Source organism: Promicromonospora panici, assembly GCF_900608595.1.
GTDB classification, from domain to species: domain Bacteria; phylum Actinomycetota; class Actinomycetes; order Actinomycetales; family Cellulomonadaceae; genus Promicromonospora; species Promicromonospora panici.
In genome coordinates this window covers 1-230,686 of sequence record NZ_UWYY01000002.1, presented here as the reverse complement: position 1 = coordinate 230,686, position 230,686 = coordinate 1, and the positions used below count along the sequence as shown (strand labels likewise).

Here is a 230,686-nt window from a genome sequence, read left to right as displayed (position 1 = left end):
CGATCACGGGCCTCGTCGCGGCGGTGGACGGTCCTGCGACCTCGCTGCTGGGCAACGACCTCGTCGCGCCCGGCGACGTGCCGTCCGCCATCGGCCTGGGCTCCGTGACGCACAGCGTGGGCCGGCTGGCGGGCGTCGGCCTCGCGGGCGGGCTGATCGCGCTCACGGGACCTGCCGCCGCCTACCTGGCCAACGGTGCCTCGTTCCTGGCGGTCGCCGCGCTCGTGCCGTTCCTGCGGCTGTACCCCCGGCCCCTCGGCGAGGCCCGGCCGCTGGAGGCCGTGGAGCCGGCACCGGCAACGCTCCCGCCCGAACCCGTCGAACCGGCCGCGCCGCGGACCGGCTCGCGCGACGGCGTCCGGTACTTCTTCAGCCGCCCGCGCCTCGTCGCCCTCCTGGCGGTGACCGCGGTCAGCGCCGTCTTCGGGCGCAACTACTCGCTGACCCTCGCCGTGCTCGTCACGGGTGCCCTCGCCGGGACGACACGGGACTTCGCCACCGTGGCCGCGGTGCTGGCCGTCGGCGGGATCGTCGGCGCGTTCCTCGCCGGCCGGCTCCGCCGGCCGACCGTGCGGGTCGTGGCGCTGCTCGCCGCGGCCGGGGCGCTGCTCCAGGTGCTCGCCGGCCTGTCGCCGACGTTCGCCCTGCTGCTGGTCGTCGTGGCGCCCATGGCGGTGGTGGAGTCGCTGTCGGACACCGCGGGAGCGACGGTGCTGCAGACCGACCCGCCGGCCGCCATGCGCGGCCGCGTCCTGGGCGTCTGGCGCAGCGCGAGCACGGCCTGGGGCCTGGCCGGTCCGCCGCTGCTCGGCCTCATGATGGAGCTCCTCGGCGTGCGCGGCGCCCTGGTCGCGGGCGGGGCGGTCGTCCTGGTCACCGTCGCCGCGGGAGCGCTCCGTGCGTCAGGCGGGGTCGGACGTCAGGGAGGTCTCCGCGTCCGGGTGCGTCGGCACCCAGCGCACCATCACCAGCACGAGCCCGACGATCAGCAGCACGGACGTGAGCATGAACGGGTAGGTACGGTCGATCCCGGACAGCCAGCCGGAGATCCAGCCGAACGGCGCCGCGGCGAGCATGATGCACGTGCGCTGGAGCGCCATCACGCGCGAGCGCTCGGCCGGGTCCACGTGCAGCGCGACGAGCGACTCCGAGAGCATGAACAGCATGCCCGCCCCGAAGCTGTCCAGCAGCAGGCACAGTCCGAGGAACACGTACGTCGACACCGTCGCGCCGCCGTCGGACGCGGGGATCGCGACCAGCACGACCTGCCCGGCAAGATGGACCCCGAACCCCCACAGCGTCGCGCGCCTGAGGTCAACGGCGGTGGTCAGCAGCGGGATCAGCGTGAAGAAGAACACCACCGACAGCACCGAGCGGACCATCGGGAAGAAGGGCAGCAGCGCGTCCGGCACGTGCAGGTGCTGGCTGGCCACCACCTGCCAGAACGTGCCGTTGACGAGCGTGACTGCTGCGGTCAGCGCGGCCACGGCCAGCGCGAGGAGCGAACCGCGCGAGCGCAGCAGCAGCCCGACCGCGCCGCGATACCCGGCCAGCAGGCGCCACACGCTCTGCCCGCGCGTGGCGGCCATGCGGACGCGTCCCTGGCGGGTCTCCCGTGACCACAGGTAGAGCCAGACGATCTTCGCGGTCATCACGACCGCCGCGTTGACGTACAGGATGCGGACCGCGGGCTCGAGCCCGAGCTGGGCGACCAGAACCGCGGCCAGCGGCGCGAACAGGGCGGAGCAGTCGGACGCGACCTTGACCAGCGAGTAGATCCGGGTGATCTGGCCCCGCTCGGCGTCCTCGACCATGAGGCAGTCCCACGAGTTCTGCGTGACCTGCAGTGCGCCGTTCACGAGCGACGCCGCCAGGAAGAACCAGAAGTTCTCCGCGAACGCCCACAGCACGCACGGGATCACCCAGGCGATCACGTCGAACCACGCTGTCGTGGCGCGCCGGCCGAGCCGGTCGGTGATGATCCCGCCGGCCAGCCCGAAGGCGACCTGGGAGAGCATGGCGACGGTCGCGAGGAAGCCGATCTGTTCGTCGTGCAGGCCCAGCGCCAGCATGAACACCGACGCATACGGCAGCACCAGGGCCATGGACAGCCCCCACAGCGGCTCGGTGAACACGCAGGCGCGGGGGTTGCCGCGGAGCTCGACAAGGGTCCGCCAGAGCGGGTTACGGGGGCGGTTCACGGGGCAAGTGAAGCACCTCCGTGGCCCCCGCCGAGAGCGATCAGTCGAGAGTGATCAGTCGGTGAGACTGGTCCAGCAGTACAGCCGGTGCCCCTCGTCGGCCGCCCGGGCGGCGAGCGCCGCGAGCGGCAGCAGGGCTGCGGCAAGGTTCCGGGGCGGCGTGGCGGGCGGTGCGGCGTCCGACCACTCGCGGGCCGCCCGGGCCAGGCGCGTGGGACCGGCGGAGGCGAGCTCGTCGGCGAGGGTCTGCGAGACCGTCACGATCCAGGGGCCCTCGTCACCCCCGCTGCCGATGAGGTTGCCGTGCCGCGGGTGCGCGGTGACCTCACCGTACGGGCGGCCGGACATGACCCCCGCGAGCCCGCCGAGCATGACGAACGGGTCCACCGACGGCACCTCGACGGCATCGAACCGCGGCAGGTCGGTGCTCTGGTCGGGCTCGGACGGCCCGCCAGGCGTGTGGAGCGCTGTCGCCGCCACCTCGTCGGTAGGTGCGGCGAAGTACTCCGTGCGTATCCCCATGACGCCGATGGTCGCAAGACCGTGTCACGGGACTGTCACGCGGGCGTGAACCCTGGGGTTCGCGTGGCGAACACGGCGGCTCGCCGGCTGGCGCCGGGTCAGATCTCGGCGGACCAGCGGTGCTCGACGACCTCGCGGACGCCCGTGGCGAGCGTGCGGCTGCGGCCGTCCTCGCCGAGCCCGCTGGCCTCCAGGAAGTTGGCGCGCGCCTTGTCGTCGACCAGAGCCCAGGTGCTGACGGTCTCGGCGCCGTCCGCGCGGAGGCGGTCGACGGCGGCCGCCAGGAGCCGCGACCCGTGCCCGGCGCGCTGCGCCTCGGGCAGGACCTCGAGCGACAGCACCTGGCCGGGAGAGACGGCGGCGAACCCGACGACGTCCGGCCCGTCGAGCGCGACGAACACCGCGAAACCCGGGCCGGGCGGAGAGTTGATCGCGGACGACCAGCGCGCACGCATCGCGGGGACGTCGAGCGCGTCGACGACCCCCTCGCCCAGCACCCCGGCGGCACGCCAGGAGGCGACCTGCACGTCGGTCACGGCGGACTCGTCGCCGGCGACGGCGGGGCGGACGGAAACGTCGGCGGTCTCACGAAACAGGGCCACCAAGCCACCCTAACCGCCGCTGGCGGGTCGAGGCTGACCAGCAGCCGGCAGATGCCGGCCCGACCACAGCAGCCGCTCCCAGGGCGTCAGCCCCAGCCCGCCGCGCGCAGGCCCGCGGCCGTGGCCGCCGCCAGCACGACGACCAGGATGAACGGCGCGCGCAGCGCCAGGGCGAGCGCCGCGACCGCCAGGGCGGGTACCCGCGCGTCCACGGTCAGGGTGCGGCCGTCGGCGAAGCCCTGGACCACGACGAGGGAGACCAGCAGCGCCACGGTGACGAGCGTGGTGACCCGCGAGACGCGCTCGGAGGCCAGCCAGCTCCGGGGGATCAGGTGCCCGCCGAGCTTGAGCGCGAAGCAGGCCAGCGATGCCGCCAGCACGGTGGCCCAGAGGGCGGTGGTGGTCATCGGACGGACTCCCGGTCGGTCTCGTTCTCAGGTTGGTCGGCCGCGGCGGCGTGGGGGGAGGCCGGCGCGTCATCAGGCACGGCCGGCGCGACCAGTCCCACGACGATCGCGACGGCGGCCGCGGCGAGCACCGGGATGCCCGGCGGGACGAACGGGATCAGCACGGCGGTGGCCGCGACGGCGAGCCCGGCGACGAGCTGGGCGCGCCGCGGCGCGAGGCGCGGCCAGACGAGGGCGAGGAACGCTGCGGCCGCCGCGGCGTCGAGCCCCCAGGCGCGCGGGTCGCCGAGCGCATCACCCGCGAGAGCCCCGAGCAGCACGAACGCGTTCCAGAGGACGTAGACGCCGATGCCGGTGACCCAGAACCCGATCCGCGACGCGGCCGGTTCGGGCTGGGCGACGGCGACCGCCGTCGACTCGTCGATGGTGACCTGTGCGGCCGCGATGCGGCGCCAGCCGCGCACCTGGAGCAGCGGCGAGACCACCGCGCCGTACAGGGTGTTGCGCAGGCCGAGCAGGGTCGCGGTGGCGATCGCCGCGACGGGTGTCCCGGCCGCACCGATGACACCGATCAGGGCGAACTGCGAGCCGCCGGAGAACATGAGCAGGCTCAGGGCCATCGTCGGGCCCAGGCCCACACCTGCGGCCACCGACAAAGCGCCGAACGAGACACCGTACAGGCCCGTCGCCACCGACACGCTCACGCCCTGGCGGACGGCGGCGCGGGCCGCCGGGTTGCGAGGGAGGACATTCACGTCGTGAGGCTACGACGTCGCCGGCCCAGGTCGGCAACCTGCCCGCTCGCCGGACGGCGCCCTCACCGCGCCGTCACATCGCCACGTACACCGTCTCCTGGTACTCCTCCATGCCCTCCTCGCCGCCCTCGCGGCCCAGACCGGAGGCCTTGACGCCGCCGAAGGGCGCGCTCGCGTCGGACACCAGGCCGCGGTTGATGCCGATCATCCCGGCCTCGATCTCCTCCATGGCGCGCTGCGCCCGGGCCAGCGACGTCGTGTACGCGTAGGCGGCCAGGCCGAACGGGGTGCCGTTGGCCAGCTCGTACGCCTCGTCGTCGGACCCGAAGACCACTATCGGGGCGACCGGACCGAAGATCTCCTCGGTGACGATCCGCGCGTCGCCGCTGACGCCGGTAAGCACCGTCGGCTCGAAGAAGTGGCCCGGGCGATCGAGGCGGGCGCCACCGGTGAGCACCTGCGCGCCGTGCGCGACGGCGTCGTCCACCAGGCCGGTCACCTTCTCCACCGCCGACTCGCTGATCAGGGGGCCCACCTCGGCGCCCGGCCGTGTGCCCGGCCCGGTCACCTTGGCGCCTACCGCGGCGGCGAACTTCTCCGCGAAGTCGCGCGCGACGGCGTCGTGCACGAGGAAGCGGTTGGCCGCGACGCAGGACTGGCCCGAGTTGCGCAGCTTCGCGACCAGCGCACCCTCGACGGCGGCGTCGAGGTCGGCGTCCTCGAACACGACGAACGGCGCGTTGCCGCCCAGCTCCATGGAGCTGCGCAGCACGTTCTTCGAGGCCTGGGCGAGGAGGACCTGGCCCACCCGCGTGGAGCCGGTGAACGAGACCTTGCGCAGCCGCGGGTCCTCGAACAGCGGCTCGGTGACCGGCCCGGACTGCGAGGTCGGGACCACGTTGACGATGCCGGTGGGAAGACCGCGCGACTCCGCCTCGGAGCGGATGATCTCCGCGACCAGGAGCGTCGTCATCGGCGTCAGCGAGGCGGGCTTGATCACCACCGTGCACCCGGCGGCGAGCGCCGGTGCGATCTTGCGGGTCGCCATCGCGATGGGGAAGTTCCAGGGCGTGATCAGCAGGGACGGCCCCACGGGCCGGCGGCTCACGTACTGCTTGTTGGCGCCCGACGGCGCCGTGCGCACCAGGCCGTCGGCGCGCACCGCCTGCTCGGCGAACCAGCGCAGGAACTCGGCGCCGTAGACGACCTCGGCGCGTGCCTCGGCCAGGGTCTTGCCGGCTTCGGCGGTGATCAGCGCCGCGATGTCGTCGGTGCGGGAGACGAGCCGCTCGAAGACGGCGCGCAGCAGCTCGGAGCGTTCGCGCGGCGGTACGGCACGCCAGGCGGGGGCGGCGGCGTGCGCGGCGTCGAGCGCCCGCACGGCGTCGGCGGGTGTGGCGTCGGAGACGTCGAAGATGGGCTCGGCCGTCGCCGGGTCGGTGACCTCGAACGTGGCGCCGCCCGCCGCGGGACCCCAGTGCCCGTCGACGAGGAGGCCGGTGGGCAGGTGCGCCACGAAGGCGGGGGAGAGCGTCGTCGCCGTCATCTTTCGAGTATCCACTCCCGCGCAACCTGCGCGCGGGGGCGGCGGCGCGGCCGGGCGGTGCGGAGCCGGCCGGTCGCGACCGGGTATCGTCTGCCGGACGCTGCACGACGAGGGGACCACATGACCGCGACGGCCGACCTGTACGACGAGCACGGTGAGGCGCTGGCCTCCCTCCCGGTGCAGCTGCGCGACTTCGGCGGGGTACGGGCGTTCTCCGGTCCGGTGCGGACGGTGCGGTGCCACGAGGACAACGGTCTGGTCAAGGCGGTGACGCAGACCCCGGGCGACGGCGCGGTGCTCGTGGTCGACGGCGGCGGCTCGCTGCGCAGTGCCCTGATGGGCGACCTCATAGCGGCGGCCGCCGTCGAGAACGGCTGGGCCGGCGCGATCGTGCACGGCGCGATCCGCGACTCGGTGGCGATCGGCGGGCTGCGGCTCGGCGTGAAGGCGCTGGGCACGAACCCGCGAAAGTCGTCAAAGGCCGGGGCCGGGGCTCTGGACGAGACCGTCGAGATCGGCGGCGTCGTGTTCCGGCCGGGTGCCATGGTCTACGCCGACGAGGACGGCGTCCTGGTCGAGCGGTGACCCGGAGCGAGGGACGAGCGTAGGGACATCGCGACCGTGAGCGTCGAGCGCTGACCCGGCGGGCTCAAGCCCGGTGATCGGGCGGTAAACGGTACGGTATGCCTATGGTTCTCCCCGCTGACACTGCGCGCCCGTTCGGCGCGGTCCTGACCGCGATGGTCACCCCGATGACGCCCGACGGCGCCGTGGACCTGAAGGCAGCGGTGAAGCTGGCGAAGAAGCTGGTCGACGACGGCAACGACGGCCTCGTCCTGTCCGGCACCACCGGCGAGTCGCCGGTCACGCACACGCCCGAGAAGGAAGAGCTCGTCGCCGCGGTCGTCGAGGCCGTCGGGAACCGCGCGGCCGTCGTGGCCGGCGCCGGCTCGAACGACACCGTGCACGCGATCCGCATGGCCGAGCAGGCGGCGGAGGCCGGCGCGGACGGCCTGCTCGTCGTCTCCCCGTACTACTCCCGGCCCAGCCAGGAGGGCCTGTACCAGCACTTCACGGCCGTCGCGGACGCGACCGACCTGCCCGTCATGCTGTACGACGTGCCCGGCCGGACCGCGGTGCGCATCGCGCCCGAGACCTACCGGCGCCTGGCGGAGCACCCGCGGATCATCGCGAACAAGGACGCCACCGGCGACGTCTACGCCGCCACCAAGCTGATCGTCGAGACGGGCCTGGCCTGGTACTCGGGCGACGACGGCCTGCTGCTGCCGTTCCTCAGCGTCGGCGGTGCGGGTATCGTGTCCGTGTCGGCCCACGTGGTCGGTGCACACTTCGCGGAGACGGTCCGCCGGTTCGACGCCGGCGACATCGCCGGAGCGGTCGAGGTCTTCCGCACCACCACAGGTGTCATCGACGCTCTCAACGGCGCCGGCGCCCAGGCCGTCATGGCCAAGGCGGCGGTCGAGATCCTCGGCGTCACGGACAACCGGTTCCTGCGTCTGCCGAACGTCGCCGCTACGGACGACGAGGTGGCTGCCCTGCGCGCGGTACTGGCCGACGCCGGCCTGCTGCACGACGGCGGCGCCGCACACCAGCCCGAGGCCGGCGAGCTCGCGGAGGCGAGCACCGCCGTCGGGCACTGAAACTTTTCTGTTGGAACGAGGCCTTGGAGGCCACGTGAGTCATCCTCACCCTGAACTGTCCCTGCCCCCCGCACTGCCTGACGGCGGTCTGCGTGTCGTCGCCCTCGGCGGCCTGGGCGAGGTGGGACGCAACATGGCGGTCCTGGAGCATGCCGGAAAGCTGCTCGTCATCGACTGCGGCGTGTTGTTCCCCGAGGACAACCAGCCCGGCGTGGACCTGATCCTGCCGGACTTCGACTACATCAAGGACCGTCTCGACGACATCGAGGCGATCGTGCTGACGCACGGCCACGAGGACCACATCGGAGCCGTGCCGTACCTGCTGCGGCTCCGCAAGGACATCCCGCTGGTGGGCTCCCGCCTGACGCTCGCGTTCATCGAGGCGAAGCTCAAGGAGCACCGCATCAAGCCCTACACCCTCGAGGTGAAGGAAGGGCAGCGCGAGAAGCTCGGCGTCTTCGACTGCGAGTTCGTCGCCGTCAACCACTCCATCCCGGACGCGCTCGCCGTGGCGGTCACCACCGCGGCCGGCACCGTGCTGCACACGGGCGACTTCAAGATGGACCAGCTGCCGCTCGACGGCCGCATCACGGACCTGCGCGCCTTCGCCCGCCTCGGCGAGAAGGGCGTGGACCTCTTCATGGTGGACTCCACCAACGCCGAGGTGCCGGGCTTCGTGACGCCGGAGGCCGAGATCGGCCCGGTCCTGGACGACGTGTTCGCCCGTGCCGAGAAGCGGATCATCGTCGCGTCGTTCTCCTCGCACGTGCACCGCGTGCAGCAGGTGCTGAACGCCGCGCACACCCACGGCCGGCGGGTCGCCCTGGTGGGGCGCTCCATGGTGCGCAACATGGGCATCGCCGCCGACCTCGGCTACCTCGACGTTCCGCCGGGCGTGCTGATCGACCTGAAGAAGGCCGACTCGCTGCCCGACGACCGGATCGTCTACATGTCCACCGGCTCCCAGGGCGAACCGATGGCGGCGCTCTCGCGCATGGCCAACGGCGACCACAAGGTCCAGGTCGAGTTCGGCGACACCGTGATCCTGGCCTCGTCGCTCATCCCGGGCAACGAGAACGCCGTGTTCCGCATCATCAACGGGCTCACGCGGCTCGGTGCGCGCGTCGTGCACGGTGGTAACGCGAAGGTGCACGTCTCCGGGCACGCCTCGGCCGGCGAGCTCATGTACTGCTACAACATCCTCAAGCCCAAGAACGTCATGCCGGTGCACGGCGAGGTGCGCCACCTCGTGGCCAACGGCGCGATCGCGGTCAAGACCGGCGTGCCGGCCGACCGGGTCGTGCTCGCCGAGGACGGCGTGGTCGTCGACCTCGTCGACGGCAAGGCCTCCGTGGTCGGCGCCGTGCCGTGCGGGTACGTGTACGTCGACGGCTCGTCGGTCGGCGAGATCACCGACGCCGAGCTCAAGGACCGCGTGATCCTGGGCGAGGAGGGCTTCGTGTCCGTCTTCGCGGTCATCGACACCGCCACCGGCAAGGTCCTCGCGCCGCCGCAGGTGCTCGCCCGCGGTATGGCCGAGGACGCCTCGGTGTTCGACAAGGTCATGCCGGAGGTCGCCGCGGCGCTCGAGAATGCCATCGCCGGCGGCGCGACCGATACGCACCAGCTGCAGCAGATCATGCGGCGCACCGTCGGCCGGTACGTGGCGACGCGGCTGCGCCGCAAGCCGATGATCGTGCCGGTGATCGTCGAGGCGTAGCCGACGCCGGAGCGGCAGGCAAGCGCTACTCCCCGGGCGGGGTAACGCTGAGGTAGCACTGCTACGTCAGCGTTACCCCGCCCGTCGTCGTGCTCAGGCCCCGGCCGGGCGTGGTGTTCGCCCCAAAATCACCCGCTTCCCTGGTCAGAGAGTCGGTCCGGCGTGGCTAACGTTCGGGGTGCTTCCCAGGCGATCCGAAAGGCACCCCAGATGACACAGCCCTACGACCCGTATGCCCCGCCGCCGGAGGGCATCCCGCAGTACGGCGCCCCGGCACCGAGCACCACGCCGCAGTACGACGCCTACCAGGCGGCGTACCTGGCCCGGGCACTGCGGGTCCCGGAGCGCCTGGCGGTAGCGGTGATCGTGCTGTCGTCGGCCTATCTTGCCGTCCAGGTCGTCTCGATGCTCCTGTCGTTCGACGCCGCGGAGGCCTACGGTGCCGCGACCGACCCGGGCCAGGTCTACACGGCCTACGACGCCGTGGGAATCGTGTACGTGATGGTGCTGGTCGCGATCTTCGTGGTCGGGTGCCTGTGGCTGAACGAGTGCCGCAAGTTCGCGGTGGCAGTGAACCCGACCTACCACCACGCGCGCAGCACGGCCTGGGTATGGCTCGGCTGGGTGGTCCCCGTCGTGGCGCTGTGGTTCCCCTACCAAGTGGTGCGTGACCTGCGCCGGAGCACCATCCGCGAGGCCTCCGGCATCGGGCTCTGGTGGGGAGCCTGGCTCGGCGCCAACTTCATGAGCAACCAGACGGCCCTGGTGACGCTCGGCTTCCGGGACGCGAGCACGCTGCCCGTCATCGAGATGGTCGCGACGGGCCTGTTCGTGATCGCGTTCATCGGCTGGCTCCGGATCGTTCGCGAGCTCACCGCCGCGCAGCGGGCGCACGTAGCGGCGGGCCGGAACCAGGTCCCTGGCCAGTACGCCTGACCAGCCGGACGACGTCGGGGCTGGGCCCGCGTGGAGCGACCCCAACACACCGCACGCCATCGTCGGCGTGTCGCGTGCAGTGTTGGGTGGACGGTTCACGTGTACGTGTACGGCGCTCAGTTTGCGCGGCCGCCGTCGTCTACCTCGTAGGACGCCGGCGGCCGGCTGGCGGGACAGGTCCGGAGGACGAGATGGCACAGGAGATGGAGTTCGACAGAGCGGCCGCGGTGACGCGATCGATGCTCGGGTGGGGTGTGGTCGCAGGGCCGTTCTACCTGGTGATCGGGCTGGTCCTGGCGCTCACCCGCGAAGGCTTCGACTTCTCGCGCCACCCGCTCAGCGTGCTCATGCTGGGCGACGGCGGCTGGATGCAGATCACCAACCTGGCGCTGAGCGGTCTCATGGTGTTCGTCGCGGGTGTGGGCATGGTCCGCGCGGGCGCGCGCGGCACCGGGATCGCGGTGGGCATCTACGGCGTGGCGATGGTCGCGAGCGCGATCTTCCCGCCCGACCCGATGCCAGGGTTCCCGCCCGGGCAGGACGGCGCCACGACGCCGGGGATCTCCGGCATCCTGCACCTCGCGTTCGGCGCCATCGGGTTCATCGCGTTCGGTGTGGGCGCGTTGCTGCTCGGCGGGTGGCTCGCCCGGCACGGCGAGCGCGGGCGCGCGGTCTGGTCGCGGGTCGCCGGTGTCGTGATCCTCGTGGGCTTTGTCGGCGGGGTCGCCCTGGGACCTGCCGGAGTGGGCGGAATCTGGCTCGCCGTCGTGGTCGGGTTCACCTGGCTGCTGCTCGCGTCGATCCGGCTGTACCGCGAGGTGCCGCACCCGGACGTGGCGCGCCGCTGACGGTCGTCCGCCGGAGCATGGCCTGCCGGCGACGACGGGCCACCCAGCCACACGGCCGCGGCCGCCGCCCGACCGGGCTCCGGTCAGGCGGCGACCTGCGTCAGGCGACCTGCATCAGACGGTGACCAGGTCGCGGATCCAGCCGGCGTGGCCGCGGAACCCGCTGAGCTCCTCGTCGCCGTCGACCTTGGCCTCGACCGCGGCGACCAGCTCCAGGCCGCGCGCCGTCTCGCCCGACTCGACGGCTAGCTCGGCGGCGAGGAGGGCACCCCGGCACCAGCGCGCGGTGTCGTCGGACTCGCGAAGGAGCGACTCGGCGCGGCCCGCGAAGGATGCCGCCTCCGCCAGGCCGCCGTCGTACAGGCCGCGGAAGCGGCCGGTCTCCAGGTCCTCGTCGGCGATGACCCGGGCGTGCTGCTCCAGCGTCTCGGGCAGCTCGGTCCGTAGCTCCGCCAGTTCGTCCGGGTCCGTCGCGTCGGCGAGCGCCGCTTCGCATACCCGGGTGGCCCCGGTCATGATGCGGCTCGCCTCGGCGGCGTCGCGGTCCCGGACGGCCCACGCCCACGCGCGGGTCGCGCGGAGCTGCCGCCGGGCGTCGCCCACCTCTGCCCACAGATCAGCCGCCCGCTCGTAGGCGAGCTCGGCCGACAGCTTCTCGCCCGCCTTGTCCAGGGCCTCGGCGGCGAGGTTCGCGAGCATCGCGTGGTCGGTCTGCTCGGGCCAGTGCTGCGCGGTCTGGGCCGCGGCCAGCCAGTGCTGGGCTGCCTCTGCCGGCTCGTGCCGGTTCATCGCGCACTCGCCGAGCCACCAGCGGACCTGCACCAGCGTGCCGTCGCCGTGCGCCTCCGGGGACGGGTCCAGGTCGGACAGCGCCTGTTCCAGCACCGGCGCCGCCTCGTCCAGACGGCGGCCGGCCATGAGGTGCCCGCCCAGCCGGACCCTGGCCACCACGGCGGAGCCTCGGTCGGCCAGATCGGCCCAGGCCACCGCTTCGAGCGCGTGGTGGACGGCGGCCGACAGGTCCTCGTCGGCGGCCAGGAGCTCGGAGAGCTGCAGGTGCGCGACCATCCGCCACCCGGGCGGAGCCGCGTCGCCGGCGCGGTCGATCGCCTCCGCCATCGCCGACCGCATCCCGGCCAGGTCCTCGGCGTCCCGGGCGGTGTTGTACCGGTCGATCGCCTCGCTGACGCCGGCGGGCATGGCCGGCTCGTCATCGTCGTCCGGGTCCGGGGTTCCGGTCCCGTCCGAGGGCGCGCCGTCGGCCGTCGGCCCGGTGGCAGGCCCGGTGGCAGGGCTGGCGTGCGGTTCGGAGCCAGGCTCGCCGGCAGACCCGGCAGCCGGTCCGGCGTCGGGAGCGTCGGACTCCGCCGTGGGCAGCACCGCGCGCAACCCCAGCGGCAGCCGGTCGAGCAGCGGCTCGGCGTCCAGGCGGGCCAGCACCCGCTCGCTGACCGCCGTCGTGCCGTTGCGCTCGTCGAACCGTGCCGCCAGGGCGAGCGCCTCGGCCCGGGTGTGCCCGGCGAGCTCGGCGGCCGTCCAGGTGCGGCCGGCCGGGCCGGTGACGTGGAGGTCGCCGCGGCCCCGTGCGACCAGCCGATCCATGAGCAGCGCGACGACCGCGTAGAACCCCATGCGGGGTTCGGGTTCGCCATCGGCCTGGAAGTAGGCGGGGGTGTCGGCGAGGAGCTCTAGCCCACGCGCCTCGTTCCCGGTCAGCGCACAGAACTCGACGTGCCGGGCCACCGACGACATCAGGCTCTCGGACCCCTTGACCATGGGGTAGCCCCGCAGGTGGTTGGCCCGGGCCTCGTCGAGCCGGCCCAGCCGGACCAGGGGGAGCAGCGAGCGCGACAGCGCGCGGTGCGGCTCCTCGGCGCACGTCTGCCGGCCTGCGAGCACCGGCTCCCAGTGCTTCACCGCCTTCGCGTCGGATCCCGCGTCGGCGTAGAACTCGCCCTGCCGGGCGGTCTCGCAGGCGTGGCAGTCGGCCATCTCACCGCGCTCGGCGGCGAGCCAGCCGTCGAACGCCCGCTGCGCGCGTTCAACATCGCCCACGTGGTCGGCGACGTAGAACTCCGACATCCGCACGGCGCGCTCGGTGTGGCCCGCCAGCCGGTACCGGCGGTCCATCTCGGCGAGCCAGTTCTCGATTGCGGTCATCGGCACCTGGGGCAGGTCGAGCATGCCCGTGGTCATCCACTTGAAGTCCCAGAACAGCGAGTGTGTGCTGGACCGGTCGAAGACGCTCGGGTCCTGGTCCCACAGCCGCAAGGCCCGGGCGAACGGGACGAGGGCCTTGTGCCGGTCCGCGCTGAACTCGTAGGCGCTGATCAGGTGGAAGAGCGCCCGGACCTCGGCCTGCGGCCCGATCTGCGCCGCCTGGTCGAGGATCTTCTCCGCAGCCGCCGCCTGCGACGTCCCGTGGGGGCGCTGCCTGTTCTCCCAGATGGCTTCCTGGAGGGTCGCCAGGTCGGTGATCTCGCTCATCGGTTGGTCTCCTGCGTGTCGTCAGGTCGGTCGTCGCGTGCCGCAGGGGGCGTGGGGGTGGCCCACTCCAGCAGCTCGCCGAACGCGCGGTTCACGAGTGCCTGGTCCACGGGCCGCAGCGGCCGCCTGGCCTGGAGCAGCGACTGCCCGTACAGGGCCTCGACCGCGACGCCGGTCAGATCGGCGTCGGGCAGGGCGGCGATGCGCCGGACCAGCGGGTTGAGGTGGTTGAGCACGAGCCGGGCTCGCGGCGCCTCGTCGCGCAGCGAGCCCAGGATACCGGCCCAGAGGTCGTCGGCCTCGCCCTCCGCCTCGGCACGGGCGCGCTCGTGCCGCGCGGACCGGTCGTCCAGATGGACGGCTGGCAGCGCCGCCGGATGGAACGCGCGCGCGACGACGTCGCAGTCCAGCGGGTCGAGCCGCACGCGGGCCGTGGCGAGGAACGGCGCGAGCGCCAGCTCGGCCGCCGGGTCGAGGTGGTCCAGGTGCGCGGTCACCACCGACGCGTCGAGCTCCTCGACGACGATGTCAGGCCTGGCGAGGGGGAGCGCCTCGACGAGCGCGGCGTCGTACGTGTACCCGCCGTTCACGACGGCCATGCCCTGCGCCGCCGCGATTGCCGAGACCTGCCGGAACTCGTCGACCGTGCGCGTGAAGTGCACGGTCCGGTGCCGGCGTGCCAGGTCGTCGAGCGTGAGCTCGCCCTCCGACGTCTCGAAGGGCAGCCAGGGGAGCATGGTGCGCAGGACGTCGTCGTCGTGCAGGGCGAGGGCCTTGACACCCAGGTGGTGCACGGCGAGGAAGCGCCGCAGGCGCTCCGGCGAGGCGGTCGCGAGCTGCGCGAGCCAGGCCCGGACCCGGTCGCCGAGCGCATCGCGGACGGCGGCGAGCGTCTCGTCCTCGTAGAGCTGCTCGCGGCTGGCCGTGGGCCGCAGCGAGTCGGTGTCGAGCACGCACCGCACGAAGAACGCCCAGTCCGGCAGCAGGGTCTCCGCGCGGTCGGTGAGCAGCATGCCCTTGAGGTGCACGCGGTGCCCACCGCGCTGCGCCGGGCTGACGACGCCCGGCAGCACGTAGGCGACGCCGCGGATGCCGACCAGAGGCAGATCGAGCTCTATCGAGTCCAGGGGGGCGAACCCGAAGACGTCCTGGCAGTACGCCGAGAGCGCGGCGGCGCGCGCCGTCGGGCTGGTGTGCTCGGCCTCCCACGGCGGGCGCTGTCCGGTGGTCGGCTTGTCGCCCACCCGGACGTCGTAGGGCAGGAGCGCCCCGAAGTCGGCGGCGAGGTCGGCCACCGTGGACGCCTCGAACCATTGCTCGCTGCCGCGGCGGGCCTCCAGGTGCACGGTCGTGCCCGGCTCGGGGTGCGCGGCGGCCTCCAGGGTGCGGACCGTGTACGAGCCGTCGCCGCGCGCCACCCACTCGACGGGCAGCGCGTCCGGCGTGCGCGCCGACCGGCTCACGACCCGGATGGTCTCGGCCACGACGAAGCAGGCCAGCAGGCCGATGCCGAACTGGCCGAGGAACTCCTTGCGGGCCTCCTGGAGCCCGTCCCGTTTCGAGCTGCGGCCGATCGTGGCCAGCAGCTGGTGCACCTCGGGCTCGCTCAGCCCGACACCCGAGTCGGTGACCCGCAGCGCCGAGCCGGTCGCCTCGATGCGCACCGTGCCGGGCGCGCCGGCATCGAGGGCGCGCCGCGCGGTGATCGCGTCGACGCCGTTCTGGAGCAGCTCGCGCACGTAGACACGCGGGCTGGCGTACAGGTGCTGGGACAGCAGGTCGACCAACCCGCGAAGGTCGACCTGGAAGGTGTGGGGTGCTTGCGCCGGGGTCTCTTGCGTCGTCATGGTTCGCGAAATGCTAGTGGCGCACTCTGACAGTCCCCACGAAAGTGCCGCCCCGGTCACGCGATCTCGACGGGGCGTCGCGGGTTCACCCACAACTGGGTGGCGGGTTCACCCGCAGGCGGTAGTTACCGGACATAGCGGTGTGAGTACGGTGGCAGGGAACACACCGGAGGCCGTTGATGTCCGATCCGCGTATTCCCCAGAACGGTGCCACCCGCTGGGGAGGTTCCGACCCGAGGCAGGGCGCGCAGCCCTACCCGGAGCCGGCAGGTAGCCCGGCACACCCGCAGTCGCCGTACGCCGAGCAGTACCCGGGGCAGCCCTACCCCGGGCAGCATGCCGCCCAGCACGCTGCCGACACCGGGCAGCACCGCGTGCCGGCGGACGAGGCCTACCCGCCCGCGCGCCACCGCCTGCCCGGCAAGCCGCTGCCCGAGCCGCCCGCCGGGCTGGCCGTCGGTGCGATCGTCGCCGCGTGCTGCCTGCTCTTCGTCGAGCTGGCGGAGCTGGCGATCCTGCTCGTCACCGACGGCCGGGGCGAGGCCGCCGCCGGGTTCGGCTTCAGCCCGAGGTTCGACCCCAACAGCGACACCATCACCATCCTGTTCGGGCTGGCCGCGTACGTCGCCACCTGCATCTGGCTGCAGGCCGGACGGAGGTTCGCCGAAGCGGCGGACCCGACCGCGCGGTTCGCGCACGGCCGGGTCTGGACGTGGCTCGCCTGGTGGGTTCCCGTCGTCTTCCTCTGGTTCCCCTACCAGGTGGTCCGGGACATCCGGACAGCCGTGGTGCCCGACGACGACCGCCGGGTCAGCCTCGGCCTGTGGTGGTTCTTTGCGCTGCTGGCGGGCCTGCGCCTGATCGCCCCGTCCTCGGGCGAGGCGGAGGTCGCCGTCCGCTCCATCGCGGTGGTCGCGCTCACCCTCGCGTTCGCCCACTGGATCCGCATGATTCGCGAGATCACGCGAGCCCAGGAGCAGGCCGCCGGGCTCGGCTGAGCCCGGATCCGCGCGGCGACGGGACGTAACCTGCCCTCATGACCGCACCCGCACCGTCGTCGCGCCCGCCCCGCGCGGAGCTGCACCTGCACCTCGAGGGCACGCTGGAACCCGACCTGGCCTTCGAGCTGGCGGCCCGCAACGGCGTCCGGCTGCCCTATCCCGACCCGGCGAGCCTGCGTGGCGCCTACGACTTCCAGGATTTGCAGTCGTTCCTCGATCTGTACACCGCGAACATGGCGGTGCTGCGCAGCGAGGCCGACTTCGCCGACCTGACCCGCGCCTACCTGACGCGTGCGGCCCGTGCCGAGGTCCGGCACGCGGAGATCACCTTCGACCCGCAGGCGCACCTCGTGCGCGGGGTGCCCCTGGCCGCCGTCGTGGACGGCATAGCCGGCGTGCTGGAGCGCAGCGAGACCGACTTCGGGATCTCGACCCTGCTCATCGCCGCGTTCCACCGCGACCGCGACCCCGCGGACGCGCTCGACGTCCTGGAGCGGCTCCTCGCGACGGGCGCGCCGATCGTAGGTGTGGGCCTGGACAACGCCGAGGTCGGCTACCCGCCCGGCCTGTTCCAGGACGTCTACGCGCGCGCCGAGAAGGTCGGGCTGCGGCGCACCGCGCACGCCGGAGAGGAGGGGCCGGCGTCGAACATCCGGGACGCGCTCGACCTGCTGCACGCCGAGCGGATCGACCACGGCATCGCCGTCGTGCAGGACCCGGCCCTGGTCGCGCGCGTCGCGGCCGAGCAGGTCCCGTTCACCGTGTGCCCGGTGTCCAACGTGCGGCTGCGCGCCGTGCCGGCCCTGGCCGAGCACCCGCTGCCCGCGATGATCGAGGCGGGCATGCTCGTGAGCGTCAACTCCGACGACCCGCCGTACTTCGGCGCCTACGTGGACGACGTCGACGACGCCGTCACCGCGGCCTTCGGCCTCACCAGGGACCAGCGGGCGGCGCTCGCGGCGGCGTCGTTCCGGGGATCGTTCCTGCCCCCGGAGCGGGTGGCCGCCTATCTGACCGAGGTGGAGGCCTGGCGCGCGGGAGCCTGAGCCGGGGCGGGCGTCAGCGGCTCAGCAGCGCGGCCGCCACGGTCCCGCCAGCCTGCGCGAACGCGGTCGCCCGAGCGTCCTCGTCGCCGGGCAGCAGCCCCGCGAGCTCGAGCGACACCAGCCCGTGCACGAGCCCCCACAGCCCGAGGGCCGCACCCAGCACGCGCTCGGCCGGCGCGTCGTCGAGGGCGCGGGCGACGGCGTCGTGCAGCACCCGGAAGGTGGGGCGCTCGACGGCGGAGGCGGGGTCGCCGTCGGCGGGGGACACGCCCCGGTAGAACATGACGCGGTAGAAGTGCGGGTCTGCCAGGGCGAACGTCCTGTAGGCGACGCCGAGGGCGCGCAGGTCCGCCGCGGGGTCGTCGCTCTGCCCGACGGCGGCGAGGTGCTCGGCGAACCGCCGGAACCCCTCCTCGCTGACCGCCTCGACCAGCGCCTCGCGGGAGCCGAGCAGCGCGTAGACCGCCGACGCGCTCGTCCCGGCCGCGGCGGCGACCTTGCGCACGGTGACAGCGGCTTCGCCGTCGGCCGAGATCATTCGCGAGGTGACCTCGAGGAGCCGGTTGCGCAGGGCGTCGTCGTGCAGTCGGGGGCGGGCCATGCCGCGAGTCTAGAAGGCTTGACGGGCGTTTGCGAACGCTGTTTGATAACAGTGTTACAAAACAACGGATGGCCCACACCCACCTGGAGGACGTCGTGCTCGAGCTTTCGGACCCCGCCCGCATCACCGCGGGCATCGTGCTGCTGACCGTCGTCGGAATCGAGTCCGGCGGTTACTTCCTGCTCAAGGTCTTCGGTGGCGTCTTCGGCCGGAAGCCGGCGACCACTGACCTGCAGAAGAGCTTCTTCCGGGCGGGCCATGCCCACGCCGGCGTGCTGGTGATCCTCGGTCTGCTCTGCGTGCTCCTGGCGGAGGTGACGAACCTGACCGGGTTCGCGCACTGGCTCGCCGCCACAGGCGTGCTGTGGGCGGCGATCCTCATGCCGGCGGGCTTTTTCTTCTCAGCCATGGGGGAGGGGCGGACGACGCCGAACCGTGCGGTCGTGCTGCTCCCGATCGGCGCGGTGGTCCTCGCCGCGGGCGTCGTGACGCTGGCGGCAGGGCTGCTGATGGCGTGATCCGGGCGTTAGCGACATAGCGGACGACGGCCCGGTACAGGACACACCGTGAGGGTTCCTGGGCCGGGCCGCCGTCCGCGGTTACGGTGGCGACATCATGGCGACCCGCACGTCGGCCCGGCGAAGCTCCGGGAAGGGATCCGGGCAGGGCGCGAAGAGCGCCAAGCCCAAGGCCGCAGCGTCGAAGCGATCGACCCAGCGCCGGGGGGCTACCCGCCCGGCACCCAAGGCTGCGCCGTCCCGCCCGCCGTGGCCGGTCCGCGCGTTGCGGGGGCTGTGGATGGGCATGGCGCACGCCGTGGGCGGCGCAACCCGCGCCGCCGGGCCGCGCACCGCGCAGGACGCGCCCGACGGAGGTGCGCAGAACACAGGACAGCAGGGAGGGCAGGAACTGGAACCGGACCACCGGCGCGACGGCGTCGGCTTCGCGCTGCTCGCGGTGGCGGTGATCGTCGCCGCGCGCGAGTGGTGGGGCATCGACGGCGCATTCGGCGACGGCGTGCACGCGGTGGTCGCGGGCACATTCGGCATCGCGGGAGTCGCGCTGCCCGTGCTGCTGATGTGGCTCGCCTTCCGGGTCATGCGCCACCCCGAGCGCGCCCAGCAGAACGGCCGCGTGGCGATCGGGCTCAGCTTCCTGGTGGTCGCCACCTGCTCCCTGGTGCACATCAGCGCGGGCCTGCCCTCGCCCGCCCAGGGCTTCACCCCGGTGCAGGACGCCGGCGGCGTGATCGGCTTCCTCTTCGCGACCCCGGTCGTCACCGGCCTGACGCAGTGGTTCGCGATCCCGCTCTACGTCCTGGCCGGGTTCTTCGGCGTCCTCATCGTGACCGCCACGCCCGTGCACCGGATCCCCGCGCGCCTGCGCGGCCTGTACGACCGGCTCACCGGGAACCACCGCGAGACCGACGAGCTGACCGACGACGAGCTGGCCCTGGCAGAGGGCGTCTCACGGCACGACGGCACGGCCGGCACCAAGCGCCGCAAGCGGCGCACCAAGGCCGAGATCGCGGCCGAGAAGGAGCGCCTGGCCGGGTTCGTGGGCGACGAGGCCTTCGAGAAGGCCGCCGAGGTGGAGGCCGCCGAACGCGCCGCGAAGGCCGGCAAGGTCACCACGCAACGCATCCCGACCAGCGAGTCCGCGGGCAAGGTCACGGGCGCGCCCGCCATCGGCCCCGGCGTCCTGGGGCCTGACGGCGTGCGCGCGAAGCAGGCCAAGACCGACGGGCCGAGGCCGCCGGAGAGCGGCGAGCCCATGCCGCGGGGCGTCCAGCCCATGCTGGAGGGCGACACCGTCTACCTGCTGCCGGACGAGAACCTGCTGGTGCAGGGTCCGCCACACAAGGCCCGGTCGGCGGCGAACGACCGCGTGGTCGAGTCGCTGACCGGCGTGTTCGAGCAGTTCGGCGTCGACGCGAAGGTCACCGGCTTCAGCCGCGGCCCGACGGTCACCCGGTACGAGGTCGAGGTCGGCGCCAAGACCAAGGTCGAGCGCATCACCTCGCTGTCCAACAACATCGCGTACGCGGTGGCGAGCGCGGACGTGCGCATCCTGTCGCCCATCCCGGGCAAGTCCGCCATCGGCATCGAGATCCCGAACACGGACCGCGAGACCGTCGTGCTGGGCGACGTGCTGCGCTCCGGCGCCGCACGGCGCACCGAGCACGCCATGGTGATGGGCGTGGGCAAGGACGTCGAGGGCGGCTACGTGGTCGCCAACCTCGCGAAGATGCCGCACATCCTCGTGGCGGGCGCCACCGGCGCGGGCAAGTCGAGCTTCATCAACTCGATGATCACCTCGATCCTGATGCGCGCCACGCCCGAGCAGGTGCGCCTCATCCTGGTGGATCCCAAGCGCGTGGAGCTCACGATCTACGAGGGCATCCCGCACCTCATCACGCCGATCATCACCAGCCCCAAGAAGGCCGCGGAGGCCCTCGACTGGGTGGTGCGCGAGATGGACGCGCGGTACGACGACCTGGCGATGTTCGGCTTCAAGCACATCGACGACTTCAACACCGCCGTCCGCGCCGGCAAGGTCAAGCCGCTGCCCGGCTCCGAGCGCAAGATCGCGCCGTACCCGTACCTCCTCGTGGTCGTCGACGAGCTCGCGGACCTCATGATGGTCGCCCCGCGCGACGTCGAGGCCTCGATCCAGCGCATCACGCAGCTCGCGCGCGCCGCGGGCATCCACCTGGTGCTGGCCACCCAGCGTCCGTCCGTCGACGTCGTCACGGGCCTCATCAAGGCCAACGTGCCCTCGCGTCTGGCCTTCGCCACGTCGTCCGTCACCGACTCCCGCGTGGTGCTCGACCAGCCGGGCGCCGAGAAGCTCATCGGCCAGGGTGACGCGCTGTTCCTGCCGATGGGCGCGGCCAAGCCGATGCGTGTCCAGGGCGCGTGGGTCACCGAGTCCGAGGTGCACGAGGTCGTCGAGCACGTCAAGAGCCAGCTCAAGCCCGTGTACCGCGAGGACGTCGCCGCGCCGGCCGCTGCCAAGAAGCAGGTCGACGAGGACATCGGCGACGACCTCGACCTGCTGCTGCAGGCGACCGAGCTCGTGGTCACCACCCAGTTCGGCTCGACCTCCATGCTGCAGCGCAAGCTCCGTGTCGGCTTCGCGAAGGCGGGGCGGCTCATGGACCTCCTGGAGTCCCGGGAGATCGTCGGGCCCTCCGAGGGTTCCAAGGCGCGCGACGTGCTCGTGGCCGCCGACGACCTGCCGTCGGCGCTCGCGCTCATCCGTGGCGAGCAGCCGGCCCAGGTCTTCGACCAGTCGGCGTCCGACGACGACGGCGCTGCCGGCGCCTATGCCGCGGAAGACCAGTACGCCGACGGCACGGACGGCCACAGGCCGCCCGTCGCCGAGGACTACCACGACGACGCCGAGGCGATGCGCTGACCCTGCTACTTCGCGAATCAGCAGGGTCAGCGGTCGCGGGGGACCACGCGTGGCGGATTGCCTGTCGGACGGGGTGGCTTGCGCTGCTCGTCCGCGGCGCCGCCGGCGGCGCCCTGGGCGATCCGGAGGCGCTCGCGGAGCTCGGCGACGGTGAGCTGCCCGCTGCCCGGGTGCGCGAGCGCGTCGCGCGTGCTGCGCAGCCGGTGCCCCGCGTCGAGGTCGACGGTGGTGGCCGCCCAGCGCACGCCCCTGACCCGGGCGGGTTCGTCCGGCGGCTGCACGATGTCCGCGACCATCAGCAGCCCGACGGCGGTCGCCCACGTCCCGCAGCAGTCCGCGCTCTGGTTGGAGATCATGTTGCCGAGGCCGTAGGTCACCCACATCCCGTCACCCCGCGGGCCGCCGCGAAGCCGCTCGACCGGTTGCGGGACATGCGCGTGGTGCCCGATCACGAGGTCCACCTGCCGGGAGCTGGCCAGGGCTCGCGTCGTGTCGAGCTGGTGCGGGGTGGGCTCGGTGACGTATTCATAGCCGTCGTGCAGGCTGACCACCACGAGGTCCGCTCCAGCCGCCCGGGCGCGCTCGGCCTGCCGGACGATGCGCTTGGTGTTGATGAGATCCACCGACCAGTCGCCGCGGGGTGGGTCGTACCCGTTCAGGTCGTACGTCGCCGACAGGTGGGCGACCGTCACGGTCCGGCCGCTCCGGCGCAGCTCGTAGTACTGGGCACCGTGCGACTCGCGTCGGTTGCGCGCGGTCCCGACATGGCCCATCCCGGCCTTGTCGAGTGCCTTGAGCGTCGCCGCGACGCCGTCGTACCCGGCATCGGCCGAGTGGTTCGACGCCGTCGAGCAGCCGTCCCAGCCCTGCTCGCCCAGGTCGCGGACCAGCTCCGGCGGCCCGGCGAACACGGGGTAGCCCGTCGGCTCGACGCCCGGCGGCGCGACCGGCGCCTCCAGGTGGCACAGGGCCAGGTCAGCACCGGCGACCCAGGGATCGATCCCCGCCAGCAGCGGTGAGTAGTCGATGCCCGCCGGCCCGGTCGCGGAGTCGTTGAGCGGATCGTGGGGCAGGACGTCGCCCGCGGCGAGCAGCGTGAACTCGGCGTCCTGCGGCTCCGGTTCCGGTTCCCGGGTGGGCGTGGGCGACGGCGTCGGGCCGGTCGGCGAGGAGCTGGCACCCGGATCACCGGACGGAGCCGTGGTGCCCGGGCTCGACGTGCAGCCCGCGGCGGCGATGACGAGGGTGTGGCAGAGCGCAACGGAGACGAGGAACCGCAGGACGCGGACGGTGGTCACGTCCGGATGCTACGGGTGGCCGCCGGCCGCGGCCACCCAAGTTTCCTCGTCCGCGGAGCGACGTGGGGGAGCGGTCCGGGGGTAGGTGCAGCGCGGTTAGGCTTGAGCAATGGTCAACGACGCTCCGTCGCCCTGGAATATTGCGAACATCGTCACGATGATTCGCATCGCCATGGTTCCGTTCTTCGCCTGGGCTCTTCTCGTCGAAGGCGGGGACGACACGACATGGCGGCTCGTGGCCACGGCGATCTTCGTGGTCGCGGCAGTGTCGGACAAGGTCGACGGCTACCTCGCGCGGTCGCGCGGGCTGATCACGGATCTGGGCAAGCTGCTCGACCCGATCGCGGACAAGCTCCTCATCGGCGCCGCGCTGATCCTGCTCTGGATCCCGCTCGGCGAGCTGCCGTGGTGGATCCCGGTCGTGATCCTCGTGCGCGAGCTGGGCATCACGTTCATGCGCATGGGCATGCTCAAGTACGAGGTGATGCCGGCGTCGCGGGGCGGCAAGCTCAAGACGGTGCTGCAGTCCGTGGCGATCTCGATGTTCCTGCTGCCGCGGGAGGGCTTCGAATGGTTCACCGTGATCGCCTGGGTCGTGCTGATGGCGGCGTTCGTCCTCACGGTGGTGACGGGCTTCGAGTACGTGTACCAGGGCTGGAAGATCCGCCGGGAAGCGCGGTCCGGGGTGTCGAACGTATGACGGCGTCGCGCCTGCTGGCGGCGGCGGCCGCGCGGGGCTGGAGCATCGGCGTGGCCGAGTCGCTCACAGGCGGCCTCGTCACCGCGACGCTCGTCTCGGTCCCTGGCGCGTCACGGGTCGTCCGCGGCGGCGTCGTCGCCTATGCCACGGATCTGAAGGCCGGGCTGCTCGGCGTGGACGGGGGCCTGCTCGCCGAGCGGGGGGCCGTGGACGAGGCCGTGGCCGCCCAGATGGCGGCCGGCGTGCGCTCGGTCACGGGCGCCGACGTCGGTCTCGCCACGACCGGCGTGGCGGGTCCCGAACCCCAGGACGGTCAAGCGCCGGGTGTGGTGTTCGTCGCAGTGAGCACCCCCGTGGCGTCCGAGGTGCACCGGCTGGACCTCGACGGGGACCGGTCCCAGGTGATCGCGGACGCGGCACGCGGTGTGCTCGAGCTGGCGTTGGCCCTCGTCAGCGAGGGACCGGGTGAAATTCGCGAGACACGCCATGCCGTGTTTCCAGAAGTTACAGACAAGTGAAACTTCTTGGCTTAATCTTGCACAGGGCTTGACGCAGGTGCACTTCGGGAACAAGGCTCATATCCACGACGTTGGTCCCGGTGTGATCACGAACAGGCCGACCACCCGGAGCCGGCGCAAGAACACTTCGAGCGCGGGGTACGGTAGAACGAGCTCCGTTCGCGGAGGAAGCACCACACGCAAGGCACGCCCGGTCCAGGCAGGGCAGGGCGTAGGTTCAGGGACAGGCACTGAAAGGGGGCGCGAGATGGTCGTACTACGGCGAGAAATCGGCGACGTGCTGCGTGACACGCGGCAGCGTCAGGGGCGCACCCTGCGCGAGGTTTCGTCGGCGGCACGTGTGTCGCTGGGTTACCTCAGTGAGGTGGAGCGAGGTCAGAAGGAGGCGTCGTCCGAGCTTCTTGGCTCCATCTGCGAGGCGCTCGACGTGCCGCTGTCCTTGGTGCTGCGTGAGGTGAGCGACCGCGTCGCGGTGGCCGAAGGATTCCAGATTCCCGACACGATCCCTGCGGACTTCGTCGCTGGGCTGTTGGCCAGGGGAGGCGACCGGACCGCAGCGCGGCGGGACGTCGCGCAGTCAGACCTGGCACCGGTCGGCTGAGCCGACCGGTTCGAAGAACCGCGAAGTAGAGCGCCTGTCCCGCTTCCCTACGGATCACCCCGTACGGAAGCGGGGCAGGCGCTCTACTTCGCGGTCTGTGCCTGGCAGGTCGAGCACCAGAACACCGGACGTTCGTAGGGCTTCTCGTTCGCCGAGCCGACGCCGATCGGGGTCCCGCACCGGTGGCACGGCCGGCCCGCGCGGCCGTGCACATGCATTTCGACGGCGGCCATGCCGCGGGCCCGGCCCACGGCGACGCTGCGCTCCATGAGCCTGCGTGCGGTGCGGAGCAGGTCGTCGCGCTCGTCCTCGGACAGCGACCCTGCGGGCGCCCAGGGCCACAGACGCCGCGCGAACAGCGACTCGGCCATCCAGATGGTCCCGATGCCCGCGACGGTGCGCTGGTCCAGCAGCGCGGCGCACAGCGGGCGCTCGGGCTCGCGGACGAGCCGTGCAGCGCCTTCGGGCAGGCCGGTGGTGGGGAAGTCGTCGCCGAGGATGTCGGGGCCCAGCCCGGTGAGGATGCGCTGCTCGTCGAGGGTGCGCAGCAGGTCCAGCATCCCGAGGTGCCATCCCGTGGCCGTCCAGGCGTCCGTCGCGAGCACGGCGCGGATGGCGGGATTGCGGGCCGAGGCATCACGGGAGCCCGTGCGGTGGACCTTCCAGAGCCCTTCCATGCGCAGGTGCGTGTGCAGGGTGCGGCCGTCGTCGAGCCGGGTGAGCAGGTGCTTGCCGTACGCGCACGTCTCGAGCGCGGTGGCGCCGGTCAGGTCAGCCGCGCCGACACTCGGCCAGCGCAGCTCCGCACGGACGAGCGGCAGCCCACGCAGCGCCGCAGTGAGGCGCTCGGCGGTGAGGCGCAGTACATCGCCCTCGGGCACGAATGCTCCCCTCGTCGTGGGGCTTCAGCGTAGTGGGCGCCATGGCGGGGTAGGCTGCACGATCGGGCATATCACCCGGGCGGGTGCGAGCCAGACCCGCGGCCCGCTCGCGGGGTCGCCCAGGGCTGGTCAGGGGTTGCCCCCAGTAACGTTCAGGGGGAAAACCCGATGGTTTCCGGCCGCATGGTCCACAATGCTTGTCTCATGACCGTTGTTGCCGCTGACCTGGGGAGACACCCCGACCTGCCCGCCACCTCCGTAGACCCCCGCAGCACCCGGACGGTCGGCTGGTTCGGCGCGACCGCTCTGCTGCCAATGGTCGCCGCACACGTGGTGGGTGCGTCCGTCGTCGACCCGGTGCTCGACCCGATCAGCTGGTACGCCTTCGTGCCCGGCGGCGGCGAGCTCATCCTGGCGGGTGGCGTGATCCTGGCCGTGCTGGGCCTGATCCTCACGGTGCGGATGTACCGCACCGGGTTGGCGGTCGGCGCCGTGCCTGCGTTCGCGATGATCGTCTTCGCCATCGCGATGGTGCTCGTCGGCGCGTTCCCGACCGACCCCCCGGGGACGCCGGCCTCCCTGTCCGCCGTGATCCACCGCGTCAGCGCGGCGACCGCCTTCTGCGTGCTTCCGCTCGTCGGCCTGAGCCTCGAGCGGTCGATCCAGCGGCCGCGCTCCTCGCTTCCGCGCGGGCTGCGGTCGGCGGCCCGCGCCCTGGGCATCGTGGTCGTGGCGTTCCTCGTGGTCCACCTGTCGCTGGTCTTCTTCGCCGACTCCGGGATCTTGGCCTTCGGCCTCATCGAACGGATCGGGTTCGTGGTCATGATCGCCTACCTGTTCCTGCTCGCGGCCACCATCGACCGGGAGGGCTCGATGGCTCCGGACGAGGCCGTGACCGGTGTCTGGCACGAGGTGACCGAGGCCAGGGCCACAGGCAGCGCCGGGCACGACGCCGTCAGCGCGGGCGAGCCGGCCTTGGCGCTCAGCGGATCGAGATCCGCAGACCCCGTGGGGTGACCGCGAAACCCGCCTCCACGAGTGCACGCGCGACCGGATGATGTCGCGCGGCCTCCAGTGCGGGCACCCCGTCGACGCGCTGGACCACGAGGCGCCCCAGCCGGCCCTCGCGGACGGTACGGGCCAGGGCGGCGGCGGCCGCCGCCAGGCGCGCGGGGCTCTGGCTGAACGACAGCACCGTGCGCCCGCCCCGCTCGACGAACAGGGTGAGGTCACCGTGGATGAGCACCACGACGGCCCCGGCCTTGCGGCCGGGCCGGTGAGCGGTGGTGGCGCGGGTCTCGCGGGTCTCGTGGGCCTCGTCCGACGTCGGCTCCGCGTCGGGTACCGGGCTCGCCGGCCAGGCCAGCGCCGCGCCGTACGGGTTGGCGGGATCCATCGCGGCGAGCACGACGGCGCCCGTCGTGCTGCTCACGCCGGGTCCGGCCGCCGCGGCCGCCGTCCGCTCCGCGACCTCCACCTCGGCCTCCACGATCCGTGCCCGGTCCTGTGCGTCCACCCGCAGGCGGTCGACCGCGCCGGGCAGCGCGAACTGCGAGCCGCCCAGGTGCTCCACGAAGTACCCGCGGCGTACCGCACCGCGCTCCTCCAGGCCGGACAGCACCCGGTACACGTCCCGGTAACCGGCGCCGACGCCCTCGGCCGCGGCACCGGACCGCGTGAGCACACCGTGTCGTTCCAGGAGGACCTGGGTCAGCGCGTGCGCGCGCAATGTCGGGTCGGCCTCGCGCATCGGGAGAGCCGCCCAGCGACCGCCGCCCCCCGGGACCGACGTACTCCCGCGGAAGGTCGAGGCGGGACGCCCGGGCGAGATCGCGAACCGTGACCGCCGCACCGGCCGGGCACGCGCGGCGGTGCGGGGTGCACGATGCGCACCCGCACCACTGACCCGCTCGCGCAGGGCGCCCAGCCCGTCGTTGGTGACCTGCCCGGCCCAGACGAGGTCCCACAGCACCTCCAGCACGGCGTCCGGCTCGGCGCCGGTGAGCTCGGCGACCCGCGGCAGGAAGAAGCCTCCCGAACCGGTGAGCAGGTCCAGGACCGCACGGTGCAGGTCGGAGTCGACCGGGCTCTCCTCCTCGACCGGGTCCAGCGTGGGCAGGGTGAGTGGGGCGCCGTCGGCCAGGTGGAGGGAGACGAGGCCGTCGCCACCGCCCGAGCCGGGTAGGCGGGAGTGACCGGCCCACAGCACCTCTCCCGCGACCGTCAGCTCGTCGAGGAGCGCGGGGGAGTAGTCGGTCACCCGCGCGGGCAGCACGAGGGTCTCCAGGGCCGACGCCGGGACCGCTGCGCCCGCGAGCTGCTCGATCGCCTGCACCAGCCCGTCGGCTCCGCGCAGCAGCCCCGTGGCGATGTTCTGCCAGCGGGGCAGGAAGGTGCCGAGCGCCTCCTGTTCCACGGGTTCCACCTCGGCCCGCAGGACCGCCAGCGACCGCCGTCGGAGCAGGCGCAGCACCCCGGGGTCGCACCACTCGTCGCCGGTGCCACCGAGCGAGCCGGGACGCAGGCTCCCGCGCGCGAGCACGCCGTCCGCCTCCAGCCGCGCGAGGCCGTGCGCGACGATCGCGACCCCCAGCCCGAACCGCAGGGCCACCGTTCCGGCACTGAACGGACCGTGCGTGCGGGCGTGGCGGCGCAGCAGGTCACCCAGCGGGTCGGGCACGAGCTCGGTGAACGTCTCCGGGATGCCGACGGGCAGGGCCACGCCGAGGGCGTCGCGCAGGCGCCCGGCGTCCTCGGCGACCGCCCACTGCTCCTCGCCGGCGAACCGCACGCGGATCACCCGGCGGCTGCCCTCCAGCTCGTCGAGCCAGTGCCCGACGGCGTGGCGGGCCTCCTCGCGGGTGCGCGCCTCCAGGGCATGGAGCGGGTGCGGGCCAGTACGCCGGAGCAGGTCCCACAGGCCCTCGGCGTCGCGCGCCTGGCGGTCCGGCGCGAGCCCGGCCAGCTCGGCCTCGGTGCGCTCGACGGCACCGGGGTCCAGGAGGTCCGCCAGGTCGGCCGTGCCCCGCTCGCCGAGCAGCTCGGCGAGCAGTTCCGGGTCGAGTGACAGGGCTGCCGCTCGGCGCTCGGCCAGCGGCGCGTCGCCGTCGTACAGGAACTGGGCGGTGTAGCCGAACAGGAGGGACTGCGCGAACGGCGAGGGCGTCGGCGTCGTCACCTCGACGACGCGGACGCCGCCCGCGGCGATGTCGCGCATGAGACCGGCCAGGGCCGCGACGTCGAAGTCGTCCTGGAGGCACTCGCGGGCCGCCTCCAGCACTATCGGGAAGTCCGGGAACTGGCTCGCCACCTCCAGGAGCTGGGCGGACCGCTGCCGCTGCTGCCACAGCGGCTGCCGCTTGTCCGGCCGACGCCGGGGCAGCAGGAGCGCCCTGGCCGCGGCCTCGCGGAACCGCGCGGCGAACATGACCGACGACCCGAGCTCGTCGCGCACGGCTCCGAGCACCTCGTCCGGGTCGAGAAGCAGGTCCTCGAGGGTGACCCGGCCGGGCGTGTGCGGCGCTTGCGCGGCGCCGTCGCCTTCGCCGGAACTGTCCCCGGCGGTGGGCACGGCCCCGTCCCAGAGGTCACCGTCCCAGCCGCCGCCGGAGTCGGGCAGACGCAGCACTATGCCGTCGTCCGAGTGCATGGCCGCCACGTCGAGGCCGAAGCGGGCGCGCAGCCGGGCGGAGATCACCAGCGCCCACGGTGCGTGCACGCGTGCGCCGAGCGGAGAGTGGATCACCACGCGCCAGTCGCCGAGCTCGTCGCGGAACCGCTCCACGACCACCGTGCGGTCGTCGGGCACGCGGCCCGTACCGAGCCGCTGCTCCGTGAGGTAGGCGGCGAGGTTGTCGGCCGCCCAGTCGTCGAGCCCGGCGTCGCGCAGGTGCTTGCGCCCGGCCTCAGGGTCGGCGGCCAGGGCGGCGTCGGCCTCGCGGACGAACGTTCCGACCGCGCGCCCGAGCTCGGCCGGACGCCCCTGTGCGTCACCCTTCCAGAAGGGCAGGCGCCCGGGCAGGCCGGGGGCGGGGGTGACCAGCACGCGGTCGGTGGTGATCTCCTCGATGCGCCACGTGCTCGACCCGAGCGTGAACGTGTCGCCGACCCGCGACTCGTAGACCATCTCCTCGTCGAGCTCGCCGACACGCTTGCCGCCGCGGGTCCGGCCCGAGCCGCCGGTCACGCTGTCGGTGAGCACGTCGCCCGGCGCGCCGCCGCTCGGTGCATCGGTGGCGAGGAACACGCCGTAGGCGCCCTTGTCGGGGATGGTGCCGCCGCTGGTGGCGGCCAGCCGGAGCGCGCCGGGGCGGCCACGCAGCATGCCGGTGGCGCGGTCCCAGGTGATGCGGGCGCGCAGCTCCGCGAAGTCCTCGCTGGGATAACGGCCCGCGAGCATGTCCAGGACGGCACGCCACGTGGCGTCACCGAGGTGCGCGAACGGCGCGGCGCGGCGAACGAGGGCGAGCAGGTCCGCCTCGTCCCAGTCGTCGACGGCCAGGGCCGCCACCACCTGTTGCGCCAGGACGTCGAGCGGGTTGGCCGGGACGTGCATGTGCTCGATCTCGCCGGCGCGCATGCGCTGCGCGATGACGGTTGCCGGCACGAGGTCACCCCGGAACATCGGGAAGACCACGCCCTTGGACACCGCGCCCACCTGGTGGCCGGCGCGGCCGATGCGCTGCAGCCCGCTGGCGACCGACGGCGGCGCCCCGACCTGGACCACCAGGTCCACCGCACCCATGTCGATGCCGAGCTCCAGCGACGACGTGGCGACGACGGCGGGCAGCCGGCCCTCCTTGAGCTCCGTCTCGGTGCGCGTGCGCTCGGCGCGGCTCATCGACCCGTGGTGGGCGCGCGCCAGGACGATCTCGCCCTGGCCGGGCACCGCCTCCGGAAGGCCGCGCTGTCCGGGCGTGGGCCGGGGGATGCCCGCGGCGGTGCCCGACTGGCCCGGTACGAGCGCGGCCCAGGTGCTGGCCGGGTCGGCGACGTCGAGCCCTTCGCGCTGTGCCCAGACCTCGTTCATCCGGGCGGTCAGCCGCTCGGCGCCTCGCCGGTTGTTGGTGAACACGATGGTGGACGTGTGGTCGGCGACGAGGTCGACCACACGCTCCTCGACGTGCGGCCAGACCGAGGCCCGGCGTAGCGGGCGGGTGGCCTCGCCCGAGAGGTCGATCTCGTCGTCGCCCGAGCCGGGGCCGGCCGAACCATCTGGTCCGGCGCCGCCCGGTGCGGGCGCCGCTCCATGGACTGGTCCGGTCGCCGGTGCGCTGTCCAGGTCCGCGAGGTCCGGTACGGGCACGACGACGTCGATGGCCCACTCCTTGTGCGACGGCGGCTGGACGACCGCTACCTCGCGTGCCGAGCTGTCGTCGCGGCCGCCGCCCAGGAACCGGGAGACCGCGTCGACCGGGCGGACGGTGGCGGACAGCCCGATGCGCTGCGCCGGCCGGTCCAGCAGGGCGTCGAGGCGCTCCAGGCTAAGGGCGAGATGGGCGCCACGCTTGGTGCCCGCGACGGCATGGATCTCGTCGAGCACCACGGTCTCCACGCCGGCGAGCCCGGCGCGGGCCGACGAGGTGAGGATGAGGAAGAGTGACTCCGGCGTCGTGACGAGGATGTCGGGCGGGCGGGTGGCGAACGAGCGCCGCTCGCTGGCGGGCGTGTCGCCCGTACGCATGCCGACCGTGACGTCCGGGACCTCGATGCCGTCCCGGGCCGCGGCCTGACGGATACCCGTGAGCGGGGAGCGCAGGTTGCGCTGCACGTCGGCGGCCAGGGCCTTCAGCGGCGACACGTACAGCACGCGGCAGCGTCGGGCCCGCTCCTCGGGCGGGGGAGCGGACATGATCCGGTCGATCGACCAGAGGAACGCCGCGAGCGTCTTGCCCGATCCGGTCGGCGCGACCACCAGTGCGTGCTGGTCACGCGCGACGGCGTCCCACGCGCCGGCCTGGGCGGTGGTGGGTTGCGCGAACGTCCCGGTGAACCACGTACGGGTGGCGGGTCCGAACCGGGAGAGCGGGTCGTCGGCTGAGGGCATGGTCCCCATTCTGTCCCTGACCACTGACACGGGCCCGGTTCTCGGGGCGGACGTCGGGAGACGTAGGGTTGACGAGTGCGCGAACGGGATTTCTGGCAGCTGATAGACGAGGTCTTCGGTCCCGCCTACGGGCGCGCCCTCGCCCGCGAGCAGGTGCTGCCCACACTGGACGGCCGGACCCCCGCCGTCGCCCTGGACGACGGCGACGAGCCGCGGGACGTCTGGCACGCGCTGTGCGACGCGCTCGACGTGCCGGACGCCGACCGGTGGGGCAAGGACAAGTACCGGCAGGCGCCGCCGCCGCGTCGCTGAGGCACTGGCGAGATGTCCCGCGACACACCGGTGTGTCCGGCCTTGCCTCGAACACGCGTTCGGCTAGACTTCAACCACAGGCACGGATTTCGGAACGTCGTCCACAGGCGGCGGCCGGAGCAGGTGTTCGTGTCAGTGGCTCCGCGTACGGTCGGCAACGACGTACAGAGTCATCCACGCCGGCGCACACAGCGCCCCGAAACCGAAGGTGTTGCACATGCCCGCACCAGCAGACCGCGACAAGGCCCTCGAAGCGGCCCTCGCCCAGATCGACCGCAGCTTCGGCAAGGGCTCGGTCATGCGCCTCGGCGACGAGATCCGTGCGCCCATCGAGGTGATCCCGACCGGCTCGATCGCCCTCGACGTGGCGCTCGGTATCGGGGGTCTGCCCCGTGGCCGCGTCGTCGAGGTGTACGGGCCGGAGTCCTCGGGTAAGACGACCATCGCGCTGCACGCGGTGGCCAACGCGCAGCGCCAGGGTGGCATCGCGGCGTTCATCGACGCCGAGCACGCGCTGGACCCGGACTACGCCAAGAAGCTCGGTGTCGACACCGATGCCCTCCTGGTCTCGCAGCCGGACACCGGTGAGCAGGCGCTGGAGATCACGGACATGCTGATCCGGTCCGGCGCGCTCGACATCATCGTGATCGACTCCGTCGCCGCCCTGACACCCAAGGCCGAGATCGAGGGCGAGATGGGCGACAGCCACGTGGGTCTCCAGGCCCGCCTCATGTCGCAGGCCCTGCGCAAGATCACGGGCGCGCTCAGCGCGTCCGGCACCACCGCGATCTTCATCAACCAGCTGCGCGAGAAGATCGGCGTGTTCTTCGGCTCGCCCGAGACCACCACCGGTGGCAAGGCGCTGAAGTTCTACGCCTCGGTCCGCCTCGACATCCGCCGCATCGAGACCCTCAAGGAGGGCACGGACGCGGTCGGCAACCGGACTCGGGTGAAGGTCGTCAAGAACAAGATGGCGCCGCCGTTCAAGCAGGCGGAGTTCGACATCCTGTACGGCCACGGCATCTCCCGCGAGGGCGGCCTGATCGACATGGGTGTGGAGCACGGCTTCGTGCGTAAGTCGGGTTCATGGTTCACCTACGAGGGCGACCAGCTCGGCCAGGGCAAGGAGAACGCGCGGGCCTTCCTGCGGGACAACCCCGATCTCGCCAACGACATCGAGAAGCGCGTCAAGGAGAAGCTGGGGGTCGGCCCCAAGGTCGACGCCCCCGCGGACGACGCCGCGGCTGCCGCCCCGGCCCCCGCTCCGGCCACCGAGGGCGCGCCGGTCACGGGCACCGTCGCGGCAGCGAGCTCGTCCTCGCGGACGACCACGACGGCGAAGGCCACCAAGTCGACCGCCACGCGTTCGAAGGCCACCAAGCCGGCGGCGTCGAAGACCGCCGCCAAGGCGGAGGCAGCCGCCGAGAAGGCACCGTTCTGACGTGCAGTACGGTGATCCAGCGGATGGTCCCGGCGTGGGGAAGCGTCGGGGCCATCCGGCCGCCCGAGAGGGCGGCCGGAGGGGTAGCCGCGCGCGTGGTAGCGGCGCCGAACGGGCACCCCGGAAGACCGTCGCGGAGCGCCTCGACGCCGGCGAGATCAGCCGTGACGACGCCGTCGAGAAGGCCCGCGAGGTAGTTCTCCGGATCCTGACGGCGGCACAGCGGTCCCGGCGCGAGCTCGAGCAGTCGCTGGCGCGCAAGGGCTACCCGGAGGACGTCGTCGAGCAGGTGCTCGACCGGTTCGACGAGGTGGGCCTGGTGGACGACGCGACCTACGCCGAGACCATCGTCCGTACCCGGCACGCCGAGCGCGGCCTCGCTCGCCGTGGCATCGCCGCGGAGCTGCGGCGGCGCGGCATCGATGAGGACACGGCCACCGAGGCGCTGGACCAGCTCGACCCCGACGACGAACGCGTAGCGGGCGCCAAGCTGGCTTCCAAGCTCGTCACCCGCACGCGCAGTCTCGACCGCGAGGTGCGGGTGCGCCGCGCCGTCGGATCGCTGGCCCGGAAGGGCTACGCGCCCGGGCTGGCGTTCGAGCTGGTCCGCGACGCGCTTGCCGCAGAGGGCGAGGAGACGGACGACCTGGTGGGCGTCGACATCGACTGAGCCCTCGCGTACCCGGACCTGGCGACACGCCAGGTGATCGGGGCGAGACGCCAGAGGCGCTCCAGCATGTGTGCTGGAGCGCCTCTGGCATGCGGCTGAGGGAGCGCGTCAGACGACAGCGCCCCCAGCACCCGGACCTGGGCCGCCGCCGACGGGTCCGCCGGCCACCGCGGTCGGGTTGCCGATGCCGGTGCCCTCGACCGTGGCACCCGCAGTCCGGCTGGACAGCAGCCTCGCGAGCCGGTGCGCCACGACGGTGAGCAGCCAGTTGATGATGATGAACACGATCGCCACGACGACGAGCGCCTGCAGCGGGTTCTGCTCCCTCGACGAGAGGATCTGGGCGGACCGGAGCAGTTCGGAGTACAGGATGAACTGACCGAGCGCCGAGTCCTTGAGCACCACCACGAGCTGCGACACCATCGCCGGGAGCATGGCGACCAGAGCCTGAGGAAGCTGGATCGAGCGGAGCGTCTGTGCGGGGGTCAGGCCGACAGCCAGCCCTGCTTCGCCCTGCCCCTTCGGCAGGTTCCCGACGCCGGACCGGACCAGCTCCGCGATCACGGAGCCGTTGTACAGGACGAGGGCCACCACTACTGCAGCGAACGGCCGGTCGGCGATCCACTGGGCCTGCGCCGAGAAGAACATGTAGAAGAAGATCATCATCAGCAGGACGGGCACGGCGCGGAAGAACTCCACGACGACGCCCGAGACCCACCGGACCGGACGAATCTGCGACAGCCGTCCGATACCGAAGAGGATGCCGAAGAGCACCGAGCCCACCGTGGCGAACAGCGCCGAGCGCAGCGTGTTCTGCAGGCCCGGCAGGTAGTAGGACTGCCACGCCTCAGCGGATACGGCGTTCTGCCAGAGCGAGGCGCTGAACTGCCCCTTGGCGTACAGCACGGACGCCAGCCAGACGAGCCCGGCGAGCACCGCCACGGTGGCGACGATGTTGCCGACGACGGACAGGGCACGGCCGCGTGGGCCCTGGGCGTCGAACAGGACGGACGCGCTCATCGCTTCACCGCCAGTCGTCGCGAGAGCGAGGTGGTGACGAGCCCGATCGGGATCACCAGGATCACGTAGCCCAGAGCGAAGGTCAGGAAGATCGCGACCATGAGGTCGGGCCGGAACTCGATCATGGTCCTCATCAGTGATGACGTCTCGGTGGAGACAGAGGCCGCTGCAGCGACGGTCGAGTTCTTCAGCAGCGCGATCAGCGTGTTGCCGAGCGGTGCGACGGCTCCGCGAAACGCCTGCGGGAAGATCACCAGGGCTGCCGCAGGCAGGAAAGAGAGACCGATGGCACGCGCGGCCTCGGCCTGCCCGACTGGCACCGTGTTCACGCCGGAGCGGATGGCCTCGCAGACGAACGCGGCGTGGTAGACGGCCAAGCCGATCACCGCGAACCAGAAGAACGTGGTGTCGAGAGTGTCCGAGAGCGAGAGCGCGAGCTGCGAGAACAGCACCAGGTACGTGAACGTGAGGATGATCGTGAGAGGCGTGTTTCGGAAGATGGTCACGTAGGCGGTACCGGCCCACCGGAGTGATGCGATCGGTGAGATGCGCATCAGCGCGAGCACGGTGCCGAGGACCAGGGACAGTAGTGCGGCCCAGAACGTGAGCTGGATATTCACCCAGAACGCGCCCAGGACGTCGAACCGCGCGAAGAGCTCGGCGAACCCGGCGAGGAAGTCGTCCACGGTCACCTTTCAGGAGGGGATGGTCAGGGGCGTCGTGGCACGGCCGACGACGCCGGACGTGCCCGGCGCCGGACGGTAGCCGCCCGGGAGGCGGCCGGTCGGGCGCCGGGCACGGTGATCAGACGGTGGTCAGCAGGGTCACTCGCAGGCGTCCTGCTCCGGCGGGTTGAGGTCCGCGTTCGGGGTGTAGTCGGCGCCCTCGGTGTTGCTGGCCACGAGCTCCTCCCACGTGCCGTCCTCGATCATCTCGGCGATCGCCGTGTTGACCTCCTCGCAGCGGTCCGTGCTGCCGTCGGGCAGGCCCACGCCGTAGCGCTCCTCGGAGAAGGGCGCGCCGACGACCTTGAACTTGCCGGCGTTCTCCTCGGTCGCGGCCAGGCCGGCGAGGATGATGTCGTCGGTGGTGACGGCGTCGACCGCACCGGAGGCAAGGGCGGTGGCGCAGTCGGCGTAGCCGGGGCGCTCCACGAGCTGCACGCCCTCGGCGTAGTCGTTCTTGATGTTCTCCGCCGACGTCGAACCGGTGACCGAGCAGAGGTTCTTGCCCTCCAGGTCCTCCGGGCCGGTGATGTCGGTGTTGTCGGCGGCGACCAGCAGGTCCTGACCGGCGACGAAGTACGGGCCGGCGAAGTCGATGAGCGCCTTGCGCTCGTCGGTGATCGAGTAGGTGGCGAAGATCATGTCGACGTCGCCGTTCTGCAGCGCCGTCTCGCGGTTGGCCGAGATGGTCTCGACGAACTCGATCTGGTCTTCGGAGTAACCGAGCTTTTCGGCGACGTAACGGGCGACGTCGGTGTCGAAGCCTGTGAACTCGTCGCCCTCCTGGAGGCCCAGGCCCGGCTGGTCGTACTTGATGCCGATGCGGATGGTCTCGCCGCCGCCGGCGGCGGTGTCCTCGCCGGTCGGCTCGCCGACCTCGGCACCACTGCAGGCCGAGAGCGCGAGAGCAGATGCTGCCGCCATCGCCAGCAGCCCCATGGTGTGCTTACGCATGATTCCCCTTCGGTAGTTCGGGATCCGTTGCGGAACCCTTGGCTGGGATCAGTCAGTGAAGATCAGTGGGTAAGGATCTTGGAGAGGAAGTCGCGCGCCCGCTCGCTCTTGGGCGCCGTGAAGAACTCCTCGGGGGGAGCTTCTTCGACGATCTGGCCGTCAGCCATGAAGACCACGCGGTTCGCGGCCTTGCGGGCGAAGCCCATCTCGTGCGTGACGACGATCATGGTCATGCCCTCCTGGGCGAGCGCCACCATGGCGTCGAGCACCTCGTTGATCATCTCCGGGTCGAGCGCCGACGTCGGCTCGTCGAAGAGCATCACCTTGGGGTGCATCGCCAGAGCGCGGGCGATCGCCACGCGCTGCTGCTGGCCGCCGGAGAGCTGGGCGGGCATCTTGCCGGCCTGGTTGGCCACGCCCACGCGGTCGAGCAGGGTCATGGCCTCTGCCTCGGCGGCCTTCTTGCTCAGGCCGCGGACCTTGCGCGGCCCGAGGGTCACGTTGTCGAGCACGGTCTTGTGCGCGAACAGGTTGAACGACTGGAAGACCATGCCGACCTCGGCGCGCAGCTGTGCGAGCGCCTTGCCCTCCTCGGGGAGGGTCTTGCCGTCGACGCTGATGGTGCCGTCGTCGATGGTCTCCAGGCGGTTGATCGCCCTGCACAGCGTCGACTTGCCGGACCCGGACGGGCCGATCACGACCAGCACCTCGCCCTTGCGGACGGTGAGGTCGATGTCCTGCAAGACGTGCAGCGCACCGAAGTGCTTGTTCACGTTCTTCAGCTCTACGAGGGGCGCCCCGAGGACGCGGTCCGACGTCGGAGCGTCCACGGTCTCGTCGGCCGCCGGTTGGCCGGTGGTCGGGGTGCTCTGGTCCATCCCTTGAACCTAACGATCCGATGTTTCAAGGACCAAGTCGACGGGTCATCCGGGCACAACGTTTCGGTAACAGATGCCCGCTATGGGGCTGGATCTGCACTGTTCGGCGCGGTTCGACAGGGGCCGTAAAATCGACTCGATGTCCACGACCGCCCTCACCCCCGCCCTTTCCGACGCCGCCGCGACCGACACCGTTGTCCGTGACGAGGCACCGGAACAGCATCCTCGTACCTATATGGTCCGCACGCTGGGCTGCCAGATGAACGTGCACGACTCGGAACACATGGCCGGCATGCTCGAGGAGGCCGGCTACACGCGCGCCTCCAGCGAGGACGAGGCGGCGAGCTCGGCCGACGTCGTCGTCATCAACACGTGCGCCGTCCGCGAGAACGCGGCGAACAAGCTGTACGGGAACCTCGGCCAGCTCGCCGGCATCAAGGCGGCGCGTCCGGGCATGCAGATCGCCGTCGGCGGGTGCCTGGCCCAGAAGGACCGCGGCGACATCGTCGCGAAGGCGCCGTGGGTCGACGTCGTGTTCGGCACGCACAATCTCGATGCCCTGCCGGTGCTGCTGGAGCGCGCTCGGCACAACGAGGCGGCGCAGGTGGAGATCGCCGAGTCCCTGCAGGTCTTCCCGTCCACGCTGCCGACCAAGCGCGAGTCCGTCTACGCCGGCTGGGTCAGCATCTCGGTGGGCTGTAACAACACCTGCACCTTCTGCATAGTGCCGCACCTGCGCGGCAAGGAGCGTGACCGCCGGCCCGGGGAGATCCTGGCCGAGGTCGAGGCGCTTGTGGCGGCCGGCGCGATCGAGGTGACGCTGCTGGGCCAGAACGTGAACAGCTATGGCGTCGAGTTCGGCGACCGCGGTGCGTTCGCCAAGCTCCTGCGAGCGTGCGGCCGGATCGAGGGCCTGGAGCGGGTGCGGTTCACGTCCCCGCACCCCGCCGCGTTCACCGACGACGTCATCGCCGCCATGGCCGAGACGCCGAACGTGATGCCGCAGCTGCACATGCCGCTGCAGTCCGGCTCCGACCGGATCCTGCGCGCCATGCGCCGCTCGTACCGCTCGGAGAAGTTCCTCGGCATCCTGGAGCGCGTCCGCGCCGCGATGCCCGACGCCGCCATCACCACCGACATCATCGTCGGCTTCCCCGGCGAGACCGAGGAGGACTTCCTGGAGACCATGCGCGTGGTCGAGGCCTCCCGGTTCAGCTCGGCGTTCAGCTTCCAGTACTCGCCGCGCCCCGGTACGCCGGCCGCGACCATGGACGACCAGCTGCCCAAGGAGGTCGTGCAGGAGCGGTTCGAGCGCCTGCTCGCCCTGCAGGAGCGCATCGGCGCCGAGGAGGCGGACAAGCAGGTGGGGCGCACGCTCGAGGTCCTCGTCGCCGAGGGCTCCGGCCGCAAGGACGGCGCGATGCATCGCCTGTCCGGCCGCGCCGCCGACAACCGCCTCGTGCACTTCGCGCTGTCCGACGACGCCGTGGTCGCCCCGGGTGCGCCGCTCAGCGACGTGGACCTCACGCAGGCGCCGCTGGGCCTGGACGACCCGCGCCTGTCGGACGAAGTTCCCGCGGGACTCCCTCGTCCCGGCGACATGGTGACCGTGACCGTGACACATGCGGCGCCGCACCACCTGATCGCCGACCGAGTCACCTCCGGTCCTCTCGCCGTGCGGCGTACGCGCTCGGGTGACGCCTGGGCAGCGCGCGAGAAGGCGCGGCTCGGAGGGGGAGGGGACGAGCACTCGCACGGCACCGCGGCGCCGTCGGGCCCGGTCTCGCTGGGCCTGCCGACCCTCCGCGCGAGGTAGGGCTCTGGCGAGATAGAACACAGCAAGACCTGCGGTTCCACCTCGCCAGAGTTCTACCTCGCCAGAGTTCTACTTCGCGGTGTCGCCCGGGTCCGGTTCGGCGCCCGGTTCCGTGTCCGGGGGCGGGGCCAGCGAGGCCACCGTCGAGAAGAACTGGCTCGCCGTCACCAGGCCGCACGACACGGTCTGGGCGAGCTGCTCCTCCGTGGCGCCGTGCTCGAAGTCGACGGACACCTCCGCGTACAGCGCGAGCCCGGAGCTCTCCTCGCGGGTGTAGACCTTGGGCCAGATGCGCTCACGGTTCCAGTCGTTCGCCGCCTGCAGCACGGCCAGTCGTGCGCCCGTCGGGAGCGCACCGGCCCAGCGGCCGCGGACCTGCAGGATCTCGTCGTGCTCACCGAGCAGCAGGAACCAGAACCGGTTGCCGTCCCAGGTGCCGGTCACGTCGCCGTCGTCGTCGATCCGGAACCGGTAGCCGCGGCGCGAGAGGTCGTCGCCGACCCGCTGCGTGCTCAGGGGACGCGGCTTGTCCACCTGGACGTTCGCGAGGGTGCGCGTCTGTGTGCCGGACGTGCGCCGCGCGGCCGGCGGTCGCGGGTTGAGCAGTCGTGCGAGCCAGCGGCCGGCGCCGCCTCCGCTCCGGGCCGCGCTCATGGCGCGGACCTCAGCGGGTCGGGGTACGTCTCGTCCAGATGCTCGAAGAACATGGACCCGGTGGTCAGCCCGCACTGCAGGAGCTGGTCGAGCTGATCCTCCGTGACACCGTGCTCGAGGTCGACCGTGACCTCGGTGTAGACCAGCACCGCACCGTTGTCGCGGACCCGGACGTACGTCTTGGGCCAGATGCGCTCCGCGTTCCACTCGTTGCAGAGCTCAAGGATCTCCTCGAGCCGCTCGATGGTGAGATCCCGGTGCCACTGCCCGCGCACCTGGAGCACCTCGGAGCTCTCGCCGACCATCAGGAAGTAGAAGAGCCAGCCATGCCACAGCCCGCCGACGTCGCCCTCGGAGTCCACGAAATAGCTGAACCCGTTCTCACCCAGCCACTCGACCACACGGTCGCGCGTCAGGGGCTGGGGAACGGAGGAGGGATCGTCGAGACCGCCCGTCAGCTCTCGGAGCAGTACGCCCTCGACCTGTGCCCGCAGCTCGTCGTCGTCGAGTTCCCTGGGCTCGGGCTGTTGCGGGCTGGTGGCCGCACGGTCGCCGTCGCCCGCCGTGTTCCGGCGTCGTGACCCGAAGAACCTCACCAGCCCACAGTACCCGCCAGACCGTGTCCCCCGCTGCGTCGAACGCGTGAGAAATAGGGTGGAATCGTCCAGGAACGGCCAACGGCCGGGCCTGGTGCTAGTTTCATCGATCGTGCGCGCCGTGATCCTGCCTGCGACCCCGTTGCTCGTTCCCGGCCTGGCCCCTGGCCTGCGGCCGGACCCGTTCGCGGCCGTTCGTGGCGCGGTTCGGGCGGCCCTCGTGGAGCTCACCGCCGGGGGCCGGCTGCCGCTGGTCCTCGCCCACGGACCCGCGCCCAGGCATGGACGCATGCGCCCGTCGCTCGCTGGTTCGGGCATCGGCGACCGCTGGCTGCCCGCCGCCGCGGCGACCACATCCTGGGCGGACGGCGCCCCCGCCGGCACCGGTGCGTCTGTCGCGCTCCTGGCGCTCGCGGACGTGCTGGGCGACCGGGCCGCCGACGTCGAGACACTGGAGGTGCCGTCCGGCGGATCCCCGCTCGACGACGCAGCGGCCGACCTGCTTCGTGGTGCCGCCGGTCTGGTCGTCGCGGGCGGGGGAGTGCCCGGCGGGCTGGACAGCGGTCCCGGGGCGCTCACGGACGGGATCCAGGCGGCGCTACGCGCGGCCGGTGCCGACGCCTGGCACGCCGACGTCCAGGTGTTCGAGCAGTCGCACGACCACCTGCCGCCCCGGTACCGGGTGACCACCTTGTCGGACCGTAGGGTTGCCGCGTGATAGTCGTCGCCGTCGTGGGTCCCACCGCCACCGGAAAGTCGGACCTCGCGCTCGACCTGGCCCAGGCGCTCGGGACGGCGGAGCCCGCCGCAGCATCCGCCACCCCAGCTGAGGTCCGCGCCGAGATCGTCAACGCCGACGCCTACCAGCTCTACCGCGGCATGGACGTCGGCACGGCCAAGGTGCCGCCGGCCGAGCGCCGCGGGATCGTGCACCACCAGCTCGACGTCCTGGACCCGGTGCAGGACGCCTCCGTGGCGCGCTACCAGGAGGCAGGACGCGCCGACCTGGACGCGATAGCCGGGCGGGGGGCGCGCGCCGTCGTCGTCGGCGGATCGGGGCTGTACGTGCGTGCCCTCCTGGACGCCATGGACTTCCCGGGCACCGACCCCGAGATCCGGGCACGCCTGGAGGCGCGTGCCGAGGCCGAGGGCCGCCGCGCGCTGCACGCCGAGCTGGAGCGGCTCGACCCGCAGGCCGCGACGAGCATCGGCCCGCACAACACCCGCCGCATCGTGCGCGCGCTGGAGGTCATCGAGATCACCGGCCGCCCCTACACGGCCAATCTGCCGCGGCAGGAGTACGTGCGGCCCGCGGTGCAGATCGGGCTGGACTGCTCGCGCGAGATGCTGGACGCGCGCGTCGCGGGCCGCGTGGACCGCATGTGGGACGCGGGCCTCGTGGACGAGGTGCGCGGCCTCGCGAGCCCCGAGCAGGGCGGCACCGGGGCCGGCCTCGGGGTGACCGCCGCCCGCGCCGTCGGGTACGCGGAGGTGCTCGCCTGGTGGCGCGGCGAGTACACGGAGACGGAGGCCCGTGAGGCCGTCACCGCGAACACCCGGCGGCTGGCCCGCAAGCAGATGGGCTGGTTCGGGCGCGACCCCCGCGTGCACTGGCTCGACGCCGCCTCCCCCCGCCTGCTGGAGCAGGCCCTCGAGATCGTGGCCGCCGCCGACGCCGGGACCTTGCCCGTTGTGGGCACCGAGCCCGTGCGCCGTAGCCTGGGCTCATGACGCAGCCCGCGACCAGCCCTGTGCCCTCCGCCCCGACGCCCGGCACGCTCACCTTCACGAAGGGGCACGGCACGCAGAACGACTTCGTGCTGATCGCGGACCCCGAGGGCGTGCTCGACCTCGGCCCGGACGACGTGCGCCGGCTCGCCGACCGCCGCAGCGGCATCGGCGGCGACGGCGTGATCCGGCTCGCCCCCACGGCGGCGCTCGCCCGCGCGGGCGAGGAGACCGCCCAGGCGGCGCTGGCGCAGGACCCGACGGCCGAGTGGTTCATGGACTACCGCAACCACGACGGCTCGATCGCCGAGATGTGCGGCAACGGCGTGCGCGTCTTCGCGGCGTTCGCCGAGCAGGAAGGGCTCGCCGACCTGTCCGCCGGCCCGCTCAGCCTCGGCACCCGCGCCGGCGTCAAGCGCGTCACCAAGGAGCCGGGCGGCTGGTACGCCGTCGACATGGGCCCCTGGTTCCTGCCCGGCGGCGAGACCGCCGTCGCCGACGGGTACGACGCCGCGGTAGCGGTCCGCGGCTGGACCAGGCCCCGTCCGGCCCTGAGCGTGGACCTCGGCAACCCGCACACGGTCGTCGCCCTCGCCAGCGTGGAAGAGCTCGAGTCGCTCGAGCTCTTCCACGCCCCCGAGGTCGCGCCGCTCCCGCCGCACGGCACGAACGTCGAGCTCGTGGTGCCGCTCGGCGAGGAGGAGGGTCCCGACGGCGTCGTCGGGCGGCTGCGCATGCGGGTACACGAGCGCGGCGTCGGCGAGACGCCGTCGTGCGGCACCGGCGCGTGTGCCGCGGCGCTCGCGGTGCGGACCTGGCAGGGTGGCGCGTCCGGCGACGGCGCGCCCGACACGTGGATCGTCGAGGTGCCGGGCGGCGAGGTGCGGGTGCGCGTCCTGCCGAGCGGCAACGTCGAGCTGGCAGGCCCCGCGGAGCTGGTGTACTCGGGCCAGGTCGCGCGCTAGCCCACGACGCGCAGGACGCGGAATCCCTTGGACGACGCCTCCCGGTCGACCTGCAAGCCGAGCGTGTCGGTGATCCAGCGGGCGAGCGAGTCGGAGCCGAGGTTCTTCTGCACCACGAGCCACGCCTCGGCGCCTTCCTCCAGCCGTGGCAGCCAGCGGTTCAGGAGGTCGTGCAGCGCCTGCTTGCCCACCCGGATCGGCGGATTCGACCAGCACAGGTCGAAGGTCAGGCCGGCGGGCACGTCGTCGGGCAGGGCGGCGCGGACGTTGCCGAGGCCGAGCCGCTCCGCGTTACGGCGCACCAGGTCGAGGGCTCGCTCGTTGACGTCGACCGCCCACACGGTGGCGTGCGGCGCTTCCAGTGCCAGGGAGATCGTGATAGGCCCCCAGCCGCACCCCAGGTCGAGCAAGTTGCCCGACGGCGGGGGCGCCGGCACCTCGCTCAGCAGCACCGCCGTGCCCTTGTCGACCCCGCCGGGCGAGAACACGCCCGATGCGACCTCGACCTCCAGCTCCCGCCCGGCGAGGTGGACGGTGCGGGTGCGGCGCTCGTCGTCCGAGGCGGGCTGAGCGGTGAAGTAGTGGTCGGTGGACACCCGCCCGATCCTAGGCGCTTGCCCGGCGTCGTGACCGGTGCCAGCCTTCCGGCATGGAGATCGTGCCGGCCACCCCGGAGCGGTGGGACGACGTGCAGGCCGTGTTCGGCACGCGCGGCGGCGCCCACCACTGCCAGTGCCAGCGCATCCGGCTCGGCGACCGCGCCTGGTGGTACCTGTCCGTCGAGGAGCGCGCGCACCACCTGCGGGAACAGCTCGACGCGTGCCTGGTCGACGACAGGCCGGCGGACAGGATGGCGGCCGACGCCGCGGACAGCCCCGCGGGCGGTACAGCCGGTGGAGTCTCTCCGACGTCGGGCGCCCTGCTCGCCTATGTCGACGCCGAGCCGGCCGGGTGGGTGGCCGTGGCGCCCCGCATCGAATTCGTGCGGTACCGGGGCAGCCAGGTCCCGTGGGCCGGCCGGCACGAGGACAAGGACGACGACAGTGTCTGGGCGGTCACGTGCTTCGCGGTCCGCGTCGGCTACCGCAAGCAGGGCCTGATGTACGAGCTCGCGGCGGCGGCCGTCGAGCACGCGCGGGAGCGGGGCGCCCAGGCTGTCGAGGGATACCCGATAGTGCTGAACCAGGGTCAGGAGGTCTCATGGGGCGAGGCCAACGTCGGCACGCCCGGCCCGTTCGCGGCAGCGGGTCTGACGGAGGTCAGCAGGCCCACGAAGCGCCGTCGCGTGATGCGGCTGGACTTCTGACCGACCGGGCTACCGACGGACCGACCCGACGTCCGGTGGGCGCCCGCGCTACTCCCACGGGCCGTCCGCCCACCCGTACGGGTACCGGCGCCTCGTGAGACCCACGGCGCTCGACCACCGGTGGACCTGCTCGTCCAGGTCCCGGAACCCCGCGAGCTCCCGGTGCGTGGCCAGGTACGACTCGTGGGACCGCCCGACCTGGTGGCCCAGATGACGCTCGTTCACCTCGCCGACGAGCCGCTCGCGCAGGCCCGCGGTCGCGACCCGGTCGTCGAGGAGGACGCTGTGCGCGACCGCGACGAGGTCGTCGTCCGGCAGGCCGGCCAGGCCCTGATGGACGATCGCGGGCGGATTGACCACGGGGCGTGGCGGCAGGGTCAGGAGCATCTGCCCCTGCCAGTCGTAGGCCGGGTCACGCAGGTGGCCGCGAAGCGCGATGATCACCCGGTCGTTCGGGCAGGACCGGTGCTCCAGCGGCAGCATCCGCCGTAGGCGAGCCACGACGGACGTGCTGGACCGCTGGACGCCGTCCGCGACGGCGTCCAGGTCCTTTCCGGCGCGCACCAGAGCCACCAGACGCTCGTTCTCCTCCGCGGTCCAGGTCGTGCCCGTCCGTGACTGCTTCTCGTGCGGTCGTTCCCCGAGCATCTCCAGCCCTCTTTCCTGCGTCGCCGTTGCCCGTCAAGTCTGCCAGCGGCCGCCGTCGGCCAGGGGCGGTTATCCACAGGCACGTGCGCCGGGGTCATTGGTGCGGGAAACACATAGCCGTGGGACTTTCGGCCGTGGGATCCTTGTTGTACTGAGCAAGAACAACCGAGAGACAGGTAGTACATGACCCACACCCCGACAGAGCCCGAGCTCCCCGCAGAGGAGACGCCCGAACTCCGCGCAGTCCAGGCAGATGCCCAGGCGATCGCGAACGATGTCGTGGCACGGGTTCTCGCTCGGGCGGGGACCGCACGTGCCGACGGCGCAACGGTGCACACCGTGGCCGACGGCGACCAGCTGGACCTCGAGGAGCGCACCGCGCTGCGCCGCGTGGCCGGTCTGTCGACCGAGCTGGAAGACGTCACCGAGGTCGAGTACCGGCAGCTGCGCCTGGAGAAGGTGGTGCTCGTCGGCCTGTTCACAGGTGGCGAGCACGCGGCCCGCGACGCGGAGATCTCGCTGCGCGAGCTCGCCGCGCTGGCCGAGACGGCCGGCTCGCAGGTGCTGGACGGCCTGCTGCAGCGCCGGCAGAAGCCCGATCCGGGCACCTACCTGGGTTCCGGCAAGGCCCTGGAGCTCGCACAGGTGGTCCTGGCGTCGGGCGCCGACACCGTGATCGTCGACGGCGAGCTCGCCCCGTCCCAGCGCCGTGCGCTGGAGGACGTGGTCAAGGTCAAGGTCGTCGACCGTACGGCCCTGATCCTGGACATCTTCGCGCAGCACGCGAAGTCTCGTGAGGGCAAGGCCCAGGTCGAGCTCGCGCAGCTCGAGTACCTGCTGCCGCGCCTGCGCGGCTGGGGCGAGTCGATGTCCCGCCAGGCCGGTGGCCAGGTGGGCGGCGCGGGTGCCGGCATGGGCTCGCGTGGCCCCGGTGAGACCAAGATCGAGCTGGACCGGCGGCGCATCCGCAACCGGATGGCCAAGCTGCGGCGTGAGATCGTCGCGATGAAGCCCGCGCGAGAGACCAAGCGGCTGAGCCGCAAGCGCAACGCCATCCCGGCGGTCGCCATCGCCGGCTACACCAACGCGGGCAAGTCCTCGCTGCTGAACGCGCTGACCGGCGCGGGCGTGCTGGTCGAGAACGCCTTGTTCGCCACGCTGGACCCGACGGTGCGGCGCACCAAGACCGAGGACGGCCGCGTCTACACGCTCACCGACACGGTCGGGTTCGTGCGGCACCTGCCGCACCAGCTCGTCGAGGCGTTCCGGTCCACGCTGGAGGAGGTCGGCGACGCCGACATCCTGCTCCACGTGGTCGACGCGTCCCACCCGGACCCGGAGGGGCAGATCGCCGCGGTGCGTGAGGTGCTGTCCGAGATCCCGGCCTTCGAGGACGTCCACGAGATCGTGGTGCTGAACAAGGCCGACATCGCGGACCCGACGGTCGTCGGGCGCATCCAGCGGCGGGAGCGGCACACCGCCGTCGTCTCGGCGCACTCCGGCGAGGGCATCGCCGAGCTCCGAGCCCGGATCGCCGCCGACCTGCCGCGGCCCGGAATCCAGATCGACCTGGTGGTCCCGTACGAGCGGGGCGACCTGGTGCACCGGGTGCACGAGCACGGCGACATCGAGCTCACCGAGCACGTCGCGGCGGGCACGCACCTGCGTGGCCGCGTGGACGAGCAGCTCGCGACCGAGCTGCGCCAGGTCGCCGTAGCGTCCTGACCCGCACCGCGCCAGGACATGTCAGACGCCCAGGTCACTCCGGTGACCTGGGCGTCTGACATGTCCCGGCGGCGCAGAGCCTGTGGATGAGGTGGGGTGGATGTCGGAGGTCCGGCCTAGGATCGAGCGTGTGACCAGCCTTCCCGACGCACCCGCCGAAACGACCGCTACCGACCGGATCCCCGACGTCGAGGAGCTCCTCGACCTCGCCGTCGGAGAGCTGGGCGGCGGCCGCCGGGACGGCCAGCACCGGATGGCCGTGGCCGTCGGCGACGCGATCGAGAAGGGTGAGCACCTGCTGGTCCAGGCCGGCACGGGTACCGGAAAGTCGCTCGGCTATCTCGTCCCCGCCGTCCGGCACGCCGTGGCCGCGGGAAGCAAGGTCATCATCTCGACGGCGACGCTCGCCCTGCAGCGCCAGGTCATGACCCGGGACCTTCCGCTCGTGGCGAAGGCCGTGACACCGCAGCTCCCGCGCGAGCCGCGCATCGCGTTGCTCAAGGGCTGGCACAACTACCTGTGCGTGCACAAGATCGGCGGCGGGTATCCGGCCGACGAGCCCTCGCTCTTCGACCTGCCCGGCGGCGAGGAGCACCCGCGCACCGAGGAGACACCGGTCTCCGGCGGTGCTCGTGGCCGCCGCAAGGACGACGGCGCCACGCTCGCCGACCACGTCCGCCGCCTGCACGAGTGGGCGGGGGAGACCGACTCGGGCGACCGTGACGACCTGGTGCCGGGTGTGCCGGACCGGGCGTGGCGGCAGGTCTCCGTGACGGCGATGGAGTGCCTGGGCGGCAAGTGCCCCATGCTCGCGGAGTGCTTCCCGGACAAGGCGCGAGCCGCTTCCCGGGACGCGGACGTGGTGGTCACCAACCACGCGATGCTCGGCATCGCGGCCACGGGCAGCCCGGGTGTCCTGCCCGAGCACGACGTCGTCGTGGTGGACGAGGCGCACGAGCTCACGGACCGCGTGACGTCGTCGGCCACGGTGGACCTGTCCATGGCCTCGGTGGAGAACGCGGCGCGGCTGGCCCGCCGGAACGCCGGCACCAACACCGACGCCCTGGACAAGGCCGCGCAGGACCTCGGGACGCTGCTGGTCACCGCCCCGGCCGAGCGGTTCCCGGACGGCCTGCCGGACGCCTTGCGGACGGCGGTGGGCGCGGTGCGCGACGCCGCGCGCGAGGTGCTGAGCACGCTCAAACCCGATCCGAACGGCGGCAAGGGCCAGGCGGCCGGGCAGCCCGACCCGGGTCTGAAGATGGCGCAGGGCGCCATGCTCCAGCTGTTCGAGACGGCGGAGCGGATGGCGTCGCAGGACACGACCGCCGACGTGCTGTGGTGCTCGCGCCCGGACAACGCCTGGGGCGGCTTCGGCGACAACGTGACGCGCCTGCACGCGGCTCCGCTGCACGTGGCGGGGCTGATCCGCACCCACCTGCTGGGCGAGGCCACCGGCGTCTTCACCTCGGCCACGCTGGCGCTGGGCGGCACGTTCGACCCGGTGGCCGGCACGCTCGGGCTGAAGGGCGAGGACGCCCCGCCGTGGCAGGGCCTCGACGCCGGCAGCCCGTTCGACTACCCGCGCCAGGGCATCCTGTACGTCGCGCGGCACCTCCCGGCGCCCGGGCGGGAGCCCACCACGGAGGCGCAGCTCGACGAGATCGCCGAGCTGATCACCGCCGCGGGCGGCCGCACGCTCGGTCTTTTCTCGTCGCGGCGTGCGGCGAACGCGGCCGCCGAGGCCATGCGCGAGCGGCTGGACGTCCCGATCCTCGCGCAGGGCGACGACCAGCTCCCTACCCTGGTCCGCCAGTTCGCCGACGACCCGGCCACCTGCCTCTTCGGCACCCTGTCGCTGTGGCAGGGCGTCGACGTGCCGGGGCCGTCGTGCCAGCTGGTCCTCATCGACCGGATCCCGTTCCCGCGCCCGGACGACCCGGTCAAGGCGGCGCGCGCCCGTGCCGTCGAGCAGTCGGGCGGCAACGGGTTCATGGCGGTGTCCGCGCAGCACGCGGCGCTACTGCTCGCGCAGGGGGCCGGACGCCTGGTGCGGAGCATGGACGACCGCGGAGTGGTCGCGGTCCTGGACCCGCGGCTCGCCACCGCACGGTACGCGTCGTTCCTGACTCGTTCGATGCCCGGCTTCTGGCCGACCACCGACTCGGCGCTGGTCCGCGCCGCGCTGGCGCGGCTCGACACGTAGCCCGGCAGCCCGCATAGCCTGGGGGCATGGCAGCCCTCTCGGACGTCCCCGTCACGCAGCCGTCCGGCTCCCGGACCACCAAGCTCGCCGTGGTGGGTGCCGGGGCGGTCGGGTCCACGTTGGCCTTCGCCGCGCTCGCGCGGGGTTCGGCCCGCACCATCGCCCTGCACGACATCAACCGCTCCAAGGTCGAGGCCGAGGTGCTCGACCTGCGGCACGGCCTGATGTTCACGTCCCAGGCGCACGTCATCGGCTCGGACGACGTCGCCGTCTGCGAGGGTGCCGACGTCGTCGTCGTGACGGCCGGAGCGAAGCAGAAGCCCGGCCAGACCCGGATCGATCTCGCCGAAGGGACCATCGGGCTGATGCGCGAGATCATGCCCGGGCTCGTCGACGTCGCGCCCCACGCGACCTACCTGATGGTGACCAACCCGGTCGACGTCGTCACGTACGCCGCGCTCAAGATCTCCGGCCTGCCGCGCCAGCAGCTGTTCGGCAGTGGCACCGTCCTGGACTCGTCCCGGCTGCGTGTCGTGCTGGCTGAGCGCTGCGGGGTGGCGGTCGGGAACGTGCACGCCTACATCGCCGGGGAGCACGGCGACTCCGAGATCGCGCTCTGGAGCTCCGCCTCGATCGGCGGCGTCCCGCTGCTGGACTGGGAGCCGGTGGACGGCGGCGCGCCGATCGACGCCGCGGTTCGTGCTGAGGTGCACCGCGAAGTGGTCGACTCGGCCTACCGGATCATCGCGGGCAAGGGCGCCACCAACTACGCCGTCGGCCTGGCCGCGACCCGCATCATCGAGGCGGTGCTCAAGGACGAACGCCGGATCATGCCGGTGTCCTCGCTGCTGGACGACTATCACGGCATCAGCGACGTGTGCCTGTCGGTGCCGACCCTCGTGGACCGGCGTGGGGTCGCCGACAACGTGCGGGTCCCGATGTCGGACGACGAGCTGGCCGGCCTGCGGGCGTCCGCGGAGAGCGTGCGGGCGGTCCAGAAGCGCTTCGGCTTCTGACCGGAGCCGCCGAGGTAGAACTGTGGCGAGATAGAACTCTGGCGAAGTAGAAGCGCAGCTACCGCCACGGTTCTATCTCGCCACAGTTCTATCTCGCCACAGTTCTATCTCGCCACAGTTCTACCTCGGCGGCAGGGTTAGAGGCTGCGCAGTACCGCGACCACGCGGCCCAGGACCTGTGCCTCGTCGCCCGGGATCGGTTCATAGGCCGGGTTCTGCGGCAGCAGGAAGACGTGCCCGTCGGTCTGCTTGAACGTCTTGACCGTTGCCTCGCCGTCGATCATGGCGGCGACGATCTCGCCCTGCTCGGCGACGTTCTGCCGGCGCACCACCACCCAGTCCCCGTCGCAGATCGCGGCGTCGACCATCGAGTCGCCCGCGACCCTGAGCAGGAACAGCTCGCCGTCGCCGACGAGCTGGCGGGGGAGTGGGAAGACGTCCTCGATGACCTGCTCGGCAAGGATCGGGCCACCGGCCGCGATGCGGCCGACGAGCGGCACGTACGACGGCGCCGGGGTGCTGGCATCGTCGGGCACGGAGCCGCCCCAGTGGACCTGGCCGCTGCGCCGCGGCTCGGGCCAGTGGATCTCGCCCCGCGTGGGCTTGTCGACCTGCTCGGCCAGCGGCTCCACGAGCTCCATGGCGCGCGGCCGGTTCGGGTCGCGACGCAGGAAGCCCTTCTTCTCGAGCATCTGCAGCTGATGCTTGACGCTCGACGGGCTGGCCAGCCCGACCGCCTCTCCGATCTCGCGCATCGACGGCGGGTATCCGCGCGTCTCGAACGACTGCCGGATCGTGTCCAGCACGAGGCGCTGCCGCTCGGTGAGGCGGTCTGTCGGCGAGATCGCGTGCACGTCAGCGACCGCCTCGTCGCCTGCCGCGTCCAACGTGGCGACGCCAGGGCGTGTCATGTCGACAGCTAGCGCCGTGTCGACGGCTCTCGTGTCGCTGGTCCCGTCCCGTCCCGTCATGCCCGTGCCCCTCCCGTTCCGACAAATGTTCTCCTCTGCGTGACCCACTCTAGATCACAAAGCCGCTCGGCTCAAACGAATGTTCGAGCGTGTCTCGACATCGACGGTGTCTCGTGCTACACAATGGTACGTGCGTTCGTAGAACGCGTGTATGACGGACAGAGGTTCGAGTCACTCTTCGAGGAGGGGCCATGGGGGACGTGATCCCGCTGCGGCAGTACACCCCGACGTACCAGCCGGCGTACGCGCCGGTGCCACGGCCGGTCGCGGTCCGGACGTACGAGCCGGCGCGGACGCGCACGATCGCCGACCGGCTCGGCCTGGCCGGCCTGCGGCTCACGCGTCGCGGCCGGGTGGTGCTCGTGCTGCTGGCGATGATCCTGGTCGCGCCGATGGCCACGTGGGGGGCGACTGCTGTGGCCAGCTCCCCGGGTGAACCGACGGAGGTCCGGGTGCACGCCGTGCAGCCGGGGGAGACGCTCTGGGGATTCGCCCGGGAGGTGGCGGAACCCGGCGAGGACGTCCGGCACGCGGTCGCGCGGCTCCAGGATCTGAACAACATGTCGTCGGGCGCCGTGCGGGTCGGGGAGCTGTTGCTCCTACCCAAGGAGTGACAAGAGGCCACGATTCGCCGTCAAATGTTGCGGCGATGTTGCATGGGGGTGGTTTGCCCGCTTACGGTCGGGGCGCGACCGGAGGCCTCCGGTCCGTGGTCGACCACGCAGGAGTGAGCATGCACTGCCCGTTCTGTCGCCACGCTGACTCGCGCGTGGTGGACTCGCGGACCTCCGACGACGGCCTGTCGATCAGGCGCCGGCGGCAGTGCCCGAACTGCAACCGGCGGTTCACGACCGTCGAGACGGCCAGCCTGTCCGTGGTCAAGCGTTCCGGCGCCACCGAGCCCTTCAGCCGCGACAAGGTCGCCGCGGGTGTGCGCAAGGCCTGCCAGGGCCGCCCGGTGAGCGACGACGACCTCGCGATCCTCGCCCAGCGCGTCGAGGAGACCCTGCGGAGCAACGGCAGCGCCGAGATCGACGCGTACGAGGTGGGCCTGGCGATCCTGGGCCCGCTGCGCGAGCTCGACGAGGTGGCCTACCTCCGGTTCGCGAGCGTCTACCAGTCGTTCGACTCGCTCGAGGACTTCGAGAGCGCCATCACCTCGCTGCGCGCGGAGCGCGCGGAACGGGCCGCAGCGCAGGCGTAGCGCCCACCTCCTGGAGGTTTCGAAAAGCGTTGGCACCAGGGCGAATCGTGGTGCAGGCTGGGGCGGACGACGGACCCGATCGAGGGACCCCCGAAACAGGAGGAGGTGATCGGTGTGACGGACGAGAAGCCCAGTGCCGAGGAGTCAGAGGCCCAGGGCACTGAACAGCCCAAGGCGCCGACAGCGCCGAGCTCGGACGCGAAGGCGCGGTTCAAGGAAGCGCTGGACCGCAAGAACGCGTCGCGCGGGCGGTCTGCCGCAGGCGACGTGAACACCGGCGCGGTGCACGGCTCGGAGACGACCGGACCAGTGCAGAAGATGTTTCGCCGCAAGAGCGGCTGATCCTCGGTGGTGGAGGCCGCTGATCTGGCGAACAACCAGGTCAGCGGCCTTTGTCGTACCTCATGTGGCACCGAGAGAAGGCCGGTGCGATGAGAATGTCACGATTGCTGTCACGATCGGGCTGCCGACGGCTGCCTATGCGTGACCACCTAGACGAGGCGTGGTTGGCGGTGCCGCCTCACCTGAGTCACATGGGAACGAAGCAGAGCGAGGCGCTGGACCGGACACCGATGTGGACGCTCGACGAACTCTGCACGGTGCTCCGCACGACGCCTGCCACCGTGCACACCTGGCGCAAGCACGGGCGCAACCCGCGGGTCTACAAGGTCGGACGACACCTGCTGTTCGCTGACGCGGACGTGCGCGAGTGGCTTGAGGGTTGCGCAGCCGACGCCGAGCGGGACGCAGCCGGCCACCGGACATCTCGCCCGTCCACCGGGTCGGGGTGGTGAACCGTGGGAAAGGTGCGGCTCGAGCCAGGCGAGCACGGAGAGATCTTCGTGAAGCAGCAGGGGCCCAAGTCCTGGCGAGCAAGGACACGAGTTCGGCTGCTGGACGGATCCGAGACGTGGGCGACGGCCGGCGGGCGGTCGAAGGACGCCGCACGGCTGAAGGCGCAGGGAGCTGCTGCGGAGAAGATCAATGCTGCCCGCGGATCGGACGATCTCAAGCCCGACTCGAAGGTTGGCTTGGCGTGCCGCCAGTGGATCGCAGAGAAGCGTGTGCGGTCTACCTGGCCACGCCCACCCATGCGGCCACAGACGATCGACAAGTACGAGTACACGCTGGGGGAGTATGCAATACCGGCTCTCGGACAGAGGCGACTGAACGAGCTCACCCCTGGCATCTGCCAATCCTTGATCGACTCGCTGGTTGCGCGCGGGAGGCCAGGGAAGGACGACATGACGACGACGGCCGTCCGCGTGCGCAGCATCCTCAACATGGTGCTGGACCGGGCGGTGATCCACGACGCGATCCGTGACAACCCGATGCGCCGCACCATGGCGCCGACGCTCAAGAAGCCTGTACCTCGGGCGATCACCGTCACGTGTACCGGTTGCGCAAGGCAGTTCGGGGCTGGGTCCAGGCGGGTGAGGGCCGGCCCGGTCCGACCCGGAGTGCTCACTTGGCAGTCGTTATCGACGTCTTGTTGGGTACGGGAGCCCGGATAGGTGAGGCTCTCGCGCTCCGGTGGGGGAGAGGTGGATCTCTCCCCGGGCGGGAAGTTGACCGTCACAATCGAAGCGACGATGACCGGAATCAAGGGGCAGGGCAGCGTGCGCCAGGAGTTCCCGAAGTCAGAGGCCGGTGAACGAGTCATCGTGCTGCCGCCGTTCGCCGTCGAATCGCTACTGAGTATCCGGCCCGCGGGAGCCACCACTGAGATGCCCGTCTTCCCATCGCGCCGCTACCGCGACGACGGAACGGTGCTCCGTTGTCAGGCACCGTCGAACTGTCGAAGGCAGCTTCGGTCGGCACTCGAGGCGGCGAAGATGAAGGGCGAGGTACACCCGCACCTGCTCCGATCCACGGTCGCAACTTTCGTTGCTCGCAACCGGAGCACGTCCGAGGCGGCCGCCCTGCTCGGCCACAAGATCGATACCGGAGTCACGGGACGGCACTACATCGAGCGGCTCCGCCTGGCTCCTGACGTATCGGCGGTACTCCAGGAGATGGTCGAGATCGGCCGAGAAGAGGCACGCAAGTCCGTGCGGCTCGAAGCGGTTCCGACCGCTGGGCAGCAGACACCGGCGGCCGCCTGACAACGCCGTAAGAAGGTGGGTCAAATGCCCAGCATCTGACCCACCCTCGTGCGCGAAGCCTTCCTCTCACACAAGCTCACCGATCGGCGTCGTCAGCCGGCCGCAACTACCCGCCCGGCATGTCGACAGGTGATCGGGTGCGCCGGCATGTTGTCGATTGGCGATCAGAGTTCCGACCTGATCGAACGCGACCAGGAGCGATCGGCCTAGTGGTTCCGTCCGCGAGGCGACGGTGAAGGATGCCGAGTCGGGATCATGCCTGAGCTCGCCGAGCACGTGCCCCGGATTATCGAGCCATTACTCGTTCAGGTGACTACGGCCTGACTCGGTGATCAACTCGCGTGCCGATGGGAGACCAGGGCCTGGCCGGCCGGTCCAGCGGTGATAAAGGAACAAGATGTCGGTCGGGCCTTCGGCGTGGCCGGTGAGGTCTACAACCGCGGAAAGAAGTTCGAGCGCGGCGACTGGGGCGCCAAGGCCACCTCGGACATCATCCTGAGCACTCTGGTCGTGCAGATCGTCGGGACCGCGTTCGCGACGACCCTGGCGACGCTCGCACAGCCCGACTGATCACCTCCGCAGTCGAAAGAACCGCGGCGCCGTCGAGCGACCTGCGCAGACCACCCATCATGAGCCACGCGTATTCGGCGCGCCCAGATCACGCGCGCGCTCAGGTAGCCGCTGAAAGAGAGAACACAATGAACCCGGTCGAACCACTGGTCCAGGGATTCCAAGATCTTGTCGCAAACGTTCCAGACGTCGTCCGGGAGCGTCCCGCTGACGATGACCATGCCGTCGACCAGGCCGGCCATGTTGAGCACCCGCGCCTCGAGGTCGGGGGACCGGACCAGCGCGACCGTGATCGCGAGCCCTGCGTTCCAGGCCGCGAACTCGGCGCCACGCACCACCTCCCCGAAGTACATGCCGCCCCAGGAGACAAGGGCGACCGGCTCCGCGTCGACCACTGTGGTCGCCGCCTCGCCACCGGGCGCGCCGGGTGCCTGACCGGACGACCGGCAGTCCGCCAGGTCGGCGTCGGCCTCGACGACGGGCAGGCAGAGACCGACCATCCCCGTGTGCCGCGACGCGAGACCGCGCGCGGACGCCGACGGGACGTAGCGGAGCTCGCCGATCGCCTGCTGGATTGCCGCGCGCGCCCCCGCGCTGACGAAGCCGCTGCGGTTGATGACGCGCGACACCGTCGTCGACGGGACACCCGCTCGGTCAGCGACGTCCCGCAGGGTCGGGGCGTGTCCTCTCAGCGCTCATCCTCCATTCGATCACCTGGTGCGATCCCATCATCGAACCGCTGCCATGCGAGATCTGCGACGGCGGTAGCGGCAGGTGGTCACGTTTCGTTCGTCATCTCACCCTCTGGGTCTTCCTCGAGCTCGCGGGAACGCAGCGGCTTGGACTCGCGCCACAGCAGGTGCACTCCGGCCCACACGAGTATGCCCGCGACGATGCAGATGCAGGGGAACAGCACGGTGAAGTCGAGCGCGGTGCCGATCGGGGGTGCGCCGGGCATCGCGGAACGTAGGGCGGGGAACGACAGCATCGTGGCGGATAGCCAGATGACATTGGAGAACTCAAGCTTCTTCTTCAGCAGGGCACTACCGACGGTGACGACGGCCATGAGGGTGGTGAGCAGGATCGCCAGCAAGTAGAAGACGACGAGCGTGACACTCAAGGGGTCTCGATTGCCGTCGAGCGTCACTGGCAGTGCGGTGACACCGCCCCGGATCTCGGACGCACCTACGCTCGCTGCGAGGACCCAGGGCCGGGCGGAGTTCTCGATGGCCAGCTCGAACGGTACATCTGTACCCGTCTCGTCGTTCTGCACGCTCACGCGGAAGTTCGCGAACGGCCGGTCCCAGGGGTAGAACGTGTCACCGCGGTCGAGGCCCAGCGTCACGGTGGTCGGGTCGAGAATCGACTCGCCGGGGTAGGTGACCACGGATGTCGTCTGGCCGCCGGAGACGATCTGGATTCGCAGGTTCTGCGACATCTCTCCTGCCCGCTCACCCACGAACTCGCCGTGCGGGATCGGCAGCACGGTGGCCTCCATGACGCGGTTGGTGAGGTCCACGTCCTGCGTCTTCATCTGCAGGGTCAGGTAGTCCTCGCCCACCGCCTCCTGTTGGCCAGTGATCGAAACCTCCGTCGTGCTGTTGAGCGTGCCCGACAGGGTGAGCACGACGTAATAGACGACGAGCAGACCTGTTATGACCGCCAGGATGCGCGGCGCGGGGTTGCGCCGCTTGCGCGGCGGCTCGGGCCGGGTTTCTTCGTCGGTCTTTTCTTCGACCAGCTCGGTCATGATCCCTCCGTGGGTCGGCTGCGTCGTCGCTCGGCGACGGTTGCGGCGAGCGCGTACAGCAGCAGGGTGAGCAGGACGAGGAACGTGCCGGGCTGATCGGTGATCGCCGCGGCCAGTGCCTCGGTGTCGGTCGGTTCGTCGTCGGCGACCGGGGTCGTGACGGTCACGCTGGTGGCGAGGGCCGCCACTGCGGCCGAGGAGCCCGCGCCGGCCACGCCACCATCCGTGCCATCCCCGCGGAGGGCGACGGAGAGCTGCTGGCGGGCGAGGTCCGGTGCGGTGAGCGCGTCCACCAGGAGGCGGATCGTCACCTGCGCCGATGCCCCGGGCTCAAGCACGATGGGGCACGAAAACGTGGTTCTGGCAATCACGCAGCGCGCGTCGGGTACCACCTGCACCGAGCGGTATACGAAGCCTGGGTCAACGCGCCCCGCGAGTGTCATTGCGACTGTTTCGCGCGTCAGATTGGGACCGAGAGTCGCGTCGAACCGCCCGACCTCGCCGCGCAGAACCTCACCAGCACGGTCTTGGACGTCGAACGAGATCGGCCGACCGGCAGCGACGGGGGGCACCATCTCCTCGGGCGTCTCGACCGGTGGATCCGCCTCGGGTTCGGCGGCCTCGTCCTCCGGCTCATCGGCCGTATCCGGCGCCGTTGGGGCCGCAGCGCGTGGCGCCACGACGGGGGGCGAGCCCCACGGGGCGACAGTCGCTGCCACCTGGGGGGGCGGTGCGGCAGGCCGTGGAGCGGTCGTAGGGGGCGGTGCCGAGGGCGCGTCGACCGCCGATGGGGGTGTCTGTACCAGTGTGGGCGTCGGGGACGGCGACGGAGGGGGTACCGGCGGCTGCTCGACGGTGACGACGTACTCGGCTCCGGTTGCGGTGTTCCCCAGGTCGTCGGCGGCGAAAGGCACGAGCGAGTGCCGGCCCGCTACCAGCTCTGGGTCGGGCGAGCAGCTCCAGGTGCCGTCGGGTGGGACGGGCAGGGGCCCGCACACCGCGCTGCCCGAGGTCGTGCGGACGGTGACCCGGCTGCCGGCCTCGCCGCCGCCGCGGATTGTCGCGTCCGTGGCGGCTGTGGCCGCAGGGCCCGTGATGCGCGGCGCTGCTGGAGGGGTGGTGTCGACGGTGTAGGTGACCGGATCGCCCGGGGGGTAGGCGTCTGCGGCGACGCCGCTGGACTGGGTCGCCACGAGGTCATGCGCGCCGTCAGCCAGCGAGGACGCGGTGCAGCTCCACGTCCCGTCGGAAGCTGCCGTCGCCGTGCATACCGTCGTGCCGGCCGGGCCGTCCGTCACGGTCACCGTGTTGCCGGCTCCTGCGGCTCCGGCTATCACTGGCGTAGGGTCCGCCGCGCGTGTCCCTTCCGCGGGGGTGGTGGTCTCCGGCGCCGGCATCTTCCACTGCAGGACCAGCATGCCGCCGCCACCCGCCTGGCCGCCATTCGGTTCCCCGGGTGTCGCGCCGCGAGTCATGCCACCGATGCCGACGTCGGGTGCGTAGCGGTAGGCCCGGTCTTCGTGCCCGCCGGGCTTCGCGCTGCTCCTGGCCGGAGCACCCGGCTGTCCGGCTTCGGTGCGCTGGTCCGCCACCTGCGGCGCGATGTACGACGAACCTCCGGCACCGGAGCCGCTCACTCCCGGCCCTCGCGCGGGCTGGCACTGTCCACCACCACCACCGAACCAGCCACCGCCACCGCCACCGCCGGCCTCGAATCCGGAACCACCGGCGCCGCCGGCGTACTGCGACCCGGCAGTCGCCTGGACCGCGCATCCGGGTACGGTCCCGGCCTGGCCGCCCGACGTCGGTGAACCTCCCGTCGCGTGAGAGACATGAGCGGCCTGTCCAGGCTGTCCGGTCGCTCCCGCAGCACCACCGCCACCTCCCGCACCACGAGAGCCGGCGGTTCCACCGCCTCCCGCGCCGGCGACGAGGATGGGGACCGAGGCGAACGGACCTCCGCTCCACAGGGCTGTCGTGCCGCCCCCCGCTGACCCAGGGGCTGAGCCCTCCGACGCGCTACCGCCGGGGCCTCCGCCGCCGAATGGCCGCAGTGTGCTCGCCGCGTACCCGCCCCATCCGATCGTTACGTTCCACCTGGCCCCACCGGCTCCCGAGACAGGCACGGTGCCCGCGACAAACGCACCACTACCACCTCCCCGGGCGTTCGCATAGGGGTTCGTCGAGGCGCCGCCACCGCCCGCGCCCCACATGCGGGCGTCCACCTCGGTCACGCCGGGCGGGATCCGCACACCCTGGTTGCCGGCCGGGTTGTTCCATGTGACAACCGCGCAGCTGGTGAAGCCTTCCAGTTCGGAGCAGCTGGAGACATCTGCCGACGCTGGCTCTGAGGTCACGCTGCCCTGTGTTAGTGCGACGGCACCCGCCAGTACGGCTGTGACGAGTAATGCCCTACCACGTGGACGTGATACCGGCAGGCGAAAGTAGGGCGAGCGTCGCGAGTCCCGCACGGGGTCAGGTCCAATGTGCGTTGAGGTCAAGGGGCGGCTCTCAAAGTTACGGACAGTGGAGGCGACCGAACCCGGTCGTCTCCTAGGGACGTTCGTGACTAGCAATCGATGGGCACTCCAGGATGCCGACTCGTTGCCTTCATAGGCCTAGCAGCGACAACCCTGGCCTGTGATCAGTCGGGCTGGACACCGATGGCCTGGGTGAGGGCGTCGGCGCCTACGGCGTCTCGCCGTCACCATTCGGGGTCGGCGTCGGGGTCGGGGTCGGCGTAGGAGCGGCAATCGGCGAGAGGCTCGGGACCGGTGTCGGAATTGAGCTCGGCGACGGCTCCGACGGTGCTGGGGACGGGGAAGCCGAGGGCCCCGGGCTGGGCTCCGAAGGGGTAGGCGTCGGTGATGGTGCGGGCGTGGTCGTGGGCGCCGTCGGCTTCGGTGCCGGGTCGCTCGGCGTCGGCTTGGGGATGGGCTTGGACGGATTCTGCTGGGCGGGCTGTCGCTCGGCTCCGGCTTCATACCGCCCAATCGCCCCCACGACGGGCTGTCCCAGCCGTAGTCCGGACCCTGCTCCCGCAACCATGCGTACTCGGCGGAGCTATCGCCCGCGATCGGGTGACCCAGATCCACCGCCAGACCCCAGCCATGGTTGGACGTGCCCGGGATCGCCGCTAGGTGCGGCTTGGTGCCGGCCAGGATGACCTGCTGCGCATAGGTCCGGTAGGAATCGGTGATCGGGCTCGGGTACCCGAACACCCGCTCGAACTCGTCGCTGAGCGTGGTCAGCCGCTCCGCGGCGTCACAACGCAGCATGCGCCCCGGCGCGAACTCCAACGGGCACAGCGCCGCGGCGGGAATCCGGCGATAGGCATGGCCCAGGGTCGAACCGCCGAACATCGCGACCATGTCGAGCAGGCTCTCGCGCGGCGACAGGCCTTGGCGCTGGTCGGCGCGCTGTACCTCCACCAGCGCGTTCGGCACCGACGAGTCCAGCATGTTTGCAAGTTGCAGCTCCCGTGCCTGGGCCTCGGCGTGCTCCAGGGCCGCGACGATCTGTCCCAGCGTCACACCCGGCGCGGCGGTCCCGGTCTGCCCGACCGTGACGCTCTGGATCAATCCGTACAACCGGATCGGACGATCACGATCGTTGTCAGGCACGGGCGAGGCCCCCGAAGTGGCGAACAGCAAACCCCCCCGCAGCCACGGTGGCGACGGCGCCCGCCCACGCGGTGCGCAACAACCTGCCCGGGCTCGGATGGGGGACGGGCGGAATGAGTCTCGCCGTCTGGTCCTTCACGCGTCGCTCCCTCGGTCGGTGCGTTGCTTCACGGTGTCCAGCAGGCGCGGATCGGATCCTTACGTAGAAAGCGAGGCGGCGGGCCGTGGGCCCGGAAGCAGCCGAGGACCGGTTCGAACAGCCGCTTAAGTCCTAGAATCCGGTTCGCGTGGTGTCCCCTTCTGCTGCGTGCACACGGGTGCGCATGTAGATCGACTACAACCGGTCCTTGGTGACTTGCGCCGGGTGAAGGATGAAATTTCATCAAGCGTTTCATCAATTTCCGGGGTTTTTCACCCTGCTCCCGATGTTTGCGATAACGCGAGACGACACGTCCGGAGGCACGATCAGGAGGTGACGTCACGCGCGAGAACCTCGCGCTCGCCCTGCCGAGGGTTGGTCAGCATCCACGCGCCGTGGAGCTTGCGATGACAAATTGGCATCTCTCGGCTGAACGTTCAGCCCGACGGATCCGCGCACCCTGGACCGGCACGACACAGTTGGCTACCTCCATGCAGCTGCCGGCGACCTCGACAGGGCACTCAAGACTTGGCGCGACGCCCACGCCACCGCCCTCGAACACCTCGGCGCCGACCATGAGATCACCCGCCTCCTGGCCGAGCGCCTCAGTCTGACGTGACACTCTCCAGGGCTCCGAAACGTGTCACGATCCGTGTCACGGTTGCCCGCCCGTGTCACGCGAATGACACGATTGGTGCCCACCAATGCCCACCAATGCCCACCAATGCCCACGGTTGCCCACGACAGGGAGGTCGTGCCACAGTTGACTTGCCCTCGCCAAGAACCGCAGAAATCCGCGGTTCCAGCAGGCTCTAGGGGCAGCAGGAAGTGACACCAAAGTGTGCCGCATGGGTCCGCCAAGCGAATTCCTCCGCCACAGAAGATGTTCCGCCGCAAGAGCGGCTGATCCTCGGAGGTCGAGGCCGCTGACCTGGTGAATCGCCAAATCAGCGGCCTTCGTCGTACCCGGTGCGGCGCCAGGACAAGGCCGCGCTTGCCGGCGGGGAGAGGCCGGCCACCGTTACGTGTGGCGACCGGCCGTGGTGTGCAGCGCGATGCGAGCATGAGCTGCGGCGACGGTGTCGGGACGGTGTGCGATGAGGAGCGTGGCGCGGTCGGTCGCCCGGGCGAGGAAGTCCATGACGGCGGTATCGGCGTCGGGGTCCAGGGACGCGGTCGGTTCGTCCAGGACGAGCACGCGGGGCTCGCGGAGCAGCGCGCGGGCGATGGCGACTCGGGCGCGCTGACCCCCGGAGAGGCCGGTTCCGTGCTCGCCGACCGGTGTCTCCAGCCCCAGTGGGAGGCCACTGGCCGGGTCGAGCAGCCCGGCAGCGCGTGCCGCGTGGTCGATCATCGTCGCGGTGGCGTCGGGGTCGCCGAGCGTGATGTTGGTGCGGATCGTCCCGCGCAGCAGCGGGGATGCCTGCGGGACGACGGCGACGAGGGCGCGCAGCTCGGCGTCGGGCAGCTCGCGCAGGTCGGTTCCGTCGATGCGAATGCTTCCCTGGTCGGGGTCCCACAGTCGCAGGGCGAGCCGCGCCGCGGTGGTCTTGCCCGCGCCGGATGGGCCGGTGAGGGCGACGACCTGGCCGGGGCGGACGTGCAGGCTGAACCGGTCGAGCACGGGGCGACCCGAGTCGTAGGCGAAGGTGACGTCGTCGAGGACGAGGCCCGACTTGTCGGCCACCGCGGCTGCCTCTCCTCCCGCGAGGGCCTCTCCGACGGCGGCGGGACGCACGGCAGGAGCGGCGGCGAGCACGTCGGCGATGCGCTCGGCGGCCGCGCGCAAGGTGCCGGCGTTGCGCAGCAGGTCGGCGATCTGCGCGGCCGGGCCCAGGCCGGCGACGGCCACTGTGATCGCCAGCGGGATGTCGGCCGGGCCGATGGCGTCACGGCCGAGCAGCACGATGCCGATCGCGCCGAGGGCCGCACCGGCGAGGGCCACGTCGGCGACCGCGCGCTCGCCGCCGAGCCGCGCGGCCTCCCTGACCTGGGTGCGGGCGTGCGCGCGGGTGTCGGCGGTGATCCGGTCGAGCTGGGCGTCGAGGGCGTCGGCGCCGGTGAGCTCCCGTAGCCCGCGGACGGTGTCCAGCAGCTCGGACCGGATCGTGGCGGCGCCCGCCGCAAGGGCGGCACTGTCGCGGCGTGCGCGGCGAGCGGTCACGAGGGGCGTCGCGACACCGATGGCCAGCAGCGGCACCCAGACGAGCAGCAGCAGCGGGCTGAGGGACACGGAGACCATGCCGCCCACCGCCAGGACGAGCACCGCGCTCAGGGTCTGCGCGGCGGTATGCGCGTAGAGCCATTCGAGCGTCTCGATGTCGCCGACGACCGTCGTGATCAGGTCACCGGTGCGCCGGTGGCGGGTGCGGGCCGGGAGGGCGCGGCGCAGCGAGTCGAAGACCCGGCCGCGCAGCACGCCGATCAGGCGGTAGGCGAGATCGTGCGAGACCCACGACTCGCGCCACGCCGCCGCGGCGGCCAGGACGCCGAGCGCGCACAGCGCCGCCGTGGTCACCCGCAGGTCGAGGGGCTCGCTCGCGACCACGCGGCCGACGGCGAACGCAAGGCCGAGGGCGATCGTGAGCACGGCGGCCTGGTTCACGACGCTCCACGCCACGGTCTCGACGAACAGGCCGCGGCGGGAGGCGATGACCGGCAGCAGCCGCAGGACAGCCCTCACGGTGTGCCCCCCGACAAGAGGACCCGGGCCGATGGTGGCCCGTCACCAGCGGCCGCGAGACGGCCGCCCCGGAGAGCGATCCATCGGTCCGCGTGCACGCAGGCGCTCTCCCGGTGGGCGATGAGGAGGGTCGTTCGTGCGGGTGCGGCAAGGGCGAGGGCGTCCACGACGCGCCGCTCCGTCGCGGGGTCGAGCGCGGAGGTGACCTCGTCGAGCACGAGCACAGGGGCGGGTGACAGCAGCGCCCGGGCGATGGCGAGGCGCTGCCGCTGCCCGCCGGAGAGCTGCTCGCCGTTCTCGGCCAGCACCGTGTCGTACCCGTCGGGCAGGGCACGGATCACGTGCCGGACGTCGGCGATCTCGCAGACGCGCTCGATCTCGGCGTCGGTCGCGTCCGGCCGGTAGAGGCGCAGGTTGTCGCGCACCGTCCAGGCGAACAGGGTCGGGTCCTGCGGCACGACGACGACGCTGCGGCTCCGCGCGCGGCGGGTGAGGTCGCGCAGGTCGACGTCGTCGATGCGGACGCCTCCGGCGTCGGGGTCGATCTCGCGTTCGAGCAGGCGGGCGAGCGTGCTCTTGCCCGATCCGGAGGGCCCGATGATCGCGAGGGTCTCGCCGGGTTCCACCCGCAGGGTCAGGCCGTGCAGGCCCGTGCTGGTCCCGGGGTGGTGGTAGGTGACGGCGTCCACCACCACCGATCCGGTGGTGGCGGGTGCGGCGCGGGTGCCGTCTTCGACGACGGCCGGTCGCCGGGACAGCAGCTGGTCGAGGCCGTCGACGGCGGTGAGGCCGAGGTAGCCGGCGTGCCACGTCGTGCCGAGGTCCTGCACCGGCCGGAAGCACTCCCGAGCCAGCAGCAGCACGGTGACGGCCCCGGCCGCGCGCGTGTCCCCGGAGACCACCGCCGAGAGGGCAGCGACCACCGCGAGGATGGTGCCCACGTGCACGGCCATCCCGCTGACGAAGGTCTCCACCAGCGACAGGCGGAGCTGGGCCATGGTGGAGCCGCGCAGCTGATCGGCGTCGGCTGCGAGCCTGGCGGCGGTCCGGTCGGTCGCGCCGAAGGCACGCAGGAGCGGGATCTGCTGCAACGCCTCGACGTAGTCCGACGACAACCGGGTGAACCGCTCCCACCGGCGCCGTCCGTTGCGCAGGAGCCGGAGGTCCCAGGCACGCGGGGCGAGCACCGCGACGGCGGTGGCGATCGCGAGCGCGACGCCGGCCGCCGTCGAACGCGTCCAGACGAGCCCGACGACGACGGCGGGGACGACGAGCACGACGACCAGCTGCGGAAGGTAGCGGGTGTAGTAGGCGTCCAGCCCGTCGACCCCGTCGATCACAGTAGCCGCCGCCTGTCCCGAGTCCCGCTCCGCGACCGGCACCGCGCCGAGCCGAGCCAGCAGCCTGCGCCTCAGCCTGATCCGGACCCCGGCGCCGAACCGCGTGGCGACGGGTTCACGAACCCCGGTCAGTGTGCCCCGGACCAGCGCGATCGCGGCCAGCGCCGCCAGGCCCGGGAGGGGGTCGCCCTCGCCCCGTACCAGCGTCGCGATGACGCCCCCCGCGGTGATCGCGAATCCGATGTGCAGGGCGGAGAGGACGGCGCCGAGGCCGGCCAGGGCGAGGATCGCCCCCGGCACGGCCCCGGCGAGCTGGAGCAGGCGTCGGTGGACCACCGGCTCAGAAAGCGTCGGGGTAGAGCTGCTCGGCGATCTCCCGCACGACCGAGATGTTGCCCAGCGTGCCGGGGAACACGTCGGCGCTGGACACGGTGATCAGCCGCTCCTCGCGGACAGCGGGCATGTCCGGGAACGTGGACGTCAGGTACTCGCGCGTCGCGGCCTCGTGCTCCTCGTCGAAGACGGAGAACACCAGCGCCTCGGGCTCCTGGGCGGCCAGCGACTCCGGGGTGATCGTCGCGGCGAAGAAGTCGGCGAACGCCGGGTCGCCAGGCCCGTAAACGTTCTCCGCCCCCGCCCGGCGCAGGATGTCGTGCTCGACGCCGGCGCCGATGGCCTGCAGCGTGGTGCCTTCGACGTACACCTGCGCGACGCGCAGCGGCTCGACGTCCGCGACCGCGGCGGCCACCTCGTCCAGGTCGGCCTGGCTCCGCGTGACGAGGTCGGCCGCCTCGTCCTGCACGCCGAAGATCTCGCCGACGTTCTCCAGGTCCGTGAACAGGTCGGTGACCTCGCCGGCCATGCGCCGGTCGACGCAGCCGCCGGTGGCGACGTACACCGCCGACCCGGCCTGCTCGAGCTGCGCGATGCTGGCGAAGCCCTGCTCGGCGGTGAACTCGTAGGTGGTGGGCGAATACACGAAGTCGGGCTCGACGGCGAGCAGGTCCTCGCGGCTCGGCGGCATGACGTCGCCGACGACGGGGATGTCTTCGGCCAGCGGAGCCACGTCGTCGGGCAGGCTCTGCGCGGTGGCCTGCGCCTGCCCGGCGAGCCGGTCGGCCAGGCCGAGGCGCAGCAGCAGCTCCGTCTGCGCCGGGTGCATACCGACCGCGGCGGCGGGGGCGCCGTCGACGACTACCTGGCGTCCGCAGTTCTCCACGGTCACCGCCTGGCCCGAGCCGGACGCGCCGGGAGCGGGCGTCACCGACGACCCGCACCCGGACAGGAGCAGGGCGCCGACGAAGAGTGCGGCCACTGAGCGATATCGCGAGGTGAGATTCATGTCGGGATGCGGCTTTCTGTTCGGGTATCGGCTGCGCCGTCGACCGTGGGGCCGGCGGCCGCGGGGAGCGGGCGGAACGCGAAGACGGGCTCGTCGACGTCCCCGTGCACGCGGACGTCGACGTCGAACGTGGTGCGGATCAGCTCGGGCGTCAGGACCCTGGCGGGCGGCCCGGCCGCGAAGATCCGGCCGGCGTCGAGCACGACCACCCGGTCGCAGTACCGGGTCGCCAGGTTCAGGTCGTGGAGGGCGGCGATCACGGTGCGGCCCAGGCTGCGCACGGTGGTCATGAGCTCGTGCTGGTGACTGATGTCGAGGTGGTTGCTCGGTTCGTCCAGCACGAGGACCGGGCTCTGCTGGGCGAGGGCCCGGGCGAGCAGGACGCGCTGCCGCTGTCCGCCGGACAGGGTCGCGACCATCCGGTCGGCCAGGTCGGTGACGCCGGTGCGGCGCATCACGTCGGCGACCACGTCGAGGTCGGTCGGGGTGTCCCTGCCGAAGGCGGTGTGGTGCGGGGCACGCCCGAGCAGCACCGTCTCCTCGACGTTCAGGTCGAAGTCGGTCGGCGCGTCCTGCAGCATGACGGCGACCGCCCGGGCGGCCTGGCGTCCGCTCAGGCGCAGGACGTCCTGCCCGTCGACACGCACGCTGCCGCGCCGGGGCCGCACCGCCCGGTAGAGCGTGCGCAGGAGGGAGGACTTGCCGCTGCCGTTCGGTCCGACCAGGCCGACCACGGTTCCCGGCTCGATGGTCAGCGACGCGTGCTGGACCACGTCGCGGCCGCCAAGCCGGACGGTGACGTCGTCGAAGTCGACCCTCATCGGCCGAACCCCGCCCGCTCGGCGCCGCCACGGCGCATCAACCACAGGAAGAACGGGGCGCCCACGAACGCGGTGAGGATTCCCAGCGGGATCTCGGTCGGGGCGGCCACCGTGCGCGCCAGGAGGTCGGCGGCCATGAGGAAGGCCGCGCCGCCCAGGACCGCGACCGGAAGCATGCGCCGGTGGTCGGCCCCGACCGCGATGCGCGCCACGTGCGGCACGACGAGTCCGACGAATCCTATCCCGCCCGCCACCGAGACCACGGTGCCCGTCAGCAGCGATGCCACCACCAGGAGCACGCCGCGTAGCCGGGTGGCGTCAACCCCGAGCGACACGGCCGACTCGTCCCCGGTCATGAGCGCGTTGAGCGATCGGGCGAGCAGCAGCGCGGTCACACCGGCCACGAGGAGCGCGATCGCGGGACCGACCAGGCTGGACATGGTCGCCGCCGACACGCTGCCCAGCAGGAAGAACAGCACGCTGACCACGTTCTGGGCGCTCGTGGAGATCGTCAGGTAGCTGGTGACGGCGCTGAACAGCGTGCCCAGCGCCACCCCTGCCAGGATCATCCGCGTGGGCGAGAGCGCGCCGTCCTTGCGGGCCAGCAGCGCCACGCAGACGCACGCCCCCAGCGCACCGCCGAACGCCGCGGCGTTCAACGACAGCCCGCCGAGCGTCGCCGAGCCGAACACGATCACCAGCACTGCGCCCACGCTCGCACCCGACGACACCCCGAGGATGTACGGCTCGGCCAGCGGGTTGCGGACCGTGACCTGCATCAGCGCCCCCGCCAGCGCGAGTCCGGCGCCGGCCAGACCCGCCAGCAGCGCGCGCGGCAGGCGGAACTGCCAGACGGCCTGGTCCTGCAGCGGCGTCAGGGACCCGTCCGACATCCACGGCATCCCCGGGAGCAGGTGCCCGACCACGAGCTGGGCCGCCTGGGCCGGGCTGACGGCCACCGAACCCACCGCGCCCGAGACGACGACCAGCACGCAAGCCGCGATCCCCAGCGCTGCACACAGCAGCCAGGTCCTGCGGACGAGGCGGCGACGGAGGTGGCCGGGCGTGAGCGGGCCGGGGCTCGAACCCGCGGGGTGCGCCGGGTGAGTGAGCGACCTCGAGGTCATGGGTGCGGCTCGAGGCTCACGAGCGCGGCGCCGTCGCCGTGCGGTCGCGCCGACAGTCCGGTCCCGGCGAGCTCCTGGCGGAGCTGGTCGAGCGTCAGCGGCTCCCAGGTCCCGGCGAACCGCTCCTGGCGCAGCACGAGCTCACCGTCGCGCACCTCGTACTCGCTGACGTACCGGTTCCCATCGGGGAGGGGCAGGTAGCGGGCGACGTAACGCAGGTCGCCGATCTGCCGCTCCTGGGTCAGGGTGCCCGTCGCGGCCTCGGTGCCGTCGGGCTCCACCGTCACCAGGCCGACGGCGCCCGGCGCCAGCAGCGTGCGCAGGCGGTCGAACGTAGCGGCCCGCGTGTCGGCCGACAGGTGGCCGAGCATGTGCGCGCAGACGAACCCGGCCGCCGGCCACCGCACGTCGTCGAGGGCGTCCGGCAGCAGCCCGGCTCGCACGGTCACGCGGTGGGCGAGGTCGGCGTCGTCCGCGACCCGCGCGGTCAGGACGGCACGCATCGTGCGGGACGGCTCGATCGCCACGATCCGTGCCCGGGTCACCGCAGCGAGGGTGCGGGTGCCCAGCCCGGTGCCGGCGCCCAGGTCGAGGATCGTCGCGCCGGGATCAAGGCTGCCGAACGCCGTCCGCAGCGCCGGCCGCAGGCGATCCCACGGTGCCGTCATGAACAGGTCGTGGAACTCGCCGAGGTCCTGGTAGCTGTCATCCGGGGAAGTGGTCACAGGCGGGAACGATAACCGTTCTCAGCCGTGACTGGCAAAGGGCGGTCGCACCGCAGAACGTCTCGTGAACCCGCGGGGCGGGCGGATGTTCATTCCGGGTTAACCGGACATGTGGGACTGGTTCAACGTTGACCTATGGACTCACCGCATGTCTCCCCATGTCCTGTCCCGTACTCGCGCCCTCGCGCCGGTGGCCGCGGCGCTCGGTCTCGCCCTCGCGTTCGGCGCGGGCCTGCCCGCGGCCCAGGCGGTCGACCCGCTGCCACACATCGAGGGTGACGGGTCCGCCCGCGACCCCTATCAGATCGACTCCGCCGACGACCTGCGGACCGTGGCCGATGCCATCAACGGAGACCCGGCCGGCTACGGGGGAGCGGCCTACCGGCTGACGGCGGACGTCGACTTCGGGGGCGAGCCGTTCGGGGGCATCAACACCTTCACGGGCACCCTGGAGGGCGCCGGCCACACCATCAGCGACGTCCAGCTGGTCCGCGAGCAGTCCGCGGGCGGCGAGGCCGATCGCCTGGGCCTGGTGCGTCAGCTCAAGGGCGGCACCGTCCGCGATCTCACGCTCGACGGCGTGCGGGCCGACGCCGGCACGAGCGCCGGCGGCTGGATCGGTGCCGTCGCCGTCGTGGCCACGGACGCGACTCTGACGGGCAACACGGTGACCGACGCCGTCCTGACGGCGAGCAGCGCCGAGAAGGTTGGCGGCATCGTCGCCGAGCTGCGCAACGGCACCATCGCCGACAGCCTCGTGACCGGCACCCTGACGGCGGCCGAGATGCCCGCCGGCATCGCGGCGTACGTCAACCAGGACTCCACGGTGCGGCACAACCTGGCCTCGGCCGACCTGACGATGGTCGTGCCCGGCGGGGACGGCGGTACACGCGGCAACGACGCCGGGATGATCGTCGGCTACCCGGGCTCGCCCAACGGCAGCACGTTCTCCGGCAATGTCGCCCTGGACGGTTCTATCGCCTACGAGGGCAAGGTCGACGGGTTCGTCGGCCGTGTGGTCGGGTTCACCGGCTACGACGGCTGGACGGCGCAGGACAACCTCGCCAACGCGGCCATCACCATCGGCGGGCAGACCGTCGACGGCCCGGGTACCAAGAACCAGCACGGCACGGACGCCACGGCCGCGCAGCTCGCGCAGCGGGCCACGTACGAGGAGCTGGGCTGGGACTTCACCAACGCCTGGCGCTGGGACGAGGCCCTGGCCCACCCGGTCCCGAAGTACACGGCCGCCCTGTTCGGCAACGGCACGGCCGAGCAGCCCTACGAGATCGGCTCGCCCGAGGACCTAAAGCTCCTGGCGGCACAGCTCAACGCCGGCAACACCCGGTACACGGGCGACAGGCACTTCGTGCTCACCGCTGACCTCGACTTCGCCGGGCGCGGCCCGTTCGGCGGGATCAACCGCTTCGAGGGGGTGCTCGACGGCGCCGGGCACGCGATCAGCAGCCTGGTCTATGCCCCGCAGGAGAGCGCGGGCGGCGAGGCCGACCGGCTCGGCCTGGTCCGTCAGCTCGCTGGCGGCACGGTGCGCGGCCTCACGCTCGACGGCGTCACGGCGGACGGCGGCGACCGCACCGGGCTGGTGGCAGGCCTCGCCGTCGTCGCCACCGACGCCACGCTGACGGGTAACACCGTGCTCGACGCCGACCTGCGGGCCGCCCGCGCGGAGAAGGTCGCCGGCCTGGTCGCCGAGCTGCGCGGCGGGTCCGTCACGGACAACTGGGTGCGCGGCACCATCAGCGCGTACAAGATGCCCGCGGGCATCGCGGCGTACACGAACAACGGCGCGACCGTCCGCGACAACCTCGTCGAGGCGGAGCTCATGGTGTCGGCCGACGGTGGCGCGGCGGGTACCCGCGGCATCGACGCGGCGCACGTGGTGGCCTATCCGGGCAACCCGAGCGCGGGCAGCTCCTTCACCGGGAACGTCGCACTGTCCGGCGGCATCGGCTACACGGGCAGGATCGACGGATTCACCGGCCGCGTCGTCGGCTACACCGGTTACGACGGCTGGACCGCGCAGGACAACCTGGCGAGCACCGCGATCACCATCGGCGGGCAGCCCGTCGACGGCCCGGGTACCAGGAACCAGCACGGCACGGACACCGCGCCCGAGGCGCTCGCCCGCCAGGCCACGTACGAGGCGCTCGGTTGGGACTTCGCGGAGCGGTGGAGCTGGGACGCCGAGCTGGGCCACCCGGTGCCCAAGTACGTCTCGTCGGACGAGGCGCCCAACCGCATCACGACTACCTTCTACGGCGATCCCGGGACGCAGCGGGCGTTCACCTGGTACTCCACCCTGGACACCGGGAGCGCCGTCGCGGTGCTGAGCACCGACCGGGAGTTCCCGGAGGGCTCGGCGACCGTCCGGGTCGAGGCGCAGCGCGAGGCGAGCGAGGACGGCGAGACGTTCTACCGCGCCGTGGCCCGCGGCCTGCGCCCCGGTACTACCTACTACTACCGCGTCGGTGACGCGGCCGAGCAGGTGTGGAGCGCCACCGGCACGTTCGTGACCCCCGCGGGTGACGACGAGGAGTTCACGTTCGTCGACCTGACCGACACGCAGTCGCAGAACCTTGCCGAGGCCGAGCTGTCGGCGCAAACCATGGCCAAGGCGCTCGAGCACGTGCCGGACGCCGAGTTCGTCATGCACAACGGAGACGTCGTCGAGCACGGTGACCGCGAGCAGGACTGGGCGGACCTGCTCGACTCCGCCCGGCCGAGCCTGCTGGGCACCACGCTCGCACCGGCGTCCGGCAACCACGACCGGCACACCAACGCGTTCGCGGACCATTTCACGCTGGAGGGACCGCAGGACCAGGACCGGTCCACCGGCGCCTACTACTCCTACACGTACGACCGCGCGCACTTCATGGTGCTCAACACCAACGAGGGCGGGGACCAGGGCATCTCGGCGAAGCAGATCGAGTGGCTCCGGGCCGACGCGCAGGCGGCCCGCGCGGCGGGTGCCCGGTGGCTCGTGCTGACCATGCACAAGGGCGTCTACACCACGGCCAACCATCTGGACGACGGCGACGTGATGGCCATGCGCCGCACCCTCGTGCCGGTGATCGACGAGCTCGGCATCGACCTCGTGCTGCAGGGCCACGACCACGTGATGAGCCGGTCGAAGGTGCTAACCGCCGACCCCGAGGGGGTCGCGGGCGCCCGGCCGGTCGAGACCACGAAGATCACCGAGATCCGGAACGGCAAGCGCGTCGAGTACGCGCTCGACCCCGAGGGCACCATCTACTTCCTGCCCAACACCGCGGGCGCGAAGCACTACGCGCAGGCCAAGGAGTCCGCCGACCTGGACCTGGAGGCCTACCTGCGGCTGTTCGACCGCACCGGTGAGCAGGCGGGCGAGAACTTCACCGCCGTCGACGTCACGGCCGATCGCCTCACCGTGAACGTCTACGACATCCGCGAGCGCGGCGTGCCGCGCCTGTTCGAGGGCTTCGGCATCGACCGGGCGGTGTCCCCGGTCGCGGAGCTGGTCGGGGGGCTGCCGGACGCCGATGAGGTCACGCCGGAAGACGCCGAGCGGGTCGCCGAGGTGCGCACCGCCGTCGACGGCCTGACCGAGGCCCAGCGGGGTGCGCTGGACCTGGGCCGCCTGACCGACGCCGAGCGGCGCCTGCGCGAGCTGGGCGGCCTGGTCTCCACGAACGGCAAGGTCATGGCCTGGGCCGACGCCTCCGCCACGGCGCGCCAGGCGATCACCGTCCGCAACGACACCGGCTCGGACCTGATGGGCACTCCCGTCCAGCTCCGCATCCCGGGCACGCCTGACGTCGGCCGGGACGAGCTGTCGTTCTTCGGGGCAGACGGCGCGCCGCTGCCCTTCGAGGTGGAGACCTGGGCGCCGGGCGGGACGTCCGCCGTGTGGGTGCGGGTACCGAGCCTGCCCGCCGGCGGGGCCCGGCCGGTGTGGGCCTACTTCGGCGGTGGTGCGGCGGCCAACGACCCGACCGCGGTGTGGGGCGAGCAGTACTCCCTGGTGGAGCATTTCGGCAGCGACGCCGCCTCCGGCGACGACCGCACCGACTCGACCGGCCGGCAGACCGGCTTGGTCGTGGGCGACGATCTGACGGCGGAGGCGTCCGAGCGGGGCACGGGGCAGGCGCGGTTCGCCGGCTCGCGCCTGCAGTACCCGGGCGACGTCGGCGGCGGATACGACCGCATCTCGATCAGCGGCGTGTACTCCCTGACCGAGGACGACCTGGCCGGGTTGGGCTCGGCCGCTCCCGTGATCGCCAAGGAGAGCACGACGGGCGACGGCCAGCTCACCTTCTGGCAGGGCGTGCGGCGCGACGACCGGCAGGTGGGCACGCGCCTGGCGGGCAACAGCTTCGAGTTCGGGAACGTGGACCTGAGCCACCGGTTCGGCTTCCCGGCCGACGGCGAGCCCCATCTGGTCACCCAGACCTACGACGGCATGACCTACTCGGTGTTCGTCGACGGCCGCGAGGTGCACAGCCAGATGGTCGAGTACCGCAGCACGTTCGCCGACCCGGACGTGCAGACCACCATCGGCGACTACTTCACGAACGACGGCACCCTGAGCTCCCCGTTCCGCGGGCTGATCGACGAGGTGCAGATAGCGGGCGTGGCGTTCACGCCGGACCTCGAGGCCTTCCGGTACGCGAACCTGTTCGGTGACGCCGTGACGTTCGGTGAGCGGGTCGACCGCGCCGACGAGCGGCTCGCGCTCCTGGTGGGCACGCCGCATGCGGGCAGCACGCTGGAGGCGGGCCTGGCCGAGGTGACCGGAACGGTCAGCCGGCGGGCCAGGCTCACCGCCGAGGTGGCGGGCGAGAAGGTCTTCTCCGAGGTCGTCGACGCCGGGTCGTTCACCGTGGACGTGCCCGTGAACGCGACGGGCGAGCAGCCCCTGACGTTCGGTGCGACCGCCGTCGGCAGGCCGGCTCCGGGGAGGACGGGCCACGACACGGCCGAGCCGGTCGAGGTGCCGGTGACCGTCGAGGACACGGTGGCGCCGTCCGCGCCGGAGGTGAGCGACGACGCGGCGTCGGCGGGCGGGGACGTGACGCTCACCGCGACCCCGCGCACGGACGACCGGGAGCGGGTCGAGGCCACGTTCTACGCGGGTCCCACCATCGAGCTGGACGAGTCGAACGTGGTGGTGCGGGCCGGGTCCACCCCGGACCGGCTGCCCGACGCACTGACGCCGGACAGCGGAACCGTCACCGACGGTCTGCTGCCGACCACCGTGGGCGAGAACGAGAACCCGTACCAGGTGTATGAGGTCTCGCTGACCGGCGAGCAGGCCGCGCAGGACGAGCTGCACCTGACCTGGACGGGGACCGGTGACGACCGCACCGTCTCGGCGTACGTGTACGACCACGCGGCCGGGGAGTGGCTGCTCAAGGACTCCGGCGCCGACCCGGACGGCGCGGCGGTCGAGCTGGACGTGACGGCCCGGGCCGGCGAGAACGCCGTCGACTCCGGGAAGCTGCACCTGCTGGTGTGGCGCGGCCTCACGGCGCTACCGGAGGACGGCGACATCGAGGCGCTGCCGTCCGCCGACCGGTACGACTGGGCGTTCGACCACGTGCCGGACACCCAGCTCTACGCCCAGGCGACGCCCGACCACATGACGCACCAGTTCGAGTACGTCGCCGACGTGGCGAAGGAGCGCAAGACCGAGCTGGTGCTCCAGGCCGGTGACTGGGTCAACCGCGAGTACCTCTCACAGGAGTACCAGTGGGTCAACGCCGAGCCGTCGGCGCGGGCGCTGGAGGACGCCGGGCTGCCCTACATGATCTCGTGGGGCAACCACGACTACTCGGACGCGCGCAACGGCCGGGTCATGCTGCCGAAGTACTTTCCGATGGAGCGGTTCGAGCAGAGCCTCGCCGGCAGCCCCTGGCGGTTCGGCGGCAGCGACAACATCGACAACTACTACTACACGGCCGAGATCGAGGGCGCGAAGCTCATGCTGCTCACCGTCGGGTTCTTCTCCGCCGACAACGCCGGCGATCCCGGCCTGGCCTGGGCCAAGGAGGTCATCGAGTCCCACCCGGACCACACGGTGATCCTCGCCAACCACAACTCCGTCAACCAGGGCGTGAACGGCTGGTCGAACGACAACGTGACCCGGGCGCTCGTCGACCCCTATCCGAACGTCGAGCTCGTGCTGGGCGGGCACATCGCCGGGACCGGCGTCGCCTCGCGGGAGACGGCGGGCGGGAACCGTGCCTACGGCGTGCTGACCGACTACCAGTCGCGGGTCTACGGCGGGCAGGAGTACCTCAAGCACATCAGCGTGGACGCCGAGAACGACCTGATCTACTTCAACACGTGGTCGCCGCTGCTCGGCAAGGCGACGTCCGACGGGAACTGGCATCACCAGGTGCCCGCCGGCGCGATCCCTGGTTTCCACGGCGCGGACACCGAGAACTTCGCGCTGGAGATCGACCTGGGCGGCACGACCACCCGGACCCTGGCCGCCGAGTCGCTCACGGTCGCGGCGGGCGCGCGGCAGCAGGTCGGGGACGTGCGCACGGCCGTGGGGGCGGAGCCGGTCTCGGCGGTGCTGGAGGGCATCGAGGGCGGTACCTCGTACGAGTGGTACGTCGAGCTCAGCGACGGTGCGAGCCACACGACCCGCAGCGCCGTCAGCACGTTCACGGTGCCCGAGGCGCCGGTCGTGCCCGCCTGGGACGCTGCCACCGCCTACACCACGGGTGACGAGGTGACCTACGGCGGCGCCCTGTGGCGGGCATCGTGGTGGACCCGCGACCAGGAACCGGGCGCGCCCTTCGGCCCGTGGCGGCCGACGCGCTGAGCAGCGGCGGGGGACCATACTGGATCCCGCGTCCTCGACGGCGTCGCCGCTCCCAGCGTCCTCCTCCGCTCTCACCGTGAAGGCGAAAAGCTCTTGGTCAACACGCGGTTCTCCCCACCGGCACGTCCGGGCGCGCACGTGGAGCGCCCGCTCGTGCCGGTGTGGGCGGCACTCGCCCTCGCGCTTGCCGGCGGGTTCGCGCTCGACGCGGCCTTCCCCTCGCTCGGCTGGTGGCCGCTCGCGTTCGTCGCGGTGCCGCTCGCCCTGGTCTCTCTCGTCGGGAGGAGTGTGTGGGGCAGCATGCTCGTCGGAGCGGCGTTCGGCGCCGCGTTCTACTTCCCGCACGTGTCGTGGTCCTCGCAGTTCCTCGGCGACGACCCCCTCGGATGGGTGCCGTGGGTGGCGCTGGCCTCCGCCGAGACGCTGCTCCTCGCCGTCTTCTCGCCCCTCATCACGCTCGCCTACCGGTGGCTGCCGCGCTGGCGCGACACCGCGGGCGCGCGACTCGTGCTGCTCCCCGGGCTCGTGGCCGGGGCGTGGGTGGCGCGCGAGCTCGTCCTGGGCTCCTGGCCCTACGGCGGGTTCCCCTGGGGGCGGCTCGGGATGAGCCAGTCGGAGAGCCCGATCGCCCCCGTCGCGTCGTGGCTGGGCGTGTCCGGTCTCGGGTTCCTCATGGTCGCGCTGTGTGCCGGAGCCGTCGAGGCCGTCCGGTGGGCGGCCCGCCGCACGAGGGACGACGACGGCCGTGCCCGCCCGGCGGCCCAGTGGGTGGGCGCGGTGCCCGTTGCCCTGCTCGCCGTGCTCATGACGGTGGTTCCCCAGTTCCCGACCGCCGACGCCGGCACTCTCCGGGTAGGCGCCGTGCAGGGCAACGGACCGGCGGCCTACGCGGACGAGCGGGCGCCGCGGGAGGTGCTGCGCTCACAGCTGGCCGCCTCCACGCCGCTGGAGAGCGAGCGGGTCGACGTGGTGGTGTGGCCCGAGGGCGGTGTCGACAGCGATCCCGCCGCGGAACCGGCCACCGCGCGGACGCTCTCGGCGGCCGCCGCCTCGTACGGTGCGCCGATCGTCCTGAACTCGGCGTCCGCGGTCGGGGACCGGGTCTACAACACCTCGTTCCTCTGGACGGAGGACGGCGCCGCGGCGACGCACGCGAAACGACACCCCGTCCCGTTCGGTGAGTACATCCCCGACCGGTGGCTGTACGGCGCGATCGTCCCTGACCTCGTCAATCTGCTGGGGCGCGAGTACACGCCGGGCGACGACTCGCCCGTGTTCGACCTCGGCCCGGCGCGGGCGGGCCTGGCGATCTGCTTCGACGTGGCGTTCGACGACGTCATCCAGGAAGGCGTGGACGACGGCGCGCAGTTGTTCATGTTCCAGACGAACAACGCCGACTTCCGGGGCACCGACGAGAACCTGCAGCAGCGGGAGATCGCCCGCATGCGCGCGATCGAGACCGGCCGCAGCGTCGTCAACCTCTCCACCACGGGCACCAGCCAGGTATTCGCCCCGGACGGCGGCATGCGGCAGACCCTCCCGTTCGACGAGGCCGGGCTCATGACCGCCGACGTCGAGCTGCGCGACGGCCGCACCGCGGGGACGGTGCTCGGCCCGTGGGTTCAGGGTCTCGCGCTGTGGGGAACCCTCGTGAGCCTCGCGGTGCTGGCGGTCCGGGTGCGCCGTCGCGTCATCGGGTGAGGGCTGAGGCGAGGAAGTCGCGGATGATCGCGGCGGCCTCGTCGAGGTGCGACTCCAGGAGGAAGTGACCGCCAGGCAGCAGCTCGATCCGGGCGTCGGGGAGGTCCCTGGCGAACGCCTTGGCGCCGTCGGGCCCGAAGATCTCGTCGCGTTCGCCCCAGACGGCCAGCAGCGGCACCTGGGAGGAGCGGAAGTACTCGTGCACCGCGGGATACAGGGGCGGGTTGGTCGCGTAGTCGCGGAAGAGGCTGAGCTGGACCAGGTCGTTGCCCGGGCGTGAGACAAGGGCGAGGTCGTGCTCCCACGTGTCGGGGTCGACCAGGGTGGGCTCGGAGACGCCGTGGAGATACTGCCAGCGGATCGCCTCACGCGTCAGTGCGAAGCGTGCGGCGGGCTCGGTCTGCTCGTTCTGGTCGGCCGCGTAGGCCCATACATCCGTCCAGAAGCTCTCGACGAAGCCCTCGTCGTACGCGTTGCCGTTCTGGCTGATGATCGCCGTGATCGCGGACGGGTTCGCCAGTGCGAGCCGCCAGCCGATCGGGGCGCCGTAGTCCTGGACGTAGATCGCGTACCTGGCGATGCCGAGGCCGGACAGCAGCCCGGAGGTGATCCGGGTGAGCGCGTCGAAGCTGTAGGCGAACTCGTCGACGCCGGGCGCGTCGGACAGCCCGAACCCGAGATGGTCCGGCGCGACCACGTGGTACTCCTCGGCGAGCTTGGGGATGAGCGCGCGGAACATGTGCGAGCTGGTCGGGTAGCCGTGCAGCAGCACGACTGTCGGGGCGTCGGCGGGACCGGCCTCGCGGTAGAAGATCCTGTGCCCGTCGACGTCGGCGAACCTGTGCTGGACGGCAACCATGATGATAACCCTCTCGATAGGCGTGATGTGGTTATGAGAGCACTGCAGATGCTAACCTGTCAACGCCAACTGAGGAGGTTAGGGATGGACGTGGCGACGCGGGAGGACGAGGACCTGCTGCTCGACCTGCTGAACACGACACCCGTCGTCGACGGCGAGCACACCGACGAGCTCGCCGACCTCGCCGCAGGCCGGGCCTGGGCGGCGGCGCGGGGCGGGGCGGGCAGCGCCGGCGAGGTCGCGACCCTGCGGCGGGTGCGCGCCGCTATCCAGGACGTCGTCCGTGGGGCGGCCGACGCACAGACGCTCGCGGAGTACGTCGAGCGGATCGCCCTGCGTCCGAGGCTGCGCGACGGCGCCGTCGGCTGGGAGCTGCGGACGCCCGCGGACGAGACGCTCGCGGCGCGGGCCCTGCTCGCCTGGGCGGCGATCGGCGAACGTGCGCCGGGCCGCCTTCGGCCCTGCGCGAACCCCGAGTGCTGCCGCTTTCTCCACGACCGCAGCAACGCGAACACCGCCCGGTGGTGCTCGATGGCGCTCTGCGGCAACCGGTTCAAGGCCCGGCGCCACTACCAGCGCACCCGCGGCACGGACAGCGGCCGCGCCTGAGACCCGTGGACGGGCCGGGCCTACCCGTCCGCGCTCGTGACCCGGCGGCGCAGCTCGGCGGCCGCGGCCCGCGGGTCGTCCGCCCGCGTGATGGCGCGCACGACGACGACGCGACGCGCCCCGGCGTCGAGCACCTGGTCGAGGCGCGCCGCGTCGACCCCGCCGATGGCGAACCAGGGCGCGGCCGGGTTCCGGGCGGCGACGTCGCGCACCAGGTCCAGGCCGACGGCGGGGCGGCCCGGCTTGGTCGGCGTGGCCCACACCGGCCCGACACAGAAGTAGTCGACGCGCTGGTCGCTCTCGGCGGTCAGCGCCTGGTCGAGGGAGTGGGTGGAGCGGCCCAGCACGGGGCCGTCGCCCAGCAGGTCGCGCACCGCGTCCGGCGGCAGGTCGCCCTGGCCCATGTGCACCACCGGCGCGCCGGTGAGCCGCGCGATGTCGGCCCGGTCGTTGACCGCCCACAGTGCGCCGTGCTCGGCGGCCACCCGGGCGACGAGAGCGTGCAGCTCGACCTCCCGGGCCGCGTCCAGGGTCTTGTCCCGCAGCTGCACGACGTCGACACCGCCCTCCAGCGCGGCGTGCAGGAAGGGTTCGAGGTCGCCGGTGTCCTGACGGGCGTCGGTGCACAGGTAGAGGCGGGCGTCGGCGAGCCGGTTACGGGGATCCACGAGCGCGAGTGTAAGTCGAAGCCACCTCTGACCTGGTCCCGGCCGTGTGCCGGGCAGCCTGTCCGGGAGCCCCTCGGCCGGGGTTAGGGTGGTGGCGTGCACGGGAGCCCCGGACGGGGCTGAGAGGGCGCGGGGCGCCGACCGTCGAACCTGATCTGGGTCATGCCAGCGAAGGGAGCTTCAGCTGTGAGCAGTCATGTGTGCGACGTCCTCGTCATCGGCGGGGGCATCATCGGCCTGACCGCGGCCTGGCGTGCGCTGGAGGCCGGGGCGAGCGTCGTCGTGCTGGATCCGTCGCCCGGCGACGGCGCCACCCATGCCGCCGGCGGCATGCTCGCGCCCGTCATGGAGGCGGGTTTCGGCGAACAGGGGCAGGCGCGGCTGGGCACCGCCTCGCTCGCGCTCTGGCCGGAATTCGCCGAGTCGCTCGAACGGGCAGCGGGCCTGCCGCCGGGCGCGGTAGGCCTGGAGACCGCAGGCACGCTCGCCCTCGCCTACGACCGCGACGACCTGGTCGAGCTGCGCCGGCTGCTCGCCCTGCACCACGAGTGGGACCTCGGCTCCGCGGAGATCTCGCCCGAGGACGCGCGGCGGCGCGTGCCCGGCGTCGGGCCGCGCGTGGCCGGTGCGGCGTGGGTCCCGGGCGACCACCGGGCGGACCCGCGTGCGGCGCAGGCGGCGCTGGCCTCCGTGGTCGCGGCGCGCGGGACCCTCGTGCCTCGCGCCGCGGTCTCGCTGAACTGGGCGGACGGCGCGGTGGTGGGTGCGCTCGACGACTCGGGCACCGCGTACGCGGCGGGCGCCGTGGTCCTGGCCGCCGGGCACGCGAGCGGCTCCCTGTTCGCGGGAGCCCCGACCCGCCCGGTGCCCGGCACGACGCTGCGCCTGGACGCCAACGTCGACCGTGCGCCCGCGGTGGTGGTGCGCGGCATGGTGCAGGGCCGCCCCGTCTACGTGGTGCCCCGCCCGGTACGGCCGGACGGGCGGCGCGAGCTGGTCGTGGGCGCGACGTCGGACGAGCGTGAGGACGACCACCTGACCCGGGCGGGCGACGTCTTCGCGCTGCTGCGCGACGTCCGCGCCCTGCTGCCCGAGCTCGACGACGCCGTGCTGCTGGAGACCGTCACGCGTTCCCGGCCCGGCAGTCCCGACAACGCGCCGCTGGTGGGCTGGGCGGCCGACGGCCTGTTCCTGGCCACCGGGCACCACCGCAACGGCATCCTGCTCACGCCGCTGACGGCGGCCGCCGTCGACCAGGCCCTGGGCGCGGCACCGGAGGGTCCAGAGGCGGCGGCCGCCTCCGAGGTCGCCACCCGGTTCGCGGACCCGCGCAGATTCGCCGCGGCGGACAGCGGGTTCGCCGACGCACGCAGCACGACTCGAGGAGGCACAGCATGACCGCAGTACCGTCCACGCCCGGCACTCCCGGAGCGCCGGTCCCCGAGGCGCCGGGTGCCGCCGTCGTCAACGGCGAGCCGTACTGGCTCGAAGCCCCGCTGCCCGTCACCGACCTGGTGGCCCGGCTGCTGCCCGGACTGGTGGTCGACGGCGCGCCGCAGGGTGTCGCCGTCGCGCTCGACGACGCCGTGGTGCCGCGCGGGGCATGGGGCACCACGACCGTCCGGCCCGGCGATCGTGTCGAGGTCGTCACCGCTGTGCAGGGAGGCTGACCATGGACGACACACCGCTCACCATCGCGGGCACGCCGCTGGGATCGCGCCTGGTCATGGGCACCGGGGGAGCGGCGAGCCTGCTCGCCCTGGAGGATGCGCTCGTCGCATCCGGCACCGAGCTGACCACCGTCGCCATGCGGCGCGTGTCCCGGCCCCGGCCGTCGGACGACCCGGCCCGCGCCGGGGACCCGTCCGTCTGGGGACTGCTCGAACGCCTCGGCATCCGCGCCCTGCCCAACACCGCGGGCTGCTTCTCCGTGCGCGAGGCGGTGCTCACCGCGCAGCTCGCCCGGGAGGCCTGCGAGACCGACTGGGTCAAGCTGGAGGTCATCGCCGACGACGTGACCCTCCTGCCCGACACGATCGGCCTGGTCGAGGCGGCCAGGACCCTGGTCGACGACGGCTTCACCGTGCTGCCGTACACCAACGACGACCCGATCGTCGCGCGCCGGCTGGAGGACGTGGGCTGCGCGGCCGTCATGCCGCTCGGATCACCGATCGGCTCGGGGCTCGGCATCGCCAACCCGCGCAACATCGAGGCGATAGCCGCCGCGGCGTCGGTCCCGGTGATCCTGGACGCGGGCATCGGCACGGCCTCCGACGCCGCACTCGCGATGGAGCTCGGGTGCGACGGGGTCCTGCTCGCCACCGCCGTGACGCGCGCCGCCGACCCGGTGCGCATGGCCCGCGCCATGCGGCTCGCCGTCGAGGCGGGGTACGACGCCGCCCACGCGGGCCGGCCGCCGCGCCGGGAGCGGGCGCTGGCGTCGTCCCCGGTCGACGGGCTGGTGGCCGTCGGCGACAACCTGGACCTGGCGCTGTGACCGCGCTGCCGCCGCTGGTCGAGCCCGGCCGGGAGCTGGACCGTGACGAGCTTGCCCGGTACGCCCGGCATCTCGCGCTTCCCGGGATCGGCCCCGAGGGACAGCGCCGGCTGGCGAGCGCGCGCGTGCTCGTGGTGGGCGCGGGCGGCCTGGGCAGCCCCGCCCTGCTCTACCTCGCCGCGGCCGGCGTGGGCACCCTGGGGATCGTGGACGACGACGTCGTCGAGGTGTCGAACCTGCAGCGCCAGGTGGTCCACGGCGTCTCGGACCTGGGGCAGCCCAAGACGGCGTCGGCCCGGGCGGCGCTCGCGGAGGTCAACCCGCACGTCCAGGTGGTCGAGCACGGGGAGCGGCTGACCACGGCGAACGTGCTCGACGTGCTGTCCGGCTACGACCTGGTGCTCGACGGGACCGACGCCTTCGCGACCCGCTACCTCGTGTCGGACGCCGCCGAGGTGCTGGGCATCCCGTGCGTCTGGGGTGCGATCTACCGGTTCACCGGGCAGGTCGCCACGTTCTGGGGCGCGCCCCCGGTGGGCGACGGCGTGACCTACCGGGACGTGTTCCCGGACCCGCCGCCGCCCGGGGCCTCGCCGGACTGCGCGACGGGCGGTGTGCTCGGCGCGATGTGCGGGACCCTTGGCTCGGTCATGGCGACCGAGGCGATCAAGCTCATCACCGGGGCGGGCGAGACCCTGCTCGGACGGCTCGCGACGTACGACGCGCTGGCCCTCACCTGGCGGCACCTCACCGTCCGGCGCGACCCCGCCCGGGAGCCCGTCACGGCCCTGCTGACCGGCGCGGGCGACGCCGACCCGTACGCGGCGTTCTGCGGGCTGCCGCCGTCGGACGGGCCGGGTGGCGCGGGCCGTGCGGACGGCCCGGGCGGCGCTCGCGGCCGGGACGGCGCGGTGATCTCGGTGCGGGAGCTGGCGGCGCTGCGCGCAGGCGATGCCGAGCCGGCGGTGCTGGACGTGCGCGAGCCGTGGGAGATCGAGCTCGCCGCCCTGCCGGGCGCGCGGGCAGTCCCGTCGGGTGCCTTCGTCGGGGACGGCGCGGCCGCCGCGACGGACGACGTCGCCGCCTGGGCGGCGGGCCGGCCGGTGCACGTGCTGTGCAAGTCCGGCGTCCGGTCCGCCCGTGTGGCCCTCCGGCTGCGGGACGCGGGGCTGGACGCCCGGTCCGTCGAGGGCGGCATGCTCGCGTGGGAACGCGAGGTGGAGGGAGCGATCTGACCTCCGCGGCTCTGCCCGTGGCGAATCTCGTTCCGTCCGGGCCGTCGCGAGTGTGTGATGGGCCCTATGGGCGATCACGAGATCAGCGATCAGGAGGCGATGGACGCCTATTCGGCGTCGATCGTGCGCGTCGTCGACGTGGTGCTGCCGTCGGTCGCGGCGGTCTCGGTGCGGACGGCCCAGGGAGCCGGGGCGGGGAGCGCCTCGGTCATCCCCGGGCATCGCCTGCTGCTCACGAGCGCGCACGTCGTGGAGGCAGCCGCCGAGGTGCGGGCCGCCTTTGCCGACGGCTCGGAGGTCGCCGCGCGGGTGGTCGGGCGCGACCCGCTCTCGGACCTCGCGGTGCTCCGGGCCGATGACGACGTCCCGCCCCCGCTCACCCTCGGTGACGCCGCGAAGCTCCGGGTGGGGCAGCTCGTCGTCGCGCTGGGCAACCCCCGCGGCCTGGCCGGCAGCGTGACCGCCGGGATCGTGTCGGCCCTGGGCCGGTCGCTGCCGACCGGCGCCGGGCGGATCATCGACGAGGTCGTGCAGACGGACGCCGCGCTCAACCCCGGCAACAGCGGGGGTGCGCTCGCGGACACGAGCGGCCGGCTCGTCGGCGTCAGCACCGCCGTGGCGGGCATCGGTCTGGGCCTCGCGGTGCCGATCAACACGACGACCCGGGCGATCATCGACGAGCTGGTGCGCACCGGCCGGGTCCGGCGCGCGTGGCTGGGCATCGCCGGGGCGCCGGTGGTGCTGCCCGAGCCTGTCGCGAACCGGGTCGGTTCCAGGACGGGGATCCGGGTCGCGCAGGTCATCGCGCGATCCCCCGCGGATCTCGCGGGCATTCGCACCGGCGACATCCTCGTGGCGATCGACGGCGCCCCGGTCGTCACCACCACCGAGGTGCAGCGCCTCATGGTGGGCGACGCCATCGGGCGGCGCACCGAGGTGACGGTGTGGCGCAACGGCGCGCTCGTCGACGCGGTCCTGCTCCCGGAGGAGCTCACGCAGGCGCGGTGAACATCGGGCCGGCGAAGTGCTGTGACATCCCGGCCCGCCGTGCGTCAGGGGTACATGACGCAGACGACAGGCACGGTGCCCCCGACCAGTCCCCGTACGCAGACCACCTCAGCGCGCTTTCCCGCAGACGACGCAGGGACCACCACCCTGGTCGCTCTCGACATCGACGGCACCCTCCTGGGCGCCGGCGTCACCGTCCCGGCCGTGACCGCCGACGCCGTACGGGACGTGCGGAGCTCGGGACACCATGTGGTGCTCGCCTCGGGCCGGTCCCTCGTGGGTGTGCTGCCCGTCGCGCGGCAGCTCGGCGTCGACCAGGGCTGGGTGGTCGCGTCGAACGGGGCCGTGGTCGCATGCGTCGGTCATGCCTTTGCCGGCGGCTACCGGCTCGAGAAGGTGCACTCGTTCGACGTCGGACCGGTGATCCGCCTGGCCCGTGCCGCCCTGCCCGACGTGCAGGTGGGCGTCGAGGAGATCGGCTGGGGCTACCTGGTCGACCGCCCTTTCGAGCCCGGCCTGGTCAACGGGCAGCAGCGCCAGGTCCCCGACACGGAGCTGTGGGCCGAACCGGCGCCCCGCGTCATCCTCCGCGGGGACGGGGTCGGGGAGCTGCTGGAGCCGCTGCGCGGGCTGGGCGTCACGCCGACCCCCGCCGGCCCCGACTGGGTGGACGTCACACCGAAGCGGCTGAGCAAGGCGACGGCGCTCGAACGCATCCGCGAGCGGATCGGAGTCAGCCAGAGATCGACCCTGGCCGTTGGCGACGGCGTCAACGACCTGGAGATGATCACCTGGGCCGCCCGCGGTGTTGCGATGGGCCACGCGCCGGCGGCCGTCATCGACGCCGCGGACGAGGTCACCGGGACGATCGAGGAGCACGGTGTCGTCGCGGTCCTCCGCACCCTGACGCCAGGATCCGTCAGGCGCCGCTGACGGCGCCCGCGCCGGGCTCGCCGGCGTAGGACTCGGCGAGCTCGGCGACCTCGTGGGCGTAGGAGACCGAGCGGTTGTACGTGGTCAGCGCCGCCTTCCAGCCGTCGTCGGTGGTGACGTCGCCACCGGTCCGGCACAGGTAGAGGGCCGCGGTCAGGGCGGCGTCGTCGATCTGGTGCGGATCCGCCCGGCCGTCGAGGTTCCCGTCCTGGGCGTAGCTCTCCCACGTGGTCGGGATGAACTGCATCGGCCCGACGGCGCGGTCCCACTCCGGGTCGCCGTCGAGCGTGCCGTCGTCGGTGTCGAGGATCTCCATGACCCCCTCGCTGCCGTCCAGCGGTATGCCGATGATCGGCGGGCGCACCGTCCCGTCGGTCTCGGCGCGTGCCCCGAGGTAGCTGCCGTGCACCGACTCGACCGCGCCGATGCCCGCCAGCGTGTTCCAGCCGAGGCCGCACTCGGGCTCGAGCTCGGCCACCCGGAGCGACGCGCCGGCATAGGCCGCCAGCACCCGCACGGGGATCTCGGTGCGCTGCGAGGCGTCCCGGAGCCAGGCCGAGCGGGCCAGGTCCGCGATGGGCACGGGGTCGGTGGCGGTGCGGGGCGCGCTGGCGGCCGCGGGCACCTGCTGGTGCGGCGCGGGCGGGAAGTCGCGCTGCGACGGGCCCGGCCAGCCCTCCCCGCTCGGGCCGCAGCCGGCCAGGAGCAGCACGGTCGCGAGGGCGGCGGCCCGGGTTCTTGCGGTCACGGTGCTGACGCTACGGCCGCTCCGCGCCGATCTGGCAGGCCACGACAAGACCTCCCACAAATATGCGCGTTTCGGCGTGCGGGGCTCGGCCGCGTCCGGAGGGTGCCATGGGGCGCGCTGCGAGGTCCGTGGTCAGGCGGGTCCGGGGATCTCGCCCGATCCGCGGACGACGAGGCGCGTGGGCACGACGACCTGGCGGGCCGGACCGGGGTCCCCGTCGAGGTGGGCGAAGAGGCGCTCCGCGGCCAGGCGGCCGATGCGGTCCGGATCCTGTGCGACGGTCGTGATCGCGGGCTTCATGAGGTCGCCGGTCTCGAGGTCGTCGAACCCGACCAGGGCGATGTCGTGCTCGTGGCCGAGCTGTTGCAGGGCCCGGATGGTGCCGATGGTGATCAGGTTCTGGCTGGAGAAGATCGCGGTGGGCGGGTCGGGCAGCGCGATCAGCGTGCGGACGACGGCGGTGGCGGTCGCGTCGTCGTGCAGGCCGAGCACGATCAGCGCGGGGTCCACCTCGATCCCGGCCGCGGCGAGCTCGGTCAGGTAACCCTCCCGCCGCAGGCGCGCCGTCTCGATGCGCTCGAGGTCGCCGAGGAAGGCGATCCGGCGGTGCCCGTACGAGACGAGGTGGCGCACCGCGTCCCGCGCGCCGTCGATGTTCCCCGTCACCACGCAGTCGGTCTCGATGCCTTTCGGCGTCCGGTCGACGCACACCAGCGGCGTGCCCCGGTCGACGTGCACGCGCAGGTAGGACTGGTCGTCGCGCACAGGCGTGACGATGAACCCGTCGACCCTGCGCCGGGAGAGCGCGGTGACCGCCCGCAGCTCGGCGGCGGGATCGTCCTCCAGGCTCGCCGCCAGCACCGCGTACCCGTACGCGTTGGCCACCCGTTCGATCGCGCGGTGCACCTGCGCCGCGAACGGGTTGGCGACGCTGGACACCAGCAGGCCGAGCGTGCGCGAGCGGCCGTCCGCGCGGCGCAGGTTGCCGGCGTGCAGGTCCGGTTCGTAGAGGAGGTCGGCCGCGGCGCGGCGAACGCGCTCGGCGGTCGCGACCGAGACGTTGGGCTCGCCGTTGATCACCCGCGAGACCGTCTTGATCCCGACGCCGGCGAGCCGCGCGACGTCGCGCATCGTCGGCCGTCGCTGACGTGCCGAGGGTGAGGATTCGTCTGACACCGATGTCACGAACGTGTCACTCCTTGCTTCCATTGGCTTGACCCTACCTGGAGATTCGAGTAGACAATGACCTGACAACGTTGTCGGGCGCAAGCCCCCCACGGAGGAGTTCGACGGTGAACCGGATAGCTATGAACACGGCTGGGCTGCGGCGGAACGTGGCTCTGACCAGCGCACTCGCACTGGGGGCAGTGGCTCTCAGCGGGTGCGGCGGCAGTGACAGCGGCTCTGACAACGGTGTCGGTGTTTCGCTGATCGTCAAGACGACCACCAACCCGTTCTTCGTTGCCATGCAGGACGGCGCGGAGGCCGCCGCCGGCGACCACGGCGTCGAGCTCACCATGGCCGCGGGCAAGGCGGACGGCGACGAGGAGACGCAGATCCAGGCGATCGAGAATGCCATCGCCCGCGGCGACGCCGGCATCCTCATCACGCCGAACGGTCCGTCCGTCGTGGACGCGCTCAAGAAGGCGCGCGACGCGGGCCTGTACGTCATCGCCCTCGACACCCCGCCCGACCCGGCCGACGCCGTCGACATCACGTTCGCGACCGACAACCGCCAGGCCGGCGAGCGCATCGGCCAGTGGGCGGCGGCCCAGCTGGACGGCGAGAAGGCCACCATCGCGCTGCTCGACCTCTTCGACGACAAGGTCGTCTCGGTCGACTACGACCGCGACCAGGGGTTCCTCGAGGGCATGGGCATCGACCCGGCCGACCCGAACGTCAACGGCGACGAGGCCCCGACCGGCACGTACAGCGGCGGCGACTACGAGATCGTGGGCAACGAGGCGAGCCAGGGCGCCGAGGACGGCGGGCGCACCGCCATGGAGAACCTGCTCACCAAGAACCCGGACATCAACGTCGTCTACACGATCAACGAACCCGCCGCCTACGGCGCGTACCAGGCCCTGGAGGCCGCGGGCCGGGAGAAGGACGTCGTCCTGGTCTCGGTCGACGGCGGCTGCGCGGGCGTCGACAACGTGAAGCAGGGCGTGATCGGTGCCACGAGCCAGCAGTACCCGGTGAAGATGGCCGAGCTCGGCGTCGAGGCGATCGCCGAGCTGGCCGAGTCGGGCACGGCGCCCGAGACCACCGAGGGCCTCGACTTCTTCGACACCGGCGTCGAGCTCGTCACGGACACCCCCGTCGACGGCGTCGAATCCATCGACTCGACCGCCGCGTCGGACATCTGCTGGGGCTGACGATGAGCGCATCCACCCAGTCCACCCAGGCCCACGAGCCGGCCGCCGAGTTCCTCGACCGCCGCACCCCGCTCGAACGCGCGCGCGGCGTGCTGCACCGCTACCCGGCGCTCAGCCCGGCGATCGTGCTCGTCGTCTCCGTGATCGTCTTCGGCTTCCTCAACGACCGCTTCTGGGCTCCGGGAAACCTGTCCCTCATCACGCAGCAGGTGGCGGTGGTGGGCACCCTCGCGGTCGCCCAGACGCTGGTCATCCTCACGGCGGGCATCGACCTCTCGGTCGGGGCGACCATGGTCCTGGCCTCGATGGTCATGGCCCAGGTGACGACGTCCGCGGGTGTCCCGCCGTTGCTCGCGATCCTGGTCGGGCTCGTCGTGGGGCTCGCCGCGGGCGGCCTCAACGGCCTGCTGGTGACACGGTTCAAGCTGCCGCCCTTCATCGCCACGCTGGGCACGCTCAACATCTACCTGGCGGTCACGCTGCTGTACTCGCACGGCGCCACGGTCCGCGGCGGCGACATGCCCGCCGCGCTGACCTGGACGGGCACTACGTTCCCGCTCTTCGGCGTGCGGGTCTCCACGGGCGTGATCCTCATGCTCGCCGCCTACCTCGTGGTGGCCTTCGTGCTCTCGCGCACCGCCTGGGGCACGCACGTCTACGCGGTCGGCGACGACCGGGACGCCGCGCGGCTGTCCGGCATCAGCGTCAACCGCGTGCTCGTCAGCGTCTACCTCGCCGCCGGGGCGATCCTCGCGCTCGCGGCCTGGATCCAGATCGGGCGCGCCAATGCCGCGAGCCCCAACGTCGGCGTCGACATGAACCTCGACTCGATCACCGCCGTGGTCATCGGCGGCACGAGCCTGTTCGGCGGGCGCGGCACCGTCTGGGGGACCCTGCTCGGAGCGCTGATCGTCGGGGTGTTCCGCAACGGGCTGTCGCTCGCAGGCCTCGACGTGCTCTACCAGACCCTTGCCGTGGGCGTCCTCGTGATCGTCGCGGTCTCGCTCGACCAGTGGATCAGGAAGGTGCGCAAATGACCACCATCGACGCCACCCCGGCGGACGGCCGCACCCGAGAAGGGGACGCCGGTCCCGTGCTCCAGGCCCGTGGGCTCGTCAAGACCTACGGCCACGTCGTCGGGCTCGACGGCGTGGACCTCGAGCTGTACCGAGGCGAGGTGCTCGCGATCATCGGCGACAACGGCGCCGGGAAGTCCACCCTCGTCAAGTGCCTGACCGGGGCCGAGATCCCGGACCGGGGCGAGGTGCTCGTCGACGGCGAGCCGGTGCACTTCAAGCGGCCGCAGGACGCACGCGCCGCGGGCATCGAGACCGTGTACCAGACGCTCGCGGTCGCCCCGTCGCTCGACGTCGCGGCGAACCTGTTCCTCGGCCGCGAGGTGCGGCGCAAGGGCGTGCTCGGCTCCGTGCTGCGCATCACCGACCGCTCGGGCATGCGCGATCGCGCCCGCCGCGAGCTTCGTGAGCTCGGCATCTCGACCCTGCAGGACGTCACGGTCCCGGTCGAGAACCTGTCCGGCGGCCAGCGCCAGGCGGTCGCCGTCGCGCGGGCGGCAGCGTTCGGCTCGAAGGTGGTCGTCCTCGACGAGCCGACGGCGGCGCTGGGCGTCCGGGAGTCGGGTCAGGTGCTGGAGCTGGTGCGCACCCTGCGGGACAAGGGCGTGCCGGTGATCATCATCAGCCACAACATGCCGCACGTCTTCGAGATCGCCGACCGCATTCACATCCAGCGACTCGGCAGGCGCGCGGCGACGATCACCCCGCAGACGCACACGATGACGCAGGCGGTAGCGATCATGACGGGCGCCGCGGACGCCTGACCAACCCCTTGTTGTGGGCGTGATCGATGCGCCTAAAACGGGCGCGTAGTCGCAACGATCACGCCCACAACAAGGAGCGTGGGAGCGCCAGCAGGGTGTTCTCACGGTTCTCTTAGGTGGCGTGCGGAGAATCGCGGGATGAGGATCCTCCTGGTCGACGACGAGCCCGCCCTGCGGCAGTCCGTCGCACGCTCGCTGCGGTTCGAGGGGTACACGGTGGTGACCGCGTCGGACGGCCGGGAGGCGCTCGACGTCGTGCGGTCCGCGCGGCCGGACGCGCTGGTGCTGGACGTGATGATGCCGCGCCTGGACGGCCTCGGGGTGTGCCGGTCGCTGCGCGCCGAGGGCGACCGGACGCCGGTGCTCGTGCTGACGGCGCGTGACGCCGTCCAGGACACGGTGGCCGGGCTCGACGCGGGGGCCGACGACTATCTCGCCAAGCCCTTCGCGTACGACGAGCTGCTGGCGAGGCTGCGGGCGCTGCTGCGCCGGACGGCGGGCCCGCCGGGCGAGCCGGTGCTGGAGGCCGGTCCGGTCCGGCTGGACCCCGCCGCGTGGCAGGTCACCGTCGACGGCGCGCCGGTGGAGCTGACCCGCACCGAGTTCTCGCTGCTGGAGACGCTGATGCGGCACCGCGGCCAGGTGCTCACCCGCAGCCAGCTCTACTCCTCGGTGTGGGGCGAGGACCTGGACGGCATGTCGAACACGCTGGACGTGTACGTGGGGTACCTGCGCCGCAAGCTGGAGGCGGCCGGCTCGCCGCGGCTGGTGCACACGATGCGCGGCGTCGGCTACTTGGTGCGGGGCTCCGAGTGAGCCTGCAGAAGCGCCTGACCGTCCTGGCCGCGGCAGCCGTCGCTGCGGCGGTCATCGTGGCGTCCTTGGCCGCGTGGTTCCAGGTCAGGGCCTCGATGCTGGACGAGGTGGACGCGCAGCTCACGAAGCGCGTCGCGAACCTCGGGAGCATCGCCGACCTGTCGACGGTGACACCGCCGGGCACGGGGTACCAGCGCCGGCTCTTCTCGCTGGTGCAGAGCGACCCGGTGAGCGTCCTGGTGGTCCAGGGGGACGGGACGGTCCAAGACGACGCCACCTACGGTCCGCTGAACGACTCGCTGCGGAACCTGGACTGGCTGCCGCCCGCACCCGTGTCCGGCAGCTCCCGGCTGGACACGGTCACCGCCGACGGGACCACCTATCGCGTCCTCTCCGCGCGCACCGGCGACGGCGACGCGCAGGTGTGGATCTTCCAGCCGCTCACCTCGATGGGCGACACCCTCGACCGGGTGGCCTGGGCGCTGGGCGGGACGGCGGCGGCCGGCGTGGTCGTGGCGACCCTGCTCGGCTGGGCGGTGTCCCGGTCCGGTCTGCGCCCGGTGGACCGCCTCGTCGCCGCCACCGAGGTGGTGGCTCGGACGCGGGACGTGGGGCAGCGGGTCGACGTCGGCGGGGGTGGGCGGGACGAGATCGGCCGCCTCGCGGGCGCTGTGAACGCCCTGCTCGCGGGGCTGGACGACGCGCGGCGCGGCCAGAGCGAGCTGGTGGAGAACGCCGCGCACGAGCTGCGCACCCCGCTGACCGTGCTGCGCAACGACCTCGGGCTGCTGGCCCGCGCGGAGTCGGGCGGCGCCGCGGCGGGCGTCGGGCCCGAGGGAGCTGCCGCCGGCAGGCGCCTGACCGCAGAGGACCGGCGCCAGCTCGTCGTCGACCTGGACACCCAGGTGGCCGCGCTGGCCGACGCCGTCGGCGAGATCGTCGAGCTCGCCCGTGGCGCCGCCGGGTCCGAGCCCGCCCGGCTCACGGACCTGGCCGCCCTGGTGGACCGCGCCGTCGCCCGCACCCGGCGGATCGCCCCGGACGTCGTCGTGGAGGTGACGGTCACGCCGCCCGACGCGTCCGCCGTCGTGCACCCCGCGACGCTGGAGCGGGCCATGGCGAATCTGGTGCGCAACGCCGTGCAGGTCTCCGCCCCGGGCGGGACCGTGACGGTGACCCTGGCCGCGGACGGGGCTGGGCTGCACCTCGACGTGCTGGACCGCGGCCCCGGCTTGGCGCCGGACGAGCTGCCCCGGGTGTTCGACAGGTTCTTCCGGGGTGCCGCCGCACGTGCCCGGCAGGGGTCCGGTCTCGGCCTCGCGATCGTCGCTCAGGCCGCCGAGCTGCACGGCGGCACCGTCCACGCGGCGAACCGGCCGGGCGGTGGGGCGGCGTTCGCGATGCGCCTGCCGCGCCGGGAGACATTCCCAGCCGGGTCTTAACCAAGGCCTAAGCCCGTCTCACGTGCGGTGTGCAGGCTTCGTCGTGTCCCAACCGACCGAGCGAAGGCACGACGGATGTACATCCTGCACAACGCGCTGGCGAACGTGTGGCGGCACAAGGGCCGCAACGCGCTGCTGGGCGCGATCATCCTGGTGGTGATCGCGGCGAGCGTCATCGCCCTGATGATCAGCTCCACGGCGACCAGCATCATCGACGACTACAAGGAGCGGTTCAGCGCCGAGGTCACGTTCGTCCCGGACATGGAGAAGGTCCGGGAAGAGGCGATGGCGGGGTCCACCGACGGCATGGTCCGGATGACCATGCCGACCATCGACGCGGACCAGTACCTCGCCTTCGGCGAGTCCGAGCACCTGGCCGACGCCGACTTCACCGCCGCGACGGGCGTCGTCCCGGAGGACCTCACGCCCGTGGCGGCCGACCTGGGCGGCGGCAGCGGGATGATGACGATGGGCGGGGGCGGCGGGTCGACGTTCGAGTCCGAGCCCATGTCGTTCACAGCGTCGCTGCAGGGCGACAAGTTCACGGAGTTCGACGACGGCTCGCGCGCCCTGGCCGACGGCGAGCTGCCCGACGCCGACGGCGAGGCGCTGGTCAGCACCGAGCTGGCCGAGCTGAACGACCTGGCCGTCGGCGACACCATCCACCTGGACGGCGAGCTGCGGAACGTCGACGAAGGCTCCCTCGAGCCCATCGAGTACGAGGTCACCGTGGTGGGCACCTACGACGACCTGACCGACGAGTACGGCACCTCGCCGCAGCAGAACGCCTTCACCAACCGCCGCAACGAGATCCTCACCACGTACGACACGGTGCTGGAGAACTACGTGTCCGGGATGCAGGGCATGCAGGTCGCCGCCACCTTCTACCTCCAGGACCCGGACCTGCTGGAGGCGTTCACGCAGGAGGTGCGGGCCGAGGGGCTGCCCGACGTCTTCGACGTCACGACGGACTCGGCGACCTACAACGCGATAGTGGGCCCCGTCGAGGGCCTGAAGTCGGTGTCGGTCACCTTCATGATCGTGGTGCTGGTGTTCGGCGGGGTGATCATCGCCCTGCTCAGCTCGATAGCGATCCGGGAGCGCAAGTACGAGATCGGCGTGCTGCGGGCCATGGGCATGAAGAAGTCCGCGGTGGGCGTCGGCCTGTGGTCCGAGATCCTGGCGGTCACCGCCGCGTGCCTGCTGCTCGGGCTCGGCGTCGGCTCGCTCGTGGCGCAGCCTGTGACCGACATGCTCCTGGCGGACCAGATCCAGGCGGCCGAGGAAGCCACCGCGGCGGCGGAGGAGCAAGGCTCCGGGGGCGGCATGGGCATGCGCATGGGCCCGATGGGCGGCGCGAACCAGGCTGACCCGGACGCCGAGCCGCTGTCCGCGCTGGCCGTCGCCCTGACCCCGGGCACTGTCGGGCAGATCGGCGGCGTCGCCCTCGGGCTGGCCACCCTGGCCGGCCTCGTCTCCCTGGGCCGGATCACCCGGTACGAGCCCATCAAGATTCTCTCCGAGAGGAACTGACCTGTGACCAGCACCCTCACCCTCGACCGCGTGACCTACCGGTACGACGGCGCCAAGAAGGACGTGCTACGCGGCATCAGCGCGGCGTTCGAGCCGGGCAAGGTCTACACCGTCGTCGGGAAGTCCGGGTCGGGGAAGTCGACCCTCTTGTCCCTGATCGCCGGCCTGGACGTTGCGGGCGGCGGGCAGATCCTGCACGACGGCGAGGACCTGCGGACCCTCGACCGGGACGCGTACCGCGCCAGGCGTATCGGCGTGATCTTCCAGGGCTTCAACCTGCTCACCACCGCGACCGCCGTGCAGAACATCGTCCTGTCCATGAACATCTCCGGCAGCCGCGTGAAGCACAAGAAGGAGCACGCCTACGAGCTGCTCGCCCGGGTCGGCATCGACCGGGAGACCGCCGGGCGGCCGGTGCTCAAGCTGTCCGGCGGTGAGCAGCAGCGCGTCGGGATCGCCCGCGCCCTGTCGCACGATCCGCGCATCATCATCGCCGACGAGCCCACCGGAAACCTCGACCAGGCGACCGAGGACGAGATCCTGCGCATCCTGACGGGCCTCGCGCACGACGAGGGCCGGTGCGTCATCGTCGTCACCCACTCGCGCCGGGTGACCGCGGTCGCCGACGAGGTGCTCGGGATCACCGCGGGCCGGCTGGGCACCGTCAAGGGGGCCAGGGGCCCGCGCAAGCCCGCGGTGTCGACCACCCATCAGGACCGAGGCTGAGGAGGACCGTCATGATCGACGAACCGGACCGAACCACTGCGCGAACCACCGCGGGAAGCACGCCGTGGTTGCCGATGGTGAGCGTGGCGGCGATCGCCGCAATCCTGTCCGCGGCGGCGGCGGCAGGCGCCGTCAGCCTGATCGACGACGACCCCGGCGCCGCGTCGCTGGCCGACGTCGGGCAGGAACAGAGCGACATCGTGCCTGCCCAGAGCGCCTTCGTGGGCGGGACCGACTGGAACGCCGTCGCCGGGGCGGTCGAGGACTCGGTGGTGTCCATCGAGACGCGGAGCGCCCAGGGCGGGACCGGGGGATCCGGCGTCGTCCTGGACGACGAGGGGCACGTGCTGACCAACAACCACGTGGTCGAGGGCGCCCAGGACGTGGAGATGACGCTCCACGACGGGCGCATCCTCGACGGGGAGGTGGTCGGCGCGGACGCGACGACCGACCTGGCCGTGGTGCGGGTCCAGGACGCGCCGGACGACCTGTCGCCGGCCACGCTCGGCGACTCCGACGCCGTCGGAGTGGGCGACCCCGTGCTGGCCGTCGGCAGCCCTCTGGGCCTGTCCGGCACGGCGACCACGGGGATCGTCTCTGCGCTGGACCGGCCCGTGACGGCGTCGACGGAGTACGGCGGCGACCTGGTGGTCAGCAACTCCATCCAGACGGACGCGCCGATCAACCCGGGCAACTCGGGCGGCCCGCTGTTCGACGCGGCCGGCGAGGTGATCGGGATCAACTCGTCGATCCTGACGACGTCGGTCGGCGAGTCGGGGTCCATCGGGCTGGGATTCGCCATCCCGTCCGCGCTCGCCCGGAACATCAGCGACCAGCTCATCGACGACGGCGAGGCAGAGCACGCGTTCCTGGGGGTCTCCCTCTCGGACGGCACGGCGACCGCCGACGGGATCACCCGCCGCGGCGCGCGGGTCGAGGACGTCGTGGACGGGTCGCCGGCCGCGGGCGCGGGCATCGGCGAGGGGGACGTGATCGTCGCCATCGGCGACGACCCGGTCACCGGCGCCGCGTCACTGACCGCCTTCGTCCGGGAGCGGACCGCCGACGAACCGGTGGTGCTCACCGTGGTGAGCGGCGGGGAGACCGACGAGGTGGAGGTGACGCTCGCGCTGCGCGACGAGTCCGATGGCTGATCGTGTGCTCAGTACCCGGGCGGCCCGACGGCGTAGCCGTCGTCGGCGTCGTCGGGATCCGCGGGCCAGGTGCCGTGCGGCGGCTGTTCGCTCGGGGACGGGAAGGTCACCGGCAGCCGTGCCGGGAAACGCATCCACGGGCTGGTCGCCCACTCGACCTGGTCCGGGTCGCCGACCAGCGTGACCTGCAGGCGCTGCAGCAGCTCGGCGACCGCGATCCGCGCGATGACCCGGCCGAGGCGCGGCGCCGGGCAGCGGTGGGGGCCGGCGCCGAACGAGAGGTAGGCGCGGTTGCCCACGGTGTCCCAGGGGTCGTCCGACTGGACCAGCGGGTCGTGGTTGGCCGCGTGCACACCGACGATGACCGCCTCCCCGCGTTCGATCAGCTTGTCGCCGATCACCACCTCATGGGTGGCGAACCGCGGCATGAGGTTGGGATTGGTCGTCGAGCGCCACAGCACCTCGTCGAGCGCGTCGTCGATGTGCAGCCGCCCGCCGGAGACCCGGTGGGAGAAACGGGGGTCGCTCAGGACCAGTGCGAGCGTCTGCGCCACCCAGGCCAGCAGCGACTCGTTGGCCGCGAGGGTGATGGCGGTCAGCGTCTGTGCCCGCTCCAGGTCGCTCTCGAAGTTGTCGTGCACGGCCAGGACGCCGGCGATGTCCTGGGTGCCGAGCCTCCTGCTGTGGGCGATGTGCCCGGTGACGATCTCCAGCAGCTCGGCGGTCCGTTCCCGCGCCGAGGCGCCGGACTCGAAGATCGCCCGGGTGATCTCCTGCAGGCGCTGCGCCTGGTCCGGTTCGAGCCCGTCGAGCTCGGACAGCACGAGGAACGGGACGACCGCCGCATACTCGGCGACCAGGTCTGCCCGGCCGCGGTCCTCGAACCGGTCGATGAGCATGCCGCACAGCCGGCGCGTGATCGCGCCCACCCGGGCCTCGTCGACCTGCGACAGCGCGTCGTCGACGGGCGGCCGCATCCGGGTGTGCTTGACGCCGTCGGCGTCGGCGAGCGTGGGTTTCGGGGCTCGGGGGAGGACCAGGTGAAGCGCGGACTGCGGCCCGAGCAGGTTCTCCGCGTGCCCGCGCCAGATCGACGGGTCCTTGATGAAGGTGCGGTCGTCGCGCAGCACGCCCACGGCCTCGGCGTGGCCCAGCACCAGCCAGGCCGGCACGCCGGGCTCCAGGTCGATCGGGGCGACCGAGCCCCAACGCGTCCGCAGCCGCTCGTACACCGCGCTCGCGTCGGCCGCCGTCGTCGTCTCGACGAGCAGGGTGCGTTCCGCGACGTCCCGTATCCGCACCCGGGGGTCGGACGGCGATGGTGCAGGCACGGTTCCCCTCTCGTCGGCGACTCGTGCCGGGTCGTGCGACGCCGGGTGCGAGCCCTCGTCCGGATGCTAATGGACGGACGCTCCGGATCGGCGGAACCTGCCTGGTCACGATCCGGGGCGCCACGTCCCGCCGCTTGTCGCCGGGAGCCGGCATGGGCAGGATGTGCGCCATGTCCCAGGCCACGCCCCTGCTCCGACTCCTCAACGTGCTGCTCGCCCCCGGTATGCGCACCCGCAAGGACCCCGACGCCGTCTTCGACGGGCTGCTCCAGGAGGTCCAGCGGGGGCGGGTGGCGCTCGGCGACGACGACCTCGCCGCGGTGGACGGCCTCCGGCTGCTCCTGAGCGACCTCGCCGCGTACCCGGAGCTGAGCGCCATGGGCTGGACGAGCACCCAGGACCAGATCCGGGACCGGCTGCGCAACCGTGTCGTCGTGCGCGAAGCTCAGGCGAGCCGGCCCGAGGTGCGGGACGAGCCGGTGACGGCGCCGGTTTTCGTCGTCGGCCTGCCGCGTACCGGGACCACGCTGACCTACAACCTGATCGCGCGGCACCCGGGCCACCGCGGCCCGAAGCTGTGGGAGATGACCAACCTCGGCCTCCCGCGCCCGGCGGCTGAACGCGAACGGCTGATCGCGCAGGCCCGCAAGCGGTTCGCGACGGTGGCGAAGCTCAGCCCGGCGTGGGCGCACCTCCATCCGCTGATCGCGGACGGCGAGGAGGAGGATTTCATGCTCCGCGCCCACACCGAGATGTACGCGACGTGGGGGCCTGTACCGCACTACCTCGACCACGTCGCGCGGGCGGACCTCACCGAGGACTACCTGTTCCTGCGCGGCGCGCTGCAGGTCATCGCGGCTGGCGAGGCGCCGGACCGATGGGTGCTCAAACACCCGATGAACCTGTGGCGGATGCCGGAGATCCTGCGCGCCTTCCCGGATGCGCGGTTCGTCTGGACGCACCGTGCGCCGGGGGCCGTAGTCGCCTCCGGCTGCTCCATGGCCGAGGCGACGCACGTGATGTACACCAGGCCCGGCCGCATCGACCTCGACCGGATCGGTCGGGAGTGGCTGGGCATCTCCGCGGGCGGGGTCGAGCGCGCGCTCGGGCTGCGCGCGGAACTGCCCGAGGACGCAGTGATCGACGTCGTCTACGACGACCTGCTCGCGGACCCGGAGACGGTGCTGCGCGGCGTCTTCGACCGCTTGGACCTGGCCTGGGGCGAGACGGACGACGCCAACCTCGCCGCGGCCGTCGACCGGACGGGCCACCGCCAGCACGAGTACACCCTGGCCCGCTACGGCCTGACCGAGGCCCAGGTCGCGGAGGCCTTCGCGGCGTACAAGATCCCGGCCTCGACCCTCACCTGACCCACCCCCTCCCGCCGAGGTAGGAGTGTGGCGAGGTAGGAGTGTGGCGAGGTAGGAGTGTGGCGAGGTAGGACCCCAGCGGAGTGGGTTCCGCTGGGGTCCTACCTCGCCACACTCCTACCTCGGCAGGCGGGGTGCCGGGGTCAGCGGGCGGCCGGGCCCGGCGGGAACTCCGGGCGCTCGAAGGCGTCGCGGATGCGCAGCCGGATCGTCGTGTCCAGCGCCTGCAGCTTCTTGGACGCGCCCCGCTCGGTCACGTCGGAGATGTCGGTGACCACGTAGCCGATGTCGCCGCGCGTGGCGAGCATCTGGCCCTCGATGTTCGCGCCGTGGTCGGCGAAGATCTGGTTCACCGTGGCCAGCACCCCGGGCACGTTGCGGTGCAGCAGCTTGATGCGGCCCACGCCCGTGTGCTCGAGCTGGAGGTTCGGCAGGTTGACGCTGAGCATCGTCGAGCCGGTGGTGATGTAGTCGCTCAGCTTCTTGGCGACGAACTGGCCGATCGCCTCCTGCGCCTCCTCCGTGGAGCCGCCCACGTGGGGCGTCAGGATCACGTTCGGCAGGCCGCGCAGCACCGACTCGAACGCGTCGCCGCGCTTCTTCGGCTCCGCGGGGAAGACGTCGACGGCGGCACCCGAGAGGTGGCCGGAGGTGATGTGCTCCGCCAGCGAGTCGACGTCGACCACGAACCCGCGGCACAGGTTGAGGAAGATCGCGTCCTGCTTCATCCGGGCGAACTGCTTGGCGCCGAACAGCCCCGCGTTGCCCGAGCGCCCGTCGACGTGCAGCGTCACGATGTCGGCGGTCTCCAGGAGCTCGTCGAGCGTCTCCGCGCGGCGCGCGTTGCCGAGCGCCAGCTTCTCCTGGGTGTCGTAGAAGACGACGGACATGCCCAGGTTCTCGGCGAGCACGGAGAGCTGCGAGCCGATGTTGCCGTAGCCGACGATGCCGAGCGTGCGCCCGCGCACCTCGTGCGAGCCCTCGGCGGACTTGTCCCAGATGCCCGCGTGCAGGGCGCGGTCGCGTTCCGTCATGCGGCGCGTGAGCGAGATGATCTCCGCGATCGCGAGCTCCACCACCGAGCGGGTGTTGGAGAACGGCGCGTTGAAGACGGCGATCCCGCGGTGCGCGGCGGCGGTCAGGTTGATCTGGTTGGTGCCGATGCTGAAGGCGCCGACGCCGACGAGGTCGGTCGCCTCGGACAGCACGCGCGCGGTCACCTCGGTCTTGGACCGGATGCCCAGGAGCTGGACGCCGTCGAGCGCGGCGATCAGCTCGTCCTCGTCCAGCGCTCCCTTGCGGTAGTCGACCTCGTACCCGGCCGATTCGAGGATCGGGACGGAGGTGGGGTGGACGTTCTCGAGGAGGAGGGCTCGCTGCACGGACCCATGGTGCGCCAGGTACAGCGGAAGCAACAAACGGATAGCCCCTACGTCCCGCCCACTGGGACACCCCTTGGTTGTGAGCGTGACCGTTGCGCCTAAAACGGGCACGTAGTCGCTACGGTCACGCTCACAACCAAGGCGGTCAAAAGCCTTCCGGGAGGCCTCTCGAGTGCACTACCACCAGGCGCTGCGTCGGACGGGTCATCGCGACGTAGAGGTCGCTCGTCCCGCCGGCGCCCTCGGCGACAGCGGCCGGCTCCACCAGCACGACGGCGTCGAACTCCAGCCCCTTGGTCTGGCGCGGCGCGAGCACCGTCACCTGGGCGTCCTCCGGACGCTGCGCCGCCAGGCGGGCCGCCTCCGCGGCGCCGACCGCGTCGGGCAGGGCGACGGCGATCGCCTCGGCCAGCCGCGCGACGTCGTCGGCCGGTGCCACGACGGCGACCCGGCCGGCGTCGGGCCCGACCAGCTCCTTGACGAGGCCGAGGGCCTCGGTGACCACCACGCCGTCGTCCGTCCGGCCGTCCGGACCCGGCTCGGTGCGGACGGCGGTGAGGGAGCCCTCGACGTCGCGCGCGGCGCGCAGGTCGGAGACGGGCAGGGCGGCGGCCCGCGCGACCCGTTGCGCCGTGTCGGCGACCGTGGACGGCGTGCGGTAGGAGACCGTGAGCTCTGCCAGCCGCCAGCCGTCGCGCAGCAGCGGGGTGAGCATCCGGTCCCAGCTGCGCGCCCCCGCGGCCGAGGACGTCTGGGCGACGTCGCCGACGATCGTCATCGACCGGGTCGGGACCCGGCGCACCAGGGCGCGCCAGGCCATGGGGGAGAGCTCCTGCGCCTCGTCGACCACCACGTGGCCGTACGTCCAGGCGCGGTCGCCCGCCGCGCGCTCCGCCGTCGTCAGGGTCGGGCCGGACGCGGCGAACCGGGCGGCCAGGGTCTCGGCGTCGACCAGGCCGTCGCCGGCACCCGTCGTGGACAGCACGTTGCGCGCGTACTCGATCTCGCGGGCCTGCTCGGCCTCGCGGTTGCGGGCCTCGGCCAGGGCCACCGAGTCGTCCTCGCCGAGCAGCTCGTACGCCTCGTCGAGAATCGGCACGTCGGACTCCGTCCACGGCGCGCCCGGCTCCCGGAACAGCAGGCGCCGCTCGCGCGCGGTCAGCTCCGGCGCGGCCTCGGCCAGCCGGTGCGGCTTGGCGTACAGGTCGGTGACCAGCTTCTCGGGCGTGATCGGCAGCCAGGCGAGGTTGAGCGCCACGCGGACGGCGCGGTCCGACCGCAGGTCCTCGAACACCGAGGCGCGGTCCTCGCCCGACAGCGAGTCGCCCGTGAAGTCGCGGTACTGGTCGGTGAGGCGGTCGAGCATGTCGCGCACGAACACGCCGCGCGCCAGGTTGTGTGGCTTGTGCGTGCGGCGGGCGCGCGCTATCGCGTCGCCGACGTCGCGGGGCCGAATCACGAAGTCGTGCCCCTCGACCCGCACGGGGACCTCCTGCTGCGGCACGCGCTCCCGCGCGCGCACCGCCCGCCGGATGACCTTGCGCCACAGGAGCAGCCCCTTGAGCCGGGCCACCTGCCCCTCGTCGACGGCGGTCGCCCGGATGCCGGGGATGAGGTCGCCGACCGTCGTGGACACGACGCCGGTCTCGCCCAGCGAGGGCAGCACCTGGTCGATGTACCGCAGGAACGCGCTGGACGGGCCCACCACGAGCACGCCGGATCGCTCCAGCAGACGCCGGTGCGCGTACAGCAGGTATGCGGCGCGGTGCAGCGCCACCGCCGTCTTGCCCGTTCCGGGGCCACCCTGGACCACCAGCGCCCCGGTCAGGTCGGAGCGGATGATGCGGTCCTGCTCGGCCTGGATCGTCGCGACGATGTCGGTCATCCGGCCGGTGCGGCCCTGGGCCATCGCCGCGAGCAGCGCGCCCTCGCCGGACAGCGCGTCGGCGTCGATCTCCGCGTCGAGGTCGAGCACCTCGTCCTCCAGGCCGGTCACCGAGCGCCCCTTGGTGACCAGGTGGCGACGCCGGTGGACGTCGCCGGGGTGCAGCGCCGTGGCCCGGTAGAAGGCCTCGGCGGCCGGCGCGCGCCAGTCGGTCAGCATCGAGCGGTGCTCGGCGTCCGTCAGGCCGATGCGCCCGACGTACCGTGTGGCGCCGTCGGACAGGTCGAGGCGGCCGAAGACCAGCCGGTCCTCGACGGCGTCGAGCTGCGCGGCCCGGTCCTCGTAGAGCGTGGCGAACGCGTCGCGCTCGCTGCGGTTCTGGTGCGTGCCCTGAGCGCCCGCGAGCCGCACGTCCCGCAGGCGGTCCGCGGTCGTGCCGCGCAGAGTGTCCAACCGGACGTACATCGTGTCGACGACTGCCTGCTCGTGGGCGAGCTCGCCCGCGATTCCCGTCACGCCCTACCTCCGTGGTTCACCAGCGAAAAAGCCTAGGTCGCAATCAACCGGCCGACCATTATCGCGCACCTCTCGGCCTGTCCGCTGACACGGCGTCATCTCGCTGGATAGGATCGCCGCCATGGCACTGGGCGGGGCGGGTACTGCGGGGCCCGGAGGTGGGCCCGGATCCGAGGCGCGCCCGTCCTGGATCGACGGTCCGATCTCGGTCCTCCTCGTCGAGGACGACGACGCCGACGCGTTCCTGGTGAGCGAGCTGCTCGCCGACGCCGACGTGGAGGCCGATCTCCGCGCTGACCTGCACCGGGCCCGGTCCGTCGACGAGGCCCTCGGGATCCTGTCGATGGTCTCGGTGGACTGCCTGCTGCTCGACCTGGGCCTGCCCGACGCCGAGGGGCTGGGCGCCCTGCGCCGCATCATCGACGGTGTCGAGGTGCTGCCGGTGCAGCCCGCCGTCGTCGTGCTGACCGGCAACACGGCGCACGACCTGGGTGCCGCCGCCGTCGCCAACGGGGCCGACGACTACCTCGTCAAGGGCGACGTGGACGGCGACGCGCTGGCACGCTGCCTCCGGTACGCGACGCTGCGACGGCGGTCCGCTGCCCAGCAGATCGCGCTGTTCCGCAGCGAGGTGCGCGCCGCCGAGACCGCCCGGCTGGAGCGGGCGCTCCTGCCCAAGGAGCTGGTCACCGACGAGCGGGTATCCGTGATGGTGGGCTACCTGCCCGGGGGCAACGGCCTGCTGGGCGGCGACTTCTTCGACACGGTGGAGCGTCCGGACGGCACGCTCGTCACGGTCATCGGCGACGTCGCGGGCCACGGCCCGGACGAGGCGGCGCTCGGCGCGGCCATGCGGACGGCGTGGCGCACCCTCGTGCTGGCGGACACGCCGGCCGACGACGTCCTGCCGCTGCTGGAGCGGGTCCTCCTGGCGGAGCGCGGCCGGCCCGAGGTGTTCGTCACGATCTGCCAGGCGGTGATCTCGCCGGACCGCCGGCGCATGGACGTCTACCTCGCCGGGCACCTGCCGCCGCTGCTCGTGGTGCCCCAGGTCTCGGCGGAGGCGGCGGTGCTGGTCACGCACCACTGCGAGGAGCTGTCGTCGGCCCGCCGCGGTCGCGCGCTCGGCATCCCTGTGGACGGCGGCTGGACGGCGCACACCGTCGAGCTGCCGGAGGTGTGGACGGCGGTGCTCTACACGGACGGGCTGGTGGAGGCGGCGGTCGGCGCCGACCCGAAGGGCACGCCGGTCCTCGCCAGCGCCCACGGGCGGATGCCGCGCCTCGGCGCGCACGGCCTGCGCAGCGTCGTGGAGCGCGAGATGGACCAGGGCACCGACGAGGTCGTGACCCGGGTGCTGCGCCGCGTGCGCGAGCTGCACGGCGGCCCCCTGGTCGACGACGCGGCGCTCCTCTTCGTCGGCTGGGCCGGCGCCGGCGCGACAGGTCCCGCTGAACGGACCTCGACCCTGGCCGACTCGGTGGAGTGGTCGCGGGCATGACGCTCGTGCCCGACGAGCACCGGTTCACCGGTGTGTCCATGCGTCGCCGGCTCGCCAGGCTGCTCGGCGCGGTGGCCGCCATGCTCGTGATCGCGCTGGCGGTGGCGATCCTCGCCCTGGTCCAGTCGCGCGGCCTCGACGCCCGGGCCGACGGCCCGTACTACCGCGCGCTGGTCGACGGCGAGCGCGCGTCGCTCGCGCTGGGCGACGCCGAGGCGTCGCTGCGTGCCTACCGGGCCACGTGCGACCCGGCCGCGCTCGAGCCATGGACGCGTGCGGTGGGGTCGAGTGGCCGCATCATGCTCCTGGCCGACGTCGAGCGGCGCGCGCTGGACGCCGACGCCGAGGTGGCGCTGGCCTACGAGGACGCGATGCGCCGCACGGACGCCTGGTTCGACCAGTACGCCGAACCCGTGGTCGCCGCCGTCGAGGCGGCGCCCGCCGGCCAGATCGCCTGCCGGATGGAGCTGCTCAGCACGGCTCCGCCGTCCGCCGAGGGCGACCGGTTGTACGAGAGCGCGCGCTCCGCCGTCGTGCACTACCTGGCGGAGCTGAGCGCGCAGCGCGACGAGATAGTGGCCACCCGTACCGTCTGGGAACAGCTCCTGCTGGGCGCGGTCGCGACGCTCGTCCTGGTCGTCGTGCTCATGGGCACCATGATGTGGCTGGCCCTGGAGGGCTGGGTGATCCGGCCGCTGACCGAGCTGACCGCCGCCGTGCGGGTGGTGAGCAGCGGTGGCATCCGCCGGGAGATCCGGCCCGTGGGCGCGGGCGAGGTTGCGCTCCTCGCCATGCACGTCGAGAACATGCGCCGCGACCTGGTGCACCAGGTGGAGGAGATCAGGCTCTCGCACCAGGAGGTCGAGAACGCGCACGGCCTGCTCAGCGAGCAGGCGCGCGAGCTGGAGCGGTCCAACCGCGACCTGGAGCAGTTCGCCTACGTGGCCTCGCACGACCTGCAGGAGCCCTTGCGCAAGGTCGCGAGCTTCACGCAGCTCCTGCAGAAGCGCTACGGCGGATCCCTCGACGATCGCGCCGACCAGTACATCGAGTTCGCCGTCGACGGCGCCAAACGCATGCAGCGGCTCATCCAGGACCTGCTGAGCTTCTCCCGGGTGGGTCGGACCGGCGTGGCGCGCGAGGACGTCGACCTCGAGGGCGTGCTGACGGCCGCGCTCTCGGAGCTGTCCGAACGGGTGCGCGAGACGGGCGCCGAGATCGTGCACGACCCGATGCCGGTCGTGCACGGTGAGCGTGCGCTGCTGCAGCAGCTCTTCGTGAACCTGGTGGGCAACTCGCTGAAGTTCCGCCACCCCGAACGGCCGCCCATGGTGCGCATCGAGGTGCGGAGCATGCGCGCGCACTGGGAGATCTCGGTCGTGGACAACGGCATCGGCATCGACGCCCAGTACGCGGAGCGGGTCTTCGTCATCTTCCAGCGGCTGCACTCGCGTGAGCAGTACGCGGGCACCGGCATCGGCCTGTCGCTGGTCAAACGCATAGTGGAGTACCACAAGGGCCGGATCTGGATCGAGCCGGCGGCCGGGGGCGGCACCATCGTGCGGTTCACGCTGGCCCGGCGCCAGGGGCAGCCGGCCGGGGGGCGCCTTTCGACCGAACGGGCGCAGTCGACTACGCTCGGATGAGGCGGCCTGACCAGGGCCGACGGCGGATCGCGACGAAGGGGTCCGCCGCTGCGGAATCCAGCGGACAGGTACGGGCGTGAGCGGTCATAACGTGATGGAGATCCTCCTGGTGGAGGACGACCCGGGCGACGTCCTGATGACCCGGGAGGCGTTCGAGGATCACCGCGTTCCCAACAACGTGTCGGTCGTCGGCGACGGCGTCAGCGCGCTGGAGTTCTTGCGCAAGCAGGGGCAGTACGCGAAGGCACCGACACCGGACCTGGTGCTGCTGGATCTCAACCTGCCCAAGATGGACGGCATGGAGGTGCTCGCCGTCGCGAAGGGCGACCCCATGCTGCGGCACATCCCGGTGGTGGTGCTCACCACGTCGGACGCCCAGGAGGACGTCGTGGGCTCCTACTCGCTGCACGCGAACGCCTACGTGACCAAGCCCGTGGACTTCGACCGCTTCATCGACGTGGTGCGGCAGATCGACGACTTCTTCGTCTCCGTGGTCCGGCTGCCCGGCCGGTAGGAGCCGGGTCGGTAGAGTTCCCGCGACGCTGAGGGCGTAACGGGAAGACTCCTGGCCGTCATGGCGTTGGACCTGAGCAGACACTCGGTAGTGCCGGGTGATCGGGAACACTCCGACGAGCGAGGGAGCGCACGTGCTTGACCCCCAGGGCATCTACGACGTCGACGAGGCAGCGGTCGGGCGCACGCTGGGTCGCAGCGTGCCCGGCAGCACCGACGGGCCCGTCCTGCTGCACGCCGTCCGCGGATTCGTGGACGCGGGCAGCGCCGGCGACATCGCCGTCGAGCACCTCATCGACGAGTTCCGGGTCGAGCGCCTGGTGACGTTCGACGTCGACCAGCTGCTCGACTACCGCTCCAAGCGAGCGACCATGATCTTCGACTCGGACCGCTGGGCGGACTACCAGGCGCCCTACCTGGCGATCGACCACCTGACGGACGCCGAGGGCACCGGCTTCCTGCTGCTGCACGGCGCGGAGCCGGACCTGCAGTGGGAGCGCGTCGTGGCCGGGCTCATCCAGCTGGTCGAACGGTTCGGCGTCAGCCTCGTGGTGGGCATCCAGGGCATCCCGATGGGGCTGCCGCACACCCGCCCGCTGTCCCTGACGGCGCACGCCACGCGGCCCGGCCTGGTCGACGACTACACGTCCTGGTTCGGCAGCGTGAAGGTGCCGGGCTCGCTGGCCGCGCTGTTCGAGTACCGGCTGGGCGAGGCGGGGCACGACGCGCTGGGCTTCACCGTCCACGTGCCGCACTACCTCTCGCAGTCGCAGTACCCGCCGGCGACGGTGGTGGCGCTGAACCACACCGAGCGGGCGACGGGTCTCGACCTGGCGGTCCCGGCGCTGGAGGAGGCCGCCACCGACGCGAAGATCGAGGTGGAGAAGCAGGTCGCCGAGTCGGCCGAGATCGCCGCCGTCGTGAAGGCGCTGGAGGAGCAGTACGACGCCTTCGCACGGTCCATCGGCCGGCCGAGCCTGCTCGCCGACACCACGCCGATCCCCAGCGCGGACGAGCTGGGCGCGGAGTTCGAGCGGTTCCTCGCTCAGCAGAACGGCGACTGACTCAGGCCTGTCTCATGCGGCGCGCGTCCTGGTCACGGGGCGCGCGCCGCGGGCTTTTCCGCGGGCCTGGGCCGCACAGCGGCGGCCCGAGCCGGAAGCTGAGGCGCACACCGTGACCTGCGCGGACCCGCCCGGACCGGACATCCCCGGCCCGGTGTGTCATATCTGCGGCAGAAATGTGCCTGTTCCGTGGCACATCTGAGTGGTACGTGCCACACTGGCGCTCGTTGCAGTGACGTACCAAGGCCACGTCCGCCGTGTCGTGAGCAAGACGGGAAAGCATTGCGGCACGGGGGCGGGCAACGGGCCCGCCGTCGGATCCCGGACGGAAGGTCGAAGGACAGCATGGCGCAGGGTTCTGTGAAGTGGTTCAACGCGGAGAAGGGGTACGGGTTCATCGCCCAGGACGGCGGCGGCGCCGACGTCTTCGTGCACTACTCCGCGATCCAGTCCAACGGGTACCGGTCTCTCGAGGAGGCCCAGCGGGTCGAGTTCGAGATCACGCAGGGCCCCAAGGGTCCGCAGGCGGAAGCAGTCGTGCCGCTCTGAGGTAGCTCGTGAGAAGGGCCGTCCTCCTTCGGGAGGGCGGCCTTTTTCGTGCCCGCGCCCCTCTGGCGCCGAAGTAGAACTCTGGCGAAGTAGAACTGTGGCGAAGTAGAACTGTGGCGAAGTAGAACCTGAGCGCGAAGCCACAGTCCTACTTCGCCACAGTTCTACTTCGGCGCGTCCGGGGCTGGGGTCTCCAGCGGCGCCGCGGTGCCGGCGAACGCCGCGGCGTCCTCGCCCGCGAGGAGGGTGGCGGGCACCGCGAGCGTGCGCAGGGCGCGCCCCAGGCGGGCGTCCCGCAGGTCGGGCTGCCCGACGGCGGCGTCGTGCCCCATGGGGGCTCCTGTGGCGCCCTGAGGGGTGTCCCGCGGGTCTTCCGGCCCGTCGCCCCGCTGATCGTCCGCCGGGGCCTCCTCGGGGGCATCCTCGGGCAGCTCACGGACGGCCGCGAGGACCAGGTTTCCGTAGCGACGGCCCTTCAGGATCGCGGGCTCGGCGACGGCGGCGAGCCTGCCCGCCGCCGCGGCGCCCGGCCCGAAAGCCTGCGCCAGGCTCGCGACCTCGCGCCGCGCCGTGGCCAGCGGCGGCTTGTCGGCACAGTTCACCAGCAGGATGCCGCCGGGGCGGAGCACGCGGCGGGCCTCGGCGGCGAACCCGGTGCCCACGAGGTGCGCGGGTGTGCGGTCGCCGGCGAAGACGTCCCGGACCACCACGTCGTAGGACGCGTCGCGCGCGGACGCCAGCGTGCGCCCGGCGTCGTCGGCGCGCAGCCGGAGCAGCGGCGAGCGCGGCAGGGCGAACCACTCGCGGACCAGCTCGAGGAGCCGGGCGTCCAGGTCGACGCCGAGCTGGCGGGAGCCGGGCCGCTCGTGCTCCACGTGCCTGGCGAAGGCGCTGCCGGCCGCGCCGAGGTGCAGTACTCGGAGCGGTCCGGGCGGCAGGAGGGCCACGAAGGCGGCCATCTGCTGCATGTACTCGAAGTCGAGGAACCCGGGGTCGGCGAGGTCGAGGCTGGAGCTCGGCACGCCGTTGACGTGCAGCGTCACTCGCTGCGGGAAGTCCGGGTCGCGAACCACCTCTGCGGTGCCGGTGCTGATCGGCACGGGACCGACGGGCAGCTCAGCGGGGAGTGTCAGTGGTGCGGAGGAGGATGGGCGGCGTCGGGCGGAACGGCGGGCCATGAGGACAGTCTCTCCCGGGGCCTGCGGTTCGCTTGACAGGATAGAACGTATGTTCGATAGTGTCGCACAAGGGGTTCGATCGGAGGTTCGAGATGGGCACCATGCATTCTCAGGGCGCGCGTGACGTGGTCTCAGCGCGCATGCTCGTGCCGCGCGCCGTCCCGCCGGGTGTCAGCGCTCTGCTGCGCAAGGCGGACGCCGAGCTGGCCGAGGCGGCGCGGTCGGCCGATCCGGGGGACCGGTTCGTGCACGCGCATCTCGCGGCGATCCGCTCTGCGGCTGCCGTGGTGGCGCTGCGCGGGCGTCCGTCGGCGCGTTCGGGCGCACGCACCGTGTGGGACATGCTCGCGCACGCGGAGCCGGACCTGGCAGCCTGGTCCGGGTACTTCGCGGCCGGCGCGCCCCTGCGGGCCGCGGTCGATGCGGGCCGCCCGGAGCAGGTGGAGCCCGCGCGGGCGGACGAGCTGCTCGCCTGCGCCGAGGATTTCCGGGACGAGGTGGCGATGCTCGTTGACCCGGACGCGGGGTTCTCGGCGCAGCGACTGACGCTGGTGCCCGAGGCGTCGTGACCGGCGTCCGCGCGGCTGGGGCGAGGGGTGCCTCGGCCGCGTGACACCCGCAGTACCGAACAACAGCAAGAACGGAGCACGTTCGTGAGCAAGGGGCCGCGGTCAGCGGCGGCGAGACGGGACTGGGGGTCGGACGAGTCCGGCTGCTCGGTGCTGCACCTGGACATGGACGCGTTCTTCGCGTCCTGCGAGCTGGCCCGGCGGCCGGAGCTGCGCGGCCTGCCGGTGATCGTCGGCGGGCAGGAGCGGGGGGTGGTGCTGGCGGCCACCTACGAGGCGCGTGCGTTCGGCGTGCGGTCCGCGATGCCGATGACGCGGGCGCGCCTGCTGTGTCCGCAGGCCACCGTGATCCGGCCCGACCACGACCTGTACCGCGACGTGTCCCGGTCGGTCATGGGCATGCTCCAGGAGGTCACGCCGCTCGTGGAGCAGATCAGCGTGGACGAGGCGTTCCTGGACGTGAGCGGCGCCCGACGGCGGCTGGGCCCGCCGACGGCGATCGGGGCCGAGCTGCGCCGCCGGATCGAGGACGAGCACGGGGTGACGGCGTCGGTCGGTATCGCGCGGAACAAGTTCGTGGCGAAGCTGGCCTCGACCCACTCCAAGCCCGACGGGCTGATGCTGGTACCGGTCCAGGCCACCGTGGACTTTCTGCACACGCTGCCCGTCGGAGCCCTGTGGGGCGTGGGGGAGAAGACGGAGAAGTCGCTCGCCGCGTGGGGCATCACCACGGTCGCGGAGCTCGCGCACACCGACCTGGCGAGCCTGCAGACCGCCGTCGGGCGGGTCAGCGGCGCCCACCTGCACGATCTCGCCTGGGGCCGCGACCCGCGCCCCGTGGTGCCCGAGCACCGTGAGCACAGCATCGGTGCTGAGACAACCTTCGGCACGGACCAGGACGACACCATGGCGGTGAGCCGGCGAGTGCTGGAGCTGTCCGACCGGGTGGCGGCCCGGATGCGGCTTCAGGGCGTGATGGCGCGGACGGTGTCGGTGAAGGTGCGTTCCAGCGACTTCGTCACGTTCACCCGATCGCGAACACTGGAGGACTCGACCGACGTAGCACGGGACATCTATCTCGTGGCTCGCGACCTCGTCGCGGGCGTCGATCTGGGTGGCCTGCCGGTGCGGCTGGTGGGTGTGCGGGCCGAAAATCTCCAGCAACGAGACGGATCCGTGCAGCAGCCGACGCTCGAGGAGTCGGTCGATCCGCGCTCCGGGGCGCAGCGGGAGGCGGAACTGGCGCTCGACGCGGTGCGGGAGAAGTTTGGAAAAACGGCGATCGACCTGGGTGTACATCACAAGAACAGCACGCATCATTACTGATCTGCCCCTATAGTCGCTGGTATGCCCGGGATGTCGACTACCAACGACGGCCGGGTCGTCCTATCCTGGAAGGGACACTGTTCCTTTGCGAGATCCGGGGGTCTCGATGCCTCTGTCCGAGTACGAGCAGCGGGTGCTGGAGCAGATGGAGCGTGCTCTGACGTCAGACGACCCGCGGCTGGCGAATACGCTCCAGTCCACGGGCCGTGGTAACGCGCTCCGATATGTGCTGTCCGGGGCCGGCGTTGTCGTCGGTCTGCTCCTTCTTGTCGTCGGTGCGGCGACATCGCGCACCTGGCTCGGGGCCATCGGCTTCGTGCTGATGTTCGCGGGCGTGGTCTTCGCGTTCCTCGGACCGCGCAAGAAGCAGCAGGAGGGTCCGGTCGGCGTCGTCGGAGAAGACGGCACGGTCCAACCGCCACAGGGAAAAGCAGGTAAGCCCCGCAAGCGGCAGGGTGGGGGCGGTCGCTCAGGCGGCTTCCTCGCCCGTCTCGAAGAGCGCTGGGAGAACCGGCGTAATCAGGGCGGTCGCTAGCCGACCGGCCTTCTCCTGATGGTCCCTGACGGGACCATCAGGACATGTGCGTGACAGGCACAGCTTGTGTGACTGGCACAGCACACGACAGGAGCCGGGCCCCACCTGGGGCCCGGCTCCTGTCTATCCCGACCCCAGCACTCAACGAGGCCGGTCAGGGCTTGCGGGTGAGCACCTCGGTCAGCTCGGCGGTCACCGTCGAGGTGAGCTCCTCCAGCTCCGCGGTCGTGGGGGACACCGGGCGGCGGGCATAACGCTCCTCCTCGGCGGCGTCGGCCAGGGCGGCGAGGCGTTCGGCGACGTCGTCGGGCAGGGGTGTGCCCGTACGTGTGCGCACCTCGTCCGCGATGAACTCCGGCGCGCGGCGCAGGGTGACCGACGGGCCCAGCCGCACGTCCTGCTCGGCGAGCAGCGCCAGGACGCGGGACCAGGCCCGCTCCGGGTCGAGCACCTCCGCCTCCGTGCGCCGTCGCATCAGCAGCCATGCGGCGCCGCCGAGCACACAGAGGGCGACGATGACCGCCACCACCCAGGCCCATCCGGGTAGCGTCCGGTCGGACACCTCGTTGCCGGTCGAGCTGTTCGCCGTGGCCCCCGGGTCAGTCTGCTGGGGAGCCTGGGTCGGCTGCCGCGTGGGGACCTCGTTGGCCCGGGAGGGCGTGGGGAAGGAACTCGGGGCGCTGCCGATGCCCGGGTTCGCGTACGAGGGCAGCGGGCCCGTCTGGACCTGCGGCGTCGGCTCGAATCGGACCCAGCCCACGGTCGGGAAGTAGATCTCGGGCCAGGCGTGCGAGTCCTGGCCGGTGACCCGGAAACCGTCCTGTCCGTCGGGCCTGCCGGGCAGCCAGCCGATGCCGATGCGGGCGGGGATGCCGAGGCTGCGGGCCATGACCATCATCGACAGGGCGTACTGCGTGCAGTACCCCTCCTTGTTCTCCAGGAATTCCCAGACGGTGTCGGACGAGCCCCGGTAGTCGGCGTCCGGGTTGTACACGAACCCCTGACCCGCCCGCAGGTGGTTCTGCAGTGCGACGGCCGCGTCGAACCGGGTGGGAGCTTCGCCGGCGATCTCGCGGGCGTAGGCGGCGATGTCGTCCTGGTGCTCGGTCTCCGGTACCTGGGTGTAGCCGGACGACCGGGGGTCGCCTGAGGCCGGCACAGCCCGCAGGAGGTCGGGAGTGAGGCGACGGTCGATGATCTCGACGCTGTACGTGTCTCCGGGCTCCGTGCCCTCGGATCCGCGCACCTCGTCGCGCAGGGCGTCGTAGGCCCAGTCGCCGCCGACGTCGATCGAACGTGGCTCGAGCGGCAGCGGCAGCTCGGGACCGGTGAGCTGCCCGATCTCGATGTCCATCCGGCGGCCCTCGCCGACAGCGCCCTCACCGTCGGGCGCCAGGATCGTCGACGAGTCGAAGTCCGTCATACCGCCGCTGGGCACGTTCCGGTTCGTCTGGACGCCGTCGAACGCCGTGAGGGTCATGACGCGCAGCGGGCCGGCCGGGTCGCCGTCCGCCATCGTGTAGGTGAGGACGGTGCTGCTGGAGCGGGCGCTCAGGGGCTGGCGCATGTCGAGCTCGGACGACAGCTCGACCGTGTCGGACGGCGTCGAGATGAGCTGGGTCCAGGTTCCCGCCAGCGCGGGCAGCGTGGCCATACCGGTCGCGACGCCGAGCGACGCCGTCGCGACCGCAACGGCGGTACCCGCGGTGATCCAGGAGCGGAAGCGTTGCGCACGGCGGACCGCCGCCGAGTCCGACTCGCGGTGCCGGCCGGGCGTGACACCCACCGGATCGACCGTGAGCAGCAGGAGCATGGCGGTGACGCTGATGACGAAGACGGGCCACGGGATCTCGCCGATGAGCGTGAGCGGCGGCGTCCACAGGAGCAGCAGCGGCACCCCCGCGAACCCGGGCATCCGGGCGCCCGCGAGGGAGTCCACCACGAGGAACACCAGCAGCGTGCCGCCCACGGCGACCATGCTGATGGCCTCGTCCGGCCCGACCGGCGCTACCTGCGTGCTCATGGTCTCGGTGGCCTGGCGGAACCGTTCGAGGACCTGGTCGAAGGCGTCCGGGCCCACGAACGGCTCGAAGCGCTGGCCCGGGCCGCCGTAGCGGGCGAGGACGAACCAGAAGGCGACCACGGCGCCCGCCGCCGTCGCGACGAACGAGGCGCTGCCCGAGGCGCGGTCGGCTGCCCGGTCGGCGCTCACGCCGTGGCCCGCCGCCCGGCGGGCGGCCGCACGGTCGACGGCGGCGCGGAGCAGCAGGTACCGCACGACGCAGCTGGTGGCCGACACGAGGATGACGCCGGTGGTGCCGGCGGTGAGCCACGGTCCGGGGTCGATGACGAGGGTCAGCGCGTGCATGGACGCGATGACGGCGATGACCACCAGCACGGCCGAGGCGACGGTGCGGACGAGCGGTCCGCGGTGGGCGAGGATCACAGTGCACGCTCCGCGAGCAGGGCCCAGGCACGTTCCGGGTCGGTGCGGGACTCCGTGGTGCTGACGTGCCAGCTGGAGGCGCGGAGCTCGGCGAAGGTCTCGTCGAGCTCGTGCTGGAAGCCGGTCCCGCGGGGGGCCACCAGGAGGGCCCAGCACGTGCCCTCCGCGCCCAGGGCCGCGAGGCTGTGCCGGGCGTCCGGGTCGTGCGGGCCGAGCACGGCGATGACGATCTCACCAGGGGTGCGGGCCAGCCGGAGCGCCCGGGCCGTGGTGCTCGTCGCGTGATGCCCCTCGGCGGCGCCACGGTGCCCGCGGATGTCGACGCAGGCGTCGAGCAGTGCGGACCGGCTCGCGCGGGTGGTCGCGAACCGCACGCTCTCGAGGGTGGGAGCCACGCTGGTCGGCAGCAGGCGCGTCGGGTGCCCGGCCTCGAGGAACGACGTGGCTATCGAAGCCGCGAGCTCGACCGCCCACTCGCCGTCGTCGACGGCCGCGGGGCGGCGCAGGCCACCGGCGTCCTGCCAGTGCGGCAGCAGCGAGCGGTCCAGCAGGACCGTGACGGGGCGCACGCCCGCGCTCTCGTCGGCGCGGACCATGAGCTGGCCCCGCCGGGCGGCGCTCGCCCAGTGGACACGGCGCGGGTCGTCGCCCGCGACGTACTCGCGCAGCACGGAGTCGTCGCTCGACTGCAGGCGCGCGCCGGTGGCCGAGTGGTCGACGTCGCCCACCGACCGCGTGCGGACGGCGAGCTCGACGGTGCGCGGCCACACGGGCACGTGCGTAGCGGCGCCCAGCGGCTGGGTGGCGCGGACCAGGCCGAACACGTCGGTCCGGGTGGTCAGCAGCGGGCCGAGCGACCATCGGCCGCGCCGCGTCGGGGTCAGCGAGTAGTGCACGGTGATCCGGTCTGCCCGCGCCGAGACGCGCGCCCGGATGCCCTGGTGGCCGGCGAGCTCGTGGGCCGCCTGTTCGGACAGCCGCAGCCGGGACAGGCGTTCGTACGCGGCGCCGCTGGGCTGGTGGGCGGCGACCAGGAGGCTGACGTCCGCCGTCCGGTCGCGGACCACCGGGTTCGGAGCCACGGCCCGCGTCACGCGCAGGGCGCCGCGCCCGGACTCGAGCCGCTGGGTCCCGATGGCCACCCAGGCCACCGCCACCACGAGCAGAGCCGCCGCACCCAGCCCGACGAGGTCGGGCAGGGTGAGCGCGAGCCCGAGCGGCACCAACGTGCCGCCCAGGCAGACGGCTCCGATGCCACGGGGCGTCAGCCGGACCCGGCTGATCCGTGCGAGCGTGTCACGCCACCTCATGTGCTCGTCGCCCTGGCCGCTCAGTACTGGCGCCGGTCGGCGGGCTCGAGCGCCGGGACGGGCGTGCGCTGCACGATCTCGTCCACGAGGGTCTCGGGGGTGACGCCGCTGAGCCGGGCCTCGGTCGTGAGGATCAGGCGGTGGGCCAGGACGGGCCGGGCGAGCCGCTGGATGTCGTCGGGCAGCACGTGGTCGCGGCCCGCCATGGCCGCTATCGCCTTCGCGGCGCGCAGGAGCTGCAGCGACGCGCGGGGCGAGGCGCCCAACCGCAGGCCGGGGTGCTCGCGCGTCGCGCCGACCAGCCCCACCACGTACCGCTTGACCGACGACGACGCGTACAGCGAGCGCGCCAGCTGCGAGAACCGCAGCATCGACTGCCCGTCGGTGACGGCCTTCAGGTGCGCCAGCGGAGTGCTCGCCTCCTGCCGGTCGAGCATGAGGATCTCGGCGTCCGTGTCCGGGTACCCCACGGTGATGCGGGCCATGAACCGGTCCCGCTGCGCCTCAGGCAGCGGGTAGGTGCCCTCCATCTCCACCGGGTTCTGCGTGGCGACCACGAGGAACGGCTTGGGGAGCTGGTGGGTGGTGCCGTCGACCGTGGTCTGGCCCTCCTCCATGCACTCCAGCAGAGCGGACTGCGTCTTGGGGGACGCGCGGTTGATCTCGTCGCCGATCACGATGTTGCTGAACACCGGACCGGGCCGGAACTCGAACTCGTGGCTGCCGGTGCGGAAGATGTTGACGCCGGTGAGGTCGCTGGGCAGCAGGTCGGGCGTGAACTGGATGCGGCCCACGTGACAGTCGATGCTGCGGGCGATCGCCTTGGCGAGCGTCGTCTTGCCGACACCGGGGACGTCCTCGACGAGCAGGTGGCCCTCGGCCAGCAGGACGGCGAGCGTGATGTCGGCCAGTCCAGGCCTGCCGGTCACCACCGACTCGACGGCTCCGCGGACCCGAGCCATCGTCTCCACCAGCTCGTCGAGCGCGCCGGGCCCGGGTACTGCCTGCGTTGCGGCCGTGCCGCCGAAGTGTGGTTCCGCGAGGCCAGGCGTGGCGGGTTCCGTGTGCACAGGGGGAGACCTCCATCAGGCCGGGTGAACAGGCCGGTATCTGGCGCGAGGACGCGCCGGGCGGAAGCCGGGCGGCTGGAGCTCGCCCGGCTGGTCCAGCGTAGTAGAGATGTAAAGCACTCTGTTGTGCACATCACGTGGTCTTCACAGGTCCGAGAAGGTGAATTGCCCGCCGGATCGGTCCCCGACCAGGGCCCAGGACCGTTGGGGGCGTGCGGCTGGCGGGTCGGCACTCCGACATTCCGCGGCACGCCGGACATGAATTCCCTCCACCCACTCTTTACCTCTTTGACCTGCGCATTGAGGGTCGGTGGGTAGTTCTCCCCATGGTTTTTCCGAGTGTGGTGGTGGAAAGTGGAGTAGCGTGGAGGATGCGGGAGCGAGAGGAGGTGTCGGCCCATGACTGCGATGGCAGAAGATTTCGCGGGTCTGGGTCTGCTCCTCGGCACGTACACCCCGAAGCTCGACGAGAAGGGACGCCTGATCCTTCCCGCCAAGTTCCGGGGGCGTCTGTCCAGTGGTCTGGTCATGACCAAAGGGCAGGAGCGGTGCCTCTTTCTTCTCCCGATGGACGAGTTCCAGCAGATCTATACGCAGATCCGGCAGGCGCCGGTGACGAGCAAGGCGGCACGGGACTACACGCGAAACTTCCTGGCGGGAGCGAGCGACGAAGTTCCGGACAAGCAGGGCCGGGTCTCCATCCCGACACACCTGCGCGAGTACGCCGGTCTGGACCGCGAAGTGGTCGTGATCGGGGTCGGTACCCGCGTGGAGGTGTGGGACGCACAGGCCTGGGCCACATATCAGGAGCAGACCGAACCCGACTACATCGATCAGGCCGAGGAGATCTTCCCTGGGCTGAGCTTCTAGGCAGGCTTCCAGGGCAGGCGAGGCAGGCGGCCGTACGGCCAGGCCTCCTCCCGCAGGATCCGGCGCACTTCCCCGCCGCCGGAACCATGCGGAGGGAGACCTGACCGGACGGCCGGCCCCGCAGGGCAAGCCGACACCGGCCTCTTCAGCAGGACAGCAGCAGAACACCAGCAGGACCGCAGGGCACGACGCAGGAGAGGAGACACCGATGAACGCGACCGACAACCGTCCGGGCACCAGCAGCGACGCCGCCGACCGCCACCTTCCGGTGCTGCTCCAGCGGTGCGTCGACCTGCTCGCGCCCGCGCTCGCCGAGCCCGGCTCGGTCCTCGTGGACTGCACGCTCGGGATGGGCGGCCACACGGAGGCCGTCCTGGAACAGATCCCGACAGCCCGCGTCATCGGCATCGACCGGGACCCGCAGGCGCTCGCCCTGGCGGGCGCCCGGCTGGCCCGGTTCGGTGACCGGTTCACGCCCGTCCACGCGGTGTACGACGAGATCGGCTCCGTCGTCGACGAGCACGCCGGCGGCTCCGTGCAGGGCGTGCTCATGGACCTCGGCGTGTCCTCGCTGCAGCTCGACGAGGCCGAGCGGGGCTTCGCGTACGCCCAGGACGCTCCGCTCGACATGCGTATGGACTCCACCCAGGAGCTGACGGCGGCCGACGTGCTCAACACGTACGACGAGCGCGACCTCGCGCGGATCCTGCGGGAGTACGGCGAGGAACGGTTCGCGAGCAGGATCGCGCGGGCCATCGTCCGCCGTCGGGCGGAACGGGAGTGGGACCGCAGCGGCGAGCTCGTCGACCTGCTGCGGGCCAGCATTCCCGCGGCCACGCGCAAGACGGGCGGTCATCCGGCCAAGCGCACGTTCCAGGCGCTGCGGATCGAGGTGAACGGCGAGCTCGAGGTCCTCGAGCGTGCCGTGCCCGCCGCGATCGAGGCGCTCGCGGTCGACGGCCGGATCGTCGTGGAGTCGTACCAGTCGCTGGAGGACCGGATCGTCAAGCGCGCCATCGCGCGGGGCACCACGTCGTCCGCACCGTCCGGGCTGCCCGTCGAGCCGGAGACGCACAGGCCCTATCTCGAGGCGCTCACCCGGGGCGCGGAGGAGGCCGACGCCGAGGAGCTGGAGCGCAACCCGCGCTCCGCGTCGGTCCGGCTGCGCGCCGCGCGGCGTCTGCGCCCCACACCCGAGCACCTGCTGAACCGCACCACCACGCACCACACCGCGAAGGAGGACCGCCGATGAGTGCCACGACCGCTGCGACGGCCCGCGCCCGTCCCGCCGAGCTGCCCCGCACCCGCCGGGCACCGCTGACCGCCATCTCGGGGGGTGCCGGCCAGCGCGGCCGCCGCCTGGACGTGGTCCGCGCGCCGCTGCACTCGAAGAGTCGGGTGCCGTTCCTGGTGCTGTGCGCCACCCTGATGATCGTGTCGCTCGTCGCGGTGCTGGTCCTGAACACCACGCTCGCGCGGGGTTCGTACGAGATGTCGCAGCTCCAGGGCGAGGTCGCGCAGACCGCTCAGGACGTCCAGGGGCTCCAGGAGGACCTGAGCGCGGCCCAGACGGACCTGCCGGCGAGGGCCCGCAGCCTCGGCATGGTGCCGGCGGAGAACCCCACGATGGTCAGTATCCGCACCGGCAAGGTGGTGAAGGGAACGGACCAGTGACCCGGCCGACGTCGGGTTCGGGCCGGCAGCGCACCCCGACGGGGCGCGCTGCCGGACCCCGTTCCGCGCAGGCGCGCACGGGTCAGTCGCGCGCGGCTCAGCCCAAGAAGCCCCAACCCAAGAAGTCCCAACCCAAGAAGTCCCAGTCCGGGAAGCCGCAGTCCAGGGCGGCCCAGCCCTCGAGGGCACAACCCAAGAAGGCCCAGCCGCAGCAGGCCCGGACGAGGAAAACTCAGCCCAAGAAGACCCAGCCGCGTGCGTCGAGCACGCGGCTGGGTTTCCAGGCGCCCGACGGGCCGCGCCCGGGTAAGGCGCAGCCCAGGCCCGCGCGCTCCCGGGTGGCGCGGCCGCTGCCGCCCCGGCCGGGACGCCCGGAGGTCCGCCAGCGCTGGCTCGTCGGGATCGCCGCGGTGGTGGTGCTGGTCTTCCTGGTGCGGCTCGTGCACGTGCAGCTCATCGAGGGGCCCGACCTCGCCGCGACGGCCGAGGCGCGACGCACCGCTACGGCCGTCACGCCGGCGCACCGCGGCGACATCACGGACGCCAACGGCGTCGTGCTGGCGACCTCGGTGGACCGGTACACGGTGATCGGCGACCCGGTGGCGATCAAGGACTTCCGCGGCACCAGCCGCGGGCTGGAGGACGGCGCCCTGGGTATCGCCCAGCTGCTCGCGCCGATCCTCGACGTGCCGAAGAACGAGCTCGCGGCCCAGCTCGTGGGCGAGTCCCGCTACGAGGTGCTCGCCAAGAACGTGGTGCCCGAGGTGCAGCGCGCCATCGCCGACCTGGAGATCCGCGCGTACGTCCGGACCGACCTCACCTCACGGCGCACCTACCCGTCGGGCACGGTCGCGGGCTCGCTGGTCGGCTTCGTGGACGACGAGCAGACCGGGCAGGGCGGTATCGAGGCGGCGTACGACGACCTGCTGTCGGGTACCGCCGGCTCGGACACGTACGAGCGCAGCCTCGACGGCCTGCGCATCCCGGCGGCCGGGCAGGAGTCCGTCCCGGCGGTGCCGGGCGACGACGTCCAGCTCTCGCTCGTGCACGACGTCCAGTGGAAGGCGCAGGACGCCGTCGACGAGGCCCAGCGGAGCACCGGCGCGGAGTACGGCATGGCGATCGTGCAGGACCTGAAGACGGGCGAGATCGTCGCGCTCGCCGACTCGGGCGCGGTCAACCCGAACGACCGGTCGACATCGGCCGTCGCGGGCGGCTCGCGTGCCGTGAAGGACGTCTTCGACCCCGGATCGACCGGCAAGGTGATCACGATGGCCGCGGCCCTGGAGGGCGGGCACTGGAACCCGAACAGCCGGTTCACGGTGCCCTACAGCTACACCACGCCGAACGGCCAGACGTTCCACGACTCGCACCAGCACCCGGTGCAGCGGCTCACCCTGACCGGGGTGCTGGCCCAGTCGTCGAACACGGGCACCGTGCAGGTCGGCGAGAAGATCCCGCTCGAGGAGCGGCAGGAGTACCTGGAGAAGTTCGGTTTCGGGCAGCCGACCGGCCTGGGCCTGCCGGGCGAGTCCGTGGGCCTGATGCCGCCCGCCGACGTCGCGGACTGGGACGGCCGCACGCAGTACACGGTGCTGTTCGGGCAGGGCCTGTCGGTCAACGCCATGCAGGCCACCAGCGTGTTCTCGACCGTGGCGAACGGCGGCGTGCGGATGACGCCCACGCTCTTCGAGGGCTCGACGAGCCCGGACGGCGAGACGACGCCGGCGCCGCGCGAGCCGGGGGAGCGGGTGATCTCGGAGGAGACCGCCGACACGCTCCTGGAGATGATGGAGGCGGTGACCGAGGACGGCGGTACGGGCACCAACGCCGCAGTGCCGGGCTACCGGGTGGCGGGCAAGACCGGTACCGCGCAGATGCCCGCCGGGAACGGCTGGACGTTCATGGCGTCGTTCATCGGCGTCGCCCCGGCCGACGACCCCCGCTACACCGTCGGCGTCTTCCTCAAGAGCCCGAGCAGCTCGATCTTCGGTGGTGACGTCGCGGCGCCGGTGTTCAGCGACATCATGGGGTTCACGCTGCAGAAGATGGACGTGCCGCCGAGCACGAAGGAGCACCGGCGGCTCAAGACCGAGTGGTAGCGCGGCCGGCCGGCCGAGCGCCGGCCCCCGCGCGGGTCAGGTGCTCGCGATCCGCACGGTGCTGCCCAGCGTCGCCGTCAGGATGGACTCGATAGCGAACCGGGTGGCTTCGGCGAGGTCGACGGCCTCCGGGTCGAGCAGCCACTGCAGCTGAAGGCCGTCCATGACGGCGATGACGGCGTTGGCGGCGCGCTCCGCCTCGCCGTCGGGCAGGGTGACGTCGCGCTCCCGCGCCACCTCACGCACCGCCTCCGCGATCTCGCCGCGCAGCACGGAGAACCGGTGCCCGACCCAGCTCGACGCCGGGTGGCCGTCCGTCACGGACTCTCCGGTGAGCACTGCGTAGGCCTGGACGATGCCGCGCCGGTCGGCGTTCAGCTGCGCCGTGGTGACCAGGTGCCGGAACAGGTCCATGCCGCCGGGGATGTGCTTGCCCTCCAGGTGCTGCACGTCCACCCGGTCGCGGTACTCGAGCACCTCCCACAGCAGCTTGTCCTTGCTGCCGAAGTGGTGCAGCACCCCGGCGTGGGTGATCCCGACCTGGGCGGCGACGTCGACCAGCGAGCCCTGGTGGTAGCCCTTCGAGCCGAACACCCGGGTGGCCGCGGCCAGGATCTCCTCCCGGCGGTGGGCGCGGGTGGGTCGTTTGGCCTTGGGGGCAGCCTGCTCGGTCGCTTCGGACATGCCCCAACGATACGCGGTGATGGGACTTACTAACCAGTAAGTAAGTGTGGTTGAATGCGGGCAGCCGTCCGGCGTTGAACGGAGAAACACTTGTCATCGCAGGCAATTACCACGCAGGCCATCGCCCCGGAGCCCGAGCTGCTCCGCCTCCTCGACGAACTGTCCGCCGAGGAGAAGGTGTCGCTCGTCGTGGGCGCCTCCATGTGGGCGACCACGGCGGTGCCCCGCCTCGGCCTGGAGCCGGTGGTGATGTCCGACGGCCCGGTCGGCGTGCGCGGCCCGGACGGCGGGACGTCGGCGATGTTCCCCGCGCCGTCCGCCCTGGCCGCCACGTGGGACCTGGTCCTGGCGGCGCGGTCGGGCGCGCTGTTCGCGGCCGAGGCCCGGCGCCACGGCGTCGACGTCGTTCTCGCCCCGCAGGTGAATCTGCAGCGCACACCCGTGGGCGGGAGGCACTTCGAGTGCTACTCCGAGGACCCGCACCTGACGGCCGAGATCGCCGTGGCGCTCGTGGGTGCCGCGCAGGCCCACGGCGTCGGGATGTGCGTCAAGCACTACGTGGCCAACGACTCCGAGACCGAGCGCACGCGCTACCTCGCGCGCCTCGACGAGCGGACGCTCCGCGAGGCCTACCTCGCGCCCTTCGAGCGGCTCGTTCGCGACGTCGGCCCGTGGTCCGTCATGGGCGCCTACAACGGCGCTGACACCGGCGGCGTCGCAGCCCCGCTCCTGGAGCACCGGCCGCTCGTGGTCGACCTCCTCAAGGAGGAGTGGGGCTACGACGGCCTGTTCGTCAGCGACTGGGTGGCCACGCAGTCCGTCGCCCCGGCCGTGCGCGGCGGGCTCGATCTGCAGATGCCCGGGCCTGACGGCGCGTGGGGCGACGGCCTGCTCGCCGCCGTCCGCTCCGGCGAGGTCGCCGAGCAGGACCTGGACGACAAGGTCCTCCGCCTCCTCCGCCTGGCAACCCGGACGGGCCGCCTCCCCCTCCGGGACGACACCCCCCTCGTTGCGGGCGCGAACATTGCGCCTATAACGGGGCAGGAACCAGCAACGATCGCGCCCACAACGACCTCGGCGGAGTTTCTGCGGGAGCTCGCCGCCCGGTCCGTCGTCGTGCTGAAGGACGACGCCGGGCTGGTGCCGCTCGTGCATGACCGCACCCGCCCGCTGCGCGTGGCGCTGCTCGGCCCCGCGGCTGTGGAGCCGTTCTTCCAGGGCGGCGGCTCGTCGTTCGTGCATCCCGACCGCCTCACCTACCCGGCCGACGAGCTGCGCGCGGCGCTGCCGCGGGGGTCCGAGGTGACGCTGCTCGCCGGTGCGCGCGCCCTGCACAACCCGCCGGAGCTCGACGTCGACCGGTGCGCCGACCCGGTCAGCGGCGAGCCCGGGCTGCACGTGACGCTGCTCGCCGCGGACGGCAGCACGCTCGAGGAGTACACCGCCCATGAGTGGACCGGCTGGTTGCACGACGTGCGGCCCGACGCCGACGCCGTCCGCGTGCGCACGCGGATCCGGCTCGACGAGCCGGGCGCGCACGAGCTGGGCGTCGGCACCGTCGGAGTGCACCGGGTGCGCGTCGACGACGTCCCAGTCACCGAAGGCCACACCCGCGTGGACGAGGACATCGTGCTCTCCTCGGGGCACAACCACCCGATCGCGGAGCTGGTCAGGGTGCGCGGCACCGCCGTCGTCGACGCGACGCTGCAGGTGGTGCATGCCGTGGGCTACGGGCACTTCGTGCGCGCGGCGCTGGTGCACCGGCTGCCCGGCCCGTCGGCCGCCGACGAGCTGGCGCGCGCGGTCGAGGCGGCCGCGGCCGCGGACGTCGCGATCGTGCTGGTCGGGACCACCGCCGAGGTCGAGTCCGAGGGCTACGACCGCCCCGACCTGGACCTGCCCGGGAACCAGGACGAGCTCGTGCGCCACGTCGCGGCCGCCAACCCGCGCACCGTCGTCGTCGTCAACGCCGGCGCGCCCGTGCTGCTGCCGTGGCTCGACGAGGTCCCCACCGTCCTGTGGGGCTGGTTGCCGGGCCAGGAGGCGGGCACGGCGCTCGCGGACGTGCTGACCGGTGTGACCGAGCCGTCGGGCCGCCTGCCGTGGACCCTGCCCGCCCGCTTCGAGGACGTCCCGGTGCCGCACGCGCGGCCGGTGGACGGCGTCGTCGACTACGCCGAGGGGACCGACGTCGGCTACCGGGCCTGGGAGCGCCGGCTCGCCTCGGGGTCGGACGAAGCCCCGGCGCCCGCCGCGCCCTTCGGGCACGGGCTGGGCTGGACGACCTGGGAGTACGAGGACGCCGTCCTCGCCCGGGGCGAGGCCCACGACGCGCCCGCGACCCTGACGGTCTACGTCACCGTCCGGAACACCGGGCGCCGCGCGGGCCGCGAGGTCGTGCAGGTGTACGTCGAGGCGCCCGACGGCGGCCCGGGCCGCCCTGTGCGGTGGCTCGGCGGCTTCGCGATCGCGGACGTCCCCGCGATGGGCAGCGCGACGGTCCGCGTAGCCGTCCCGGCCCGGGCGCTGCAGGTCTGGGACCCCCAGGCCAGGGGCTGGACCACGCCGCCGGGCACCTACCGGCTGCGCACCGGCAGGTCCGTCGCGGACCTGCGCCTGACCAACGAGCTGACCGTCGGGCCCGGGGACGATCCCGGCGCCGGGACCTGCTGAACAAGACCCCATCCGTCCCGCACCCGCGGGAGGAGTGCAAGGAGGCACACCGTGAGGATTCACAAGCACGTCGCCGCGGCCGCAGCCGCGGCAGCCATCACGCTGCTGGCCACGGCCTGCGGCGGCGGCGGAGGCAGCACCGCCGCGGCCGGCGGAGGCGGCGAGACCCTGACCGTCGGCATGCCGAACGGCGTCCAGACCGAGAACCACAGCCCGTTCGCCACGGGCTCCTCGGCGCTCTCGCTCGGCTACGCCTTCGCGATCTACGAACCGCTGATGATGCGCAACCAGGCCCGTCCCTCGGAGGAGCCGGAGCCCTGGCTCGCCGAGAGCGTGGAGTGGAACGAGGACTTCACCGAGGCGGTCATCACGCCGCGGGCGGGCGTCACCTGGTCGGACGGCGAGGAGTTCACCGCCGACGACGTCGCGTTCTCCATCCAGCTCCGCAAGGACTTCGAGGCGCTCAACGCCGCCGCCCTGCCCTACGACACGGTCGAGACCGACGGCAGCAGCGTCACCGTGACGTTCACCGCCGGGCAGTTCGTCAACCAGTCCAAGCTGTACGACCTGGTCATGGTGCCCGAGCACGTCTGGGCCGACGTCGAGGACCCGACCACCGACACCAACTCCGACCCGGTCGGCACCGGCCCGTACACGCTCGAGTCGTGGACGCCACAGGCCGCCACCGTCGTGGCCCGCGACGACTACTGGGGCGGCGAGCCTGCTGTTCCCGAGATCCGCTACTCGTCGTACAACGACAACAACGCCCTGACCACCGCGCTCACCACGGGTGAGGCGCAATGGGGCTGGACGTTCATCGCCGACTTCGAGAACGTCTACATCGCCCAGGACCCGGAGCACTACCACCAGTACGCGGCCGGCGGCCTCGGGATCGACGTCCTCTACCTGAACAACGAGACCAAGCCGTTCGACGACAAGGCGTTCCGGCAGGCGCTCAACATGGTCATCGACCGCCAGGAGCTCGTCGACGTCGCGACATCGGGCGTGAACCCCGCGCTGACCAGCGTCACCGGCCTGCCCCTGCCCGCCGGTGAGGAGTTCCTCGCCGCCGACTACACCGGCCAGGAGCTTCAGGTCGACGTCGAAGGCGCCCGCACCCTGCTGGAGGACGCCGGCTACACCTGGGAGGGCGAGCAGCTCGTCGACCCGGACGGCGAGGACGTCACGTTCGAGCTCGTGAACCCCGCAGGCTGGAACGACTACCTGACCGCCCTGGACCTCATCAAGAACTCGGCCGCCGAGCTCGGCGCCACCGCCACCGTCAACCCCGTCAACCAGGACGGCTGGTTCGCCGACATCATCCCGGCCGGCGACTTCCAGGCCACCCTGCACTGGACCGACGGCGGCGCCACCCCCTGGGACATGTACGCCGACATCATGGACGGCGCGCAGTACCGGGAGCTGGGCAAGCCGGCCACGTGGAACTTCGGCCGCTTCCAGAACGACGACGCCACCCAGGCGCTCGCCGACTACGCCGCCGCGCCCGACGACGCCGCACGCACCGAGGCGCTCGCCACGGTCCAGAAGGTGTTCGTCGAGGAGGTGCCGGGCATCCCGATCTGGACCCGACCGGCCACCGCGCAGTACTCGACGCAGAACTACGTGGGCTGGCCGTCGGAGGAGGACCCGTACAACCAGCCGCAGCCCACTGGGGTGCAGGCCGCCCAGATCCTGATGAACCTCGAGCCTGCGGACGGCTGATGAGTCAGAGCACACCGGTGCTGGCCGCGCACGGCCTCACCAAGCACTTCCGGGCGGGCGGACGCCGCATCGCGGGCCGTGCGCCCGCCCGGGCGATCCACGCGGTGGACGGCGTGGACCTCGAGCTCCACCGCGGCCAGGTCCTGGCCGTGGTGGGGGAGTCGGGGTCCGGCAAGTCCACCGTCGCCCGCCTGCTGGCCGGGCTGATCCCGATCACGGACGGCCAGGTGCTGCTCGACGGCGCCGAGGTCCGGGTGCGGGGCCGGCGGGCCTTCCGCGCGTACGTGCGGCGCGTGCAGATGATCTTCCAGGACCCGTTCGCGTCCCTGAACCCCGTGCACCCCGTGCGCTACACGCTCACCCGGGCCCTGCGGCTGCACCGCCGCCGGTACACAGGGGGCAAACTGCGGGGCGCCGAGCTGGAGGCGGCCCTGACCGAGCTGCTGGAGCGGGTGCACCTCACGCCCGCCGCGCGGTACGTCGACTCCTACCCGCACGAGCTGTCCGGCGGGCAGCGGCAGCGCATCGCGATCGCGCGGGCGCTCGCGGCGGAGCCCGAGGTGCTGCTCGCGGACGAGCCCGTCTCGATGCTCGACGTGTCGATCCGCCTGGGCATCCTCAACCTGCTGGCCGACCTGCGCGACCGGCTCGGCATCGCGGTCCTGTACATCACGCACGACATCGCGTCGGCGCGCTACTTCGCCGACCGGACCACCGTGCTGTACGCGGGGCAGGTCATGGAGACCGGCGACAGCGAGTCGGTCACCCAGGAGCCGCTGCACCCGTACACGCGGCTGCTCGTGGCTTCCGCCCCCGACCCGGACGACCTGGCGGGCGCCGGCGCGGCGGCCGTCCGGGACCAGCGGACCGGGGGCGAGCCGCCGAGCCTCGTCGACCCGCCGCCCGGGTGCCTGTTCGCACCGCGCTGCCCGTACGCGACCGAGCTGTGCCGGCGCGAGACGCCGGAGCTGGTCGAGGTGGCGCCCGGGCGGGCTGCGGCGTGCTGGGGGTACGGCGACCGGGAGGACCGGCCTGAGGTCGGGCGGGTCTCGACGGGCTCGACGAGCGGCGGCGGTTCGACGTCGGGCAACGGGGAGGCGGCCGGATGAGGTTCCTCCTGCGCAGGGTCCTGTTCTACGCGCTGACCGCGTGGGCCGCGATCACCATCAACTTCTTCATCCCGCGCCTGCTGCCCGGCGACCCGGTCACGGCCCTCATGGGGCGGATGCAGGGCCGCATCGACTCCCAGGCCGAGCACTCGCTGCGTGTGCTGTTCGGGCTGGACCAGGACACGAGCATGGGGCAGCAGTACGTCGAGTACTGGGGCCTGCTCCTACGGGGCGACCTCGGGCTCTCGTTCACGCACTTCCCGACGCCGGTGGCCGACATCGTGAACCAGTCGCTGCCGTGGACGGTGGGGCTGGTCGGCGTCGCGACGATCATCGCGTTCGTGATCGGCTCGCTCGTCGGCACGTTCCTCGGCTGGCGCCGCGGCACCTGGGCCGACGGGCTGCTGCCCGTGGCGACGTTCTTCCAGGCCGTGCCGTACTTCTGGCTGGGCCTGATCACGATCGCCGTGCTGTCGGTGAACCTGGGCTGGTTCCCGTCCAGCGGCAGCTACGACCGCGGCCTGGTGCCCGAGTTCACCGGCGAGTTCATCGGCTCGGTCATCTACTACGGCTTCCTGCCGGCCCTCACCGTGGTGCTGTCGTCGGTGGCGGGCTGGGTGCTCGGGATGCGCAACATGATGGTGACGGTCTCCTCGGAGGACTACGTCACCGTCGCGCACGCCAAGGGGCTGGCGGAGCGCCAGGTGATCCTCGGCTACGCGGCCCGCAACGCGGTGCTGCCGCAGGTCTCCAGCTTCGCCCTGTCCCTGGGCTTCGTCGTCGGCGGCACGCTGATCATGGAGATGGTCTTCTCCTACCAGGGCATCGGCTACGCGCTCTACCAGGCGGTCTCCACCCACGACTACCCCCTGATGCAGGGCTGCTTCCTGGTCATCACCCTGTCCGTCCTCGTGGCGAACATGGTGGCCGACCTCGCCTACGCCCTGCTCGACCCCCGCACCCGGACGGAGGACCGATGAACAGCCGGCTGATGTTCCTGCGCAACGGCAAGGTGATCACGGGCCTGGTCATCCTCGGCTTCTTCACGCTGCTCGCGCTGTTCGGCCCGTGGCTCGCGCCGTACGACCCCAACCAGGTGAGCGACGCGCTGCTCAGCCCGCCGTCGGCGGCGCACTGGCTGGGCACCGACCACACGGGCCGCGACATCCTGTCCCAGCTCGTGGTCGGCACGCGCGGTGTGCTGGTCGTCGGTCTGGTCGCCGGGGTGAGCGCGACCGTGGTGGGCGTGCTCGTCGGCGTCACGGCCGGGTTCGTTGGCGGCGTCGGCGACGAGTCGCTGTCCGCGCTGTCGAACATGTTCCTCGTCATCCCGCAGCTCCCGCTGATCATCCTGATCGCCGCGCAGCTGCCGTCCGCGGGCGGGCTCACGGTGGCCCTGGTCATCGGCGCCACGGGCTGGGCGTGGGGCGCGCGCGTGCTGCGGGCCCAGACGCTGTCGCTGCGCAAGCGCGACTTCGTCGAGGCGGCGAGGGCCAACGGTGAGCGCACGTGGCGCCTCGTGCTCGCGGAGGTCATGCCCAACCTGACGGCGGTGATCGCCTCCGGCTTCGTAGGCACCGTGACGTTCGCCGTGCTGTCCCAGGTCACGCTGTCGTTCATCGGCATCACGCCGGTCAGCGAGTGGAACTGGGGCACCATCCTGTTCTGGGCGCAGAACAACCTTGCGCTGCAGCGCGGCGCGTGGTGGTGGTTCGTGCCGGCCGGCGCGTGCATCGCCCTGCTCGGTATGGCCCTCACGCTGGTCAACTTCGGTATCGACGAGATCGTCAACCCCCGCCTGCGGTCCACCGGCCTGCACGCTCGCTCGCTGCGCCGCCGGGGCATCCGGCCGCGCGTGGGGTTCACGCCGGTGGTGCGGGAGGCGCGGCCATGAATCCGACGGACACGAGCACGACGACGACGTCGGACCCGGTCCTGGAGGTCCGGAACCTGAGCGTCGACTACGGGTTCGGCGACGACCCCACGCACGTGCTGCGGGAGGTCTCGCTTACCCTGAACCGAGGCGAGGTGCTGGGACTGGCGGGGGAGTCGGGCTGCGGCAAGTCGACCCTCGCCTACGCGGCCACGCGGCTCCTGCCGCCGCCGGGCCTCATCACGGGCGGCGAGGTGTGGCTCACGGGTCGCGACGGCAAGCGGGCGGACCTGCTCGCCCTGTCCGACGCCGACCTGCGCGCCGCCCGCTGGCGCGACATCGCCATCGTGTTCCAGGGCGCGATGAGCTCGCTCAACCCGGTGTTCCGGGTCGAGAAGCAGCTCATCGACGGCATCGCGGCCCACCGGCCGGGGATGCGGCGTGACGAGGCCCGGGAGCGGGCGGCCGAGCTGCTGCGGCTGGTCGGCATCTCGGCGGACCGGCTGCGCTCCTACCCGCACCAGCTCTCGGGCGGCATGCGACAGCGCGTCATGATCGCCATGGCGCTCGCCCTGGAGCCGCAGGTGCTCATCATGGACGAGCCCACCACGGCGCTCGACGTCGTCATGCAGCGCCAGATCCTGGAGCAGGTGATGGAGCTGCGCGAGCGGCTGGGGTTCTCGGTGGTGCTCATCACGCACGACGTGTCTCTGCTCGTCGAGGTCGCTGACCGGATCGCCGTCATGTACGCGGGCGAGATCGTGGAGACGGCGGCCGCGCGGGACGTGTACGCCCGGCCGCGGCACCCGTACTCGGCAGGGCTGCTCGGGTCGTTCCCTCCGCTGCACGGGCCGCGCCGGGAGCTTGTGGGCATCCCGGGGGCGCCGCCGGACCTGTCCAAGCGCCCGCCGGGGTGCCCGTTCGCGCCGCGGTGCACGCACGCCATGGACGTGTGCCGGGTCGAGCTGCCTTCGCTGGGGCCGACAGCGCAGGACGAGCCGGGGCGGCTGGTGGCTTGTCACCTGCACTCCGGTGCGCCGGTGGGGGCCGAGCTGCCGGACCTGGTGGCGCGGTAGGGAGCGCCGTCAGCCGGGTGGGCGGACGGCGGAAACGACTGATCCTGGTGGCCGGCTGTGCGTAGACATTGTCGACGCACAGCCAACACTGCTGGCTGCGTCTACTCTGCCCAGGTGGGAGGAGGAGCGATGGCCAGGAATCTCGATGACCTGGACCGTGCCCGGCCGGTTGAGCACTGCCAGCTTGCCGCTGCTGAGACTCAGCTGCTGGAGCGGCAGCGTGCTTTCGAGCGGCGCGAGCTACACCCTCAGATCGATCTGACTCAGGCCGAGCTGGCCGAGCGGAAGCACGTCGCGCAGAACGGTCAGATCGAGGCCGCCGAGGCGGAGTGGTTCTGCGAGGACGGTCAAGCGTGAGAGTAGCGCTGGCGGACAGCTTCTCCGCTGGTGCCGATGGCCTCGCCGAGCTTGCGCCAGGACACCTTCTGCTCGCGGGCGGCCTCTACGGCCTTGGCAAGGTCGCGTTCAGCGGCGTCGCGCTTGAACGCGGCCAGCTTGACCGCCATCAGGGGCGGCAGGGGCGCGTCGAAGTCTTCTGGCTTGGGTTCGTACGACTCGAGCTGATCGGCCAGGGCGTCGGCATTGGCGATCAGCGCTTCCAGGTTGCGTCGCATCTGATTCATCCTTTCGATCGCAGGTACTTCTCCCGGGCGGGGCGCATTGCGTGGGCGATGGCGAGGATCCCGAACCACTCCAGGACGCCGACCTCGATCAGCACGCACTGGCGGTCAGGACCGACGAACACCACCATGCCGTCCTCCTGCACCACGTGATGCAGTTCGAAGCGCAAAGCGTGCAGCATGTCCTCCTCGGCGACACCGTGCCGAAACGCCGGTTCCAGAATCACCGGCTCCTCGACGTCGTCGGCTTCGTGCTCCTCGTCCTGCCCACGTGTCTTGCCCACTTACCTCTCCGTCCACAAGGTTACTTGCGACAAGGTTACTTGGCAAGGTCTGTGGCCGCATGTCGATCGAGCCCATGTGCAGTGGGGCCGGCCGCCCAATGACCCGGACCACCCCACAACCGCCACGCGAGTCGCACAGACCGGACCGGACCCACCCCCGCGAGACGGTAGGTTCTTCTCCGTGACATCCCCGTTCGACCGGATCCGCCCGGCCGCCACGACTGCGCGCCAGGTCGCGGACCTCGCCGTCGCGTTCGGCCTCACCATCGCCCCAGGTCATCCCGCAGATGCCGCCGTCACCTGCGTGGCCTCGGACAACCGGGTGGCGCGAGAGGGAGACCTGTTCGTGGCGCTCCCCGGCGCCCGCGCACACGGCGCGCAGTTCGCCGCCGACGCCGTCGCACGTGGGGCCGCGGCGATCCTCACCGACACGCGCGGAGCCGAGCTCGCCGACGACGCAGCGGTACCGGTCCTCATCGCCGACGACCCCCGCGCCATCCTCGGCCAGGTCGCCGCCTGGGTGCTCGGCAACCCCGCCGAGGAGCTGATGACGTTCGGCGTCACCGGCACCAACGGCAAGACCACCACCACCTACCAGCTCGACCACCTGCTGCGGGCGCTGGGCTGGAAGGGCGGCCTGATCGGCACCGTCGAGACCCGCTCCGGGGACCGCGTCATCCCCAGCATCCTGACCACGCCCGAGGCCGCCGACCTGCAGGCCCTGCTCGCCGCCATGCGCGAGGACCACGTCCGTACCCTCGCCATGGAGGTCTCCTCCCACGCGCTCGCGCAGCACCGGGTCGACGGCGTCGTGTTCGGCGTCGCGGGGTTCACCAACCTCACCCAGGACCACCTCGACTTCCACGGCGACTTCGAGTCTTACTTCGCCACCAAGGCCGACCTGTTCACGCCCGCCCGCGCCCGTCGCGGCGTCGTCACCATCGACGACGCCTGGGGCGAGCGCATGACGCAGGCCGCGCAGATCCCCGTCGCGACCCTCACCACGCTCCCGGACAAGGACGCCGACTGGACCGTGACCGACGTCGCGCCGTCCGGCACCGGGTCCGCCTTCACCCTGACGCACCGCGACGGCCGCACCCTGCGCACCTCCACCTCGCTGCCCGGGGGCTACAACGTGGCCAACGCGGCGCTCGCGGTGACCATGGTGCTGGAGGGCGGCTCGGACATCCGGGACGTGACCGACGCGCTCGCCGCCGCCGACGGCCTGAGTGCCACCGTCCCGGGCCGCATGGAGGTGCTCGCCACCGAGCCCCGCGTCGTCGTCGACTTCGCGCACAACACGGAGGCGCTCGAGCTGGCACTCGCGGCCCTGCGCCCGACGACGGCGGGCCGGCTCGCCGTGGTGTTCGGCGCCACGGGCGACCGCGACCCTGGCAAGCGGCCCTTCATGGGCGCGGCCGCCGTCCGCGGCGCGGACGTGGTCTATGTGACCGACGACGACCCCCACGACGAGGACCCGGCCAAGGTGCGCGCCGACGTGCTCGCGGGCACCGGACAGGAGGCAGGCAGGGGCACCGGCCCGGATGCCACGCCGGGACGAACCGTCGATGCGGCGGACGACAGCGGCTCGCGTACGGTTGAGGTCCACGAGGTCGCCCCGCGCGCGGACGCGATCCGCGCTGCGATCCTCGCGGCCGGCCCGGACGACACGGTGCTGGTCGCCGGCCGCGGGCACGAGACGATCCAGGAGATCGCCGGCGTGGACCACTCGCTCGACGACCGCGTCGAGGCGCGCGCCGCTTTGGCGGCACGGAAGGTGCAGGACCCCCGGCAGGACCCCATGCAGGAGAGGACGACACAGGCATGATCGAGCTGACTGCGGCACAGGTCGCCGCAGCGGTAGGCGGGCGGCTGCACGCCGACCCGGACGTGACGGTCACTGGGCCGGTGATCACCGACTCGCGCGCCGCGCGACCCGGTGCACTGTTCGTGGCGCTGCCGGGCGAGCGGGTGGACGGGCACGACTTCGCGGCCGCCGCCGTGGCAGCGGGTGCCGCCCTCGTGCTGGCCTCCCGCGAGCTGGACGGCCTGCCCACGGTCGTCGTGGACGACCCGCAGACCGCCCTCGGCGAGCTTGCGCGGCACGTCCTGGCGACGGTCCGCGACGGGGCCGACGGCGCCCTCCGGGTCGTGGCCGTGACCGGCTCGGTCGGCAAGACCACCACCAAGGACCTGCTCGGCCAGCTCCTCACCCCCGAAGCGGGCGGTGAGGACGCGATCATCTTCCCCCAGGGCTCGTTCAACAACGAGATCGGCCTGCCGCTGACCGTCCTGCGGGTCACCGCCGCGACGCGCTACGTCGTGCTCGAGATGGGTGCCGACCGCGTGGGCAACATCGCCTACCTCACCCGCATCGCCCCGCCCGACGTCGGCGTCGTGCTGCGGGTCGGCGTCGCGCACGTCGAGCACTTCGGCAGCGTCGAGGCCATCGCGAAGACCAAGGGCGAGATGGTCTCGGGCGTCGTCGACGGCGGCACGGTGGTGCTCAACGCCGACGACCTGCGGGTCGCCGAGATGGCGAACCAGGCCGCGCCCACCACCACCGTGCAGACGTTCGGGACAATCCCGTCCGCCGACGTCCGCGCCGAGGACGTCACCGTCGACCCCGCCGGCCGGGCGAGCTTCACGCTCCGCGTCGCTCGCGCGGGCGACGCCGGCGAGCAGCGTTCCGACGTCGCCCTCCAGCTCGTCGGGCCGCACCACGTGAGCAACGCGCTGGCGGCCGCGACGGCCGCGCTGCGCCTCGGCGTGTCCGTGACCGACGTCGCGAAGCGGCTCTCGTCGGCCACGGCGCAGAGCCCGCACCGCATGGCAGTCACCGAGCGGCCCGACGGCGTCACCGTGATCGACGACGCGTACAACGCGAACCCCGACTCGATGAAGGCCGCGCTGCGCACCCTTGCGGTCATGGCCGGCCGGACCCGCCGCTCGGTGGCGGTGCTCGGCGGGATGCACGAGCTCGGCGACGGCTCGCGCGCCGCGCACGACGAGATCGGCCGCCTCGTGGTCCGGCTGAACATCAAGCAGCTCGTCGTGGTCGGCGACGACGCCTATCACATCCACGAGGGTGCCATGCAGGAGGGGTCCTGGGGCTCGGAGTCGATCTTCGTCCCCGACCTGGACACCGCCCGCGCGATGCTGGACGAGTCGCTGGAACCGGGCGACGTCGTGCTCGTGAAGGCGTCCCACGGCGCCAACCTGGCCGAGCTCGGGGACCACCTGTCGATGGTCAACACCACAGAGGACAACAACAAGTGATCGCGATCCTGGTCAGCGCCGCTGTGGCGCTGCTCGTCGCCCTGCTGGGCACGCCGGTCTTCATCCGGTTCCTGGTCCACAAGAACTACGGCCAGTTCGTCCGCCAGGACGGACCCACGGGGCACTTCATCAAGCGCGGCACACCCCAGATGGGCGGCGTCGTCATCATCGCCGCGACCATGATCGGCGTCGCTGCCTCGATGCTGGTGTCGCAGCGGCTGCCGAGCGTTTCGGCGCTGCTCGCGCTCTACCTCATGGCGGGCCTGGGGCTGATCGGGTTCCTCGACGACTTCACCAAGATCCGCAAGCAGCGCTCCCTCGGCCTGACCCCACGCGCCAAGCTGATCGGGCAGGGCGCCGTCGGCATCTCGTTCGCCGTGCTCGCGCTGCAGTTCCCCAACGACAACTCGCGGACCCCGGCGTCGACCAAGATCTCGTTCCTGCGCGACACCGAGGTCGACCTCGCGTTCGCCGGCGCGACCGTCGGCCTGATCCTCTTCGTGATCTGGGCCAACCTGCTCGTGTCGGCATGGTCCAACGCGGTCAACATCACCGACGGTCTCGACGGCCTGGCCACCGGCGTCTCGATCATCACGTTCGGCGCGTACGTGCTGGTCGGGATCTGGCAGCTCAACCAGTCGTGCCAGTTCGTCGCCACCGCCGGACCACGCTGCTACGAGGTGCGTGACCCGCAGGACCTCGCGATCGTCGCCGCCGCCGTCACGGGCGCCTGCGCCGGCTTCCTGTGGTGGAACGCCAACCCCGCCAAGATCTTCATGGGCGACACCGGCTCGCTCGCCCTGGGCGGCGCCCTGGCCGGCCTGTCGATCCTGAGCCGCACCGAGCTGCTGGCCGTGATCATCGGCGGCATGTTCGTGCTCATCGTCTCGTCGGTGGTGATCCAGGTCAGCTCCTTCAAGATGACCGGCAAGCGAGTGTTCAAGATGACGCCGCTGCACCACCACTTCGAGCTCTCCGGCTGGGGCGAGGTCACCATCGTGATCCGGTTCTGGCTGATCGCCGGCCTGTTCGCGGGCCTGGGCATGGGCATCTTCTACGCCGAGTGGGTCGCCCAGTGACCGGTTCGGCCGGTGCGGTCGAGCCGCGCGTTCCCCTGGCCGAGGCCCGGGTCGTGCTGGCGGGCCTGGGTGTCACCGGGCGGGCGCTGCAGCGTGTGCTGACGCCGCGGGTCGCCTCGCTGATCACGGTGGACGACAAGGCCGACGACGCCGACCACAGCCAGCTCGACGCCGACGCCGCGGCCGCCGTGCTGACCCGGGCCGACCTGCTGGTGGCGTCCCCGGGCTTCGCGCCGCACCACCCCGTCGTCGCGGCGGCGCTCGATGCCGGCGTGCCCGTGTGGAGCGAGATCGAGCTGGCATGGCGCCTGCGTGTCGACCGCCTGGGCTCCGACGCGCCAGCCCCGTGGCTCGGCATCACCGGGTCCAACGGCAAGACCACCACCGTGGAGATGCTGGCGGCGATCCTGCGCGCGGCCGGCCTGCGCACCGCCGCCGTCGGCAACGTGGGGCGGCCGCTCGTGGAGGCGGCGCTCGACCCCACCCTCGACGTCCTGGCGGTGGAGCTGTCGAGCTTCCAGCTCCACTTCACGCACACGATATCGCTGCAGGCGGGGGCGGTCCTCAACGTCGCGCCCGACCATCTCGACTGGCACGGCACGATCGAGGCGTACGCCCGCGACAAGGGGCGCATCTACGAGAACGTCCAGGTCGCGTGCGTCTACAACGTCGCCGACCCCAAGACCGAGGAGCTCGTGCGCGAGGCCGACGTCGTCGAGGGCGCCCGCGCCGTCGGCTTCGTGGTCGGCACGCCAGGCCCGGGTGACCTCGGCCTGGTCGACGACGTCCTGGTGGACCGCGCCTTCCACGCGGCGGACGACGACCCGGACCGCCGCAAGAGCGCCGCGGAGCTCGGCACCCTCGAGGACCTGAAGCAGCTCGGCGACCACAACGGCGTGGTGCCTACGCACATCGTCGCGGACGCCCTGGCCGCCGCCGCCCTGGCCCGTGCGCACGGCGTCCCTGCCGCCGCTGTCCGCGACGGCCTGCGGTCCTTCGGCCCGAGCGAGCACCGCATCCAGCGCGTGGCCGAGGTGGACGGCGTCACCTACGTCAACGACTCGAAGGCGACGAACACGCACTCCGCCGCCGCCTCGCTGGCCGGCTTCGCGCACGGCACGGTGGTCTGGATCGCGGGCGGCCTGTCCAAGGGCGCCACGTTCGACGAGCTGGTGTCGTCCCGTGCGGACCGCATGCGCGCCGCCGTCGTCATCGGGGCCGACCCCGGGCCGCTGGCCGACACGCTGGCCCGACACGCGCCGCAGATCCCGGTCGTCGTGATAGATCCCGGTGACACTGAGACCGTGATGCGCCGGGCGGTAGCCGCAGCGCGGGACCTGGCGCAGCCGGGTGACACCGTGCTGCTGGCCCCGGCGGGCGCGTCGCAGGACCAGTTCGTCTCGTACGCCCAGCGCGGCGAGGAGTTTGCCCGCGTGGTGGGTGAGCTCACCGTCTGAGCTCCCGGCTCGGGCGATGAAGGCGCTGCTCGCGCAAGGGCAGGAGGGACACGGGATGGCCACGACGGGAACGAGCCGCAGCGCTCCCGAGCGTTCCTGGCTGGGCCAGTGGAACTCCAACGTCTCCAGCTACTACCTCCTGGTGGGCACCACCGGTCTGCTGACCGTGATCGGCTTGATCATGGTGCTGTCCAGCTCGACGGTGACGTCGATCGCCGAGGGAGATTCGCCGTACGCCGCGTTCCTGGTCCAGGCGCAGTACGCGCTGATGGGCCTGCCGGTGCTGGTGGTCGCCGCGCACCTGCCCGTCCGCTGGTACAAGCGGCTGGCGCTGCCCGGGCTCGTGCTCGCGATCGGGCTGCTGGTCGCGGTGATCTTCCTGGGCGTGATCCGGAACGGGCAGCAGAACTGGCTGGTGCTGGGGCCCTTCTCCCTCCAGCCGTCCGAGCTCGCCAAGCTCGCGCTCGCCATCTGGCTCGGTACGGTGCTGGGCCGCAAGCAGGCCCTGCTGGGCAGCTGGTCGCACGCGATCCTGCCCGCGGTGCCGGGGGCCGTGGTGGTGCTCGGCCTGGTGCTCGCCGGGGGCGACCTCGGCACGGCTCTCGTGATGGGCCTCCTGGTGGCGGGGGCCTTCTTCGTGGCGGGCGTGCCCCTGTCGCTCATGGGCCTGGGCAGCGCGATCGGGGCGTTCGTCGTCGGGTACGTCTTCATCCTGCAGCAGGACGGCGGGGACCGCCTGGGGCGCATCATCGCGACCTACGGCGCCGAGTGCGACGAGGCCTCGGAGTGCTACCAGTCCCTGCACGGCCTGTTCGGGCTGGGTACCGGAGGGCTGTGGGGCGTGGGCCTGGGCGGCAGTCGCGAGAAGTGGAACTACCTGCCAGAGGCGCACAACGACTTCATCTTCGCGGTCATCGGCGAGGAGCTGGGCCTGTTCGGCACGGTGCTGGTCCTCGCGCTGTTCGCGGTGCTCGGGCTCACGATGAGCCGCGTGATCCGGCGGCACACCGACCCGTTCGTCAAGGTCGCCACGGCCGCCGTCGCCTGCTGGATCGTGGGCCAGGCGTTCGTGAACATCGGCGTGGTGATCGGCGTCCTGCCGGTGATCGGCGTGCCGCTCCCGCTGGTGTCGGCCGGCGGGTCGGCGCTGATCACTACGATGGCAGCGCTCGGGATGGTGATTTCCTTCGCCCGGTCGGAGCCAGGGGCTGCCAAGGCACTGGCTGCACGCGGTAGCGTCGTCCGCAAGTCACTGGCTGTGCTGGGCGGCGCGGTTCGTAGACGGTAGAAATGTGCACGGCGGTTCCTTCTGTGACGAGATCCTGCACATCGATCCCGCACGGAGAGCCGCATCGGGTCCGCCCGGGCAGTACGCCCGGGCGACGACAAGAAGGTGATGATGAGCTCAGCAGTTGTGTCGGTGGTGCTCGCCGGAGGCGGTACCGCGGGGCACGTGAACCCCTTGCTCGCGGTGGCCGACGAGGTGCGGCGCCGGGAGCCCGGCGCGCGCGTGCTCGCGCTCGGTACCACCACCGGTCTGGAGGCCGAGCTGGTGCCGGCCCGCGGCTACGAGCTGCGGCCCATCCCGCGGGTGCCGCTGCCCCGCCGGCCCAGCCCCGACCTGCTGCGGCTGCCGGGAAGGCTGGCGGCGGCGGTGAGGGCCGCAGAGGACGCCATCGACGAGATCGACGCGCAGGCGGTGATCGGGTTCGGCGGGTACGTCGCCACCCCGGCGTACCTGGCGGCCCGGCGCAAGGACGTGCCGATCGTGATCCACGAGCAGAACGCCCGGCCCGGGCTGGCCAACCGGCTCGGCGCCCGCTGGGCGGTCCGCGTGGGCCTGACGTTCCCCGGTACGCCGCTGCGCGGCGGCGTCCTGACGGGCCTACCGCTGCGGCAGGCCATCGCGGCACTCGTCCAGGAGCGGGAGGCGGACGCCGCGGGCGTGCGCGCCCGGGCCGCCGCCGAGCTGGGCCTGGACCCGGCGCTGCCGACCCTCGTGGTCACCGGCGGCTCGTCGGGCGCGCTGAACGTCAACCGTGCGGTACAGGGAGCCGCGGCCCAGGTCCTCGCGGCGGGTGCGCAGGTGCTGCACCTGACCGGCAAGGGCAAGAGCGACGAGGTGCGCGAGGCGGTCGCCGGCCTCGACGGCAGCCGTTACCAGGTCCGCGAGTACCTCGAGCAGATGGAGCTCGCCTACGCCGTGGCTGACCTCGTGGTCTGCCGCTCCGGCGCGGGCTCCGTGGCCGAGCACGCCGCGCTCGGCATCCCCGCCGTCTACGTCCCGCTGCCCATCGGCAACGGCGAGCAGCGGCTCAACGCGGCCCCGCTGGTGGCGGCGGGCGGCGGCCTGCTGGTGGACGACGCGGACCTCACACCCGACTGGGTGTCCACGAATGTTCCTACGCTGCTCGCTGACCGCGAGCGGCTCGGTGTCATGGCGAAGGCCGCGCGTTCGGCCGGCACCAGCGACGGGGCCGCGCGCGTCGTCGATCTCGTCGAGCAAGCCGTACGGTCAGCAGGTACCGATACCACGGAGGTCAGGTCATGAGCACCACGGTCACGGATCAGATGACGGATCAGGTCGCGAAGCTCGGACGCGTCCACATGATCGGTATAGGAGGGGCGGGCATGTCCGTCGTGGCCCGCCTGCTCGCCGGGCGCGGAGCGCCCGTGCAGGGCTCCGACTCCGCCGAGTCGGACACGCTGGAGGCCCTGCGGGCCGAGGGCGTCAAGGTGTGGGTCGGCCATGATCCGGCGCACCTCACGGGCGTGGACACCGTCGTGATCTCCAGCGCCGTCCACGAGGACAACCCGGAGCTCTCGGCGGCCCGCGCCCGCCGCCTGAACGTGCTGCACCGCTCCCAGGCGCTGGCCGCCCTCATGGAGGGGTCGCGCGGCGTCGCCGTCGCGGGCGCGCACGGCAAGACGACGACGTCGGCGATGATCGCGACGATCCTGCGCGAGGCAGGCCTGGACCCCTCCTACGCGATCGGCAGCACCGTGCGGACCGCCACCGGCTCGACGCCGGGCGGCCACCTCGGCTCGTCCGACGTGCTCGTGGCCGAGGCCGACGAGTCGGACGGCTCGTTCCTCAACTACACGCCGACCGTCGCGGTGGTGACGAACGTCGAGGCGGACCACCTGGACCACTACGGCACGCCGGAGGCGTTCAACGGGGCGTTCATCCGCTTCGCCCGCCGCCTGGTGCCCGAGGGCTGGCTCATCGCCTGCGCCGACGACGAGGGCTCGCTGTCGGTGGGCGCCACGATCTGCGCCACGGGCGGCCACGTCATCACCTACGGCACCAACGACACCGCCCGCGTGCGGGTCACCGACATCTCGACGACGCCGGAGGGCACCACGGCGGTGCTGCGCGGCGACATCCTGGGCACCAACGAGCAGGTGGCCGACGGCGCCGGCGTCTCCGGCAACGTGCCGGGCATCACCATGCGGCTCTCGGTGCCGGGCAAGCACAACGTGCTCAACGCGACGGCCGCCGTCATCGCGGCGGTACAGCTGGGCGTGGAGCCTGAGCAGGCCGTCGCCGGCGTCGAGGCGTTCGTCGGCACGGGCCGCCGCTTCGAGGAGAAGGGCGTGGCCGACGGCGTGCGCGTGATCGACGACTACGCCCACCACCCCACGGAGATCCGGGCCATCCTGACGGCGGCCCGCGAGATCGCCGACGGCGGCCGCGTGCTCGTCCTGTTCCAGCCGCACCTGTACTCGCGCACGAAGATCTTCGCCGAGAGCTTCGCCAAGGAGCTGTCCGCCGCCGACGAGGTGGTGGTCACCGACATCTACGGGGCGCGCGAGGAGCCGGACGCGTCGATCACGCCGAACACGATCGTCGACCTCATGCCGAACCACGGCGCCGCCTACGCGGTGCCGGACCGGCTGGACGCCGCGCACGCCGTCGCCGACCTCGCCCGGCCGGGTGACGTGGTGCTCACGGTGGGCGCCGGCGACGTGACGCAGCTCGGTCCCGCCGTCCTGGCGCGGCTGAACGGCCGCGTGGCGGGTCACGTGTCGGGAGGCTCGGCGACCGGTGCTCTCGCCCCTGGGCTGGGCGAGGACTGATGCGACCGCCCGCGCGCCCTCGCGCCGCGGGCTCGGCACGGCCGCGCCCGGCAGGCCAGGGCTCGGCACAGCAGGGAAAGCAGGCCGGGGAGACCACCCGGGGCGCCCGGGCCCAGGAGACCGCCGAGCGGGCTCCTGGGCCGGACCGGCCCCGGCGCGCGGCGTCGACCACGCGGGTTCCGGCTGAGGAGTACCCGGCCGAGCGGCCGGCTCGGACGCCCGAACGGGCGAGCCGTCCCGAGACGGCCCGTGCGACGCCGTCGGGCGCCCGGGACGGGGTGGTCTCGGACCAGCTGGCCGACCGCCTGGCCGAGCGGACGGCGATGGCGCGTTACCGCGTGTGGCGGCGGATCGGCTGGTCCGCCGTCACGACGGCAGCCCTGGCGGCGCTGGTGTGGGCTGCGTTCTTCTCGCCGCTGCTCGCGCTCGACCCCGAGCAGGTGCGGGTGACCGGCCAGGGCACGACGGTGGACGCCGGGCAGGTGCGCGACGCCGTGACCGACCAGGCGGGCGTGCCGCTGCCGCGGATCGACACGGTGGGCCTGCGCGAGGAGATCCTCGCGATGAACGCGGTCAAGAACGTGCGGATCTCGCGGGTCTGGCCGGACGGCCTGGTGGTGGCGCTCACCTCCCGCGAACCGGTCGCGGCGGTGCCGCAGCCGGGCGACGTGTACGCCCTGATGGACGCCGAGGGCGTGCGGGTGGGCACCGCGGAGGACGCTCCGGAGGACCTGCCGTCGATAGTGGTCTCGCTGTCCGACGGCGAGGCCGGCCGACGTGCGATGGACGCGGCCCTCGCCGTCCTGGGCGCACTGCCGCCGAGGCTCGCGGGCGACATCCGGACGGTGAGCGCGGCGACCCAGGACGACGTGCGCACCACGCTGTCCGACGGGCGCGTGATCCGCTGGGGGAGCGGGGCGCAGGTCGAGCTCAAGACCAGGGTGGCGCAGGCGCTGCTCGAGGCGGAGCCGTCGGCGACGACCATCGACGTCTCGTCACCCGCCCTGCCGGTCACCCACTGATCGCCACAAATGACATCCATGTGATTTCTCGCGTGCATCGGTGCGCGACACGCGCGACGATGTCTTCGACACACCTCGACGGCGCACCTACCGTCGAACCCAGCAGCAACCTGACATAACTCTAACCCTCTACCTCAACCTGAGACTTTGGGAGGGATGAGAGTCGGGACTCGGGACCCGAATCGAAAGGCGACGACGTGGCAACTCCGCAGAACTACCTGGCAGTGATCAAGGTGGTCGGTATCGGCGGCGGTGGTGTGAACGCCGTCAACCGCATGATCGAGGTCGGCCTCAAGGGCGTCGAGTTCATCGCGATCAACACGGATGCACAGGCACTCCTGATGTCGGACGCCGACGTCAAGCTCGACGTCGGCCGTGAGCTCACGCGCGGCCTCGGCGCCGGCGCGGACCCGGAGGTCGGCAAGAAGGCCGCCGAGGACCACGCCGAGGAGATCGAGGACGTCCTGCGCGGGGCCGACATGGTCTTCGTCACCGCGGGCGAGGGCGGCGGTACGGGCACGGGCGGAGCTCCGGTGGTGGCGCGGATCGCGCGCTCGCTCGGTGCGCTGACCGTCGGCGTCGTGACGCGCCCGTTCACGTTCGAGGGCCGCCGTCGCGCGGTCCAGGCCGAGAGCGGCATCGAGAACCTCCGCGACGAGGTCGACACGCTGATCGTGATCCCGAACGACCGGCTCCTGTCGATGTCGGACCGTAACGTGTCCGCGATCGCGGCGTTCCACTCGGCCGACCAGGTACTGCACTCCGGTGTGCAGGGCATCACGGATCTCATCACCACACCCGGCCTGATCAACCTTGACTTCGCGGACGTGAAGTCGGTCATGCAGGGTGCGGGCTCGGCCCTCATGGGCATCGGCTCGGCCCGGGGCGAGGACCGTGCGGTGCAGGCCGCCGAGCTGGCGATCTCGTCGCCGCTGCTCGAGGCCTCGATCGACGGCGCGCACGGTGTGCTGCTGTCGATCCAGGGTGGCAGCGACCTCGGTCTCTTCGAGGTGCACGAGGCCGCGCGCCTGGTGCAGGAGGCCGCGCACCCGGAGGCGAACATCATCTTCGGTACGGTCATCGACGACGCCCTGGGCGACGAGGTGCGGGTCACCGTCATCGCCGCGGGCTTCGACGGCGGTCTGCCCAAGGAGCGCAAGGACAACCGGGCGCTCGGTCAGGTGGCGGGCGCCGTCGCCGGGGCCGGTGCGGCGACGCGCAGCCCTGCCACGGCGCCGGTGCCGCTGCCCGACGTGTCGGACGCCGCGCGTCGCGCACCCGAGCAGCACGGCGCGAACGGCATGCCGCCGTCGGTCCCGCCGGCGCACCAGCCCTCGCCGGTCTCCACGCTGCCCCGCGTGATCGACGACGAGGGCTCGGACGACGTGCCGCGCACGCTGGACGAGCCGGCCGTCGTGGTGCAGGGCTCGTTCAACCGGCAGGAGGTCGGTCGCGAGCAGGGCGAGCGGGTGGAGGTGCCGCCGCTGTACGAGGAGAACCCACGCCGCAGCTCCGAGGACCTGGACGTCCCCGACTTCCTGAAGTGACCGGCCGGGTAACCTCGCATCTGTGAGCGACACCCGGACTCTTTCAGGCGTGCACCCCGTCGACCTCGGCGACGGGGTGCGCGCCTTTTTCACGACCGGCGCGGGCGGCGTCTCGCCGGCCCCGTGGGCGACGTCGGACGGCGGCGGCCTGAACCTCGGCCTGAACGTGTCCGACGACGCCGCGCGGGTCGCGACCAACCGGTCCCTGGCCGCCGAACGGCTCGGCGCGCCCGTGGCGTTCGCCACCCAGGTGCACGGCGACGCGGTCCTGGAGCTCGGCGCCCCCGAGCGCGCGCTGTGGGCGGCCGACCACCCGCCGGCGTCGGCCGGGGAGGGAGACGCGCTGGTCACGGCGGAACGCGGGCTGGGCCTCGGCGTCCTCGTCGCCGACTGCGTGCCCGTGCTGCTGGCCGACCCGGAGGCCCGCGTGGTCGGGGTGGCACACGCGGGGCGCAAGGGCGTCCTGGCCGGTGTGGTGCACCGGGTGCTGGACGCGCTCGTCGCCCGCGGCGCGGACCCCGCCCGCGTTCGCGCCGCCGTCGGGCCGGCGGTCTGCGGGCGGTGCTACGAGGTGCCCGGCGCGATGCGTGACGAGGTCGCCGCCGTGGTGCCCGAGACCTTCGCGACGACCGATGCCGGCACGCCCGGCCTCGACCTGCCCTCCGGGGTGGTCGCGCAGCTCGCCGCGCGAGGTGTTACCGCGATCCGGGTGGAGCGCTGCACGCTCGAGGACCCGGAGCTGTTCTCGCACCGCCGGGCTAGCGCGGCCGGTACCACAACCGGGCGGCAGGCGGGCATCATCGCGCTGATATGACCGCTTCTCGCCGCGCCCGGAAGTTCGCGACACGCCGACGGCAGCGTCCTGACCTGGGAAATCACACTGATGTCGTTTTTAGCGAGCATTCGCTGAACAACTTTGGCAAAGTTGTTCGTGGCACGGCGTGTCGCACTTCCGGGTCGGATTGCGCCGGGCTACTTTTGTCAAGGCGACCTCGACGAGGGGTCAAGGTCGGACCTGTTGTACGGGTTCGGTGGACACCGACAGAAGGACGCACAGCAGGCGACGAACGGAGAATGAGCGATGGCCGGAGCGCTTCGCAAGACCATGCTGTATCTGGGCCTCGCCGACGATCAGGGCGAGCAGGAGTACCTCGACGAGTACGACGAGGGCCTGGAGGAAAACGTGGAGGACCACCGGCACGCACAGGTCACACCGCTGCACCGCGACGGTGTGCCGCGTGAGGCCCTGTCCTCCTCGGAACTGCGCCGTATTACCACGGTGCACCCGCGGTCGTACAACGACGCACGGAGCATCGGCGAGGCCTTCCGCGCTGGTACCCCGGTCATCATGAATCTCTCCGACATGGACGACGCCGACGCCAAGCGCCTGGTCGACTTCTCCGCCGGCCTGATCTTCGGTCTGCACGGCTCGATCGAGCGGGTGACCAACAAGGTCTTCCTGCTCTCGCCCGAGCACGTGGAGATCGCGGCCGAGGAGCAGGTGGCCACCGAGAAGCCGAACGGACGCGGCGGCTTCTACAACCAGAGCTGAATCCGCACACGAGACCATGGGTGAGGGGCGGCCGCTGTTGCGGTCGTCCCTCACTCATGTCCGTTCCTGTGCGTGTCCACCACGGGCACTTCACGCGATTCACGGCGCGGACAGGTTAGGTTGTCCCTTGTGATCTGGGACTTCATCGGCTTCCTGCTGTGGCTCTTCCTGCTGTTCCTCATCGGACGGCTCATCTTCGACTGGGTGCAGTTCTTTGCCCGGGACTGGCGGCCACGTGGCGTACTGCTCGTGATCGCAGAGGCGATCTACACGGTCACGGACCCGCCGCTGCGGTTCCTGCGCCGGCTGATCCCACCGTTGCGGCTCGGCCAGGTGCAGCTGGACCTGGCCTTCATCGTTCTGTTCTTCGGCGTCTCACTGCTCTCGTCGATCGTCGGCAGCCTCTGAGAGCGGGCTCGCACGTGTCGAATCTGTGCCGGTTCGAGGAGGGCCGGATTTGTGCCGGACGGCGGGAGGCCCGGAAACATTGACCGGCGCATGGATATGACCTGGGGTGACGCGGCACACTCTGTGAGGAAATCGTGCCCGGTGGTGCTCCCGGTGTCCCACGCCGATGTCGTCCGCTACCGTGGGCTTCGACGGAGGGCGCGCGGCTGGGCAGCGCCGACGTCCGAGTTCTGCGTTCCTACGTTCTAACTTTCGAGGTGACACGATGGCACTGCTTACTGCAGAGGACATCCTCAACAAGAAGTTCTCCGCGACGAAGTTCCGCGAAGGCTATGACGTCGAGGAGGTCGACGACTTCCTTGACGAAGTCGTGCGGACCCTGACCAACGTCCAGGAGGAGAACGAGGGTCTCCGGCAGAAGGTCGCGGCCGCGGAGCGGCGTATCGCGGAACTGTCGCGCAACGACGCCGCTGCCCCCGCCCGCGCACAGGCCGCGCCCGTCGCGGCGCCGGTCATGCCGACCGGTCCCGCCGGTCCCAAGGGCAACGGCCCGGAGCCGGAGTCGGCCACCGGGATGCTCCAGCTGGCGCAGAAGCTGCACGACGACTACGTGCGCTCCGGCCAGGAGGAGGGCGACCGGCTCATCACGGAGGCCAAGACCGAGGGTGCGCGCATCGTGCGCGACGCCGAGGAGACCTCGCACCGCACGCTCTCCCAGCTCGAGCAGGAGCGTTCGCTGCTGGAGCGCAAGATCGACGAGCTGCGTCTCTTCGAGCGCGACTACCGCACGCGTCTGAAGAGCTTCCTGCAGAACCTGCTCGGTGACCTCGACGCCCGTGGCTCGGCCCTGCCGCCGCAGAACAACCAGCGGTCCGGTCGCCCGGCCGAGATGGCACAGGGCATCTGACAGCAGTAACAGGTCGAGCAGGCAGCCGGGCGTCCCCACCTCACGCCCGGCTGCCGCGCGCGACACGCCAGACTCACCCATGATTGGGGCACGCCACATCGGCGTGCCCCGTTGTGCGTCACGCCGCTTGTGCTTACGCTTCGTGAACTTGACCACCGGGGGCGACCGCGAAGGGGAACCCATGACCAAGATCTCGACTGCGACGCGAGCCGCGATCAAGCAAGAGTTCCCGAACCTGACACGGGACGTGAAGAAGTTCCCCGTCCGTGATGGTGAAGAACCCTGGACCCTGCGTGAGGCCGAAGAGCTGGCCGCCCTGCTCCTGGAGGACAAGGAACGGCTGGAGCGCGAGCTGCACGTGGCCGACAGAGAGCTGTCGGACCTGTTGCGCAACTCGGGCGACGGCGCGGGCGACGACCAGGCCGACTACGGTTCGAGCGCGCTGGAGCGCGAGCAGGAGCTCACGCTGGTCAACAACATGCGTGACCTGCTGGACCAGACCAACCACGCGCTCGACCGCATCCGCAAGGGCACCTATGCCACGTGCGAGCTCACCGACCTGCCGATCGGCAAGGCACGGCTGCAGGCCTTCCCCCGGGCCACGCTCTCGGTCGAGGCCAAGGCGCGCGAGGAACGACGCGGAGCCTGAGCACCGGCCGCCGGCGCTGACGCCGGCGGATCCCCAGCCCGGATATCAATGCTGTGATGTCTGGGTTAGGGGCATTCCTGGTGCAATGACTCGGAGTTCGGTCCTGGAATGTCGTATTTCGTTCCAGGACCGCCGAGTGGGCCAGGTCACGTTCCGATTGACAGGGTGAATTTCTCACCGGATGCTCGTCCAGGTGAATCACACACGTGTGCTTCACCGCTATTTCGACGGAGCTATTCGAGGGGGAAACACAATGATCCGAGGATTCCGTGCAACCTGCCGTGCAGGGGCAGCCGCGGTCATGACGGCCGGTCTGGTCGTCGCTGCGGCATCGGGTGCGAGCGCGATGGTGATGGGCGACGAGCCCGAGCTGATCAGCGCACCCTCCGCCGGCAGCGCGACGGAGATCGCCGACGGCGCGACGAACGTCGCCGACGGCGCTGCCGCTGCGGCGGACGTGCTCGGCACCACGAACCCGCTGGGCGTCGTCGGCGCCGAGGGTGCGCTGGACGTGCTCGAGGGCTACGGCACCTCGGAGGCGCCCGTGGGCGTCGACGGTGCGATGGTCCCCGAGGAGGTCGCCACCGCCGGTGAGGTCGTCGAGATCGAGAGCGACGGCAGCTTCAACGCGCTGAACGACGTCTGTGTCGCTCCCTGGTACTGGGAGGGCCCGGGCAACGTGGGCAGCACCGCCAACGTGACCGACTACGAGGCCTGCAACGACGGCGAGTACGAGCTCGGTGGCGACGGTTCGGTCAACATCCTGAACAACGTGTGCGTTGCGCCGTGGCACTGGGACGGCCCGCTGAACCTGTTCAACACCGGCAACTTCACCAAGTACGCGGCCTGCAACTGACGCTTGCGTCAATTGACTGCCGTCGAGCGGTGACTTTGCGGTAGAGCTGCATCTGGTGGGGCCCTTTCCCGGGATTACTGGGAAAGGGCCCTACTGCTTTGTGCGATTGTTCCGATTCCGCTCGGTCTGCGTTATCAGGGCTCTTGTCCGCGGGCGCATCGGCCGTGGGCATTCGGCGTCGCGCGGGGCGCCCACTCGGCTCTCGGGCGGCGCGCGCCCGGTACCGTCCGCGGCATGGGAGACTTTGCCTGATGTCTACTCCCGCTGAACCCCCCGCCGTGACCGACGGTGAGTCGAGTCCCGCTGCCACGCCCGCGCCGTCGGGCAGCCGTGCGCTCGTCACCTGGACGGCGGTGCTCGCGGCCTTCGTCCTGGCCGCCGACCAGCTGACCAAGTGGTGGGCAGAGTCCGCCCTGACCGTGGGCGGCGAGCCGGTTCCCCTCGTGGGTGAGCTGCTGCAGCTGCGCCTGATCTACAACCCGGGCGCCGCGCTGTCGATCGCCTCGGGCTACACCTGGATCCTGACCATCGTCGTGACGGTGGTCGTGGTCTTCATCGTCCGGGCGATCGGCCGGCTCGGCTCACGCGGCTGGGCGGTCGCGCTCGGCATGCTGCTCGGCGGCGCCGTCGGGAACCTCGTGGACCGCCTCGCGCGGGAGCCCGGGTTCGCGCGCGGGCACGTCGTGGACTTCATCGACTACGCGGGCTTCTTCGTCGGCAACGTCGCCGACATCGCCGTCGTCTCGGCAGCGGTGCTGATCGCTGTGCTGTCGCTGCGCGGGATCGGGCTGGACGGGAAGCGGCACGGGAACGCCGAGCCGGCTGCCGAGCCGGACGGCGACCAGAGCGACCCCGCCTGATGGCGCTGCGGACCCTGCCCGTTCCCGACGGGCTCGCGGGCGACCGGGTGGACGCCGCGCTGGCGCGGATGCTCGGCTTCTCCCGGACCCGCGCGGCCGAGCTCGCCGAGGCCGGCGCCGTGCGCCTCGACGGGCGCCAGGTGGGCAAGTCCGACCGGGTCGTCCCGGGTGGCTGGCTCGAGGTCGACATGCCGGAGGAGCGGCCCGCCGTCGAGGTGGTGGCCGAGCCCGTGCCCGGCATGGGCATCGTGTACGACGACGACGACGTCGTCGTGATCGACAAGCCGGTCGGTGTCGCGGCGCACCCGTCGCCGGGCTGGACCGGACCCACCGTAGTGGGCGCGCTGGTCGCGGCGGGCTACCGCATGTCGACGTCGGGCGCGGCGGAGCGCCAGGGGATCGTGCACCGGCTCGACGTCGGGACGTCGGGACTGATGGTCGTGGCCAAGTCGGAGCTCGCGTACACGGGGCTCAAGCGGGCCTTCAAGGAGCGCACCGTCGACAAGGTCTACCACGCGCTCGCGCAGGGCCACCCGGACCCGACGACAGGCACCATCGACGCGCCCATCGGCCGGCATCCCAGCGCGGACTGGAAGTTCGCGGTGACCGCGGACGGCAAGCCGTCGGTGACGCACTACGAGACGCTCGAGATGCTGTCGGCGGCCTCGCTGATGGAGGTGCACCTGGAGACCGGCCGTACCCACCAGATCCGGGTGCACTTCGCGGCCCTGCGCCACCCGCTCGTCGGCGACCTGACGTACGGCGCGGACCCCGTGCTGGCCTCCAAGGTGGGGCTGACGCGGCAGTGGCTGCACGCGCACCGGCTCGGCTTCGAGCACCCCACGACGGGGCGCTGGGTCGAGGTGGAGTCGGAGTACCCGGCCGATCTCGCGGCGGCTCTGGACGTCGTGCGGGGCGCGTACAAGTGATGTGAGGTTCCGCTCGGCGTTGCTGTGCGGGAGTGTCAGTGAGGCGATCTAAACTCGCCGCATGCCCACCGCCACCGCTTCGAAGAGCGACGACTTCGTCCACCTCCACGTCCACACCGAGTTCTCGATGCTCGACGGCGCGGCGCGGATCGGCGACCTCATGGAGGAGGTCGCGCGGCAGGGCCAGCACGCCATCGCGACGACCGACCACGGGTATCTCTTCGGCGCGCACGAGTTCTGGGCTCAGGCGCAGAAGGCGGGCATCAAACCGATCATCGGCGTCGAGGCGTACGTCACGCCGGGCACCAGCCGGTTCGACCAGACACGCGTGCGCTACGGCGAGCCGGGCCAGGAGTCCGACGACGTGTCGGCGCGCGGCGCGTACACGCACATGACGCTGCTGAGCAAGAACAACACCGGCATGCACAACCTGTTTCGGGCCTCGTCCCTGGCCTCCCTGGAGGGCCAGATGGGCAAGTGGCCCCGCATGGACCGGGACCTGCTGGAGAAGTACTCCGACGGCCTCATCGCGACGACCGGCTGCCCGTCGGGCGAGATCCAGACCCGGCTGCGGCTCGGGCAGTGGGACGAGGCGGTACGGCAGGCGGGTGAGCTGCAGGAGATCTTCGGCAAGGAGAATTACTACGTCGAGCTGATGGACCACGGGCTCGACATCGAGACCCGGGTGACGAAGGAGCTCCTGGAGCTGGCCAGGACGATCGGCGCGAAGCTCGTGGCCACCAACGACCTGCACTACGTGCGCGAGGAGGACTCGACCAGCCAGGAGGCGCTGCTGGCAATCAACTCCGGGTCCACGCTGGACGACCCGAACCGCTTCAAGTTCGACGGCTCGGGCTACTACGTGAAGTCCGCCGCCGAGATGCGGAAGGTCTTCAAGGAACTTCCCGAGGCGTGCGACAACACGCTGCTCATCGCCGAGCAGTGCGAGGTCTCGTTCGACACCTCGGCCAACTACATGCCGCGCTTCCCCGTCCCCGAGGGCGAGGACGAGATCTCGTGGTTCATCAAGGAGGTCGAGGCGGGGCTGCTGCGCCGGTACCCGAACGGTTACTCGGACGCGGTACGCAAGCAGGCCGACTACGAGGTCGAGGTCATCATCCAGATGGGCTTCCCGGGGTACTTCCTCGTGGTCGCCGACTTCATCAACTGGTCCAAGAAGCAGGGCATCCGCGTCGGGCCGGGTCGTGGTTCGGCGGCCGGGTCGATGGTGTCGTACCTGATGGGTATCACCGAGCTGGACCCGCTGGAGCACGGCCTGATCTTCGAGCGGTTCCTCAACCCGGAGCGCGTCTCCATGCCCGACGTCGACGTGGACTTCGACGAGCGTCGGCGCGGGGAGGCCATCAAGTACGTCACGGAGAAGTACGGCGACGACCGGGTGGCCATGATCGTCACCTACGGCACCATCAAGGCCAAGCAGGCCCTCAAGGACTCCGCACGCCTCCTCGGCATGCCGTACGCCATGGGGGAGAAGCTCACCAAGGCCATGCCGCCCGCCGTCATGGGCAAGGACATCTCGCTGAGCGGGATCTTCGACCCCAAGGACAAGCGCTACTCGGAGGCGGCGGAGTTCCGCCAGGTGCACGAGACCGACCCCGAGGCGCAGCGCGTCGTCGAGCTGGCGCGCGGTATCGAGGGCCTGAAGCGGCAGTGGGGCGTGCACGCGGCCGGCGTGATCATGTCCAGCGACCCGCTGATCGACATCATCCCGATCATGAAGCGCCCGCAGGACGGCGCGGTGATCACGCAGTTCGACTACCCGACGTCCGAGGGCCTCGGCCTGATCAAGATGGACTTCCTGGGTCTGCGCAACCTCACGATCCTCGACGATGCGCTCGAGAACATCGTGATGAACGGCAAGGACCCGGTCGACATCGAGAACGTCGCGCTCGACGACAAGGCCACCTACGAGCTGCTCGCCAGCGGCAACACCCTGGGCGTGTTCCAGCTCGACGGCGGCGCGATGCGGTCGCTGCTGCGCCAGATGCGGCCCGACAACTTCGAGGACGTCTCCGCCGTCATCGCCCTGTACCGGCCCGGGCCGATGGGCATGAACTCGCACATCAACTACGCCCTGCGCAAGAACGGGCAGCAGCAGATCGAGGCGATCCATCCTGAGGTCGTCGAGCCGTTCGCTGAGATCCTCGACGAGACCCACGGCCTGATCGTCTACCAGGAGCAGGTGCAGCGCGCCGCCCAGATCATGGCCGGCTACACGCTCGGACAGGCCGACCTGCTGCGTCGCGCCATGGGCAAGAAGAAGCCCGAGGTGCTGGCGAAGGAGTACGTCAACTTCGAGAAGGGCGCCAAGGAGAAGGGCTACAGCCCCGCCGCGATCAAGGCGGTCTGGGACACCCTGGTCCCGTTCGCCGGATACGCCTTCAACAAGGCGCACTCTGCCGGCTACGGCCTCGTCGCGTACTGGACCGCCTACCTCAAGGCGAACTACCCCGCCGAGTACATGGCCGCCCTGCTGCAGTCGGTGGGTGACAACAAGGACAAGATGGCGCTCTACCTCAACGAGTGCCGCCGCATGGGCATCACGGTGCTGCCGCCGGACGTCAACGACTCCGCCGCCAAGTTCACGGCGGTCGGGGGTGACATCCGGTTCGGGCTCACCGGTGTGCGGAACGTGGGCCGAAACGTCGTGGACGCGATCGTGGAGACACGCGAGGAGAAGGACGCCTACACGTCCTTCCAGGACTTCCTCGACAAGGTCCCGGCGCCCGTCTGCAACAAGCGCACCATCGAGTCGCTGATCAAGGCCGGTGCCTTCGACTCGCTCGGCCACACGCGCCGCTCGCTGCTCGTGGTCCACGAGCAGGCCGTCGACTCCGTGATCGGTGTGAAGCGCAAGGAGGCCGAGGGCCAGTTCGACCTGTTCGCGGACTTCGGCGGCGCAGCCGACGATGAGGCGGGCATGGGCTTCTCCGTCGAGGTCCCGGACCTGCCGGACTGGGAGAAGAAGCAGAAGCTGCAGTTCGAGCGCGAGATGCTCGGCCTGTACGTGAGCGACCACCCGCTGTCCGGGCTGGAGCACGTGCTGCAGCGGGCCGCTGACACCTCGATCGCTTCGCTGATCGCCGACGAGAGCCGCCCGGACAACTCGGTGGTGACCGTGGCGGGCCTGCTCACCTCCGTGCAGCGCAAGATGAGCAAGAACGGCAACCCGTGGGCCGCCGTGACCGTCGAGGACCTGGAGGGCGCCGTCGAGGTCATGTTCTTCGGCGAGACCTACCTCGCGTACTCGACGATGCTCGCGGAGGACCAGGTGGTCGTGCTGCGCGGCAAGGTGCGCCGTCGCGACGAGTCGATGCAGCTGCAGGCCATGGAGGTGGCCCTGCCGGACATCACCGTCGGGTCGGACTCACCGCTGGCCGTGACCGTGCCGCACAGCCGGGCCGTGGAGCCAGTCATGATCCGGCTGCGTGAGGTGCTCGCCACGCATCCCGGTTCGGCGGAGGTGCACGTCGCCGTGGCCGAGCCCGGCAAGAAGACGGTGGTGCGGGCCGCCGACAGCCTACGGGTGGAGAAGTCGCCGGCGCTGTTCGGCGACCTCAAGGCGCTGCTGGGGCAGGGCTGCCTGTCGTGACTGATGCTGGAGGCGCGGCGCCCGTGCCGGCGGCCGAGACCGACCGCTACAGCGAGGGCGATCACGAGCGCTTCTCGCTGGTGCCGGCCGCCTACCTGTACTTCAGACGCGAGGGCCAAGTGCTGCTCCAGCTCCGGCAGGGCACCGGTTACCGCGACGGGTACTGGGCGTGCGCGGCTGCCGGCCACGTCGAGGAGGGCGAGTCGGTCATCGACACTGCCGTGCGCGAGGCCCACGAGGAGCTCGGCGTGGTCGTGGCTCCGGAGGACGTCCGGCCGCTGACGGTCCTGCACCGTGGCGAGCCCGGGGGACCGGCGATCGAGCAGCGCGTCGACTTCATGTTCGAGGTCACCCGCTGGACCGGCACGCCGTCGATCCAGGAGCGAGACAAGGCGGCTGAACTGGCTTGGTTCCCGTTTGTCGCGCTCCCGGAGCCGCTGGTCCCGCACGAGCTCGCCGTGCTCCGTGCGGTCCACGACGCGGGCCGCCACGGCACGGAGATGCCCCGCCTGCTGACCTTCGGCTTCTGACCGTGATGTGTCGCTCAGGCGCTCAGGTCATCTGCTGACCTGAGCGCCTGGGCTATGAGGCCCTGCCTAGCAGGTGCCTTGGTCCTCCCACGGGCCCCACGGGGTACCCGGCTTCTGGTTGCGGGTCCACCACTTGGCCTCCCACAGATGGCCGTCGTGCTCGACCACCTCGCCACCGGTGTAGACCCACGACCTGGTCCAGGCCTGGTAGGTCTCGTCACCACAGATGACGTCCGGCCCAACCTCGGCCCACGGTCCCCATGGGCTGGCTCCCGGCTTCTCTCCGCGGGTTCGCCACAGCGCCACGTACTCCGCACCGTCGTACGAGACCTCGTCGCCGGCCAGGTAGACGGTCTTGCGGTCCCAAGGCGCGGCGATCCCCGTCACGGCGACGTCGGCCGACGCCACGGCGAGCTCGTCGTACGGGTCGTTCGTGACGTGCTCGGCCGAGTTGGTGTACGTGCCCGTGATCGCGTCGGGATCCACCGTGACCTCGTACGACAGTGCGACGGGGTCGAAGTTCGGCGCAATGTAGTCGAGGCAGACGGTGCTGTTGTCAGTCACGGCCGACGCCGGGTCAGCGGCGTTGACGACGGCGGTGCCGAGCGTGCCCGCGAGGTTCTCGACCCCGATCGTCGCCGATGCCGGGAGAGTGCCCATGTCGCCGTACTCGAACCGGATCTCCGGTCGTGAGTCACTGACAGCCTTGTAGACCCATGCCTGGAACGTGCCCAAGGAGTTGGACAGATCGGTCGGGTCGCCTCCGAAGACGAACGGGTCGTCCCACTGCACCACTGCCGCCTGGTTGTCGACAGTGGTGGCCAGGCGCACGCCGCGGTCGTTCGCCAGCGAGAGCTCCAGGTCCGACCAGAGCGGCGCGATGATTCCGTTCGGCGCCGCCGCACTGGGCACCTGCTGCGGCGTCCACGGCTCCCCGGCGTACCCGCCTGCGATGGTGATCAGGCCATCTTCGGAGACAGTGAGGTTCGGCGACTGCTCGGTGTAGTGCGAGAACGGTCCGATGCTCGCGAACGTGTTGACTGCCACGGTGTCGCCGTCGAGCGAACTGAACCCGACGCCTTCAGCTTCGAGGTCCACGAACTCAGAAGCAGCCGCACACTGCGGATCATCCGCCGGCGTCGACGCCTCGTAGGCGCCCACGGCGCCCGCCTGCGTGGGCATGTCCACCTCCCACGTGATCGTCTGACCCTCGACCACGCCCTCGCCGGTCACCGACTCCGGGTCGATGCTCAGCCCGTCGGGCACGGTGTCCGTGACCGTGTAGGTCACGTCCTCTGGCGTCACGTTGGGCGCGACGGTGACGTCGTACCCGATCGTGTCGCCGATCCCCGCCTCGGCCACCGACGCGGTCTTCGTCACGTCGTCGGCCACACGAGTCAGGCGCACGGGGATCTCGCCGATGTCGTCCGGCGTATCGGGCGACGTGCCGAGCACCGCGGTGCCGAAGAACAGGTCGCCCTCGGCAGCGTCGGGCAGGTTCCAGTGCACGCGGACGTCGTACGGCTCGCCCACAGGCACCTCACCCTCGGGGCCGGCCACCCCGGCGTTGCCGAGGTCCTCGGACGGGACGACGGCGGTCGCGAGCGTGTGCGCGTCCGGCTGACTGGTGCTGCCGCCCCAGTTCTGGACGATCACCCACCACGTACCGGCCTCCGGGTCGGGGACGTCGCAGGCCTCGGCCGAGGAACCGGTCGTGGACGCGCAGACCTGGGTCGCCTCGCTCGGCGTGTCGCCGGTGCCGACGAACATGTCGAGGTCCGGCGCCTCGGCCTCGGTGATCTCGGCGACGAGCCGCGTCGCGCCGTCCGGCACCTCCAGGGTGGTGACCTGGACCTGGCTCAGGTCGTCGTACGCCGTGTCCCTGGTCGGGTCCTGGTTGAGGGAGCCCTCGTGGAGGTCGGCCTCGACCAGACCGCGTACCGAACCGGTGAAGTCGCTCACCGCGATGGACCGGATGTCGCTGACGACCTGCGAGCCGGTGTTCCGGCGCGTGCTGATCTCGACCTCGTCGGGCAGGATCGCCCCGGACGGCACGACGGCGACCGGCAGGGTCACCGCAGGGACGTCCGGGTTGCTCGGGGTGAGCGTGATGCGGCCGAACAGCGTCTCGCCCTCGGGCGCGTCGGACGCGTCCGCGGTGACCGAGATGCCGAGCGAGTCACCGGGCGAGACCGTGCCGGTGGACAGGGCCACGTCCAGCGCCAGCCCGTCGTCGGCCACCGCCGTCGCCGTCCAGGTCACGCTCTCGGGGGCCGACGGCGGGGCGACCGCCGTGCGCTCCCAGGAGCAGGTGTCCAGGCACTGGGTGTCCGCGAAGGACGGCAGGTTGAGCGTCTTCGGGTCGCCGCCGGCCGCCGGGTCGGCGGCCAGGTAGTTCGCGGCCGTCTCGTCGAACAGCAGGCCCGCCTGCGCGGCGGCTCCGATGTCCATGTGGCCGCTGCCCTGCTCGTACGGGGTGGCGGCCGAGCCGTCGAAGTCCACCACGCCCGTGCGCGCGGTGGTCATCAGCGCCGACTGCTGCTGGGCCGGGGTCCAGCTCGGGCGGGCCTGCGTGAGCAGTGCTCCGGCGCCGGCCACGTGCGGGCTGGACATCGAGGTGCCCGAGATGATGCCGTACTGGACGAGATCGTACGCGCCCTCGGCCACGCCGTTCGCGGCGAGGATGTCGACGCCGGGCGCGGTGATGGACGGCACTATGGTGTCGACCGCCCGGTTCGGCCCGCGCGAGGAGAAGCTGGACATCGTGTCGCCCAGCGCGTCGTCGATCGTGAACGTGGTGCCTGAGATCGCGCCGGTGTGCCCGGAGCCCTCGGCCAGCCAGGCCCGCAGCGTCTCGCCGTCGGCGTAGCTGATGGCGACGCCGGGGACGGCGAACGCGTCACCGAGCAGCGAGCCCGCGTTGGCCTCGTCGTTCGTCAGGACGAAGCCGGTGGCACCCTGCGCCGCGACGTTGGACGACTTCTCCACGCGGCCGTTGCCGCCACGGGCGCAGACCACGATCTTGTCGGCGTAGTCCGCCTCGTGGCCGGTGGTCGCGGTGCACTGCGGGTCGCCCACGGAGCCCGCGTCGATGATCTGCGTGGCGGGCAGAGGCCCGTTCACGGACTTGCCGGTGAGGTTGCCGAGCGGGCCCGCGCTGCTGGTCAGGTCCGTGAGGGTGTTGAACGCGTGCCGGTTGTGGGTCGAGGCGCCGACCGAGGTGATCCACGGTGCGTCGGCGGGGGAGCCGGTGGTGGCGGAGCCCGGGCCGTCGTTGCCGTTGGAGGTCGCCACGAAGATGCCTGCGGCGCGCGCGTTGAGGAACCCGATCGTGTCGAAGTCGTTCCACGCGTCCGACGGCGAGGAGGACCCGATCGAGTAGTTGATGACATCGACGCCGTCGGCGATCGCCTGGTCGATCGAGGCGACCAGGCCCGCCGTGGTGCAGCAGCCCCGGTAGCTGATGACGTTCGCGTGCGGGGCCACGCCGGAGATGTCGAACGTGGGCGGGTTCGTTCCTTCTGGTGCGGCCGGCGTCACGTCGTTGACAACGGCGCCGCCCGACGTCGAGGCCGTGTGCGAGCCGTGGCCGTTCTCGTCCAGGGCGCTCCGGTCGGTGTCGGTCAGGAACCCGTAGGCGCCGATCAGCTTGCCGTTGCACGGGAAGTCCGGGTCGTACTGGTCGGTGTTCGCCGGGTCGCACACGCCCAGGTAGTTGCCCGCGCCGAGCGGGTTCGTGTGCGTGTAGCCGTCGTCGCCGGTCTCGGCGAACGAGGGGCTGCCCGGGTGGATACCGGTGTCGATGGTGCCGATGACGACGCCCTCGCCCTGGTAGTCCTCCGGCAGGTCGAGCTCCTCGACGGCGTTCCACAGCGCGTCGGCGTTGCTCCAGACCGGGCCGGCGTCCGTGTGCAGCTCGTGCTCCTTGTCGAGCGCGATGTGCTCGACGGCGGGGTCCTTGGCCACCTTCGCGGCCTCGGCCGGCGTCAGGACGGCGGTGACGCCGTTGACCGCGTACTGGTACGTGAAGGGCACGTCGACGTCGTGCCCCACCGCACGTTCCATGCGGGTGACGAAGTCGTCCTGCTCTGCCTCGAGGAACTCGGTGTACTCGCGCACGCGGGTGGCGGACGGGTTCAGCGTGCGGCCGGAGCGGGGTGCGGTGGCGTCGAGCCCGGCGACCCCGCCGTCGTAGGTGGGCACGGCGGCGTCGGCCAGCCGGATCAGGTAGCTGCGTTCCGCCTTGCCGCGGCCGAGCGACAGCTTCTGCATGGCCGGAGTGCGCTCGACGCCGGGCTGCGGCGTGGTCTCGGCCGGCACGAGGTTCTCGGCGAGCGCATCGCGGGGGTCGGTCTTGTCAGTCCTGTCCGCGGACGGCGGGGCCTGGGGTACCGCGACGGCTGCCGGCGCGACTGCCGCCGCTAATGCCGTGACGGCCGCTATGACGAGCAGGGGCGTTCTGGACCGGTGTGACATCTATGGGCTCCCTCGATACGGCAGCGATAAGACGAGCGCGTGCAGGTGCCCGACATTCCTCGCGTATGCGACAGGCCGTGTCAATGCTTCTGCACGGTATTCACCCGATGCCGGCCTGTCACAGATCCGGCGGGCGGCCGGTCATCACTGGGAACGGCAACCTACGAAAGGCGCAGCACCATGACAGTGTCAGAGAACCACGCAGGACACATGCACGGGACCGGCGAGAGCACAGGGCAGCCCGGCTGGACGACGGCGGCCACGATGCTGCAGGACGCCGCACCGATCACCGTCCCCGAGGGCGCGTCGGCGATGACGGTCCACGTCGAGTGGGAGCCCGGCGACCCGGGGACGCCTCCGCACCGGCACTCCGGACCCGCCTTCGGCTACGTCATCGAGGGCGCCGTGCGCTTCGAGATCGAGGGCGAGCCCGAGCGGGTCATCGAGGCCGGCGGGACGTTCTGGGAGCCGGGCGGCGACCTGATCCACTACCAGGACGGCAACGCGCTGGACGACGCACGGACCGAGTTCGTGGTGGTCATGATGTGCGCGCCAGGCCAGCCCATGCTGACCCTGGTCGACGAGGCGGAACTGGCGGAGCGCGCCCACCTCCGCGCCCCACGCCCCACGGCCTGAGCTCCAGCTCTTGTTTGTGGGCGTGATCGTTGCGCCTAAAAGGGGCACGTAGGCGCAACGATCACGCCCACAACAAGGACTAGTGGAAGCGGCCTCTCACGGCTTCGCCGTGGGCCGGGAGGTCCTCGTCGTTGGCGATCGCGACTATGCGGTCCGCGAGCTCGCCGAGCGCCTCGCGCGTGTACTCGATCTGCTGCACGGACTTGAGGAAGCTGTGCACGCCCAGGCCGCTCGCGAAGTGCGCGGTGCCGCCGGTGGGCAGCACGTGGTTGGAGCCCGCCATGTAGTCGCCCAGCGACACCGGCGACCACGGGCCCACGAAGATCGCGCCCGCGCTGTGCACGCGCGCGGCGACCGCGTCGGCGTCGGCCGTCTGGATCTCGAGGTGCTCGGCGCCGTACGCGTTGACGACCGCCAGCCCGGCGTCGACGTCGTCGACCAGGACTATCGCGGACTGCGGGCCGTCCAGGGCGCGCGCCACGCGGACGGAGTGCTTGGTGGCCGAGGCGAGGTCCAGGACACGGGCCTCGACCGCGGACGCCAGCTCGACCGAGTCGGTGACCAGCACGGAGGCCGCCATCGGGTCGTGCTCGGCCTGGCTGATGAGGTCGAGCGCCACGTGCCCGGCGTCGGCCGTGCCGTCGGCGAGCACCGCGATCTCGGTGGGCCCGGCCTCGGCGTCGATCCCGACGACGCCGCGCACCAGGCGCTTCGCCGCGGCGACATACACGTTGCCCGGGCCGGTGATGACGTCGACGGGCTCGCACAGGATCTCGCCGTCCTGCTCCTGGCTGCCCGCGGCGCCATAGGCGAACATCGCCACCGCCTGCGCACCGCCCACGGCGTAGACCTCGTCCACGCCGAGCAGCTCGCACGCCGCGAGGATGGTCGGGTGCGGCAGGCCGCCGTTGTCCTTCTGCGGCGGGGACGCGACCGCGAGGCCGGGCACGCCCGCCTCCTGCGCCGCGACGACGTTCATCACTACCGACGACGGGTACACCGCGAGCCCGCCCGGCGCGTACAGGCCGACCCGCTGGACGGGGATCCACCGCTGCCGCACGACGGCGCCCGGCGCGAGCTCGGTCACGTGGTCGGCGGGCAGCTGCTCGGCGTGCACCCGGCGGACGCGGTGGATGGCCTCCTCCAGCCCCTCGCGCACGAGTGGCGTCAGGCTGTCGAGGGCGTCCTTGAGGGCGGCCGCAGGGACGCGCAGGTGCTCCGGCGCCACGCCGTCGAACCGTAGCCCGATCTCGCGCAGCGCGGCCGCGCCACCCTCCCGGACCTGGCGCAGCAGCGGCTCGACCGCATGCACTGCCTCGTCCACTCCGACCTCGGCACGGGGTAGGACGTCGCGGAGGGCGCGGCGGCCCAGGGACCGGCCGCGCAGGTCGATGCGTTGGATCACGCGGCCAGTCTATGGCGGCGGGCGGGAGACAATGCTGTGGTGTCCAACTCTGCATCCGATTCCGGGCCCGTTCCCGAGGTCCCGATCCGTGACGACGTCATCCGCCTGGGCCAGTTCCTGAAGCTCGCCGACCTCGCCGAGGACGGCGCGCAGGCCCGCGACCTCATCGCCGACGGCGAGGTGCGGGTCAACGGCGACGTCGAGACCCGCCGGGGCCGACAGCTCGTGCGCGGCGACGTGGTGAGCGTGCAGATGCCGGCAGGCGAGGAGTCGGCCCAGGTCGGCTGAACTACTCGGCTGTGGGCGTGATCGTTGCGCCTAAACCGGACCGGAAGTCGCAACGGTCGCGCCCACAACCCTCGCCGTCAGGACGCCATGTATGTGGAGGCCATGACCCGGTCGACGGTGATCCGCAGCACCACGCGCTCCGGGTTCGGCCCCATCCGGGTGTAGCGGCGGGCATGCCGCTCGACGGCGTCGGCGATCTCGTCGGGGTCGTCGCTGACCTCGATGGTGCCCTCCAGCGTGATCCACCGCCCGCCCGCCACCTGGCAGAGGGCCGCGCGCGGGAGTGCGCCGTCAGGCCCCGGCACGGCGTTGCGCGCCTTGAAGGTGCTGCGGCTCGTGGTGATCCGGGCGACCCCGGCGTCGGCGTCCCAGGTGAAGGTGACCGGGACGACGTGCGGCGTCCCGTCGGGGCGCAGGGTGGTGAGGGTGGCGAGGTGCCGCTCGGTGACGAAGACGAGCTGCTCGGGATTCAGTCGGAACACCCAGCGAGTCTAGGTGTGGGTTCCCCGTATTCCCTGCGCCGCACCAGTTGGCTAGCGTTCCTGACAAATATCCGCGTGGTCAGGTCCGTGTCCCGAGGGAGAGCCATGAGACGGCGTACATCGTTCCTGGCGGCAGGAGCCGCCGCACTGCTCGTCACCGGACTGGCGGTACCAGCCGTCGTCGCGCAGACCCGGTCGTCGGCGCAGGCCGGGCCGGTGGCCGCCGCTGCCGCCGACTGCGCCGCGGCGACCTGGACCGAGGGCCGCACCTACGCCGTCGGCGACCACGTGACGCACCTCGGGCGCGGGTACACCGCTCTGGTCGCCCACACCGCGCACGTCGGCGCGGGCTGGGCGCCCGGTAGCACGCCGAGCCTCTGGACGGACGACGGCGCGTGCGCCACCGACCCCACGCCGGACCCGACCGACCCGACGCCGGACCCCGAGCCGACGCCGACCGACTGCGCCCAGCGGCCGCGCCCGTCGGGCAAGGTGCTGCAGGGCTACTGGGAGAACTGGGACGGCGCGAGCAACGGCGTGCACCCCGGGATGGGCTGGATCCCGGTCACCGACTCGCGCATCACGCAGCACGGGTACAACGTGGCGACCCTCGCGTTCCCCGTGATCCGGTCCGACGGCACGGTGCTGTGGGAGGACGGCATGGACTCCGGCGTGCAGGTGCCGACGCCCGAGGAGATGTGCGCCGCGAAGGAGGACGGCCTGACCATCCTGATGTCGATCGGCGGCGCCACCGCCGGGATCGACCTGTCCTCGCAGGCCGTGGCGGACCGGTTCGTCGAGACGATCGTGCCGATCCTGCGCGATCACAACTTCGACGGGATCGACATCGACATCGAGACGGGCCTGACGGGCAGCGGCTCGATCACTCAGCTCTCGACGTCGCAGGCCAACCTGATCCGGATCATCGACGGCGTGCTTGCGGGGATGCCCGCCGGGTTCGGCCTGACGATGGCGCCCGAGACCGCCTATGTCACCGGCGGCAGCGTCACGTACGGATCGATCTGGGGCTCCTACCTGCCGATCATCAAGAAGTACGCCGACAACGGCCGGCTCTGGTGGCTGAACATGCAGTACTACAACGGGTCGATGTACGACTGCTCCGGCAACTCCTACGCGGCGGGCACCGTCGAGGGGTTCAGGGCCCAGACCGACTGCCTGAACGCGGGGCTCGACATCCAGGGCACCACGATCCGCGTGCCCTACGACAAGCAGGTGCCCGGTCTGCCGGCCCAGCAGGGCGCGGGCGGTGGGTACATGGCGCCGTCGCTCGTGTCGCAGGCGTACGGCGCGTACAACGGGTCCCTCAAAGGCCTGATGACCTGGTCGATCAACTGGGACGGGTCGCGCGGCTGGACCTTCGGCGACAACGCGAAGGCGCTGCAGGGCCGGTAGCTGGCGATGCCGGGCGGGCGAGGCATCGTGCCCGCCCGGCACCCTCACAGACGGTCTTCGCGCAGCTCGTCCAGCACTTCGGCTGTCGGCCTGTGCGAACTGACCTCGCTCGGTGGCATATGAATCCGCGTGGTCGGCGGCAGGTCGTCCACATCCGGTTCATGGACACCCGTGACCGGGTGGTCCGGCTGCGGCGAGATCGGTTGGCTCGGCATGAGCCCACGATAGATCCAGGCGTCACACGCCGATCGTGTTCAGCTCCGCTATCGCGTCCTCGGGTAGGCCGAGCCCGGCGGCCGCGACGTTCTCCCGCAAATGTGCCACCGACGACGTCCCCGGGATGAGGAGGATGTTCGGCGAGCGCTGCAGCAGCCAGGCCTGGGCGACCGCGATCGGTGTGCTGTCCAGCCGGGCCGCCACGGCGTTCAGCTCCGCCGACTGCAGCGGCGAGAAGCCGCCGAGCGGGAAGTACGGCACGTACGCGATGCCCTGCTCGGCCAGTGCGTCGATCAGAGCGTCGTCCTGCCGGTTGGCGATGTTGTAGAAGTTCTGCACGGTGACGACCGGAGCGATCGCCTGAGCCTCGGCCACCTGCTCCGCCGTGACGGTGCTGACGCCGAGGTGCGCGATCAGGCCCTCCTGCCGCAGCTCGGCGAGCGCGGTGAACGGGCGGGCGAGCGAGCCCGGTTCCGGGCGGTCGAAACCGCCCACGCGCAGGTTCACGACGTCGAGCCGGTCGAGCCCGAGGTGCTCGAGGTTCTGCTCGACCTGGCGGCGGAGCTGGTCGGGCTCTCGCTGCGGCACCCAGCCGCCGTCGGCGTCGCGCACCGAGCCCACCTTGGTGACGATGTGCAGGTTCGCGGGATAGGGGTGCAGGGTCTCGCGGATGATCTGATTGGTGACGTGCGGACCATAGAAGTCTGCGGTGTCGATGTGGGTGACGCCGAGCGCCACGGCCTCGCGCAGGACGGCGACGGCGGCCGCGCGATCGGCGGGCGGGCCGAAGACGTGCGGGCCGGCCAGCTGCATGGCGCCGTAGCCGACACGGTTGACGGTCAGGTCGTCGGCGAGCGGGTAGGTCCCGCCGGGCAGTGTCTGTGTGGTCATGTCCCTCAGCGTGTGCCGCGCTCCGGGGGCGAGGCAGTGACCCGCCGCCCCTGGGACTCACAGGGCCAGGCAGGCGCAGCCGGCGCGACCTACGGTGGTGGGCATGAACCGGGGGACCTTGCTGGGCGACTACCTCCGCGCGCGCCGCGAGCTGGTGCGGCCTGCCGACGTCGGGCTGCGCGGGGGCGGCGTCCGCCGGGTGCCGGGCCTGCGCCGCGAGGAGGTCGCGCTGCTCGCGGGCATCAGCGCCGACTACTACCTGCGGCTCGAGCAGGGCCGGGATCGGAACCCGTCGCCGCAGGTGCTGGAGTCGGTGGCCCGCGTGCTGCTCCTGGACGAGGAGGCCACGCGGTACCTGCTCGGCCTCGCGGGGCCGGCGCGACGTCGCCGTCGCCGGGCGCGCCGCGAGACGGTGCCGGCCGGGACGCTGCGGCTGTTGGAGCGGGTGGGCTTCCCCGCGTTCGTCGAGGGGCGCTACTTCGACGTCCTCGCGGCGAACGACCTGGCGCGGGCAGCGTCGCCGAACCTGCAGCCGGGGAACAACCGGCTGCGTGACGTGTTTCTCGACCCTGCCGAGCAGGCCCTGAACCCGGAGTGGGACGAGGCGACGGCGACGTTCGTGGCCAGGTTCCGCGAGGCCGTCGGCACGGAGACCGACGACGAGCGCGTGGCACAGCTGGTCGGCGAGCTCTCTCTCGCCTCCGACCGGTTCCGGACCCTGTGGGCGCGCCACGACGTCCGGGCCGGTTTCCCCCACGTCACGCGCTGGGCGCACCCCCAGGTCGGGGAGCTGGTGCTCGACATGGAGAAGCTCACCATCGCCGGGACCGACCGGCAGATGCTCGTGCTGCTGCACGCGGACCCGGCGTCGCCCAGCGGGGAGCGGCTGGCGCTGCTCGCGTCGCTCGCCGTTTCGTCCGGCTCGGGCTCCGGTTCGCGTGCGGACTCGGCGACGCCGTCGTCCCGCGAAGCGCTTGAGAACATGTGACAAGTTTGTTTTCATGGTCTCCGGAAGAGGAGGCCCACCGTGCCACGAGGGTTCACCGCGCAGGAGCGGGACCGGATCAGCCACGCGCTGCTCGCAACCGGCCGAGAGCTGTTCACCAGGCAGGGTCTGCGCAAGACGGCGCTCGATGAGCTGGTGGCTCCGGCCGGGATCGTGAAAAGCACCTTCTACCAGTTCTTCGACTCCAAGGAAGCGCTCTACCTGCAGCTCATGCTGGACGAGGCGGGGCACGTCAAGAGCCAGGTCATCGACCGGGCGCTGCTGTCCACGCCGGACACACGCGAGGGCCTGCGCCGGTTCCTGCACGCGACGCTGGACGTGCTGGAGAACAACCCACTCTGGCGCCGTCTGGTGACGCATCCGGAGGAGATGGCGGCGGTGGCGGCCCGGCTGGACCCGGAGCGGATGGCGGCGATGGGGGACACCAACCCCGCGACCGCGCTGATGGAGTTCGTGCGGGACCGCCAGGAGTCGGGTGACCTCGTCGGGCAGGACCCGGCGGTCGCGGTGGGGGCGCTGCAGGCGGTCCTGCTGCTCCCGTTGAACACCCAGTACCTGGGCGATCCCAGCACCTTCCACGAGACGTTCGGCCTGGTCGCCGACGCCGTGGCGACCAGGCTGACCACACACGAGGGAGACCCGGCATGAACACGAGCCCGCGCACTGTGACCGTCCGATGAAGGCACTCCTGATGACGCTGGGCACACGCGGCGACGTGCAGCCGTTCCTGGCGCTGGCGCAGGGCCTGCAGGCCGCCGGGCACGAGGCCGTGGTCGTCGCACCGCACCGGTTCGCCGACTTCGCCGCGGCGCACGGCGTCTCCTTCGCCGGGGTCGACGACGGCCCCATGGCGCTGATGGACGGCGCTGACGCCGGCGCACTGCTCGAGGGCGGCATCGGCTCCCGGCTGAAGCTGATGCGCTCCATGCCCGCGATGTTCACGCGGGTCCTGCAGGACTCCTGGGCCGTCACCCGCGACGCCGGAGCGGACGTGGTGATCCACAACGGCCAGATCGTCGCGGGGCAGCACGTCGCTGAGGCGCTCAGCGTTCCAGCCGTGCTCGCGCTGCCCATCCCGATGTACGTACCGACGCGGGAGTTCCCCTGGCCGGGGGTGGAGCTGCCCGCATGGCTGCCCCAATCGCTGAACCGGGCGACGTTCGCCGGTATGAAGAGCACGGCGACGATGTTCGGCGGTGTCGTCGACCGCTGGCGCCGTGCCGACCTGGGCCTCTCACGCCGCCGCGGGCGCCACGACCCGATGCGGCGGCCCGACGGCGGCCGCGCTCCGGTGCTGCACGCCTACAGCCCGGCGGTGCTGCCGCCGGCCGAGGACTGGCCCGCGGAGGTCGAGACCACCGGCTACTGGGACCTGGCCGGCGAACCGGCACCCTTGCCGGAGGACCTGCGCGCATTCATCGCCGACGGGTCCGCGCCGGTCTTCGTCGGGTTCGGCTCGATGGCCGGCTCGGATCCTGCCCGGACCACTCGGACGGTGCTGGAGTCGGCCCGGCTGGCCGGGCAGCGGCTCGTCGTCGGCGGGGGCTGGGGCGGCCTGGACGTCTCCGGCCTGCCGGACGGCGTGTTCGCGGTGACCGACGTCGACTACCGCTCCCTGTTCCCGCAGATGGCCGCTGTCGTGCACCACGGCGGAGCGGGCACCACCGGCACGGCGTTCGCCGCGGGCCGGCCGCAGCTCGTGTGCCCGTTCGTCGCCGACCAGCCGTTCTGGGGCCGGCTCGTACAACGCATCGGGGTGGGCCCGGCGCCGCTGCCGCAGAAACGGCTGGACTCCGCCGCCCTTGCCGCTGCGATCCGGGTGATGACGTCGAGCCCGCACATGTCCCGGAATGCCGAGCGCCTCGGTGAGCGGGTTCGCTCCGAGAACGGCGTCAGCGCCGCCGTGCGCGCCCTGGAACGGATCGTTCGGCAACCCGTCTGACGCGGGCGTCAGCCACCACTGCCGAACGTGCGTATCACCGCGTACTGGTAGTGATGGCTGCTGCCCGGTCCGCTCGGCCGGGTCCACCAGGTCTCGATGTCGCCGTGCCGACCGAGGCGCTCGCGGACCATCGCGTCGGTGCGGCGGTGGAAGTAGCGGGGCGGCCCGTAGTCCTCACCGGGTGCGGACACGTGCCCGACGGTGAGCTCGGACGCTCCCCACATCCCGGCTGCGAACAGGGCGCCGGGCATCAGCACGCGACTGATCTGGGCCAGCGCGAGGTCCAGCTCCGCGTCGTCGAGATGCATGAGCATGCTCATGGACCACGCGGCGTCGAAGCTGTCGTCGTCGAAGGGCAGGTCGGTAGCCGACGCGACCCGCGCGTCCAGGTCGGCCGTGCGGGCGACGTCGACCATGCCGGGTGAGAGGTCCGTCCCGGTGTACCCGAATCCTGCGGCGGCGATCGCCTTGCCGTCCCGGCCGGGGCCGCAGCCCAGTTCCAGCACGGTGCGGCGGCGCTCCTGAGCGAGCCGGGCGAGAAACTCCTCCTGGGCGGCCCTGCGCCACTCGGGAACAGGGCGCAGGCCCCGGTCAGCGGACTCCGCGTCGTAGTACGTCACGAAGTTCGTGCGGCGGGTCCCTGGGTCGATCTGCAGGCCCGGGTCGTCCTTGAAGGAGCTCACGGACCGTGATTCTAGGGATCCCCGGCGCGATCTGTGGATAACCGGGTCGCGGTGTCGGTGGCTGCTCCTAGGATCGAGCACGTGACCAAGGACCCCTTCGCAGACCTCCCCTTCAACGTGGAGGAGCCGCCCGACGACGCCGCGTTCCTGACCGAGGTCGGCGATCCGGCGCTCCCGCCGTCCGCGCGGAACTCGCCCGAGGCGCAGGCCGCCAAGCTGCAGATGCTGCGCGGCCTGCTCACCGAAGGCGAGGCGGTCGCCGCCGCAGCGGCCGCAGCGGCACCGCCTGCTCCGAGGCCCGCGCCGGTGGTGTCCGAGCCGGGAGTCGAGCAGGACGCGGTGGTCACGGAGCCCGAGCGGGCACCCCGGCCGGTCGTCGCGGCCGCGCCCGGCGGCTCCCTGCGCGAGGAGGCCGAGGCCGCGCTGCGTGAGCTCGTCGGCCGCGACGACGCGCGGCTGCGCGACGACCAGTGGACGGCCATCGAGGCACTGGCCGCGTTCCGGCGTCGTGCGCTGGTGGTGCAGCGCACCGGGTGGGGCAAGTCGGCCGTGTACTTCGTGGCGACCAAGCTGCTGCGGTCCCGCGGCGCCGGCCCGACGGTGATCGTCTCGCCGCTGCTCGCGCTCATGCGCGACCAGATCTCGGCGGCCTCCCGCGCGGGCATCCGGGCGGTCACCATCAACTCCGCCAACATGACCGAGTGGGACGAGGTGCACGCGTCGATCGCTCGCGGCGAGGTCGACGTGCTGCTCTGCTCGCCCGAACGCCTGAACAACCCTGGCTTCCGCGACGAGGTGCTCCCTCGTCTCGCGGCCGACGCCGGGCTCGTGGTCATCGACGAGGCCCACTGCATCTCGGACTGGGGCCACGACTTCCGGCCCGACTACCGGCGCATCCGCACGCTGCTGGCCGACCTGCCGACGGGCATCCCCGTGCTCGCGACGACGGCCACCGCGAACGAGCGCGTCACGCAGGACGTCGCCGAGCAGCTGGCCGTGCACGCCGACGGCGCGGCCGACGAGGACGTGCTGGTCCTGCGCGGCGGGCTCGACCGGGAGTCGCTGCACCTCGCGGTGCTCGAGCTCGGTGACCAGCCGACGCGCGTGGCCTGGCTGGCCGAGGCGCTGCAGGACATCGAGGGCTCCGGCATCGTCTACTGCCTGACGGTGTCGGCGGCCGAGCAGGTCGCCGAGCAGCTGCGCGGCTACGGCCTCGGCGTCGCGTCGTACACCGGGCGGACCGAGCCGGCGCAGCGTGAGCAGCTCGAGGCGGACCTCAAGAACAACGAGGTCAAGGCGCTCGTCGCCACGTCCGCGCTGGGCATGGGCTTCGACAAGCCGGACCTGGCGTTCGTGGTGCACCTGGGCGCGCCGTCGTCGCCCATCGCGTACTACCAGCAGGTGGGCCGTGCCGGTCGTGGGGTCGACCAGGCCCTCGTGGTGCTGCTCCCGGGCGTCGAGGACAAGGCGATCTGGGACTGGTTCGGTGAGCAGGCATTCCCCGCCGAGGGCCAGGTGCGGGCCACGCTCGACGCCCTGCGCGGGGGCGGCACCATGTCGACGGCGGCATTGGAGACGCAGGTGGACCTGCGCCGGTCCCGGCTGGAGACCATGCTCAAGGTGCTCGACGTCGACGGCGCGGTGCGCCGGGTACGCGGCGGCTGGGAGTCCACGGGGCAGGAGTGGTCGTACGACGCCGAGCGGTACGCCCGCGTCGCCGCCACCCGCGCGGCCGAGCAGCAGGCGATGGTCGACTACGTGAGCACCCAGGGCTGCCGCATGGCTTACCTGCGGCACCAGCTCGACGACCCGGACCTCCAGCCGGGCTGGCAGTGCGGCCGCTGTGACCGGTGCGGCGCCATGGACCTGCCCGAGGCGCCCGACGCCGAGGCAGTGGCCGCGGCACGCGCCGAGATGGACCGCCCGGGTGTCGAGGTCGAGACCCGCAAGATGTGGCCCACCGGCCTGGCCTCGATCGGCCTGGACCTCAAGGGCAAGATCCCGCCCGCCGAGCTGGCCGAGCCGGGCCGGGCCGTCGCACGGCTCGACGGCCTCGGCTGGTCCGGTCCACTGCGCGACCTGCTCGCGCCCACCGCTACCGACGGCGAGCTCCCGGTGCCGCTGCGCCGTGCCGCCGCGCGGGTGCTCGACGAGTGGAGCGCGCTCCGCCCGGCCGGCGAGCCCACCGAGGAGGGCGAGGGCAGCGACGTCTCGGGCGCCGCCGAGCCCGGCCCGCTCGTGATCGAGGCCGTCGTGGCGGTCCGTTCCATCACGCGGCCGCAGCTGTCGTACCACCTGGCCACCGGGCTCGCGAAATACCTGGGCGTGCCCATGATCGGCGCGATCGGCCCGGTCGCCGGGCAGGAGCAGCCCGGCCGCCACGACGTGAACTCCGCGATGCGGCTCGCCGGTGTGGCCCGGCGGCTGCAGCTGCAGCTCGGTGACGGCGCGCTGCGCGGCCTGCCGGGCCGAGCGGTCCTGCTCGTGGACGACTACACCGACTCGGGCTGGACGCTCACGGTCGCCTCCCGGCTGCTGCGCCAGGCCGGCGCGGCGGCCGTGTACCCGTTCGTGCTGGGGGTGCGGTGACGAGGGCCACTCGACCGGTGGGCGGACGGGCGCCGGGCCCGCGCCGCGCGGTTCGTAGACTGGTCCGGTGATGACCCACGCCGTCGACCAGCAGGGTGTCGACCAGCAGAGTGCGCAGGACGCCGCTCCCGCGCCCTCCGTGCGTCTGCCGCTGCGTCCTGAGCTGGCGGACGAGAAGCCGTACGGCGCGCCGCAGCTCGACGTCCCGGTACTGCTGAACGTCAACGAGAACCCGTACCCGCCCGGCGAGGAGGTGGTCGCGACCATCGCCGAGGAGGTCGCCCGCGCCGCCCGGGGCATGAACCGCTACCCGGACCGCGACGCCACGGTGCTGCGCCAGGACCTGGCTGACTACCTCACGCTGGAGACGGGCGTCCGGCTGGACGACCTCGATGTGTGGGCGGCGAACGGGTCCAACGAGGTCATGCTGCACGTGCTGCAGGCGTTCGGCGGCCCGGGCCGCACCGCGCTGTCGTTCGCGCCCACGTACTCCATGTACCCGGAGTACGCGCGCGACACACACACGAACTGGATGGTCGGCCGCCGAGAAGACGACTTCACGCTCGACCCGGTCCACGCCGCCGAGAAGATCCGCGAGGTCGCCCCCTCGGTGATCCTGCTGGCCAGCCCGAACAACCCGACCGGGACGGCGCTGCCGACGGCCACCATCGAGGCGGTCTGCGAGGCGGCGCTCACCGTCGACATCGACGGCGCCCACCCGGTCGTCGTCGTCGACGAGGCCTACGCGGAGTTCCGCCGCCCGGGAACGCCGTCGGCGGTGGCGCTGCTGGCGCGGTACCCGAACCTGGCCGTGTCGCGCACCATGTCCAAGGCGTTCGCGGCGGCCGGCGCCCGGCTCGGCTACCTCGTCGCCTCCCGCGACTTCGTGGACGCGCTGCGGATCGTGCGCCTGCCGTACCACCTGAGCGCCATCACGCAGGCCGCGGCGGGGGCCGCGCTGCGGCACCGCGAGTCACTCATGGCCCAGGTCGCCACGCTGCGCGCCGAGCGCGACGCGACGGTGGCCTGGCTGCGCGAGCAGCGGCTCCCGGACGGCCTCCCGTTCGACGTCGCGGAGACAGACGCGAACTTCGTCCTGTTCGGGACGTTCGGCGATCGCCACGCCGTATGGCAGGGTCTCCTGGACCGCGGGGTCCTGATCCGTGAGACCGGTCCCGACGGATGGCTGCGGGTTTCGATCGGCACGTCCGCCGAGATGGCCGCGTTCCGCGCGGCGCTCACCGAGGTCCTGCACGTGCAGGGAGAGGAACAGGCATGAGCAGGACAGCACGGGTGGAGCGCGCCACCTCCGAGTCGAAGGTGCTGGTCGAGCTGGATCTCGACGGCACCGGGCGCACCGAGATCAGCACGAGCGTGCCGTTCTACGACCACATGCTCACGGCGCTCGGCAAGCACTCCCTGATCGACCTCACGGTGCACGCGACCGGCGACACCCACATCGACGTCCACCACACGGTGGAGGACGTGGCCATCAGCCTCGGCGAGGCGCTGCGCCAGGCGCTCGGCGACAAGGCCGGCATCTCCCGGTTCGGCGACGCGCTCGTGCCGCTCGACGAGGCGCTCGCCCAGGCGGTCGTCGACGTGTCGGGCAGGCCGTACCTGGTGCACGAGGGCGAGCCCGCCGGCCAGGAGTACCACCTCATCGGCGGTCACTTCACGGGTTCGCTGACCCGTCACGTGCTGGAGTCGATAGCTCACCACGCGGGCATCTGCCTGCACGTACGTGTGCTCGCGGGCCGCGACCCGCACCACATCGTCGAAGCTCAGTTCAAGGCGCTGGCGCGTGCGCTGCGCGCCGCCGTCGCCGTCGACCCCCGGGTCGAGGGCATCCCGTCCACGAAGGGTGCGCTCTAGCAGCCATGTCCGACAGCCCCAGGCCCGAGAACGACGGGCCCAGCAGCACGCCGCCCGGAGACGACCTGCCCGACTTCGATCTCGACGACTTCGAGATCCCGGACGACCTGTCCTCCCTGACCGGCAGCGGCGAGCCCGAGTTCGCAGCGCTCATCACCCAGATCGCGGGCGCCGAGCCGCTCGCAGCGGCCAGCTCGCTGGCCCAGCTCGACCTGGACGCGGTGCCCACCTCGGTCGGCGCCGTCGGCGTCCTGAAGGACCTCGCCGGCGACGCGCCCGAGCAAGCCGCGGCGGCGATCTCCCAGCTCGTCCGGGGGGTCCCGCTGGTCCTGGTGACCCGCACCGGCGAGCAGATGACGGCGGTCCGGTTCGCCGACGGCGTCCGCGGCGACGAGCTCGCCCCGGGCCTCGTGCTGGGTGGCGCCCCCGAGAGCGTGGTCGACCTGCTGACGGGCGCCACGAGCGTGGCCGACCTGGACGGCGTGGTCGGCTCGACCTCGATCAGCAAGTTCAAGGCGGTGCGGATGCTGACCTCCGCGGCCCGCAAGGCCCGCAAGGCCATGGGCAAGGGCGAGCCGGGCCTCGGCGGCAAGGACGGGGCCTGAGCGTGGGGGCGCGCGTCGTCGTCCTCGACTACGGATTCGGTAACGTCCGGTCCGCCGTTCGCGCCCTCGAACGGGTGGGCGCCGACGTGACGCTGACCGCCGACCGGGCCACCGCGCAGGACGCCGACGGCCTCGTGGTGCCCGGCGTCGGCGCGTTCGCCGCGTGCATGGCGGGTCTCAAGGCCGTGCGCGGGCACGAGGTCGTGGGCCGCCGGCTGGCCGGAAACCGCCCGGTCCTCGGCATCTGCGTGGGCATGCAGGTCATGTTCGACGCCGGGGTGGAGCACGGCGAGCGCGCCGAAGGCATCGGCGAGTGGCCGGGCGTCGTCGAGCGGCTGCAGGCCGACGTTGTGCCGCACATGGGCTGGTCGCCGGTCGAGGTGCCCGAGGGGTCGACCCTGTTCGAGGGCATCGCCGACGAGCGTTTCTACTTCGTGCACTCGTATGCGGCCCAGACGTTCACCAAGGGCTACGACGAGTACGCCGTGCCGGTCTTCTCGCCACCGAAGGTCACCTGGGCCGACCACGGGGGCCGCTTCGTCGCGGCCGTCGAGGACGGCCCGCTGGCCGCCACGCAGTTCCACCCGGAGAAGTCGGGCGACGCGGGATCCCACCTCCTGGAGAACTGGCTCCGCACCCTCGCCTGACCCACCCGCACCACCCGCAGAGTGCTGGATCTTCGCCCCTCTGGACGTTCTTGAAGGGCGAGAATCCAGCACTCAGCTCAGACTCAGACACAGACTTTGGAGAGAGATGACCGAGCGACTTGTGCTCCTGCCCGCCGTCGACGTCGCCGACGGCCAGGCCGTCCGCCTCGTCCAGGGCGAGGCCGGCTCGGAGACCTCGTACGGTGACCCGCTCACGGCCGCCCTTGACTGGCAGGCCGGCGGCGCGGAGTGGGTCCACCTCGTGGATCTGGACGCCGCGTTCGGGCGCGGCTCCAACGCCGAGCTGCTCGCCCGCGTGGTCGGCGAGCTGGACGTGCAGGTCGAGCTGTCCGGGGGCATCCGCGACGACGAGTCGCTGGAGCGCGCCCTCGCGACCGGGGCGCGGCGCGTCAACCTGGGCACCGCCGCCCTGGAGGACCCGGCCTGGACGGCCAAGGCGATCGCCGAGCACGGTGACCGCGTCGCCGTCGGCCTCGACGTGCGCGGCACCACACTCGCCGCGCGTGGCTGGACCAAGGAGGGCGGCGACCTCTGGGAAGTCCTCGCGCGCCTCGACGAGGCGGGCTGCGCCCGCTACGTGGTCACCGACGTGACCAAGGACGGCACGCTGCGCGGCCCCAACCTGGAGCTGCTGTCCGACGTCGCCGCGCGCACCAAGGCGCACGTCGTCGCCTCGGGCGGCATCTCCTCGCTCGACGACCTGCGCGACCTGCGCGCGCTCGGCACCATCGAGGGCGCCGTGGTCGGCAAGGCGCTGTACGCGGGCGCGTTCACGCTCCCCGAGGCGCTCGACGTGGCCGGCCGCCCGGCCGAGGCCGGTCAGTGAAGTCCATCCAGCCGTCCAGCCAGTTCGCGGACGACGACGGCTCGGCCGACGCCGAGCTGACCCGGCTGCTGTCCGGCTACACGACCGGGACGGTCCCGCTGCGCGACGTCGTCGCCCGGCTGGCCGAGACCCGCGTGCTGGTGCCGGTCCTGGCCGAGCTCGGCGTGGCCGAGCAGAACCCGGACGGGCTCACCGTCGACAAGGAGGCGTCCTCCGGGGTCGTAGCGCTGGAGGCCCCGGACGGCCGGCGCGCGCTGCCCGTCTTCACGTCCGTCGCGGCGATGCAGGCATGGCGGGCCGACGCCCGGCCGGTGCCGGTCGAGGCGTCGCGCGCCGCCCTCTCCGCGGTGAACGAGAACTGGGCGCTGATCGTCGTGGACCCGGCGGGGCCGTCGACGGCGCTCGTCCCGCGGCCCGCCGTGTGGGCGCTCGCGCAGGGCCAGGAGTGGCGGCCCGCGCTGGTGCCGCACGAGGACGGGCTCGTCGTCGATCCGGAGGTCGCGTCCGAGGTCGCGGTCGCCGCCGCCCCGGTGCAGCACGTCGTGCGGGCGCACGCCGAGCCGGGCCGCAAGGCCGAGGTCGCGGTGGTGCTCGGCCTGGACCCGGGCCTCGACCGGGCCGGGCTCGACGCCGTGCTGGGCCAGGTCAACGCCCGACTGGCGGCGTCAGAGGTGATCTCGTCGCGGGTCGACTCGCTGGAGCTGCGGATCGGCGCGGCGCGCTGACCGTCGCTCTCAGCAGCCCTTCGCCGGCGTGAACGCCGTGTCGTCGGCCAGCATGTCCTGGAGCGTCGACAGGGGCACGAGCAGGCTGTTGTCGTCGGCCGTCTTGGCGTAGACGACGCCGATCACCCGCCCCTTAGCGTCCAGCGCCGCCGACCCGGACGACCCGGGCTCGACCGGCGCGTTCGTCAGCAGCACCTCACCGAGGTTGGCGTTCAGCGGGTCGCGCGTCGTGCCCATGACCTCGCCCTCCGTCACGGTGAGCTCGCCGCCGGCGGGGTAGCCCACCACGGTGACGGGGTCGCCGGGCTCCGGGTCGGCGTCAGCCAGCTCCGGGAACGACGGCAGGGGATCGGTCGTGCGGACGACGGCGAGGTCCGCCAGTCCCGCCGTCGACGTGGCGCCGACGGTGATGTCGTGCCCGTCGTACGTGCTCACCTCGAGGTCCTTCGAGTCCGCGACGACGTGCTTGTTCGTGATCAGCGTGTGCTCGTCGACGGCGAAGCCGGATCCGGTCGACAGCTCCTCGCAGCCCACGTTGCGGATGCGCACGGCCATGCGCTCGACGGCGTCGAAACCGTCGGGGCTCAGGGCGTCGCCGCCCGCCGCGGGGGAGAGGTCCGCGGGCGCGGACGGCACGATGTCCGCGGGCACCGGGTCCGGCATGGGCGGCAGCACGCCGCAGCCGGCCAGGGACCCCGCCAGGAGCGCACCGACGACCAGGGCGCCGCCCGCGCGCCGGCGGACCGGTGACCTCACGGGCGAAGCTCCCGCTGCAGCGCCTCGTTGGCGTCGTCGGCCTCGGCACACAGCGCGTTGACCTGCCGTTCGTAGCGGCGCAGGTCCGCTGCCTCGTACTGCTCGGCGTCCTTGAGATAGCCGACCAGCTGCTCCTGGCCCGACACGCACTGCCCGAGCGCGGACGCGACGGTGGCCGCGGCCCGGCTGACCTGTGTCTGGTAGTCGAGGTACTGCTGCGAGGCGACGTTCTCGTCACCGAGCTGGGCCTTCTCGTTCGCCAGGTCCGTGATGCGCGCCGTCGCCGTGGAGAGCTGGTCCCGGGCGGCCTCCAGCTCCGAGTTCGCGCCGTCGAGCTGCATCCGCAGCGACGCCACCTCCTCGGCGTACTCGTGCGCCTTCTCCTCCCACTCGGCGGAGTTGCGCTGCCAGCGAATGGTCGTCACCCAGAGATACGCGCCGACGGCGATCGTGGCCACGAGGAGGACGGCGAGCCAGCGTGAGCTACGACGCTGCCCCGGTGCGGGCGCGGGCCCGGGTGCCGCCACGACGGGAGCCTCGGTCATCAGACGACAGAGCCCGTGTACTTCTCGCCCGGCCCATCGCCCGGCGCGTCGGGGATGACCGACGCCTCTCGGAACGCGAGCTGGAGGCTGCGCAGGCCGTCGCGGAGCGAGCGGGCGTGCTCGTTGCCGAGGTCCGGCGAGCTCGCGACCACCAGCGCGGCCAGCGCGGTGATCAGCTTGCGGGCCTCGTCGAGGTCCTTGAGCTCGTCGGCGTCGTCGCCCTCGGCCAGGCCGCACTTGACGGCAGCGGCACTCATGAGGTGCACGGCGGCGGTCACGATGACCTCGACCGCCGCGACCTCGGCGATATCGCGTGTGGCCTGGTCAGCGCCTACCGGAGCGTCGATGCCGGTGGGGGTCTCATCGGTGGTGCTCATGGGCACCATCCTTCCATCCCGGCAGGGGTGCGGGTGAACATCGAGCCGGGCAGGTAGCCTGCGTGCGTTCAACGGTGACACAGGGGAGGCCCTTCGATGCATGACGACATCACACTGACCACCGGGCGCGCGCATCGCGTGCTGACGGAGCGCATCTGGCCGGCGGTCCACGGGACATCCGTACCGCTCGACGTCGAGTGGCACGTCCTGCCGGGGGAGCCGGTTCCCCCTGCCGAGGGCCTGGCCCTCGCGATGGAACCCTATGAGGTGGGCACGCCGTGGGGCCCGGCGTGGGGCACCACCTGGTTCCGGCTGACGGGCGCGGTGCCCGCCGAATGGGCCGGCCGGCCCGTCGAGGCCGTCGTGGACCTCGGCTTCGACGTCAACATGCCCGGCTTCCAGTGCGAGGCACTGGTCTACCGGCCGGACGGCAGCACCGTGAAGTCGATCAACCCGCGCAACCAGTACGTTCCCGTGGCCGACGCCGCGACCGGCGGCGAACGGGTCGAGCTGCTCCTGGAGGCGGCGTCGAACCCCGTGCTGCTGGACTACCACCCCTTCCTGGTGACCCAGGAGGGCGACAGCACCACCGCGTCCCCGCGCCCTCTGTACACGACCCGGCGCATGGACCTCGCGATCTTCGAGGCCGAGGTGCACGACCTCGCGCTCGACATCGAGGTGCTGCTCGAGCTGCAGGCCGAGCTGCCGACCGGGCCGCGCCGCATGCAGATCCTGCAGGCCCTCGACGACGCCCTCGACGTCCTCGACCTGCAGCGCATCCCGCAGACGGCGGCCGCCGCCCGGGCGGCGCTCGCGGACGTGCTCGCGAGCCCGGCGGAACAGAGCGCCCACGAGATCTCGGCGGTCGGCCACGCGCACATCGACTCCGCCTGGCTGTGGCCGGTGCGAGAGACGATCCGCAAGGTGGCGCGGACGACGTCGTCCATGGCCGACCTCATCGACCGCACCGACGACTTCGTGTACGGCATGTCGTCCGCGCAGCAGTACGCGTGGGTCAAGGAGCACCGCCCCGAGGTGTGGACCCGGATCAAGGACGCGGTCGCCAAGGGCCGGTTCCTACCGCTGGGCGGCATGTGGGTCGAGTCGGACACCGTGATGCCGTCGGGCGAGGCGCTCGCGCGCCAGTTCTCCCAGGGGCAGCGGTTCTTCGAGCGCGAGTTCGGCCTGCGGACGCACGGCGTGTGGCTGCCGGACTCGTTCGGCTACTCCCCGGCCCTGCCGCAGCTCGTGCGCCGCGCGGGCTTCGACTGGTTCTTCACGCAGAAGATCTCCTGGAACCAGGTGAACGTGTTCCCGCACCACACGTTCTGGTGGGAGGGCATCGACGGCTCGCGCGTGCTGACCCACTTCCCGCCGATGGACACCTACAACTCGCAGCTCTCGGGCGAGGAGGTCGCCAAGGCGTCGCGCCAGTTCCGCGAGGCGCGGCACGCCACGGGCTCGATAGCGCCGGTCGGCTGGGGCGACGGCGGTGGCGGCACCACCCGCGAGATGACGGGCAAGGCCCGCCGGCTGGCCGATCTCGAGGGCAGCGCGAAGGTCCGCTGGGAGCACCCGGACGCGTTCTTCGAGCGCGCCCGCGGAGAGCTCATCGCTTCCGGACACGGTGACAGCGCTGTCTGGGTGGGCGAGCTCTACCTGGAGCTGCATCGCGCCACCCTCACCTCGCAGCACAGGACCAAGCAGGGCAACCGCCGCAACGAGCAGCTGCTGGTCGAGGCGGAGGCGTGGGCGGCGACGGCGTCCGCCCGGACCGGTGCGGTCTACCCGTACAAGGAGCTCGACGCGCTGTGGCAGCAGGTCCTGCTGATGCAGTTCCACGACATCCTGCCCGGCACCTCCATCGCGTGGGTGCACCGCGAGGCCGTCGCGCAGCACGCGTCGGTGACCGCGGGGGCCCAGGCGATCATCGAACGCTCGCTGCGGACCCTGGTGGGCGAGGGCGACACCGTTCTGCGCGCCAATCCCGCGGCCTTCGCCCAGGCGGGCGTCCCCGCGCTGGGCGTGGCCCCGGCGGCGGGCGCGACGGCGGCGCCGAGCACCCTGACCGAGCTGCCCGACGGCGGGTACGTCCTGGCGAACGACCTCGTCCGGGTCACGCTGGACGCCGCCGGCCACGTGACGTCCGCGGTAGACCTGGCCAGCGGCCGCGACGCCGTCGCACCCGGGCGGGAGGCCAACGTGCTGCAGCTCCACCAGGACTTCCCGAACAAGTGGGATGCCTGGGACGTGGACCGGTTCTACCGCAACTCGGTGACCGACCTGCGCGAGGCGGAGAAGGTCACGGCCACCGTGGACGACGGCGTGGCGGTGGTGACGGTGCGCCGCCAGTTCTCCTCCTCCAGCCTGGAGCAGGTGATCACCCTCGCGCCGGGCAGCCGGACCCTCGAGGTCGCCATGGAGACCGACTGGCACGAGGCCGAGAAGTTCCTCAAGGTCGCCTTCCCGCTGGACGTGCGCGCCGAGCACGTCGCGGCGGAGACCCAGTTCGGCTTCCACAAGCGGGTGACGCACACGAACACCAGCTGGGAGGCCGCCAAGTTCGAGACCTCCATGCACCGGTGGGTGCTGGCCGAGGAGCCGGGCTTCGGCGTCGGGCTCGTCAACGACTCGGTCTACGGGTACGACGTGACCCGCGAGGTCTCCGACGACGGCGTCGCGCCGTCGCCGGGCGTGCCCGCGGTGACGACGACGGTGCGCCTCTCACTGCTGCGAGCCCCGCGGTTCCCCGATCCCGAGACCGACCAGGGCGTCCAGACGCACCGGTACGGCCTGGTGGTCGGCGCGGACACGGCCGCGGCGACCGAGGCCGGCGCGACGTTCGGTGCCCGCCCGCGCGAGCTGCGCGGCGGGGCGGGTGTCACGCCGCTGGTCGGCGTGACCGGCGGCGTGACGTTGTCCGCGGTCAAGCTCGCCGACGACCGGTCGGGCGACCTCGTCGTGCGGGTGTACGAGGCGCTCGGTCGCCGCGCGTCGGGCTCCGTCACGGTGGCGGCGCCGGTGGCCGGTGCGCGCACCGTGAGCCTGATCGAGGACGACGTCGAGGCCGGTGCGGTGGACGTGGCGGCGGACGGCGCGGTGACGGTAGAGCTGAGCCCGTTCGAGGTCCGCACCCTGCGCTTCGCGCTGGCCTAGTCCGCCGTCGGCCAGTGGTCGGCAGTTCGTCAGGAGATCGGTAGTCCGAGCCACCGATCTCCTGACGAGCTGCCGATCGCGCGAGCACTCCCCTTGACAGCACCGAAGCCACGCGGGACGCTGTCGTCGCTAAAGCGCTTTAGTCGGCGTCGAAGCGAGAAGTACACGGCATGTACCCCAGGACGCGACGAAGCATCTGCTGGAAGGAACTGTCATGACGATCAGGAGGATCGGGGCTGCGGGAGCGGCCCTGACCGTGCTTGCCGCCCTCGGCGGCTGCGCCCTCAACGGTGCGGGCGGCACAGAGGCTGATGCCGGGGCGGACGCCTCGGGCGAGGTGACCGGCGAGGTCACGCTGCAGACCTGGGCGCTCAAGCCCAGCTTCACCGAGTACGTCGAGGGCGTCATCGACGACTTCGAGCAGGAGTACCCGGGTACGACGGTGACCTGGCTCGACCAGCCGGGTGACGGCTACTCCGAGAAGGTGCTGGCGCAGGCGGCGGCCGGCGAGCTGCCGGACGTGACGAACCTGCCCCCGGACTTCGCGCTCTCGCTGGCGCGCGAGGGGCTGCTCACGGACGTCACAGAAGTGGACGACACGCTGGAGGACACCTATGTGGCCGGCGCACTGGAGGCCTACCAGTACCGCGGCATCGAGGGCACGTTCGGTTTCCCCTGGTACCTGACCACGGACCTGAACTACTGGAACACCGAGATGTTCGAGGCGGCCGGCCTCGACCCGGCGGCGCCGCCCACCTCCCTCGACGAGCTCGTCGCGCAGGCGCGCACCATGATGGACGAGACGGGCGGCTACCTGATGAGCCGCAAGCCCGGCGTCGGCGACTTCGCGGCCGAGGGCATTCCGGTGCTCTCCGAGGACGGCACGGAGTTCGTCTTCAACACGCCCGAGGCCGCCGCGCTGCTCGACGTCTACCGCACCGCGTACGCCGACGGCCTCCTGCCCGACGACGTGCTCACCGACGCCTACCTCGGCAACAGCCAGCTGTTCACCGAGGGCAAGGTCGCCTGGTCGACGGGCGGCGGCAACTTCATCAACAGCGTGCTGGAGAACAACCCGTCCCTGGAGGGCAAGATCACGTCCTCGCCGTACATGGGCGCGACGCCGCTGTACGTCCAGGGTTTGTCGGTGTCCAGCCAGTCCGCGAACCCGACGACGGCGGTGGCGCTGGCCCGGTTCGTGACGAACGCCGCCAACCAGGAGGCGTTCGCCGCAGAGGTGCCCGGCGTCTTCCCATCGACCACCGCCTCGCAGGAGAAGCCGGAGCTGGCCGAGAGCGACGGCACGCCGCAGGGCGACGCCAAGCAGATCGCGTTCAGCAACCTCACCACCGCGCAGGTGCTGCAGCCCGTGGAGGTCGACGAGGCGATGACCACCATCATCAACCAGCAGTTCGCAGCGGCGATCGCGGGGGACAAGACCTCGCAGGAGGCCCTCGACGCGGCGGTCGAAGAGTGCAACAGGCTGCTCGCCGACCAGTGACCCGAATCGCGAAGACGGTGCGCGGGGTCCGGACCGGTCGGGTCCGGGCTCAGCTCACCGAGCGGACCACCGCGCGGACCAGCGAGCCGACCGGCGAGCCGACCCCTGCCCACGCCGTCCGGACGCACGCGTGGTTCACACCGTGGCTGCTCGTGGCGCCGGCCGTCCTGTTCCTGCTCGCCTTCAACCTGTGGCCGACGGCGAACGCGTTCTTCCTGGCGTTCACCAACGTGCGGGTGCTGTCGGGCGGTGAGCTCGTCGGGTTCGCCAACTTCGAGCGCATGCTCAGCGACGCCCAGCTCGCCACGGCGCTGGTCAACTCGATCGTCTACATGCTGGTCTGCGTGCCGTTCCTGCTGCTGGTGCCGCTCGGGCTGGCCGTGCTCGTCGAGAAGAAGCTGCCAGGCATCGCGTTCTTCCGCACGGCGTTCTACACGCCGGTGGTGGCCTCGGCCGTGGTGGTGGCGCTCATCTGGGGCTGGCTGCTCGACGACCGGGGCATCATCAACTCGATGGCCCTCAACCTGGGGTTCGTGACCGAGGCGATCCCGTTCCTCACCGACCGCTGGCTCGTCCTGTTCAGCGCCATCAGCCTGACCATCTGGAAGGGCCTGGGCTACTACATGGTGATCTACCTGTCGGCGCTGGGCGGTGTGCCGCGTGAGCTGCACGAGGCGGCCGCCGTCGACGGGGCTGGCGCGCTGCGGCGGTTCTGGTCCATCACGATCCCGGGTGTGCGCAACACGATGCTGCTGGTGTCGGTGATGATCACCGTGTCCGCGCTGCGGGTGTTCGCGGAGCTCTACATCCTGACCAACGGCACGGGCGGCATCGGCGGCGCCGACGTCTCGGTGGTCATGCTCATCCAGATGTACGCACGCGGGTTCAGCGGCAACCTCGGGTACGCGTCGGCGCTCTCGCTGCTGCTGTTCGTCATCACGCTCGGCCCGCTGCTGCTCATCGCGCGGATCAACCGGGGGAGGGGCTGATGGCGGTCACGTCGCGCACGGTCGTGTCAGGCACAGCCACATCGAGCGCGGTCACCTCACGCACGGGGTCGCGTGGGTTCGCGACGCCGTCGGCCCGCGAGGTGGTGCTGCGGTACGCGCTGCTGGTCCTCGCGCTGTTCATCACGGTCGGCCCGTTCCTGTGGCAGCTGTCCACCTCCCTCAAGGGGGCGGGCGAGGACATCTACACGGCGAACCCGAGCTTCCTGCCGAGCGAACCGACCTTCGACAACTACGCGAAGGCCTTCGAGGCGGTCCCGATCCTGGGGTTCGCCGGGAACTCGATAGTGGTGGCCGGGATCGTCGTGCTCGGCAACATCGTCGGCGCCACGATGGCCGGGTACGCCCTGGCGCGCCTGCGGTTCCGTGGCGTGAAGCTCGTGATGGGCGCGATCCTGCTGACGATGCTGCTGCCCGGCGAGGCCACGATCGTGGCGCAGTACCTGACGATCCGGCAGCTCGGGCTCGCCGATACCCTGCTCGGCGTCGCGCTGCCGGGGGCGATCGGCATGCTCAACGTCCTGCTGATGCGGACGGCGTTCGCGGCGATCCCGAAGGAGCTGGACGAGGCCGCGATCGTGGACGGGGCGAACGCCTGGCAGCGGCTGGTGCACGTGGGCCTGCCCAACGTGCTGGGCATGCTCGCCGTCATCGCGATCTTCTCGTTCATCGGCGCGTGGGACGACTTCCTGTGGCCGCTCATCGTGCTCACCACGCCCGAGAAGTTCACGCTCACGGTGGGCCTGGAGTACCTGTCGGGCACGTTCACGAACAACCCGCGCGTCGTGGCGGCGGGCACCATGATCGCGTTCATCCCTATCGTGGTGTTCTTCGCGGCACTGCAGCGGTACTTCTTCCGCGGCGTCGACGAGGGGGCGATCAAGGGGTGACCACCGAGCGTCCGGGCCGCCGGGCCACCATCGCCGACATCGCCGCGCGCGCCGGCGTCTCCCCGACGGCGGTCTCGTTCGCGCTGAACGACCGCCCCGGCATCAGCGAGCACACCAGGGCACGCATCCTGGCCGCCGTCGCCGAGCTCGGGTGGCGGCCGAACGTCGCCGCCCGGGCCCTGGGCGGACGCCGCGCCGACACGGTCGGGCTGGTCGTCGCGCGCCCGGCGCGGACGCTGGGCATCGAGCCGTTCTTCGCCCAGCTCGTCTCCGGGCTGCAGGCGCGCCTGTCGACCGACCTCGTGGCCCTCCAGCTGCTGGTGGTGGAGGACCTCTCCGCCGAGGTCGACGTCTACCGCCGCTGGGCGGCCGAGCGGCGCACCGACGGGGTCGTCGTGCTCGACCTCGAGCGGGACGACCCGCGCCCCGACGAGCTGGTGCGGATGGGCCTGCCCGCCGTGCTGGTCGGCGGCGACGGCACCCCCGGCCCCATGCCTGCCGTGTTCGCCGACGACCACGCGGCCATGACCTCGCTCGCCGAGCACCTGGCCGCGCTCGGGCACGTGCACGTCGGCCACGTGGGCGGCATCCCCGCCTACGTGCACTCCGCGCGGCGGGTCGCCGCCCTGCACGACGCCGGGGCGCGGCTCGGCATGAACATCACGACAGTGCCGACGGACTTCTCGCAGGACGAGGCCGCGGCAGCCACCAGGGCCCTGCTGGCCCGCGACGAGAGGCCCACCGCTATCGTCTACGACTCCGACGTCGCCGCGCTCGCCGGCGTCACCGTGCTGGCCGAGGCCGGGCTCGGCGTGCCCGGCGACATCTCGCTGGCGTCCTTCGACGACTCCGAGCTGGTGCGCCTCGCGCACCCGCCGCTCACCGCCATGACCCGGGACACCTTCGAGCTGGGCGAGCTCGTGGCCGAGACCGTGCTGTCGCTGGTCCGCGGCGAGAGCGTGCCCGACGTCGTGCGCGCGCCCACACCGGAGCTGACCGTGCGCGGCAGCACGGGCCGGGTCCCGGAGGTGGCGGCATGACCGGGCCGGCGCACGTCCCGGCGGGCCGGCCCGGCGTCGGCCTGACCGTTCAGGACGCGCGGCGGATCAGTCACGACGGCGCCGGGCGCACGGTGGTGCTCGACGGGCTGGACGTCCCGGTCGAGGCCGGTGTCACCCTGCGCGCCGTGCTCCTGCCGGTGCTCGACGCGGAGCTCACCTACCGCTCGACCTACGTGGCCGTCGACCTGCTGCTCGACGACGGGACGTGGCTTCTGGAGACCGGGTCCGGGCGCACGCTCACCGACCAGCACGGGATGCCCGCGACCGCCGTCGGCCAGGGGGACGCGCGGATCCTGGTGCCGGACCATTGGAACGTCGTCCGGGTGGACCTGGACGCCGCGGCCGAGCGAGCCCCAGGACGGCGGGTGCGCGCGGCCGCCGTCGTGACCGCCCCGCCGGACGGCGGACGCACCGAGGTATGGCTCGACGCGGTGACGGTCGGCCCCCGCCCCATACGGACGGTCACCGGCCGCACCGACCTCGTCGACACCCGGCGGGGCACCCACTCCTCGGGCGCGTACTCCCGCGGCAACAACGTGCCCGCCACGGCCGTTCCGAACGGCTTCACGATGTGGGTGCCGCTGACCGACGCGTCGACCGAGCGCTGGCTCTACTCCTGGGCCGCGCACAACGGCCCGGACAACCGCCCGCGCCTGCAGGGGCTCGGCATCTCGCACGAACCGAGCCCGTGGATGGGGGACCGCGACCAGCTCGCCTTCCACCTGGTGCCCGCCGGGCCGGACGAGGTGGACGCGCCCGACGCCGGCCTGGCCTCCCGCGCCCTCGGCTTCTCGCACGACGACGAGACCGCTCGCCCTCACCTCTACTCAGTTGACCTGGACGGCGGCGCTCGCGTCGAGGTCACGACGTCCGACCACGGCGGCGTGCTCCGGTTCACGTTCCCGCCGGGCGCCACCACGGGCCACCTGATCGTCGACGCCGTGGGCGACGCCGGCGCCGATGGCCCGCCCGTCGAGATCACCGTGCACGACGACGGCACCCTCACCGGCTGGAGCGACCATGGCAGCGCGCTGTCGGTCGGCCGCAGCCGGATGTACGTGGCGGGCCGGATCTCCCGGCCGGTCCTGCGCACCGGGCCGGCCCGCGGCCGGGACCACGCCACCTACGCGACTGTCGCGCTGGACGCGGCGGCCGGCCCGGACGACCTGGCGAGCCGCACGGTCGAGGTGCGCGTGGCGACGTCGTACATCAGCGAGGACCTCGCCCGGCGCGCCCTGGAACGCGAGGTGGCCGGCTCCTTCGAGGAGGTCGCCGACCGCGCCCGTGCGCAGTGGGAGGAGCGCCTCGGCGTGCTCGACGTCGCAGGCGCCGCCGAGGAGCAGCAGGTCACGCTGTACTCCAACCTCTACCGCCTGAACCTCTACCCGTCCTCCTACACCGAGGTCGGGGCCGACGGCGAGCCCGTGCACGCCTCGCCCGTGCTCGACGGCGCACCGCCCGTGCCCGGCGAGATGTTCGTCAACCACGGTTTCTGGGACACCTACCGCACCTGCTGGCCCGCCTACGCGCTGCTCTACCCGGACGTCGCCGCACGGCTCGCCGACGGGTTCGTGCAGCAGTACCGCGAGGGCGGCTGGGTCGCGCGGTGGTCCTCGCCCGGCTACGCGGACCTGATGACCGGCACGTCCTCCGACGTCGCCTTCGCCGACCTCTACCTGCGCGGCGTCTCCCTGCCCGACCCGCTCGCCACTTACGACGCCGGCCTGCGCAACGCGACGGCCCTGCCCACCCGGTCCGGCGTGGGCCGCAAGGGCCAGGACTTCGCACTGACCCACGGCTGGGTGCCGCGTGACGTCGACGAGTCGGTGTCCTGGGGCCTGGAGGGCTACATCAACGACGCCGGGCTCGCGGGGATGGCGCAGGCGCTCGCGGAAGCGCCAGCCACCCCGGACGACCGGCGGCGCGCGCTGCGCGACGAGGCCGCCTACCTGCGGCAGAGCGCGCGCGGCTACGCGCACCTGTTCGACGCGGCCACGGGGTTCTTCCGGGGCCGCGGCCGGGACGGGGCGTTCGGGCCCGGTCCGTTCGACCCCGACGAGTGGGGCGGCGACTACACCGAGTCCGACGCGTGGAACTTCCTGTTCCACCCGGTGCACGACGGCGCGGGCCTGGCTGCCCTGCACGGCGGCCCCGACGGGCTGGAGCGTCTGCTGGAGCGGTTCTTCGCCACCCCCGAACGGGCGGACAAGCCCGGCTCCTACGGGTCCGTGATCCACGAGATGGTCGAAGCGCGCGACGTCCGCCTGGGCCAGCTCGGCCAGTCCAACCAGGTCTCGCACCACATCCCGTATGTGTGGCTCTTCGCCGGCCGGCCGGACCGCACGCAGGAGACCGTGCGTGAGATCCTCGCCCGCCTGTGGACCGGCAACGAGATCGGGCAGGGCTACCACGGCGACGAGGACAACGGCGAGATGTCGGCCTGGTACATCCTCTCGGCGCTGGGCCTGTACCCGCTGGAGATCGGCTCGTCGCGCTGGGCCGTGGGCTCCCCGCTCTTCGAGCGGGCTGTGGTGCACCGGCCCGACGGCGACCTGGTGGTCGAGGCGCCGGGCGCGGCGAGAAGCCGGTACGTGGCGGGGCTCGAGGTGTCGGACGCCGACGGCGCGGCCCGGGCGGTCGCGGCGCCGTCGGTCGAGCACGGCGACCTGACCGGGGGAGCGACCCTGCGGTTCGCGCTGTCAGGGACGCCGACGCGCTGGGGTGTGACGGCGTCGGCGGGTGCCGGGCCGGGTTCGGACGGCGACCCAGAAACCGGAGCGGGTGCTGGAACCGAAGCAGGTGCCGGAACAAGCGCGGTCGGCGAGGCCGCCCGGCCGTGGCGCCGTGCCGACGGTGGCTGGCACGGTACCGACGGGCCGCTGCCGCGCCTGACCGATGGCGACCTCACGACATCGGCCGAGGTGTCGGGGGTGCTCCGGTGGCGCCCGTTCGCCGACATCCCGCCGGGCACGATGCTGCGCGCCTACACGGTGACGGCGTCGTCGGCAGCGGGGGCAGACCGCCCGCCGTCGGCGTGGCGCCTGGTCGCGGAGGACGGGCGCGTGCTGGACGAGCGCTCCGGCGAGGTGTGGCGCTGGCCCGGCCAGCTCCGGCCGTTCGTGCTCGACGAGCCGATCCCGCTGACCGCGGTCCACCTCGAGTTCCCCGGCGCGGGAACCGCCACCCAGCTGGAGCTGCTGGTCGCCGATGTCCGCTGACATGTCAGACCCGGACACCGCACTCGTCGCCGCGCTGCTGCGGCACCTCGATCCGGACGACGTGCTCACGACGCCCGGCGACGTCGAGCCCTACCGCTCGGACGCCACGGGTCTGCGGGCCGCCCGGCCGCCGGCCGCCGTCGCCGTCCCGCGCAGCGTCGAGCAGGTACGGGCGGTCGCGCGGGTCGCGAGCGCGCACCGCGTGCCGCTGGTGGCGCGCGGCGCGGGCACCGGCCTCTCGGGCGGGGCGACGGCGCCAGCCGACGGGATCGTCCTGTCCACCGAAGCGCTGTGCGGTATTCGGATCGACCCCGACGACCAGGTCGCCGTCGTCGGCCCGGGGGCGATCACGGACCACGTCGACGTCGCCGCGCGCGAGCATGGACTGATGTACGCGCCGGACCCTGCGTCGTCGCAGACCTCCACGATCGGCGGCAACATCGCCACGAACGCGGGCGGCCTGCGCTGCGTCAAGTACGGCGTGACCCGCGAGTCGGTGCTGGCGCTGGACGTCGTGCTGGCCGACGGCACGCTGCTGCGCACGGGACACCGCAGCGTCAAGGGCGTCACCGGGTACGACCTGGTGGGTCTCATCGTGGGTAGCGAGGGCACGCTCGGCATCGTCGTCGGCGCGACGCTGCGGCTCCTGCCCGCGCCGACGGTGGTGCGCACGCTCGTCGTGTCGGTGCCCAGCCTGCCCGACGCCGGGCGGGCCGTCGGAGTCGTGACGGGGTCTGGCGTGCGCCCGTCGACGGTCGAGCTGCTCAACCGGGCGACGCTCGAGAACATCGACACGCACAGCGGCACCGACTTCGTGGCGCGCCACGGTGGCGGCCTGGTGCTCGTCCGCACGGACGGCCCGGGGGCCGACGCCGAGATCGCCGTGCTCGCCGACGCGCTGTCGGCCGCGGGCCTGCCCGCCCAGGTGCTCGACGACGCCGAGGGCGAGCGCTACTACGAGCTGCGCCGAACGGGCCGCGGTCGCCGGGACCACATGTGGTCCGTGGGCGAGGACGTAGCGGTGCCACGCTCGGCGCTGGTGCCCGTGCTGGAGGCGATCGAGGAGATCGGCCGGCGGTTCGACGTCGAGGTGAGCGCCGTGGCGCATGCGGGCGACGGCAACCTGCACCCGGGCCTGAGCGTGCTCCGCCGGCCGGGCGAGTCGGTGCCGCCTGCGCGGCTCGGCGAGGCGGCGGACGCCCTGGTCCGTGCCGCCCTGGCCCACGGCGGGACGCTCAGCGGCGAGCACGGTGTCGGCTCGGCCAAGCGGCCCTGGCTCGAGGACGAGCTCGGGTCCGAGCAGCTCGCCCTGCAGCGCGCGATCAAGGCGCTGCTCGACCCGGCGGGCATCCTCGCGCCGGACGGTTTCCTCGCCCGGGACGACGCCGGCCCGGCGGGGCACGCGGGCCGGCGTCGGTCCGTCAGGAGCTGACGACGTCCGCCACGTGCGTGAACCAGCTCGCCCGCCCGCCGCCGTCGTACCCGACCGAGTTGAAGTATTCCCAGCCGAAGACGCCGCCGAAGTCGGGATGCCGCGCCACCAGCGTGCCGACCGTGGCGTCGAAGGTCGGCCAGTCCACGTACCCGCTGCAGTTCGCGGGGTTGGTGACGGTGCCGGCCACGACGCGGTCCGGGGTGAACCCGTTCGCGAGGATCTGGTCGTACACCGTCGTGGTCCGCAGGTCGCCCCAGCCGCAGTAGAACTGCGTGTTGTACCAGTCGATCCGGTCACCGGCCCGCCGCTCGAGCTCGGCGTAGGAGAAGCCGCCCGAGAAGCTCGTCCGGCCGGCCATGTCCGTGGCGACGGGCGTCAGCGTGATGACGAAGTCGGGGCCGAAGTCGGCGCGCAGCGTGTCGACCAGGTGGATCGTGTCCGCCAGGGAGAACGTCTCCTCGATGTCGAGGTCCACGCCGTCCAGCCCGTAGGTTCGCAGGAAGTCGCGCAGCACGGGGTAGAACCGGTCGAAGTCCTCGCGCAGGTACCGGTAGGTGCCCGGTGCTGCCCCGCCGAGAAACGCGCTGACCGTCACGCCCTGGTCCTGCATCGTGGCCAGGTCGTCCCACATGACGCCGAGCTCGGGGTGGTCGGCCGGGATGTCGTTGACCGTGAGGGACGCGTCGGCGTTCAGGTGGATAGCGCCGACGTTGACGTCCGTGACCGAGCCGAGCAGCGGCTTGGGGTCGACGTACCGGCGCACGCCGTCGGAGCCGGTCTCGTAGATGGTCTGGTAGAAGGCCAGGACCCGGTGGGAGGCGGCGGCCGGCTCCGGCTTCGGGTCGTGCTTGGGTGCTGAGCTGGCCGGGCCGGCCGCTGCCGTCAGTGCCAGCAGGCCGGCCGCGAGAGCGGCGCCGATCCGGATGAGCGAGCGGGACATCGTGGACTCCCTTGATCTCGATGCGGTGTCGTGGCGTCGTACAGCGCTAAAGCGCTTTAGACCCTCCGGGACGGTAGCGCTGGTGAACGACGTCGGACAAGGAGGTTCGCCGAACCCTGCGGAAATCCCTCATGCCTGCTCGCGCGACCGGTGAACGTAGGAGTAGTCGCCGCATGAGCCCTGATGAGGCGACCAGGCCTACGTTCGGCGATGGATGGAGCGACCGTCCCTACGTTCGGCAGCGGTCGGACAGCCGAAGCCGGGTTCCCCGGTGCAGGGAGCCCGGCCTCGGCCGCTGCGGGTGGTCAGGCAGAGACCGCCGAGCGCAGCTTGGCGCCCAGCTCCTCGTCGACGTTCGTCCAGTACTGGAAGAACCGCTCACGGATCTCGTCGACCGTGATCGACTGGCCCTGACCGGTCAGGGTCTCCAGCAGGCGGGCCTTGGCGCCGTCGTCGAAGACCTCGCGGTAGAGCGTGCCGGGCTGGCCGAAGTCGCTGTCCTCGCTGTGCAGGGTGGCGGCGGAGCGGACCAGCGTGCCGTCCGACTCCCAGGCTCCGTCCTGGCCGCGCGCCGGGTCGGCGACGGGGCCACCGAACGAGTTCGGCGCGTAGTTCGGGACGCCGACCTCGTTGAAGTGGTGGCGCTGCGAGCCGTCCTGCGAGTAGTTGTGCACCTCGGCGGCGTGCGGCTGGTTCACCGGGACCGACTGGTAGTTGGTGCCCACGCGGTAGCGCTGCGCGTCGGGGTAGGAGAACACGCGGGCCATCAGCATCTTGTCGGGCGAGATGTCGGTCCCCGGGACCTGGTTGGCCGGGGACAGCGCGATCTGCTCGATCTCCGCGAAGTGGTTCTTCGGGTTGCGGTTCAGCGTGAAGTGGCCGAAGTGGATCAGCGGGTAGTCCGCGTGCGGCCAGACCTTGGTCAGGTCGAACGGGTTGAAGCGGTAGGTCTTCGCGTCGTCGTACGGCATGACCTGGACCTTGATGTCCCACGTCGGGCTGTCGCCGCGCTCGATCGCCTCGTACAGGTCGCGGCGGTAGTGGTCGGCGTCCGCCCCGGCGATCTTCTCGGCCTCGTCGGGGCTGAGGAACTTCACGCCCTGGCGGGAGATGAAGTGGTACTTGACCCAGAACTTCTCGCCGGCGGCGTTGGTCCACAGGTAGGTGTGCGAGCCGTAGCCGTTCAGCTCCCGCCACGAGGACGGGAGGCCGCGGTCGCCCATGAGGTAGGTGACCTGGTGCGCCGACTCCGGCGAGAGGGTCCAGAAGTCCCACTGCATGTCGGCGTCGCGCAGGCCCGACCACGGCAGGCGCTTCTGCGAGTGGATGAAGTCCGGGAACTTGATCGCGTCGCGGATGAAGAACACCGGGGTGTTGTTGCCGACGATGTCGAGGTTGCCCTCGGTCGTGTAGAAGCGCAGCGCGAAGCCGCGCACGTCGCGCCAGGTGTCGGGGGAGCCCATCTCGCCGGCGACGGACGAGAAGCGCAGCGCTACCTCGCCCTTGGCGCCCGGCTGGAAGGCCGCGGCGCGCGTGTACTGCGACACGTCGCCGGTGATCTCCCACTCGCCGAAGGCGCCGCCGCCCTTGGCGTGCACGATCCGCTCCGGGACGCGCTCACGGTTGAACTGCGCGAGCTTCTCGACCAGGTAGCGGTCGTGGAGGACCGTGGCGCCGTCAGTACCGACGGTCAGCGAGTGCGCGTCGCTGACGACCGGTGTGCCGGTCTGCGTGGTGGTGTGAGGAGTAGTCATCTCGGCCTTCCTTTGCTGCTTGCGGGGTTCTTTGCGGGATTCCAGCGGGGCCGGAAAGTCTTGGTGGTCAGATCCGTGCGGCGGACCCCGAGGTTCGACAGCCGGGGCACAGGCCCCAGTAGGTGACTTCGGCGGTCTCGACCACGAAGCCGTGGTCGTCGCTCGGGGTGAGGCACGGTGCGTGGCCGACTGTGCAATCCACGTCGCCGATGGCGCCGCACGAGCGGCAGACGACGTGGTGGTGGTTGTCGCCGGTGCGGCGCTCGTAGCGCGCGGGGTGCCCGGCGGGCTCGATGCGGCGCAAGAGCCGGGCGTCGGTCAGCGCGTGGAGGACGTCGTAGACCGCCTGCACCGAGACCGTGCCGAGCTCCGCCCGGACCGAGCCGAGGACGTCGTCGGCCGTGGCGTGCTGCTTGTGGCCCACCGCGTGCAGTGCCGCGACGCGGACGGCGGTCACGCGCAGGCCGGCGCCGCGGAGGAGGTCCTCGGGGGCCGCGGCAGCGGGGGCGGTCGACGACATGTCCCGCACCCTAGACCGTAATCTGGAATGATTCCAGTTGAGCACCGGACGTCCGCGTCGCGGCCCGTGCGGGTGAAGTCACATCGCCTGGGCTGGCCCCCGGCGTCCGGGTGTTGTTATGGTGTACGGACGACCGACCCGGTGCGAGCCGGGTGCGCAAAGTGGATCCCATCCCACCCGAGTCACGACCGAGCGCCGCAAGGTGCCGACAGAGTCCGGGTCCTTGGTCGGGTGTGAAACCTTGGCAGCCTCTTCGCCGAGTGACATACCCCTTCCTCGTGATGGCCTCCACCTGTGTTCAGGGCGGGGGCCATTTCCCGTTCCTGGTGGTCAATCAACGACTTCTTAGGAGCATCACCATCACCGAGCCTCGCATCAACGACCGGATCCGTGTCCCCGAGGTCCGACTCATCGGTCCTGGCGGGGAGCAGGTCGGCGTGGTTGCCACGGCGGTCGCCCTGAAGCTCGCCCAGGACGCTGACCTCGACCTCGTCGAGGTCGCGCCGGACGCCCGCCCGCCTGTCGCCAAGCTCATGGACTTCGGCAAGTTCAAGTACGAGTCCGACATGAAGGCGCGAGAGGCACGGCGCAACCAGGCGAACACGGTCCTCAAGGAGATCCGGTTCCGTCTGAAGATCGATCCGCACGACTACGGCACCAAGAAGGGCCATGTCGTCCGCTTCCTCTCGGCCGGCGACAAGGTCAAGGTCATGATCATGTTCCGTGGCCGTGAGCAGTCGCGTCCGGAGATGGGTCGTCGCCTGCTGGAGCGCCTCGCGGAGGACGTCTCCGACCTCGGTTTCGTCGAGTCGATGCCGAAGCAGGACGGCCGCAACATGACCATGGTCCTCGGGCCGGTCAAGAAGAAGGCTGACGCCAAGGTCGAGCAGCGCAAGCGCGCGGCCGAGGTCAACGCAGGCCGGATGACCAAGTCCGAGGCGAAGGCACAGGCCCGCGCGGCCGACGAGCCCGAGCGCTCGGAGCCGGTCGAGGACCAGGTGGACGAGACGGTCGAGTCCTCGGCCGAGGAGCCCGCCGTGGCGTCGGCGCCCGTCGCGGAGCCTGAGCCCGTCGTCGAGGCGGAGCCCGTCGTCGAGGCGGAGCCCGAGCCGGTCGTCGAGCCCGAGCCTGCTGCGGAGACCGCACCGGAGCCCGAGCCCGCCGCCGAGAAGCCTGCCCCGGCGGCGCCGAAGCAGGCCACCAAGCCCGCGGCCAAGACTGCCTCGAAGCCGGCAGCGAAGCCGGCCGCCAAGGCAGCTCCGAAGCCCGTACCGGCCCCCAAGCCGACGCCGAAGCCCGTGGCCCCCAAGCCGCGTGCGCCGCGCAAGGCCGGCTGAGGCCACGGTCCCCAAGACCACTACGACACCGGGTCGGCCCACCGGCCCTGGTAAACGTCGCCGCTCCTGCAGCGGTCGACCGACATGAGGAGAGACGGCAGTCATGCCGAAGAACAAGACGCACTCCGGCTCCAAGAAGCGGTTCAAGGTCACGGGTAGCGGCAAGGTCATGCGCGAGCAGACCAACGCCCGCCACTACCTCGAGCACAAGTCCAGCCGTCGCACGCGTCGTCTGGCCATGGACCAGGTCGTGGCACCGGCCGATGTCAAGAAGGTCAAGAAGCTGCTCGGTAAGTGACCTTTGTGGTGTGCGCCTGACAGGCGTCACCAAGAACCCTTTTAGCCCCGAAGTACAAGGAGTCTCACGTGGCACGCGTGAAGCGGGCAGTAAATGCCCAGAAGAAGCGCCGTACAACCCTTGAGCGCGCCGCCGGTTACCGCGGCCAGCGCTCGCGCCTCTACCGGAAGGCGAAGGAGCAGGTCACCCACTCGCTCGTCTACGCCTACCGTGACCGGAAGGCGCGCAAGGGTGACTTCCGCAAGCTGTGGATCCAGCGCATCAACGCTGCGTCCCGCGCGCAGGGTCTGACCTACAACCGCCTCATCCAGGGCCTCAAAGCCGCTGGTGTCGAGGTCGACCGCCGCATGCTCGCCGAGCTCGCGGTCAACGACGTGGCGGCGTTCAACGCCCTCGTCCAGGTCGCCAAGGACGCGCTGCCGGCGGATGTCAACGCCCCGGCCGCTGCCTGAGGTTGAGCAGTTCACCGGACGCCCGGACAGTTTCCTCTTCGGAGGCCCGTTCCGTGCCTGATGTGACGCTCGCGAATCCGCGAGCCGACCGCGTCAAGCACGTACGGGCACTGGCCGGGCGTTTGGCGCGCTCCCGGCACGGGCAGTACCTGGTCGAAGGACCACAGGGTGTACGGGAGGCAGTCCGGCACGTGCCGTCGTCCGTCCGTGACGTCTACCTGACGCAGTCGGCCGCGGGGCGGTATCCGGAGATCGTCGACGACGCCCGCTCGGCCGGGCTGTTCCTGCATCTGGGCACCCCGGAGGTACTGGATGCCATGAGCGCCGACGCCCAGGGGGTGCTCGCCGTCGTCCGGACCCAGGCGCCGACGCTGGGGGAAGCGCTGGAGACGCGCGACCCGGAGCGAGCTGGGCGTCCCTTGCTGGCCGCGGTGCTCGCCACCGTTCGCGACCCCGGAAACGCCGGCACGGTCATCAGGGCCGCCGACGCAGCCGGCGCCGACCTCGTGGTTCTCGCGGGGGAGAGCGTCGACGTGCACAACCCGAAGGTCGTGCGCTCCACTGCCGGGTCGCTGTTCCACGTGCCCGTGGTCACGGGGCTGTCACTGGAGGCCGCGCTGGCGGAGCTGCGCGCCGCGGGGTGCCACGTCCTCGCCGCGGACGGCTCCGGACCCCTCGACCTGGACGACCTGCAGGACGACGCGGGTAGCGGCTCGATACCGGACCTCGCCGAGCCGACCGCCTGGGTGTTCGGCAACGAGGCCTGGGGCCTGCCCGACGAGGACCGCGCGCTGGCCGACGCCGTCGTCCGGGTGCCGATTCGTGGCAAGGCCGAGTCGCTCAACCTGGCCACGGCGGCGACCGTCTGCCTGTATGCGAGCAGCCGCGCCCAGCGCTGAACGCGCTGGCCGCGGCTGAGTGCGGCGCACTCGCCCTCACTCCTCGCCCTGGTCGTCCCGGCGCCCGCGCCGACCGCGTCGGCCGTGCGGGCCGGGGTGTCCGCCGGGGCCGCCGAAGCCGGGGCCCCAGAACCCGCCAGGTCCGCCGAACCCGGGTCCGCCGAACTCGCCGGGGAACCCGCGGCCGAACCCGGGGCGCATACGCGGGTCGAACCCGCCGCGGGACCGCCAGAACTCCTCGAACGCCTCGCGACGCTCGCCGAACTCGTCGGCCCAGTCCTGCTCTGCGCGCTCGAGGATCCTGTCGAGGTACCCGGACAGCTGCGCCACCTCGTCGTCATCGAGGACGTCCAGCAGCTCCGGCGTCCCGTGCGGGGGTCGCTCGGTCGCCTGTTCGGCGGCCTGGCCCGCCTCGGTGAGGCGGACGACCACTACGCGCTTGTCGCCGGACGACGGCTCGCGCTCGATCAGTCCCTGCTTCTCCAGCTTGGCCAGCAGCTCGGCTGTCGCCTGCCGGGACATGCCCAGCAGGAACGTGAGCTCCTTCTGGGTGGTCTCCGGCTTGAGCTGCAGCAGTGCCAGCACCCGGCCCTGTCCCTGGCTCGGGTCCAGCCACGGGGCCCCGCGTCCGGGCCGCTTCGCACGCCGGAGCTGGTGCGCCTGCAGCATGCCGACGGTCGACAGCCGGCGCATCGCCTCCTGGCGCGGGTCGTCGGTCTCGTTCATGCCTGCCTCGCTCTCGTTCGGCTCTCTCTGGTCTGCGTCGTCATAGGGCGTGTAGTTCATGATTCTCCTTGGTTGTCAGGCACCTGTCTGTCAGGCGCCTGACAACAACGATGCGCCCGGGTCGTGGATCTGTCAAGTGCCTGACTGTCCGGTGCCTGACATCGTGCTCGTGAGAGCGCGGAGCGCGTCCCCTACGCTGGACGGATGAGGCACGTACCGGACTTGAGCCGTATCAGTGAGGCTGTGGCCGAGTCGTTCGGCGTGCGAGAGGTCTACGGCGAACCGATCGAACGCGACGGAGTGCTCGTCATCCCGGCAGCACGCGTGTGGTCCAGCGGGGGCGCCGGGGCCGGCGCGTCGGAGCATGACGCGGAGGCCGCGTCGGACGTACTCGAGGAGCCGTCCGCCGAGGTGGCCGCGGACCGGTCCGAGCCGGATGTCGGACCGGGTCGCGGATCGGACGGCGGCGGTGGCGGCCTCGGCTTCGGGCGCCAGGCCGAGCCGGCCGGCGCCTTCGTCGTCGAAGGGCAGGGCGTGCGCTGGGTTCCGGCCGTCAGCGTGAACCGGATAGTGCTCGGGGGCCAGGTGGCATTCGTGCTCGCGGCCGCACTCGTCGGATGGGCCATGGCGCGCCGGCGCCGCTGAAGACGTTCGGTACCGGGGCTCAGTCCCCGCTGTCGCCGACGCGGCTGTTGACAAATGCCGTGTCGAGCGGGTCGCGGCGTGCTTAGGATCGTAATGTGCGGCTATTTACGGCGGTCATCCCGCCCACGAGTGTCAAGGACCATCTCGGACTCGCCGTCGACGGCGTACCGGCCTCTCCGCGCTGGGTTCCCCGGGAGAACCTGCACATCACGCTCGCGTTCTACGCGGACCTCCCAGAGGGGACGGTCCCGGAGCTGTGCGAGGAGCTGTCCGACGTCGCGCGCAAGCACGGGCCGATCGACCTGCGGCTGCGTGGCGCCGGGTCGTTCGGCGCGCGCGTCCTGTGGATCGGGGTCGACGGCGGGACGCGCGCGCTGAAGGACCTGGCGACCGACTGCCTGGTCGCCTCGCCGCGCGAGGTCCCGGAAGACGTCAAGCCGCACCGTGCCCACGTCACCGTCGCGCACGCCCGGGCCGGCCAGGTGCGGCCGCCGCGAGGGCGAGACCGCTGGGGGAAGCGCACGGTAGGTGGGCCGCGGTCGCCGCTGGAGCCCGCTGCCCAGGCCCTGTCCGTGTATGCCGGACCCGACTGGACCGCGGACTCGTTCGCGCTCGTGGAGTCCCACCCCGGGGAGGGCGCCCAGGGCGGCCCGCGCTACGAGATCGTGCAGACCTGGGCGCTCGAGGGTTGATCGGCGTGGGTTGATCGGCCGACGGCAGCCCACCGCAGAAGGTCCGTCCCCACGACCGGGGCCAGGGCCGCCCCGGCCGTGGAGACAGGTTCGTCCGAAGCGCTTCGAACATGTGTTGCAACCTACGCCGACCCTCTGACATGCTCGAAAAAGTGTGCCAAGCGCACACCGTTCCACAGGGTGATTCACGTTGCTCACTCTCGCGCAGGCATGGAATGATGGCGATATGCAGCCATTGACCCGCCGATTTATGCGGCCCGCTACGGGCCGTGCGGCGAGCGCTGCGCGCGGGCACTGAACTGCCCTGTGGACAACGCGTCCTGAGCCCTGGCGGGCACCTAGACTTCACATGCCGGCACGGCGTCCCCACGCAGGGACGGAGTCGGCTCCCGAATCCGCCAGGAAGGCAAGCATGTCCACGCCCGATGAGAAGGCACCCATCGATCCGCTCGACGAGGCGGCACTCGACGCCGCGGTCAAGGCCGCCCTCGACGACATCGCCAAGGCCGGCGACCTCGACGCGCTGAAGGCTGTCCGTACCCAGCACACGGGAGACCGCAGCTCCCTGGCCCTCGCCAACCGGGGGATAGGCGCCCTGCCCGGTCCGGACAAGGCGAAGGCCGGCAAGCTCGTCGGCCCGCGTCGCGGTCAGATCAACCAGGCGATCGCCGCCCGTCAGACGGAGCTCGAGGCCGAGCGTGATGCGCGAGTGCTCGCGGAGGAGGCGGTAGACGTCACCCTCCCGGTCCAGCGCGCGACGGTGGGCGCTCGCCACCCGATCGAGCTGGTCCAGGAGCGCGTCGCCGACTTCTTCGTAGGCCTCGGCTGGGAGATCGCCGACGGCCCCGAGGTCGAGGCGGAGTGGTTCAACTTCGATGCGCTGAACTTCGGCCCGGACCACCCGGCACGCCAGATGCAGGACACGTTCTACGTGGCCGGGGACGGCGACAGCGAGTCGAACCTCGTGCTGCGCACCCACACGTCGCCGGTCCAGGCGCGCTCCCTGCTGGAGCGCGGCGTGCCCCTGTACATCGCGTGCCCCGGCAAGACGTTCCGCACCGACGCGCTGGATCAGACCCATACTCCGGTGTTCCACCAGGTCGAGGGACTCGCGGTCGACAAGGGCCTGACGATGGCGAACCTCGTGGGCACGCTGGACGCGTTCGCCAGGGCGATGTTCGGGCCCGAGGCGAAGACCCGCTTGCGCCCGGCGTTCTTCCCGTTCACGGAACCGTCAGCCGAGATGGACCTGTGGTTCCCGCAGAAGAAGGGCGGCGCGGGCTGGATCGAGTGGGGCGGCTGCGGCATGGTCAACCCGAACGTGCTGCGGGCAGCGGGAGTCGACCCGGAGGAGTACTCGGGCTTCGCGTTCGGCATGGGCATCGAACGCACGCTCATGCTGCGCCACTCGATCGCGGACATGCACGACATAGTGGAGGGCGACGTGCGCTTCTCCACCCAGTTCGGGACGGAGATCTGAAGTGCCCCTCATCGTGAAGGACTGGCTCGCGGACCACGTCGAGGTGCCCGCGGACCTCACCGCCGAGCAGCTCGCGGCCGACCTCGTCAAGGTGGGCCTGGAAGAAGAGGCGATCCACGGGGCGGCCGTGACCGGCCCTCTCGTGGTCGGCCGCGTGCTCGAGATGCACCCCGAGCCGCAGAAGAACGGCAAGACGATCAACTGGTGCCAGGTCGACGTCGGCCCGGAGCACAACATCGAGGGGTCCCGCGGCATCGTGTGCGGCGCGCACAACTTCGCGCCCGGCGACCTCGTGGCCGTCGCGCTGCCCGGCACCGTGCTGCCCGGGCCGTTCCCCATCGCCGCCCGCAAGACCTACGGGCACGTGTCCGACGGCATGATCTGCTCCACCGCCGAGCTCGGCCTGGGCGATGACGGTGCGCACGGCATCATCGTGCTGCCCCGGGACATGGGCTTCGCCGCCGAGGACCTCACCCCCGGCCAGGACGCCATCGCGCTCCTCGGTCTCGGTGAGGAGGTCCTGGAGATCAACGTGACCCCGGACCGCGGGTACGCGTTCAGCTACCGCGGCGTGGCGCGCGAGTACGCCCACTCCACGGGTGCGAAGTTCACGGACCGCGGCCTGGCCACGGGTGCCGAGCCCTCCGCCACGCCGGACGGGTTCGAGGTGCTGGTGCAGGACGACGCGCCGATCAACGGCGTGGTGGGCTGCGACCGCTTCGTGACGCGCATCGTGCGCGGCATCGACCCGACCGCGCCCACACCCGAGTGGATGAAGCACCGCCTCGAGGGCTCCGGCATGCGGTCGATCTCGCTTGCGGTCGACGTCACGAACTACGTGATGCTCGACCTCGGGCAGCCGCTGCACGCCTACGACCTCGCCAAGGTCTCGGCCCCGATAGTGGTCCGCCGGGCCACCGACGGCGAGCGCCTCACCACGCTGGACGACGCCGACCGCGCGCTCGACACCGAGGATCTCCTGATCACCGACTCGCCCAAGGGCGCGGGCAGCCGCGTGCTCGGTCTAGCCGGGGTCATGGGCGGAGCGTCGTCCGAGGTCAGCGACGCGACGACGGACGTGCTCGTCGAGGCGGCGCACTTCGACCAGATCACGGTCGCCCGCACGGCCCGCCGGCACAAGCTGCCGAGCGAGGCCGCCAAGCGGTTCGAGCGCGGCGTCGACCCGCTCCTGCCCCCGGTCGCGGCGCAGCGCGTCGTGGACCTCCTGGTCGAGCTGGGTGGCGGCACCGCTGACGCCGCGGTGAGCGACCTCGACACCATCGCCGAGGCGGGCCCGCAGAAGCCGATCCTGCTCAAGGTCACCGAGCCCACTCGGCTCTCGGGCGTCGAGTACACCCCCGAGCAGGTGCGGAGCACCCTCGAGGAGATCGGCGCGACGGTCGAGTCGTCCTCGGTGGCCGAGCCCGTCGAGGTCCTCGTCGTCACGCCGCCGACCTGGCGTCCCGACCTGACCGAACCCGCGGACCTGGTCGAGGAGGTCGTGCGCATCCAGGGCTACGACCAGGTGCCTTCGGTGCTCCCGGCTGCCCTGGGCGGCCGCGGCCTCACGACCGAGCAGCGCACGCGCCGCTCGGTCGCCCGCGCGCTGGCCGAGGACGGCTTCGTCGAGACGCTCAGCTACCCGTTCGTGGGGGCCGCAGAGTACGACGCGCTCGGTCTGCCCGCCGACGACCCGCGCCGCGGCTCGCTCCGCCTCCTCAACCCGATGGCCGACGACAAGCCGCTGCTGCGGTCGAACCTGCTGGTCACCCTGCTCGACACCGTGCGGCGCAACGTGTCGCGCGGCCTGAGCGACCTGGCGGTGTACGAGATCGGCCTCGTCACCCTTCCGGCGGCGGACGCACCCGCGGCGCCCTCGCTGCCCGGCGGGGTGCGTCCCACCGACGAGCAGCTCGCCGCGCTCGCGGCCGCGGTCCCGGACCAGCCGCGCCGGGTGGCCGGCGTGCTGACCGGCAAGCGTGAGCTCGCCGGCTGGTGGGGTGCGGGCCGCGCGGCCGGCTGGGAGGACGCCCTCGCGGCGGCCCGCCTGGTGGCCGAGCGTGCCCAGGCCGAGGTAGTGGTCGTCCCGGATCCCGACCGGATGCCATGGCACCCGGGGCGCTGTGCGCGGCTGGAGCTCACGGACGGAACCGTCGTCGGTCACGCCGGCGAGCTGCACCCCAAGGTCGTCGAGACGCTGGGGCTGCCTGCCCGCGCCGCGGCGTTCGAGGTGGACCTGAGCGTCCTGGTCGATGCGGCGTCGGGCGAGCCCGTGGTCGCGACGCCCGTGTCGGCGTTCCCGGCGGCCAAGGAGGACTTCGCCTTCGTGGTCGACGGTGACGTGCCCGCCGAGGCTGTGCGGTCGGCGATCGTGGCGGGCGCCGGTGAGCTGCTCGAGGACGTGGCGCTGTTCGACGTCTTCACGGGTGAGCAGGTGGGCGAGGGCAAGAAGTCCCTCGCGTACTCGCTTCGCCTGCGGGCCGCGGACCGGACGCTGTCCGCGAAGGAGGTCCGCGCGGTGCGCGACGCCGTCGTGGAGTCGGCCGCCACGAAGATCGGGGCGGTGCTGCGTGGCTGAGTCGGTTTCCGAGGCCGGCCCCGTGGAGACCCCGTCGGCCCGTACGGCGCTCGTCACGGGCGCCTCGCGCGGCATCGGCAGGGAGATCGCACTGGGTCTCGCGCGAGCAGGGCTGGATGTTGCCCTGCTCGCGCGAGACGCGGAACGGCTCGCGGCAGTCGCCGCGGAGGTCCGGGCGCTGGGTACGACGGCGGTGGAGCTGACCGCCGACGTGTCGGACCCGGCGGCGGTGCGCGCCGCCGTCGAGCAGGCCGAGGAGGCGCTCGGGTCGATCGACCTGCTGGTCAACAACGCGGGCGCCATCGAGAACGAGCACCCCCTGTGGGAGGCCGATCCCGACGAGTGGTGGTCCGTGTTCGAGACCAACGTGCGCGCGCCGTTCCTGTTCAGCCGCTACGCCGTGCCGGGCATGATCGAGCGCGGCGGAGGCCGGATCATCGACCTGGCCTCGGGAGCGAGCTCGCACGAGATGCGCGGGGGCTACTCCGCCTACAACGCGAGCAAGACCGCGCTGACGCGCATGGGCGCCAACCTCCACGGCGACGGCTTCCGGCACGGGATCCGCATCTTCGAGCTCGCGCCGGGCGTCGTGCGGACCGACATGTCGACGGGCATGACCCTGCACGAGGGCCGCACCCAGTGGACCCCGGTCGAGCGGGTGACCGACGTCGTGAACGCGATTGCGGCCGGCGAGCTCGACGCCTGCTCGGGGTGGTTCCTGCGGGTCACGCACGACACCCCGGAGTCGCTCAAGGCGCTGGCGGCCGACGTCGCGCAGGAGGGCGCGGCGGCGACGGCCCGCCGGCTCCGGGTGCTCCCCGCCGGCCGCCGCGACCCGCTGGCGGACTCCCTCACCAAGCGCTGACCAGCGGCTTCGTCGGCGTGCCTGGCCGCTCGGCCGGGCACGCCGACGCGACCGGCGGACACGGGCCGTTCATCCTGGGGGTACTGGCATACGGGACGGGCACTCCCTACGGTGTGCAAGCAACCGTCCCCTCATGCAAGGAGACCACCATGCGTCATCGTCGCCCCGCGCTCGCGATCGCGAGCTTCGGACTGTGCGCCCTGCTCGCGTCAACGGGCCAGGCCGTCGCCACGGAGGCCGCGAGCGACCAGGCGGAGCCGTCGATCGCGGCCGCCGCGACACCGCTCACCGCGAGCAACTTCCGCTACACGCTGTCGCAGACGTCGTCGTCCCTCGTCGGTGCGCTGGACTCGGCGCTGCCGAACGTGACCATGGGAGCGGTGGCCGACGACGCCAACCGCACCCCGAGCTGCGGCAGCGCGCCGTCGGTCACGAACCGCACCGCGTACTACTGCTGGAACTCGGGCGACCAGACCACCGAGGCCTGGTACCCGCAGGGCATCACCACCAGCTCCGACGCATACGGCGAGGGAACGTACGACGGCAAGCGCATCAACCTCGTGAGCTGGTACGACCACGCCGAGGACGGTATAGACAAGGGCGTCCGCATCAGCGTGTCCAACCTGTCCGCGAGCGCGTCCGCGCCGCCGTACCGGCACATCCTGCTGGTCGAGCCGAGCGGGACCACGAGCGCACCGTCGTTCCGGCCGGTCAACATCCACGCCGGCGGCCTCATGTGGTACGGCAACCTGCTGTACGTGGCGGACACGAGCGGTGGTTTTCGCGTGTTCGACCTCGACCACCTGTGGCAGGTGTCGACGGGCAACTCGTCGGCCGTCGGGCGTCAGTCCGACGGCTCGTACCACGCGTTCGACTACAAGTACGTGCTGCCGCAGACGGCGAAGTTCACCGACTCGACGGCCGGAGGCTACGCCCAGCTGCAGCACTCGTCGGTCGCGCTCGACCGGACGAGCACGCCCGACTCGGTGATCGTGAGCGAGTACCGAAGCGCCGCCGACATCGAGGCGGGCGCCCAGGTGCGGACGATCCGGGTCCCGATCGACTACACGAACCGGTACCTCAAGCCGGCGTCGGACGGGATCATCAAGGCGACGGAGGCTTACCGGACCGACCTCGAGAGCGTGCAGGGCTCGACGGCCATCAACGGGAAGTTCTACTTCTCGCAGAGCGACGGGTCGGACCACTCGAACCCGAACTCGGACGGCGACCTGCACACGTTCGTCGCTCCGTCGGGCGCCATGGTGCGGCACGGCAACGCACTGACCGTGGGCGCGGAGGACCTGTCCTACGACCCGGGCCGCGACTACCTGTGGTCGCTCGGCGAGTACCCGGGCTACCGCTGGGTGTACGCGGCGGACGCCTCGTCCTTCTGACCCGGCCGGCATAGCCACGCACGTATCAGGCGCCCAGGTCACCGGAGTGACCTGGGCGCCTGATACGTGCGGTCGTCTGGTGAGGAAGGCGGGCCGAACCTAGTCTGGGGAGCGATGACGCTCCGAATCGAAGATTACGGAATTGTCGGCGATCTGCAGACCGCTGCTCTGATCGGTCGGGACGGCTCGATCGACTGGATGTGCCTGCCGCGCTTCGACTCCCCGGCATGCTTCGCGGCCCTGCTGGGCGGCGAGGAGCACGGGTCGTGGCGCCTGGGACCCGTCTCAGGCGGAGAGTGCACCAGTCGTCGCTACCGGGACGGCACCCTGATCCTGGAGACGGAGTGGGACCTGCCCGAAGGCACGGTCCGGGTGACCGACTTCATGCCGCCGCGCGGCGACCAGGCCGATCTCGTCCGGATCGTCGAGGGAATCAGCGGCGACGTCCCCATGACCACCGAGCTGCGCCTCAGGTTCGACTACGGGCACGTCGTGCCCTGGGTGATGCCGGAGGGCGGCGCCCTACGTGCCGTCGCGGGACCGGACTCCGTTCGCCTGGACGCGGGTGTCGAGATCACGCACGAGGGGGTGGCCGCCGGCTCGGCCCTCCACGCTCGCTTCACCGTCGGCGCGGGCGACCGCGTGTCGTTCGTGCTGACGTACCACGCGTCCCACCTCGCCACGATGCTGCCGGTCCACGCGGAGGACGCGTTGCGCGAGACCGAGGAGTTCTGGCGGTCGTGGGTCGCAGGGTCCAGCTACGAGGGCCCGTGGGCCGACGCCGTGCACCGGTCCCTGATCACCCTGAAGGCACTGACCTACGCCCCGACCGGGGCCATCATCGCCGCCGCCACGACGTCGCTCCCCGAGGAGCTCGGCGGCGCGCGCAACTGGGACTATCGGTACTGCTGGCTGCGCGACGCCGCGTTCACTTTGCAGGCCCTGGTCGGCACCGGGTTCATCGACGAGGCGCGCGCCTGGCGGGCGTGGCTCCTGCGCGCCGTCGCGGGCGACCCGGCGGACCTGCAGATCATGTACGGGCTGGACGGCCGACGGCGCCTGCCGGAGTACACGATCGACTGGCTGCCCGGCTACGAGGGCTCCGGTCCGGTTCGGATCGGGAACGGCGCGGTCGGCCAGCTCCAGATCGACGTCTGGGGCGAGACGCTCGACGCCCTGCACCTGGCGCGCACGGCGGGTCTGGAGACCGACCCGGAGGCCTGGCGCGTGCAGAAGGCGCTCCTGGACCACCTCGAGGAGCACTGGGACGACCTCGACAACGGGCTCTGGGAGGTGCGCGGTCCGAAACGCGCGTTCGTCCACTCGCGGGTCATGGCCTGGGCCGGCTTCGACCGAGCGGTGCGCGCCGTCGAGGAGGGCGGCCTGGTGGACGAGCCCGTCGAGCGGTGGAAGGCCATCCGTGACCGGATCCATGAGGACGTGTGCACGCACGGGTACGACCCCGTCCGGAACACGTTCACCCAGTTCTACGGGTCGGAAGGACTCGACGCCGCGCTGCTGCTGATCGGGCAGGTCGGCTTCCTGCCCTGGGACGATCCCCGCGTCGTCGGCACCGTCGAGGCGGTACAGCGCGAGCTCTCTCAGGACGGGCTGCTGCTGCGCTACCACACCCACCTCGACGGCAGGGTCGACGGCCTGCCCGGCGCGGAGGCGACGTTCCTGGTCTGCAACTTCTGGCTGGTCGACGCGCTGCACGGGATCGGACGGGTCCAGGAGGCGGTCGAGCTGTTCGAGCGGCTGCTCGCGCTGCGCAACGACCTGGGGCTGCTGAGCGAGGAGTACGACGTGGTCACGGGCCGTCACCTCGGCAACACCCCGCAGGCGTTCAGCCACCTCGGCCTGGTCAACAGCGCGCTGCGGCTCGGCCACGGCGTGACCGCCCGCGACGTCGAGGCGGGCGTGGTCGAGCACGCCGCCGCCAAGCACGGGGCCGAGGAGATCGCCTGATGCGTGCCCTGACAGTGGTCCCGCGCAGCCCCGGCTCCCTGGCGGTCACCGATGTCGACGAGCCGGTGCCCGCCGACGGTGAGCTCCTGGTCGACGGTCTCGCCGTCGGCGTCTGCGGCACGGACCGGGAGATCGCCGCCGGCGAGTACGGCTGGGCCCCTCCCGGCCGCGAGCGGCTGGTGCTCGGGCACGAGTCGCTCGGGCGGGTGCGATCGGCCCCCGACGGCTCCGGCTTCGCGCCGGGTGACCTGGTGGTGGGCGTCGTCCGTCGGCCGGATCCCGAGCCGTGCGGGGCGTGTGCACGGGGCCAGTTCGACATGTGCCGCAACGGTGAGTACACCGAGCGGGGCATCAAGTCGATCGACGGGTTCGCCTCCGAGCGGTGGACCGTCGAGACGGACTACGCGGTCCGCCTCGACCCGTCGCTCGAAGACGTCGGCATGCTGCTCGAGCCGACCACCGTCGTCGCCAAGGCGTGGGAACAGATCGAGCTGGTCGGGCAGCGGGCGTGGTTCGAGCCGAAGGTGGCGCTCGTGACCGGGGCCGGCCCGATCGGCCTGCTGGCCGCGATGATCGGCGTCCAGCGCGGACTGGAGGTGCACGTGCTCGACCGGGTCCCCGACGGCCCGAAGCCGCAGCTGGTCGCTGACCTGGGCGCCGAGTACCACACCGAGCCCGTCGCGAACGTGGCTGGAGCCCTGCGCCCCGACATCGTGATCGAGGCGACCGGCGCGAACCAGGTGGTGCTCGACGCCCTCTCCGCGACCGGGAGCTACGGCGTCACCTGTCTCACGGGGGTGACGTCCGCGGGGCGGCGGCTCGAGTTCGACGCCGGCGCTCTGAACCGGGAGATCGTGCTGGAGAACGACGCGGTGATCGGCTCCGTGAACGCCAACCTGACGCACTACCGGACCGGCGCGGAGTCGCTGTCCCGGGCGGACACCAGCTGGCTGGCGCGCATCGTGACCGACCGGGTGCCGCTCGAGGACGCCGCCACGGCATTCGTGGGCGATACCGGCGGGATCAAGACGATCCTGGAGCTGTAGCGCCTCGGTGGCGCTCGTTCCGCCGCGCCGGACGTGCGCCGGACGTGTGTCGTCACGTCGCGAACTGCGCCCGTGGGCCGAGACTATGGGTTGTGACGCCGGTCGGCGACAACTCTGATGACAGGGAGCACGCATGCCGAACTACAGCACGTCCACCGAGATCGACGCCTTGCCGGAGGCCGTCTGGACCGTCCTGTCCGACGTCGAGCACATGCCCGACTGGACGCCGTCCATGACCTCGGTGGAGATCATCGACGGGCCCAACCCGCCGGACGTCGGAACCCAGGTGCGGATCGAGCAGCCGAAGATGCCGCTCGCGATCTGGCTGGTCGACGAGTGGGACCCGCCGCGGCACTTCGCGTGGATCAGCGAGTCCGCCGGCGTGACCACGCAGGCCGAGCACCTGGTGGAGCCTCTGCCCGACGGCCGCTCCCGGGTGACCCTCGCGATCACGCAGACCGGGGGCCTGGCGTGGCTGCTCGGCAGGCTGACCATGGGCCGCACGCGGCAGTACGTCGACGCCGAGCTCGCCGGCCTGAAGGCACGGGTGAAGCCGTAGCCCATGGCTCCGGGCCGGACCCGGCTCAGGCCCGCGCCGCCACCACGAACACCCGGCGGAACGCCAGCGGCGTCCCGTAGGCCCGCTCCGGGTAGGCCTCGCGCAGCGCAGCGCCGAACTCCTCCTCGAACCGGGCACGCAGCGCGGGGTCCTTGGCCTCCAGCGCCTGGAGCGTGGGCTGGGCACCCGTCGCCGAGATCCACCGCAGCACCGGGTCCGGCCCGTGCAGCAGGTGCGTGTAGGTGGTCTCCCACGCGTCCACGGCCCAGCCCGGCCGGGCCAGGATCTCCACGTACTCGGCCGGATCGGCCGTCGCCCGGCGTTCGACCGGCCCGACGGCGTCGGCGTACGGCTCGCGGGCGGCGACCTCCCGCAGCAGCACGTGACTGGGCGCGTCGTGGTTGCCCGGTACCTGGAAGGCGAAGACCTGCGCCGCCCGGTCGGCGAGCGCCGGCAGCAGGTCGCGATGCTCCGGCACCCACTGGAGCGCGGCGTTGCTGACGACGAGGTCGGCGGTGTGGTCGTCGGTGCTGAGGTCGGCGAGCGCGTACTCCGTGTCCGGGTCCGCCGCCCGGGCCCGTTCGATCATGGCGGGGGAGGCGTCGATCCCGGTCACGCGGGCCTCGGGCCAGCGTGCGCGGAGCACGGCGGTGAGGTGGCCCGGCCCGCACCCGAGGTCGACGATGGTGGCGGGCGTCCCGGGAACCCGGGCGACCAGCTCGGTGAACGGGCGCGACCGCTCGTCCGTGTACCGCAGGTATGCGCTGGGACTCCAGTCCGCCATGACCGCTCCTCGACGTCGAGTATCTTGACGTCAAGATATCGGCGCAGGCACCCCACCCGCAACCTCCGGCTTCGTTGAGTGCTGGAGATTCGCCTTCTTTCCGGCCGTGGCGGGGCGAATGTCCAGCACTCAACGGGGCTGGGTGGTCAGGGGATGAGCAGGACCTTGCCCGTGGTCGCCCGGGACTCCAGCGCCTGGTGCGCCGCGGCGGCGTCCGACAGCGAGTAGGTGGCCCCGACGCGTACGTCCAGGTCGCCCGACGCGGCGGACCCGAGTACCTCGGAGGTGCGCCACTCGAGCTCGCTGCGGGTCAGCGTGTGGTGCGTGATGGTCGGCCGGGTGAGGAACAGGGAGCCCGCCTTGTTGAGCCGCTGCGGGTCGAACGGCGGCACCTGGCCGGACGCGCCGCCGAACAGCACCAGCATCCCGCGCGGCCGTAGGGAGGCGAGGGACGCCTCGAAGGTGGTCTTGCCCACGCCGTCGTACACGACGTGCACGCCCTGGCCGTCGGTGAGCTCGCGCACGAGCGCCGGCAGCTCGGTCGTGATGTCGGCCAGCTCGGCGTAGTTGATGGTGTGCGCGGCGCCGGCCGCGGACGACAGTGCCGCCTTCTCGGGCGTCGAGACCGTGGTCAGCACCCGGCCGCCGCGCGCGACGGCGAGCTGGGTCGCCAGCAGGCCGACGCCGCCAGCGCCCGCGTGCAGCAGGATGTCGTGCCCCGGCCCGACCTCGAACGTGGACCGCACGAGGTAGTGCGCGGTGATGCCCTGCAGCGGCAGGGCGGCGGCGATGGTGAGGTCCAGCCCGCGCGGCACGGGGACGACGCCGGCGGCGTCCACGGCCACCAGTTCCGCGTACGAGCCGGGCCCGCTGTGCCAGGCCACGCGGTCGCCGACCGCGAAGCCGGTCACCTCCTCGCCGAGCGCCTCCACGATGCCCGCCCCCTCCGCACCCACCACGTGCGGGTACTCCATGGGGTAGACGCCGGCGCGGCGATAGGTGTCGATGAAGTTCACACCCGCCGCCGCGACGCGGACCAGGAGCTGACCCGGACGAGGGGTCGGGTCGGGGAGCTCGGTGTACGACAGGACCTCGGGGCCGCCCGCCTGGCGGGCTACGACTGCGTGCATGCACCGAGCCTATGTCGGCCGGTGGTGCGCGGGACCCGGGTGTGACGGGCATCGGGTTTCGTCCTCCTGCATAAGTATGTATGCTACCGAATATGTCCAGCAGCCAGCTCATCCGAGTCGCCGTCGCCGGCGCGTCCGGCTATGCGGGCGGGGAGGCCCTCCGCCTCCTGGCGGCCCACCCCTTCGTCGAGATCGGCACGCTCACCGCGCACTCGAACGCCGGGTCGAGCCTCGGCGAGGTCCAGCCGCACCTGCGCGGCCTCGCGCACCGCATCCTGGAGCCCACCACCGCGGACGCGCTGCGCGGGCACGACGTCGTGCTGCTCGCCCTGCCGCACGGCGCGTCGGGCCAGGTGGCGGCCCAGCTGCCGGACGACGTCCTCGTCGTGGACCTCGGGGCCGACCACCGGCTGGAGTCCGCGAGCGACTGGGAGCAGTTCTACGGCTCCACGCACGCCGGGACCTGGCCCTACGGACTGCCCGAGCTCATCCACGCCGAGGCGCCGGGGGCCGACGTCGCCACCGCCGCGCGCCAGCGCGACAAGCTGGCCGGCGCGCGCCGCATCGCGGTGCCGGGCTGCAACGTCACGGCCGTGACCCTGGGCCTGCAGCCCGGCGTCGCGGCGGGCGTGGTCGAGACCGGCGACATCGTCGCCGTGCTGGCCAACGGGTACTCCGGCGCGGGCAAGGCGCTCAAGCCGCACCTCCTGGCGAGCGAGGCGCTGGGCGCCGCGCAGCCGTACGCCGTGGGCGGCACCCACCGGCACATCCCGGAGATCCGGCAGAACCTGCGGGTCGCCGGCGCGGAACAGGTGACGGTCAGCTTCACGCCCACCCTCGTGCCGATGTCGCGCGGCATCCTCGCCACGGCGACCGCCCGGCTGGCCAAGGGAGTCGACCCGGAGCAGGTCCGCGCCGCCTGGGAGGCGGCATACGCGGACGAGCCGTTCGTGCACCTGCTCCCGGAGGGCCAGTGGCCCAGCACCGCGATGACGCTCGGCGCCAACACCGCGTGCGTGCAGGTCGCCGTCGACGCCGCGGCGCGCCGGGTCGTCACGGTCACGGCCATCGACAACCTCGTCAAGGGCACGGCGGGCGCCGCGGTCCAGTCCATGAACCTCGCCCTCGGCTTGCGGGAGACCGCCGGCCTCATCACCGAAGGAGTCGCACCATGACCGACCCCGCAGCGGGCGTCACCGCGGCAGCAGGGTTCCGGGCGGCCGGGATCACGGCCGGCCTGAAGGCATCGGGCACGCCGGACCTGGCCCTCGTCGTCAACGACGGGCCCGAGCACACCGCCGCCGCGGTGTTCACGAGCAACCGTGTGGTCGGCGCGCCCGTCATGTGGTCGCGACAGGCGGTCAAGGACGGCGTCGCGCGCGCCGTCGTGCTCAACTCCGGGGGCGCCAACGTGTGCACCGGGCCAGGTGGGTTCCAGGACGCGCACGCCACCGCCGAGAAGGTCGCCGACGAGCTCGGGATCGGCGCCATCGACGTTCTTGTGGGCTCCACCGGCCTGATCGGCGTGCGCCTGGCCGCGGACAAGCTGCTGGCCGGCATCCCCGTCGCGGTCGGCGCGCTCGCGGCCGACGCCGCCGCAGGCACGGCGGCGGCCACCGCGATCATGACCACCGACACCGTGGCCAAGACGGCGGTCCGCACGGTCGAGACGCCGTCGGGCACCTTCACCGTGGGCGGCATGGCCAAGGGCGCCGGCATGCTCGCGCCCGCGTTGGCGACCATGCTGTGCGTGATCACCACGGACGCCGTCGTCCCGGCAGCCGGCGCCGACGCCGCCCTGCGCGCCGCCACCAGGGTCACCTTCGACCGCGTCGACTCCGACGGCGCCATGTCCACCTCGGACACCGTGGTCCTGATGGCCTCGGGCGCCTCGGCCGTCACTCCGGACCTCGACGTGCTCACCGAGGCCGTCACGGCGATCTGCGCGGACCTGGCCCGCCGGCTCGTGGCCGACGCCGAGGGCGCGTCCCACGACATCGCCATCACCGTCACGAACGCCACGACCGAGGATGCGGCGCTCGCCGTCGCGCGCGCCGTGAGCCGGTCCAACCTGGTCAAGGCCGCGATCTTCGGCAACGACCCCAACTGGGGCCGCATCCTGTCCCAGGTCGGCACCGTGCCCGAGGAGGTCGCGCCGTACGATCCCGCCGAGCTCGACGTAAGTGTCAACGGCGTCATGGTCTGCAAGGCGGGCGGCGCCTACGAGCCGCGCGAGAAGGTCGACATGGCCGCGGCGCGGGAGGTCACGATCACCGTCGACCTGCACGCCGGCGACGCCGAGATCACGCTCTGGACCAACGACCTGACGCACGACTACGTCCACGAGAACAGCGCGTACAGCTCATGAAGGGGACCGAGGAGGACTTCGAGTTCGACACCCGCACCGACCTGCGCGCCGACCAGAAGGCCGAGGTGCTGATCGAGGCCCTCCCGTGGCTGCAGGAGTTCTCGGGCGCGCTCGTCGTCGTCAAGTACGGCGGCAATGCGATGCTCGATGCCGAGCTCAAGGCCGCGTTCGCCCAGGACATGGTGTTCCTGCGGCAGGTCGGCCTGCGGCCCGTCGTCGTGCACGGCGGGGGACCGCAGATCAACGTCATGCTCGACCGCCTCGGCATCGCCTCGGAGTTCAAGGGCGGCCTGCGCGTCACCACGCCGGAGGCGATGGAGGTGGTGCGCATGGTCCTGACCGGTCAGGTCAGCCGCGAGCTGGTGGGCCTGATCAACGCGCACGGCCCGGTCGCCGTCGGCCTCTCGGGGGAGGACGGCGGCCTGCTCGGCGCCGAGCGCCGCCACGCCGTCGTCCAGGGCGAGCTCGTCGACGTCGGCCTCGTGGGCGACGTCGTCCAGGTGGACCCGCGCGCCGTGGAGGACCTGCTGGAGGCCGGCCGGATCCCAGTGGTGTCCACGATCGCGCCCGACAAGGACGACCCGACCCAGGTGCTGAACGTCAACGCCGACACGGCGGCCTCGGCGCTCGCGGTGGCGCTGGGCGCCAAGAAGCTCATCGTCCTGACGGACGTCGAGGGGCTGTACACCTCCTGGCCCGACCGGGACTCGCTCGTGGAGCGGATCACGGCGCCCGAGCTGTCCGAGCTCCTGCCCACCTTGGAATCCGGGATGGTGCCGAAGATGGAGGCGTGCCTGCGTGCCGTCGAGGGCGGCGTGGCCGCCGCGACGGTCATCGACGGCCGCCAGCCGCACAGCGTGCTGCTGGAGGTCTTCACCACGCGGGGCAACGGGACGATGGTGGTTCCGGCGAAGGAAGGTGACGCAGCATGAGCACGGTGATCCCCGCCGAGGGTTCGGCCCTGACCACGAACGGCTCGGTCGCCGCCTGGACCGAGCGGTACTCGGGCGCGGTGATGGACACGTTCGGCCCGCCGCAGCGCGTGCTGGTCCGCGGCGAGGGCGCGCACGTCTGGGACGCGGACGGCAAGCGCTACCTCGACCTGCTCGCGGGCATCGCCGTGAACGCGCTGGGCCACGCCCACCCGACGCTCACGGCCGCGGTCAGCGCCCAGCTCGGCACGCTGGGGCACGTCTCGAACTTCTTCGGCACGCCCGCCCAGATCGCGCTGGCCGAGACGCTGCTCCGGGCCGCCGAGGCGCCCGACGGGTCGCGCGTGTTCCTCACCAACTCGGGCACCGAGGCGGTCGAGGCGGCGTTCAAGATGACGCGCCGGGTCGCGACGTCGTCCGGCGTGGGGACGCGTACGCGGGTGCTCGCCCTGGAGGGCGGCTTCCACGGCCGGTCGATGGGCGCCCTCGCGCTGACCGCGAAGGCCGCCTACCGGGAGCCGTTCGAGCCGCTCCCAGGCGGCGTCGAGCACCTCCCGTTCGGCGACCTCGCGGCCCTGGACGCCGCGTTCACGCCGCAGGCGATCGCCGAGCGCGGTGAGGTCGCGGCCCTGGTGGTCGAGCCCGTGCAGGGCGAGGCTGGGGTGCGCTCCCTGCCGCCCGGCTACCTCGCGGCCGCCCGCCGCCTGACCACGGCCCACGGCGCGCTGCTCGTGCTGGACGAGGTCCAGACCGGCATGGGCCGGTGCGGCTCGTGGTTCGCCTACCAGCAGCCGGAGGTCGGCGGCGGCATCGTGCCCGACGTCGTCACGGTGGCCAAGGGCCTCGGCGGCGGTTTCCCCGTGGGCGCCGTGATCGCGTACGGCGACGCGGCACGCCTGCTGGGCCGCGGTCAGCACGGCAGCACGTTCGGCGGCAACCCCGTCGCCGCGGCGGCGGCGCTCGCGACGATCGGCGTGATCGAGCGGGACGGCCTGCTGGCGAACGTGCGGGAGGTCGGCGCGCTGCTGCGCCAGGAGATCGAGATGTGCGGCAGCCCGCTCGTCAAGGAGGTCCGCGGGCGCGGGCTGCTGCTCGCCGTCGTGCTCAACGAGCCGGTGGCGGCGCGGGTGGCCGCGGCGGCGCTGGAGGCCGGGTTCATCGTGAACGCTGTGGCGCCCGACGCGATCCGGCTCGCCCCACCCCTGATCCTGACCGCGGAGCAGGCCACGGAGGCCGCCCGCTTCTTCGCAACCCTTCCGGAGGATCTCGCATGACCCGCCACTTCCTGCGCGACGACGACCTGACGCCGGCCGAGCAGAAGGCAGTCCTGGAGCTCGGGCTCGCCCTGCGCGAGGACCGGTACCTCAGCCTGTCGCAGGACGGCCGCCGCCCGTTGGAGGGCCCGCGCGCCGTCGCCTTCATCACGGACAAGCCGACGCTGCGCACCCAGGTGTCGTTTGCGGCGGGCATCGCCGAGCTCGGCGGATTCCCGCTGATCGTGGACGGCAACCTGGCGAAGATCGGCGTGCGTGAGTCCATCGCCGACACCACGCGGGTGCTCGACCGGCAGGTCGCCGCCATCGTGTGGCGCACGTTCGGGCAGGACCGCATCGAGGAGATGGCCGCCGTCTCGCGCGTGCCGGTCATCAACGCGCTGACCGACGACTTCCACCCGTGCCAGATCCTCGCCGACCTGCTCACGGTGGCGCAGCACCGCGGGCTCGACGCCCTGCCGGGCACCACGTTCGCGTACGTGGGCGACGCCGCCAACAACATGGCCAACTCGTACCTGCTCGGCTGCGTCACGGCGGGCATGCACGTGCGGGTCGCTGGCCCGGAGGGCTTCCTGCCCGACGCCGCGATCGTTGCCCGGGCGCACGAGATCGCCGCGCGGACGGAGGGCTCGGTGACCGTGACGACGTCGGCCAAGGAGGCCGTGACCGGAGCCGACGTCGTGGCCACCGATACCTGGGTGTCGATGGGCGACGAGGCCGAGGCCGAGGAGCGGGCCAAGCCGTTCTGGGACTTCCAGCTGAACGCGGAGCTGCTCGCGGCCGCTGCCCCGGATGCGCTGGTGCTGCACTGCCTGCCGGCCTACCGCGGCAAGGAGATCACCGCGGAGGTCATCGACGGCCCGCAGTCCGTGGTCTGGGACGAGGCCGAGAACCGCCTGCACGCGCAGAAGGCGCTGCTGGCCTGGCTGCTGGAGCAGGGCTGATGGTCACCAAACAGACCGCGACGACCGCCACGACGAAGGCAGCGCGGCACGCCCGGATCACCGAGATCGTGACGCGCAACGCCATCCACTCGCAGGCGGAGCTCGCCGACGCCCTGGCGGCGGACGGCGTGAGCGTCACGCAGGGCACCCTGTCGCGCGACCTCATCGAGCTCCAGGCCGAGAAGGTGCGCGGCTCGGACGGGACGCTGGTCTACGCCGTGCCGGGCGAGGGCGGAGACCGCAGCGCGCAGTCGGACGCCAGCGAGGAGTACCTGTCCGCACGGCTGGCCCGGCTCGCCAAGGAGCTGCTGGTCTCGGCCGAGTCGTCGGGCAACCTCGTGGTGCTCCGAACCCCGCCGGGGGCAGCGAACCTGCTGGCCTCGGCGATCGACCACTCGGTGTTTCCCGGAATGCTCGGCACGATCGCCGGGGACGACACGATCCTCGTCATAGCGCGGGACGCCGACGGCGCCGCGCTGGCGGGACGCTTCCTCGCGCTGAGCGCCTGAAAACACACCACAATCGCACCTGAACACCACCACCGGAAAGAGATCGTCAATCATGACTGAACGCGTCGTGCTCGCCTACTCGGGAGGCCTGGACACCTCCGTCGCCATCGGCTGGATCGCCGAGGCCACCGGGGCCGAGGTGGTCGCCGTGGCCGTCGACGTCGGCCAGGGTGGCGAGGACATGAACGTCATCCGCAAGCGCGCGCTGGACTGCGGCGCCGTCGAGGCCTACATCGCCGACGCGCGCGACGAGTTCGCCGCGGAGTACTGCATGCCCGCGCTGCGGGCCAACGGCATGTACCTCGACCGCTACCCGCTGGTCTCCGCCATCTCGCGCCCCGTCATCGTGAAGCACATGGTGCGTGCGGCCCGCCAGTTCGGCGCCACGACCGTGGCGCATGGTTGCACCGGCAAGGGCAACGACCAGGTCCGGTTCGAGGTGGCCACCACCTCGCTGGCCCCCGACCTGAAGTCGATCGCGCCCGTGCGCGACCTCGCGCTGACCCGCGAGAAGGCCATCGACTACGCCGAGAAGCACGACCTGCCGATCGCGACCACCAAGAAGAACCCGTTCTCGATCGACCAGAACGTGTGGGGCCGCGCCGTGGAGACCGGCTTCCTCGAGGACATCTGGAACGAGCCCACCAAGGACGTCTACTCGTACACCGACGACCCGACGTTCCCGCCGGTGGCGGACGAGGTCATCCTCACCTTCGAGCAGGGTGTCCCCGTAGCGATCGACGGCGTCACCGTGACCCCGCTGCAGGCTATCCAGGAGATGAACCGCCGCGCCGGCGCGCAGGGCATCGGTCGCATCGACATCGTCGAGGACCGGCTCGTGGGCATCAAGTCCCGTGAGATCTACGAGGCGCCCGGCGCCATCGCGCTCATCGCCGCGCACCAGGAGCTGGAGAACGTGACGATCGAGCGCGAGCAGGCGCGCTTCAAGCGGCAGGTGGAGCAGCGCTGGAGCGAGCTCGTCTACGACGGCATGTGGTTCTCGCCGCTGAAGAAGTCGCTGGACGTGTTCATCGACGACACGCAGAAGTACGTGTCGGGCGAGATCCGCATGGTGCTGCACGGCGGCCGGGCCACCGTGACCGGGCGCCGCTCGGAGCAGTCGCTCTACGACTTCAACCTGGCCACCTACGACGAGGGCGACGCGTTCGACCAGTCGCAGGCTCGCGGCTTCATCGAGATCTACGGCCTCACCGCGAAGCTCGCCGCCGCGCGCGACGAGAAGTTCGGCAACGGCGTGGACCTGGGGGTCGGGGCACTGTGACGGAGAACGACGGCACGGAGCCCGACGGCGCGGGGCCCGACGGCGCGGGCAGCGACATCGGGCAACGGGCGTCCGGCACCGTCGGGGCGCACTCCGGTGAGAAGGTCGCCCTCTGGGGCGGCCGGTTCGCCGGCGGCCCCGCGCCCGAGCTGGCGGCGCTGTCGCAGTCGACGCACTTCGACTGGAAGCTCGCGCCCTACGACATCGCCGGCTCGAAGGCGCACGCCCGGGTCCTGGCGGGCGCCGGCCTGCTCACCGAGCCGGAGCTCGCCCGGATGATCGACGCGCTGGACATGCTGGAGCAGGACGTCGCCTCGGGCGCCTTCCTCCCGGTGCTGGACGACGAGGACGTGCACACCGCGCTGGAACGTGGCCTGCTGGAGCGGGCCGGGGACGAGCTGGGCGGCAAGCTGCGAGCCGGCCGGTCCCGCAACGACCAGATCGCCACGCTCGTGCGGCTCTACCTGCGCGACCAGGCCCGCACCATCGGCGCGCAGGTCCTCGACCTCGTGGACGAGCTGATCACCCAGGCGGAAGCCGCGGGTGACGCGCCCATGCCGGGGCGCACCCACCTGCAGCACGCCCAGCCCGTCCTCCTGGCGCACCACCTGCTCGCGCACGCCTGGCCGCTGCTGCGCGACGTCGACCGTTTCCTCGACTGGGACGTCCGGGCCTCGAAGTCCCCGTACGGCTCCGGGGCGCTCGCGGGCTCGTCGCTCGGCCTGGACCCGGCCGCCGTGGCCGCGGACCTGGGCCTGGAGGGCGGGCCGGTCGAGAACTCGATCGACGGGACCGCCTCGCGCGACGTCGCGGCGGAGTTCGCGTTCGTCGCGGCGATGATCGCCGTCGACCTCTCGCGGTTCGCGGAGGAGATCATCCTCTGGAACACGAAGGAGTTCGGGTTCGTCCGCCTTGACGACGCGTACTCCACGGGCTCGTCGATCATGCCGCAGAAGAAGAACCCGGACATCGCCGAGCTCGCCCGCGGCAAGGCCGGTCGCGTGATCGGCGACCTCACGGGGCTGCTCACCACGCTCAAGGGCCTCCCGCTCGCGTACAACCGCGACCTGCAGGAGGACAAGGAGCCGGTGTTCGACCAGGTGGCGACGCTGACGACGGTGCTGCCCGCGTTCAGCGGCATGGTGCGGACCATGGTGTTCGACACGGACCGCCTGGCCGAGCTCGCCCCGCAGGGCTTCTCGCTCGCGACCGACATCGCGGAGTGGCTCGTCCGGCAGGGCGTCCCGTTCCGCGTGGCGCACGAGGTGGCGGGCTCCTGCGTGCAGGAGTGCGAGGCGCGTGGCATCGAGCTGTGGGACCTGTCCGACGACGACCTCGCCAAGATCTCGGAGCACCTCACGCCCGAGGTCCGTGGTGTGCTCTCGGTAGAGGGCTCGCTGGCCTCGCGCGATGCGATAGGCGGCACCGCCCCGGCCCGCGTCCGGGAGCAGATCGAGGCGGCCAAGGAGCGCTCCACGGAATACCGCTTCTGGACCCAGCCATGATCTTGGTTGTGAGCGGGATCGTTGCGCCTGAAACGGTCAGGAAGTCGCAACGATCCCGCCCACAACCAAGCACAGGGGAGAGGGCATGAGCGTCTTACCTGCCGTGCTCGGGGAGTTGCTCGGGCGGATTCGAGCGGCCGACGCGCGGCTGGTATGCGTCGACGGGCCCGCCGGGTCCGGCAAGACGACCCTGGCCGCCCAGCTCGCCGACGCGCTGGAGGCCCCGGTGGTCCACATGGACGACCTGTACGAGGGCTGGGCCGGCGGGCCCGACGCCGGCGCGGCGAACCTCCGCCGCTGGGTCCTCGACCCGCTGAGCGCGGGAGAGCAGGTTCGTTACCGGCGCTACGACTGGGTCGAGGACGACTGGGCCGAGTGGCACGACGTCCCGCGGTCGGCCCACTTCGTGGTGGAGGGCTGCGGCGCGGCCGCGCGGCAGGTCGACGCGCTGGGCGCGTTCCGCATCTGGGTAGCGGCCGACGACGCCGAACGGCTGCGCCGCGGCCTGGAGCGCGACGGCGCGGACGCGCGCGAGCACTGGCTGCGCTGGATGGCGGACGAGGCAGCGCACTACGCGCGCGAGCGCACCAGGGAGCGCGCCGACGTGCGGCTGGACGGGTTCGGCCTGCCTGCCTGACCCGCACCGGGTGCGCTCTCCGCGCGCCGCCAGATTGGTTTACAGCCCGTCGCGAGCGCTGGGAGACTCCCGTGCAGGTGGAGTCGTCCAACGAAGGCAGGCCCGTGTTCCCCGAACCGCTCGGCGCAAGTGATCCGGCCTACGTAGGTCCCTACCGTCTGCTCGGTCGTCTGGGCCGCGGGGGGATGGGAGTCGTCTATCTGGGACGGTCGCGCGGTGGGCGTGAGGTCGCGGTCAAGGTCGTGAGCTCGGAGCTGTCCGCCGACGACCGGTTCCGGCGGCGGTTCGAGCGCGAGGTCGCCGCGGCACGCCGGGTCGGCGGTTTCTACACCGCGGCGGTGGTGGACGCGGACACCGGCGCCGACCGGCCGTGGATGGCGACGAGCTACATCCCGGGGCCGTCGCTCCAGGCCGCGGTGGACGCCCACGGGCCGTTCACCGTCGAGGCCGTGCGCGCGATCGGCGCCGGTCTGGCGGAGGGCCTCGCGACGATCCACGCCGCTGGTCTCGTGCACCGGGACCTGAAGCCGGCCAACATCGTGATCGCCGCCGACGGCCCGCGCGTCATCGACTTCGGCATCACCCGCGCCCTGGATGCGGCGTCGGGCACCACGTCCCGGGCGCTGCTGGGGACGCCCGCGTACATGCCGCCCGAGCAGGCGCTCGGAGAGGAAGTCACCTCCGCGGGCGACGTGTTCTCCCTGGGCGGCGTGCTCGCCTTCGCCGCGACGGGTCGCAGCCCGTTCGGCGGCGGCCGGATGGAGGCGATGGTCTACCGGCTGGTGCATGCCGAACCGGACCTGACCGCCGTGCCGCCGGAACTGCGGGGCCTCGTGGCCGCATGCCTCGCCAAGGACCCGGAGGCCCGGCCGGGCGTTGATGAGGTCCTGGAGGGCTTGGCCGACGGCGACGCGTCGGGCAGGCCGTGGCTCACGGGACCGGTCGCCGAGATGATCGCGGAACGCAACGGGATCGCACCGGCGGACGCGGTATCCCAGGTGGGTGCACCCGCTCCCGCACCCGTTTCCGACGGCGATGATGACCACACCCATCTGGCGGCCACGCAGCTGCGCACACCGACGTCGGAGGAGGCACAGGCCTCGTCGGAGGCACCGTCCGCCGTCGAACCACCCGCCGTCGGGCAGCGCGACCGCGGCCCCCGCCGAGGAGAGGGCGACCTACAGCCTGCCGCACGCGTCGGCCGCCGAGGGTCGCACCTGGCACGTCGTGCTCGACACGTGCGTCGGCGAGATCGGCCTGGAGCTCGACGGCGCCGCGGCTCCTCACGCCGTGGCCTCGTTCCTCACCCTCGCCGACGGCGGGTTCTTCGACGGGACCGGCTGCCACCGCCTGTACACGGGCGAGGTCTCCGGGCTGCAGTGCGGCGACCCGACGTTCACCGGCGCCGGCGGACCGGGGTACCGGTTCGGCCCCCTGGAGAACGCCCCGGAGGACGGCGCCTATCCCGCCGGGACCCTCGCGATGGCGCGTTCGACCGGCGATCCCGACTCGATGGGCTCGCAGTTCTACCTGGTGTTCGCCGACTCGCACGTACCGCCCGACTCCGCCGGCGGGTACACCGTCTTCGGCCGGATCACGAGCGGCCTCGACCTGCTCGCGGCGGTCGGGGCCGAAGGGGTCCAGGGCGACGCCGCCGTGGGTCGCCCCAAGGTCCCCGTCACTATCGAAGGTGTCGAGATCGACGCGGGCTAGGCCCATCGATCCCGGAGGAACTGCGACTGCCTCGGGGGTTGTCGCAGTTCCTCCGGGAGAGGGAGTGCCACGGACTACCGGCGCGTCCAGAGCTGGTTCGCCGCGCCCGTGCAGGTCCAGAGCAGCACCGCGGTGTTGTTGGCGGTGAGGTTGCGGTCGACGTCCAGGCACAGGCCGGACTGCGTGCCGCGGATCGTGCCATCGCCCTGGAACGTCCACTGCTGGTTGTTGCCGCCGGTGCAGTCCCAGAGCTGTACCCGGGTGCCCGCCGTGGCGCCGGACGGGGCGTCGAGGCACTTGCCCAGCGAGCGCAGCGTGCCGTCCGTCGGGGTCCACGTCTGGTTCGGTGCCGAGTGGCAGTCCCAGATCACCAGGCCGGTGCCGTTCGCCGTGGCGCTGTTGGGCACGTCGAGACAGCGGCCCGACGCAGAGCTGACGAGCGCCGTGCCTGTCGGCGGCTGGGACGTGCCGCCGGGGCTCACCTTGAACAGCGCGACGCCGTGCGCGGCGACCTGTGCGGTGATCTGCCCGGTGGTCGTGCCCGTGGCGCCGGTCCACAGCTCGCGGTACGAATGCGTGCCGGAGCCCAGCCCGACCTGGCCGAGCGTGGTCGAGATCTGCCGGCTGCCGGAGCCGCGGTTGAGCAGGGCGACCGCCACGGAGCCGTCGGCGAGCGGCTTGGCCCAGACCTCGGCATCACCGTCGTCACGCACCCGGTCCGCCTGTCGCACCAGCGGGTCCTGGTCGATCGCGAGGACGTCGCGGTTGGTGAGGACCGCACGTACGTCGGCGCTCATGTTCCTCAGGTCGTTGCCGGCGATGAGTGGAGCGCTGAGCATCGCCCACATGCTCTGGTGCGCGCGGTTCTCCGTGGGCGTCAGGGAGTTTCGCACGCCGACCATGAGCATGTCGGGGTCGTTGTACCGCCCGGGCTGGGTCCACTCGCGCATGGGCTCGATGATGTCGAGGGCTTCCGTGATCCCGACGAAGCAGTCGGCCGACGGCGAGCAGCCCGTCGACCAGGCGTCGTCCAGGTCCTCGGAGGTGCGCCACATGTCCGCGAACTCGCCCCAGCCGGAGTAGGTCGGCGCGGTGTTCGAGTGGGCGCTGTTCGGGTTGATCGAGTAGACGATGGGGCGGCCGGTGGCCTTCAGCGCGTCGCCGAACTTCTTGAACAGCGCGGCCTGCTCGGTCACGGTGCCGCGCGGGTCGCACCAGTCGTGCTTGACGTAGTCGACGCCCCATGAGGCGAAGAGGTTCGCGTCCCGGGTCTCGTTCCCGTACGACGACGTCCCCGGGAGGTTCGCGAAGTACTGGTTGCAGGTCTTCTCGCGTGGCGCGTGGTAGATCCCGAACTTCAGGCCCTTGCCGTGGATGTAGTCGCCCAGCGCCTTCATCCCCGACGGGAAGCGGTCCGTCCGGGCGCGCAGGTTGCCGTTCGCGTCGCGGGTGTCCTGCATCCAGCAGTCGTCGACGACGACGTACTCGTACCCGGCGGCGGCCATGCCCGAGCTCACCATGGCGTCCGCCGTCTCGCGCACCATCTGTTCGTTGATGTTGCAGTAGAACGTGTTCCAGCTGTTCCAGCCCAGTGGAGGCAACGGGGCCGGCTCCTCGACGGTCGGGTCGGCCGCAGCGGCGGCCGCAGCGGCGGCCGCAGTAGTGGCGGCGGTAGTGGCCGGAGTAACGGCGCCGGCCGCCGGTCCGGCGGCGAGCATGGACGTGGTCAGTGCGGTCGCGGCGAGCAACGAGAGCCAACGGCGACGAGACAGGTTTTTCACGAGCACTCCTTCGTGCGGCGGTGATGTGGGCGGTGACGCACGGCCGCGTCGCCGTCCGGACAGCGTGACCGGTCAGTGCCGGGCGCGAGGCCGCGTCAGGTCCGATCCGGGAGACTGTGTGAGCGCTAACATCAAGGCGATGCTGGCAGGTGCGCACCCTGGGCGCAATGGTCCGGCGAGGAACTAAACGATTAGTCCTTGCCCCTCCGGCACGTCGGCGCTCAGACAGCAACGACCACGGTCGGCTTGCGCGCTTCCCGTACCGATGCCCTAGGACTCCTATGCCTAGTGCTGCTAGGGTAAGCATCCCTAGCAGAACTAGGCATAGGAGTGCAGGTGCACATCGACAAGGATCTGGTCGCGGCGTCGGCCACACCGCTCGTCCTCGGCATCCTGGCCGACGGCGAGTCGTACGGGTACGCGATCCTCAAACGCGTCAACGAGCTCTCCGGCGGCCGGATGCAGTGGACCGACGGAATGCTCTACCCCCTGCTCCACCGGCTCGAACGGCTCGGGTACGTGCAGGCGACCTGGGGCACGTCAGAGGCCGGGCGCCGGCGCAAGCACTACGCGATCACGCAGGACGGCCGGGAGGCGCTCGCCGACCGGCAGCAGCAGTGGTCGGTCGTCGCCGACGCCCTGAAGCAGGTGTGGCAGGACGTCCAGGTGCCGCCGACCGTGGCGGAGGGGTGGGCCTGATGAGCGACCACGAGCAGCTCGAGTCCCAGATCGATCAGTGGCGCGGCTACGTCCAACGCCGTCGGGCCATCTCCGCCGGCGACGTCGAGGAGATGGAGGATCACCTGCGCGAGCAGGTGACCGACCTGACCAGCACCGGGCTCGACGACGACGAGGCGTTCCTCGTCTCCGTCAAGCGCATGGGCAACCTCGACGAGGTCTCCCGCGAGTTCGCCCGCGAGCACTCCGACCGGTTGTGGAAGCAGCTCGTGCTGGTCCCCGAGGCGCCCGACGGCGGAACGCGGCTCTGGCGTGAGCTCGGTGTCGTCCTGGCGCTCGCCATCGGTGCGGGAATCGCGGTCAAGGCCGGGATCGAGCTGATCGACGACGAGCTCGTCGTCATGCGCAACATCGGCCTGTTCGTGCTCCCGTTCCTCGCCGGGTACTTCGCCTGGAAGCGCAAGCTCACCTGGCGGGTCGCCGGCGTGCTCCTGGTTCCGTTCGCCGTGCTCGCCGTGGTCCTGAACGTGTACCCGTTCGAGCCCGAGGGCTCGACCCTGTTCCTCGCGGCCAGCCACTCGATAGTCGCCCTGTGGGCGCTCGTCTCCGTCACCTACGCGGGCGGACGATGGCGGTCGGACGCCCGCCGCATGGACTACGTCCGCTTCACCGGCGAGCTCGTCATCTACTTCGTCCTGCTGGCCCTCGGCGGGGGCGTCCTGATCGGGCTCACCCTCGGCACCCTCGGGCTGGTCGGGATCGACTTCGAACCGGTCCTCGAGGCCTGGATCCTGCCGTTCTGCGTGCCCGGCGCGCTCATCGTGGCGGCCTGGCTCGTCGAGGCCAAGCAGAACGTCGTCGAGAACATCGCACCGGTCCTGACCCGCGTCTTCACGCCGCTGACCATCGTGATGCTGCTCGTCTTCCTGGGGGCCTTCGCGACCGCCGGCGGGCCGCTGGGCGCCGACCGCGAGCTGCTGATCCTCATGGACGCGGTGCTCGTGCTGGTCCTGAGCCTGTTGCTCTACTCGATCTCCGCGCGGGACGCGCTCGCGCCGCCCGGGCTGTTCGACGTGCTCCAGCTCGTTCTCGTCGTCGCGGCGCTCGCGGTCGACGCGGTGGCCCTGAGCGCGATGCTCACCCGCATCGCCGAGTTCGGCTTCAGCGCGAACAAGGTGGCTGCGCTAGGACTGAACCTCGTGCTGCTGGTGCACCTGGCCTGGTCGGCCTGGCTCTCGGTCGGGTTCCTCCGGGGCGCACGACCGTTCGGCCCGATCGAGCGGTGGCAGACCCGGTACCTGCCCGCCTACGCCGTCTGGGCCGCGATAGTGGTCGTGGTCTTCCCCCCGGTGTTCGCCTTCGCGTAGCAGGTTCGCGCATGATCGGGCCATGAGCGCTCCCGAAATCGTCCCCAGCAGTGTTCCCGGCAGGGACTGGTACGACCGGCCAGTCCTCGACGTCACCCGGGACCTGCTGGGAGCGACGCTCACCCGGCGCACCGCCGACGGCGTCGTCTCCCTCCGCCTCACCGAGGTCGAGGCGTACGACGGCGAGACCGATCCGGGCTCGCACGCCTACCGCGGCCGCAACCGCCGGAACGCGACGATGTTCGGCGAGCCCGGACGGCTGTACGTGTACCGCCACCTGGGCCTGCACCACTGCGTGAACGTGGTGTGCGGTCCGGAGGGGCTGCCGTCGGCGGTGTTGCTCCGTGCGGGCGAGGTGCTCGGCGGCACCGAGTCCGACGGCGTCGGGCTCGCCCGCTCACGCCGTCGGGCCACGGGCGTGGTACGGGTGGACCGCGACCTGGCCCGTGGCCCAGCCCGCCTGGCGGTAGCCCTGGGCATCGACCTGTCCGACGACGGTGCCGACGTCACTCAACCCGACGGAGCGGTGGTGCTGCACCGCCGGTCGGCCGAGCCCTCGCGGGTCGAGCCTGTCGAGACCCCCACCGCCGTCGTCCGAACCGGTCCCCGCGTCGGCGTGAGCGGCGACGGCGGTCGCGCGGACCTGCATCCCTGGCGTCTCTGGCTGGACGGCGAAGAGACGGTCTCCACCTACCGCGCCGCCCAGCCGCGACGTCGGCGTCCGGCGTGACAACCCGTCAGACCGGGTAGGTCTCCCTCAGCACCCGGGCCAGGTGCCGCACGATCTCGCGCGGTCCCGACCGCGCCGTGCCCCGCTCGACGTCGCTGTTGTAGTTCGTGTTGGTGTTCACGTCGTACGTCAGGAGACGGCCGTCGGCGGTCCGGATGTTCTCGATACCGGCGACCTCGATGCCGTGCCGCTTCGTGAACTCGAGGTACTTGGCGACCACCGGGTCGTCGTAGCCCTCGCGCTCGGAGAACAGCCCCCAGTCCTCGTCCGGCGCCATGGAGATGGTCGCGCCGGCCGGCGGGATCGGCCGGCCGGTCTCGGGGTCGATGACGCACGCGTCGGCGGGGCAGAGCTGGAACCCGCCGCGCTCGGTGTCGCCGCGCACGGCGTAGACCATCTCGCCGCCGACGATCTCCACGCGGGTGATGCCGCCGTCGGCCGCGACGACGTACTCCTGGATCAGCGTGATGCCGTCCACGGGCTCCTCGTACTCGTCGGACTCGACGTAGTCGGCGAGGTCGTCGAACGAGTCGAACTTGCGCACGCCCAGGCCCTTGCCGCCCTGGTTGTGCTTGGTGACGAACGGCGTCGGGAAGCCCTGCGCGGCCTTCAGCACCTGGTCCCGCCCGACGGCGGCCACGGTGCGCGGCGTGTCGATCCCGGCGGCGCGCAGCGCGGTGAGCTGGTCCACCTTGCTGACCTCGAGCTCCAGCACGCGGCGGCCGTTGACCGTGCGGCGGCCGTACGCCTCCAGCCAGGACAGCACGGCACGTGAGTAGTCCTTGGTGAGCCCGTGGTCGCGCGTGTGGCTGCTCGCCGAGATTCGCGACCAGAAGATCCCCTCGGGTGGTGCATCGGAGAGGTCGAGGACGCCCTCGGTCAGCACCCACTCCTCGTACTCGACGCCCTCGGCAGCGAAGGTCTCGGCGAACGGAGGGAACCACTCGGGATTCTCGTGCAGGGCATAGATCTTGGGGGTGCTCACAGGAACCTTCCAACGCACAGCTGCCGTCTATGGAACACATCAATACTTTCACGGCAGCCGCGCGTCGGGCTGTGTCGTGCAGCACACGAGCGTCGTCGGACCGGGGAGGCCGGCTCAGCGGTCCTCCAGGTCCGACGCCGCCCGTGTGCTCGTCGGACTATCGGTGATCGGATCCCGGTGCCGCGGAGGCCTCGACCGTCTCACCGACGGTCCCGGCGACCGAGTCGCCCATCGGGTCACCGGCTGTCTCGGCGTCCGGCTCCGGCGCCGTGTCGACCTGCCCGAGCGAGCGCCGGGCCGCCGGTACGGCCAGGATCGAGGCAAGGACGACGACCAGCAGGACGCCCGCCAGGACCAGCAGCGACTGCACGGAGAACTGGTCGGCCAGCGGGCCGAACACGACCATGGACAGGGGCATCGCGACGGTCATGACGATCCCGACGAAGCCGAACACACGGCCCTGCATATCGGGCTCGACCCGCTCCTGGATGATCGTGAACGCCGGGGTGTTCAGCGCGGCGAACATGATGCCGATGAGGAGCCCGAGCACGAAGAACACCCACATGTTGGTGGACACGCCCAGACCGGCGACCAGCACGCCGGTGAGGAGCACGGAGCCCACCATGAGGCGCACCCGGCGCTTGATCCGCGGCCCGAAGCTGGCCATGAGCAGCCCGCCGAGCAGCATGCCGCCGCCCCAGAACAGCTCGTTGGCGGTCAGCTTCCACACCTCGTCGCCGAACGTGCGGGTGACCATGAGCGGCGTCAGGTAGCTCGGTGCGCCGACCAGGAACATCACCAGGGCGAACAACGAGACCAGCCACTTCACTGGGGCGTTCGAGCCGATGTACCGGAAGCCCGCCACGAGGTCGCCGAAGTAGCTGACCGGCCCGCTCTCGGCGTCGGACCGGACCAGGCGCGGCACCGTGACCATCGCGAGCATGCCCACGCCGATCAGTGCGGTCGCGGCGTCGACGAAGAACACCGCGACGATGTCGAAGGACGCGTAGACGACGGCGGCCAAGGCAGGCGCGAGCAGCATCATCCCGGACTGGATGGACTGGAACATGCCGTTGACCCGCATCAGCTGATCCGCCGGCGCGATCTGAGGGATCATCGCTCCCACGGCCGGCGTCTGGATGCCGGCGAACACCGACCGGACGGCCAGCGCCAGGTAGATGACCCACAGGTCTTCCACGCCGCTGAGCATGAGCAGGGCCAGGCCCAGGGTCACTATCGCGATCGTCGTGTCGGCGCCCATGATCAGGAGCTTGCGGGAGTGCCGGTCGGCCCACACACCGCCGAAGATCGACATGAAAGCCTGCGGCAGCATGCCGAACACGATGCTCAGCATGAGCACCGACCCGGACCGGGTCTCGATGGTCAGATGCCACATGACCGCGAACATCACGAGCATCGACCCGAGCAACGAGATGGTCTGTCCGGTCAGGAACAGCGCGACGTTCCGCTTCCAGCCGGGCATGTCGGTGTCGGTCATGGCTCCACCCTGCCCGACGGAGCGGCTGAGTACTCAACGCTTTTCATATCCATGGAACGTCCGACGACGAGGCACGCCGGAACTCATCGGGGCGAGCGGAGGCGCGACGTTCGGGCAGACTAGGACCAGCAGGCCCACGACGGGTCCGCCGAGCGGCCCGCCCGGGCCGCACCCCCACGAAACAAGGAGCAACCACGGTGACCGACATCCTCGACGAGCTGCAATGGCGAGGCCTGGTGGCACAGTCCACCGACGAGGCCGCGCTGCGTTCTGCGCTGTCCGAGGGAACCGTGGACTATTACGTGGGCTTCGACCCCACCGCGCCGTCCCTGCACATCGGCAACCTTGTCCAGGTCCTGACGGCGCGCCGGCTGCAGGACGCCGGCCACCGGCCCTACCTGCTCGTCGGCGGTGCGACGGGCCTGATCGGTGACCCCCGCGACTCGGGGGAGCGCACGCTCAACTCGCCCGAGATCGTCGCGGCGTGGGTCGAGCGCATCCGCGCGCAGATCGAGCCGCACCTGTCCTTCGAGGGCGACAACGCCGCGCGGATGGTGAACAACCTGGACTGGACCGCCCCGATGACGGCGATCGAGTTCCTGCGCGACATCGGCAAACACTTCCGCCTGGGCACCATGCTCTCGAAGGAGATCGTGGCGCGCCGGCTCAACTCGGACGAGGGCATCAGCTTCACCGAGTTCAGCTACCAGGTGCTGCAGGGCATGGACTACCGCGAGCTGTACCGGCGGCACGGCATCACACTCCAGCTGGGCGGCAACGACCAGTGGGGCAACCTGCTCGCCGGCGTCGAGCTGATCCGCAAGGCGGAGGGGGTGAGCGCGCACGCGCTCACGACGCCGCTGATCACCAAGGCGGACGGCACCAAGTTCGGCAAGTCCGAGGGCGGGTCGATCTGGCTCGACCCGGACATGACCAGCCCGTACGCCTTCTACCAGTTCTGGCTCAACCAGGCCGACGCCGACGTCGTGAACTACCTCAAGGTGTTCACCTTCCGGTCCCGCGAGGAGATCGAGGTCCTTGAGCTTGAGGTCGCCGAGCGACCCTTCGCCCGCGAGGCGCAGAAGGCGCTCGCGGGCGACGTCACCACCCTGGTGCACGGCGCGGCCGCCACCGAGGCCGTCATCGCGGCGAGCCAGGCACTGTTCGGCCGTGGTGAGCTCGGCGACCTGGACGCCAGAACACTCGACGGCGCGGTGTCGGAGCTGCCGCGCGTCACGGCCAAGGCCGGGGACCTGGTCGCGGACCTCCTGGTCGGCTCGGGGCTCGTCGCGTCCAAGGGCGCCGCACGCCGGGCCATCGCCGAGGGCGGCGCGTACGTGAACAACGTGAAGGTGGAGTCCGACGACGCAGCGCTGGCCCCCGGGGACCTGCTCCACGGCAAGCACGCGGTGCTGCGCCGGGGCAAGAAGACCCTGGCGGTCGCGACGTCGGAGTGACCATCTCCTGACCGGCGACCCTGACCGGCAACTCCGGTGAGCCACGGCGGCCGCCCGCTGACCAGCGGGCGGCCGCCGTTCTGCATGTCCGGGACGCGATGGTGGCCAGACTTGCCCGATTCCGGGCAAGAAATTGCTCTTCGGTCACCGCATACGTCAGTCTCTTCGGCATGACGACCTCTTCCGATCTCGTCGCCCACGTGGCGGCGACCACCGGGCTCACGCCCGCCGAGGCGGCACGGGTGATCGGCGACGTCGTCGCGTACTTCGCCGTACCGGTGGAGGAGGTCGTCCGGCGGCGGCATGCTGAGCTGAAGATCCACGGGGCGAAGAATCCCGAGATCTTCGCGCGCATCGCCGCCGAGCTGGAGCACCGGGTCGTCGGCGCTCCTCAGCTCACCGAGCGGCAGCTGCGCCGGATGATCTACGGCTGAGCTCGCTCGGCCCGTCTACGTTCCCAAGGAGACAGCATGTGCGGAATCGTCGGTTACGTCGGAGGTCAGAACGCGGCCCCGTTGCTCGTGGAAGCGCTCGGCCGGCTGGAGCACCGGGGCTACGACTCGGCGGGTGTCGCAGTCGTCGGGTCCCAGGTGCGGGTGACCAAGCGCGCGGGCCGGGTCCGCGACCTCGCCGAGGTCCTGCCGAAGCGGATGTCCGGTCGGGCAGGCATCGGCCACACCCGGTGGGCGACGCATGGCCCCGCCACCGACGTCAACGCCCATCCGCACACCGACGCGAGCGGCGCGGTGGCGGTGGTGCACAACGGCATCATCGACAACGCCGCGGCACTGCGCGCACGGCTCACCGACCAGGGCGTGCCGCTCGTGAGCGACACCGATACCGAGGTCTTCGCCCACCTCGTCGCCCTGTCCGACGCCGACACGCTCGAGGGCAAGGTCGTCGACGCACTGGACGCGGTGGAGGGGACCTACGGGCTGGCAGTGGTGCACGCCGGCTTCCCCGACCGGGTGGTGGTGGCCCGCAACGGCAGCCCGCTGCTGGTCGGGGTGGGGGACAAGGAGATGTTCGTGGCCTCCGACCTCGCCGCGCTCGTCCGCCACACCACGACCGTCGCGCACCTGTCCGACGGCGAGCTGGCGACCGTCACGGCGTCGGGCTTCACGACGTTCCGCCGCGACCTGACGCGTACGCAGACCACGGCGCGCGAGGTCGACGTCGACCCCAGCGCCTACGAGCACGGCTCGATCGACGGCCGCCCGCGCATGTACACCGAGATGCTCGAGCAGCCGGCCAGCGTCGAGCGCGCGCTACGCGGACGGCTGGACGAGCGGTTCGCCACGGCGCACCTGGGCGGGCTCGAGATGGACGCCCGCGAGCTACGCGCGGTCAAGCGCGTCAAGATCCTCGGCTGTGGTTCGGCGTACTACGTGGGCCAGATGGGCGCGTCCCTCATCGAAGAGCTCGCAAGGATTCCTGCTGACGCCGAGGCAGCGAGCGAGTTCCGCTACCGCAGCCCGGTGATCGAGCCGGACACGCTGTACGTGGCGGTCAGCCAGTCCGGTGAGACCATCGACACGCTGCTGGCGGTGGAGGAGATCCGCCGCAAGGGCGGCCGCGTCATCGGCCTCGTCAATGTCGTCGGCTCCGCGATCGCCCGCGCCTGCGACGGCGGGATCTACCTCCACGCCGGACCGGAGATCGCCGTCGCCTCCACCAAGGCGCTCACCACGATGTTCGTGGGCTTCGCGTTGCTGGCGCTGCAGCTGGGCCGCGTCCGCGACCTGTCCGTCGCGGACGGACGCCGGCTCGTAGCCGGCCTGCAGCACCTGCCGGCCCACATCGAGCAGGTTCTCGACGGCGAGGACCAGATCGCACGGGCGGCCAAGGCGCTCGCGGCGGCCGAGAGCCTTTTCTTCGTGGGCCGGGTACGGGGGTACCCGGTGGCGCGTGAGGGTGCGCAGAAGTTCAAGGAGATCAGCTACCGGCACGCCGAGGCATATCAGATGTCCGAGCTCAAGCACGGCCCACTGGCTCTCATCTCGCCCGAGGTGCCCACGGTAGCGATCGTGCCCGACGACGAGCTGACCGACCGCAACGTCGCGGCCCTCCACGAGATCGCCGCGCGCGGCGGCCCTCTCGTCGTCGTCACGCACGCCGGCGTGAACCTGGGCGAGCTGCACGCGGAGCGGATCGACGTGCCCCGCAACGAGCGCGAGCTCGACCCGCTGCTCCTCACGGTGCCGCTCCAGCTGCTGGCGTACCACGCGGCGCTCGCCCTCGGGCACGACGTCGACAAGCCGCGCAACCTCGCCAAGTCGGTCACGGTGGAGTGACGTCGGCGCCGCGGGGCTCGTTGCCGAGCCCCGCGATTCCGCCGCTCCGAACCACTCGCAGGGCGGCTCGGCAAGCCGATTTGGCGCAGGTGCCGATGGCTGTGTACTGTTCCCGTTGTTCGCCCGGCAGGGAGGTACGGACAGGACGCGCGAGCAGCGCAACTGGCCGGTCCCGGGGTGGAAACCAACCCAGATCTCGTAGTAGCCTAGTGCGCTCCGGAACTGGGTGGGGGCTTGTCAGATCGCCTCCCGACCAACGATCCTCAACAGGGTCGTTGCGCCGGAGAACGTGATAGGGTAAGTTACAGAGGTTGCCTCCAAACGCAGATGAAGCGGCTAGCGTCGCGATCTGCCGGATGGCTCCCTACCTCGCCAATCGTCGAAGCTTCTGGCTTTGACGACAGCGAAAATGGGTACCGGAATTCATTCGGACATTCGAATAATTCTCCCGACCAGCAGGCCGGCGGGGATTTGGAAAAGTCCGAAAGAGCCTGGTAAGTTTGAGGAACTGCCCCGGGCGGTGAAGCGGTCGGAATGGTCGCGGATCTGACGGTGTGCGTCGGTTGTTTGAGAACTCAACAGTGTGCTTGATAGTCAATGCCAATTGATTAACCCTTGCGGGGTGTGGCCTGGCTGACCGTTCTGGTTGGTGGGTTGCATGTTT

Annotated in this window: 197 protein-coding genes, 2 pseudogenes and 1 riboswitch (1 of these 200 cut by a window edge); of the genes and pseudogenes, 137 read left to right on the top strand and 62 right to left on the bottom strand. The window is 71.9% G+C overall.

The annotated features are described in order from the left end of the window. A pseudogene (locus EW117_RS30725) lies at nt 1–830 on the top strand (MFS transporter); its annotated part reaches 298 nt to the left of the window's first position; the annotation flags it as partial. A gap of 72 nt (nt 831–902) precedes the next feature. On the opposite strand, the gene EW117_RS29605 reads toward EW117_RS30725, so the two are convergent. From EW117_RS29605 to EW117_RS02850, 6 genes are all read right to left on the bottom strand, one after another. Further along, complete coding sequence (locus EW117_RS29605; RefSeq protein ID WP_207211725.1) at nt 903–2,201, bottom strand: MFS transporter; 1,299 nt, start codon at nt 2,199–2,201, stop codon at nt 903–905. 54 nt (nt 2,202–2,255) lie between these two features. Continuing rightward, nucleotides 2,256–2,723: a hypothetical protein gene (locus EW117_RS02870; protein WP_129783464.1), complete on the bottom strand. Its 468-nt coding sequence runs from the start codon at nt 2,721–2,723 to the stop codon at nt 2,256–2,258. Between the two features lie 98 nt (nt 2,724–2,821). Then, nucleotides 2,822–3,325 carry a GNAT family N-acetyltransferase gene (locus tag EW117_RS02865; RefSeq protein WP_129783462.1) on the bottom strand — a complete coding sequence of 168 codons (504 nt, stop codon included), beginning with the start codon at nt 3,323–3,325 and terminating at the stop codon, nt 2,822–2,824. An 86-nt stretch (nt 3,326–3,411) separates the two neighbouring features. Continuing rightward, on the bottom strand, nt 3,412–3,732 hold the full coding sequence (locus tag EW117_RS02860; RefSeq protein WP_129783460.1) for an AzlD domain-containing protein: 321 nt from the start codon (nt 3,730–3,732) through the stop codon (nt 3,412–3,414). After that, nucleotides 3,729–4,487, bottom strand: coding sequence for an AzlC family ABC transporter permease (locus EW117_RS02855; protein ID WP_129783458.1), 759 nt, complete (start codon nt 4,485–4,487; stop codon nt 3,729–3,731). The genes EW117_RS02860 and EW117_RS02855 overlap by 4 nt, the downstream gene beginning before the upstream one ends. 73 nt (nt 4,488–4,560) lie before the next feature. Beyond that, a complete protein-coding gene (locus EW117_RS02850; protein ID WP_129783456.1) occupies nt 4,561–6,033 on the bottom strand; it encodes an NAD-dependent succinate-semialdehyde dehydrogenase in 1,473 nt (490 codons plus the stop codon). Nucleotides 6,034–6,153: 120 nt separating this feature from the next. Between EW117_RS02850 and rraA the strand changes: the two genes are divergently transcribed. The 5 genes from rraA to EW117_RS02825 all read left to right on the top strand — a co-directional run bounded on the left by rraA (nt 6,154) and on the right by EW117_RS02825 (nt 11,198). Further along, nucleotides 6,154–6,618, top strand: coding sequence for a ribonuclease E activity regulator RraA (gene rraA / locus EW117_RS02845; protein ID WP_129783454.1), 465 nt, complete (start codon nt 6,154–6,156; stop codon nt 6,616–6,618). A gap of 104 nt (nt 6,619–6,722) precedes the next feature. Further along, entirely contained in the window at nt 6,723–7,694 is a 972-nt protein-coding gene (gene dapA, locus EW117_RS02840) for a 4-hydroxy-tetrahydrodipicolinate synthase (protein WP_129783452.1), read from the top strand. 34 nt (nt 7,695–7,728) lie between these two features. Next, complete coding sequence (locus tag EW117_RS02835; RefSeq protein WP_129783450.1) at nt 7,729–9,414, top strand: ribonuclease J; 1,686 nt, start codon at nt 7,729–7,731, stop codon at nt 9,412–9,414. Nucleotides 9,415–9,624: 210 nt separating this feature from the next. Beyond that, complete coding sequence (locus EW117_RS02830) at nt 9,625–10,350, top strand: DUF4328 domain-containing protein (RefSeq protein WP_129783448.1); 726 nt, start codon at nt 9,625–9,627, stop codon at nt 10,348–10,350. A 191-nt stretch (nt 10,351–10,541) separates the two neighbouring features. After that, complete coding sequence (locus EW117_RS02825; RefSeq protein ID WP_129783446.1) at nt 10,542–11,198, top strand: DUF998 domain-containing protein; 657 nt, start codon at nt 10,542–10,544, stop codon at nt 11,196–11,198. 114 nt (nt 11,199–11,312) lie between these two features. Here the strand turns inward: EW117_RS02825 and EW117_RS02820 are convergent, their stop codons facing one another. Then, complete coding sequence (locus EW117_RS02820) at nt 11,313–13,685, bottom strand: tetratricopeptide repeat protein (RefSeq protein WP_129783444.1); 2,373 nt, start codon at nt 13,683–13,685, stop codon at nt 11,313–11,315. Beyond that, nucleotides 13,682–15,532 (bottom strand): HSP90 family protein, encoded by a 1,851-nt coding sequence (locus tag EW117_RS02815; RefSeq protein WP_129783442.1) that lies wholly within the window; start codon nt 15,530–15,532, stop codon nt 13,682–13,684. The genes EW117_RS02820 and EW117_RS02815 overlap by 4 nt, the downstream gene beginning before the upstream one ends. 179 nt (nt 15,533–15,711) lie before the next feature. Between EW117_RS02815 and EW117_RS02810 the strand changes: the two genes are divergently transcribed. Together EW117_RS02810 and add are read left to right on the top strand one after the other, a co-directional pair. Further along, nucleotides 15,712–16,530 (top strand): DUF4328 domain-containing protein, encoded by an 819-nt coding sequence (locus EW117_RS02810; protein ID WP_129783440.1) that lies wholly within the window; start codon nt 15,712–15,714, stop codon nt 16,528–16,530. A 38-nt stretch (nt 16,531–16,568) separates the two neighbouring features. Next, on the top strand, nt 16,569–17,579 hold the full coding sequence (gene add, locus EW117_RS02805; RefSeq protein ID WP_129783438.1) for an adenosine deaminase: 1,011 nt from the start codon (nt 16,569–16,571) through the stop codon (nt 17,577–17,579). A gap of 13 nt (nt 17,580–17,592) precedes the next feature. On the opposite strand, the gene EW117_RS02800 is transcribed toward add, so the two are convergent. Further along, entirely contained in the window at nt 17,593–18,180 is a 588-nt protein-coding gene (locus tag EW117_RS02800; protein ID WP_129783436.1) for a TetR/AcrR family transcriptional regulator, read from the bottom strand. A 68-nt stretch (nt 18,181–18,248) separates the two neighbouring features. Between EW117_RS02800 and EW117_RS02795 the strand changes: the two genes are divergently transcribed. Together EW117_RS02795 and EW117_RS02790 are read left to right on the top strand one after the other, a co-directional pair. Further along, on the top strand, nt 18,249–18,698 hold the full coding sequence (locus EW117_RS02795; RefSeq protein ID WP_340641066.1) for a hypothetical protein: 450 nt from the start codon (nt 18,249–18,251) through the stop codon (nt 18,696–18,698). Nucleotides 18,699–18,795: 97 nt separating this feature from the next. Next, nucleotides 18,796–21,600: an FtsK/SpoIIIE family DNA translocase gene (locus EW117_RS02790; protein ID WP_242504052.1), complete on the top strand. Its 2,805-nt coding sequence runs from the start codon at nt 18,796–18,798 to the stop codon at nt 21,598–21,600. Between the two features lie 26 nt (nt 21,601–21,626). Here EW117_RS02790 and EW117_RS02785 read toward each other — a convergent pair whose 3' ends face one another. Then, nucleotides 21,627–22,898 (bottom strand): CapA family protein, encoded by a 1,272-nt coding sequence (locus tag EW117_RS02785; protein ID WP_242504051.1) that lies wholly within the window; start codon nt 22,896–22,898, stop codon nt 21,627–21,629. Nucleotides 22,899–23,007: 109 nt separating this feature from the next. On the opposite strand from EW117_RS02785, the gene pgsA reads away from it, so the two are divergent. The 3 genes from pgsA (at nt 23,008) to EW117_RS02770 (ending at nt 24,717) form a co-directional block, all read left to right on the top strand. Next, nucleotides 23,008–23,598: a CDP-diacylglycerol--glycerol-3-phosphate 3-phosphatidyltransferase gene (gene pgsA / locus EW117_RS02780; RefSeq protein ID WP_129783434.1), complete on the top strand. Its 591-nt coding sequence runs from the start codon at nt 23,008–23,010 to the stop codon at nt 23,596–23,598. After that, on the top strand, nt 23,595–24,116 hold the full coding sequence (locus tag EW117_RS02775; protein WP_129783432.1) for a CinA family protein: 522 nt from the start codon (nt 23,595–23,597) through the stop codon (nt 24,114–24,116). The genes pgsA and EW117_RS02775 overlap by 4 nt, the downstream gene beginning before the upstream one ends. Nucleotides 24,117–24,363: 247 nt before the next feature. Further along, nucleotides 24,364–24,717: a helix-turn-helix domain-containing protein gene (locus EW117_RS02770; RefSeq protein WP_129783430.1), complete on the top strand. Its 354-nt coding sequence runs from the start codon at nt 24,364–24,366 to the stop codon at nt 24,715–24,717. A gap of 83 nt (nt 24,718–24,800) precedes the next feature. Here EW117_RS02770 and EW117_RS02765 read toward each other — a convergent pair whose 3' ends face one another. Then, complete coding sequence (locus EW117_RS02765; RefSeq protein ID WP_129783428.1) at nt 24,801–25,598, bottom strand: DNA-formamidopyrimidine glycosylase family protein; 798 nt, start codon at nt 25,596–25,598, stop codon at nt 24,801–24,803. 204 nt (nt 25,599–25,802) lie between these two features. On the opposite strand from EW117_RS02765, the gene EW117_RS02760 reads away from it, so the two are divergent. Next, nucleotides 25,803–26,615: a DUF998 domain-containing protein gene (locus EW117_RS02760; protein WP_165362422.1), complete on the top strand. Its 813-nt coding sequence runs from the start codon at nt 25,803–25,805 to the stop codon at nt 26,613–26,615. Here EW117_RS02760 and EW117_RS02755 read toward each other — a convergent pair. Next, a complete protein-coding gene (locus tag EW117_RS02755) occupies nt 26,581–31,653 on the bottom strand; it encodes an Lhr family helicase (protein WP_129783424.1) in 5,073 nt (1,690 codons plus the stop codon). The two genes, EW117_RS02760 and EW117_RS02755, sit on opposite strands and share 35 nt — an antisense overlap. 66 nt (nt 31,654–31,719) lie before the next feature. Between EW117_RS02755 and EW117_RS02750 the strand changes: the two genes are divergently transcribed. From EW117_RS02750 to EW117_RS02740, 3 genes are all read left to right on the top strand, one after another. Beyond that, the gene (locus tag EW117_RS02750) at nt 31,720–31,956 is read left to right on the top strand and encodes a DUF3046 domain-containing protein (protein ID WP_129783422.1); all 237 of its coding nucleotides are present in this window, start codon (nt 31,720–31,722) and stop codon (nt 31,954–31,956) included. Between the two features lie 217 nt (nt 31,957–32,173). After that, nucleotides 32,174–33,397: a recombinase RecA gene (gene recA, locus EW117_RS02745; protein ID WP_129783420.1), complete on the top strand. Its 1,224-nt coding sequence runs from the start codon at nt 32,174–32,176 to the stop codon at nt 33,395–33,397. A gap of 34 nt (nt 33,398–33,431) precedes the next feature. After that, complete coding sequence (locus EW117_RS02740; RefSeq protein WP_129783418.1) at nt 33,432–34,067, top strand: regulatory protein RecX; 636 nt, start codon at nt 33,432–33,434, stop codon at nt 34,065–34,067. Nucleotides 34,068–34,175: 108 nt separating this feature from the next. On the opposite strand, the gene EW117_RS02735 is transcribed toward EW117_RS02740, so the two are convergent. From EW117_RS02735 to EW117_RS02720, 4 genes are all read right to left on the bottom strand, one after another. Next, entirely contained in the window at nt 34,176–35,087 is a 912-nt protein-coding gene (locus EW117_RS02735; RefSeq protein WP_129783416.1) for an amino acid ABC transporter permease, read from the bottom strand. Further along, the gene (locus EW117_RS02730) at nt 35,084–35,773 is read right to left on the bottom strand and encodes an amino acid ABC transporter permease (protein ID WP_129783414.1); all 690 of its coding nucleotides are present in this window, start codon (nt 35,771–35,773) and stop codon (nt 35,084–35,086) included. Before EW117_RS02730 ends, EW117_RS02735 begins: the two co-directional genes overlap by 4 nt. A gap of 138 nt (nt 35,774–35,911) precedes the next feature. Further along, the gene (locus tag EW117_RS02725; protein WP_129783412.1) at nt 35,912–36,766 is read right to left on the bottom strand and encodes a glutamate ABC transporter substrate-binding protein; all 855 of its coding nucleotides are present in this window, start codon (nt 36,764–36,766) and stop codon (nt 35,912–35,914) included. Nucleotides 36,767–36,828: 62 nt separating this feature from the next. Beyond that, entirely contained in the window at nt 36,829–37,644 is an 816-nt protein-coding gene (locus EW117_RS02720; RefSeq protein ID WP_242504050.1) for an amino acid ABC transporter ATP-binding protein, read from the bottom strand. Nucleotides 37,645–37,783: 139 nt separating this feature from the next. Between EW117_RS02720 and miaB the strand changes: the two genes are divergently transcribed. Continuing rightward, nucleotides 37,784–39,460 carry a tRNA (N6-isopentenyl adenosine(37)-C2)-methylthiotransferase MiaB gene (gene miaB, locus EW117_RS02715; protein ID WP_129783409.1) on the top strand — a complete coding sequence of 559 codons (1,677 nt, stop codon included), beginning with the start codon at nt 37,784–37,786 and terminating at the stop codon, nt 39,458–39,460. A gap of 69 nt (nt 39,461–39,529) precedes the next feature. Here the strand turns inward: miaB and EW117_RS02710 are convergent, their stop codons facing one another. Beyond that, a complete protein-coding gene (locus EW117_RS02710; RefSeq protein WP_129783407.1) occupies nt 39,530–40,114 on the bottom strand; it encodes a type III secretion system chaperone family protein in 585 nt (194 codons plus the stop codon). Then, entirely contained in the window at nt 40,111–40,710 is a 600-nt protein-coding gene (locus EW117_RS02705; RefSeq protein WP_242504049.1) for a type III secretion system chaperone family protein, read from the bottom strand. Before EW117_RS02705 ends, EW117_RS02710 begins: the two co-directional genes overlap by 4 nt. Nucleotides 40,711–40,831: 121 nt before the next feature. On the opposite strand from EW117_RS02705, the gene EW117_RS02700 reads away from it, so the two are divergent. The 3 genes from EW117_RS02700 to dapF are packed head-to-tail and all read left to right on the top strand — an operon-like array spanning nt 40,832 to nt 43,403. Then, entirely contained in the window at nt 40,832–41,428 is a 597-nt protein-coding gene (locus EW117_RS02700) for a hypothetical protein (RefSeq protein ID WP_129783405.1), read from the top strand. Beyond that, the gene (miaA, locus tag EW117_RS02695) at nt 41,425–42,441 is read left to right on the top strand and encodes a tRNA (adenosine(37)-N6)-dimethylallyltransferase MiaA (RefSeq protein ID WP_129783403.1); all 1,017 of its coding nucleotides are present in this window, start codon (nt 41,425–41,427) and stop codon (nt 42,439–42,441) included. The genes EW117_RS02700 and miaA overlap by 4 nt, the downstream gene beginning before the upstream one ends. After that, nucleotides 42,438–43,403, top strand: coding sequence for a diaminopimelate epimerase (gene dapF / locus EW117_RS02690; RefSeq protein WP_129783401.1), 966 nt, complete (start codon nt 42,438–42,440; stop codon nt 43,401–43,403). Before miaA ends, dapF begins: the two co-directional genes overlap by 4 nt. Here dapF and EW117_RS02685 read toward each other — a convergent pair. Then, a complete protein-coding gene (locus EW117_RS02685; protein ID WP_129783399.1) occupies nt 43,400–43,999 on the bottom strand; it encodes a class I SAM-dependent methyltransferase in 600 nt (199 codons plus the stop codon). The genes dapF and EW117_RS02685 overlap by 4 nt on opposite strands. Before the next feature lie 53 nt (nt 44,000–44,052). Here EW117_RS02685 and EW117_RS02680 point away from each other — a divergent pair, with 53 nt between their 5' ends. After that, entirely contained in the window at nt 44,053–44,709 is a 657-nt protein-coding gene (locus EW117_RS02680; RefSeq protein WP_129783397.1) for a GNAT family N-acetyltransferase, read from the top strand. Nucleotides 44,710–44,757: 48 nt separating this feature from the next. Here EW117_RS02680 and EW117_RS02675 read toward each other — a convergent pair whose 3' ends face one another. Further along, nucleotides 44,758–45,357, bottom strand: coding sequence for a hypothetical protein (locus EW117_RS02675; RefSeq protein ID WP_129783395.1), 600 nt, complete (start codon nt 45,355–45,357; stop codon nt 44,758–44,760). Nucleotides 45,358–45,540: 183 nt separating this feature from the next. Here EW117_RS02675 and hflX point away from each other — a divergent pair, with 183 nt between their 5' ends. The 3 genes from hflX (at nt 45,541) to EW117_RS02660 (ending at nt 50,304) form a co-directional block, all read left to right on the top strand. Further along, entirely contained in the window at nt 45,541–47,082 is a 1,542-nt protein-coding gene (gene hflX, locus EW117_RS02670) for a GTPase HflX (protein ID WP_129783393.1), read from the top strand. Nucleotides 47,083–47,182: 100 nt separating this feature from the next. Further along, the gene (locus tag EW117_RS02665; RefSeq protein ID WP_422890077.1) at nt 47,183–49,288 is read left to right on the top strand and encodes an ATP-dependent DNA helicase; all 2,106 of its coding nucleotides are present in this window, start codon (nt 47,183–47,185) and stop codon (nt 49,286–49,288) included. 26 nt (nt 49,289–49,314) lie between these two features. Beyond that, a complete protein-coding gene (locus EW117_RS02660) occupies nt 49,315–50,304 on the top strand; it encodes an L-lactate dehydrogenase (RefSeq protein WP_129783391.1) in 990 nt (329 codons plus the stop codon). A gap of 137 nt (nt 50,305–50,441) precedes the next feature. On the opposite strand, the gene lexA is transcribed toward EW117_RS02660, so the two are convergent. Then, on the bottom strand, nt 50,442–51,215 hold the full coding sequence (lexA, locus tag EW117_RS02655; RefSeq protein WP_129783389.1) for a transcriptional repressor LexA: 774 nt from the start codon (nt 51,213–51,215) through the stop codon (nt 50,442–50,444). A gap of 251 nt (nt 51,216–51,466) precedes the next feature. Here lexA and EW117_RS02650 point away from each other — a divergent pair, with 251 nt between their 5' ends. The 6 genes from EW117_RS02650 to EW117_RS02625 all read left to right on the top strand — a co-directional run bounded on the left by EW117_RS02650 (nt 51,467) and on the right by EW117_RS02625 (nt 54,584). Then, entirely contained in the window at nt 51,467–51,889 is a 423-nt protein-coding gene (locus tag EW117_RS02650) for a LysM peptidoglycan-binding domain-containing protein (RefSeq protein WP_129783387.1), read from the top strand. Between the two features lie 119 nt (nt 51,890–52,008). Beyond that, nucleotides 52,009–52,479 (top strand): transcriptional regulator NrdR, encoded by a 471-nt coding sequence (gene nrdR / locus EW117_RS02645; RefSeq protein ID WP_129783385.1) that lies wholly within the window; start codon nt 52,009–52,011, stop codon nt 52,477–52,479. Nucleotides 52,480–52,593: 114 nt separating this feature from the next. Then, nucleotides 52,594–52,821 carry a DUF5302 domain-containing protein gene (locus tag EW117_RS02640; protein ID WP_242504047.1) on the top strand — a complete coding sequence of 76 codons (228 nt, stop codon included), beginning with the start codon at nt 52,594–52,596 and terminating at the stop codon, nt 52,819–52,821. Between the two features lie 191 nt (nt 52,822–53,012). Beyond that, entirely contained in the window at nt 53,013–53,273 is a 261-nt protein-coding gene (locus tag EW117_RS02635; RefSeq protein ID WP_242504046.1) for a helix-turn-helix domain-containing protein, read from the top strand. Nucleotides 53,274–53,276: 3 nt separating this feature from the next. Continuing rightward, on the top strand, nt 53,277–53,993 hold the full coding sequence (locus EW117_RS30720; protein ID WP_129783381.1) for a phage integrase central domain-containing protein: 717 nt from the start codon (nt 53,277–53,279) through the stop codon (nt 53,991–53,993). Between the two features lie 30 nt (nt 53,994–54,023). Next, nucleotides 54,024–54,584 (top strand): site-specific integrase, encoded by a 561-nt coding sequence (locus tag EW117_RS02625; protein ID WP_129783379.1) that lies wholly within the window; start codon nt 54,024–54,026, stop codon nt 54,582–54,584. A 431-nt stretch (nt 54,585–55,015) separates the two neighbouring features. On the opposite strand, the gene EW117_RS02620 is transcribed toward EW117_RS02625, so the two are convergent. The 9 genes from EW117_RS02620 to EW117_RS02565 all read right to left on the bottom strand — a co-directional run bounded on the left by EW117_RS02620 (nt 55,016) and on the right by EW117_RS02565 (nt 68,704). Beyond that, nucleotides 55,016–55,825: a LacI family DNA-binding transcriptional regulator gene (locus EW117_RS02620; protein ID WP_277986442.1), complete on the bottom strand. Its 810-nt coding sequence runs from the start codon at nt 55,823–55,825 to the stop codon at nt 55,016–55,018. A 107-nt stretch (nt 55,826–55,932) separates the two neighbouring features. Continuing rightward, nucleotides 55,933–56,904 carry a DUF4436 family protein gene (locus EW117_RS02615; protein WP_129783374.1) on the bottom strand — a complete coding sequence of 324 codons (972 nt, stop codon included), beginning with the start codon at nt 56,902–56,904 and terminating at the stop codon, nt 55,933–55,935. Continuing rightward, nucleotides 56,901–58,541 (bottom strand): Ig-like domain-containing protein, encoded by a 1,641-nt coding sequence (locus EW117_RS02610; protein ID WP_165362421.1) that lies wholly within the window; start codon nt 58,539–58,541, stop codon nt 56,901–56,903. Before EW117_RS02610 ends, EW117_RS02615 begins: the two co-directional genes overlap by 4 nt. Nucleotides 58,542–61,687: 3,146 nt before the next feature. After that, nucleotides 61,688–63,349, bottom strand: coding sequence for an ABC transporter ATP-binding protein (locus EW117_RS02590; RefSeq protein ID WP_129783368.1), 1,662 nt, complete (start codon nt 63,347–63,349; stop codon nt 61,688–61,690). Continuing rightward, on the bottom strand, nt 63,346–65,025 hold the full coding sequence (locus EW117_RS02585) for an ABC transporter ATP-binding protein/permease (protein ID WP_129783366.1): 1,680 nt from the start codon (nt 65,023–65,025) through the stop codon (nt 63,346–63,348). The genes EW117_RS02590 and EW117_RS02585 overlap by 4 nt, the downstream gene beginning before the upstream one ends. A gap of 4 nt (nt 65,026–65,029) precedes the next feature. Next, nucleotides 65,030–66,031: an ABC transporter substrate-binding protein gene (locus EW117_RS02580; RefSeq protein ID WP_129783364.1), complete on the bottom strand. Its 1,002-nt coding sequence runs from the start codon at nt 66,029–66,031 to the stop codon at nt 65,030–65,032. Continuing rightward, on the bottom strand, nt 66,028–66,852 hold the full coding sequence (locus tag EW117_RS02575) for an ABC transporter ATP-binding protein (protein ID WP_129783362.1): 825 nt from the start codon (nt 66,850–66,852) through the stop codon (nt 66,028–66,030). Before EW117_RS02575 ends, EW117_RS02580 begins: the two co-directional genes overlap by 4 nt. Further along, entirely contained in the window at nt 66,849–67,979 is a 1,131-nt protein-coding gene (locus tag EW117_RS02570; protein WP_129783360.1) for a FecCD family ABC transporter permease, read from the bottom strand. Before EW117_RS02570 ends, EW117_RS02575 begins: the two co-directional genes overlap by 4 nt. Next, nucleotides 67,976–68,704, bottom strand: coding sequence for an SAM-dependent methyltransferase (locus EW117_RS02565; protein ID WP_129783358.1), 729 nt, complete (start codon nt 68,702–68,704; stop codon nt 67,976–67,978). The genes EW117_RS02570 and EW117_RS02565 overlap by 4 nt, the downstream gene beginning before the upstream one ends. 148 nt (nt 68,705–68,852) lie before the next feature. Between EW117_RS02565 and EW117_RS02560 the strand changes: the two genes are divergently transcribed. Further along, complete coding sequence (locus EW117_RS02560; protein WP_129783356.1) at nt 68,853–75,536, top strand: DUF2341 domain-containing protein; 6,684 nt, start codon at nt 68,853–68,855, stop codon at nt 75,534–75,536. Between the two features lie 93 nt (nt 75,537–75,629). Beyond that, a complete protein-coding gene (gene lnt, locus EW117_RS02555; RefSeq protein WP_242504044.1) occupies nt 75,630–77,237 on the top strand; it encodes an apolipoprotein N-acyltransferase in 1,608 nt (535 codons plus the stop codon). Here the strand turns inward: lnt and EW117_RS02550 are convergent. Next, complete coding sequence (locus tag EW117_RS02550; protein WP_129783354.1) at nt 77,227–78,096, bottom strand: alpha/beta fold hydrolase; 870 nt, start codon at nt 78,094–78,096, stop codon at nt 77,227–77,229. The genes lnt and EW117_RS02550 overlap by 11 nt on opposite strands. Nucleotides 78,097–78,180: 84 nt before the next feature. On the opposite strand from EW117_RS02550, the gene EW117_RS02545 reads away from it, so the two are divergent. After that, nucleotides 78,181–78,705 carry a CGNR zinc finger domain-containing protein gene (locus EW117_RS02545; protein ID WP_129783352.1) on the top strand — a complete coding sequence of 175 codons (525 nt, stop codon included), beginning with the start codon at nt 78,181–78,183 and terminating at the stop codon, nt 78,703–78,705. 20 nt (nt 78,706–78,725) lie between these two features. On the opposite strand, the gene thiE is transcribed toward EW117_RS02545, so the two are convergent. Then, the gene (thiE, locus tag EW117_RS02540) at nt 78,726–79,373 is read right to left on the bottom strand and encodes a thiamine phosphate synthase (RefSeq protein WP_129783350.1); all 648 of its coding nucleotides are present in this window, start codon (nt 79,371–79,373) and stop codon (nt 78,726–78,728) included. 90 nt (nt 79,374–79,463) lie between these two features. Next, a riboswitch (TPP riboswitch) is annotated at nt 79,464–79,567 on the top strand. Between thiE and thiO the strand changes: the two genes are divergently transcribed. The 6 genes from thiO to EW117_RS02510 all read left to right on the top strand — a co-directional run bounded on the left by thiO (nt 79,560) and on the right by EW117_RS02510 (nt 85,046). Further along, nucleotides 79,560–80,771 (top strand): glycine oxidase ThiO, encoded by a 1,212-nt coding sequence (thiO, locus tag EW117_RS02535; RefSeq protein ID WP_242504043.1) that lies wholly within the window; start codon nt 79,560–79,562, stop codon nt 80,769–80,771. Its footprint overlaps the riboswitch before it by 8 nt. Beyond that, on the top strand, nt 80,768–81,043 hold the full coding sequence (thiS, locus tag EW117_RS02530; RefSeq protein WP_129783348.1) for a sulfur carrier protein ThiS: 276 nt from the start codon (nt 80,768–80,770) through the stop codon (nt 81,041–81,043). The genes thiO and thiS overlap by 4 nt, the downstream gene beginning before the upstream one ends. A gap of 2 nt (nt 81,044–81,045) precedes the next feature. Beyond that, nucleotides 81,046–81,870, top strand: a complete 825-nt coding sequence (locus tag EW117_RS02525; protein WP_129783346.1) for a thiazole synthase — start codon at nt 81,046–81,048, stop codon at nt 81,868–81,870. After that, a complete protein-coding gene (locus tag EW117_RS02520; RefSeq protein WP_129783344.1) occupies nt 81,867–83,105 on the top strand; it encodes a ThiF family adenylyltransferase in 1,239 nt (412 codons plus the stop codon). Before EW117_RS02525 ends, EW117_RS02520 begins: the two co-directional genes overlap by 4 nt. A gap of 66 nt (nt 83,106–83,171) precedes the next feature. Then, nucleotides 83,172–84,113 (top strand): S1C family serine protease, encoded by a 942-nt coding sequence (locus EW117_RS02515; RefSeq protein WP_129783342.1) that lies wholly within the window; start codon nt 83,172–83,174, stop codon nt 84,111–84,113. Nucleotides 84,114–84,167: 54 nt separating this feature from the next. Beyond that, a complete protein-coding gene (locus tag EW117_RS02510) occupies nt 84,168–85,046 on the top strand; it encodes an HAD family hydrolase (protein WP_129783340.1) in 879 nt (292 codons plus the stop codon). Here the strand turns inward: EW117_RS02510 and EW117_RS02505 are convergent. Both EW117_RS02505 and EW117_RS02500 read right to left on the bottom strand, forming a co-directional pair. Then, on the bottom strand, nt 85,033–85,794 hold the full coding sequence (locus tag EW117_RS02505) for a lytic transglycosylase domain-containing protein (protein ID WP_242504042.1): 762 nt from the start codon (nt 85,792–85,794) through the stop codon (nt 85,033–85,035). The two genes, EW117_RS02510 and EW117_RS02505, sit on opposite strands and share 14 nt — an antisense overlap. A gap of 132 nt (nt 85,795–85,926) precedes the next feature. After that, nucleotides 85,927–86,925, bottom strand: coding sequence for a LacI family DNA-binding transcriptional regulator (locus tag EW117_RS02500; RefSeq protein WP_165362419.1), 999 nt, complete (start codon nt 86,923–86,925; stop codon nt 85,927–85,929). Nucleotides 86,926–87,101: 176 nt separating this feature from the next. Here EW117_RS02500 and EW117_RS02495 point away from each other — a divergent pair, with 176 nt between their 5' ends. The 8 genes from EW117_RS02495 (at nt 87,102) to EW117_RS02460 (ending at nt 95,683) form a co-directional block, all read left to right on the top strand. Further along, entirely contained in the window at nt 87,102–88,172 is a 1,071-nt protein-coding gene (locus EW117_RS02495) for a substrate-binding domain-containing protein (RefSeq protein WP_129783758.1), read from the top strand. 2 nt (nt 88,173–88,174) lie between these two features. Beyond that, nucleotides 88,175–89,209, top strand: a complete 1,035-nt coding sequence (locus EW117_RS02490; RefSeq protein WP_129783336.1) for an ABC transporter permease — start codon at nt 88,175–88,177, stop codon at nt 89,207–89,209. Next, nucleotides 89,206–90,012: an ATP-binding cassette domain-containing protein gene (locus tag EW117_RS02485; protein ID WP_129783334.1), complete on the top strand. Its 807-nt coding sequence runs from the start codon at nt 89,206–89,208 to the stop codon at nt 90,010–90,012. Before EW117_RS02490 ends, EW117_RS02485 begins: the two co-directional genes overlap by 4 nt. 138 nt (nt 90,013–90,150) lie before the next feature. Continuing rightward, a complete protein-coding gene (locus EW117_RS02480) occupies nt 90,151–90,828 on the top strand; it encodes a response regulator transcription factor (RefSeq protein ID WP_129783332.1) in 678 nt (225 codons plus the stop codon). Next, nucleotides 90,825–92,270 (top strand): HAMP domain-containing sensor histidine kinase, encoded by a 1,446-nt coding sequence (locus EW117_RS02475; protein WP_129783330.1) that lies wholly within the window; start codon nt 90,825–90,827, stop codon nt 92,268–92,270. The genes EW117_RS02480 and EW117_RS02475 overlap by 4 nt, the downstream gene beginning before the upstream one ends. Nucleotides 92,271–92,345: 75 nt before the next feature. After that, complete coding sequence (locus tag EW117_RS02470; protein ID WP_129783328.1) at nt 92,346–93,803, top strand: ABC transporter permease; 1,458 nt, start codon at nt 92,346–92,348, stop codon at nt 93,801–93,803. 3 nt (nt 93,804–93,806) lie between these two features. Then, complete coding sequence (locus EW117_RS02465) at nt 93,807–94,529, top strand: ABC transporter ATP-binding protein (RefSeq protein WP_129783326.1); 723 nt, start codon at nt 93,807–93,809, stop codon at nt 94,527–94,529. Between the two features lie 11 nt (nt 94,530–94,540). Further along, nucleotides 94,541–95,683 carry a S1C family serine protease gene (locus tag EW117_RS02460; protein WP_242504041.1) on the top strand — a complete coding sequence of 381 codons (1,143 nt, stop codon included), beginning with the start codon at nt 94,541–94,543 and terminating at the stop codon, nt 95,681–95,683. Between the two features lie 8 nt (nt 95,684–95,691). Here EW117_RS02460 and EW117_RS02455 read toward each other — a convergent pair whose 3' ends face one another. Next, entirely contained in the window at nt 95,692–97,014 is a 1,323-nt protein-coding gene (locus tag EW117_RS02455) for a cytochrome P450 (RefSeq protein ID WP_129783324.1), read from the bottom strand. 170 nt (nt 97,015–97,184) lie between these two features. Between EW117_RS02455 and EW117_RS02450 the strand changes: the two genes are divergently transcribed. Further along, nucleotides 97,185–98,384, top strand: coding sequence for a sulfotransferase family protein (locus EW117_RS02450; protein ID WP_165362418.1), 1,200 nt, complete (start codon nt 97,185–97,187; stop codon nt 98,382–98,384). A gap of 143 nt (nt 98,385–98,527) precedes the next feature. Here the strand turns inward: EW117_RS02450 and serA are convergent, their stop codons facing one another. Both serA and EW117_RS02440 read right to left on the bottom strand, forming a co-directional pair. Continuing rightward, nucleotides 98,528–99,766 carry a phosphoglycerate dehydrogenase gene (gene serA, locus EW117_RS02445; protein WP_129783320.1) on the bottom strand — a complete coding sequence of 413 codons (1,239 nt, stop codon included), beginning with the start codon at nt 99,764–99,766 and terminating at the stop codon, nt 98,528–98,530. Nucleotides 99,767–99,911: 145 nt separating this feature from the next. After that, on the bottom strand, nt 99,912–102,167 hold the full coding sequence (locus EW117_RS02440) for a HelD family protein (RefSeq protein WP_129783318.1): 2,256 nt from the start codon (nt 102,165–102,167) through the stop codon (nt 99,912–99,914). Between the two features lie 121 nt (nt 102,168–102,288). Here EW117_RS02440 and EW117_RS02435 point away from each other — a divergent pair, with 121 nt between their 5' ends. From EW117_RS02435 to EW117_RS02415, 5 genes are all read left to right on the top strand, one after another. Next, nucleotides 102,289–103,668 (top strand): PP2C family protein-serine/threonine phosphatase, encoded by a 1,380-nt coding sequence (locus EW117_RS02435; RefSeq protein ID WP_242504040.1) that lies wholly within the window; start codon nt 102,289–102,291, stop codon nt 103,666–103,668. Next, a complete protein-coding gene (locus EW117_RS02430) occupies nt 103,665–105,314 on the top strand; it encodes a sensor histidine kinase (protein WP_165362417.1) in 1,650 nt (549 codons plus the stop codon). The genes EW117_RS02435 and EW117_RS02430 overlap by 4 nt, the downstream gene beginning before the upstream one ends. A gap of 94 nt (nt 105,315–105,408) precedes the next feature. After that, entirely contained in the window at nt 105,409–105,828 is a 420-nt protein-coding gene (locus tag EW117_RS02425; RefSeq protein WP_129783750.1) for a response regulator, read from the top strand. 133 nt (nt 105,829–105,961) lie between these two features. Beyond that, a complete protein-coding gene (locus EW117_RS02420) occupies nt 105,962–106,891 on the top strand; it encodes a proteasome assembly chaperone family protein (RefSeq protein ID WP_207211724.1) in 930 nt (309 codons plus the stop codon). Nucleotides 106,892–107,236: 345 nt separating this feature from the next. After that, nucleotides 107,237–107,440, top strand: coding sequence for a cold-shock protein (locus EW117_RS02415; protein WP_020016705.1), 204 nt, complete (start codon nt 107,237–107,239; stop codon nt 107,438–107,440). A 164-nt stretch (nt 107,441–107,604) separates the two neighbouring features. Here EW117_RS02415 and EW117_RS02410 read toward each other — a convergent pair whose 3' ends face one another. Next, nucleotides 107,605–108,540: a spermidine synthase gene (locus EW117_RS02410; RefSeq protein ID WP_129783316.1), complete on the bottom strand. Its 936-nt coding sequence runs from the start codon at nt 108,538–108,540 to the stop codon at nt 107,605–107,607. A 170-nt stretch (nt 108,541–108,710) separates the two neighbouring features. Between EW117_RS02410 and EW117_RS02405 the strand changes: the two genes are divergently transcribed. From EW117_RS02405 to EW117_RS02395, 3 genes are all read left to right on the top strand, one after another. Continuing rightward, nucleotides 108,711–109,187, top strand: a complete 477-nt coding sequence (locus EW117_RS02405) for an SAV_6107 family HEPN domain-containing protein (RefSeq protein WP_242504039.1) — start codon at nt 108,711–108,713, stop codon at nt 109,185–109,187. An 84-nt stretch (nt 109,188–109,271) separates the two neighbouring features. Beyond that, complete coding sequence (locus EW117_RS02400) at nt 109,272–110,513, top strand: DNA polymerase IV (RefSeq protein WP_129783312.1); 1,242 nt, start codon at nt 109,272–109,274, stop codon at nt 110,511–110,513. 106 nt (nt 110,514–110,619) lie between these two features. Continuing rightward, entirely contained in the window at nt 110,620–111,048 is a 429-nt protein-coding gene (locus EW117_RS02395) for a DUF3040 domain-containing protein (RefSeq protein ID WP_129783310.1), read from the top strand. 154 nt (nt 111,049–111,202) lie between these two features. Here EW117_RS02395 and EW117_RS02390 read toward each other — a convergent pair whose 3' ends face one another. The 3 genes from EW117_RS02390 to EW117_RS02380 are packed head-to-tail and all read right to left on the bottom strand — an operon-like array spanning nt 111,203 to nt 115,874. Next, complete coding sequence (locus EW117_RS02390; protein ID WP_129783308.1) at nt 111,203–113,494, bottom strand: transglutaminase TgpA family protein; 2,292 nt, start codon at nt 113,492–113,494, stop codon at nt 111,203–111,205. Beyond that, nucleotides 113,491–114,804, bottom strand: a complete 1,314-nt coding sequence (locus EW117_RS02385; protein ID WP_129783306.1) for a DUF58 domain-containing protein — start codon at nt 114,802–114,804, stop codon at nt 113,491–113,493. The genes EW117_RS02390 and EW117_RS02385 overlap by 4 nt, the downstream gene beginning before the upstream one ends. 20 nt (nt 114,805–114,824) lie before the next feature. Further along, nucleotides 114,825–115,874, bottom strand: coding sequence for an AAA family ATPase (locus EW117_RS02380; protein ID WP_129783304.1), 1,050 nt, complete (start codon nt 115,872–115,874; stop codon nt 114,825–114,827). 399 nt (nt 115,875–116,273) lie between these two features. On the opposite strand from EW117_RS02380, the gene mraZ reads away from it, so the two are divergent. From mraZ to EW117_RS02360, 4 genes are all read left to right on the top strand, one after another. After that, nucleotides 116,274–116,744, top strand: coding sequence for a division/cell wall cluster transcriptional repressor MraZ (gene mraZ, locus EW117_RS02375; protein WP_129783302.1), 471 nt, complete (start codon nt 116,274–116,276; stop codon nt 116,742–116,744). A gap of 208 nt (nt 116,745–116,952) precedes the next feature. Further along, a complete protein-coding gene (rsmH, locus tag EW117_RS02370) occupies nt 116,953–117,996 on the top strand; it encodes a 16S rRNA (cytosine(1402)-N(4))-methyltransferase RsmH (RefSeq protein ID WP_129783299.1) in 1,044 nt (347 codons plus the stop codon). Next, complete coding sequence (gene ftsL, locus EW117_RS02365; RefSeq protein WP_129783297.1) at nt 117,993–118,418, top strand: cell division protein FtsL; 426 nt, start codon at nt 117,993–117,995, stop codon at nt 118,416–118,418. Before rsmH ends, ftsL begins: the two co-directional genes overlap by 4 nt. Then, complete coding sequence (locus tag EW117_RS02360; RefSeq protein WP_129783295.1) at nt 118,415–120,520, top strand: peptidoglycan D,D-transpeptidase FtsI family protein; 2,106 nt, start codon at nt 118,415–118,417, stop codon at nt 120,518–120,520. The genes ftsL and EW117_RS02360 overlap by 4 nt, the downstream gene beginning before the upstream one ends. Before the next feature lie 36 nt (nt 120,521–120,556). Here the strand turns inward: EW117_RS02360 and EW117_RS02355 are convergent, their stop codons facing one another. After that, nucleotides 120,557–121,204, bottom strand: coding sequence for a TetR/AcrR family transcriptional regulator (locus tag EW117_RS02355; protein WP_129783293.1), 648 nt, complete (start codon nt 121,202–121,204; stop codon nt 120,557–120,559). Nucleotides 121,205–121,294: 90 nt separating this feature from the next. On the opposite strand from EW117_RS02355, the gene EW117_RS02350 reads away from it, so the two are divergent. The 7 genes from EW117_RS02350 (at nt 121,295) to EW117_RS02320 (ending at nt 130,014) form a co-directional block, all read left to right on the top strand. Continuing rightward, complete coding sequence (locus EW117_RS02350; protein ID WP_129783291.1) at nt 121,295–123,877, top strand: beta-d-glucosidase; 2,583 nt, start codon at nt 121,295–121,297, stop codon at nt 123,875–123,877. A 51-nt stretch (nt 123,878–123,928) separates the two neighbouring features. After that, the gene (locus tag EW117_RS02345) at nt 123,929–125,599 is read left to right on the top strand and encodes an ABC transporter substrate-binding protein (protein WP_165362416.1); all 1,671 of its coding nucleotides are present in this window, start codon (nt 123,929–123,931) and stop codon (nt 125,597–125,599) included. Next, nucleotides 125,599–126,708 carry an ABC transporter ATP-binding protein gene (locus tag EW117_RS02340; RefSeq protein WP_165362415.1) on the top strand — a complete coding sequence of 370 codons (1,110 nt, stop codon included), beginning with the start codon at nt 125,599–125,601 and terminating at the stop codon, nt 126,706–126,708. Before EW117_RS02345 ends, EW117_RS02340 begins: the two co-directional genes overlap by 1 nt. After that, complete coding sequence (locus EW117_RS02335; RefSeq protein WP_129783289.1) at nt 126,705–127,688, top strand: ABC transporter permease; 984 nt, start codon at nt 126,705–126,707, stop codon at nt 127,686–127,688. The genes EW117_RS02340 and EW117_RS02335 overlap by 4 nt, the downstream gene beginning before the upstream one ends. After that, nucleotides 127,685–128,602: an ABC transporter permease gene (locus EW117_RS02330; protein ID WP_129783287.1), complete on the top strand. Its 918-nt coding sequence runs from the start codon at nt 127,685–127,687 to the stop codon at nt 128,600–128,602. Before EW117_RS02335 ends, EW117_RS02330 begins: the two co-directional genes overlap by 4 nt. Then, the gene (locus EW117_RS02325) at nt 128,599–129,657 is read left to right on the top strand and encodes an ABC transporter ATP-binding protein (protein WP_129783285.1); all 1,059 of its coding nucleotides are present in this window, start codon (nt 128,599–128,601) and stop codon (nt 129,655–129,657) included. The genes EW117_RS02330 and EW117_RS02325 overlap by 4 nt, the downstream gene beginning before the upstream one ends. 129 nt (nt 129,658–129,786) lie before the next feature. Continuing rightward, on the top strand, nt 129,787–130,014 hold the full coding sequence (locus EW117_RS02320; protein WP_129783283.1) for a hypothetical protein: 228 nt from the start codon (nt 129,787–129,789) through the stop codon (nt 130,012–130,014). On the opposite strand, the gene EW117_RS02315 is transcribed toward EW117_RS02320, so the two are convergent. Beyond that, complete coding sequence (locus EW117_RS02315) at nt 130,005–130,271, bottom strand: hypothetical protein (RefSeq protein WP_129783281.1); 267 nt, start codon at nt 130,269–130,271, stop codon at nt 130,005–130,007. The genes EW117_RS02320 and EW117_RS02315 overlap by 10 nt on opposite strands. 5 nt (nt 130,272–130,276) lie before the next feature. After that, complete coding sequence (locus tag EW117_RS29975) at nt 130,277–130,561, bottom strand: hypothetical protein (RefSeq protein WP_242504038.1); 285 nt, start codon at nt 130,559–130,561, stop codon at nt 130,277–130,279. A 181-nt stretch (nt 130,562–130,742) separates the two neighbouring features. On the opposite strand from EW117_RS29975, the gene EW117_RS02305 reads away from it, so the two are divergent. The 19 genes from EW117_RS02305 to EW117_RS02215 all read left to right on the top strand — a co-directional run bounded on the left by EW117_RS02305 (nt 130,743) and on the right by EW117_RS02215 (nt 153,329). Beyond that, nucleotides 130,743–132,389 (top strand): UDP-N-acetylmuramoyl-L-alanyl-D-glutamate--2,6-diaminopimelate ligase, encoded by a 1,647-nt coding sequence (locus EW117_RS02305; RefSeq protein ID WP_129783279.1) that lies wholly within the window; start codon nt 130,743–130,745, stop codon nt 132,387–132,389. Then, nucleotides 132,386–133,840 (top strand): UDP-N-acetylmuramoyl-tripeptide--D-alanyl-D-alanine ligase, encoded by a 1,455-nt coding sequence (locus tag EW117_RS02300; protein WP_129783277.1) that lies wholly within the window; start codon nt 132,386–132,388, stop codon nt 133,838–133,840. Before EW117_RS02305 ends, EW117_RS02300 begins: the two co-directional genes overlap by 4 nt. Then, nucleotides 133,837–134,919, top strand: a complete 1,083-nt coding sequence (gene mraY / locus EW117_RS02295) for a phospho-N-acetylmuramoyl-pentapeptide-transferase (protein WP_129783275.1) — start codon at nt 133,837–133,839, stop codon at nt 134,917–134,919. The genes EW117_RS02300 and mraY overlap by 4 nt, the downstream gene beginning before the upstream one ends. Continuing rightward, nucleotides 134,916–136,376, top strand: coding sequence for a UDP-N-acetylmuramoyl-L-alanine--D-glutamate ligase (gene murD / locus EW117_RS02290; protein WP_129783273.1), 1,461 nt, complete (start codon nt 134,916–134,918; stop codon nt 136,374–136,376). Before mraY ends, murD begins: the two co-directional genes overlap by 4 nt. 55 nt (nt 136,377–136,431) lie before the next feature. Next, entirely contained in the window at nt 136,432–137,664 is a 1,233-nt protein-coding gene (locus tag EW117_RS02285; protein ID WP_129783740.1) for an FtsW/RodA/SpoVE family cell cycle protein, read from the top strand. Between the two features lie 108 nt (nt 137,665–137,772). Beyond that, nucleotides 137,773–138,927, top strand: a complete 1,155-nt coding sequence (gene murG / locus EW117_RS02280; RefSeq protein ID WP_422890051.1) for an undecaprenyldiphospho-muramoylpentapeptide beta-N-acetylglucosaminyltransferase — start codon at nt 137,773–137,775, stop codon at nt 138,925–138,927. Continuing rightward, on the top strand, nt 138,924–140,456 hold the full coding sequence (murC, locus tag EW117_RS02275; protein ID WP_242504037.1) for a UDP-N-acetylmuramate--L-alanine ligase: 1,533 nt from the start codon (nt 138,924–138,926) through the stop codon (nt 140,454–140,456). The genes murG and murC overlap by 4 nt, the downstream gene beginning before the upstream one ends. Next, the gene (locus EW117_RS02270; protein WP_129783269.1) at nt 140,456–141,478 is read left to right on the top strand and encodes a cell division protein FtsQ/DivIB; all 1,023 of its coding nucleotides are present in this window, start codon (nt 140,456–140,458) and stop codon (nt 141,476–141,478) included. The genes murC and EW117_RS02270 overlap by 1 nt, the downstream gene beginning before the upstream one ends. Before the next feature lie 197 nt (nt 141,479–141,675). Then, nucleotides 141,676–143,025 carry a cell division protein FtsZ gene (gene ftsZ / locus EW117_RS02265; protein ID WP_129783267.1) on the top strand — a complete coding sequence of 450 codons (1,350 nt, stop codon included), beginning with the start codon at nt 141,676–141,678 and terminating at the stop codon, nt 143,023–143,025. 22 nt (nt 143,026–143,047) lie between these two features. After that, on the top strand, nt 143,048–143,839 hold the full coding sequence (gene pgeF / locus EW117_RS02260; RefSeq protein WP_242504036.1) for a peptidoglycan editing factor PgeF: 792 nt from the start codon (nt 143,048–143,050) through the stop codon (nt 143,837–143,839). 267 nt (nt 143,840–144,106) lie between these two features. Further along, entirely contained in the window at nt 144,107–144,577 is a 471-nt protein-coding gene (locus EW117_RS02255; RefSeq protein WP_129783265.1) for a cell division protein SepF, read from the top strand. Between the two features lie 129 nt (nt 144,578–144,706). Continuing rightward, a complete protein-coding gene (locus tag EW117_RS02250; protein ID WP_422890047.1) occupies nt 144,707–144,985 on the top strand; it encodes a YggT family protein in 279 nt (92 codons plus the stop codon). Between the two features lie 265 nt (nt 144,986–145,250). Beyond that, entirely contained in the window at nt 145,251–145,892 is a 642-nt protein-coding gene (locus EW117_RS02245) for a DivIVA domain-containing protein (RefSeq protein ID WP_129783261.1), read from the top strand. Between the two features lie 181 nt (nt 145,893–146,073). Continuing rightward, nucleotides 146,074–146,541: a TraR/DksA family transcriptional regulator gene (locus EW117_RS02240; protein ID WP_129783259.1), complete on the top strand. Its 468-nt coding sequence runs from the start codon at nt 146,074–146,076 to the stop codon at nt 146,539–146,541. A 301-nt stretch (nt 146,542–146,842) separates the two neighbouring features. Next, entirely contained in the window at nt 146,843–147,397 is a 555-nt protein-coding gene (locus EW117_RS02235) for a hypothetical protein (RefSeq protein ID WP_129783257.1), read from the top strand. A gap of 251 nt (nt 147,398–147,648) precedes the next feature. After that, nucleotides 147,649–148,257 (top strand): signal peptidase II, encoded by a 609-nt coding sequence (locus EW117_RS02230; RefSeq protein ID WP_165362414.1) that lies wholly within the window; start codon nt 147,649–147,651, stop codon nt 148,255–148,257. Beyond that, nucleotides 148,257–149,186: an RluA family pseudouridine synthase gene (locus tag EW117_RS02225; protein WP_129783255.1), complete on the top strand. Its 930-nt coding sequence runs from the start codon at nt 148,257–148,259 to the stop codon at nt 149,184–149,186. The genes EW117_RS02230 and EW117_RS02225 overlap by 1 nt, the downstream gene beginning before the upstream one ends. Nucleotides 149,187–149,247: 61 nt before the next feature. Beyond that, nucleotides 149,248–152,799, top strand: coding sequence for a DNA polymerase III subunit alpha (gene dnaE, locus EW117_RS02220; protein WP_129783253.1), 3,552 nt, complete (start codon nt 149,248–149,250; stop codon nt 152,797–152,799). Continuing rightward, entirely contained in the window at nt 152,796–153,329 is a 534-nt protein-coding gene (locus EW117_RS02215; protein WP_242504035.1) for an NUDIX hydrolase, read from the top strand. The genes dnaE and EW117_RS02215 overlap by 4 nt, the downstream gene beginning before the upstream one ends. 66 nt (nt 153,330–153,395) lie before the next feature. Here the strand turns inward: EW117_RS02215 and EW117_RS02210 are convergent, their stop codons facing one another. Then, on the bottom strand, nt 153,396–157,805 hold the full coding sequence (locus EW117_RS02210; RefSeq protein ID WP_129783251.1) for a S8 family serine peptidase: 4,410 nt from the start codon (nt 157,803–157,805) through the stop codon (nt 153,396–153,398). Nucleotides 157,806–157,985: 180 nt separating this feature from the next. Between EW117_RS02210 and EW117_RS02205 the strand changes: the two genes are divergently transcribed. Continuing rightward, nucleotides 157,986–158,441 (top strand): cupin domain-containing protein, encoded by a 456-nt coding sequence (locus EW117_RS02205; protein WP_129783249.1) that lies wholly within the window; start codon nt 157,986–157,988, stop codon nt 158,439–158,441. A gap of 79 nt (nt 158,442–158,520) precedes the next feature. Here EW117_RS02205 and hisD read toward each other — a convergent pair whose 3' ends face one another. Next, a complete protein-coding gene (gene hisD, locus EW117_RS02200) occupies nt 158,521–159,846 on the bottom strand; it encodes a histidinol dehydrogenase (protein WP_129783247.1) in 1,326 nt (441 codons plus the stop codon). Nucleotides 159,847–159,882: 36 nt separating this feature from the next. On the opposite strand from hisD, the gene EW117_RS02195 reads away from it, so the two are divergent. Further along, nucleotides 159,883–160,134 (top strand): RNA-binding S4 domain-containing protein, encoded by a 252-nt coding sequence (locus tag EW117_RS02195; RefSeq protein ID WP_129783245.1) that lies wholly within the window; start codon nt 159,883–159,885, stop codon nt 160,132–160,134. A 77-nt stretch (nt 160,135–160,211) separates the two neighbouring features. Here the strand turns inward: EW117_RS02195 and EW117_RS02190 are convergent, their stop codons facing one another. Beyond that, the gene (locus EW117_RS02190; RefSeq protein WP_129783243.1) at nt 160,212–160,616 is read right to left on the bottom strand and encodes a pyridoxamine 5'-phosphate oxidase family protein; all 405 of its coding nucleotides are present in this window, start codon (nt 160,614–160,616) and stop codon (nt 160,212–160,214) included. A 105-nt stretch (nt 160,617–160,721) separates the two neighbouring features. Here EW117_RS02190 and EW117_RS02185 point away from each other — a divergent pair, with 105 nt between their 5' ends. Continuing rightward, complete coding sequence (locus EW117_RS02185; RefSeq protein ID WP_129783241.1) at nt 160,722–162,029, top strand: carbohydrate-binding protein; 1,308 nt, start codon at nt 160,722–160,724, stop codon at nt 162,027–162,029. Nucleotides 162,030–162,073: 44 nt separating this feature from the next. Here the strand turns inward: EW117_RS02185 and EW117_RS29275 are convergent, their stop codons facing one another. Further along, a complete protein-coding gene (locus EW117_RS29275) occupies nt 162,074–162,244 on the bottom strand; it encodes a hypothetical protein (RefSeq protein WP_165362413.1) in 171 nt (56 codons plus the stop codon). 22 nt (nt 162,245–162,266) lie between these two features. Then, nucleotides 162,267–163,136 carry an oxidoreductase gene (locus EW117_RS02180; protein ID WP_129783239.1) on the bottom strand — a complete coding sequence of 290 codons (870 nt, stop codon included), beginning with the start codon at nt 163,134–163,136 and terminating at the stop codon, nt 162,267–162,269. A gap of 103 nt (nt 163,137–163,239) precedes the next feature. On the opposite strand from EW117_RS02180, the gene EW117_RS02175 reads away from it, so the two are divergent. The 3 genes from EW117_RS02175 to EW117_RS02165 are packed head-to-tail and all read left to right on the top strand — an operon-like array spanning nt 163,240 to nt 166,084. Further along, nucleotides 163,240–164,124: a helix-turn-helix domain-containing protein gene (locus EW117_RS02175; RefSeq protein WP_129783237.1), complete on the top strand. Its 885-nt coding sequence runs from the start codon at nt 163,240–163,242 to the stop codon at nt 164,122–164,124. A gap of 39 nt (nt 164,125–164,163) precedes the next feature. Beyond that, nucleotides 164,164–164,790 (top strand): TetR/AcrR family transcriptional regulator, encoded by a 627-nt coding sequence (locus EW117_RS02170; protein WP_129783235.1) that lies wholly within the window; start codon nt 164,164–164,166, stop codon nt 164,788–164,790. Nucleotides 164,791–164,833: 43 nt separating this feature from the next. After that, complete coding sequence (locus EW117_RS02165) at nt 164,834–166,084, top strand: glycosyltransferase (protein ID WP_207211722.1); 1,251 nt, start codon at nt 164,834–164,836, stop codon at nt 166,082–166,084. 8 nt (nt 166,085–166,092) lie between these two features. Here the strand turns inward: EW117_RS02165 and EW117_RS02160 are convergent, their stop codons facing one another. Then, complete coding sequence (locus tag EW117_RS02160) at nt 166,093–166,767, bottom strand: class I SAM-dependent methyltransferase (RefSeq protein ID WP_165362412.1); 675 nt, start codon at nt 166,765–166,767, stop codon at nt 166,093–166,095. A gap of 81 nt (nt 166,768–166,848) precedes the next feature. Between EW117_RS02160 and EW117_RS02155 the strand changes: the two genes are divergently transcribed. From EW117_RS02155 to EW117_RS02125, 7 genes are all read left to right on the top strand, one after another. Next, nucleotides 166,849–169,356: a RecQ family ATP-dependent DNA helicase gene (locus EW117_RS02155; protein WP_129783231.1), complete on the top strand. Its 2,508-nt coding sequence runs from the start codon at nt 166,849–166,851 to the stop codon at nt 169,354–169,356. Between the two features lie 70 nt (nt 169,357–169,426). Beyond that, nucleotides 169,427–170,635 (top strand): histidinol-phosphate transaminase, encoded by a 1,209-nt coding sequence (locus tag EW117_RS02150; RefSeq protein WP_129783730.1) that lies wholly within the window; start codon nt 169,427–169,429, stop codon nt 170,633–170,635. Next, complete coding sequence (gene hisB / locus EW117_RS02145; RefSeq protein WP_129783229.1) at nt 170,632–171,231, top strand: imidazoleglycerol-phosphate dehydratase HisB; 600 nt, start codon at nt 170,632–170,634, stop codon at nt 171,229–171,231. Before EW117_RS02150 ends, hisB begins: the two co-directional genes overlap by 4 nt. A 5-nt stretch (nt 171,232–171,236) precedes the next feature. Next, a complete protein-coding gene (locus EW117_RS02140) occupies nt 171,237–171,836 on the top strand; it encodes a hypothetical protein (protein WP_129783227.1) in 600 nt (199 codons plus the stop codon). Nucleotides 171,837–171,838: 2 nt separating this feature from the next. Continuing rightward, nucleotides 171,839–172,483 (top strand): imidazole glycerol phosphate synthase subunit HisH, encoded by a 645-nt coding sequence (gene hisH / locus EW117_RS02135; protein ID WP_129783225.1) that lies wholly within the window; start codon nt 171,839–171,841, stop codon nt 172,481–172,483. Nucleotides 172,484–172,589: 106 nt separating this feature from the next. Next, on the top strand, nt 172,590–173,330 hold the full coding sequence (priA, locus tag EW117_RS02130; protein ID WP_129783223.1) for a bifunctional 1-(5-phosphoribosyl)-5-((5-phosphoribosylamino)methylideneamino)imidazole-4-carboxamide isomerase/phosphoribosylanthranilate isomerase PriA: 741 nt from the start codon (nt 172,590–172,592) through the stop codon (nt 173,328–173,330). Beyond that, entirely contained in the window at nt 173,327–174,055 is a 729-nt protein-coding gene (locus EW117_RS02125) for an SseB family protein (protein WP_129783221.1), read from the top strand. The genes priA and EW117_RS02125 overlap by 4 nt, the downstream gene beginning before the upstream one ends. 9 nt (nt 174,056–174,064) lie before the next feature. Here the strand turns inward: EW117_RS02125 and EW117_RS02120 are convergent, their stop codons facing one another. From EW117_RS02120 to EW117_RS02110, 3 genes are read right to left on the bottom strand one after another with little or no spacing between them, the layout of a single operon-like run. Beyond that, a complete protein-coding gene (locus EW117_RS02120) occupies nt 174,065–174,811 on the bottom strand; it encodes a S1C family serine protease (protein WP_129783219.1) in 747 nt (248 codons plus the stop codon). Continuing rightward, nucleotides 174,808–175,356 carry a hypothetical protein gene (locus EW117_RS02115; RefSeq protein WP_129783217.1) on the bottom strand — a complete coding sequence of 183 codons (549 nt, stop codon included), beginning with the start codon at nt 175,354–175,356 and terminating at the stop codon, nt 174,808–174,810. Before EW117_RS02115 ends, EW117_RS02120 begins: the two co-directional genes overlap by 4 nt. After that, nucleotides 175,356–175,733, bottom strand: coding sequence for a DUF1844 domain-containing protein (locus tag EW117_RS02110; protein WP_129783215.1), 378 nt, complete (start codon nt 175,731–175,733; stop codon nt 175,356–175,358). Before EW117_RS02110 ends, EW117_RS02115 begins: the two co-directional genes overlap by 1 nt. Before the next feature lie 96 nt (nt 175,734–175,829). Here EW117_RS02110 and EW117_RS02105 point away from each other — a divergent pair, with 96 nt between their 5' ends. The 7 genes from EW117_RS02105 (at nt 175,830) to EW117_RS02075 (ending at nt 187,998) form a co-directional block, all read left to right on the top strand. Then, entirely contained in the window at nt 175,830–178,889 is a 3,060-nt protein-coding gene (locus EW117_RS02105) for an alpha-mannosidase (protein WP_129783213.1), read from the top strand. A gap of 214 nt (nt 178,890–179,103) precedes the next feature. Beyond that, a complete protein-coding gene (locus EW117_RS02100; RefSeq protein WP_129783211.1) occupies nt 179,104–180,390 on the top strand; it encodes an ABC transporter substrate-binding protein in 1,287 nt (428 codons plus the stop codon). Beyond that, complete coding sequence (locus EW117_RS02095; protein ID WP_340641064.1) at nt 180,387–181,379, top strand: carbohydrate ABC transporter permease; 993 nt, start codon at nt 180,387–180,389, stop codon at nt 181,377–181,379. Before EW117_RS02100 ends, EW117_RS02095 begins: the two co-directional genes overlap by 4 nt. Then, complete coding sequence (locus EW117_RS02090) at nt 181,379–182,287, top strand: carbohydrate ABC transporter permease (protein WP_129783209.1); 909 nt, start codon at nt 181,379–181,381, stop codon at nt 182,285–182,287. The genes EW117_RS02095 and EW117_RS02090 overlap by 1 nt, the downstream gene beginning before the upstream one ends. Continuing rightward, nucleotides 182,284–183,327, top strand: coding sequence for a LacI family DNA-binding transcriptional regulator (locus EW117_RS02085; RefSeq protein ID WP_129783207.1), 1,044 nt, complete (start codon nt 182,284–182,286; stop codon nt 183,325–183,327). The genes EW117_RS02090 and EW117_RS02085 overlap by 4 nt, the downstream gene beginning before the upstream one ends. Next, nucleotides 183,324–186,566, top strand: a complete 3,243-nt coding sequence (locus EW117_RS02080; protein WP_129783205.1) for a GH92 family glycosyl hydrolase — start codon at nt 183,324–183,326, stop codon at nt 186,564–186,566. The genes EW117_RS02085 and EW117_RS02080 overlap by 4 nt, the downstream gene beginning before the upstream one ends. A gap of 1 nt (nt 186,567) precedes the next feature. Then, complete coding sequence (locus EW117_RS02075) at nt 186,568–187,998, top strand: FAD-binding oxidoreductase (protein ID WP_242504034.1); 1,431 nt, start codon at nt 186,568–186,570, stop codon at nt 187,996–187,998. Here the strand turns inward: EW117_RS02075 and EW117_RS02070 are convergent. The 3 genes from EW117_RS02070 to EW117_RS02060 all read right to left on the bottom strand — a co-directional run bounded on the left by EW117_RS02070 (nt 187,988) and on the right by EW117_RS02060 (nt 191,215). After that, nucleotides 187,988–188,941 (bottom strand): glycosyl hydrolase family 18 protein, encoded by a 954-nt coding sequence (locus tag EW117_RS02070; RefSeq protein ID WP_129783201.1) that lies wholly within the window; start codon nt 188,939–188,941, stop codon nt 187,988–187,990. The two genes, EW117_RS02075 and EW117_RS02070, sit on opposite strands and share 11 nt — an antisense overlap. Nucleotides 188,942–189,246: 305 nt before the next feature. Next, a complete protein-coding gene (locus EW117_RS02065) occupies nt 189,247–190,695 on the bottom strand; it encodes a catalase (RefSeq protein WP_129783199.1) in 1,449 nt (482 codons plus the stop codon). 67 nt (nt 190,696–190,762) lie between these two features. Beyond that, a complete protein-coding gene (locus tag EW117_RS02060; protein ID WP_129783197.1) occupies nt 190,763–191,215 on the bottom strand; it encodes a Fur family transcriptional regulator in 453 nt (150 codons plus the stop codon). Nucleotides 191,216–191,475: 260 nt separating this feature from the next. Here EW117_RS02060 and infC point away from each other — a divergent pair, with 260 nt between their 5' ends. From infC to EW117_RS02040, 4 genes are all read left to right on the top strand, one after another. After that, complete coding sequence (gene infC / locus EW117_RS02055) at nt 191,476–192,552, top strand: translation initiation factor IF-3 (protein ID WP_242504033.1); 1,077 nt, start codon at nt 191,476–191,478, stop codon at nt 192,550–192,552. Between the two features lie 103 nt (nt 192,553–192,655). Next, nucleotides 192,656–192,850, top strand: coding sequence for a 50S ribosomal protein L35 (gene rpmI, locus EW117_RS02050; protein ID WP_129783196.1), 195 nt, complete (start codon nt 192,656–192,658; stop codon nt 192,848–192,850). Nucleotides 192,851–192,918: 68 nt separating this feature from the next. After that, nucleotides 192,919–193,302: a 50S ribosomal protein L20 gene (gene rplT / locus EW117_RS02045; protein ID WP_108490904.1), complete on the top strand. Its 384-nt coding sequence runs from the start codon at nt 192,919–192,921 to the stop codon at nt 193,300–193,302. Nucleotides 193,303–193,355: 53 nt separating this feature from the next. Continuing rightward, complete coding sequence (locus EW117_RS02040) at nt 193,356–194,201, top strand: TrmH family RNA methyltransferase (protein WP_129783194.1); 846 nt, start codon at nt 193,356–193,358, stop codon at nt 194,199–194,201. Between the two features lie 36 nt (nt 194,202–194,237). On the opposite strand, the gene EW117_RS02035 is transcribed toward EW117_RS02040, so the two are convergent. Further along, on the bottom strand, nt 194,238–194,987 hold the full coding sequence (locus EW117_RS02035; RefSeq protein ID WP_129783192.1) for a MarR family winged helix-turn-helix transcriptional regulator: 750 nt from the start codon (nt 194,985–194,987) through the stop codon (nt 194,238–194,240). A gap of 144 nt (nt 194,988–195,131) precedes the next feature. Between EW117_RS02035 and EW117_RS02030 the strand changes: the two genes are divergently transcribed. From EW117_RS02030 to EW117_RS01990, 9 genes are all read left to right on the top strand, one after another. Then, nucleotides 195,132–195,572 carry a spore germination protein GerW family protein gene (locus tag EW117_RS02030; RefSeq protein ID WP_129783190.1) on the top strand — a complete coding sequence of 147 codons (441 nt, stop codon included), beginning with the start codon at nt 195,132–195,134 and terminating at the stop codon, nt 195,570–195,572. Between the two features lie 95 nt (nt 195,573–195,667). Continuing rightward, nucleotides 195,668–196,264, top strand: coding sequence for an RNA 2',3'-cyclic phosphodiesterase (gene thpR / locus EW117_RS02025; RefSeq protein WP_129783188.1), 597 nt, complete (start codon nt 195,668–195,670; stop codon nt 196,262–196,264). 412 nt (nt 196,265–196,676) lie between these two features. Continuing rightward, on the top strand, nt 196,677–197,744 hold the full coding sequence (gene pheS, locus EW117_RS02020; RefSeq protein WP_129783186.1) for a phenylalanine--tRNA ligase subunit alpha: 1,068 nt from the start codon (nt 196,677–196,679) through the stop codon (nt 197,742–197,744). A gap of 1 nt (nt 197,745) precedes the next feature. Next, nucleotides 197,746–200,322 (top strand): phenylalanine--tRNA ligase subunit beta, encoded by a 2,577-nt coding sequence (gene pheT, locus EW117_RS02015; protein WP_129783184.1) that lies wholly within the window; start codon nt 197,746–197,748, stop codon nt 200,320–200,322. Further along, nucleotides 200,315–201,187 carry an SDR family NAD(P)-dependent oxidoreductase gene (locus EW117_RS02010; protein ID WP_129783182.1) on the top strand — a complete coding sequence of 291 codons (873 nt, stop codon included), beginning with the start codon at nt 200,315–200,317 and terminating at the stop codon, nt 201,185–201,187. Before pheT ends, EW117_RS02010 begins: the two co-directional genes overlap by 8 nt. A gap of 149 nt (nt 201,188–201,336) precedes the next feature. Continuing rightward, nucleotides 201,337–202,581, top strand: a complete 1,245-nt coding sequence (locus tag EW117_RS02005) for a hypothetical protein (RefSeq protein WP_242504032.1) — start codon at nt 201,337–201,339, stop codon at nt 202,579–202,581. A 114-nt stretch (nt 202,582–202,695) separates the two neighbouring features. Beyond that, nucleotides 202,696–204,549, top strand: coding sequence for a glycoside hydrolase family 15 protein (locus tag EW117_RS02000; protein ID WP_129783180.1), 1,854 nt, complete (start codon nt 202,696–202,698; stop codon nt 204,547–204,549). Next, nucleotides 204,549–205,595, top strand: a complete 1,047-nt coding sequence (locus EW117_RS01995; RefSeq protein WP_129783178.1) for a glucose 1-dehydrogenase — start codon at nt 204,549–204,551, stop codon at nt 205,593–205,595. Before EW117_RS02000 ends, EW117_RS01995 begins: the two co-directional genes overlap by 1 nt. Nucleotides 205,596–205,728: 133 nt before the next feature. Continuing rightward, nucleotides 205,729–206,154, top strand: coding sequence for an SRPBCC family protein (locus EW117_RS01990; RefSeq protein ID WP_129783176.1), 426 nt, complete (start codon nt 205,729–205,731; stop codon nt 206,152–206,154). 25 nt (nt 206,155–206,179) lie between these two features. Here EW117_RS01990 and EW117_RS01985 read toward each other — a convergent pair whose 3' ends face one another. Both EW117_RS01985 and EW117_RS01980 read right to left on the bottom strand, forming a co-directional pair. Further along, on the bottom strand, nt 206,180–206,938 hold the full coding sequence (locus EW117_RS01985; protein WP_129783174.1) for a methyltransferase domain-containing protein: 759 nt from the start codon (nt 206,936–206,938) through the stop codon (nt 206,180–206,182). A gap of 146 nt (nt 206,939–207,084) precedes the next feature. Then, nucleotides 207,085–208,068 carry a quinone oxidoreductase family protein gene (locus EW117_RS01980; RefSeq protein ID WP_129783172.1) on the bottom strand — a complete coding sequence of 328 codons (984 nt, stop codon included), beginning with the start codon at nt 208,066–208,068 and terminating at the stop codon, nt 207,085–207,087. A gap of 92 nt (nt 208,069–208,160) precedes the next feature. Here EW117_RS01980 and argC point away from each other — a divergent pair, with 92 nt between their 5' ends. The 11 genes and pseudogenes from argC to EW117_RS01925 all read left to right on the top strand — a co-directional run bounded on the left by argC (nt 208,161) and on the right by EW117_RS01925 (nt 219,232). Next, nucleotides 208,161–209,243 (top strand): N-acetyl-gamma-glutamyl-phosphate reductase, encoded by a 1,083-nt coding sequence (argC, locus tag EW117_RS01975; protein WP_129783170.1) that lies wholly within the window; start codon nt 208,161–208,163, stop codon nt 209,241–209,243. Continuing rightward, the gene (argJ, locus tag EW117_RS01970; protein WP_129783168.1) at nt 209,240–210,436 is read left to right on the top strand and encodes a bifunctional glutamate N-acetyltransferase/amino-acid acetyltransferase ArgJ; all 1,197 of its coding nucleotides are present in this window, start codon (nt 209,240–209,242) and stop codon (nt 210,434–210,436) included. The genes argC and argJ overlap by 4 nt, the downstream gene beginning before the upstream one ends. Further along, nucleotides 210,433–211,368: an acetylglutamate kinase gene (gene argB / locus EW117_RS01965; protein ID WP_129783166.1), complete on the top strand. Its 936-nt coding sequence runs from the start codon at nt 210,433–210,435 to the stop codon at nt 211,366–211,368. The genes argJ and argB overlap by 4 nt, the downstream gene beginning before the upstream one ends. Continuing rightward, on the top strand, nt 211,365–212,642 hold the full coding sequence (locus EW117_RS01960) for an acetylornithine transaminase (RefSeq protein WP_129783164.1): 1,278 nt from the start codon (nt 211,365–211,367) through the stop codon (nt 212,640–212,642). Before argB ends, EW117_RS01960 begins: the two co-directional genes overlap by 4 nt. Continuing rightward, nucleotides 212,639–213,586 (top strand): ornithine carbamoyltransferase, encoded by a 948-nt coding sequence (gene argF, locus EW117_RS01955; protein ID WP_129783162.1) that lies wholly within the window; start codon nt 212,639–212,641, stop codon nt 213,584–213,586. Before EW117_RS01960 ends, argF begins: the two co-directional genes overlap by 4 nt. Next, nucleotides 213,586–214,095, top strand: coding sequence for an arginine repressor (locus tag EW117_RS01950; protein WP_129783160.1), 510 nt, complete (start codon nt 213,586–213,588; stop codon nt 214,093–214,095). Before argF ends, EW117_RS01950 begins: the two co-directional genes overlap by 1 nt. Before the next feature lie 52 nt (nt 214,096–214,147). Continuing rightward, nucleotides 214,148–215,377 carry an argininosuccinate synthase gene (locus EW117_RS01945; RefSeq protein WP_129783158.1) on the top strand — a complete coding sequence of 410 codons (1,230 nt, stop codon included), beginning with the start codon at nt 214,148–214,150 and terminating at the stop codon, nt 215,375–215,377. 56 nt (nt 215,378–215,433) lie between these two features. Further along, nucleotides 215,434–216,882 (top strand): argininosuccinate lyase, encoded by a 1,449-nt coding sequence (gene argH, locus EW117_RS01940; RefSeq protein WP_129783722.1) that lies wholly within the window; start codon nt 215,434–215,436, stop codon nt 216,880–216,882. An 85-nt stretch (nt 216,883–216,967) separates the two neighbouring features. Further along, nucleotides 216,968–217,519 (top strand): uridine kinase family protein, encoded by a 552-nt coding sequence (locus EW117_RS01935; RefSeq protein ID WP_165362411.1) that lies wholly within the window; start codon nt 216,968–216,970, stop codon nt 217,517–217,519. Between the two features lie 185 nt (nt 217,520–217,704). Beyond that, a pseudogene (locus EW117_RS30715) lies at nt 217,705–218,352 on the top strand (serine/threonine-protein kinase); the annotation flags it as partial. Nucleotides 218,353–218,557: 205 nt separating this feature from the next. Continuing rightward, complete coding sequence (locus tag EW117_RS01925; RefSeq protein WP_242504030.1) at nt 218,558–219,232, top strand: peptidylprolyl isomerase; 675 nt, start codon at nt 218,558–218,560, stop codon at nt 219,230–219,232. A gap of 74 nt (nt 219,233–219,306) precedes the next feature. On the opposite strand, the gene EW117_RS01920 is transcribed toward EW117_RS01925, so the two are convergent. Continuing rightward, the gene (locus tag EW117_RS01920; RefSeq protein WP_242504029.1) at nt 219,307–221,013 is read right to left on the bottom strand and encodes a glycoside hydrolase family 27 protein; all 1,707 of its coding nucleotides are present in this window, start codon (nt 221,011–221,013) and stop codon (nt 219,307–219,309) included. A 336-nt stretch (nt 221,014–221,349) separates the two neighbouring features. Between EW117_RS01920 and EW117_RS01915 the strand changes: the two genes are divergently transcribed. Genes EW117_RS01915 through EW117_RS01905 form a run of 3 tightly spaced genes read left to right on the top strand, consistent with a single transcriptional unit; the run spans nt 221,350 to nt 223,788 of the window. Continuing rightward, nucleotides 221,350–221,712: a PadR family transcriptional regulator gene (locus tag EW117_RS01915; protein WP_129783154.1), complete on the top strand. Its 363-nt coding sequence runs from the start codon at nt 221,350–221,352 to the stop codon at nt 221,710–221,712. Then, nucleotides 221,712–223,058: a permease prefix domain 1-containing protein gene (locus EW117_RS01910; RefSeq protein WP_129783152.1), complete on the top strand. Its 1,347-nt coding sequence runs from the start codon at nt 221,712–221,714 to the stop codon at nt 223,056–223,058. The genes EW117_RS01915 and EW117_RS01910 overlap by 1 nt, the downstream gene beginning before the upstream one ends. 22 nt (nt 223,059–223,080) lie before the next feature. After that, on the top strand, nt 223,081–223,788 hold the full coding sequence (locus EW117_RS01905) for a DNA-3-methyladenine glycosylase (RefSeq protein WP_129783150.1): 708 nt from the start codon (nt 223,081–223,083) through the stop codon (nt 223,786–223,788). A gap of 7 nt (nt 223,789–223,795) precedes the next feature. Here the strand turns inward: EW117_RS01905 and EW117_RS01900 are convergent, their stop codons facing one another. Together EW117_RS01900 and EW117_RS01895 are read right to left on the bottom strand one after the other, a co-directional pair. Further along, a complete protein-coding gene (locus EW117_RS01900) occupies nt 223,796–224,773 on the bottom strand; it encodes an ATP-grasp domain-containing protein (RefSeq protein WP_129783148.1) in 978 nt (325 codons plus the stop codon). Nucleotides 224,774–224,930: 157 nt separating this feature from the next. Beyond that, a complete protein-coding gene (locus tag EW117_RS01895) occupies nt 224,931–226,271 on the bottom strand; it encodes an MFS transporter (protein WP_129783146.1) in 1,341 nt (446 codons plus the stop codon). A 197-nt stretch (nt 226,272–226,468) separates the two neighbouring features. Here EW117_RS01895 and tyrS point away from each other — a divergent pair, with 197 nt between their 5' ends. From tyrS to glmS, 3 genes are all read left to right on the top strand, one after another. Continuing rightward, a complete protein-coding gene (gene tyrS, locus EW117_RS01890) occupies nt 226,469–227,728 on the top strand; it encodes a tyrosine--tRNA ligase (RefSeq protein ID WP_129783144.1) in 1,260 nt (419 codons plus the stop codon). A gap of 170 nt (nt 227,729–227,898) precedes the next feature. Then, nucleotides 227,899–228,162, top strand: coding sequence for a hypothetical protein (locus EW117_RS01885; protein WP_129783142.1), 264 nt, complete (start codon nt 227,899–227,901; stop codon nt 228,160–228,162). A gap of 36 nt (nt 228,163–228,198) precedes the next feature. Beyond that, on the top strand, nt 228,199–230,022 hold the full coding sequence (glmS, locus tag EW117_RS01880) for a glutamine--fructose-6-phosphate transaminase (isomerizing) (protein WP_129783140.1): 1,824 nt from the start codon (nt 228,199–228,201) through the stop codon (nt 230,020–230,022). The last annotated feature ends 664 nt before the right edge of the window (nt 230,023–230,686 follow it).

What these genes read in the sequence shown, in the direction of transcription:
- EW117_RS02820 (WP_129783444.1), bottom strand. Translation starts at nt 13,685, where the DNA reads ATGAGCGAGATCACCGACCTGGCGACCCTCCAGGAAGCCATCTGGGAG.
- hisB (WP_129783229.1), top strand. Translation starts at nt 170,632, where the DNA reads ATGAGCAGGACAGCACGGGTGGAGCGCGCCACCTCCGAGTCGAAGGTG.
- EW117_RS02795 (WP_340641066.1), top strand. Translation starts at nt 18,249, where the DNA reads ATGGCCCACACCCACCTGGAGGACGTCGTGCTCGAGCTTTCGGACCCC.
- EW117_RS02650 (WP_129783387.1), top strand. Translation starts at nt 51,467, where the DNA reads ATGGGGGACGTGATCCCGCTGCGGCAGTACACCCCGACGTACCAGCCG.
- EW117_RS02150 (WP_129783730.1), top strand. Translation starts at nt 169,427, where the DNA reads ATGACCCACGCCGTCGACCAGCAGGGTGTCGACCAGCAGAGTGCGCAG.
- EW117_RS02245 (WP_129783261.1), top strand. Translation starts at nt 145,251, where the DNA reads ATGGCACTGCTTACTGCAGAGGACATCCTCAACAAGAAGTTCTCCGCG.
- EW117_RS02065 (WP_129783199.1), bottom strand. Translation starts at nt 190,695, where the DNA reads ATGACTACTCCTCACACCACCACGCAGACCGGCACACCGGTCGTCAGC.
- EW117_RS02080 (WP_129783205.1), top strand. Translation starts at nt 183,324, where the DNA reads ATGACCGGGCCGGCGCACGTCCCGGCGGGCCGGCCCGGCGTCGGCCTG.
- argC (WP_129783170.1), top strand. Translation starts at nt 208,161, where the DNA reads ATGTCCAGCAGCCAGCTCATCCGAGTCGCCGTCGCCGGCGCGTCCGGC.
- EW117_RS02480 (WP_129783332.1), top strand. Translation starts at nt 90,151, where the DNA reads ATGAGGATCCTCCTGGTCGACGACGAGCCCGCCCTGCGGCAGTCCGTC.
- EW117_RS01950 (WP_129783160.1), top strand. Translation starts at nt 213,586, where the DNA reads ATGGTCACCAAACAGACCGCGACGACCGCCACGACGAAGGCAGCGCGG.
- EW117_RS02515 (WP_129783342.1), top strand. Translation starts at nt 83,172, where the DNA reads ATGGGCGATCACGAGATCAGCGATCAGGAGGCGATGGACGCCTATTCG.
- EW117_RS02425 (WP_129783750.1), top strand. Translation starts at nt 105,409, where the DNA reads ATGGAGATCCTCCTGGTGGAGGACGACCCGGGCGACGTCCTGATGACC.
- EW117_RS02525 (WP_129783346.1), top strand. Translation starts at nt 81,046, where the DNA reads ATGGACGACACACCGCTCACCATCGCGGGCACGCCGCTGGGATCGCGC.
- ftsL (WP_129783297.1), top strand. Translation starts at nt 117,993, where the DNA reads ATGAGTGCCACGACCGCTGCGACGGCCCGCGCCCGTCCCGCCGAGCTG.
- EW117_RS02810 (WP_129783440.1), top strand. Translation starts at nt 15,712, where the DNA reads ATGTCCGATCCGCGTATTCCCCAGAACGGTGCCACCCGCTGGGGAGGT.
- EW117_RS02755 (WP_129783424.1), bottom strand. Translation starts at nt 31,653, where the DNA reads ATGGGGACCATGCCCTCAGCCGACGACCCGCTCTCCCGGTTCGGACCC.
- EW117_RS02760 (WP_165362422.1), top strand. Translation starts at nt 25,803, where the DNA reads ATGACCGTTGTTGCCGCTGACCTGGGGAGACACCCCGACCTGCCCGCC.
- EW117_RS02570 (WP_129783360.1), bottom strand. Translation starts at nt 67,979, where the DNA reads ATGACCTCGAGGTCGCTCACTCACCCGGCGCACCCCGCGGGTTCGAGC.
- EW117_RS02710 (WP_129783407.1), bottom strand. Translation starts at nt 40,114, where the DNA reads ATGAGCGCGGCCCGGAGCGGAGGCGGCGCCGGCCGCTGGCTCGCACGA.
- EW117_RS02430 (WP_165362417.1), top strand. Translation starts at nt 103,665, where the DNA reads ATGACGCTCGTGCCCGACGAGCACCGGTTCACCGGTGTGTCCATGCGT.
- EW117_RS02335 (WP_129783289.1), top strand. Translation starts at nt 126,705, where the DNA reads ATGAGGTTCCTCCTGCGCAGGGTCCTGTTCTACGCGCTGACCGCGTGG.
- argF (WP_129783162.1), top strand. Translation starts at nt 212,639, where the DNA reads ATGACCCGCCACTTCCTGCGCGACGACGACCTGACGCCGGCCGAGCAG.
- add (WP_129783438.1), top strand. Translation starts at nt 16,569, where the DNA reads ATGACCGCACCCGCACCGTCGTCGCGCCCGCCCCGCGCGGAGCTGCAC.
- hflX (WP_129783393.1), top strand. Translation starts at nt 45,541, where the DNA reads ATGACCCACACCCCGACAGAGCCCGAGCTCCCCGCAGAGGAGACGCCC.
- EW117_RS02825 (WP_129783446.1), top strand. Translation starts at nt 10,542, where the DNA reads ATGGCACAGGAGATGGAGTTCGACAGAGCGGCCGCGGTGACGCGATCG.
- EW117_RS02405 (WP_242504039.1), top strand. Translation starts at nt 108,711, where the DNA reads ATGGGCACCATGCATTCTCAGGGCGCGCGTGACGTGGTCTCAGCGCGC.
- recA (WP_129783420.1), top strand. Translation starts at nt 32,174, where the DNA reads ATGCCCGCACCAGCAGACCGCGACAAGGCCCTCGAAGCGGCCCTCGCC.
- EW117_RS02435 (WP_242504040.1), top strand. Translation starts at nt 102,289, where the DNA reads ATGGCACTGGGCGGGGCGGGTACTGCGGGGCCCGGAGGTGGGCCCGGA.
- EW117_RS29275 (WP_165362413.1), bottom strand. Translation starts at nt 162,244, where the DNA reads ATGCCGAGCCAACCGATCTCGCCGCAGCCGGACCACCCGGTCACGGGT.
- EW117_RS02315 (WP_129783281.1), bottom strand. Translation starts at nt 130,271, where the DNA reads ATGCGACGCAACCTGGAAGCGCTGATCGCCAATGCCGACGCCCTGGCC.
- argB (WP_129783166.1), top strand. Translation starts at nt 210,433, where the DNA reads ATGAAGGGGACCGAGGAGGACTTCGAGTTCGACACCCGCACCGACCTG.
- EW117_RS02860 (WP_129783460.1), bottom strand. Translation starts at nt 3,732, where the DNA reads ATGACCACCACCGCCCTCTGGGCCACCGTGCTGGCGGCATCGCTGGCC.
- EW117_RS02635 (WP_242504046.1), top strand. Translation starts at nt 53,013, where the DNA reads ATGGGAACGAAGCAGAGCGAGGCGCTGGACCGGACACCGATGTGGACG.
- EW117_RS01960 (WP_129783164.1), top strand. Translation starts at nt 211,365, where the DNA reads ATGAGCACGGTGATCCCCGCCGAGGGTTCGGCCCTGACCACGAACGGC.
- EW117_RS02800 (WP_129783436.1), bottom strand. Translation starts at nt 18,180, where the DNA reads ATGGCCCGCCCCCGACTGCACGACGACGCCCTGCGCAACCGGCTCCTC.
- EW117_RS01990 (WP_129783176.1), top strand. Translation starts at nt 205,729, where the DNA reads ATGCCGAACTACAGCACGTCCACCGAGATCGACGCCTTGCCGGAGGCC.
- EW117_RS02660 (WP_129783391.1), top strand. Translation starts at nt 49,315, where the DNA reads ATGGCAGCCCTCTCGGACGTCCCCGTCACGCAGCCGTCCGGCTCCCGG.
- EW117_RS02355 (WP_129783293.1), bottom strand. Translation starts at nt 121,204, where the DNA reads ATGTCCGAAGCGACCGAGCAGGCTGCCCCCAAGGCCAAACGACCCACC.
- rraA (WP_129783454.1), top strand. Translation starts at nt 6,154, where the DNA reads ATGACCGCGACGGCCGACCTGTACGACGAGCACGGTGAGGCGCTGGCC.
- EW117_RS02090 (WP_129783209.1), top strand. Translation starts at nt 181,379, where the DNA reads ATGGCGGTCACGTCGCGCACGGTCGTGTCAGGCACAGCCACATCGAGC.
- glmS (WP_129783140.1), top strand. Translation starts at nt 228,199, where the DNA reads ATGTGCGGAATCGTCGGTTACGTCGGAGGTCAGAACGCGGCCCCGTTG.
- murG (WP_422890051.1), top strand. Translation starts at nt 137,773, where the DNA reads ATGATGAGCTCAGCAGTTGTGTCGGTGGTGCTCGCCGGAGGCGGTACC.
- EW117_RS02815 (WP_129783442.1), bottom strand. Translation starts at nt 15,532, where the DNA reads ATGACGACGCAAGAGACCCCGGCGCAAGCACCCCACACCTTCCAGGTC.
- EW117_RS02550 (WP_129783354.1), bottom strand. Translation starts at nt 78,096, where the DNA reads ATGGTTGCCGTCCAGCACAGGTTCGCCGACGTCGACGGGCACAGGATC.
- EW117_RS02395 (WP_129783310.1), top strand. Translation starts at nt 110,620, where the DNA reads ATGCCTCTGTCCGAGTACGAGCAGCGGGTGCTGGAGCAGATGGAGCGT.
- EW117_RS01935 (WP_165362411.1), top strand. Translation starts at nt 216,968, where the DNA reads ATGAGCGTCTTACCTGCCGTGCTCGGGGAGTTGCTCGGGCGGATTCGA.
- miaB (WP_129783409.1), top strand. Translation starts at nt 37,784, where the DNA reads ATGTCCACGACCGCCCTCACCCCCGCCCTTTCCGACGCCGCCGCGACC.
- EW117_RS02725 (WP_129783412.1), bottom strand. Translation starts at nt 36,766, where the DNA reads ATGCGTAAGCACACCATGGGGCTGCTGGCGATGGCGGCAGCATCTGCT.
- EW117_RS02140 (WP_129783227.1), top strand. Translation starts at nt 171,237, where the DNA reads ATGTCCGACAGCCCCAGGCCCGAGAACGACGGGCCCAGCAGCACGCCG.
- EW117_RS01985 (WP_129783174.1), bottom strand. Translation starts at nt 206,938, where the DNA reads ATGGCGGACTGGAGTCCCAGCGCATACCTGCGGTACACGGACGAGCGG.
- EW117_RS02105 (WP_129783213.1), top strand. Translation starts at nt 175,830, where the DNA reads ATGCATGACGACATCACACTGACCACCGGGCGCGCGCATCGCGTGCTG.
- EW117_RS02615 (WP_129783374.1), bottom strand. Translation starts at nt 56,904, where the DNA reads ATGACCGAGCTGGTCGAAGAAAAGACCGACGAAGAAACCCGGCCCGAG.
- lexA (WP_129783389.1), bottom strand. Translation starts at nt 51,215, where the DNA reads ATGACACGCCCTGGCGTCGCCACGTTGGACGCGGCAGGCGACGAGGCG.
- EW117_RS02770 (WP_129783430.1), top strand. Translation starts at nt 24,364, where the DNA reads ATGGTCGTACTACGGCGAGAAATCGGCGACGTGCTGCGTGACACGCGG.
- EW117_RS02735 (WP_129783416.1), bottom strand. Translation starts at nt 35,087, where the DNA reads ATGAGCGCGTCCGTCCTGTTCGACGCCCAGGGCCCACGCGGCCGTGCC.
- EW117_RS01910 (WP_129783152.1), top strand. Translation starts at nt 221,712, where the DNA reads ATGAGCGACCACGAGCAGCTCGAGTCCCAGATCGATCAGTGGCGCGGC.
- dapA (WP_129783452.1), top strand. Translation starts at nt 6,723, where the DNA reads ATGGTTCTCCCCGCTGACACTGCGCGCCCGTTCGGCGCGGTCCTGACC.
- EW117_RS02790 (WP_242504052.1), top strand. Translation starts at nt 18,796, where the DNA reads ATGGCGACCCGCACGTCGGCCCGGCGAAGCTCCGGGAAGGGATCCGGG.
- EW117_RS02385 (WP_129783306.1), bottom strand. Translation starts at nt 114,804, where the DNA reads ATGAGGTGGCGTGACACGCTCGCACGGATCAGCCGGGTCCGGCTGACG.
- EW117_RS02005 (WP_242504032.1), top strand. Translation starts at nt 201,337, where the DNA reads ATGCGTCATCGTCGCCCCGCGCTCGCGATCGCGAGCTTCGGACTGTGC.
- EW117_RS02485 (WP_129783334.1), top strand. Translation starts at nt 89,206, where the DNA reads ATGACCACCATCGACGCCACCCCGGCGGACGGCCGCACCCGAGAAGGG.
- rsmH (WP_129783299.1), top strand. Translation starts at nt 116,953, where the DNA reads ATGAACGCGACCGACAACCGTCCGGGCACCAGCAGCGACGCCGCCGAC.
- EW117_RS02450 (WP_165362418.1), top strand. Translation starts at nt 97,185, where the DNA reads ATGTCCCAGGCCACGCCCCTGCTCCGACTCCTCAACGTGCTGCTCGCC.
- EW117_RS01905 (WP_129783150.1), top strand. Translation starts at nt 223,081, where the DNA reads ATGAGCGCTCCCGAAATCGTCCCCAGCAGTGTTCCCGGCAGGGACTGG.
- EW117_RS02110 (WP_129783215.1), bottom strand. Translation starts at nt 175,733, where the DNA reads ATGAGCACCACCGATGAGACCCCCACCGGCATCGACGCTCCGGTAGGC.
- EW117_RS02210 (WP_129783251.1), bottom strand. Translation starts at nt 157,805, where the DNA reads ATGTCACACCGGTCCAGAACGCCCCTGCTCGTCATAGCGGCCGTCACG.
- EW117_RS02560 (WP_129783356.1), top strand. Translation starts at nt 68,853, where the DNA reads ATGTCTCCCCATGTCCTGTCCCGTACTCGCGCCCTCGCGCCGGTGGCC.
- rpmI (WP_129783196.1), top strand. Translation starts at nt 192,656, where the DNA reads ATGCCGAAGAACAAGACGCACTCCGGCTCCAAGAAGCGGTTCAAGGTC.
- pgsA (WP_129783434.1), top strand. Translation starts at nt 23,008, where the DNA reads ATGGTCAACGACGCTCCGTCGCCCTGGAATATTGCGAACATCGTCACG.
- dnaE (WP_129783253.1), top strand. Translation starts at nt 149,248, where the DNA reads ATGCCCACCGCCACCGCTTCGAAGAGCGACGACTTCGTCCACCTCCAC.
- EW117_RS02035 (WP_129783192.1), bottom strand. Translation starts at nt 194,987, where the DNA reads ATGAACTACACGCCCTATGACGACGCAGACCAGAGAGAGCCGAACGAG.
- mraZ (WP_129783302.1), top strand. Translation starts at nt 116,274, where the DNA reads ATGACTGCGATGGCAGAAGATTTCGCGGGTCTGGGTCTGCTCCTCGGC.
- EW117_RS01980 (WP_129783172.1), bottom strand. Translation starts at nt 208,068, where the DNA reads ATGCACGCAGTCGTAGCCCGCCAGGCGGGCGGCCCCGAGGTCCTGTCG.
- EW117_RS02675 (WP_129783395.1), bottom strand. Translation starts at nt 45,357, where the DNA reads ATGCTCGGGGAACGACCGCACGAGAAGCAGTCACGGACGGGCACGACC.
- EW117_RS02870 (WP_129783464.1), bottom strand. Translation starts at nt 2,723, where the DNA reads ATGGGGATACGCACGGAGTACTTCGCCGCACCTACCGACGAGGTGGCG.
- EW117_RS02270 (WP_129783269.1), top strand. Translation starts at nt 140,456, where the DNA reads ATGCGACCGCCCGCGCGCCCTCGCGCCGCGGGCTCGGCACGGCCGCGC.
- EW117_RS02300 (WP_129783277.1), top strand. Translation starts at nt 132,386, where the DNA reads ATGATCGAGCTGACTGCGGCACAGGTCGCCGCAGCGGTAGGCGGGCGG.
- EW117_RS02030 (WP_129783190.1), top strand. Translation starts at nt 195,132, where the DNA reads ATGAGGCACGTACCGGACTTGAGCCGTATCAGTGAGGCTGTGGCCGAG.
- pheS (WP_129783186.1), top strand. Translation starts at nt 196,677, where the DNA reads ATGTCCACGCCCGATGAGAAGGCACCCATCGATCCGCTCGACGAGGCG.
- EW117_RS02495 (WP_129783758.1), top strand. Translation starts at nt 87,102, where the DNA reads ATGAACACGGCTGGGCTGCGGCGGAACGTGGCTCTGACCAGCGCACTC.
- EW117_RS02330 (WP_129783287.1), top strand. Translation starts at nt 127,685, where the DNA reads ATGAACAGCCGGCTGATGTTCCTGCGCAACGGCAAGGTGATCACGGGC.
- EW117_RS01925 (WP_242504030.1), top strand. Translation starts at nt 218,558, where the DNA reads ATGACCACACCCATCTGGCGGCCACGCAGCTGCGCACACCGACGTCGG.
- EW117_RS02500 (WP_165362419.1), bottom strand. Translation starts at nt 86,925, where the DNA reads ATGCGCGACGTCGCGCGGCTCGCCGGCGTCGGGATCAAGACGGTCTCG.
- EW117_RS02580 (WP_129783364.1), bottom strand. Translation starts at nt 66,031, where the DNA reads ATGAATCTCACCTCGCGATATCGCTCAGTGGCCGCACTCTTCGTCGGC.
- EW117_RS02185 (WP_129783241.1), top strand. Translation starts at nt 160,722, where the DNA reads ATGAGACGGCGTACATCGTTCCTGGCGGCAGGAGCCGCCGCACTGCTC.
- EW117_RS02850 (WP_129783456.1), bottom strand. Translation starts at nt 6,033, where the DNA reads ATGACGGCGACGACGCTCTCCCCCGCCTTCGTGGCGCACCTGCCCACC.
- EW117_RS02240 (WP_129783259.1), top strand. Translation starts at nt 146,074, where the DNA reads ATGACCAAGATCTCGACTGCGACGCGAGCCGCGATCAAGCAAGAGTTC.
- murC (WP_242504037.1), top strand. Translation starts at nt 138,924, where the DNA reads ATGAGCACCACGGTCACGGATCAGATGACGGATCAGGTCGCGAAGCTC.
- EW117_RS02325 (WP_129783285.1), top strand. Translation starts at nt 128,599, where the DNA reads ATGAATCCGACGGACACGAGCACGACGACGACGTCGGACCCGGTCCTG.
- EW117_RS02115 (WP_129783217.1), bottom strand. Translation starts at nt 175,356, where the DNA reads ATGACCGAGGCTCCCGTCGTGGCGGCACCCGGGCCCGCGCCCGCACCG.
- priA (WP_129783223.1), top strand. Translation starts at nt 172,590, where the DNA reads ATGACCGAGCGACTTGTGCTCCTGCCCGCCGTCGACGTCGCCGACGGC.
- EW117_RS02490 (WP_129783336.1), top strand. Translation starts at nt 88,175, where the DNA reads ATGAGCGCATCCACCCAGTCCACCCAGGCCCACGAGCCGGCCGCCGAG.
- EW117_RS02235 (WP_129783257.1), top strand. Translation starts at nt 146,843, where the DNA reads ATGACGGCCGGTCTGGTCGTCGCTGCGGCATCGGGTGCGAGCGCGATG.
- EW117_RS02070 (WP_129783201.1), bottom strand. Translation starts at nt 188,941, where the DNA reads ATGTCCCGCTCGCTCATCCGGATCGGCGCCGCTCTCGCGGCCGGCCTG.
- EW117_RS02165 (WP_207211722.1), top strand. Translation starts at nt 164,834, where the DNA reads ATGACGCTGGGCACACGCGGCGACGTGCAGCCGTTCCTGGCGCTGGCG.
- EW117_RS02075 (WP_242504034.1), top strand. Translation starts at nt 186,568, where the DNA reads ATGTCAGACCCGGACACCGCACTCGTCGCCGCGCTGCTGCGGCACCTC.
- EW117_RS02060 (WP_129783197.1), bottom strand. Translation starts at nt 191,215, where the DNA reads ATGTCGTCGACCGCCCCCGCTGCCGCGGCCCCCGAGGACCTCCTCCGC.
- EW117_RS01995 (WP_129783178.1), top strand. Translation starts at nt 204,549, where the DNA reads ATGCGTGCCCTGACAGTGGTCCCGCGCAGCCCCGGCTCCCTGGCGGTC.
- EW117_RS02225 (WP_129783255.1), top strand. Translation starts at nt 148,257, where the DNA reads ATGGCGCTGCGGACCCTGCCCGTTCCCGACGGGCTCGCGGGCGACCGG.
- EW117_RS02415 (WP_020016705.1), top strand. Translation starts at nt 107,237, where the DNA reads ATGGCGCAGGGTTCTGTGAAGTGGTTCAACGCGGAGAAGGGGTACGGG.
- EW117_RS02320 (WP_129783283.1), top strand. Translation starts at nt 129,787, where the DNA reads ATGGCCAGGAATCTCGATGACCTGGACCGTGCCCGGCCGGTTGAGCAC.
- EW117_RS02470 (WP_129783328.1), top strand. Translation starts at nt 92,346, where the DNA reads ATGTACATCCTGCACAACGCGCTGGCGAACGTGTGGCGGCACAAGGGC.
- EW117_RS02285 (WP_129783740.1), top strand. Translation starts at nt 136,432, where the DNA reads ATGGCCACGACGGGAACGAGCCGCAGCGCTCCCGAGCGTTCCTGGCTG.
- EW117_RS02205 (WP_129783249.1), top strand. Translation starts at nt 157,986, where the DNA reads ATGACAGTGTCAGAGAACCACGCAGGACACATGCACGGGACCGGCGAG.
- nrdR (WP_129783385.1), top strand. Translation starts at nt 52,009, where the DNA reads ATGCACTGCCCGTTCTGTCGCCACGCTGACTCGCGCGTGGTGGACTCG.
- EW117_RS02575 (WP_129783362.1), bottom strand. Translation starts at nt 66,852, where the DNA reads ATGAGGGTCGACTTCGACGACGTCACCGTCCGGCTTGGCGGCCGCGAC.
- EW117_RS02775 (WP_129783432.1), top strand. Translation starts at nt 23,595, where the DNA reads ATGACGGCGTCGCGCCTGCTGGCGGCGGCGGCCGCGCGGGGCTGGAGC.
- EW117_RS02230 (WP_165362414.1), top strand. Translation starts at nt 147,649, where the DNA reads ATGTCTACTCCCGCTGAACCCCCCGCCGTGACCGACGGTGAGTCGAGT.
- argJ (WP_129783168.1), top strand. Translation starts at nt 209,240, where the DNA reads ATGACCGACCCCGCAGCGGGCGTCACCGCGGCAGCAGGGTTCCGGGCG.
- EW117_RS02100 (WP_129783211.1), top strand. Translation starts at nt 179,104, where the DNA reads ATGACGATCAGGAGGATCGGGGCTGCGGGAGCGGCCCTGACCGTGCTT.
- EW117_RS02460 (WP_242504041.1), top strand. Translation starts at nt 94,541, where the DNA reads ATGATCGACGAACCGGACCGAACCACTGCGCGAACCACCGCGGGAAGC.
- EW117_RS01895 (WP_129783146.1), bottom strand. Translation starts at nt 226,271, where the DNA reads ATGACCGACACCGACATGCCCGGCTGGAAGCGGAACGTCGCGCTGTTC.
- EW117_RS01885 (WP_129783142.1), top strand. Translation starts at nt 227,899, where the DNA reads ATGACGACCTCTTCCGATCTCGTCGCCCACGTGGCGGCGACCACCGGG.
- EW117_RS02175 (WP_129783237.1), top strand. Translation starts at nt 163,240, where the DNA reads ATGAACCGGGGGACCTTGCTGGGCGACTACCTCCGCGCGCGCCGCGAG.
- EW117_RS02830 (WP_129783448.1), top strand. Translation starts at nt 9,625, where the DNA reads ATGACACAGCCCTACGACCCGTATGCCCCGCCGCCGGAGGGCATCCCG.
- dapF (WP_129783401.1), top strand. Translation starts at nt 42,438, where the DNA reads ATGACGCAGCCCGCGACCAGCCCTGTGCCCTCCGCCCCGACGCCCGGC.
- EW117_RS02180 (WP_129783239.1), bottom strand. Translation starts at nt 163,136, where the DNA reads ATGACCACACAGACACTGCCCGGCGGGACCTACCCGCTCGCCGACGAC.
- EW117_RS02720 (WP_242504050.1), bottom strand. Translation starts at nt 37,644, where the DNA reads ATGGACCAGAGCACCCCGACCACCGGCCAACCGGCGGCCGACGAGACC.
- EW117_RS02255 (WP_129783265.1), top strand. Translation starts at nt 144,107, where the DNA reads ATGGCCGGAGCGCTTCGCAAGACCATGCTGTATCTGGGCCTCGCCGAC.
- EW117_RS02545 (WP_129783352.1), top strand. Translation starts at nt 78,181, where the DNA reads ATGGACGTGGCGACGCGGGAGGACGAGGACCTGCTGCTCGACCTGCTG.
- EW117_RS02000 (WP_129783180.1), top strand. Translation starts at nt 202,696, where the DNA reads ATGACGCTCCGAATCGAAGATTACGGAATTGTCGGCGATCTGCAGACC.
- EW117_RS02680 (WP_129783397.1), top strand. Translation starts at nt 44,053, where the DNA reads ATGGAGATCGTGCCGGCCACCCCGGAGCGGTGGGACGACGTGCAGGCC.
- EW117_RS01945 (WP_129783158.1), top strand. Translation starts at nt 214,148, where the DNA reads ATGACTGAACGCGTCGTGCTCGCCTACTCGGGAGGCCTGGACACCTCC.
- EW117_RS02340 (WP_165362415.1), top strand. Translation starts at nt 125,599, where the DNA reads ATGAGTCAGAGCACACCGGTGCTGGCCGCGCACGGCCTCACCAAGCAC.
- thiS (WP_129783348.1), top strand. Translation starts at nt 80,768, where the DNA reads ATGACCGCAGTACCGTCCACGCCCGGCACTCCCGGAGCGCCGGTCCCC.
- EW117_RS02510 (WP_129783340.1), top strand. Translation starts at nt 84,168, where the DNA reads ATGACGCAGACGACAGGCACGGTGCCCCCGACCAGTCCCCGTACGCAG.
- EW117_RS02665 (WP_422890077.1), top strand. Translation starts at nt 47,183, where the DNA reads ATGTCGGAGGTCCGGCCTAGGATCGAGCGTGTGACCAGCCTTCCCGAC.